The sequence below is a fragment of the Desulfopila aestuarii DSM 18488 genome (assembly GCF_900143695.1).
Taxonomy (GTDB): domain Bacteria; phylum Desulfobacterota; class Desulfobulbia; order Desulfobulbales; family Desulfocapsaceae; genus Desulfopila; species Desulfopila aestuarii.
The window spans coordinates 57,672-288,357 of the sequence record NZ_FRFE01000005.1 but is presented as its reverse complement, the minus strand read 5'-3'; the positions used below and the strand labels follow the sequence as shown (position 1 = coordinate 288,357).

Below are 230,686 nucleotides of genomic sequence, written 5' to 3'. Positions count from 1 at the left end.
TGCTCAAAGTTAACGAGAAGATGATCTATTCTCTCGTGAACGACAAAGGGCTACCCGCAACCAAGGTTACTGGAAAGTGGCTGTTTCCCAGGCGTCTGGTTGAGGACTGGCTTGATGCGCATATTCTCAATTACCGAAAGGATTATGCCGGCCTTTCATCCGAAGACGGTGTGCTGCTCCTGGCAGGTAGCGATGACCCGTTGTTCCAGCGGACATTGTCGCTTTTTCATAAGCTCCGAGAGGATACAATCGCCTTTTTCTCCAACCAGGGGAGTATGGGAGGATTAACCAGTTTGCGACGTGGTTTGTGTCATATTGGTGTTTGCCATCTGCTGCAGGATGATAATCAGGAGTATAATTTTGATTTTGCCGAGCAGGAGCTGGATAGAGCTCCGGTATTCGTCAATTTCAGCCAACGGGAGCAGGGAATTCTGCTTCGTCCCGGCAATCCGAAGAACATTGGGTCCATCGCAGATTTGGCAAAAAAAAATGTGCGGATTGTCAATCGTCATCTCGGAACTGGCACCCGGCTGCTTTTCGATTATGAAATTTCCAAGTCGGATATCTCGCATAACGATATCAACGGCTATCATAATGAGGTTTCCCGTCATCTTGATGCCGGGCTGGAGGTGCTTTCCGGGCGGGCTGACGCCGCGCCAGCCATCCGTGCGGTTGCGGGCATGCTGGGACTCGATTTTCTGCCGCTCAGGTGGGAACGATTCGACCTGCTTATCAGTCGTGAACGTTTTTTTGAAAAGGGGATCCAGAGCTTTTTGACGTTGCTTGATGAAAAGCAGTTCCGGCAACAGGCTGAATCCCTGGAAGGATATGATGTTTCCCTATGCGGAAAAATGATGTTTCCAAATAATTTCAATATGGAGGAATGAAGATGTTTCGAAAAGCAGTTGCAGCAATGTCCATGATGATGGTCGGTCTTGCCATTGCCGGTAACGGCATCTGTGAAGACAAGATACTGAATATGTCGACCACCACCAGTACCCAGTCCTCAGGATTGCTTGATGTCCTTCTGCCTGCACTGGAAAAGGACACCGGCATCAAGATCAAGGTTATTGCCAAGGGTACCGGCGCCGCAATTCGCGACGGTGAGGATGGCAACGTCGATGTGATCTTCGTCCATGCCAAAGATCGCGAAATGAAATTTGTTGCTGATGGCTTTGGTACCGAACGTTATCCGGTAATGCACAATGATTTCGTCATAATCGGACCTGCAGCCGATCCGGCTGGTGTTAAAAGTGCAACAACCGCCAATGAGGCGTTGAAAAAGATCGCTGATGCTGGCGCTGGGTTCATTTCCCGTGGTGATGACAGCGGCACTCACACCAAGGAACAATCGTTGTGGGTAGCAAGCGGCGTACCGATGGAAGAGCAGACCATTTCCATTGTCAAGGGTGGAAAAGATGCCAAGATCACCTTTAAGCGTCCTGTTGATTCTGATAAATGGTACACCTCCATTGGCCAGGGCATGGGTAAGACTATCACCTTTGCAGAGGAAAAACAGGCCTATACCCTCACAGATCGCGGCACCTATATCGCGTATAAATTTGGCAAGACCCCTGCTGTAGATCTGGAAATCGTCAGTGAGGGTGATGAAGGGCTGGCCAATCCGTACGGTGTTATTCCGGTCAATCCGGAAAAATATCCGAACGTAAAATATGATGTCACCATGGAGTTCGTCAACTGGCTGGTCGGCCCCAAAGGCCAGAAAGTGATTGGTGATTACAAAATGGAAGGCAAACAGTTGTTCTTCCCGGACGTGATCAAGTAAAGTTTCATCGCGTCACAACCCTGAAAAAGGAGAAGTTCATTGTCGGCTTCTCCTTTTTCTATTAAGGGATAGGGTGTGGTTGTCGTCTGACCTTCAGGGCGACGTAAAGAGAAATTGCTCTATTCGTATTGGGTGGTATGGGTCTTTTAACAGATAGTCTGCAATCCGCTATTCTGCTGCTGTTCTCATGGGATCCTGAGTTGTGGCTGATTGTCTGGGTCTCGCTGAAAGTGAGCGCTCTTTCGACGCTCATTGCCTCTATCTTTGGTATTCCAGCTGGCTTTTTCATTGCCTACAGACGTTTTCCCGGAAAGCGGTTGGTGCTGACCTGCCTCAATACCCTGCTGGCTCTTCCTACCGTTGTTATCGGCCTTTTGGTCTATTCATTTATCTCCCGGCGAGGCGTTTTTGGTTTTCTTGGACTGCTCTATACCCAGGAGGCGATGATTATCGGCCAGGTCATTTTGATTGTACCCCTCGTCACTTCCCTCACAATCGCCGCTATCAGCCGTATTGATACCCGTTACCGGAAGACCGCCCTGACCCTTGGGGCTACTGACCTGCAGATGGCGATGGTCATTGTACGGGAGGCGAGATTTGGTATTTGTGCGGCAATTATCGCCGCTTTTGGCCGGGTTATCGCCGAGGTGGGTATCTCCATGATGCTGGGCGGTAATGCCAAGGGCTTTACCCGCACCATGACCACCGCCATGGCGCTCGAGTACGATAAGGGGGAGTTTGTGCTGGCGGTGGCGCTTGGGCTCACTCTGTTGGTCATTGCCTTTATTCTGAACACCCTTTTTCATTTTTTCCAGGGCCGAACCCATGCCGACACTGTATGAACTGATTAATGTGCGGAGAGAGTTCAAAGGCCGTGCAGTACTGGATATCAGTGAGCTGGCCATTGAGGCGGGCCGGATCTACACCCTGATCGGGCCCAATGGCGCGGGGAAGACAACATTGTTGAACCTGCTGTCGTTTCTCGACCAGCCAAGCTGTGGGGAGATTCGTTTTGGCGGAACAGCTGTCGACTACTCGGCTGGCTCCCTCCTGACAGTACGACGACGGGTGGTGTTGCTCGATCAGTACCCGATTCTCTTCACCGGGCCGGTCTGGAAGAATGTGGAGTATGGCCTGAAGATACGGGGTGTCAAGAAAGAGGAACGGCATAATCGGGTTGTGAAGATGTTGGATCTTGTGGGGATGCAGCGTTTTCTTGAGGCCGACGCCCATAAACTCTCAGGCGGAGAGACAAAACGGGTGGCCCTGGCTCGGGCACTGGCCATACAACCCGAGGTGCTGCTCTGCGATGAACCTGGCGCGAATGTTGACAAGGAGAATCAGGAGATCATCCTCTCCATTCTTAACCGGGTGAATAAGGCTGAGAATACGTCGATCATCTTTTCAACCCACTATCTCTCACAGGGGCGCAGCCTTGCTGATCATACTCTGATGCTTGAACACGGCCTGCTTACTGATGTTGCTCCGGAAAATGTTTACCGGGCGGTGGTGGTGCGGCGTGAAGGTGACCGGGTACTGTGCCAGGCTCCGGGGCGGCTTTTGTTGTCCATGCCGGAGCATCTGCTGGTTGCCGGGGCGAAAAACCTCAAGCTGCAGGTCGACCCGGAGGATGTGGCCATTGTCTCCGGGAACGAACAACCTTCAGGTAGAAACGTCTTCACCGGCCATGTGGTGCAGATCAGTCAGGACCGCGGCCGTATCCGGATAGGACTTGATCTTGAAATCCAGCTGAACTTCTTCCTGTCGATGCAAGACTATCTGAAAAATCCCCCGGTAATCGGCGGCAAGATGACCGTGCATTTGCCGGATAGCTGTCTGCGCTGCGGTTCGAGCTGGTAGGGTGCTTCCTTTCTAGCCAACGTTGAGGATCAGGTTGAATGCTTCGCGGCGTCGTTTTGGCATATTTTGGATATGAGAGGCCCCGCGGCAGAAGATGATTGTGTATCCTTAATCCTCGGGGATTGGCTCAAGCTTACTTGATGAAGGTGTCATTTTGTAATTCTCTAAAGGCCAGGTCCAGTTCTTCATCTGTATTCATAACAATCGGCCCTCTCCAGGCGATCGGTTCTCTGATGGGTTTGCCGGAGAGAAAAAGAAACCTGAACGGTTCAGTCCCGCCGGAGACGACAATCTCATCTCCATCACCAAAGAGCACCAGGTCGCCGTCCCTCACGCGGTTATGAAGTACGTTGCCGTCGCCGCCAATAGCATAGAGAAAGGCCGTGTAGCCTCGTTGGGTCGGATGGCGAAATTCCGTATTTGGCGGGACCGTGCAGTCCAGATATTCCGGGTCGATGATGATATTGTCCGCCGGTCCGGTGATGCCATCGATGCTGCCGGCAATGATCCGGATACGGGTGCCGTCACTTGTCTTCACCTCCGGGATATCGGCTGCTGTGATTCCCCGGTAGCGTGGAGCCATCATCTTATTTCTCGCCGGCAGGTTGGCCCACAGCTGGAAACCCAACAGGATTCCGTTATCATCGCCTTTTGGCATTTCCTGATGGATAATACCGCTGCCAGCTGTCATCCACTGCACATCGCCAGAAGAGATGGTGCCGGTGTTGCCCAGACTGTCGCCATGCTCCACATCACCCTGCAACATATAGGTGATAGTTTCAATGCCCCGGTGCGGGTGCCACGGAAAACCCTTGATGAACTCCGCCCTGTTTGTCGACCTGAAATCGTCAAGCATCAAAAACGGATCAAACCGGGCGGGGTTATTAAAACCAAATACCCTGCAAAGATGAACCCCTGCGCCTTCAATGACCTTTTGCCCTCGAAAAACTTCCAGAATTTGCCGGACCATTGTCTCCTCCTTGAAAATGGAAATGGATGGATGATACGTCAAAGTGTATGTCTTTTGGGGCAGAAAGGTCAATTGTAAGTACACATGCTGAAGAAACTATTGTCTTCTAGCTATCAGCCGCAGCCGCCTCCGGAGCCCTGACAGCCCCCCGAGGCGCATGATTTACGCCTTCCTTTGAGGCCGCCGGTGTGACCACCTTCATAGACTGTGGCCAGGGCTTCTTCGATAAAGCCTGCAGCCTCAATGGGCTCAACTCCCGATTTCATAAGAATGTCGAGTGGGGTGTCGCCAATGCCGCTTATTAAAACCGCACGACAGTCGCCAAGAATGCGGGCGAGTTTATGCCAGCGCCGGATGCCACCGCCGGAAGGTGGTGCTTCCCGGTCAGTGATTTTTACAAAGGTACCGTTTTCTTTGGCCCAGATCTGGAAACGTTTCGCTTCGCCGAGATGCTGATTGACGAGGATGCCTTCCTGGGTGGCTATTGCCACATAGGGGCGCTCTTCTCCAGCTGGCACCGGGGTGGTGGCGCAATCGCTAAGGCAACTGCGGAACTCGTTGGTACGGTCTTCACCCAAAAGTCCCACTGCGTCAGCTCGGCAACGGGTACAGTGCCGCATCTGAGGTAGATAGGTTTCTGCGGTATCACGGATTTCTTTCATGGCAGCTTTGTCGGGCTGGGGGATCTCGCCAAACGGGGTGTTGACGTTCGGGAACATGGCCATGCAGTTCAGAAGATCGGCGCCAAGTTCCTTCATTTTGGCAGCGACTGCTTCCACGTGGTGATCGTTGATGCCGGGGATAACGATGCAGTTGATTTTCACCAGGATACCGCATTCTTTGAGCTTCTTAACCGCCACCAGCTGCCTCTCGAGCAACAGCTCGGCGCCCTGCAAGCCACGATAGATGATGTTGTTGTCAGTCACCCAGCTATAGATCTTGCTGCCGATCTCCGGATCGACGGCACAAATGGTAATAGTAACATGGCTCACCTGGAGCGTGGCGAGTTCTTCAATATACGGACCGATACCCATCCCGTTGGAGGAGACGCAGAGCAGTGTCTCAGGAAAATTCTTTCTGATCATCCTGAGGGTTCCCATGGTCTCTTCTGGGTTGGCGAAAGGATCTCCGGGACCGGCGATGCCGGCGACACTGATCCGCGGCTCTTTTTCGAGTACCTTCTCCATATAGATTTTGGCCTGGTATGGGCTGAGCACCGAGGAGGTAACCCCGGGCCGTGACTCGTTGACACAGTCATACTTCCTGTCGCAGAAGTTACATTTGATATTGCATTTCGGGGCGACCGGCAGGTGGACCCGTCCGTAAAGGCCTTTGGCTTCCGGGTTGAAGCAAGGATGACGATGATAGTCGCTCTTGGTCAGCTGTTTCATGATGTCGCCTTTTGGTAAGTGTGCGGTTAGCCCGATTCCGGGCGGGATAGATAGTATTGGCAGGTGAGGGGGGTCACATATAGCTGTAGCCCACGTCTGAATCGTCCTGCTTCTTGGCAATGATGGTGTTGGTAATAGTGTCAAAAAGCTGTTGTGCCCCGTGATAGCCGATATGGAGCAGTCGCTGGCCGCCGATACGGTCATGGATCGGAAAGCCCACCCGGATAAGGGGAATATTCTGTCGACGGGCAAAGCTGTAACCTTTTGAGTGGCCCACCAGGAGATCAAGGTCGAGATCACTCGCCCGCTCTTCGATGTCGTAAAAATCGACGTTTTCGTGTACCTCCGGCATCTCGCAGCCAAGGCCTTCGAGCACGTTTGCTATGCTCTCTTTCATGTTGCCGCTTTTGCCGCCCGAAGCGCAGAGTACAGGTTTGATACCGATTTCAGCCAGGAAGGCGGTGAGTCCGACGACGAGATCTTCTTCACCGTAGACTACAGCCCGTTTGCCGAAGATATATTTGTGGCCATCCACCATGGCGTCTACCAGGCGGCCTCGGGCGCTGCGATACTTCTCGGGTATCTCGATGCCTGCCGCTTCGGACACTACATCCATGAAACGGTCGGTTTCCCGAATGCCGATGGGCAGTCCGACCCTGGTGAGCGGCACGGTAAACAGCTTGAGCAGCTGTGAACCAGCCGTTTCGCCGGAAAAAGTGCGGCCGCATTCGATGGTGAGTTTGGCTCGGCCCATATTGCGGATACTGCTGAGCGGGGTGCCGCCTTTTGGGATCAGCGGGTATTCATTTAGGGCTTCGCCATCAAGAGTCTCCGAATAGTCGGGGAGCACCGTGGCGGCAATGCCGAAATCTTGAAGCAGTTCTTTTAAGTACCTGAGATCGGCAGCAGAGATAAAGCCGGGAAGAATGTTGATTGTTTCATTTTGTTCGCCACCGTTGGCAAGCTGCTCGACGACTCCTTTTAAGGCCGCGTTGAAGCCTTCCATATGGGTACCGGAATAGCTTGGAGTCGAGACCGAGATGATAAGCGGGTCGTCGATGCCGGTATGGAACTCGTCCTTGTATTCAGCCAGGATCATCTTGACGTCGTCGCCTATGGTTTCGGTGAGGCAGGTGGTGGCAACGCCGATCAGTTGGGGTTTGTACTTGGCGGTAACATTTTTCAGACCCATTTTCAGGTTTGCCGAACCGCCATAGACCGCGTGTTTTTCGCCAAGTGACGACGAGGCTATATCAATGGGTTCGTTGAAGTGGCTGATAATATATCGGCGCATATAGGTGGCGCAGCCCTGGGAGCCGTGCAGAAACGGGACAGCACCTTCAATGCCGCGAAAGGCCAGCGATGCTCCAAGCGGTTTGCAGAGTTTGCAGGCGTTGGTGGTGGAAACGTAGTTAGGCATCTTGGACATTATTCCTTCTCCTCTGAAACTCTTCTTGGCACAAACTGCCATACCGGACTCATGACGGATCCGTACACTTCGCGAGCGAAATTGAGCATGCCATGAAAGCCTGCCAGCATTTCCTTCCGCTCATGATTGTGATCGCAAAAGGCCACGCCAAGCTTATAGGCAATGGGACGTTCCTTGACACCGCCGACAAAAATATCCACATCCTTTTCCCGGATGATTGCTGACAGTTCCAACGGATTGGCGTCGTCGATAATGATCGTGCCCTCGTCGGTGATCTCCTCGAGCTCCTCGTAATCTTCACGGGTGCCGGTTTGTGAACCGACCATCACCACCTTCATGCCGATGAGTCGGAAGGCCTTCACCAGAGAAAAGGCCTTGAAGGCACCGCCCACATAGATCGCTGCTTTTTTTCCCGCCAGAGCAGTTTTGTATTTCTGGAGTTCTGGTAAGAGGGTACTGAGTTCCATCCGCACCAACTCCCTGGCTTTCTCAAGCATCTCGTCATCTTTAAAGAACCGGGCCACCTCGTAGAGCGCTTCGGCCATATCTTCGACACCAAAGTAGGAGACCCTGATATTGGGAATGCCGAAACGCTTCTTCATCATGGTAGCGAGATCCATGGTGGCGCCGGAACACTGGACGACGTTGAGTGCGGCCCCATGGCTTCGTTTGATGTCTTCGATTCGACCGTCGCCGGTAATGTTGGCTACGACTTCAACACCGATTCGGTTGAAATATTCACGGATCAGCCAGATCTCTCCGGCCAGGTTGAAATCGCCTAAAATATTGATGGAATGTTTGGAGATACCCGAGATATCGCCGGTTCCTACGAGCCGGGTCATTGCACTGCAGGCGGCTTCATAGCCGGCGCGTTTGTTGCCTTTAAACCCTTCGGACATTACTGGCAGCACGGGTATGGATTTCTCTTTCTCGACCTGTTTACAGACTGCTTCCATATCATCACCGATAAGACCGACGATGCAGGTCGAATAGACAAAGGCGGCTTTGGGCTGGTGCCGGTCGATCAACTCGATAAGCGCCTTGTAGAGTTTTTTCTCACCACCGAAGATGACATCGATTTCCTGCAGGTCGGTGGAAAACGACAGACGATGCAGCTCGGGGCCTGAAGAGAGAGCTCCTCGGATATCCCAGGTGTAAACGGCGCAACCGATGGGGCCGTGGACCAGGTGGAGCGCATCGGCGATGGGGTAGAGTACCACCCGGGAGCCGCAGAAGACGCAAGCTCTCTGGCTGACTGCTCCGGCCAGGCTGTCTTTGTTGCACTCGATGGAAAAGGGAGCCTCACCTTTTCGGTGAATCTGCGGCTCTCGTTCTTTTAAGACGTGTAGTGGTTCCATAATCCCCTCTGGAATATGCTGAAAAAGCGGGAGTTGACTGGTGCTGTCTCCTGATACGCAACCATTGTGCCAGAGGGCGTGAGAATTGAATTGTGTAATTATACTAGAATGATACGATTTATTATCTCATGAAATGACAAGAGATCCACATGAGAATGAAGGTGTAGGAAGGGCTACATTTATGTAGGCTTACTGCAAAAGTGTTGTTGGTGGTATTATGATGGGCAGACGAATGTTACTCTGGCTGTTGGCTGGTATAATGTGAAATCTGGCTCCTGAGGTGGGATGCTTAAAATTATGGAAGTTAGTGTATTCAAAAAAGAATGGTTGCAGTTTTGTGAATACGCCGCATAGTAGAAGACGAAAAGGATGTGAGAATGGTGGAGTTTAATCTATGGGATTGTGAATTCCTTTGTCACGGCAAGAGCACGTAAACCAAACGTGTTATTTGGTGGGACCATAAGTCCCCAATAGTTTTGATAAATTCAGACAGTTGGCAGTAAATGTATGTATACTTCGTACTTTAATCTCGATATTAAGCCTTTTCAAATTGCTTCCGACCCGAAGTTTATCTGGCTTGGCGAAAAGCATAAAGAGGCGTTGGCGACCCTCACTTACGGTGTGCTCGATAACAAAGGGTTTATGCTGCTGACCGGGGATGTGGGTACTGGTAAAACCACGCTGATTAATGCCTTGATAAAAGGGCTCAGCGAGGATGTCCTGTACGCCTCAGTTCCTGACCCACGTCTGGAACTCAACGATTTACTGAATTACATTGCCAACTCTTTTGGTATCCGGAAAAATTTTAAGAGCAAAGGCAAATTTCTTATCTATTTTAGTGAGTTCCTGGCGAGATGTCATCAAAACAAGAAGCAGGTGCTGCTCCTGATCGATGAAGCACAACTGTTGACCCAGGACCTCCTGGAGGAGATCCGGCTTCTCTCCAATATTCAGAAGGATGGGTTGAATCTCCTCAATATCTTTTTTGTCGGCCAGGATGAGTTCAATGAAATTCTGGAGCGCCCGGAAAACCGGGCAGTTGCTCAACGACTCACTCTCAATTATCATCTCAAGCCTCTGACAGATCTGGAAACAGAAGAGTATATCAAACACCGGCTAAGTGTAGCGGGCGCAAACCGGCAGATCTTCGATGCGGAAGCGTTCATGGAGATCCATCGATATTCCGGAGGGTTTCCGAGAAGAATTAATATCCTGTGCGATCATTGTCTCCTGACAGGCTTTGTGCGCGAGCAGCGAGTCATCGGTGCTGATGTGGTCAGGAATTGTGCCCATGAGTTGAAGATCCCCCAGTATGTCGGGCGGCAAAGTTATGCTTCTCCTCAGCGACCGATGCCTCCCCAGTTTGAAACTCCAGCGCCATCACCGCCTGTATCGCCACCACCCTACACTGCTCCCCAGGTTGTTCCCAGCGTGAAAGCCCCTGTTGTGTCCCCGGCTCAACCACAACCGGAAGGCGTGTCTGAGACTGAGGATACTGTAGAATACAAAACGGCTCCTCCCCAACGACCAATTCTGCAAAGCCCAAATCGTTCGTATAGCCGTCCGCTGATTTTTTTCGTTGCCCTGCTGTTTATTGGTGCTGGTGCTCTTTACTATTTTGATAGGGCGACGTTCGATACCCTTTATAACGGTGCAAGTCGCCAGTTGTTTGAACTTCAAGAACGATTGACTGCTCTTGATACTGCCCCTCGCCCGGTGACCGACCAATCGGAACCAGTGGGCGAAAAGCCCAAAGCCTCTGATGAGTCTCAGGGGAACGAACCTGTTCAGCAGCAACCTGAAACTCCAGGACAACAGCCGGCTGTTCCCCCTCAACCAGTTGCTCCAAGCCCGACTTCCAAGAAGGTGGCCATCCCGCCATCTGTTGAGGAGAAGGGGACTACTGTCACAGTTGAGCCTCTTCTCAATAGTCAGAATTCCCCTGAGACGGGCAACCCGAAGGAAGGTACTCTCTCAGGCATAGATCCTGTTTCTTCTGAACCGGTTCCTCAGGTGATCGTGCCTGCTGCCACTCCAGTTGCCCAACCGGTGAATGAGCTCGAAGTGGAGCAACCGGTGGCCCAGGAGGCTGCTCCTGAGCCGTTGGAAACGGAAGCGTCAAAGAGGCTGGGGCTTTTGCAACCGGAACCTGAGGTGCAGAAACCTTTACTGCCACCTGTAACTGAACTGCCAAAAGAAGCAATAGTGATCCGCTTTAACAATGATTCAAGTGAGTTTTTCTTTACTGATTTTAGTGATGTAGAGGGTTTAGTGGCCGCTATTCGAGATCATCCCGAAGCAATTCTCGTCATATCCGGACATACCGATTCCTTTGGCTCTGAAGGGTATAACTACCGGCTCTCACTTTTTCGTGCCAATATGGTCAAGAGCTTTTTCCTCGGGAAAGGTCTCCCCTCGCACCAACTGCGGGTGCAGGCCTTTGGTAGCGAGAAACCTATTGCCTCTAACGACACCACAGAAGGGCGAAGCATGAACAGGCGGGTGGAGATCGAGGTTCTACAGTAATTGCCCATTTTCTTTTTGACGCAAAAGGGCATTCACCGCGCTGCGTTTGCAGTTGCGAAATAGATGCAAGTGGAATAGGATAGCACGACTTACACTTCCCGAACCGGGGCACCCCACCACTGCCCGTTTACGCTCAATTCATGCCTTTTACGCTCTATTATACCTATCTTCGTCGTTGTGTCCTTCTTGCTGCGTTGCTTCATGTCTTTTGTGGCAATGCTCTGGCTCAGGTCGATGAACATAAGATTTTTGTGCTGCATTCCTATCACCAGGAATATCCGTGGACCAAGTCGCAGAACGAGGGCTTTGTCAATGAGATATCTGCTGTCTTCAAGGGACGAAGCCTGACTTTCGCCGATGAATACCTTGACACCAAGCGGGTTTATTTTTCTGCCTCCTACCAGAGCTTTTTTGCCGGATATCTACGGCAGAAATATCATGGTTACACGCCAGATCTGATTTTTTCCACCGACGATAACGCCCTCAGGTTCCTGCTGGAATTTAAGCAGGAGCTCTTTCCCGCCACACCGGTGGTGTTCTGCGGGGTCAATTCCATGAATGTGGATGCCCAATTAGACCGGAATATCTATACCGGCGTGTATGAAGTGAAAGATATTGCCAGAAATATTGATCTGATCCGAAAACTCTTACCTGAAGAGGAGACGATTCTGGTTGTTGGCGACAATTCGGAGACGGATGTGGCTATTCGCGGTGATATCATGAAGTTTACCAGGGAGCGCGGTTCCATTGCCGCCGGGACCAAATTCGAATTTGTTTCTGAAAACCATCTTCAGCAACTGTTGGAGCGGCTGAAGGGGAAAAAGCAGGGGACGATTCTGCTTACCACTATCGGCGGTTTGCAGAATCAGAACAACCAGCCGGTCGCTCTTGGTAGCTCGCTACAGGCCATAGCTGGATCCGGCGATTTTGTCGTTATCAGCATGGAAGATGCCTATATGCACCCAGGTGTCCTGGGTGGAGTCGTCACCAGCGGTGTGGCGCAGGGGAAGGCTGCAGCAGGCCTCGCCGTAGAGATTCTTGGTGATGGGGCGGTATCCTCCTTTCCTCCGTCGGTAGGACCAAATGTTCCCACCTTTGATTATCGTATCCTGCAAAAGCTGCATATTGACAAGACGCAGCTTCCACCGGACAGTGTGATCCAGAACGTACCGAGATCCTTCTATCAAGAGTTCAAAGGGATTGTATGGGCAACGGTGACGTTTATCACCTTATTGCTCATATTGCTCTCCTGTCTGTTTGTTACCATCCTCCGGCGTAAAAAAGCGGAGAGGGCCTTGGCGGAAAGTGAAGGTTTCCTCAATTCGGTTGTTGAGAATATCCCGGATATGGTTTTCGTCAAGCGGGCTGATGATCTGCGTTTTGTCAGGATGAACAGAACCGCTGAGGAGTTTCTGGGATTGAACAAGGAAGACTTTGTTGGAAAGACTGCCTTTGAGGTTTTTCCTCATGAAATGGCTTCTGTGTTTGCCGACCAGGATAAAGAGACACTGAACGAGCGAAAGCTCCTAGATATTTCTGAGGAGCGATTGCCGGGGCCCGATGGGATACGCTATCTGCACACCAAAAAAATCCCGATAATGGGGGAAAATGGCGAACCTGCTTACCTGCTTGGCATTTCCCGTGATATCACGAAAGAACGGATCGAGCGGGAGCGACGAATAGCTCTTGAGGATCGACTGATCCAGGCAGAAAAGATGGAGTCGATAGGTACGCTTGCTGGTGGCATTGCTCATGATTTCAACAACATATTAAGTTCTGTCATCGGCTACGCCGAATTGGCCCGTATTGAGGCTGAAAATCCGGAAAAGGTGCGGAAGTTTCTCGATGGAACCTTGAAAGGAGCTGATCGGGCGCGGGATCTCATTCGCCAGATTTTGACATTCAGTAGAAAAAGCAATCACCAAAAGGGGCCGGTCGACTTGTCAGCAATTGTTCGGGAGTCCATGAAAATGCTGCGTTCGACGTTGCCTGCCACTATATCCATAGAGCAAAATATTGCTGGTGATGCCATAATCTTAGCTGATTCAACCCAGATCCAGCAGATTCTGTTCAACCTCTGCACCAACGCCTATCATGCGATGATGACAAAGGGTGGCGTGCTGGCCGTGAGCATTAAAACAGTCAACATCAACGCCAATCGCAGCAACGAGTTGCTCCAGATGACTCCGGGGAGATATTTGCGGCTTGAAGTCGGTGATACCGGAGTTGGCATGGATGCCGAAACCCGGCAACGGATGTTCGATCCGTATTATACCACCAAAGGCCCGGAGGCAGGTACAGGTCTGGGGTTGGCGGTAGTACACGGAATCGTCAAGAGCCATAACGGGCATATCCATGTCTATAGCGAGAAAGGGGTGGGGACGACAATTCATGTCTATTTCCCGAAGATGGAAAGTCAGGTGGTCGACAGTAAACCCTCCTTGGAGACGGTGAGAGTGGAAGGCGGCAATGAGCATATCCTGCTGGTTGACGATGAAAAGGATATCATTGCCATCAATGAGGGTTTTCTTACCCGTTATGGGTATCAGGTCAGCACCTGTACCGATGGGCGTGAGGCGCTCGCTCTTTTGCAGGAGAAGCCTCAAGAATTTGCCGCCATGGTGACCGATATGACCATGCCGCACCTGACCGGAGCTGAACTGGCCCGCCAGGCACTTTCTATCGTTCCCGGTTTGCCGATCATCCTTTGTACCGGTCATAGCGAGATCATTAACCGGGAGAAAGCCATGGAGATGGGAATCAGCGCCTATTGTGAGAAACCGGTCAGGGGTGACGATTTATTGGTGCAGTTGCGGACCCTCCTTGGTATGGGGCGATCCCGGTAAGTAGATTTTACGATAGTGTCATTCCTTGCTGCGACTGTGATTGTTTAGAGCGTTGAGCGTGCTTACTCTGTTAGGAAACATACGTTTACTATCGGAGGTCAAGCATGAACCGCATCAATCAGGATTCAATTGCACGAATTATTCTCAGAACAGAGTATAGCAGTAATGAAGCCCGCCATATCGACCATTACTATTGTGGTTCGGTCAATCTGTGGCGGGATTTTTTCCGGCCCGATCATCTTGAATTATTAACAGGGATGCGCGAGGGTTGCTCCAGGACTTTGATCGACGGCGAAACCATCACTTATGACCCTTCCTGGCGCCTGAAGGTTCGGTCGGATCAATGGCGGCCACCAGGGGAATTGTCACAGCAGCCCCAGCCGCGGGTTGGGCGCTGGTATCCCCAAGGGTTTCTCTCAGGTGTCTCAGGTATCTATCCCCAGACCCTGCAACCCATGCGGGTCATCTCTTCTGCCGACAATCTCATCGAGGTGGATTGTAACCATCCGTTGGCCGATATTCCTATTATCGTGCGCGCGCAGGTCGAATCGGTGATAAGTCCAACCAAAGCGCAGCGGGGTGGGCGCTGTGCCGACTGGCTCGAGGACGCTCTGACAAACGGGCCGGGAATTGAGTTGTTGCGTGAACATTATCCGGATTTTCATGAGTCAGACCGGTTTGAGCGGTTGGACAGTACCGAAGACGGTCAGTATTATCGAAAACCCCGTTTGGTTGAGCATCTTGACAGTCAGGCACGGGCCCACCTGTTGGCCTGTATGGCAGGTTGTATGAGTGAGGGAAACCATGTGTTGGATCTGATGAGCAGTGTTCAGTCGCATCTGCCCGAAGGTTTATCTGTAACAGGCCTTGGCATGAACGCTGAAGAGTTGCAGGCCAACAGTGTTCTGGTGCAATGGCTGGTGCATGACCTCAACGAGAATCCGGTACTGCCTTTTGCAAAGGAATCCTTTGATGTGGTCTGCTGCCACCTCTCCTTTGAATATCTATTGAATCCGGAACAGGTGATGCGCGAGGCGGCGCGGGTGCTGCGACCCTCGGGCCAGATTATTGTCAGTTTCTCCAACAGGTGGTTTCCTGAAAAAGTGACGCGGATCTGGCAGAAACTCCATGAGTTCGAGCGGATGAGCTATGTGGTTTCGGTTTTACGCAATGCGTTTACCGATTTTACCACCACCAGTTTTCGCAATTGGCCCAGACCAAAAGGTGATCCTCACTACTTTGAGCTACAGGTGAGCGACCCTGTATATGTGGTGACCGGCAGCAAGCGGTGAACATCTCGCAACTCATGAATAGAATACGTAGCGGATCATCATCCCCGTACACATGGCTACCACCAGCAGCCGCAGGTATTTCGGATTGATGGTAAAAAGCACATGAGACCCGGCCCAGGCTCCGAGCATCTGTCCTACCATCATCAACAGGCCTACAACCCAGACGATTTTACCGGCCAGAAGAAAGACGAAAAGAGAAGCAATATTTGTTGCAAAATTGAGTGTCTTGGCCACGGCTGTAGCATCGATCAGTCCGAGGCCCCGTAGCGAGACGCCAGCCAGAGCAAAAAACGAACCGGTACCTGGACCAAACATGCCGTCATACCAGCCGATGGCAGGCACTGCAAAGCGTTGGTAGGAACGCTCTGAGAGGACGGCTTTGCCGCCTTGTATCGGTTGTGGTGAAAACAGGAAATAGATGGCAATACAGGTCAGCACCAAGGGGATCACAAAAGAGAGTATGTCGGTGTCGACAAACTGTACAGCTACGGTGCCAAGCACTGAACCAAGGAAAGCGGCGATCATGAGGGTGCGTACTTCCTGCGGGTGTACCCGCCGTTTCCTGAGCATCATGATGGTCGCAGTGGCTGTGCCCATGCTGCCTTGCAGCTTGTTGGTGCCGAGTGCGTAGTGGGGAGGGATTCCGGTGAGGATAAGCGCGGGTAAAACGATCAATCCTCCGCCCCCAGCCAAAGTGTCGATGAGACCTGCCACGACGGCAATGCAGAAAAGAATAGTCAAGATCTCTAAGGAAAATCCGGCAAGTTCCATCTGTTGCTCCAAACAATAAGGTATGGAAAGGACATACTGAACCCGGAAAGCTTTACCATGGCCGGGCTGAGTGGGCAATGGCCTTACGATTTCGGGGGAATTATTTCGTACGTTGAAGAGTAATGCAAACAATCTCGCCGGGGCAATTGAAGCGTACCGGAATGGATGACGGAGCTACTCCACGACTGGTATAACCCTGCATGCGGCCATGGCGCCACGGGCCGGAAGCAGTATAACGGGGCGCGCGGCTGTTGGTGATAATGGGTACCCCTTGCTCAAGGCAGACCTGGCCGCCATGGGTGTGGCCGCAGAGATAGAGATGAGCACCGTTTTCTTCAGCTTCGATGTAGGCTTCCGGTGAATGGGCGAGAACGATGGTGAAGTCGCCGTCCGGAATCTCAGAGGTAGCCTGGGCAACATCGTGCAGCCGGTAGTAGTGTGGATCGTCGACCCCGGCTATCCAGATTCGTTCATTGTCGCGTTCGATGGCAATACCATCATTGACAAGCATGATGAGGCCGGCGTCTTCCAGATTCGGCAACATCTCGATGCAGTCATGATTGCCTAGTACGCCAAAGGAGCCAAGCGGTGCGCGCACATGCTGCAGCACCAGCTCCAGTTTGCTGATAGCCGGGTCGCTGTCACCGTAGGTCTTCATTCGCAGATCGCCGCCGATAAGGCAGAGATCCATGTCGGTTTCCTGCACAATCCGACAGAGTTCATGATCAACTCCCTCCAGGCCGTCGAGATGCAGGTCGGTGAGGAAAAGAATGCGAAGACCGTCAAATTTTTCGGGTAGCTCTGAAAAGGAAAAGATTCTTTCAGTCACCCCGATTGCCAGTGCATTCTTCTTGCCTTTGCTGTAGAGGCCGGTCACATGAAAGAGCCAGGTGAGAAGGACCTGGTCTGAGAGGAAGCTCGTGAGATTGAACCACACCTGCCAACGTGCCAGCGGGGTATGGCAGCTCCGCCATTCATGAAAGCGAACCATCGATTGTACGACCCGGGGGTATCTGGCTGGCAATGGCCGTCCGGTTATATGCAGCCAAAGTCTTGAGCTGGTATAGGCGACGAGGGTGAAAAGAAAGAGGGTGGTAAAGTTCTTAAGGAGAGTGAGCTGCAGAAAGAGGTTGAAGAACAGCAGCGGCAGGAGCGATTCAAAGAGCTGATCAAGCAGGAAGACGCTGCCGCCGCTGTCGATTTGCATTCTGCGCTTTACAAAGCTGGAAGTAAGATCACCGATCATGGCAAGAAAGCCGGCCAGGCTTCCGGCCCACCACGGGACACCAAGAAACGGGGCGAGCAGTATGCCACCCACTGTCGCGGCTACCACACCTCGAACCGTTTTGTTGCGACCGAACAGCGGACGACCGTCACTCCACAGGCGACCTCCGTCGACAGGATTTTCGAAACGACCATGAATCAGGATAGCCACCAGCGGGGGCAACCCATTTACCCATAAGAGAAAGATGACAATGTGGAGAATGTCACTCATGGGAACGGTTTCGTGCGGTAAGTTCTTTCACGAACAACCGCCCGTAGTCGATAGCTGAGAGCCCGCTGCAGAGCGACGCAAAGAGCAGAGCATAGAAGGTGAGATCCGGGACTGTCGCTACCAGTAGAAAGAGCACGAACTGACCGGCGGTTGCCAATTTTCCCGAGGCCCGGGCAGTCATTTTCTTAAATGAGTCCCAGGCTCTGCTGAAGGCTATATGCAGGGCGGTGGCCAGTACCAGCAGGTCGCGGGAGATAACAGCCGGAATCCACTCCAGGTCAATTTTGCCGGCCTTGACATAGATAATCAGCACCGTGAGCACGAAGAGCTTGTCGGCGATGGCGTCGATCAGCCCACCCTGCCAGGTTACTACATGCCAGCTTCTGGCCAGCCAGCCGTCCAGTGCATCGCTGATTCCAGCTACAACGATCAGCCAGAGCCATGAGCTTTCCGGGCAGAAGGGAAACAGCAATGCTGCCAGAAGGCGAAAGCTGGACAGGATGCTGGGGGTCAGAAGTTTAAGCAGGTGCATGTCATATAGGTAGTGTGTATCAGCCCGAGAGCCTATATTTTTCGCCGACAGAAACTGTTGTTAGTATCTTACTAACTATTGGCAGACATTCGTGAAAACGTCAAGGTGTATCCCTGCTTCTTGCAAGTGTACTCTTCTGCGTGGCACCAAGGGAGGCTGTTGTAACCGCAGCACGTGAAAAATGACCTCCGCCCCCGCGACGTTGCGCGGGCGGAGGCTTTTGGGCTGATTATTTTTCAGGCCTTGCTGAAAGTGGCGGGTTGTACCAGAATCCTGTCGGTCAGGATACGCAGCAATACACCGTAAGCAGGAAGAAAGAGTAGAAGAGAGATGAGAAGCTTGAATCCGTAGTCCACAGTCGCGATTTCCGGCCAGTTGGCGGCCATGAAGGCGTCGCTGCTGGCGTAAAAGGCAAAGGAAAAGAAGATCACTGTGTCCAGCAGATTGCCGAAAATGGTGGACGCGGACGGCGCGACCCACCAGCTTTTGTTCTGGCGAAGTCTGGTGAAGACTTTGATGTCGGCGAGTTGTCCGATGGCGTAGGCGACAAAGCTTGCGAAGGCGATGCGGAGCACAAAAATGTTAAGAGTGGCCAATCCACTTGCGCCTTGAAATGCGCCCTCGAAGAAGAGCACCGAGACCACGTAGGAGATGGCAAGTGCCGGCATCATTGCCCCGAAAATGATCCGTCGGGCTTCGGCGGCCCCGAAGATACGGACTGTCAGGTCGGTGGCAAGATAGACAAAAGGAAAACTGAAAGCGCCCCAGGTGGTCTGCAGCCCGAAGATCTGGACAGGTATCTGCACCAGGTAATTGCTGGCGGCAATAATGATGATGTGAAAAGTAACAAGAACAACAAGGGCGCGCTTTATCTGCGCATCGGAAAGAACCAGCATGATGGTATCCTTTTTGGTTGTCGGGGTGAGGGAACCCGAGATAAAAAAATATTCCGGTCAGTGTTGCAACCGGTCCTGAAGGGATGTCATTATACCGGCAACGTCAGAGACAACAACAGTTTTTCAGGGTGTTAACAAAAAAAACTTGCCTGACGATATTGAAGCGAGAAGTAATTGTGGAAACGTTTTGAAAAGATGCGCCGGGGCGGTGGAAACGTCCCGGCGTTGCCGGAGAATGGATGTTATTTTTTCCAGGCCTCCCGCTCAACTTTGCCGAGAAATATTCTGGTGCAGATCTCCACGTTGCGTGGGGTGTCGCCGGCCTGAATCCGCAGCAATCCTTCCCGGATAATGATCTTCTTGAGCAGTTCGCGACCGTTCGATTCGTTGTAGTAGATGTCGGAGTCGAGCACTGCGGTGACATTTTCCGGTTCAACCCGATCAATGATGAGCTGCATGCCAAGGTTGAAAAACGGATCGTCAATCTTTGGTAGTTCATTTTCCAGAGCAAGCATGCCCGATTTGCTGGCCACTTCGGACAGCTCTTTCAATTGTTTGACAATGGGTACAAGCAATTCCTGATCTTCCTTGCTGCAGGCCGATTTTGCGGCCAATGACAGATCCCGTAACATTGGTACTCCCTTTATGAGAATGGATTTTCTAGCGACTGAGGGTGGTGCAGGAAACAGTTTCTCATATCGGCGCAGGAAATTCCATAAAAAAGCTCAAGGTGGTGCCAGGGTCGATTTCGGGTTCTGTCAAAGTGGATTTGTAAAAAAGTTAGATTAAGGCATTGAAGCGGATATCGACACCGTCCCCATTGTGATTGTCGGAAAGAGAATAGGTGCCTTTTTCCTGAATAATGAGGCCGAATGTTGTCCCCTCCTCCTGCAATCGTAAAAGCATCTCTGGGCGGTCACTGGGTGTCGATTCTTCATTGAACCAGACAGCGATCTCCTCACCTTTATCCGCACCCATCTGCAGCAGAAATGCGTTATGCTCGATAAAAATCAGATCGTCAAAGAGATAGGTGATGTCAAGCCCTAGGCTTTCGATGAGGTTTTTTACCAGACCGAGCGGGCGCAGGGGAATTGGGGTGGGCACAGCCTGTTGCGGGCTGCCACCGGATGTCTGACTGTTCATGAATCGATCTCCTTCTCATGGAACAATGGCTCAAGAAATCGTCGCACATCGTGGCCGATATCGATGATCGTGGGAATCTGTTGCGGGCTTATGGGGAGGTATCTGGACAATTCGAAGTCGCAGATGTCCTGAAATGAGTCGAGCAGTAGTAAATTGGCAAAAAGTTCAGGCTGAGGACCGGTATGCCGTTCAAGTGCTGCGGCCAGATCTGCCATGGTGTGATTTTCCGCCAGGTCTCCACGCTGCATCAAAAAGGCCATGATGTATTTCTCAATTGCCATGGCGGTCAGGTTGTAGAGTGTCTCTGGGGAAAAGGCTCGTTTGTTGGTTTCATACGCTCGTGTTGCCGTGCGCAGAAACTGTTCGCCATCACGAAGATATTCCTGCCAGTTGTCGATGGGAATGATTTGTTCTTTCGGCTGGATCTGGATGAGCTGCATGGTAACCTCCGCTTTCTGTTGCTACTGATTGTTACCGGTGTAGGTACGAAGGCAGATCAGTTCGGTACTCTGCCAGTCTCGTTTGTGATAAAATTTTAGAGCATTGCTGTTGTTGCGATCGGCCAGGAGTTGCATCCGGGACATTCTGCGACTTTTTGCCCATTCCGTCAGGGTTTGCAGCAACCGTCTGCCGATACCTTTTCCCCGCAGCTGCTCTGAGACAACCACATCCTCCACCAGCAGGGCAGGGCCGCCTTCGGCGGTAGAAATAACTGTCTGGCCGCTGCACATGCCGACAACACGGTTGTCAACCTCGGCCACCAATACAATGGCACTGTCGCTGGCAAGGAGAAGCAGGAGCGCAGCGGCGTGGCGGCCGGGATCAAAAGCAAAATCCGCCTCAATAGTAAAGAGGCTTTTCAACAGCAGGATCATCTCATCGATGTCCTGCTGTCGGGCTGGGCGAATATGAACCGATTCGAATGTCATGTCAGCCTTATGGGTCTGTTATTTACGAGTTGATAAGATACTCCTGGGCGGGTTCGCCCTCTTCGATACCATCAAGAATGGTGTCGATTGCTTCTTCGCTGTCAACACTCTTGAACCACCAGTTTTCAGGTTGAACCACCATGATCGGGCCCGACTCACACTGCTTGAGGCAGCCGGTGGCCACCACCTGCATGTCGAGGCCACGATCGAGGATCTCTTCTTCGATATACTGGAGAAAACCATCGGTCTGTTTGTGGCAGATACCTTTTGGGTCGCCTTTGGTCCTGAAACTCTGGCACACTAAAATCTGTTTTTCCGGGGTAGCCATGCTTGTTGTTCCTTTTATGTGGTAGCAGGTCGCTTGCCGCGGCCTTTTTTTCCTCCACCGTAGAGGGTATCCACGGTGCCTTCTATTTCATTTTGGGTGATGATGACCTGGATGCCGTGACCGTCAAGAATCCTGCGTGGTCTTTCTCCGGCGTTGGCTGTCAGCAGGGCAAAGCAATCGGGGATGGAGCTGGCAAGAATATCCCAGCGATCAGTCCCGGCGCCAGCTTCAGGTACCGGCCGGCATTCCAGCAGGCAGTTGAGCCCGTCTGCTCTCGGGCCATAGACGAGCAGTTGCGGAGCCTGGCCCAGATGAAGATCGATATCCATACCGTTGGAGCTGACCACCGCAACATTGGGCCGGTCTTTCCGGGGGTGCGGTAAGAGACTTGGCGTCTGGTCAGATCCTGCTGTAGGATGTGCTTCGGCGCGACCTTCTCGTACCGGCAGATAGGCTGAAAGTGCTTCGATAAGTGCCTGAATTGCTCCTGGTTCCGGTGTGGGAAGGAATATGTCCGCTTCGGGTGGTGGTGTGTAAGGGGTCAATATCATTTCATCTGCCCCCAAATCGGCCACCTGTCTGGCCAGCACCAAAAGGTGATCGTCGTTGACGGTTGGGTAAAAGGTGGTGATGACACGTACCTTCACCCCAGCATCCTTAAATGCTTGAATGGATTTTGCCTGCTCATCGATCAGTATGTGTACGGCTTCCGAGAGTTTCAGGGTTTTAAAACCGGGTCTGATCCAGGCATAGATCAGCTCAAGAACCTGGGGCAGAACCCCGTCGATCAAAAGCTCTACTTCTGAGATGCCCGCCTGCTGAAACTTGTCTGCATGCTGAAGGCCGCCTATTCCCAAGGCGCGGAGAACGATCTGCAGATCGGGAAACGTTTCCCGCAATTGCCCGATGGTCGCCAGTGGCAGCTCGACTTCCGCGAGAGGATCGCCTGGCCCGGAAATGAGTACACTGTCAACCTTGGACCCGGCAGCACGCAGTCCTTCCACCATCCTGATCGCCTCCTGCGGCAAAACAGGTGTCGGGTGCTTGGCCTGAAGCGGAGCAAACCGTATCCGGTGATTGACGCGTGGAGCGACCGGCAGCCGGGTTATACCCGGATGCGGATCAGGGCTTTTGCAGACTGACGCTGTTGGCTCTGTGTGTGTATGAGACATGGTAACCTCTCCTTTGGTTGAACAGGTCATGACTGCACTACTGGAAAACCGGTGGCGTACCGGAGCAGCCGGCAACAGCAGTGAAGTAGCTGTCACGGTACGCCCCCGGGGAGTGTTAATAGACCAACTCAAACTTCTCTTCTGTGTTGTCTCGATCAAGTCGATCGAGCAGTACGCCCAGAATTTTTTCCAGCAATCTTATGCCGCCTTTGTAGCCGACAGTCGGGAAGTACTGATGTCCCTGGCGATCCAGGATAGGGAATCCCCAGCGGACCAGCGGAATATCCTCGTCACGGGCGATATACTTGCCGTAGGTGTTGCCAATGAGCACGTCCACCGGCTCATTTTTGATCCACTGATGGAGCAGGAACATGTCGCCGGCAGCTTTGACGTTGACCTTGTATGGCATATCTTTGGTAATTTCCTTGATGCGCCGTTCAAACTTCTTGCCTGGTGTGCCGGTAACAATATGGATAGGGCACATATCAATGGAAACCAGGAACTCGGTCAACGCAATCAGCTGGTCAGGGTCGCCGAAGATAGCCACTTTTTTGTGATAGAAATACTGGTGCATGTCAGAAATCAGATCCACCAGCTGTCCGCGTTCGGCAGCGACCTCGTCGGGAACTGTCGTTCCGGAAACTTTTCGAAGCGCGTCGACAAACCGGTCTGTGGCCTGGAGACCGAAAGGCATATCCAGCACTGAGCATGGTACCTTGCATTTGGTATCCAGCAAGCGGGCTGCGTCGGCTGAACACCACTCGCCGAGGGCCAGGGTACCGATAGCGTCGCCACTGGCTTTGATGTCTTTGATCGATGTTCCTGCATCCGGAAACATCTTGTATTCGCCGGTAAGCGGGCCGTTCAAAACGCCTGATGTGTCAGGAAACATGGTGATTTTGACGCCAACCATGGCGGCTAAGCGCTTGATCTCCTCCATGTCGCAAGGTTCGACCCAGCCGGGAATGATATTGACCTTGCCGTTTTTCTTGCCACTTTTCTCCGCAAGGTTTGCCATAGACTTGACCATGTTGGAAAAGCCAGTGACATGTGACCCCACATAACTTGGAGTGTTGGCGCCCAGAACGGTCTTTCCTTCGGGGACTTTCTGTTCTTTGATCGCCTTGTCGAAAATCTGCGGCAGATCGTCACCGATTGTTTCGGAAAGGCAGGTAGTGTGTACGGCAATCACTTCCGGTGCGTACACGGTAAATATATTGTTGATGGCCTGCAGCAGGTTGGCCTGCCCGCCGAAAACTGAGGCGCCTTCGGTAAAGGAACTGGTTGCTGCTGAGATCGGCTCCTTATAGTGTCTGGTAAGCGTCGATCTATGGTAGGCACAGCAACCCTGGGAACCGTGGCTATGCGGCAGACATCCTTTTATGCCGAGGGCTGCGTACATGGCCCCGATCGGCTGGCAGGTCTTCGCCGGATTGATCATCAGAGCCTTTCGCTCTGTTATCTCTTTTGGTGTGTGTTTCAGTAACATGTCGATACCCTCTTGAACCAATTGAACTATTGTCGGCTTCGCCAAAAGCTGCGAGAGCCGACGGTTCGGTTTGGCAGCTCTTTAAATTGTCGTGTACGTCATTTGGTTTTGCGGACTACTTACGAGATTACCCGCTACTCCCAAACGTAGGTGGCGGACAGTTCGGGATTCTCCTGCCATGGTGCTTTCATGTAGCTCCACACCCTGCTGTTTACCAGTCTGTCGATTTCGTTGTAGAAGTTGATTGCTCCAACAAACCCGGCATAGGGACCACCTGAATCGTAGCTATGCAGCTGTTTCATCGGTATGCCCAGCTTCTGGATGGAGAATTTCTCTTTGATGCCGGCACAGAACAGATCCGGTTTCATCAGTTCCACCAGCTTTTCAGCCTCGTACTGATTCAGGTCATCAACGATGAGTGTATCTTTTTCCATATCCGGGATAATTCCCTCGTAATCCTTGAAGGCAAATCCTGCCTTTTCGAGGGCCTCTATTTCCGCTTCAGTTTTACGCGGTTTGAACAGCACCGGATCAGGCTCTACCTCAATTTCTTCAATGTTTCTGCTATCTGCATCGACTTTGAGGTCAGGGATGATCTGGCGGCCTTCGTAGTCGTCACGATGGGCGAATTCGTATCCTGCAGAGATGGTTTTCATGCCCATCTCTTTGAACAGCTCCTGGTAATGGTGTGCACGGGAACCACCGACAAAGATCATTGCGGTCTTGCCTGTTGTGCGCGGCAGGACGTCCTTGACAGCTGCGTCAACTGCCGGCATTTCTTCTGCTATGACGGCCTCAACTTTGTCGATAAGGTCCTGGTCGCCAAAGTAGGTAGCTATCTTGCGTAGAGATTTGGCAGTGGCCTCGGCGCCGATAAAGTTCACCTTGATCCAGGGAATGCCATATTTGGTCTCCAGCATGTCCGCCACATAGTTGATGGAGCGGTGACACATGACACAGCTCAGGTCAGCCTGATTGGCGGAGGCAAACTGGTCATAGGTGGAGTTGCCCGAGAATGTGGCGATATTGGTAATGCCGCACTTCTTTAAAATACGGTCGATCTCAAACCCGTCGCCGCCAATGTTGTACTCACCCAGCAGGTTGATCTTGTACTTGTCGGTTTTTTCTGTCGTGCTTTTGCCGACCAGATGGGTGAATACCTGGTTGTTGGCAATATGGTGACCGGCGGACTGGGAGACACCTTTGTAGCCCTCGCAACTGAAGGCAAAAACGTTACAGTCACCGAACTTCTCTTTCATTTTCTTGGCCACGGCATGGATGTCGTCACCGATCAGGCCGACCGGACAGGTGGCAAATACTGCGATACCTTTCGGGTGGAACAGGTCGTACGCTTCCTGAATGGCTGCTGCCAGTTTCTTCTCGCCGCCGAAGATGATATCTGAATCCTGCATATCGGTTGACATGCAGTAGGTGATGAAATTTTCGTTATTCTCACCGGTGTAGCTCGACTGGTTACGTCGGGTCAACCAGGCGTAAAAGCTGCAGCCAATGGGGCCATGGACCAGGTTGACGATATCACTGGTCGGACCCATGATAACACCCTTGCAACCGGCGTAGGTACAACCGCGCATGGTGATGATACCTGGAATGGTCCGGACGTTGGCTGTGATTTCCGGGGTGGTGTTTTCCATTGCTTCGTTAATGAGTATCTGCTTGGATCTCTTGCGTGCGACCTTAGGCGGATACTTTTCAAGCATCTTCGCTTTAATGTCAGTGGGACTCCACTGCACAAGTTTCTGTGCTTTTCCCATGTCTATCTCCTCAAAAGAACAGATGCGGTCATTGACAGGACCTGTTCCATTCATGTTGATGGTCTTTGAAGTGTGTGTCGTCTGCCGGGATCAGGAAATTGACTTGATGCCGGTCTCGCCGGTACGAACGCGTACCGCATCTTTTATGGGCAGAACAAAGATTTTACCGTCACCCGGTTTGCCAGTCTGGTTGATCTGAATGATTGCCTCCACGACATCATCGACCTGGTCGTCCTCTACGACGGCGGTGACCATTCGTTTGGGATAGAGTTTGCCTTTTTCGCCAAGCAGCTCGGCCGCTTCTTCATAGCCTTTTTTAACGCCTTCCAGTAACTTGGGGTTGACAAAACCGATTCCGCGTCCCTGCGCTTCGTGCGCAAAGTAGGCTGCGATTCCCGCATCAGAAAGAGCCTTTTTGGTGCGGTTCATCATATTCATGCGAACAACCGCGATTACCTCTTTCATGCCGCTACCTCCTCGGCTGGCTCCTTGACTCCGGAGCTGATGGTGTAGACGTCTTCAACCTCAGTTACGAAAATCTTGCCGTCACCAAATGCGCCTTTGGTTCCTGAACGGGCAGCGCTCATGATGGTGTTGATGACAAAGTCCTTGTCCTGCTCTTTCACGACGCTCATCAGCATGGTCTTGGGAATCTCGTCGTAAGTGACTTCGCCAATCTTGATGCCGCGTTGTTTGCCTCGGCCGGCGACTGAGTATTTCGTTACAGCTGGGAAGCCTGCATCCATAAGTGCGGCAAGTACGTCGTCTGCTTTCTCAGGTCTGACAATGGCTCGAATCATGATCATCATTCTAGTGTTCTCCTATAGTGTGTTCAGGGTGGTTGTTATGCTTCCATCAGACCGTAATCGAGAAGGAGCTGTTCAAGTTCCTCAATCTCCAGCGGGGTGGGGACAACAAACATCTTGTTTTCATCAATCGCTTTGGCGAGACCACGGTACTCGTCTGCCTGTGGAACTTCCGGATTCCATTCAATAACTGTTTTTCTGTTAATCTCAGCCCTCTGGACATCGTTATCGCGTGGCACGAAGTAGATCATCTGGGTTCCCAATTTTTTCGCCAGTTCCTCAATCATCTCTTTTTCGTTATCTACATTTCGAGAGTTGCAGATCAGTCCACCAAGGCGAACGCTTCCAGACTGGGCAAACTTCATGATGCCCTTACAAATATTGTTTGCCGCATACATGGCCATCATCTCGCCAGAGCAAACGATGTAGATTTCTTCAGCTTTGCCGTCACGAATAGGCATTGCAAATCCACCACAGACAACGTCACCAAGTACATCGTAGAAGGCATAATCCAGACCTTCGCTTTCTTCGTAGGCACCAAGAGATTCGAGCATATTGATCGAGGTGATGATACCCCTGCCGGCACAGCCGACACCCGGTTCCGGACCGCCTGACTCGACAGCCCAGGTTCCGCCGTATGCAGCTTTTCTGATATCATCGAGTTCCACGTCTTCGCCTTCCTCGCGAAGGGTGTCGAGGACCGATTTCTGGGCCAGGCCACCGAGCAGCAGTCGGGTGGAGTCAGCCTTCGGGTCGCAGCCGACGACCATGACCTTCCGGCCCATTTCTGCCAAACCGGCCACGGTGTTCTGGGTTGTTGTGGATTTGCCAATACCGCCTTTTCCGTAAATAGCCACCTTGCGCATTGTGATCTCCTTTTGCAGATGAGTAGTTCTTCATGTCAACAGCGTCGTTCATCGGGAAGTCCGTGGTGACAGCTTGTTGCGTTGCGATCCTTTGCCGACACTATCGCAATGGGTGTGCCACTTCTTTCTGAATTATTAATATTCAATATAAATAGACACATATGTGCTGTGTTCGCCGTTTTCAGGCCTAGGTGCCTGTTCTGGCGCAAAAGTTCTGTTTTGTTAGCATGTGACATTTATGTCACGAAATCACAAAGCCGGAGCTAGTGGTGAACGGGGCAAAAATGGCCCTCATGGCCAAAATAAAAAATATAACAAAAATGTTATAAAGCTGCGAAGCGCAAAGGAGGGTCGGGTAGCCGTGATGAGCTGGATGTTTGTTTTTGGACGTTTATCCTACTGATAAAACATGGGAAAAACTGCCATGCTCCTCGTGAAGTGTTTGGTTGGATCGAAAATTGCTAATGAAGGTAGAATAAATAGTTATTTTCAGGCAGGGATGCAGTTGCTGCTAAAAGAATATTGAGAACGGTAATATGGAGAAAACAATGAATATGACAACACCCGGCCTATCACGAAGCATAGCTTCAACGCAGGGATTGGAGCTAATGGCGCTGCACCGAATTACAGAGCTTATCGGGCATGCTGCGGATCTGGAGACAACCTTGTCCTCTATATTAAAGGTATTGCATGACACCATGCGGATGCAGAGGGCCACGCTCCTGCTGCAGGACAAGTTGACCCAGCGATTGGTGATAAAAGCGAGTTGCGGCCTGACAGCAGAAGAGGAGCTTCGCGGTGTTTACAATCCGGACGAGGGGGTGTGTGGCAAGATTTTCCGGACCCGATCACCCTTTGTGGTGCCCGATATACATAGTGAACCGCTCTTTCTTAATCGAACTGGAGCACGACCAGGTATCGGCAAAGAGCGGCTGGCCTTTCTTGGAGTTCCAGTGTTGGTGCATGACAAGCCGGTGGGAGTGTTAAGTGTTGACCGGCTGTTTGGCTCGGATGTTTCCTTTGAGGAGGATGTTCGATTTTTAACGGTTCTTGCGACACTTATCGCCCAGTTTATTTCTTTGAACGAAGAGATAGAGAGAAAGGAGGCAAAGCTGCAGGAGGAAAATCGATCGCTAAAAGCAAAACTGCATAACCTCCATGACGGTCATTACATTATTGGTCACTCAAAGCCGATGCGGGAAGTATATTCAATCATTGAAAAGATTGCGCCCAGTTCGGTGACAGTGCTGTTGCTCGGTGAATCGGGAACCGGTAAAGAGCTGGTGGCTCGGGCGGTACACGAATCGGGTAGTCGTCGCGATAAACCGTTTATCAAGGTCAACTGTGCGGCTTTACCGGAGACGCTACTGGAAAGCGAGCTTTTTGGTCATGAGCGGGGAGCTTTTACCGGTGCCCATGCTTCGCGTCCCGGGCGCTTTGAGCTGGCAAACCACGGTACTATCTTTCTTGACGAAATTGGTGAAATGCCGTTGGCTCTGCAGGCTAAGATGCTCCGGGTTTTACAGGAAAAACAGTTCGAACGGATCGGCGGCAGTAAGACCTTCGAGGCGGATGTGAGGATCGTAGCGGCCACCAATGTTGGGTTGGAGGAGGCGGTTGAAGAGGGGAACTTCAGGGCGGATTTATATTATCGTCTGAATGTCGTGCCTATTGTGCTGCCACCACTGAGGGAACGGATGGAGGATATCCCACTGCTCCTCAATCATTTTCTCAGTATGAGTAATCAGCGTAACGGAAAGAACCTGATGCTTACTGCGGAGGTGCTCGACTTCCTGTTGGATTATCCGTGGCCCGGCAATGTCCGGGAGATGCAGAATATGGTCGAACGCATGGTGATCCTGGCTGAAGGTGACCGGTTGACCTTGGCCGATTTGACTCCCGGGGTGCGTGGTTGGCGGTCGAAGCCTTATGTCGCGCCGGTTGAGAACACTCAGCCTGAGCCATTGCCAGTCCGTGCTGCGCACCCTTGGGCTGGGGAGCCACGAAAATCATTGCAGGATCTGGAGCGAGATGAGGTTGAGGCGGCTCTTAGGCGGCATGGATGGGTCCAGGTGAGGGCCGCAAAAGAATTGGGCTTGACCCAGCGTCAGATCGGCTACCGTATCAAAAAGTACGGGCTGTCGCGTCTGGATTCATATAGATGAGTCAGCTGATGGGCTGGAGATATTAGAAAATCTAACGTATTTGTGAGATTGTGAATTGTTTCATGATGACGGGCCGGTTCCCTTGGGTGGGAGTCGGTCCGTTTTCTTTGGCTGGCATCGTGCTGAGTGCAGGCTTCGGGTCAATCTTTGAAATGTGTGTTGTGAAAAAACGGAAATTCAAAGAAATGGATCGGTGTGATAGCTGGACCTGTTGTGTAGCTAGGGGCAATGAACAATGAATAAAGATTACATAAATGTAAAATCAATATGGCAAAAAACACATAAAAGTAACAAAAATGAAGAGGGCCGTTTGCCATAAAATAGCGATCTTTTCAATATATGTATCTGAATATACGGAGTATAAAAAAACGAAACCAGTATGGCACGCCTCTTGTAATAGTAAAGACAAATTTGTTGCTATCACTACTGCTGTTTCACATGAGGGGAAAGAGCAGGCCTAAACCACAAGGAGGATTGTCGTGAAATTGAAGATGAAAATGAAGAACAGAACCTATTGGGGCGGGGCAGCTCTCCTGGCTTCCCTCGCTATTGCGGGACCCGCATGTGCTGAAGAGGTAAGCGTCGGGGATACCTTGATCAACCTGGCATATGCTCTGGACACCTTTTACTTCCTGATGTCGGGTGCACTGGTCATGTGGATGGCTGCAGGTTTTGCCATGCTCGAGGCCGGCTTGGTCCGTAGTAAGAACACTGTTGAGATCCTGTTGAAGAACATCGCACTCTATTCAGTGGCCTGTATCATGTATATGCTGGTTGGCTACAACATTATGTATGGCGACGGCAACGGCGTCATCCCGGCACTGAGTTTCTTGCTCGGAGCTGATAACACAGCCGCCGATGTCTTGAAAAGCGGTGGTGAAACCTACTACTCTTCAATGGCGGACTTTTTCTTCCAGGTTGTGTTTGTTGCAACAGCTATGTCGATTGTCTCAGGTGCGGTTGCCGAGCGGATGAAACTTTGGGCATTTCTTGCCTTTGCCATCGTCATGACCGGTTTTATCTACCCGGTACAGGGATATTGGAAATGGGGCGGTGGTTTTCTTGACGGTCTTGGATTCCTTGACTTTGCCGGTTCTGGTGTTGTTCATCTTTGTGGTGCTTCTGCGGCTCTTGCTGGTGTGCTGTTGCTTGGTCCCCGTAAAGGAAAATATGTTAATGGCAAAATCTTCGCAATTCCTGGTGCAAACTTGCCGCTGGCAACTCTTGGTACCTTCATTCTCTGGCTCGGTTGGTTCGGTTTCAACGGCGGCTCTGAGCTAAAAATCAGCAATATAGAAGAAGCAAACGCAGTTTCAATGGTCTTTGTTAATACTAACGCCGCTGCTGCTGGCGGTCTTGTTGCAGCTCTCGCTCTTGCCCGTGCCTGGTTCGGCAAGGCTGATCTCACCATGGCTCTGAACGGTGCCCTCGCTGGTCTGGTTGCCATTACTGCTGAGCCTCTTACCCCAAGCCCGCTTGTTGCAACTATGGTAGGCGTTGTGGGTGGTCTGATCGTTGTTGCCGCTATTATCTTCATCGACAAGGCTAAAATCGATGATCCGGTCGGTGCTCTCTCGGTGCACGGTGTGGTTGGTATGTGGGGTCTCATAGCCGTAGCCTTCACAAACCCAGAAGGATCGCTCATGGCTCAGTTGATCGGTATTGGCGTGATTTTCGCCTGGGTATTTGGTACCAGTTTCGTGGTTTGGATGATCTTGAAAGCAACCATGGGTATCCGTGTCAGTGAAGAGGAAGAGCTTGAGGGTTGTGATGTCGCCGATTGCGGGCTGGCAGCATATCCTGAATTCACCAAGGATTGATAGCAGGTGCATCAAGCTGGCAATAACCTTTCGATAGAAATTGGTGGCCCGCGGTTGGGATGATCGGTATAACCGAATCCCGACCGCACCACCAGATAACAAAGAAGTGACATGAGGAGAAGTAACCCATGAAAAAAATTGAGGCGATTATCAAGCCATTCAAGCTTGAGAGCGTGAAAGAGGCGCTCACTGATATAGGTATAACCGGCATGACTGTTTCTGAGATTAAAGGATATGGTCGTCAGAAAGGACATAAGGAAGTGTACCGCGGGGCTGAATACAATGTTGAATTCAACCCCAAAATCAAAATTGAGCTGGTTGTGGCCGGTGAGCTGGTTGAAAAAATTGTCGAGGCTATCCGCGGTGCTGCCAATTCCGGCAAAATAGGCGATGGTAAGATTTTCGTTATCCCCGTGGAAGATGTTATGAGGATACGTACCGGCGAGCGTGGCAAGGAAGCAATCTAAATCAGTACAACCTCCAGACCTGTTTGCTGTTGGCCCCCGTCCTAGGACGGGGGCTTTTTTTTGGATTACACAGGGTGGGTAATTGGATATGCTTTTTTCTATTTGAGTAGGAATTCGCGAAGTTCGGAGTCGTTGAGCGGACGCCCGCTCTGCGTCGCCTTATGGCGGATGTTATGCAGTTTGGCGGTAAGTCGTGTATCGGAGAGGTCGAACCCCAGGGCTGCCGCCTGATGGGCGAGGGCGTTTTTCCCGGTTTTTGCACCATAGAGGAGTTCTCGTGAGCTGCCGACCCGTTCAGGAGCGTAGGGCTCGTAGGTTGAAGGGTTATTCTGCAATCCTTGGAGGTGCAGGCCGGTTTCGCAGGTGAAGATTTTCTTGCCGAGAATCGGCAGATTTCCCGGAATTTCGATATTTGCCAACGTGGCAACCTGCTCGGCGAGAGGCCGTAACTGCGCAACGTGATAACTTGGATGGCCAGCAATAAGATGAGCATAGGCCGCTATTTCTTCCAGTCTTGCGCAGCCACAACGTTCGCCAAGTCCGAGAACGGTAGTGTCAACCCAAGCAGCGCCGCTTTCAAGGGCGGCAATAGCGTTGGCGGTGGCCATGCCGAAATCGTTATGGGTGTGTACCCCCAGCTCTATTTCCGGAACCTCTCTCGCAAGCATGGTGATCAACGCCTGTATTGAGCAGGGGGAGGCGATTCCCACGGTGTCGGCAATCCGCAGGCGGAAGGCGCCAGAGCGTTTGGCGAGAATGGCCAGATGCACTAAAAACTCTGGATCGGCCCGGGTGCCGTCTTCAAAACCTACGGAGACCTGCAGGCCGAGAGCGATCGCCAGGGTGATACTCTCGGTCAGTGTTTTGCTTGCCCAGTTTCTGTCTTTGCCGAGTTTATCTACGAGATGCAGATCAGATGCGGGGATCGAAAGTGATATGACATCGGGCTGAAGTGTGGCTGTGAATCGAATATCTTCATCCCGGCAACGACACCAGACTGAGGTCTGCAGACCAGGATGGTGATTTCGGCAATATCGCATGAGTTCTGGTTGGCAGGAAGCCAGGGGAGAGCCGATACCCACTTCAATTTCCTGCACTCCCGTTGCCGCCAATCCGTCCACAATTCGACATTTCTCCTCAAGTGAAAACAGTACGCCCGGTGTCTGCTCACCTTCTCGTAAGGTTGTGTCGATAATTTTACAATTATGTAGCATTTGTGACCCTCCAAAGAGTTATATCTTTGGTTACGCAAATCTAGTGCCTGAAAAGGAAAAATGAAATTCGGAGGCTAATAATGAAGAATCTTCGCAAATGATAATTATTATTGACATGTTGAATTTGTTTGGACTATAGTGTGCCCATTGTGGATTGTTTGGAGTATTGCTTGATTTGTTAGGAACTGGGAGGTTAAACTGCTGAAACTTTCATGAATCCATAAAATCGGATTTTCGCGGAAGTGAGTGGTTTTATCAACGTAGGGAGTCAAAGATGGTCTGGGAGTATCCGGCACGGGTTTATAGGTTTTATAAAGAGGGTTTCCAACGTATGACCCTTGGCAAAACCTTGTGGAAAATCATCCTGATTAAGCTAGTGGTGATGTTTGCCGTACTCAAGCTGTTCTTTTTCCCAAATTACCTCAATACCAATTTCGAGACAGACGAGCAGCGGGCGGAACATGTGATCGAAAGAATCACCAGTCCGGTAAAAGTTCAACATTAAGGGAGGGTAGTTTTATGGGTGAGATTGATCTGGTTATGGTGAACTGGGCGCGAGCACAGTTTGCGCTGACCGCAATGTATCACTGGATTTTCGTACCCCTGACGCTGGGGCTGTCATTTCTATGTGCATTTTTTGAAACACTCTATGTACGGACTGGTAAGGACGAGTGGAAAAGCATCACCAAATTCTGGATGACGCTCTTTGGTATTAACTTCGCGATCGGCGTTGCCACTGGCATTATTCTGGAATTCGAATTCGGCACCAACTGGTCCAACTATTCCTGGATGGTGGGCGATATCTTTGGGGCGCCATTGGCGATTGAGGGTATCGTTGCTTTCTTCCTTGAGGCCACTTTTTTTGCCGTGATGTTTTTTGGCTGGGATCGGGTTTCAAAAAGATTCCATCTCTTTTCAACCTGGATGGTTGCCGTTGGTTCCAACCTCTCGGCACTGTGGATCCTTGTTGCCAACGGCTGGATGCAATATCCAGTTGGCATGGCCTTTAACCCGGATAACGCTCGTTTTGAGATGCAGAATTTCTGGGAAGTGTTGTTCTCTCCAGTGGCCATCTCGAAATTTACTCATGCGACCAGCTCGAGTTTCATGGTCTCCGCACTCTTTGTGATCACTATCTCTTCCTGGTATCTTCTCAGAAAACGTCATGTCGATCTGGCGCGTAAGTCCATTCTCGTTGCCTCTGTGTTTGGCCTCATTTCCACCGTTTATGTTGCGTTTAACGGTGATGAGTCTGCATACACCAACGCCTCGACCCAGCCAATGAAGCTTGCGGCTTATGAAGGCCTCTGGGATGGCGAGGAGAACGCCGCCATTGTCGCTTTCGGTATCCTTAATCCGGACAAAAAGCCGGGCGACAAACTCGAACCATTTACCACAGAGGTCACGATTCCAGGTCTTCTTGGGCTTTTGGCCAACCGAGAGTTCGGCTCTTTTGTGCCCGGTATCAATGATCTAGTTTATGGTAACCAGGAGCACGGTATCATGAGCGTTGCTGATAAAATGGTCAAAGGCAAAGAAGCGATTGCTGATCTTACTGCCTACAAGCAGGCAAAAAAGAAGATGGATGACGTTGCGGCCGCTGCGGCTTTGGAGAAATTCAAAGTGAATCAGGACTATCTTGGCTACGGCTATCTGGAGAAGCCCGAAGACACGGTGCCTCCGGTTGCTATGACTTTCTACGCCTTCCACATCATGGTGTTCCTCGGAGTTCTTTTTGGTCTTATCTTTATCCTGAACCTTCGGTATTCTCTGAAAGGTACCCTGGCACAGACTACCTGGTTGCAACTGCTCGGGCTGCCGATGTTCTTTCTGGGACTCATTGCCTCACAGGCCGGCTGGGTTGTCGCTGAACTGGGCCGTCAGCCCTGGGCGATAGAGGGGCTGTTGCCGGTAAATGTGGCGACCACCAATATTGCCGCTGGCAATGTCCAAACCACCTTTTTCATGTTTTTGATCATCTTTACCCTGCTGCTGGTGGCTGAGGTGAGCATTATGCTGAAACAGATTTCAATCGGACCGGAGGACATGTAACATGATTGGTAGCCTTGATACTGCATTGCTGCAGCAGATCTGGTGGATCCTGGCCTCGGTGGTCGGTTCACTCTTTCTCTTCCTTACATTTGTCCAGGGCGGTCAGACACTGCTCTGGCAGGTGGCCAAGGATGAAACGGAAAAATCACTTGTCATTAACTCGCTGGGCACCAAGTGGGAACTGACCTTCACGACGCTGGTACTTTTTGGCGGGGCGCTGTTTGCCGCATTTCCCAAATTCTATGCCACCAGCTTCGGTGGTGCCTACTGGGTGTGGGTACTCATCCTCTTCACCTTCATTGTTCAGGCGGTAAGCTATGAATACCGCAAAAAGCCGAACAATGTGCTTGGTGCCAAAACCTATGAGGTATTCCTCTTCATCAACGGTTCAGTAGGTATTTTGCTGATCGGTGCTGCGGTCGGTACTTTCTTTACCGGTTCGAACTTTGTTCTTGACGATTTCAATCGGGTAAGCTGGACCACACCGTTTAGGGGACTTGAAGCAGCATTCTCGCTCTTTAATCTCTCTATGGGTCTGTTTCTTGTTTTTAATGCCCGGGTACTTGGTACCATGTACCTTATCAACAATATTGACTTCGCCGGGCTGCCTGAGTTTGAGATGCGGCTCCGTAAGGCCTGCTTCACCAACCTGATTTGTGCCCTGCCATTTTTGCTCTACGTGCTGGGCGGCCTGCTGCTGATGGATGGTTTCGGTATTAATGAGACCGGTGTGGTGGAGATGGTGCCATATAAATATCTCGGAAATCTGCTTGCAATGCCGATAGTGCTTGTTCTGCTTGTGGTGGGATTACTGCTGGTTGTCGGCGGCGTTGGAATCACCGCATTCAAGGACGAGGGGCGAAGCGGCATCTGGTTTGGAGGACTCGGTACTGTGCTGGTTGGGTTGGCGGTATTTTTCACCGCGGGCTTCAATAATACGCCGTTCTATCCGTCTAAGGCGGATTTATCGTCGAGCCTTTCCATCTATAATGCGTCTTCGAGCCATTTTACCTTGACGGCGATGACCTACGTGGCATTGGTCATTCCCTTTGTTCTCGCGTATATCGTCTATGTCTGGTGGCAGATGAATGCCCGGCAGTTGTCCGTGGCGGATATTACCAATAACAAGGCGTACTAGCCGTTTACCAACCGTTGTTTATGGCAACGAAGGAGTGGATATGGAAGCTGTATTATTGATCTGCTGGGTAGCAGTTATTTACGGGTCCTACAAGGGTGCAGTTGTTGCCCTGCAGAAGATTGACGAACTCTAAAACTGCTTGAATTTCAGCGTGATTAGGATAAAGGTGTCCGGATGAAGATCCGGGCACCTTTTTTTTATGCTTTTTGAACTATGACAGACATGCAAATCCCCAAATTTGAGGATGGCGTAGTAACCGATGACAACGAGTTCCGGTAAAAAACGAACGATTCTCTGGTGGGGGCGATTCGATCCTGACTATTCCCGAAATCGCATTCTGCGGAGATTTTTGGTTGAGGGTGGATACACTCTCTCGGATTTTAGGCCCCGGTCCTCGTTCTTCGGGGCGCTAGAGGCTGTCTTTCACAATCTCGGTTCGCCTGATGCGGTTTGGGTAGGAGCATTCCGGCAAAGTGATTTTAATGCAGCCAGAAGATTTGCGGACCGTCGCGGTATTCCACTGATATTCGACCCATTGATCAGTGCCTGGGATAAGCAGGTGTTTGAACGTCAGAAATTTTCCAAAAATAGTCGGAAGGCTAAACGACTAAAACGCTGGGAAAAGCAGATGTTTTCCCGCGCCGATCTTGTCCTGGCCGATACCGAACTGCATGCCCGTTTCTTTATCGACGAGCTCGGGGCGGATCCTGATAAAACCGTAGTGGTACCAGTGGGAGCCGAAGAACAGCTCTTCACCGAACAGCCGCACACGTTGCCTGACGGGGCACCTGAGATTCTCTTTTACGGCAGTTTTATTCACCTTCAGGGACCGGAAGTGATTGTCGAAGCAGCAAAATTGGTGCCTGAGGCGCGTTGGACTCTATTGGGGGAAGGTCCTCTCAAAAAGGTCTGTGAAGAAAAGGCTAGCGGTCATAGCCATATTAATTTTGAGGGCTGGTGCCCTTATGAGCAGCTGGCTGCCCGCATTGGTAAAGCCGATGTGCTGCTCGGCGTGTTTGGGGATTCCGCCAAAGCCGGGAGGGTAATTCCCAACAAAGCTTATCAGGCACTGGCCTGCGGGAGGCCGCTCATTACTCGTGAGTCTGATGCTTATCCTGAAAATCTCTGTAACGGTCCTGACGCTGGAATTGTGTTTGTTCCGGCAGGCGATCCCGAGGTGCTGGCCGCCGAGGTACGAAATTTCATTATGCAGCAGGATATGTTGCCAGATATGGGTAAGCTGGCCCGAGTCAGTTACGAGACCTGGTTTTCTGAGAAAAAGATTCGTGAGAGTCTTATGGATGGTCTTCAGAAATATCTATGAACTATAACTGTTAGGTCAATGCCCTAGGCTGCACAAAAAGTGGGATGCCAGCTATGCCGGTATCCCACTTTTTGTTTGCACTGTATTATGCTAAGAGTTAATTAATCCGCTTCTTTCCCTGCCATTCCTTGTCACGCAGTTTAAACTTCTGGATCTTGCCGGTAGCGGTTTTGGGTAGTTCGCCAAATTCGATATATTTCGGAGCCTTGAACTTGGCGAGATGCTCCTTGGTGTAGGCGATGATATCCTCGGGTGAGGGGTTGGTGCCCATCTTCGGAACAATAAACGCTTTCGGGACTTCGCCCCATTTCTCGTCTGGTACCGGGATGACGGCCACCTCCTGGACATCCGGGTGGCCGTAAATGACATTTTCCACCTCCACCGTCGAGATGTTTTCCCCGCCGCTGATGATAATGTCTTTCTTCCGGTCCATGATCTGGACATAGCCGTCCGGATGCATCACGGCGAGGTCGCCACTGTGGAACCAGCCGCCGGCAAATGCTGCCTCGGTGGCTGCCGGGTCCTTATAGTAACCAGTCATGACATTATTGCCGCGCATCACGATCTCGCCCATGGTCTTGCCGTCTCTTGCAACCGGTTCCATGGTAACGGGATTGACCACATCCATGAAGTGGGTGACGATGTAGGGAACACCTTGCCGTGATTTTGTTTTGGCTCGTTCCAGATCTGACATCGCTTCCCAGTTGGGTTGCCAGGCGCAGACACTATGGGGCCCATACACCTCGGTGAGGCCGTAAGTATGGGTGATATCGGCACCCATCTTTTCCATATTGGAGATGATGGTCGGTGCCGGCGGCGCGCCGGCTGTCATGATTTTGAGTTTTCGCTTCATTTTCACCTCACCCGCCTTGGGCCAGGTGGACATCATGATCAAAACAGTCGGTGCGGCGCAGAGATGTGAAATGTCCTCTTCTTCGATGAGGCGGAAGATATCATCGGCAACAACGGCTCGCAGACATACGTGGGTGGCACCGGCTGCGGTAACCCCCCAGGTGAAGCACCAACCGTTGCAATGGAACATCGGCAGGGTCCACAGGTAGACCGAGGCAGCGGTCATGTTCGATTCGAGGATCTCCCCAATGGCATTGAGGTAGGCGCCGCGATGATGGTACATGACCCCTTTGGGCCGGCCGGTGGTGCCACTCGTATAATTGATTGCCAGCAGCTGGTCTTCGGAATCGATATCGGCTTCTACCGGTTCGGGTGAGCCGGTGGCAAGGAACGCCTCGTATTCCAGGCCTTCAAGAATCTTGTTGTCGTTGACGTCGCAGACGGTGACGTAGGTTTTGACCTTCGGCAGTTCCTCAGGTTGGATCAGTGCGGCAAATTCGCTGTCGACTACCACCACCTTGGCATCGGAGTGATCGATGATATAGGAGACTTCACCTTTCGAGAGACGGATGTTGATGCTGACCAGGGCTGCGCCGATCAGCGGGACAGCATAATGGGCCTCCAACATTGGCGGGATGTTGGGGCAGAGAAAGGCAACCTTGTCTCCCTTGCCTACTCCCTGTTTTTTCAGGGCACTGGCAAGGCGGTAGACCCTCTCGGCAAACTGCCGGTAGGTAAACCGCTTGTCCCGATGGACAACTGCGACCTTTTCCGGATAGACAAATGCACTTCTAGTCAGGAATTCCACCGGAGTCAGAATACTCTTGTTCACACTCGATGCCTGCATCAGATCTCTCCTTTTTGCTTGTTGTTGTCACTGTTTTGAATATTGCAGCACCGGTTGTCACCGATGATCAAATTCTGTCACGAGTAAGGTCTTAACTGAAAAATTTGGTAAATTTCTCTACAGGTTCCCGAGGTGTCCGGTATTGGTTGATTGCTGCCTCCCGGTCTTCATAGCCCAGGGCCACACCGCAGAGAAGCAGGGCATTGTCGGGATAGCCAAGGGTTTGGCGGACCAGATTTGGATATTCTGCCAGTGCGGCTTGGGGGCAGGTGGCAAGGCCCTCGTCGAGAGCGGCAAGCATCAGCGATTGGAGAAACATGCCGTAGTCGATATAGGAGCCGGTGGCAAGGGATGAATCGATGAAAAACAGCAGCATTACCGGAGCGTCAAAGGCCCGGTAATTGGCGACCCATTGCATCCGGCGCCGCTTTCTGTCCTGACGTTCGATTCCCAACGCCGAATAGAGCTGCATTCCGCAACTGGTGCGTCGTCCGCTATAGGGTACGGCCCATTTTTCCGGGTAGTAATGGTAGTCTTTCGTTTCCTGTTCACCCTTGTCAAAGGCTGCAATCATTCGTTCCTGCAATTCTTTCTTCTGTTGTCCTGAGACAACCGCAACCTGCCAGGGCTGGGTATTGGCGCCGGAGGGGGCGTGCCTGGCAGTCTCGAGTATACGTACGATTTTGTCCTGCTCAACTTCTTTGGTGAGAAAAGCCCGGGTGGATTTCCTGTGGCGAATAGCTTCTGAAATATTCATGGCAGACCGTCCTTTGAGAGAAAAATTCATGCAACTGCTCATACCTTAGGAGTTCTCAGGTCGGTTGCAAGTGTCTATTTCTGAAGACAAAGGGAGGCCGACAGGGGCTCATGACCGGTTCTGCCTGCCATATAGCAGGCAGAACCGGTAAAAAGACACGCCGGGTACTGCAGAAGACGACTGCTTATTTCACAAATGAACCGAAGGTGGGGAGAACAACCCGGCCAAAAATGTGATTGTTGACGATCGCGCCAACCATGTAGACACCAAGCCAGCCAGTTGCATAGAGCAGATAGCCAACGACCGGTTTCAGCTCAGCACCGATCATGCCCATGTCGAGGCCGACAATAATCCAGAGGGCGATGTCCAGCAGAAGGACAATCAGAAAAAGTGGTTTTGGAGCTTTAAGGTACGCAGGGGTGACAATGGTGAGGAAGGAAGCTCCTGCGGCCCAGCAGAAGCCCTCTACCATCGGTTCGGGTTTGACCGAGCCGATCATGCCCGAAAGCATCAGGTATTTAGCCATGACCGAGAGTGCCGCACCAAACATGAAAAAGGCACTGAAAAAGAGGAAAACATTGCCACCTGTCATGTTGTGATCTTTCAGTTCCATGACAGCAACGGTGTATTGCACTATTCCACCGCCTACCAACCAGGCAGCCAGGAGTGGCAATCCGCCAAGTCCGACTTTACCACTAAAGACAGCTCCAAAGCCAAAACATGCAACGGCGAGTGCGCCCAGACCGGCAGGTCCGGGTGATACGAATGAGTGGTCCTGTGACATCGCAATACTCCTTTCATGAGGTTGTGGGTGTTGAAGTGACGAGGCCTTACGGCAACGTCCCATCATGTTTCTGCATCAAAAGCTATGGTAACAGACACTTCCCAAACTAACTGGACATGTTGCGTGCATTTCGAGGATCACCGCCGCCGGCCTCACCTGCTTCTTTGCGCCGGCATCAAGTTGATCTTTCACTACCTTGTATGTATGATCAAAGGACCGAATCCGAGCGACCGCTCGATCGGAAATGCATATTACAATCTTTCTTTCGGTAATGCAATGTCCGGGAATAAAAATTACCAAACCAATGTCGAAACATGATGTGCCAGCATATCATGCTGTATTATCAAGACAATCGGTTATGAGCTGAAAAAAAGACGAGGAATAATCTGAGAATCTCTAGGTTTTTAACTCAGCTGAAATTGGTAACTAGGTGCAAAACCTAGTACCGATAGGGAAAATTCGCAGATGAAATTCAGCATCCAGCCGATTGCGACTAACCATTGAAATCCTCTATGCTCTTCTCACATGCACGGACAGAGCCTGCAGGTCCTTGACCCGCAGGAGAGGGAAGAATACCTACTTTGGAGGAATGCACAGTGGACTACGATAGAGCATATAACAGCCGGTTGATGACAGCCAGTGACGCAGTTGATCTGATCAAGTCGGGGAACTGGGTTGATTATGGATGCTTTCTGGCCACCCCTATCACCCTTGACCGGGAGCTGGCCAAGCGGGCGGGTCAGATTGAGGATGTCAAGGTTCGTTCTCTTGGTTTTCCCGGGTTGGCAGCTGTGGCCAAAGCAGATCCGGAAGGTAGAAGCTTTCGATACAACAGCTGGCATTTCACCGGTGCCGACCGAAAATTGCATGACCAGAAGGTCTGTAACTATATTCCTCTGCTCTATCATGAAGGACCGGGCTATTATGAAAAGCACGACATCACAACCGATGTTATGCTGCTTCGCACGACGCCCATGGACCACAAGGGTTTTTTTAATTTTGGTGTATCAAACTCTTTCACCAGGGCCCAGATCAGTGCCGCCAAGCAGGTGATCATCGAAATCAACGAGAATATGCCCTATTGCTACGGCGGCAACGAAGAGCAGATTCATATTTCCGAGGTGGATGCCATTGTTGAAAGCAACCACGAAGAGATGTTCTGTCTGCCCGAGCCGGCCATTTCTGATATCGACCAGCAGATTGCCGAGATCGTCGTTTCGCAGATCGAAAACGGCTCCTGCCTCCAGCTGGGCATTGGGGCCATGCCGAACGCCATCGGCAAACTGATCGCCAGCTCAAATCTTCGTGATCTCGGGGTGCATACCGAGATGCTCTGCGACAGCTTTGTTGATATCTATGAGGCGGGCTGCATTTCAAATCGAGGGAAGAAACAGGATGTGGGCAAATTTGTCTACACCTTTGCCCTTGGCTCAAAAAAGCTCTACGATTTTATCGACCATAATCCATCCTGTAGCAGCTACCCTGTAGACTACACAAATCATCTCAATAATATCGCTGCTAACGACAAGGCCATTGCCATCAATAACGCACTCGAGATTGACCTCTTTGGTCAGGTCTCATCCGAGTCTTCCGGTACCCGCCATATTTCCGGCACTGGCGGCCAGCTCGATTATACGTATGGCTGCTATCATTCAAGGGGCGGCAAGGCGCTGATCTGCCTCTCCTCAAGTGTGGTGGACAGGGATGGTACCCGTAAATCGCGGATCCGGCCGTTTCTCGAGCCTGGAACCATCACCACCCTGCCGAGGGTTATGGTCAATTATGTGGTGACCGAATACGGGATGATCAACCTCAAGGGTAAATCGACCTGGGAACGGGCCAAGGCGCTTATATCCATTGCCCATCCTGAGTTTCGTGACGAGCTGATGGAACATGCTAAACGTATGAATATCCATATGTAGTGAATTGATACGTTATCTTGGCAGGTTATCTTGCGTTGTCGAAATTGAGGGGAAAGGATTGCTTTGGTACTCAGCATCACATCCTGGTCTCGCCCACCTCACAAGGGTTCCGGACGATCTTTTCCCTTCATTTTGAATAGAGTCAGAGTGGCGGAAGTTTTTTTCCGCCACTCTGGTTATCTCTTCTGTATGGATAGTTTGAGTTTTCAACAACACCAAAGCCATTTCTGACGAGGAGTATGACAAACGCTTTTCCCAGCAGCTGTTTTCTGTTAGACCTTTGTTTGAGGTATTACGAACGTCCCGGACCATGGGCAACACTTTACGGTTCTAACCGCTGGCAGAAGATGCCAGGTTGCCCTGCCCGAACAGGCATGGCCTTTTGCTGAGGATCTACACGATATGTTTGCCGGAACACGGATTCGCCACAAGCTGCTCATCTACTATTCCCTGCTCTTTTCCCTTTCTCTTCTCATTGGTTTTGGCACCATCTATGTTGTGACTCGCGATACCATCGAATCAAATATCGAGAGTGAGCTGCACAACACCACCACTGCTATCTATAACCTGGTCCGCACCTCTGCCACTGTCTCCATCAAAAATTACTTGCGGGGTGTGGCTGAGAAAAATCTGGAAATCCTTTCTTCCATCCATGAGCGCCAGGCGCAAGGGTTGCTGAGTGAGGAAGATGCAAGACGTCAGGCTGCCGATATTCTCCTGAGTCAGACCATCGGCCAGTCGGGCTATATCTATTGTCTTGACGGTAATGGCATCGTTGTTGTTCATCCATCAGCCGATCTGCTTGAGACCGACGTCTCTGAATATTCGTTCGTGAAAGATTTGATAGTGAAAAAACGGGGCTATCTCGAGTACGAATGGAAAAATCCGGGAGAGCAAAGTGCCCGTCCCAAGGCGCTCTATATGATCCATTTCGAGCCTTGGGACTGGTTCATCGCCGTCTCCTCCTATCGTGAGGAGTTCAAGGGACTGGTGAATGTGGATGATTTCAAACAGAGTGTCCTCGATCTTAAATTCGGTAAAACCGGCTACGCCTTTGTGGTCGACAATGAGGGCACGGCAATCATCCACCCCTTACTGGAAGGGCGCAACATCCTGACAATCGGCGGGATACCGAACGAATATCTCGCCTATATTCTACAGGAGAAAACCGGCAGAGTGGTCTATCCCTGGAAAAATCCAGGGGAAAGCAAATCCCGCCAAAAGCTCTGTATCTTTAACTCAATCCCCGAGTATGGCTGGATCGTCGCAGCCTCCAGTTACTATGAGGAGTTCTACGAGCCACTCAGGACCATCGGCTTGGGGGTACTGATCACTTTTGCCATTACCATGCTCTTTGTGCTGACGCTGACGTTTAAGATCAGTGAGTCGATCACCAGCCCTCTACAGAAGATGATGGTTCATTTCGAGAATGCCAGCAAAGGGGATTTCAGCCTGCGCATGGCGGTGGACTCAACAGATGAACTTGGCCAGTTGGCAGGATACTTCAACAGGTTCATGGAGCAGCTCGCCGAATACAGCAGCAACCTGAAACGGCAGATTGCCGTGCGGCAGGAAACTGAAAATAGCCTCAGGGTGAGTGAGGAGCGTTATCGTTCGGTAATGGAGGCGGCAGCCGACCCTATTGTTATTTATGATATGGAAGGGAGAGTGACCTATTTCAATCCTGCCTTTCAGCAGGTCTTTGGCTGGACATTGGACGAGCGTATCGGCCAGAAGATGGATCACTTCGTTCCTCAGGAGAACTGGCCGGAAACTATCACGATGATTCATGCCATCCAGGAGGGCAAGGTGCTGCCGGCCACTGAGACTAAACGCTATACCAAAGCCGGCGATATCAGAAGTGTCTCCATTAGTGGCGCGGCTTTTCGCGGGGCAGACCAGCAGCTTGCAGGCAGTGTCGTGATTTTACGGGATATCACCGAAACCCAGCGGCTCACCAAGCAACTCATGGATATTGGCGACACGACCCGGCAGAATATCGGTCAGGATTTGCATGACGACCTCTGTCCTCATTTGATTGGCATTGGCGGTCTGACCTCGGCCCTGCAGATGACCATCCAGGAGTCAAAAGGTGAAGGGGCTGCCCTTGCGGAAAAAATTGTCAACCTGATCGGAGAAGCGACGAACAAGGCCAGGAGTCTTGCCCGCGGGCTTTGCCCGGTCCATCTGGTGTCCTACGGGCTGCAGTCGGCATTAGAGGAGATTGCTGAAAAGACAGAGCAGGCATCAGGCATACGTTGTACTTTCAAGGGAGATGAGACCCTCACCTTTGGTGATAACACCCTTGCTACCCATTTTTACTATATCGTCCAGGAGGCAGTGAACAACGCGGTCAAACATGCGGGCGCGACGGCTATTGACATTTCACTTTCCCAGGATGGGGAGTATACTCATCTGTATGTGGTTGACGATGGACACGGTATGGTGGAGAAGCCGGAAGGAAAGGGGATTGGTCTTCGGATCATGCAGTACCGGGCATTGGTAATCGGGGCGTATTTTGAGATTACCAGTCGCGAGGGAAATGGCACTATCATCCATCTGTTCATGAAGCGGCCTGAAGAGTAATGATTTGAACGCATCTCGATAACCCGGAAGGCATCATTACGGAGAGAAGAATGGCCACACCCAAAAAAATCAGGATACTGATTATTGACGATCATCCCATCTTCTGTCTTGGGATGAGCGAGCTGATCAATAAAGAAGCCGACCTGGAAGTGTGCGGCAGTGTTGAGCTGATGAAAAAGGCCCCCGAGGCCATTAATCGACTCAACCCCGATCTGGTCATTGTTGATATCTCCTTGAAAGATGGCAACGGTATTGAGCTGGTGCAGGAGCTGAAAAAGGAGTACGAAGGGCTGCCGATGCTGGTGCTCTCCATGTACGATGAGTCGCTTTACGCTGAGCGGGCACTCCTTGCCGGTGCCAGCGGTTATATCATGAAGCAGGAGGCGATCCCTCAGGTGGTCAAGGCGATCCGCAAGGTGCTGGACGGCGATATTTATGCCAGCAACACTGTAAAGGAAAAGGTTTTCAAACGTTTGACCAGTCAGCAGACCGCCGATGCAAAATCACCCCTTGATATCCTTACGAACCGTGAACTCGAAGTGCTGCGGCTGATTGGCGAGGGCTATTCCACCAAAGAGATCGCCGAGAGACTCCACCTCAGTATCAAGACAATCGGCACCTACCGCGAAAACCTCAAAGAAAAGCTGAAACTGAAACACTTCACCGGCCTGGTCAAGTTTGCCGTTCATTGGTCGAACAAAATAATGCAGTAGAACTATTTGGGGGAAGGCTGTGAGGAGGGTGGTGCATCTTCCTGGGCGGAATGGAACAATAACCGTTCATCGCCGATCATGCTCGCGACGATCTGGTTCCGTCCGTTTTCCTTGGCGAGATAGAGATTCCGGTCGGCGGTCATGACGAAATCCTGAGGCGAGATGATATCGTCATGTCCTTTGGTAACTATGCCGAGGCTGATAGATACATGATCGGCAACCAGGGAATACTGGTGCACAATATTGAGTTCGTTGACTTTCTGCAGGCAGCGCTGGGCGACTTCCTGGGCGGCATACATATCCGTCTCCGGCAACAGCAGGACAAATTCCTCACCACCATAACGGGCGATCAGATCTCCCGGTCGCCGGAGAACGCTGTCAAGCGCCCTGGCGATTTTTTGCAGGGCGGTGTCGCCCATGGCGTGACCGTAATGGTCATTATACTGTTTGAAGTAATCAACATCGGCCATGGCCAGAGAGAACGACGTGCCGTTGCGGGCTGATCGTGCCCACTCCTTCTGGAATACCTCCTCAAAACGCCTCCTGTTTGATATTTCGGTCAAACCATCAAGATAGGCCAGCTGGTCGAGAAGCTTGTATTGATGAACTATGCGCAGCTGGTTGCGGAGACGCATTTTGACAATGGGCGGGGAGAAAGGCTTGGCAATATAATCTACCGCACCAAGCAACAAACCGCGTTCCTCATCCTCTGTTGAGTTGAGGGCGGTGACGAAAATCACGGGGATATTTTTGGTCTGGTCATCATTCTTCAGAATTTTGATGACTTCATGGCCGCCCATTTGCGGCATGACCACGTCCAGAAGAATCAGATCCGGCGGTGTATCGCTGAAAGCAAGCATTAATGCCTGTTCACCGTTTCTGGCGAGCATGGGTAGGTACTCGTCCTTTAAGAGGTCGGCCAGCACTTTCAGATTGATTTTCTCGTCATCAACGATGAGAATTCGGGGCTTTTCGTTGTTTCGCATTCTTAATTCTGTCGTTTTTTGGTGATGCGAGTCAAGATGTTTTCGGCAATGTCTGCAGCTTTCTGATATTCTATATCATCGATCAGAGAGGAAATTTTCCTAAGTTCTCCATCAATTCCTGCCCCGGCAAGCAGTTTTTCCACCTTGCCGATTTGATCCTCCGCCATAAGTTCGCCCCGGCGCAACTGCTTAATGAGGATGCAAAGCGATTCTTCTGCTTCCGGATTATTTATTCTCCATTTATTCCCTGCGACAACAGGCTGCCCTGCAGGTTGATCAGCCTTGAGGTCGGGAAGCGCTGCGAGTGAAGCGAGAGTTTCTTTAAGGACAGCGATAAAATCAGTAAGAGACTGCACTGCTTCTTGCTTTAGATCGTTGCGGAGACCATCTTCCAGTGCAGCGGCCGTTTTTTGTAGCGAGGCTGAGCCGATATATCCGGCAACCCCCTTTACCGTATGGGCTTTTATTTGTATTTCATGCCAGTTGCCAGCACTGGCCAGATCGCGCAAAGTGGCCGGCAGCGAACTGTAGTCTCTTCTGAAATCATGAAGGATCTTGAGAAAGAGATCAGTCTTGTTATTCAGAGCCTTGAGCGTGGCAGTCTGGTCAATACCGGGTAAATGTGGAAGAGGTGGGTTGCCTGTCTTGGTCGACATCGGATGCTCCTGTGAGTCGTCGGGTGTCGGCTGCCGTTTGGGTATCCATTGAATCAGGGTTTGGTAAAGGGCTTCCGGGTTAATAGGTTTGGTGATGTGATCGTTCATTCCTCCAGCCAGACATTTTTCCCTGTCTCCGGTCATGGCATGGGCCGTCATGGCGACCACCGGGAGATCCCTGAACCGGTTATCCCTGCGGATGCGCTCTGTGGCTTCCAGGCCGTCCATCACCGGCATCTGTAAATCCATCAGTACAAGATCGTACGAGTCACAGAGCAGGGCATTCAGGCATTCCCGACCGTTTGCTGCCACGGTGACGGCCATGCCCGCATCCTCAAGGAACTCAGTTGCCACTTCCTGGTTGATGATGTTGTCATCCACCAGGAGAATCCGGGCCCCGCGGATGTTCTCAAGGCCGTTGACCTGGTTACTTTGCCTACCGGCATAGGGCTTGGAGACTGTTTCAAGGCCAAGAATTTCCAGTAAGGTATTGTACATGACCGAGGCGTAAACCGGTTTTAACAGGAAACCGTCGAGGCCCACCCGACCAGCTTCGACAAACGCCTCTTCGCGGCCATTGGCTGTGACCATCAGCATTGCAGGAGTCTTGGCGAAGGCAGACCGTGCCTTGATACGCCGTGCTGTCTCAATGCCGTCAATACCGGGCATCATCCAGTCGAGCAGGACGACATCGTATGGTTTTCCCTGCTCCACCGCCTGCTCCATGGATGTGAGAGCCGATAGGCCGTTGTCGGCAGTTTCCACGGAAATGTGCAAAGATGATAACATAGACGAGAGAACTTCACGGGCGACCGCATTGTCGTCAACGACAAGCGCTCGGAGCCCCTGGAAAAATTGGGGAGAGCATGAGCGATGTTGTCCGTCGCCTTCTATCACTCCTGCTCTTACAGTAAAGATGAATTCTGTTCCCGCCCCTTCTGTGCTTTCCGCCCAGATTTCACCTCCCATCAAACCGGTCAACTGTTTGCATATGGCGAGTCCGAGCCCGGTACCTCCATACTTTCTGGTGATGGAATCGTCGGCCTGGCTGAAGGCTTCAAAAATATTGTTCAGCTGCTCTTGCGGTAGACCAATGCCGGTGTCCCGGACCGAGAAGCGAAGGGTGACACCATTCTCATCCTGTGCGGTACAATCGACTGCAATGACAATTTCTCCATGGTCGGTGAACTTGACTGCATTGCCGGCCAGATTCATCAATACCTGTCCGAGACGCAGAGGATCTCCTTTCAGATGAAAGGGAATTTCAGGTGCTATCCTGAACAGAAATTCCAATCCCTTCTTTTCAGCCTGCAGTCCCACGACGCTGGCGATATTGCCAAGAATATCCTCAAGGTTGAAAGGCACTTCCTCTATTTCAAGCTTGCCGGCATCGATTTTTGAAAAATCAAGGATATCGTTGATGAGTCTCAGCAGCGTGTTGGCGGAAACAAGAAGTTTCTGTACATAGTTATGCTGTTTGGGTTCAAGCGGAGTCTTTTGCAGGAGGGAGGCCATGCCGATAATGCCATTCATCGGTGTACGGATTTCATGGCTCATCCGGGCCAGAAAGTCACCTTTTGAAGCATTGGCAGCCTCCGCCTGTTCTTTGGCCTGGATCAGCTCGTGCTCCATCTGCTTCTGGCGGGTCATATCCATCGCTGTGAAGAGGTAGCCGACTACCCGTCCGACCGGATTATAGAGGCTGGTGATGGAGAGACTGACCGGCAGGTGGCTGCCATCTTTCTTGACATAGATCCACTCCTGGGCGAGGCTGTATTTCTGTTTGACGAATTGATCAAAGACCTCCATTCCTTGCAGGCTTTGACCTTCGATTCCGCTTATCATCCGGCCGTAATGGTCAAGCTCTTCAGGGAGATGAAGGGAAAGAATATTACGGTTGCTGATCATTTCCGTCGGTTTGTAGCCGAGAAGGGTCGAAGCTCCGGTGCTAAACAGCTGTATCGTGCCGTCCAGATAGGTTGCGATGATGGACAACTGGGTGGCTGCATCGAGAACAGCTTGCCGCTCTGCATCGGCGATTTGAAATCGATGCAACATCTGCTCTGTCTGCTCGAACTGCTTGACCACAAAATCAGCCGTTATTTCAGAGGCCTCTCTGGTGACCTTGAGTTCGTTACGCAGCATTTCAATTTCGAGCTGCATTTCCCGTCTGCTTTTTTCCATCAGGTAAGACCCTTCAAGCCATGGGCCGCGACTGTAAGAGAGATGTCGGCGGCATGTTCGATCATCTCACTTGTACATTCACCCTCAAGGCCAACAAGCATAATCTCTTCCGGCAGTTCTCCGTCGCATACCCGTGGGAGCACCGCCAAAAGATAGGGTAACCCAGCTCCATGATCAAAATGCAGCTGGCTGGTGCTGCCGAGTATCTCTTCATGCTCTACTATTACAACCCCACTGGAACCTTTGAAACCTTTGACCGCATCGACAAAGACAACCCTTCCGCCTGTCTCGAGCAGGGAGAGAAGATTTAAACCCGCCAGTCCACCTTCGATCACGGTAATCCCTTCCGGTATTTCCGGGCGGTTCTGGAGTCGATCAAAAACAAGGAGGCCTGCTTCGTCACCTGCGACAAAACGGTTGCCGATACAGATGATCGAGGCCTTCAACGGTTAAGTCCCATTTTCAGGATACCCTGGCTACTCCCCTTTTGCAGGCAGTGCACCGCGCACACCAGGCAGGGATCAAATGATCTGACCACATGTCCTGCCTCCACCGGATTCTTGATGTCACGTATCGGTGTGCCGATCAGTGCTTCCTCCCAGGCGCCCCGCGCACCTGAAGCGTCTCGTGGGGAGCCGTTCCATGCGGAGGGGGTGATGATCTGATAATGGACGATTTTTTCATCCTCGACCTTCAGCCAGTGGCCCAGGGCGCCGCGGGCCGCCTGAATCAATCCGGCTCCTTCACCATCGGGGATAGTCGTTACTGAATGGTAAAAGCTCTCTTCACGTTTGTTCAACAGCTCGTTGACCCAAATGGACATCGGTTGAAGAAGGTGAGCGGGGCGGACCAGGCGGGCAAGTTCCCGGACCAGGATATTTGGCCCGTTCTGTTTGATCATGTCTATAAACAGCGGATTACCGTCGATGATCATTTCCGCGAGTGGCCCGGTTTCTACGACCTCACCATTATATCGCGGCGCCTTGATCCACGAATAAAGTTCCCCGCTCTGCCCCGAGGCATATGGTTTGGTTCGACCGGAAAAAGGGTGGGCTGGTGCTGATCCCTGCTCGTACCAGGAGTGTGAGAGATCTTCGGTGACTTTCTCCGGGTCAAAAGAGGAGACATCAGTTGCAGAGGCGTAACCGGCTCTGTTCATCCGGCCGTCGTGGCCCTGTACGTCAGTCTCTACAGGTAGTGGGAAATTACCAAAGGAGAGATAACGGTTGGGACCTCTGCCAAAGGTGTCGAGATTTGCTTGTCTGGCAAAGCGAAGGAAAAAGCCAACCTCGCTCTCGCGGTGCGATTCTTTCTCCAGCAGCCAGCCATGCAGGTCTTCTTCGCTTTCTATTTGCTGCCAACGCTCGATGGGGCAGCCAAGAATACTCCGTTCATACCAGGTACGGAACCGGTCAATGATGATCCGGCATTGCAGGATTTTCGAGATTTCCGGGATCGAGGTTACGCCCCCCGGAACCATAAAGGATGTGTGGGGCCATTGTCCGCCGATTATGGCCACAACCTGCAGCAGCCGCTTGCTTTCCCTGATCACCTCGATTGCAGCTCGTCCAGTCAACGGACTGTAGCGATTGCACGCTTCTTCACTCAAGGGGTGGTCGTGATACCGATTCTGGTTGGCAAAATCGGCCATGAACATCAGCACGGCCTGGCGTATATCACTCTGGATGGTTTCGACCATCAGGGCAAGGTTACGAAGACGGCGGGCGTTGTCGGGAGGTTTGATGCCGGTTATTGCATCCAGGGCCTCGACTGCAGCAGTGAGGTGCGTCAGGCTGCAGATGCCGCAGACCCGTGGGGTTATAACCAGACCATCCAGTGCGCCTCTGCCCTGCATCATTGCCTCAAAGCCTCGAAACATGGTGCCGGAACTCCAGGATTCTGTGACAACACCGTTATTCACCTCGACCCGTATTTCGAGATCACCTTCGGCACGATTGAGTGGGATGTTGATGCCTTTCGCTGTTTTCACCATGCCGAAAATGTCCTTTGTATTATGAAAATGTGGTTCAGTCCTGTTCGTGCTGTATCTTTCAGGCTGGTGGAGTGCTAGCCAGACAGCCCGCCTGCTTCTGCAATCATTACACCTTGGAGCTTCGTTTCTTCAGATGATCAGGGGCCGCGGCGGCGGCCATGCCTTTATAGACCATGTAGTGGGCTCGGTTAACCCCCATGGGGAGTGAGAGAGGAATACCCTCGATATTGGGAGTTTGGAAAAATGGGGTTTTGCGCGGAAACTCCGGGTCGGTGCAGCCGAAACACGGCACACCCGCTCTCGGTTTTGACGAATGCTGGTTCCATAGCAGCTTGTTGCACGGCCCGGGTACCAGGGGACCGGCGCAGCCCATGTGAAAAAAGAGACAGCCCATTTCACCGAAATCGGATTCTTCGACCCGGTACTCGTGGTATTCGTTACGGGTGCACCCCTGATGCACAGTGGTGCCATACCACTCAAGGGGGCGCTGATAACTGTCCAGCTCCAGTGTTACACCATTTGAGGCTGAGATGATTGCGCCTGCGATAACATCGTGATGGCAGGGGCAGCCGGCAAGGTTAATCACTGGCTGGCCCGATTTGGTTATGAAGTCCTTTTCGAGAAAACCGCCACGTTCCTTTTTGGAAAACTGCAGCCCCTTGGCTTCAATGATATCATCGGCGCCAAAGCCTCCGAAAGATGCGCAGGTTCCTACTGCAATCACCACCTGAGCCTGGGAAGCGAGGCTGTATACCAGTTCTTTCTTAGGATGGCCGTCTTTGGTGTGGAACATGCCGGTGCCGGCCGGGCCGCAGATGACGGATCCCTCAACGAGCAGGATATCGAGCGGCTGCTTGCCGGTGATTATCGCTTCCTGGAGTTCTTCGTGGTCATAAGGAGAAATATTGGAGAGCGAGGCATGCCAGAGCAGTTGGATGTTCAAGGTTCTGAACAGCTCGATGACATCCGGATATTCGCTACTGAGAAACGAGAATGTATCACCACCGCAACCACCGCCTTGCAACCAGTACGCTGTCTTCAACTTTCTCTCCCGCTGTATTTTGTGAGGCTGAGGCGTGGAAATTGCGCGAGCGTGCTGATTATCCTGCCCCGTTCACCAAACAGTATCGAGGATACGGTTGGTTATGTCAACATCAGTTGTCCGGTTATGTGACAATTTCCATCAACGGAAAATTTCTTGGTCTACTAAGAGGGGAGATGATCGTGTAAACTGAACATGTAGATTGATTGGAGCTAGGATTTTACTGAGCTTCCTGCCTGTCCTCAGCAAGCGTATCAGCCAGTTTTTCGATACTGGCGTGGATATCTTCTATTGATTCTTCGTGGGCCAATTCAATTTCCTCCAGTTCGATATTGGGATTGAGGGTGGCGGTGAGCGGCGATGCGGTCATGATCACAAACTCACTTCTCTCTGCGGGCTTAGCGGAGGCACGGCGAACATAGACATACAGTGCGAAGACGGCGACAACGCTCAGCATAACTCCAAGGCTGCCGTAAAACGACTGTGGTCCGAAAACGTCCATGGCCATGGCAGTCAGGGGTGAACCGAGGGCGGCGCCGGTGGCACTGAGCAGCACCAGGGTTCCACTGGCTGCTACCATCTGTGAGGGCGTCAGAAAATCGTTGGTATGGACGCTGCAAAGGGCATAGAGGGGAGTGGTCAAACCGCCGATTGTCGCCACCAGCGCCAAAAGTGGTAAACCGGTGGTCGCATGATCCATTGCGAAGAACGATATGCCAGCACCAAAGACACAGCAGCAGATGATAACCCTGCGGCGGCCGAATGCGTCGGACATCCAGCCGAGCGGGTACTGGAAGATGAAACCACCGAGTACGAATGCTCCCATGAAAAAAGAGACATCTTTGACGGACATGCCAGCTTCTGTGGCATAGACTGCACCCATACTGAATATCGCTCCGTACATCATACCGTTGAGCAGCATGCCGAAAACACCGAGCGGAGCAACCCGGAAGAGCTGAGAAATCGAGACGTTTTCCATCGCCTCATACTGAGGCGCGCGGGTAACCGAAAGCAGGATGGGGATGACGGCAAGGCTGATCAGGAGCGAGGTGAGGACAAAGAGATCGAACCCTGATGGGGAAGAAAGATTTAACAGCAGTTGACCGCCTGCTAATCCTCCCAGGGAGATCAGCATGTAAAAGCTGAGCAGTTTACCCCGGGCATTGTTCTCTGCCGCCTCATTCAGCCAACTCTCTGCAACTACATATACGCCCGCGTAGGAGAAACCGGTAATGAAGCGCATGGCCCACCATACCAGAGGGTCGACAAAGACGGCCTGAACCAGAATAGATGTGGAGGCCAGGGAGGCGAGGGCGGCGAAGGTACGGATATGGCCAACTCTGGCAACCATCTTTGAGACCATGTTGCAACCAAAGATCAGACCGAGAAAGTATCCGGACATGACCAGGCCAATGACGGTTGTAGAGAAATTCTCCAGCGAGGCCCGGACACCGAGCAGAGTCCCTTGCAAGCCGTTGCCCAGCATAATGAGACCCATGCCAAGCAGGAGCGCCCAGCAGTTTGTGATTATGGAAGACATCCCTTCTCTTTCACTCCATCATTAAGGCATCAATTCTGTGCCGGTCGGTCGCAACAAAATTTTCCGTGTGGATTTTTTCTAAGTCCATCTTACTCCCGAAAGGGAACTGGTCAATACCTTAACTCATGTCTCTTTTCAAACATAAAAAGTACATGAGGCAGTTAGGTGTATCGGGGTAGTGACGTATCTACAGGGAAAACGGCGATAAAGGAGAGGGTTGTCCAACGGTGCTGCTAAAGGTCAGCACCGTTGGACGACTGGCAGAGGAGTGCGATTATCTGACTTTGAAACGAGAGACCAGCTTTTGCAACTGGATCGAAAGGTCTGCCAGAGACTGGGCGCTGACCTGAACCTTGCCGCTGCCTTCCTCGACAGAGGACGACTGCTGATTAATTGCGGCAATCTCTTGGGTAATGCCGGTCACCACCATGGTGGACTGGGCTACATTTTCGTTGACCTCACCAATTCCCTGGGCTGCCTGGGAGATGTTGCCGGCTATTTCCACCGTGGTTGCCGATTGCTCTTCAACGGCGGTGGCGATGGTCGCTATCATCTCATTGATTTCCTGGATAACCGTCGAAATCTTCTCGATATCGGTAATCGTTGAGCTGGTGGTCTGCTGCATCTCACCGATCTGGTTTTTGATATCGACGGTGGCTACCGCGGTCTGCTTTGCCAGTTCCTTGATCTCGTTGGCGACAACGGCAAAACCCTTTCCTGCTTCACCGGCTCGAGCGGCCTCGATTGTGGCGTTTAAGGCGAGCAGATTGGTCTGGTCACTGATATCGGTGATGGTTTCCGTTACTCTGCCGATCTTGGTTGCCGAATCGCCGAGTGAAGCCATTTTCTGGGAGGTGGCATGTGACTGCCTTACCGCATTGTCGGTAATTGCTCGGGCTTTCTCGGCATTCATGGCAATTTCGTTGACTGTCGCGGTCATTTCATCGGTAGCTGAGGCGACCATCCCTACGTTGGCAGAACTCTCTTCCATGGCAGCGGAGACGGACTGGATGTTGGTACTCATTTCTTCTGCCGATGCGGCAACCGAATCGGCTTTTTCCGAGGTGTCGCGGGCCACTGAAGTGAGATGAGCGGAAACGTTGGTCAGGTCTGAAGATGAGCTGGAGAGAGTCTCTACCCCGGTAATAACTTCCCGGATCATGCTCCCCAGTTCGTTGACCATGCGATTGAGTGAGCTGGCCATCACCCCGATTTCATCACCCTGTTGAATGTCGAGCTGCCTGGTAAAGTCACCGCCAGCCATGACCGCAGCAAAATCGGCAGTCTTGCGAACCGGACCGGTAATTGCCCGTGTCAGAAAAAAGCTCACGACGCAACCAAACACCACGGCGATGAGCGAGGCGATGATGACGGTAAGCGTTGCGGAACTGCTGGTAGCACTCAGCTTGGTTCCCAGTTGATCCTGTTCCTTGACGTACGTGAGTTTAATTTCTTCGGCAGCGGCCGCAATCTTCGGTCCCAGAATGTCGAGGGTTTGGTCAATTACCTGGTTCCTGCTGTTGGTCAATTCCACCATGCGGTCAAAGGTGGCTGTATAGCCGCCGATCTTTCCTTCGATATCATCGACGAAAGTTTGCCAATCAACGCTTAACAGGGAGCTGCGCAGTTCTTTGAGACTTGCCTGGAATTCCCCGAGTCTCTTTGTGACCTTGTCAACCTCGTCCTTATTATTGGTTTTCAGAAAACTGTCGATATCGAGCCGGGCCAGAAGCAAGAGGCGCAGAGAAAGTCCAGATTTGTAGCCGGTACTGGTGGCGCCTGTGCGGGCGGCAGTGGCCATGAGTTCACTGAGGGTAGCTTCCATCGCCTGCCCGCCGCCATCGAGATCTGCCAGTGAGGTGTCACGTTCGGCCTTGAAAGCCACTATCTGTTCAAATGCCGAATTGTAGGACGCGATATCTGCATCCATGTTATCGAGATGTTCGCCCAGCTTCGTATCCTTAATGGAATCGTGGGCTGAGGCCATAAAGCCGCTCATCTTTGCGTAGGATTGTTTATATTCCTCCACTGCCTGTTCACTGCCGGAGTTGATGAAGTCCTTTACGCTCATCTGCATGTTCAGCATGTTTGCCTGAACTCTGCCGATCAGGTTGCTGTTCAGGGCGATCCGCTGGTATTCCTCGGCACCGTTATCAAGGGTGGCGATGCCTCGCCAGCTAAAGACCGAGACCACAACGATGAAGAGGATAAGGACTCCGAATCCGACACCAATCTTCATGGCCAATTTCATACTTTTCATCATTTGCTCCATCTTGCTTGCAGGTTGAAGGTCTTGCGAATCGTGGGGGTTTTCAAAATCCTGACACAACATCAGAGACTATAGCCGAAACGGTAACAGGAATTTAAGAAAAAAATTATAGATCCGAAAAATAGTTTGGCCTATCAATGATTTGCATCATGAACAATTGCCAATTTTGTCGCAGAAGGACAAGATTGTTTGTTCCTCGCATATTGATGGATTGATGAGGTTTTTCACAAACCGAAAGTGTATTTTCCTTCTGGATATATGGCCGTTTACACCTGGGTAAATTTTATCCACCTGGTGAGAGGATCTGGGTAAAGATGAACCACTGACTTCTCACAAATTCCAGAAGGATTGTCATGAGTGGGTGAAGTTTTATCTTTGGAATGATTAGATTTTATTAATAGAACAGTTGCCTGGGGACGATTGGCATGTGAGTTGCTTTTGTTCAGCAGATCAGACAGTTGAAGAAGTTAATAACGTTATCTCACAATGCATTCGACAATGAGGAGTTACAATGAAAGCAAAAACCATGTCCACCACCCCGGTAATCGCTCTTTTTATGATTATTTCCATAACCGGAGTATTCCTTCTGTTACATATTGGCAGTGGCAGTATGAAAACCATTCATGAATGGTTGGGACTCGCCTTTGTCGTGTTCGGCCTACTCCACGCCGGGGCCAACTGGCATCTCATGAAACGCTATTTTGGTGGTTTAAGAGGTGCGGCCATTGGCCTTATACTTGCTGTCACCCTGGGTTATTCTGTATTGAGCCCATCATCTGAGCATGGTGGACCTGACAGAGCAATCTTTGGGCTGGTCATGCGGGCACCACTCACTACTGTCGCCTCGCTCTATGGCCAGGAGGTGAATTCTTTAGCTGAGCAGTTACAGGCAAAAGGCTACATCATCGCCAGTGTCGATAATACGCTTGAAGAAATTGCTGCCCAAAACAATACCAGGGCTTTTGAGGTCATGAATGCTCTCGCTGAAAATACAACTCAACGAGCCAAATGATCATTTCCCATAGCCTGCCAGGTGTCTATGGAGATGCATTCCTGCCGTCATTGGGTACGAGCGAGATACTCCCCTGGCCAGTCTGCACGGCTGATAATAGAGGATGGTTATCGCCAGTGGGGAGGCCAATCAGTCAAATGTCGCGAAAAATAGAGTTCAAGACCATCCTCCTCATCGATATGGGAACCTATCTCGGCAAACTCGAGCGAACGTGCCATTGCGAGGGAGGCTGCATTGCCTGGGCTGATCGAGAGAACAAAACTACGCTGCTGGTGGTACTCAAACGCCCATTTCATTAATGTGCATGCCGCTTCTTTGGCGTATCCTTGCCGACGGAAGTTTTCTCCCACTGAATAACCGAGCTCTACCCCGTCGGCAGCAATATCCCGCAGGTCTTCAGGGCCTGGGCGGGAGTGGAAGCCTATATGGCCGCACATTGTCTGCGATTCGCGAAGGACAATGGCCCGCAGTAGCCAGGGATGCTCTTCGGGGATGTGATGGAGCTGCTCCAGACGCATGGTGAGCAGCGATCTGCTGAGCATGAGTTCTTTCGGAATGTGAAAACCGCCAATGTTTTCTGCGATGTGCAAATCGCCGATTAGCATTGCTTCCATAAACTCAGTATTCAATAAGATCAGTTCCAGTCGTGGGGAGGTGAGACGATGCAAAGTGATTTCCTTTCTCGGGCTGACGCCTTCTTACACCAGGTAACCATTACGGTGCGCTTTCTCGGGGTCCGGGAAGCGGCCCATGCCGGTGGTCAGGTTGCCAAAGCCGAACTTTTCGTAAAACTTCTGTTTTCCCGGAACGACATACAAGAGAGACAGCGATCCTTCCGGCAGCTTTTCCAGGATGGATTGCATGATCAGTCTGCCGACACCTTTGCCCTGATATTGCGGGAGCACCACAATGTCATAGATGGCCGCCTGATATTGGCCATCGGATATCGCTCGGCCAAAGCCGACCAGTTCATTGTTCACATAGGCTGAGCAGACGACGTAGCTGTTCTCGGCGGCCTTTTGCATTTTCTCTGGATCTCGTTCGCCGAGAGGGGCGAGGCGGATCAATTCGCAGAGCGCTGGCCAGTTGAGGTGTTGTGTGCCGAAACGTATCTCGATTGTCATGATTACTTGTGCTATGAGCACCAATATTTGATTGTGTTAACTACTTGGTGGAGTCTCGATGAGATTGTCTTCAAATAACCCATTTTCTAAAATGAAGCGATCTCCATTTGCAATTCACGCTTTTTCATTCGCCTCTAGGTTTTCAACCTAGTCCCCTTCAGTTTTTTTAGCAGATACAAATAGGCTCCCTGCCGATTGTCTGACATCACTATTTCACCTATGCTGGCTTCAGTTGTTTCGTCGAGGAAGGGAAACGTTCCCTTTTCCCGGCATCCTTCAAGAAGTTACTCAGTGCAGGTGATGGAAGATGTTCAGGTCAAGCGTCAATCGCGACATACTCAGCCCGGTCTCTTTGCTGCAACGTAGCGCCAGTGTCTACCCTCATAAGGTTGCCGTGGTCTATGGGGAGCGCCGCTATAGTTACAGCCAGTTTCAGGCTCGGGTCTATCGGCTGGCCAATGCTTTACTTGAGAAAGGGATCGGTGCAGGCGACAAAGTCGTCTTCATCTGCCCCAACACTCCACCGCTGTTGGAAGCCCACTTTGGTGTGCCGTTGATCGGCGCGGTACTGGTCTGCGTGAATACCCAGCTTGGTGCCGATGAGTACCGTTATATCATTGACCATTCCGATGCCAAGGCGCTCTTTGTCGATAATGAATATGTCGCTCAGGTTCATCCGGTTATCCATTTACTTCCAAGGCTTTCCCTGCTGGTCAATATCTGTGAATACTCCTGTTCACCGTTGTTGAAAGGACCAGAGTATGAATCGTTTCTTGCAATCGGTGATGAGACTGCGCCTGATGTTGCAGGGATCAGCGACGAAAACGCCATGATCGCTATCAACTACACCTCAGGCACCACCGGCAAACCCAAAGGTGTGATGTACAGTCACCGTTCCACCTATCTCCATACCCTTGGCGAGATCATCGAATCGTCGCTGTCCTCGGATTCGGTTTATCTCTGGACTCTGCCAATGTTCCATTGCAACGGCTGGAGTTTCCCATGGGCTGTGACAGCAGCCGGTGCGACCCATGTCTGCATGCGCCAGTGGCTGCCCAAAGAGATTTTCCATCTCATTGAAAAGGAAAATGTCTCGCATCTTTCTGCCGCCCCTAATGTGTTGCTGCAGATGATCTGCTTTCCTGAGGCCCGTTCCGTGAAACTCCGCCGCCCCCTCCAAGTCATGACCGCCGGGGCTTCACCTTCCCCAGCGATTTTACAGGGCATGGAGGAGATCGGTGCAAACATCTCCCATGTATACGGCTTGACCGAATTGCACGGCCCCCACAGCGTCTGCGTCTGGCAGCGGCCGTGGGTCGATCTCGATCCCGATAATCTTACCCGGATGAAATCGAGGCAGGGCGTGCCATACACTACGGCAATGCACCTGGCAGTGGTTAATCCGGTGACCATGGAACCGGTACCTCAAGACGGTATGACCATGGGAGAGGTGGTGATGCGGGGCAATAATGTGATGCTTGGCTACTACAAGGACGAACAGGCCACCGAGCAGGCTTTCAGAAATGGCTGGTTCCATAGCGGGGATCTCGGGGTGGTCCATCCGGACGGCTACATCCAGATCATGGATCGGGCAAGCGACATCATTTTGCGTGGCAACGATTATATCTCATCCATCGAGATTGAGGATGTGATCAGTCGCCATCCGGATGTGCTTGAGGTGGCGGTGGTTTCGATGCCGGATGTCGAATGGGGTGAGGTCCCGAAGGCCTTTGTCGTGCCCAAACGTGGCTCCAGTCCGAGCGAGGAAGAGATCATCGAGTTCTGCCGGCAGAACCACGTTCATTTCAAAGCCCCGAAAATGGTGGAATTCGGTCAGTTGCCGAAGACTGCGACAGGTAAGACCATAAAGTCCCAGCTCAGGTATCGTGAGTGGTTGGGAATGGGGCAAAGTTGACTAACAAAGGAGAACGAACGTGAGCTACGAATGTATTGTATTGACGGTTGACAATGGTCTGGCAACCCTGACGTTTGACCGGCCAAAGGCGATGAATGCCCTGAACGGAGCGCTGCTGCGGGAACTTTCTTCAGCATTGCAGACTATCGCGGCTGATGAGGAGATTCGGGTGCTGGTCCTGACCGGAGCAGGCGACAAGGCCTTTGTCGCCGGGGCGGACATTAAGGAAATTCAGCATCTCACCCCGCTTGCAGCCCGTCATTTTGCCCAGTTCGGTCAGGCAGTGATCGACCAGTTGCAGCAGCTGCCTATTCCGGTTATTGCCGCGGTAAACGGCTATGCCCTTGGCGGTGGCTGTGAGATGGCTCTGGCCTGCGACTTTATTTATGCCTCAGAGACAGCAACCTTCGGACTGCCTGAGATCTCGCTCGGCATTATTCCCGGTTTTGGCGGAACCCAGCGCCTGCCACGCCTTATCGGCGCGAATCTGGCTCGTGAGTTGATTTTTACCGGCAAATTTCTCAGCGCCGCTGAGGCCAAGGCCATTGGTTTGGTTAACACCTGCCTGCCTGCGGATCAGCTTATGGCCGGGGTGTATGAAGTAGCGCGCAACATTGCCCGGAAGGGCCGTGCATCTCTGCAGACGGCAAAAGAGGCGGTTCGTCAGGGCCTCAACTGTGATCTGAAAACAGGGCTGGCCATCGAGCGGGATGGTTTCGCTCTCTGTCTGGCCAGTTCGGACGCTCAGGAAGGAACCACCGCGTTTCTCGAGAAAAGGAAGGCTGTTTTTAACGGGGGACGGCAAGCGTGAGGAGTGTGAGGCGTCAGGTGTGAAGAGTCAAGTGTGAAGAGCACGACCACATATTCAAAGAGGAGAAACGCATATGAACAGGGTAGTGATTGTAAGCGGATGTCGGACAGCTGTCGGAGCATTTGGCGGGGCCTTACAAGATGTTTCTGTGGTTGATCTTGGTGCGACCGTGTTGCGGGAGACCCTGCAGAAGGCCGGATTACGGCCGGTGTACGGGGCAGATTCTGCCGACACTGTGCCTGGCAGACTTTCCGATCAGCAGCCTATCGCCCTCGAGACCGAATATTCTACCTGGGATGCGGGCCTGGCCGAGGTGGCCATCGACGAAGTGATCATGGGTAATGTCCTGCAGTCTGGTCAGGGGCAGAACCCGGCCCGGCAGGCGATGATCAGGGCGGGAATCAACAAAGAAACTCCGGCTTTTTCCCTGAACAAGGTGTGCGGATCGGGCCTCAAGGCCATCGCCCTTGGCGCCCAGTCGATCATGACTGGTCAGGCCGAGGTGGTGTTGGCCGGTGGGCAGGAGAACATGAGTCAGGTGCCCATGGCGCTGATGAAAGGGCGCTGGGGCTATCGCATGGAGCTGACCGGTGTTGGTGAGGTACACGACCTCATGGTCTACGATGCACTTTATGAAATCTTTTATGGTTATCACATGGGGGTTACAGCCGAGAATATCGCGAAACTCTACAATATCAGTCGGGAGGACCAGGATAAGCTGGCCTGTCTCAGTCATGCTCGCGCCATGACCGGTATAGAGAAAGGTTATTTCGCCGATGAGATCGTTCCGGTGAAGATCAGGACCAGAAAAGGTGAGACCGTAGTTGACCGTGATGAGCGGCCGATGGTCACCAGCATGGAAAAACTCGGCAAATTGCGGCCCGTTTTCGCGAAAGATGGCACGGTGACGGCGGGCAATGCTTCTGGCATCAATGATGGTGCGGCCGCGGTACTCTTGATGAGCGAGGAAAAGGCAAAAGACCTCGGCCTGAAACCGCTGGTTACCATCGAGAGTTTTGCTTCTGGTGGTCTCGATCCGGCCTATATGGGTCTTGGCCCGGTTCCTGCGGTGAAGCGGGCACTGAAGCAGGCGAAGATGACCGTCTCAGATCTTGAGCTGATCGAGCTGAATGAGGCCTTTGCCTCCCAGGCGATCGGCTGCATGCTTGAACTGGGCATCGATGTCGAGAAGCCTAACCAGCTCGGTTCCGCCATCTCCATGGGGCATCCTGTGGGCTGCACCGGGGCACGCCAGATGGTGACGACCATCAACCAGATGCAGCGCGACAATCGCGGTACCGGTGTTATCAGCATGTGCATCGGCGGCGGTATGGGTATGGCCATGGTGGTCAGTAACAGAGGGTAATTGCTGATCAGTAGAACAGCACCGGTATGGCTGGCGGGCCACGATGAGGCCGCTTTGCCGGTGCTCTCTCATCTTTTGGGGCAAAAAAAAATGAATGTAAAAACCTTTGGTGTAATCGGTGCTGGTCAGATGGGTGGCGGTATAGCACAGGTCGCGGCCACAAGTGGACTGTCTGTCATTTTACATGACATTTCTCAGGAGTTTGTCGATCGCGGGTTGGTTGCCATTTCCGCGAACCTGCAGCGCGGGGTCGATAAAGGCAAGATGAGCCTTGAGGAAAAAAAGGCTATTTTAAGTCGCATAACTCCATCCACCAACCTGCTCTCCATGCAGGCGGCTGATTTTGTGGTGGAGGCAGCCTCTGAGAACGAAGAGATCAAATTCAAGATCTTCGCTCAGCTCGATGAGATCTGTCCTGGGCGGGCGATTCTCGCTTCCAACACCTCGTCTATCCCCATTGGCCGTATCGCTTCCCGGACCAGAAGACCGGAGAAGGTCATCGGTATGCACTTTATGAACCCGGTGCCGGTGATGAAGCTGGTGGAAGTGATCCGTGCCTTGCCCACTACTGATGAAACCTATGATATCACCATCCAGTTGGTTGAGAAAATGGGCAAAACCCCGGCTGAGGCCCGCGATTATCCAGGCTTTCTTGCCAACCGGATTCTGTTGCCGATGATCAATGAGGCGATTTTTTGCCTCTATCAGGGAGTTGGTAATAGGGATGCGATCGACAGTGTCATGAAGCTTGGCATGAATCATCCCATGGGCCCCCTGGCCCTTGCCGATTTGATAGGCCTCGATACCTGTCTCGCCATACTCAATACCCTGCATCAGGGGCTGGGCGACCCAAAATATCGACCATGCCCTTTGCTCAGGCAGTATGTGGAGGCTGGGTGGCTGGGGCGTAAGACGGGAAGGGGCTTTTACAGCTATTAAGAGGCTAGAACTCAACATAATTCTGGAGAGCAAACCATGGACAACCAGGCGTTTCAGGATCAGTATCCGGATGATTATGCGCACTGTTTCGGTTGTGGCCGCAACAACGAGCACGGTCTGCAGCTGAAAAGTTACTGGGACGGCGCGGAGAGTGTCTGTCGTCATACACCGAAATTGTATTACACCGGTGGCTTTCCCGGTTTTCTCTACGGCGGCATGATTGCCTCATTGCTCGATTGCCACGGCGCGGGAACTGCGGCGGCTGCCAAGGCGCAGGAGAGCGGGGAGCCTCTCTCCCGGTTTGTCACCGCTTCGCTGAAGGTCGACTACCTGAAACCTACCCCGACAGGAATTGAACTGGAGATTCGCGGCAAAGCGGTCGAGATCAAAGGGCGTAAGGTGACGGTTGATCTGTGGCTGATGGCGGGAGAGACGATTACTGCCAAGGGCTTGGCGATTATGGTTCAGATGCCTGCCTCGAAATGAGGCAGCCGTTGCGGTAATTGAAAAATAACAATGGCCGAGATATCTATCCGGCCCGACAATAACTACCAACTGAAGGGGAACACCATCATGAATTTCCAGCTGACTGAAGAACAGAACCTGATCCGCGAGATGGTACGAAGCTTTGCCGAGACCGAGGTTGCACCCACTGCCGATGAACGTGATGAGAGTGAGAAATTTGATCGTGACCTGATGTTCGGCCGTCTTGGTGAGCTGGGGTTGACCGGTATTGTCTTTCCTGAGGAATATGGCGGTGCCGGTGCAGATTATCTCAGCTATGCCATCGCAGTTGAAGAATTGTCACGAGTCTGTGCTTCTACCGGTGTGACCCTTTCGGCTCACCTCTCGCTCGGCTCGAATCCGATCTACCTTTTCGGCAGCGAAGAGCAGAAGAAAAAATTCCTGACCCCGCTCGCCACAGGCGAGGCCATGGGTGCTTTTGGACTCACTGAACCTTCCGCTGGCTCCGACGCAGGCGGTACCAAGACCTATGCAGTGCTGGATGGCGACGAGTGGATATTGAACGGTAGCAAGATCTTTATCACTAACGCCGGCGAAGCAGATATTTATGTGGTTTTTGCCAGGACCGACAAGAACGCCGAGAAGCATCACGGCATCAGCGCATTTATTGTCGAGAAAGGTACGCCTGGATTTTCCTTTGGTAAGAAAGAGAAAAAAATGGGCATCCGTTCGTCACCAACACTTGAACTGGTGTTCGAGAACTGCCGAATCCCAAAAGGGAATCTGCTGGGTGAAGAAGGCAAGGGGTTCAAGGTGGCCATGAAGACGCTTGACGGCGGTCGGATCGGTATTGCCTCACAGGCACTTGGTATTGCCCAGGGTGCGCTCGATGCCACGAAAAAATATGTGACTGACCGTGAGCAATTCAACAAACCGCTCACCGCTTTTCAAGGTGTGCAGTTCCAGTTGGCCGATATGGCAACCCAGGTTGAAGCAGCCCGATTGCTGGTCTATAACGCCGCGTACCGTGCCAGCGCTGGCTTGTCCTATAGTCAGGAGTCGGCCATGGCCAAGCTCTTTGCCAGTGAGACGGCGATGAAGGTAACCACCCAGGCGGTTCAACTCCATGGTGGCTATGGCTATACCCGCGAATTTCCAGTGGAACGGATGATGCGTGATGCCAAGATCACGGAAATTTACGAAGGCACCAGCGAGATCCAGCGGGTAGTTATAGGTAGCAATATGATGCGGTAGGAAGGGCTACTCCCTGTCCCTTCTTTGCCCGGAAGTTTGGACACAGGTGCGGCACCTGCGTTGCATTTCGATCCGGGCTGTTGAGGGGAATGGGTATTCTCCTGCCTGTTCCCCTCAACTGCATCTGCGTCAGAATGAGCTGATGAAAACGGCGGCTCTCGTAAACCAACAAAATTCCATGGAGGGTGAAATGGAATCTACCCGCGAAATATATTGGAATGTGGGTCATGGTATCGCAACGCTTGCGCCCATGTATCTGCTGGCGCTGGCAGCCTTGGGCCTGCTGGTTTATGGGATGTTGCAGCGGGTGAAGGTGTACCGGAACGGTAAACCGCTGAATCGTACCGATGAGCCGATGGCGCGCATGGCCATGATGATGAAAAATATGGTACTGCAAAGCCGGGTGCTGCGGGTAACCGGGCCTGGCGTCGCCCATGCCGTTTTTTTCTGGGGTTTTCTCCTGCTTGTTATTGGCACAGGTCTGATTGTGATCCAGGCCGATTTTACCGATCTGCTCTTCGATATCGTATTCCTGAAAGGCGCGCCTTACAAGGTTTTCAGTATTGTTCTGGATTTTGCAGGACTTGCTACCATCGTTATGTTGCTGGGGCTCATGATACGACGCTGGCTGGTACGGCCCAAAGGGCTTGAAACCGGTAGCGACGATATCGTCATGCACGGTTTGCTGCTTGCCATTCTCGTCACCGGTTTTCTGATTGAGGGGGCACGGATGGCTGTCACCGAACTCGGAACAGAACTTTCCTACTGGTCCCCGGTGGGCATGCTGGTTGCCAATGGTCTTGATTCTCTGGGTGGAGCAACTGTGCTTGTGTTGCACCGGGGGCTTTGGTGGTTTCATCTGGTACTGGCCATGCTCTTTATCGCCATCATTCCTTTCACCAAGTTCCGGCATATCCTGACTACCAGTGCCAACTACTTTCTCGCGGACCGGGGGCCGACCGGTAAACTGACGACCGTTGATCTGGAAAATGAAGATACCGAAAGTTTCGGCGCCCGTCAGATGACCGATTTTTCATGGAAGGACATTTTTGATACCGATGCCTGCACCTCATGCAAACGCTGTCAGGACCGTTGCCCGGCGTATAGTACCGACAAGCCGCTCTCTCCCATGCAGGTGGTCAATCAACTGGGTGAACTGGCCCGCACCGATCCCGGGGCGGATGTAATCGATGCGGTCGGTCGCGATGCCATCTGGTCCTGCACCACCTGCCGGGCTTGTCAGGATATCTGTCCGGCTGCCATAGAACATGTGAACAAGATTATAGAGCTGCGACGCAATCTGGTGCTCATGGAAGGCGAGTTCCCCGGCGAGGAAGTTATGACCGCCATGGAGCAGATTGAGGTCAACGGCAATCCACTGGGCATGGGGTATGCGGGACGTGGTGACTGGGCGGAAGGTCTGGGTATTTCGACTCTTGCCGACGATTGCGAAGTCGAAGTCCTGTTTTTCGTCGGTTGCTATGCAAGCTTTGACAAACGGAATCGGACGGTGGCGAAAGACTTTATTACTCTCTGCCACGCTGCTGGCATAAAGGTCGGAATCCTCGGAAAAGAAGAAAAATGCTGTGGAGAGCCGGCTCGCAAAATGGGAAACGAATATCTCTATCAGACCATGGCCATGGAAAACATCGAGACAATCAAGGGCTATGGCATCAAGAAAATCGTGACTGCCTGTCCTCACTGTTTCAATACCTTGGCAAAAGATTATCGCGATCTGGGGTTTGAGGTTGAGGTGGAGCCGCATGCGGTCTTTCTTGATCGGCTGGTGGCCCAGGGACGTCTTCCAATCAGGGAAGAGCAATTTACCTGTACCTACCACGATTCATGTTACATGGGGCGACATAACGATATTTACGACGCGCCGCGAAGCCTTATCGAGGCGGCCGGCGGTGAGATTGTCGAGATGGAAAAACATGGTGACCAGGCCTTCTGTTGCAGCGCCGGTGGCGGCAGAATTCTTGCTGAAGAAAAACTTGGAACGAGGATCAATGTCAAGCGGGTAGAGATGGCCGTAGAGACCGGTGCCGGACTCCTGCTTTCCAACTGTCCGTTTTGTCTGACTATGTTTGAGGATGGCGTGAAGGGTGCCGGGGTTGAGGAGATATTACGACCTCGGGACATCACAGAAATACTGGTTGAGCGGCTGGTGGCCTGAGGTTGATTTTTGCCAGTTTTTGCGACTTCTTTTCTCGGAGGAAAATATGAAACTTCTGGTTTGCATAAAACAGGTTCCGGATATGGAATCCAAATTTCGAATCGATGCTGATGGCGTCTGGTACGATCGCGGCGATCTTGCCTGGCGGATGAATGAGTATGACGAATATGCGGTTGAGCAGGCGGTGCGCCAGAAAGAGCAGGCTGGCGGCGATGTAACCGTGCTGTGTATCGGGTCCGATCAGGTGAAGGAGACCATGAAAAAGGCGCTGGCCATGGGCTGCGACCGTGGCGTGCATATTGCCGACAGCCACAGCTACATGAAAGACCCCTATCAGATTGCCGCTATGATCGCAGAGTTTGCCCGGGATAAGGGGTTTGATATTATCTTTACCGGTATGCAATCCCAAGACAGGGGCAGCGGTCAGGTTGGAGTGATGCTGGCTGAGTTGCTGGATATGGCGGCGATCACCACCATTGTCGACTACACCTATGACAACGGTTCGGTCGTCGTTCAGCGAGAACTCGAAGGTGGCGTCAAGGCCAAAGTGAAGGCCGCTCTGCCGGTGCTGGTGACCTGTCAGCTGGGCCTCAATACCCCTCGCTATCCAACTCTTCCAAATATCATGAAGGCGAAGAAAAAAGAGCTTTTGACCATTGAGGCGAAGATGTTGCAGTCGACGGATAGCATGCAGAAAACAGTCAAGATGGCCCTGCCGGAAAAACGGGTAGGCGGACTTTTTCTCGAAGGAGAACCGGACTCAATTGCTGACAGGCTGATTGCAATTCTGAAAGAAAAGACCAGCGTGCTGGCATAGGAGGGGAAGATGAAAGCGTTATTGGTCGCAGAATACCGGCAGGGAAAGGTCCAGGAAAGTTATGCCGAATTGATGGCTTTTTCCGGGATTCTTGGCGCTGAGAGTTCCATGTTTATTGTCGCCGACAGTACTGTGGCGTTACCGAGATTTCAGGGTACGCTCTATGTTGCCGAGGTGTCAAGATATGATGAGTACAACCCGGAGGCCCATAAATCTCTGCTTTTAGATGCCATTGCCCAGGAAAAACCGGATATGGTGGTCTTCTGCCATAGTTCCTACGGTTGGGATCTGGCGCCGCGTATCGCTGTGCGGGAGAAGGCTGCGCAGATTTCAGAAGTGATCGCTGTCGAGGATGGAAAATTCATTGTACCGGCCTGCAACGGCAAATTGCGCAGAACGCTTACCGGCAAAGGTTTACTGACTGTGGTGACGATTCAGGCAGGAGCTTTTAGTCTCGATAATTTACCGGATGGTATACCCAACGTGGTGCCGGTGGTTGGGGACTATGAAGGAATGGCCACTTTGCTGGGTTATGAAGAAGCAAAGCTGGGCGGTGTTGATCTGACCCGGGCTGAGGTAATTATCAGTGCTGGGCGTGGGGTCGGCAAGCCCGAGAACATCGTTATGGTTGAAGGATTGGCTAAGGCTCTGAAAGGGGAATACGGAGCCAGTCGTCCGGTGGTGGACGCTGAATGGGTGACTCATAACCGTCAGGTCGGCACTACCGGGTTGACCGTCTCACCCAAACTCTATGTAGCTTGCGGCATTTCCGGAGCTGTGCAGCACCTGGCCGGGATGAAGAAATCGGAATTCGTGGTGGCGATCAATACCGATCGTGATGCCCCTATCGGTGAGGTGGCTGATGTCTTTGCCGTGGCCGACCTGAAGCAGTTGTTGCCGGTATTGACGGATAAAATTATGGCATTGTAAAGGCTGCGGCTTCCAAAAATACGATCTGATCATCCTTAATCGGTCGCCTGGATTTTCCGGTCGACCGATTTTTTTTATTCGCGATATGAAGTAGAGAATACCGTTTTGTTAGAAGTCTTCTAGGTCATCAATCCCCTGCCTATCAGGTAAAAGGTGTAACCGCTAATGGGGAAAGCCGTTATTCGACAAATGGTTCGTTCCATTTTCAAGATCTGTGGAATGGTTGTTGTTCTTTACTATCTTTACACTGTACAGAAACAGAACTGGTTGCTTTTCCGGGAATGTTAACGCTTATACAGCGTTTGTGGGTGAAACAGACTGGTCTATCTGACGCAAAACTATTATAACATAAAAGTGGAGTATTTTGAGGTGAGGGGTTGTAACCGAGGTCAAGCGATGAAATAAAGGGAGGCAAGGCATGAAAAAAGGTCCAATTTTCAAGGCAGCGGCAGCTCTTATTATCACTGGTTGTGTCGCTGTTTCGGCACATGCGTCGGGAAGTGAGGGCGTGCACTGGGGTTATTCCGGTGATAACGGCCCCGAGCACTGGGGGCAGCTCAGCCCGGACTTCAGCATGTGTGGCACGGGAAAAAATCAGTCGCCGGTCAACCTGACCTCATTTATCGAGGCAGAGCTTGAACCGTTAGCCATGCAGTATGCAACCGAGGCCATTGAGGTGTTGAATAACGGCCATGCCATCCAGGTCAACTTTGCTCCAGGCAGCTCACTCGAAGTGGAAGGTCGTAAGTATGAGTTAAAGCAGATCCATTTTCATAGCCCGAGCGAGAATGTCATTGATGGCAAATTCTATCCCATGGAGGGACATCTGGTCCATGCGGATGCGAAAGGCCAGCTTGCCGTGGTGGCGGTGATGTATGAGGATGGTCCGGTAAATAGTGCTATAGCGGCGACCTGGCAAGAAATGCCAGGTGCGGCCGGAGAGAAAAAGCCTCTTGCTGGGGTGGGAACAGTTGAGGGCTTTCTGCCCGGCTCCAGGGATTATTACCGGTTCAACGGCTCGCTTACTACCCCGCCCTGTACTGAAGGAGTGACCTGGCTGGTGCTGAAGGAATCAGCAAAGCTTACCGCCGATCAGATTGGCCAGTTCCAGAAAGTGATGGGCATGGCCAACAACCGGCCGGTTCAGCCGACAAATGCCAGAATGATTCTGGAGTAGTTTGCTCTATCTGCAACACCGATTCCCATCTGCAGGATGTCGGTGTTGTTGGTTACCGATTATTTCGTTGCATTCTTTCGGTGACGCTGTCGGCAAAAGTCTGCAGTGCTGGTGAAGGTTTGACAGCATAAATCTTTTCTCTGTCAAAAGACGGCAGCGTTGTCAGCTGGTGAAGAAAATACTCTCTGGTACCGGCAAGTCCGGAAGGAGGCTCGATGCGGCTGCCGCTTCGCATATGCTGGTGCAGCAGCGGGGTGCCGGAAAGTTGTTCATTCTCCAATGCCAGGGAGTCATCACTCATAATACCATCATTTCTGAAGTGCCTGAATACCTGCTTTCTCCCTGGCCAGGTTGATTTGCCCTTGGAGAACTTACGACGGCCAAGACCTTTATATTCAACCATTTTATAGGCGCAATCAAAATAGGGGACATCGGCCGAGGTGGTCATTTTCGTGCCGATGCCGAATCCGTCCACCGGAGCGTTCTGCCGATGAAACGACTCCAGTGAATACTCGTCGAGATTACCGCTGGCAAATATCAGGGTGTCTTTCATCCCCCCATCATCAAGAATTTTTCGAACCCGGCGTGACAGTTCGATCATGTCACCGCTGTCGAGTCGTACACCGCGGACCGTGATATTGTGTTTTTTGAATTCTTCTGCCATTTCGATAACTTTCATGGCACCTTTTTCGGTATCATAGGTGTCGAGTAGAAGGATGGTGTTTTGCGGATGGCTCATACCGAAATGGAGAAAAGCGTCGTGCTCTGAGTCATGGGCCTGAATGAAAGAGTGGGCCATGGTGCCAAATATCGGGATATCGAAAAGTTTGCCGGCAAGAACCGTGGCGGTACCATTAAAGCCCGCCACATAACTTGCCCGGGCTGCCATAATGCCTGCTTCAGCGCCATGAGCGCGACGAAGCCCGTAATCGACCAGAATCTTGTCCGGCATCACCTGTTTTATCCGTGCGGCCTTGGAAGCGATCATGGTCTGGAACATGAGGATGTTGATGATCCGGGTCTCTACCAGCTGAGCTTGAGCCAGGGGCGCGGTGATCCGGATGACCGGCTCGTCGGGGAAGAATATGGTTCCCTCCGGCATGGCATGGACGTCGCCGGTGAAGCGAAAGTCGACGAGGGTGTTGAGAAAGCGTTCGTGAAAACGACCGTCCCGGCGAAGAAAGTCGATATCGTCTTCGGAAAACCTGAGGTTCTCCAGGTATTCGAGAACTTGCTCCAGGCCGCAGGCGACGAGGTAATCACGCTCTGGCGGCAGCTTCCGAAAAAAAAGCTCGAAAACCGCTTCTTCATGCATGTCGCTGTCATGGTAGGCCTGCATCATGGTGAGCTGGTAGAAATCGGTGAGGAGTGGGGAAAGGGAATGTCTCATGGCAGCTCGTTGCAAGTGGTAGTAGATGCGCCCAGTTCGATAAGTGACTGTAATGCCCGGTCGCCGTCACCTTCATGGACATTGACGGCCCGCATACTATCTGTGATGAGGGTTACCAAATATCCTGCATCCAGAAGATCTTTGGCCGACGCCAAAACGCAGTAATCGGTGGCGAGGCCGCAGACAAAAAGCCGCTCAATAGCCTTTTCCTCGAGTACTTCTGAAAGCGGTGTTGCATCAAGGGCTGAATAGGCTTCACGCCCGGCATCTGTGCCTTTGGAGATGATGATGACCGAATCCGGCAGACGCAGATCAGGATGAAACTCTGCACCCCAGGTGCCGGCAACGCAATGGGGAGGCCATTGTCCACCGTTAGCGACAAACGAGATATGGTCTGTCGGATGGAAGTCGCGGCTGGCAAAAACAGGCAGTCCATTGGCAGTGAAACGCTCAATGCAGCTGTTCACCTGAGGAATGATCGCGGCCGAGTCGGGAACGGCCAGGCTGCCACCGGGGAGAAAGTCGTTCTGCATGTCGACAACAAGCAGAGCGTCGTCTGGTTGAAGTGCTGTTCGCATGGTTGCACCGGTTGAGAAAGGTAAGAAATCGTTTGCTCGACACTCTATTGTGCAGGTGGGAATGTGTCAATTGTCCAATTGTGTTTCAGAGGGCTTGGCCTTCTTGGTCTCGACATCTTTCCCAGCAGGCGGCAATGGCTGTAGCGGCCAGCAGGGTGCGCTCCGGCAGACTTTTTTTGATCATATATTCATCGCTGCTGTGGTCGTATTCGCCGATGGGGCCAAGGCCGTCGAGTACCGGTGTACCTGCCGACGCGATGGTATTGGCGTCGGAGACACCGCTCCGCAGTTCAGGAATGAGTGCGAGACCCAGCCGCTCCGCCTCATGCCGGACCCAGGTGAACAGTCTGGTGTTGCTCTCGCTCTGTTCCATGGGCTTGCGGCTGGACGCTATGGTGAGGACAGCCGAGGTGTCGGGGATCCGGTTGAGTGCGGCAATGTGTTGCAGTTGCGTGTCGCAGTCTCTCCCATCTGCCTTGGTAATATAGCGGATATCGATCTGGGCTGAAGCAAACTCCGGCACGGTGTTTGGGCCGATGCCGCCCACCACGGTGCCGACATTGACCACCAGCTGCCTGGCGGGATCATTCATCTGTTCAATGGCGATCACCTTATGTGCCAATTCCAGGATGGCACTGGCCTTACCACTTCCGGCAAAGGCGGCATGGCCGGGACGGCCGGTGATGTCGAGCAGGTAGCCTGTTTTTCCTTTCCTGCCCGTAACGACCTCACCCTGCAGGCCACCGCACTCAAAGACCATACCGAAATAGCTCTTTTCCGCCTCTCGGGTGATCAGCTCGGTGGAGGTGGGGGAGCCGATTTCTTCATCGCTGTTGCAGATAAGGGCGATAGGGATTTCATTCAGCAGCCCGACATGATGCAGCGCCTTCAGGGCGAAGATTGCAACCGCAAGACCGCCTTTCATATCGATAACCCCCGGCCCGAAGACCCGGTCTTCTTCCTCCCGATACCAGTCAAAGCCTGATTCCGGTGGAAACACCGTGTCCATGTGCCCGGTGAGAAGGACTTGACGAGTATGTGTATCGCACGCGGGTGAGCGAAAGAGCAGATGATCGCCGAGTTCGATCTGGTCAAAACGGGTGCAGCTCATTGGTAGGGTGGCAAGTTCATGATCGATCAGTTTTCCGACCTGATCGACCCCGGTCTTGTTCCGGCTGTAGCTCTGGGTGAGGACCAGTTCGCGCAGGAAACGGAACTGGTCCTCCTCATGAGCAGAAAGATAATCGGCAAATGGATTCTGCATGATTATTTTGGTAGTTTGAAGGCGAACTCTTCTTGTGAATATACCTCCGGATCAGCGTCTGGATAGCGCACTTCCTCACCTGACCAAGGTTTTCGAAGGATGATGTCACCGTTCTCATGGCTCACCACGTTTGAGCGATGCAGAGGGATCTTGCCGCCGGCAGTGGCGATATAGCGGGGAATGGCGTCGCCTACAATATTGCCGTACATCGATTCAACCAGGTCGCGACCCACTTCCAGGGGTACACGAAAATGCTTGAACTGCGGGTTGCGGTAGCTGCAGTTAAAAAGATAATAGGGTCGCACATAAGCTTCATGAACGGTTTCGCAAAGCTTCCACATCTTGACCCGGGTGTCGTTGATGCCTTTGAGCAGTACTGCCTGGTTGAGCACGGTGAAGGTACGTTTGGACAGCTGCCGGAAGGAGCCAAGGGAGACCGGGGTGATCTCCTGGGCGGTGTTGATCTGGGTTACCACCCGTACCGGTTTCTTATCGTTACTGGTCTCGAGGATATCGAGCAGCTCATTGTCCACACGCATCGGTGCGGTTACCGGAATACGGGTGCCGAGCCTTTTGGTCTTTATATGATCGATTGAATCGAGTTCGCCCAGCAGCCACTCGAGATGGGAATTCGGCAGCAGAAAAGCATCACCGCCGGTGATCAACACGTCGCGCACTTGGGGATTGTTCCTGATATAATCGAGCGCCTCGTTATAGGCCTCTTTTGAGTATATCTTGTCCTTTCGGCCAATATGGGCCAACCGCAGACAGTGGGTGCAGTACATCGCACACATATTGGTCGCCTTGATGGTCAACACGCGAGGGTAAAACTGATCGATCAGCCGGGCCGGGGAATGATCCGCCGCCACCGGCGGGATCTCAATACCGGCGTTGTCGATCATCTCGCCGGTGGGCACCGACTGCAGCATGATCGGATCGTTCAGCACCCCGGGCATGATGAGGCTGGTGTAGTAGGGAGTGAGCCGCATCCGGTATGTTTTGGTTACCCGGGCAATTGAGTTGAGTACATCCGCTGGCAAATCGATCAGCTGGGCCAGGGTCTCGACCGAATCCACTGCATGCCGGAGCTGGCCGTGAAAGGAGTTCCACTCCTCATCACTCATTTTCAACCCACGCTTGATACGGCGGGTGTTCTCTTCAATTTGCTCCCAGAGTTCGATGCCGCTTGGGGCTTCCGTATCCTTCTTTGCCAGATATTCCGCCACCCGGCTGTTGGCTTTTCCGGCGATAGGCAGGGCCTGGGTGAGTCGGCCGCCCACCGAGACCATATGCTCGTCGATTTCCTGATGTCTCTTGGCAAGATGGGTAAGCTGGGCCAGCTCGATATTGAAATCCTGCGGGGAACAGCCAGTGTCCTTCAATTCAAGCAAATGAGCGAACAACTGAATAATTGGGTTTGTGAGGTTTGTCTCTTCTGTCGCTTTCACCAGCTGCTCTACCTGCAAAAGCTCCTCTGGGGTTGGCTTTCGGGTTGTGTTGGCTGGTGCAGTAAGCTTGTTCAGGAGTTCTTCGGTATAGCTGTCGAGTGGTTCCATGGCGGTATCCGGTTTATTGTTCTCATGTATCATTGTTCGATCGGCGCCTCGTCGATGGTGAACTGTATGAATCCAACCCCTTGGCATAATCCTTCGGCAACATCCTCTCTGTTTCGGGCCACCGAAACGACGCGGGCCAGAAAGGTTCCTGGAGCAACCAGAAAGTTGGTACCAAGATGCTCGAGGATAACGAAATCCTTGATCAGTTCCTTCTTGGCGATCTTTTTAAAGGTCTCTCGCTCGTACGGGTTCTGCGGGATGTAGCCTTTGGTGATTTTGGGTGAAGTAATCTTGTAATTGTAGGTTCCCCAGTGAATGTTATGGAGATTGGCGGTCATCTCCAGGGCATGGGGAGGAAAACGGTTTTCGGTGACCGCGTAATATTCAAGCTCCGGCAGCATCGGTGCGCCTTCAGGCAGACTCTGCTCGAGGGTGAAGCAGAACTCAAGGGTAGTACCCTGCTTACGTGCATTGATTTCGAGGAAGTGTATGTTTCCCTCAAGGTCAACAAGGTAATCGCAGCCGAAAATCCCGCGATACCCGGCTTTACCGAGCACCTGCCCCACAGCAGTGGTGTAGTCCCTGAGCTGGCTCTGCTGTTCGGGAGTGGTGACGGAGGGGAAGGTCGAGCCGATAAAACGATTACCGTCCACAATCACCTGATCGGCGATTCCGGCGATATACACCTCGTTCTCGTTGGCCACAACTGCCAGAACGGTGGGGTCGAGGCTGTGGGGAATATAGCGGGTGACAAGGTATTCCGAATCCTGGTCGACAAAGCGTTCCTCCACTTCTTCCTGGGAGCGGGTGATAGAGGAGTTGGCTCCCCCGGCGGAGTAGGCGGCACTGACAAATACCCCGTCGGGCCAGACGTCCCAGAGAGATGCCGTGTGCTCCAGGAGTTCTTTACGACCTTTACAGGAAAAGCCCTCGATGAGCGGGACGATATCTTTTAACACCTGATGTTGGAATACCTTGTTGTTGTATTGCTTGGCGATGTCCTTGTCGGGGCCGAGGACCGAAACGCGGTCGATATCGTCAAGGGTCATCTCTACTACGCTCTCATAAAGATTGACATAGAGCCGGTTCTGGTTTTCCAGAATGGTGTCGATCAGCTGGCGGACAGCGGGACTGGTGGAAACTGCATTCATGAAGGTGGAAGACTTCAGTCGGCAGCTGGTTCGGGGCGGCGATTTCATACCGCTGAAGGTATGATTCTTAATCATGTCTTCAGTTGCCACCGGATTGATGACCATGACGTTCTGGTAGTTGTACTGGATACAGACATCCGGCACGATGGCGATGAAACGGACGTTGTTCTTGTTCAGACGCCGTTCAAGTGTCTCTTTGACGAAATGGTTGAGGCTGTAATTCTTCAGATCACCGACATAGAGGAAATAATAGCAGTCCGGGTTGTAGGTGAAATTTGAAAAAAGTACCTCGTCACTCACTGTTTCCATGATGCTCTCCGGAATTGGAGGTTGTGCAATAATGGCATTCGCTGATGCGAAACCGTAGAGGCTTGTTGGCCGTATATCCTGTCAGGTATAGTCCTGGGCAATCTTTGATCCGGTCTCCTGGTAGTGAGCACGGATGCTCTGCTCGATTTCAACCCGATTACCGCTCTTGATGCTTTTTATGATACGGAGATGACGATCACCCACCTCCTCGGCGCTGTAAAGCCTGCTCCAGAATTTGTAGAAGAGGATGTGGAGCTTTTGGCTTAATCGCCGGGTGTAGTCGATAAGCTGCATATTGTCGCATTTGCTGATCAAAAGAGTGTGAAAATCATCACCAACCTGCACAACCTCTTTCCGGTTTCCCGCTTCGGCGCTGGCGGTCATCAGCCGTGTCATCTCCTCAAGTTTGGAGATTTCCAGGTCAGTGAACTGCTCAAAGCCTGATGCAACCGCATAGCCTTCAAGAATACCGCGGGTGATATAGGCGTCGACAATTTCCTTTTGGGAGAGCTGGGTGATGAAGTTGCCGACCTGGGGGCGATATTCGATGATACCGTTGGTCATCAGCTCCTTGAGCGCTTCCCGGATGGGGGCGCGGCTGATGCCCATTTCCACGGCGAGCAGACTTTCCTTGATCTGGTCGCCTGGGCTGAGAACGCCATCCAGGACCAGGTTATACACATATTCAACGACCTGATCTTTATAGGTGCTTTTGACAATTGCCATACCATTCAACCTTGTTCAAAAATGAGACACGTTGTCGATTGTCGACAATAGACACTTGATATCGTAATTGGAGAAGTGAGACAAGAAAAAAGTGAGCTGCTGTTGAAAAAAAAAGCACAAAGAAGAAAGATCCCCCGGCGCTCGAACTGCAGAGAGCGTCGGGGGAAGGGTGGGGTGCTTCTTTTGGTCATCCAGACTTGGCAACAGCCGGGTCAGAATGACCAAATTCGGGTTAGGGGAGATAGACCGTGCGCATCATCCGTTTGTTCAGTTTGCCAACGCTTGTCTTGGGCAATTCATCAATAATCATGATCTTGTCGGGCACCCCATATTTGGGTAGATGACCCTGAGCAGCGGCATCGAGCATAAACTGTCTCAGACCATTTTCGTCGACATGATCGGTCAGCTCGGGTTTCAATGTGACTAACAACAGTGGGCGTTCGCCCCATTTGTCGTCGGGTACACCGATGGCGGCCGATTCAAGTACCGCTGGATGTTTAGAGATGCAGTTTTCAAGATCGAGTGATGATATCCATTCTCCTCCGGTCTTGATCACATCCTTGATTCTGTCAGTGACTTGCAGATAGCCATTGGCGTCGATATGACCCACGTCGCCGCTGTGCAGCCAGCCGTTTCGCCACAGTTCCAGCGATTTGTGGGGAGCCTTGAAATAATCACTGGTAAGCCAGGGCGCCCGGAAAACTACTTCGCCTACAGACTTGCCATCGTGGGGTTGCGGGTTACCGTCAACATCAACCACCTCGAACTCCACCAGCGGAATGGGCAGGCCGGTCTTCACGACGATATTCAGCATCTCATCATCGGTCAGTTTACCCATCATGGTAGTTTTTGGGGTTGAGAGACTGATAACCGGACAGGTTTCAGACATGCCGTAACCGGTATAGACGGTGATGCCCATACTGTTGGCTGCCGTAGCCAGGCCGGCTGAGAGCTTCGAACCACCGATGATGACCTTCCAGTTGGAGAGATCAAGCTCTTTTGCTGCTGGGCTGCCAACGATCATCTGCAGTACCGTCGGCACGCAGTGTGAGGCAGTGACCTTCTCTGTAGCAATCAACTTGACCAGCATGGGTGGCTCATATTTGCCGGGATAGACCTGTTTGGCGCCCAGTAGGGTGGCGACATAGGGAATACCCCAGGCGTGTACATGAAACATCGGGGTCAGTGGCATATACACATCACTGGACCGGAAGTTGCCAATGGTGTCATAGGAACCAAGGGCAATGGTAAGGGATAGCGTGTGGAGCACAAGCTGGCGGTGGGTGAAATGGACCCCCTTAGGGTCGCCAGTGGTGCCGGTGGTATAGAAGGTCGTGGCCTTGGTATTTTCATCAAGGTCGGGAAAGTCGAACTGCGGTGAAGAGCTTTTCAGCATCTCATCATAGTCGCTATAGATCTCGACGGGACTCTCGGGATAGGATGGGTTTTCCGCTATGACGATAATCTTTTTTACATCTGGCAGATGTTCCCTGATGTTTTCCAGAATCGGTAGAAAATCGGAGTTGATGATGATGAGTTTGGCCTCGGCATGGTTGATGGTGTAGACCAGCTGCTGGGCTGAGAGGCGCCAGTTCACCATCTGCATCACTGCGCCCATCATCGGAATGGCAAAAAAACACTCAAGAAACCGGTTGCTGTCATAATCAAAGACTGCAACGGTGTCGCCCTGTTTGATACCTGCTTCTTTTAAGCCTGAGGCGAGACGGTGGATGCGGTTTTCCAGGTCGAGATAGCTGTAGCGCAGCTTGTCCCGGTAAACGATTTCCTGGTCCGGAGCGTAAGTGATAGCGGATTTAAGGAGTTTCTTGATGATTAATGGATAGTTATAACTTTCGCCGGGCTGATATATCTCGTTGGTCATGTGGAGTCTCCTGGAGCCATTCCGCGGTTAGTGTTTACAGCTGAACCTCTCGATACATTGTCCTGATAGAGTGCCCTTACAATTGTGACAGAATTGTAGCAGAAGTGCTGCTTTGAGACAACATGTTTTACGTAAGCGGAAGACGTAGGCTGAAAATATTCAGGTTCGATGCAGTAGTATGTTCTCGCTATGTGTTGTTGATCAATAAACTTATTGAGGGGGTATATTGCTCATTAATATCTGTAAAAGTAATATTTTTTGATGCACTGAGATACTGCCTTTATTTGTGAAGATATCCAGAGCGGAAGAAAGTTGGCAGCATTTTGGATGAGTTAGGGTATATTGGCCAATATTACGTATTCGTAAACGTAAATATTGGTGGTGCCGGTCAGGTTAGAACAGGCCGTTGGCATATTTGAGCGACTTGAGGTAGAGCTCAGGCACCTGACTGTCGTCTACGCCGATCTCTCTGAATGCCATGTCGAGCTGCAGAATCTGTTTTCGTTCGTAAAAGCGCATAATGTCGAGAAACACCGCATAGTCGCCTGATTGATCGTTGAGTGCGCTCTTTACCAGTGGAGAGACAGGGAGTTTTTCCATGATCTGGGTCATGGGGCTGTCCAGCATGACATCGATAAAAGAAAACATTCCGAGCAAAAAAAGTTCAGAGGAATCATAGGAAAAGCTCGAGGCCTCCCCCAAAAGTTCACAGAATTTGGCCCGGACCAGAGCCATCCGCACAAGTTCGTCAGGCTTGTCACTCGACAGCTCCGAAATTAGTACCAGGAGGATAAAGCGACGCAGTTCCCGTTCACCAAGGTAGGCGATGGCATGCTTGACCGTCTTGACCTTTTCCAGACGGTAGAAGTAGGCGGAATTCAAAAAACGGAGCAGTTTGTAGCTGATTGAAATATCAACAGAGATGATCTTGTGGAGTTTTTCCAGGGTAGTGCTCTTCAGGCTGACCTCCGCCAATAGCCGGAACATGTTGATCTTGGCAGCGGTCAGTTCTTTAATGCGGATATTTTCCGGCCGGCTGAAGAAATATCCCTGGAAATAGGTAAAGCCCAGCTTGATGGCGTGGCTGAACTCCTCTATGGTCTCCACCTTCTCGGCAAGCAGTTTGAGGTTAAAGCGGCGAAGACGGTACAAGGTCTTGTGGATGGTATCCACCGGAGTGAGGCGGAAGTCGATTTTGATAATTTCGGCGAGTTCTATGAGCGGCTCAAGACTTTTGTGGTAGACGAAGTCGTCGAGAGCCAGGGTGTAGCCCTGATTGACCAGTTGCTTGCAGGCCTCGACGATCTCTTTGGTCGGCCGCACGTCTTCAAGAATCTCGACGACGATCTTGTTCTTCGGAATCGAGAGCGGGATCTTTTTTAAAAGCAGATCCTCGGTAAAGTTGATAAAGCAGGGCCTGGTGCCGGAGATAACCTCTAAACCCTCGGTCAAAAAGGCACTCGATATCAAACTGCTGGTTGCTCGTTCACCGTTGATATTTTCAATCGTTGCATCTTGGGTGCCGCGATAGAGCAGTTCGTAGGCGTAGAGTTTCCTGTGGGCATTGAAAATAGGCTGGCGGGCAATAAAAAAATCCATACGTTTTTTCAGGATGTCGATTTAAGCTCGCTCTTCTGCCGTCTGGTTTCTTTGGCAAAAAAACGAACTATCCGACGTTTTATGTTTTCATCAATATGCTGAAATTGCAGCGCGATATTGCCGCCATCGATACGAATGACCACTGCCCGGATATTGAGTGGATTGGATGGCCTGTCGAGTTCAAAGGTGAGGAGTATCTTTTGCTCGACTTCCAGTTCCGGAGTTGCCCGATGAATGGCACAACCACTGGTGGAGATATTGACCAGTTGTGCTGTACCGTCATCGTAGTCGGTTCGAAAAGTCATCGGTCGATCATAGCCTGCAAAACGAAGGGCGGAACGTTTTGAGCCGGTGATTCCTGCGTCTGCCATATGGCCTACCTGTTCATTATGGTGTTTCTGATAATGGTGTAGTGGTAACGGTGCATGTACAGTTCTTTACAACGCTCATCTTCAAAGGGAACTGCCGTTGGTTGAGTCTCCAGAGTTATGTTGAAAGAATAGGATATCCGTAGCAGAAACGCAAATGTCATTACCGGTATTTATCTGGCTGTGTAAAGAGATTTTGAAAGCCTGCATGATCTGGGGTGTGCAGGATTTATTATTGTCAGGCTGCTGCCGGTTGGGTATCCTGCACAACCACAATATAAGGATATTTTCGGCATTGCATCTATTCATGCTGATGTCAAACCTGATGGAGTAACCGACGCGAAGCGTCGTCAAATGAGGTGAATAATGGAACTTAACCGTTTCAGCGGTGCGAAGAATTATGTGCTCGATGAGGAGCTGGCAAAGATCGTCAATATCTCCATAGCGCTTGAGATGCCCCTATTGTTAAAAGGTGAGCCGGGTACCGGAAAGACCATGCTGGCCCATGCTATTGCGAATTCGCTTGAGATGAAACTCATCATCTTAAACGTTAAATCGAGCATGAAGCTTATTGAGGCGCTCTACCAGTATGATACCCTGACTCGTTTAAATGACAGTCGTTTCGGCGATTCGAGCAGAAATGTCAGTAATATCAGCGAATATATCAAGATGGGGAAGATTGGCCAGGCCTTTACGGCTGACTCTCGTTGCGTGCTCTTGATCGATGAGATCGATAAAGCCGAGACCGAGTTCCAGGATGACATGCTCGACGTGCTTGATCAGATGCAGTTCGACATCATGGAAACCGACGAAGTGGTGCGGGCAAAGCACCGGCCGGTGGTCATTATCACCTCCAACGCGAAGAAAGATCTCTCCGACCCTTTCCTTGGCCGCTGCAACTTTCATCATATTGCTTTTCCCGAGCCGAAAATGATGCGGAAAATCCTCCATGCCCATTTCCCGGACCTGAACAGCCGCCTGGCTGACAATGCCATCCAGGCCTTCTATGACTTGAGGTCCATTGATACTATCGAGAAAAAACCGGCCACTCGCGAGCTGATCAACTGGCTGCGAGCCTTGCAGGTCGATCCCGACTTTTCTCAAGGTGAAAAGCTGACAAAAGAAATTCCCTACCTGGGTGTACTGTTCAAGAAAAGCAGCGATTATGGGCAGGCGACAAATATGGTGTTGAAAAAGCGTTTCTTTCGCTAGGGGGAACAGGTGTTCATCCAATTCTTTTATACCCTGCGTGAGGTCGGTATTCCGGTGAGCCCGACCGCTTTTCTTCGCTTTCACCGCGCCATGGAGGCCGGCCTGGTCAACTCGGTGGATGATCTCTATACGGCGGCGCGGACGATTCTTGTCAAAAGCGAGAAGTATTTCGATCTCTACGACCGGGTTTTCTCTCACAACTTTGAAGGCGCCGAGCTGCAGATTCCAGATGATGAGGAGTTTAGCCTTCTTGCTTCAGGGTTGTTGCAGGAGTGGTTGAAGAACCCAAAAGAGTTGGCAGAGGCCTTAGGGGTTGATGAGAAAAAGCTTGGCGGGATGTCGCCGGAGGAACTGCTCGAATATTTTAAACAGCGGCTGAGAGACCAGGAGGGCCGGCACGATGGGGGCTCGAAATGGATCGGCACCGGTGGCACGTCGCCGGTGGGCCATTCGGGTTATCATCCTGGCGGGTTGAGGGTGGGGGGCGAATCTCGAAACAAGTCGGCGCTGAAGGTTGCGGGCGAGCGTCGCTACCGTGATTATGCCACCGATGGGCCGTTGACAAAACACACTATTGGCGAAGCCTTGAAACGGCTGCGTCATCTGGTACCACAGGGGGCCAAGGATCGGCTCAATGTCGATGAGACCATCTATCGCACCGTGAAAAATGGGGGTGAGATTGAGATGGTCTTTGACCGCGCCATCGTCGATAGGCTGAAAGTTATCCTGGCTATTGATAACGGTGGTTGGTCGATGGAGCCCTATGTGGAGATCGTCCAGACTCTTTTTACGTACGCCAGGGCACAGTTCAAAGATGTGAAGACCTACTACTTCCACAACACCATCTATGACGCAATGTGGCTTGATCCCACCCGCCGCAAGCAGCCGGTTCAGCTTGAAACCTTCACCCGGCGCGATCACGATACCCGCCTCATCATTGTCGGCGATGCCTCGATGGCCCCCTATGAACTGATGTCGGCAGATGGCTCGATCTATGCCTTTGAGCGGAGCGGGAGTCCGAGTGTAGAGCGATTGCGGTTGCTGGCAACGACATTTCCGCATGCGATCTGGTTGAACCCGATTCCCGCGCGGGAATGGCGATATACCCAGACCATAAATGTTATTGCCAACATCTTCCCGATGTTTGAATTGTCCCTGGAAGGGCTTGAGCAGGGTGTACGGCATCTTATGCACCATTAGGTAATACAGGTAGAAAAACCATGAAAAGTATTGAACAGCTGATAGAGGATATCACCCATGAAATAATCGACCTGCGCCGGGAGCTGCATAGTTATCCGGAGCCGGCCTTTGAAGAGGTCGAGACCGCGGCCAAGGTGGTGGCAAAACTCGAGCGTATTCCCGGCATTGCCATTCGCGAAGGCGTAGCTGGGACTGGGGTTGTTGCCACCATAGGTACCGAGAAAGATGGGCCCTGCGTTGCACTGCGCGCTGATATGGATTGTCTGAAGATGGAGGAGAAGAACAGCTTTGAGTATGCTTCAAAAAAACCGGGTCTGATGCATGCCTGCGGTCACGATGGTCATACTGCCGCCCTTGTCGGGGCTGCGCTGGTACTCGGGAAAATAGAGGAAGAGCTGGCAGGCCCGGTGACATTTATCTTTCAGCCGGCCGAAGAAAATCATGGCGGTGCAAAAGTGATGCTTGAAGAGGAGGTGCTGGAAAGCCCAGTGGTCAATGCGATCTTTGGGCTCCACGGCACCACCGCCCTGCCTTTGGGCACCATTGGCATCAGGAGTGGTGCGATAATGGCGGCGAGCCGCTACTTTACTATCACCATTCATGGCCGGGGTTGCCACGCCGCTTCGCCGCACCGGGGAATCGACCCTGTTTTGATCGGCAGCCAGATCGTCTGCGCGGTCCAGTCGATTGTGGCGAGAAATGTGAGTCCGGTCGAACCCGCGCTTATCTCTATCCCCAAATTTACCGGTAGCACTGCCCCCAACGTGATTCCTGAGGTTGTCACCCTTGAGGGTACTTTGCGGGCGCTCTCAAATGAGACCCGAACACTTCTTGAAACCCGTCTGCGTGAGCTGGTGGAGAATACTGCGGCGGCCCATGGCGGCAGTGCCGAGATCAGCTATTACGGCGGCTATCCGCTTCTGGAAAATAGTGTTGATGAGGTAGCCTTTGTTCGTGGCGTTGCTGCACAGTTTATGGATTCTGAACAGATTGATGGCAGTTATCCGCCTTCCATGGGCGCCGAAGATTTTGCCTTTTACCTGCAGCAGGTACCGGGCGCCTTTTTCTGGCTGGGCATGCAACCGGATGGGGGTGCGCTGCCGTCACTCCACCACCCCCGCTTTGATTTCAACGATGCGGTGATTCCCACAGCCATCAGGCTGCATTGTGAGATTGCGAGAAATTACGCAATCCGCTAAGATGCCGTCCCTATAACAAAAAACGCAATCGCCCGCAATAGTCCTACAGATTATCGTTCAAGGAGATATCATGGAAATACAGGTCTCGTTTCCCGGAAATTTGAAAGTTGAAGCCAGTGTTGGTGAGTTCGTTATTCCCACCGATCAGCCAGAAAAGTCGGGTGGCGACAATTCGGCACCATCACCCTTTGTTCTCTTTGCCAGCTCCATTGCCACCTGTGCGGGTTTTTTTGCTGTGAAGTTCTGTCGTACCCGGGAGATTGACACCACCGGTATGCGGCTCAGCCTGAAGTATGAGTGGGACAAGGAGCAGAAGCGCTATCCAAAGATGGAAGTGGAGCTGATTTTGCCGGAGGGTTTCCCTGAGAAATATCGTGGGGCAATTGTAAAAGCCATGGATCAGTGCGTGGTGAAACAGCATATTCTGAACCCGCCGGAGTTCGAGATTACACTCGGCTGATTGCCGACTCTTTGTCAACACTCCATAATCTTTATAGTATTAGAACAGAAGGCGATTATGTCATATGTACTTCTGGTCCTGACGACGCTGTTCTGGTCGGGGAATTTTGTCATCAGCCGTGGCATGCACGCGGAGATTCCACCTTTCAGCCTGGCGTTCTGGCGCTGGGTGGCGGCGTTTGCGATTCTTTCATTTTTTGCTGTCAAGCATCTCTGGCGTGAGCGAGAGCTGGCGAAAAAACACTACCGCTTTATCTGTATCCAGGGGCTGGTAGGGGTCGCCGGTTTCAATACGTTAATTTATCTGGCCATGCAGACCACTACGGCAATTAATGCGGTTTTGGTCAACTCCTGTATCCCGGTACTGATCGCTGTCTGCTCCTGGGTTTTCTATCGGGAGATGATGACGGTGCGGCAATGTTTTGGGGTGCTGGTGTCGCTCTCAGGGGTGGTGTTGATTATCAGTCGGGGCGAGTTGGCCCATTTGCTGGCGGTGAGTTTTAACCAGGGCGATCTGTTGGTCTTGTTTGCGGCGTTGCTCTGGGCCATTTATTCTGCCAATCTCAAACGCTATCCGCAAGGGTTGCATCCCATGGCCTACCAGTCGGGCATTGTGCTGTTCGGAGTCCTGGTGCTGGTACCATTTTATGGCTACGAACTGGTAAGCGGCAAGGCGATGCAGGTAAGTGTTGCCTCGGTCGGCACCATTCTCTATGTTGCGCTCTTTGCCTCGGTTCTTGCCTTTATTTTCTGGAATCGAGCTGTACGGACGGTCGGCGCCAATAAGGCGGGGCCGTTTATTCACCTGATGCCGGTTTTCAGCACTATCCTGGCGGTGATTTTTCTGGGCGAAAAAATCCAGTCCTATCACCTGCAGGGTATCGTTATGATTTTTATCGGTATTGCCATGACCACCTTCCGGGTGGGGAGGCGGGAGGCGCGCGGCTGATGGCCCTGTTGCCGCCGACCGACTATCAGCCGCCGCTGTTTTTTTCGAGCGGTCATGTTCAGACTATCTACCCGACCCTTTTTCGACCGCTGCCGGTAACCAATCCCGAGCGGCGGCGGCTTGAGACCCCTGACGGGGACTTTCTCGATATTGACTACCACCTGTCAACGGCAGGCCGAACCGGCCGCTTGGCCGTGGTAAGTCACGGCCTTGAGGGAAATGCCAGGAAAAAATATCCCCTGGGAATGGCTCGCCACCTGACCAGCTGTGGTTGGGATGTCATCTGTCTCAATTTCCGAGGTTGTTCCGGTGAGCCGAATCGTCTGCCACGCTTTTATCATTCCGGGGTGACCGATGATCTGCATACCGTGCTGGGTTACGGCCTGCAACAGGGAGACTATCATGCGGTCGCACTCATTGGTTTTAGCATGGGTGGTAATCAGACCCTCAAGTACCTCGGGGAAAACCCGGAGAAGGTTCCGGGTGAAGTGAAAGTGGCGGTCACTTTTTCGGTACCTTGCGATCTCGCCGGATCGGCCCGACGTCTCGAGCGGTGGGAGAATACACTCTATATGCGGTATTTCATGCGGGGGCTGCGGGAGAAAATACGAATGAAATCCGCGATTTTTCCGGAGTTACTGGATACCGAGGGTCTTGATGAAGTGTGTACCTTTTTCCCTTTTGATGACCGGTACACGGCACCCATCCATGGTTTTCGCGATGCAGCGGACTATTATCGCCGCTGTTCATCAAAGCAGTTCCTTCATGCTATTCGTGTCCCGACCCTCCTGGTACAGGCTGAGGATGACCCTTTCCTGCCCCCTTCCTGCTACCCGAAGGCAGAGGCGGCTGCAAGCAGCGCCTTCTCTCTTCTTGTTCCCCGCCATGGCGGGCACGTGGGCTTTGTCCAGCTCAATCCTGCCAATCGTTACTGGTCTGAGGAGCAGGCCGGGCTGTTTCTGGATAACGTCATGGGCGGAAGGGTTTAGATCTTGCGCTCTAAGAATGAACTCGTGTCAGTGAAGAGCTGGTTATCCGCTATTGCTCGATTTCCTGCCGAAAAGTGACCATGGAATGTGCAGGTTGCATTGATGGCTCGACATGAGCAACTCTTCGATTTTACGATCTCCATCGAAATCATAACTGGATTTTGCCCCACCAACTGAGAAACTCCTTTCGTTTTCCATATAACTCTTCGTAATCATAATCTTATGTTCGCCTGATTGGAGGTGAACCAGCATCGCCACTTGTGTGTCCACTTCGTTCGATCACCCTGCGTTATTTAATTAAATACTGTAATTAATGTTTACGTAAAGATAAACGTTGATCGATGGCAGAGTTTGCGCTAGTGTTGTGGGGTTCGAATTTCAATATGATCTCTGTACCCAAAAGGGGTTCATCATGAATTACAGCAAGGGAAACCGAGTTTCATGTACCGATGGCGATCAGCTTTGTCGAGCAAGTATCTGTTCCCAGACAGCAGATATGTCTACTATCGCAGTTTTCCAAGCCCCAGTTCTTCTGAAGCAAATACTACCTTTTGTCAAAATCCTCATCCAAAAGACAATTTGCTCTTCTTTTCTTGTCAGCTCAATCGAGAAAATATTGCGTTGCCTTGGGATGAATGAAGCTATCGATCAGTCGGGTCACCTATCAATAAACTTCAATTTTGCGGGTGAATAATGAACGGAAAGACAGGTGTGATTTACAGTGACGTGAAGAAAAGTGTTGATGATGTCTTGGATTACATGGGTAACGAAATCAATTTTGCGATGACTCTTGCCCTCGGTAAGCCAATCCTCTTCATCAACGAGCTGTATAGAAGGGCGAAAGAAGACTCAACTATTAAACTGAACATCGTCACTGCCCTTGCACTGGAACGCCCGCGAATGAAGAACGACATTGAAAAGAGATTTATGGGGCCTTTGGTTGATCGAATATTCAAGGGGACACCAGAATTTGATTACATGCATGACTTCCGCACCGGCAAGCTCCCGAAAAATGTTGAGATTTATGAGTTTTTCAACAAAGCCGGCGGCTACATGGAGACACCTGAAGCTCAGAGGAACCATCTGAATTCAAACTACACGCATGTTGTGCGCGATGCGATTGACTTCGGCTGCAATGTTTTCGGCCAGCTTATCTCATGCCGTGAAATAAACGGCAAGACAATGTACTCGATGGGTTGCAATACCGACATATGCATCGAAGCAATAAAGGAGATGCATAAGATGAGGGCTCAAGGCAGGAAGGTCGCAATTATTGGCGAAGTGAATCGCCAGTTGCCCTTCATGTACGGAGACGCGGTATTTGACGGGAACCATTATGACATGCTTCTTCATGGTCCTGAATTCAACTATCCTTTATTTGGGCCGCCGAAAGAGTCCGTTAGTCTCAGGGACCATGCAATCGGCCTTCACGTGAGCACTTTGGTGAAAGACGGTGGAACGCTTCAGGTTGGAATCGGTGCACTTGGCGATGCCATTGCTGCCAGCTTAAATATGAGGCAGAACGAGAATGAAGCATATAACAAGGTATTGAAGGCGACTGGCATAATCGATAAGTACTCTCATTTGATCAATAAAATAGGCGGGACCGGCAGATTTGATCAAGGTCTTTATGGCTCATCCGAGATGTTTGTCGACGCCTTTTTTCAGCTGTACAAGAGTGGTGTATTAAAGCGGAAAGTGTACGACAGTATACCTATCATGAAACTGATCAATGCCGGGAAGCTTTCCTCCAACAAAATACCTGCTGACATTATCGAACTCCTGTTAGACATCGAAGGGATACATTCAGTATTGACAGCTAAGGATTTCAATATGCTGTCCAAATATGGCATCCTGAAAGAGGGTCTTGAATTCAAGGACGGTTACATTGTCGATGGCAGTACCAGGTTCTCTGGGGATTTTAGACATCCGGAAAATGTCGCGGCGATAAAGACGTTGTTAGGGCGTGAGCTCAAGCACGGCAAGGTGATACTTGGTGCGTTCTTCATCGGACCTCGCGCATTTTATGACGCACTTAACTCCATGAGCGAAGAAGAACGAATGCAGTTTGGTATGTCTGGGGTCGAGAAAGTCAATCAGCTCTATGGCAATGAGGAGCTCCGTTCACTGCAGAGAAAAGAAGGCCGCTTTGTCAACGCGGGGATGATGGCGAATGTCTTCGGCGCAATCACCTCAGACAAGCTTGAGTGCGGACGGGTAGTAAGCGGTATTGGTGGGCAGTATAACTTTGTCTCCATGGCGCATGCTCTTCCCGATGGCAGACTTGTCATGATGATACGAAGCACGCGATTTGCATGCAAAAAGGTTAAGTCCAACATCGTTTATACCTACGGTCATACATCGATTCCGAAGCACCTCAGGGATATAATCGTAACTGAATATGGTATTGCCGATGTGAGAGGGAAGCCAGACTCTAAGATCATTGAAGAAATATTGAAAATCACAGATTCACGCTTTCAGGATGATCTGATAAAAGAAGCTAAACTTCATGGGAAATTAGCTCCGGATTTCGAACTGGCTCCGGAATATAAGCAGAATTACCCGAAGAAACTTGAAATGATGCTAAAAGAATTCCAGGCTGATGGGCACTTTGCTCCCTTTCCCTTCGGAACCGATTTTACAGCTGACGAAATAGTCATTGGCGGCTCACTCAAGGCTCTTGCTGCAAAGAAGAAACCAGCTATTGTCAAAGGTCTTATCAAAGAACTGTTCAGGCCAATTCCCCATCATGCAAAACCATACTTGAAAAGAATGGAACTCGATAAGCCTAAGACAGGAAAAGAAAAGATAATGAGAAAGGTTGTACTCTCAGCCATGAGGGCTAACGGAAAAATTTAGCCCAGAGATGAGCTTCTTGCAAAATGGCCTTTTCGTCAAGACTTGGCGTTACGCTCACCTGACTTTGAATGAAAGGTCATTTTGCAAAAGGCTGAGATGAAATACTTTTCCTGCGAAAAATCCGGCAACGTGTCAATCCCGGTAGCGTTTCATGAGGTCGGCGTAGGAATCGATACGGCGGTCGCGCAAAAACGGCCAGACTCGCCGCACCTGCTCGCTGCGGGCGCAGTCGATGGTAACCACCAGCGTCTGTTCCCGATCAGTCTCGGCCTGCGCAAGAATCTCGCCCTGTGGGCCGGCAACGAAGCTGGTCCCCCAAAAACACTGTTTTCCGGCACCATCAGGGGCTGATTCGACACCGACCCTGTTGACGGCCACCAACGGCAGGCCGTTGGCCACGGCATGACCTCTCTGTACCGTCATCCAGGCGTCTCGCTGGCGTTGCTGTTCTTCCAGTGAGTCATTTGGATCCCAGCCAATAGCGGTAGGGTAAATCAGTAGTTCAGCCCCGGCCAGCGCCATCAGTCTTGCCCCTTCCGGATACCATTGGTCCCAGCAGACCAGCACTCCCAGCCTGCCGACACTTGTGTCGATGGGGTTAAAACCGAGATCACCTGGAGTGAAGTAGAATTTCTCGTAGTAGCCGGGATCGTCGGGAATGTGCATCTTGCGATAGCGGCCGGCTATGCTGCCATCCGCTTCTAATACCACGGCGGTATTGTGGTAGAGACCGGCGGCTCGTCGTTCGAACAACGATGTCACCAGCACGATTCCCAGCTCCTTTGCGATGTCACCGAAAACAGTGGTTCCAGGACCGGGTATCGGTTCTGCCAGATCGAACACTTCAGCATCCTCTGTCTGGCAGAAATACGAGCCGCAATGCAGTTCCTGTAACACCACCAGCTTCGCGCCCTGGGCGGCGGCGTCGCGAATGCCTGCAATACTGCGAGCAATGGTCAGTTCACGGGAATCGGCAACACCATGTTGCACCAGGCCAACGATTAGTTCCTTCATTTCAGTACTCCTTGAGGTATCTGCATGGTGACGCAGTGTAACGAGCCATGCTGCTCAATCAATGGTCGGCATGGTACGGCGACTATTTTACGGTCAGGAAAAGCGCGACTGATAACCGCTAGGGCGGATTCGTCCTGGGTGCTGTTGTAAACCGGCACCAATACGGCTGTATTGAGGATGAGAAAATTGGCATAGGTTGCCGGCAGGCGATGGCCATCGTCGGCATAACAGGCCTCAGGCCAGGGAAGCGGATACAGCTTGAAAGGTTGTCCTTCACGGGTGCGCAAGGTTGCGAGTTCTTCCGCCATTGCGGTCAGTTCTGCATAATGCTCATCCTCCGGATCATCGCAGGACTGGTAAATAATGCCGTTTTCAGGTGCCAGTCGGGCTAACGTATCTATATGGCTGTCAGTATCGTCACCGGCCAGATAGCCGTGCTCAAGCCAGAGCACATGGTCTGCACCGAGTTGCTGCCGCAGCCGTTGATCAAGTTCTGTTTTATCGAGGTGAGGATTGCGGTTGGCTTCCAGCAGACAGGCGCTGGTGGTCAGTACCGTGCCATTGCCGTCGCTTTCAAGACTTCCTCCCTCCAGTATCAGCCCCGGCAACTCGCGAACGCTACTGCCAAAAGCCCCGGCCGCCTGTAGCCGGGCAGTGACCTGATTGTCATCGCAGGCTGGGAACTTCAGGCCCCAGCCGTTAAATCCGTAATCGAGCAGAAGAGGTGTACCGTTCTGATAGATTGTAATGGGGCCAAAATCGCGGGCCCAGGTATCATTGGTCGACATGGCATGAACGCGTACCCGGTCCATACGCGCACCGGCCTCCGCCAGCTGTGAACGGACAGAATCCGGGTCTGGGGCCGGGATGATCACCATCTCAACAAGGCTGATTTCCACTGCGATACGGATAAAAACAGGCAATACCAAATCAAGCATATCAGCCCAATCGGTTGTTTCGTGGGGCCAGCCGAGCAACACAGCATCTTGCGGTTCCCATTCTGCGGGCAGACGTCTTTCTATCATGTATCCATTCCTTTGCGCTACGCTGGTGCTATGCTTATGTGCCGGATGAGGTGTAATTATAGGTTCATAGTGATACACCGTCACTTCTTTGGGAGGGCTTGATAAACAGCTCTGTCAAACCGTTGCTTTCGAAAAAACAGGCCTATTCTAGCCCGCCAATTCTAACGCAGCAACGTTTTTCAGGCCATTCTCCTTCCGTGTGCCAGCCTCCAGTTTATTTGCCAGATTGTTGCCAATGAGAACGTGGAGGTTCTTAACTGATCGGTTTTCTCCTGCTTCCCAGGCGTTCCATATCTCCCAGATACTCCTCCGATCTGTCGAGGTAAAAGGACAGGGCCTTGGCAAAATTTTTACCCACCAACCCGTCGACAAACATCTGGCTGATTTCACGATTACGCTTGAGCACAAGCTGGGAACGGTAGAAGATGCTCCATTCCTCCTGCGACATGTTCTGGGCAATCATGGCAAGGGCCTTTCTCGCACGAGGCTGGTACATCCAGAAATACATGAGGTCCAGTGCGTTGACAATGATCAGCTTGTCATACTCCTGGACTTCGGCACTCAGTGTTCGGATCGCGTGTTTGGGCGACTGGAGAAGTTCAAGCACATCGTCTTCGGGAAAGAGCATGTCGATGAGGGAGAAGACCCCGAAGAGCTGGGCAATCTTCATTTTGTAGGCAGCAAGGCTGAGCCGGATGTTGATGGCCCGGTCTGCCAGCCCTTCAATCACAGCGGCCACACAGTCTGAGGCGAATTTGGAGATGATGGCGGCCCATTTCTGTAGTACCCCGGCGGTGTCGATAACGCCAAATCCTCCCAGCAGCATTGCCAGTGCGGTGTTGAGCATTACGGCGACCGGGATGGCCAGAATGGAGCGGAAAAAGTTACCGGCGGCCGCAGAGCGGGGCAGTCCCCGAAAGATATTGTGACTGGATATATAGATGCCGTTGACAAGTCCCATCACAGCATAGAGCATCAGGGGATTCGTGGCGGTGGTAATCGAAAGGGTTCTGTCAAGGAGCAGCGTCTTGACCAGGAAGTCAAGAAGCGGCACCGAAAAGCCGGTATAAAGCAGCGAATCGGCGATGCGGCTCCAGCTAATCAGTGAGTTCCAGGGCAGAAGTGGTGAGCGCTTGAGGCCCCCGCCCCCCAGTACCGACTGGATGATATTGCGAGAGCCGGTGATACCGAACCAGATAAAAGCACCGCAATAGGCGAGGAGCCACCAGTCCTTGGTGAGGCTGAAGGTAAGGAAGGCAGGGATAAAGCCAATAAGCACCTTGAGGCTATTTTTCAGGTTGGTGTTGAGGTGTTTCCAGGGGGCGTTCAACCGTTCCTTGCGATCCGGTTGTTCGAGTACGATCCGGTCCTCCTGGTTGCGGCCGATACCTCCCAGGGTAACGATATTGCCGGGCCGTCTGGGGTGGACCAGGAAGGAGTCGAGGCTCCAATCGGACCACTGCGATTTCCAGGATCGACCCAAAAGAGGGAGCCTTCTGATAAGGGATTGGAGCCAGTTTTTCCTATCGGGTGGCCGGGTGCGACTATGCAGGTTATGGGTAAGCAGGGCGCTGACCGGGATGAACCATCTGCCACTTCCGGCTTTACCGGAGTATAGCGCCTTCCTGGCCTTTGACGTCAGGGTGTCAGTTACCACCAAGCCCATGCCGTGGTGATGTTCCGCTTGACCGGTGGAGCCGGTGCCGATCCGGGAGAGAAGGCTGCGTTTGGTATAAAAACTGTGGAAATTCCCGAGGTGGCTGAGGATGTTTATCAGCTCAATCTTGCGCCGCTCCATCATTTGCAGAGTCTCGGCGTGTCGCTTCCGGGCGTCTTCGTTTTCCGCTTCATGGAGTTCGCAGTAGCGCTTGTGGCTGAGGAGTTGCTCCTCATAATCCCAGATGATGGTCCGGATGACCCGTTTCAAGGTGATGACGTTGTTGTCGTTGAGTGCCTGTTGCAGTTCGCTGATGAGGCTGTAGGATCGATCCGGGCTTTGCAGGTTCACCGCCTCGCCCTCTGCCTTGGCATTGCCGGGGAGGATGCCGGAAGTGATGCCATGGGTGGCGTTCTTGAGGTTGTAGGCCTCTATATGGGTGATCATGCCAGCGGAGTTGTAGAGCAGTTCAAGCGTATCCTGAATAGTGAGGTTGCCAAGATTGAGGGTGAAGCTCGAGCTGGAATGGAGGGATATCAGACGTTTGAGCAATTCCTCGGGACGCATCCGCAAAAGGGCCGGAACTTCTTCATCATCCCGGCAGGGGTAGCTTGGGTCATGGATCTCCGGATTACGGGACGGAAGGAGGTAATGGTCGATAATCCCATCGACGCTGAGTGCAGAGTACCTGGCGAGCAGCTCCTGTTGGTCCTTCTTCTGGGTGGAAGGTGTTCCGGCCGTCCGCAGTTGCTTCTCGATCTCTGGTAGTTGTTTGCGGAATTCCCGCAGCAGGGCGAGGTGAATAAAACGGCCCAGATGTAGGAGTGAGGGCTGACCTGTGCCGACAAAGGAGAGAAATTCCTCCATATCGCAAGGCGGCAGGGTGAGAGAAAGCTTTTCGGCGAGTACATGTCGATGGGTGGTGTTGAAGGCATCCAGGGCGCTGAAGACGTACTGCTGCTGATAGCACGACACCTCACGGCCTGCGGCCATGATCTCTTTGACCGCGTCTTCCTCCAGGAATTGCAGCAGGGCATTGTTGTTCTGGAAGCCGTGCGGCTCCCAAATCAAGCGCACATACTTGTCGCGAAAGCGGGCGGACATTTCGATACCGACCTGGACCTTGACATCGAGGATTGCGCTGGCCTCGATCAGTTCTTCCACCACTTCCGGTCTCACGTAGTTGTAGTAGGCAACCGTCAGGTAACGGATACCTTTGATCCAGGCATCCATCACCAGGTGGGTCGGCGATTTCCTACCCTTGGTGTTAGCGTCATGGACATGGTCGTCAAAGGCGAACTGGTTCCACTCCTCTGGCATCTCCAAGAGGTGGTACTTGGCCAACTCTGCCCGTACCTTCCGTGGATTACCGGTTGAGACCATCCGGAAATCGTGGGCCAGTTTGAGCTGGCGCAGCTCGTTGTCGCGGCTGCGCAGGAGCTCTTTCATTATTTGCAGCAGGACTCGGGCGGTGTTTTTCTTGTAGTAGGTTGTCGCCGAGAGCAGCACCTCGTCGCGCAGAGAGCGCAGGGCTGTCAGTCGGTCGTTGGCTTTACCGAGTTCCAGGGAGCCGAGTAGGCTCGCTACCGCGTAGGCGATCCGCAATCCTTTAACCGCTGCCATCTCCTTGATGCCGTGAGGGTGCATGTATTTGAGCAGCAAGGATCTGAGCGCCAGCGACTGGGGGCCGCGCTCGAGGATGTCGTTGACGATCCTCAGGAGCTGGTAATCGTTCTTGTCAAAAAATATTGCAGGCTGTTTACGCATGAAAAACGACCATTACGGGAAAGAGTGAATCGCTGCTGAGGTAAATGAACGCGGTTGCCGGCGAGGGCACCTCGCGGCCAAAGAAAAAAATTCCCGGCCTGGACGGATATACCCTCCAGGCTGGGACTGCTGTCAGTAAGGGCGATTACTTACAGCAAATTCGGCAGGAACATGACCAAAGAAGGCATATAGGTCACGATGATGAGTACCACCAAGAGGGCAATAATGAATGGCCAGATCTCCAGCACGAATTGGCCAACCTTTACCCCAGTTATGGCACAGGTGGTGAACATCATCGAGCCAAAGGGTGGGGTTATGCCGCCGATCATGATATTGACGATCATGATCAGGCCAAAGTGGACCAGGTCAATGTTGAGGGTTTTCATAAGAGGCACCAGAAGTGGTGCCACGATAATCAGCAATGCCCCACCCTCAAGGAACATGCCAAGAACGAGAAGCAGGACATTGATCACCATAAGGATGATCCATGGGGATTCTGAGATAGCCAGAATGCTCTTCGTTAACTGGTGGGGAATCCGCTCCCAGCTCATATACTGGCCGAAGACAGATGCTGCGATAATGATCAGCATGACCGAGCTGGTCGACAACACGGTATTTTTCAGGATGATTGGCAGGTGTTCCCATTTAAGTTCTTTATACAGAAATACACCGATAATAATGCAAAACAACACGGCCATGGCCCCTGCTTCAGTAGGAGTGAAGATGCCGAAGCGAATGCCGATGATAATGCCAAACGGCAGAAGCAGCCCCCATATCGACTCTTTGAACTGCTTGAAAATCTCTTTTGCGGAAGCTCTCTTTTCCCGTGTCGGGCGATAATCCCTTTTCTTGGCAATGAGGTAGACCGTGAGCATCAGGCCACCACACATAAGTATGCCGGGCGTATAGCCGCCGATAAACATCTTCGCCACCGAAACCTGGGCGATAAGGGCGTAGATAATGAGATTGATTCCGGGAGGGATGACAGGGGCAATAGCTGAGGAAGCGGCGGTGATGGCCGTGGAAAAGGCAGGGCTATAGCCACGCTCGGTCATTTGCGGCACCAGGATCTTTGACTGCATGGCCGCATCGGCATTGGCAGAACCGGAGATTCCGCCCATAAGTGTCGACAGCAGCACATTGACCTGGGCCAGGCCGCCTCGCAGATGGCCGGTGAGAACATCGGCCATTTTCATGAGGCTTGAGCTGATACCAGAGTAGTTCATGATTTCACCCGCCATGATGAAAAACGGAACTGCCAGAAGCGGGAAGGACGCCGTGGAGGTAATGAATTTCTGTAATATCAGGTCAGGCGGCGTTCCCACATCCCCGAAGGTAAAGTAGGCGAGAGCCGCGGCCAAAAGGGCGAAAGCTATCGGGATGCTGGTGAAATAGAGCAACATGACGATGATGACGGGGAATGTTGACATAACCATAGCCTTATCTTGAGTGGGTTGTATTGCCTGTGTTCATCTTGCCGCTCACAGTAAAGTAAAAAAAAGTTAATCGGAGCTGCCGGTTGGGTCCGGTAATACATCATTTTTTCGAATCGAAAAGGTTGCGGATATCCCGGTAAAGGAAGTTCACCGCATAAATGGTCATCAGCGCAAAGCCGACACTCAGGGCCAGGTTGACGTAGAGCGCGGGTATATCGAGGACCGGGGTGCGCTTTAGACTGTTGGCCTGGATAAACAGGACGCTGAGATAAACGATATATCCGTTGATAGCAACCATCAGCCCATCGATCACTACCGCAATAAACGCTCGCCATGGCGCGGGGCCGAACTTTGTCACAAAATCAATGCCGATATGCATTTTATAGCGGTACGCAGCTGCTGCACCGACAAAAACACTCCAGATGAATGAGGTCGTCGCCACTTCTTCGGCCCAGAACAGTCCGCCGTGGAAAAGATAACGCAGAGAGACGTTGACGATGACGACCAGCACGGTGATTGCGAGAAAAATGGAGCTGAGAACCAGGTCGACATTGAAAAGAAACTGTTTACGTAGGGAAGACATTGCTCGTCCTCGTATTGCTTGGAGAAAAAATGCACGGGAAGAAACTTCCCGTGCACTGGGAATACTGCTTATCGCATCGCGTCAAGCTCTGAGAATAATGCTTTGAATACGCCTGGAGTCATTCCGTCCTGCTCGATGTACAGAGGTGCCAGGGCTGTACGGAAGGCATCGCCGTCAACGTCGTTGAATTTTACCCCGTAGGATTCAAGCTCTTTGACAACACCGCCATGCTGGGACTTGAGCAGTTCCACCATATCATTAGCGCCCTTGGTGAACTCATCCTGAATGATTGCCTGGTAGTTTGCTGGAATTTCATTCCAGACCTTGGTGGAGATATAGACGCCACAGGTACCAAGAATGTGGTGGGTATTGGCAACATTTTTGGTCGGCCCTTCATAGACCTTCGTGCCAAGGTTGGTGAACTCTGAACCTTCAAGACCATCAACAACTCCTTGCTGAACGGCTGACAAGGTCTCACCCCATGGCAACGGCGTAGCAACGGCTCCCATGGCGGACAGGGTGTCAATATAGGATTTGGAGCCGGGGGTCCGGATCTTCATGCCTTGCAGGTCAGCTGGAGTGGTGATGACCTTCTGGCTGATCAGGTTTCTAAAGCCATAAATATAGTCAAGGGCCAGAATCTTGATGCCCTGCTCCTCTGCCTTGGCCTTCATGTCCGCAACCAGTTTGGTTTTGGTAACTGCAACATATTCGTCAAAGCTGCGATAGAGCATCGGTGCATAGAGCGCTTTGAAATCCGGAACATAGTCGCCAATGAATGAAGGATCTTCCACAGAGATGAAGTTTGCCCCGCGTACCACTTGCTCGACACCTTCTTTGTACGCCGGCAGCTGTGCCTGCGGGAAGGTCTGAATGTTGATTGCGCCATCGGTCTTCTTCAGGATCGACGCTGCCACCTCATCCATGGATATGGTGAGCTGCTCAGCCGGGCTGAAGACATGGCTCAGCTTTAGCGTCAATTTGTAGTCGTCCGCAGCCTGGGCGGTAGCCGCAAAGGACAGGGCAAGACCAGCCGTAATCGCCAATACGTTTTTTTTAATACTCATGTTGTTCTCCTTGTGAAGGGTGGTGGGTTTATACCATCTGCCATCGTTATGGGTGTGATCGCCACACAAAGCCTGGGCTGAGGCGGTGTGCGAGAATCGTTGCAACGTGATGAATTAACTGGTTATCAGATGCCAGGGGAATTCCATTTCTTCTCGGATGAAATAACTGGCTGCCTCGTAGCCTGCTACCGATGTTCCCGGCTCCGGCCAGGCGATCACCGTCATGCCGGCTGCAGAGGCCGAGGTTACTCCCACCAGGGAGTCCTCGACGGCAATGCAGTTGCCGGGTGAAACCCCCATCTTTTTGGCGGCAAGCAGATAGGGCTCGGGATCGGGTTTACCGGAACTGATATCCTCACCGGAGATGCTGAACCGGATAAGGTCAGCCAGGCCGAGGATTTCGAGATTGGCTTCGACTACTGCCGCGTCGCCGTTGGAAACACAGGCCAGCGGGATATTCATGTCGGCGATTTTTCGAAAGACCGCTACAGATTCGGTGCGGGCCAGCTCGGGTCTGAGGGCAGCGCAGTACATTGCAGCGCATTCTCGGCTGAACATCTCGCCATCCACCCGGAAGTCATGGACGGTTTTCAGGTATTGCCATTTCTCAGCCATCGACTTGCCAAGCAGCACGGCGTTGTCCTCTTTTTCAAGGACATAACCACGTGCCTTGCACCAGTCAGCGATAACATCATAGTGCAGATCCTCGCTATCAATGAGAGTTCCGTCAATATCCCAGAGAACAGCCTCGATCTTCTGGGTGGTCGTTGCTGCTAATGATGTCATGCGAGTGATGCTCCTTCCCCGTCTTGGGCGTCGCATATGGCGTGAGCGGTTATCTCATCGGTGACAAGGATGTCGGCGTAATGTTCTTTGAGGATAGCTCGGAGGATAGGCACCTTCTGCAGTCCCCCGGAGGCGATAACCTTGATGGGAATGGTTTTCAGCTGGTCGAGCTCGGCCCCGATGAAACGGTTGTTGAGCGGATGATCGATGGGCTTTCCCTCGCTGTCGAGAAAATAGCCGAACACCTCGCCGACCGCCCCAGCTTCAAGCAGTGAATGCCATTCATCGGAGGTGAGTGCGCCAAGGACGACATTGGTTGAGCGGGTGCTCAGATCGCCGGCGCCGATTAGCGCCATGTCTACCTCAACGGCCCTGCGAAAGATCTTTTCAAACATCGGCTGGCTCATCAGCGCCTTCCGGACATCCTCAGAGGTGACGTACATCGGCGCGGCGACGTAGTGGCACTGGGCGACATTGAGTTTTCGGGCAAACATTGCGGCTACATCGTATGGATTGGTTGTGCCGCTGCGCGGCAATCCGCCGAAAAGTGAGACGATCGCGGTCTCTTCAGGGCTGCGTTGCCTGATACCGTCGAGACTGGCCCGCAGGGTTTTGCCCCAGCCAAGACCAAGGCTTTGGCCGTTGCGCAGATGCTGGGAAATATAATCGCCAGCGGTAGCACCCACTGCCGTATACAGGTGTTTCTCCTTGACCGGGGTAGGGACAACGATGGCCTTGCAGAGGCCATAGCGCCGCTCAAGCTGACACTCGACTTCCGCGCAGCTCGCTTCGTCGGAGTTGATAATGATCTGCACCATGCCAATGTCCAGGCAGTCCTGCAGCAGCTTGTTGACTTTTGCTCTGGTCAACCCGAATTTGGCAGCGATGTCCGCCTGGGTCATGTTTTCATTATGGTATGCCCAGGCGATACGGGTCAGCAGCTGTTTCTCTTTACTTTGCAGCACGTGTCCTCCCTGTATTTCATAGTACAAATGTCTTGACTGTGTGACATGTGTACAGTATGGGAATTGGAGATGCAACAATAAAATCATTACCATGTTCATCTGAACTGTTTATTATTGTATTGTTAATTTTGTGTTATCTGGGTGTTGGTGTGATTCGCCGACCAGAGCCAGGATGTGTGTTTATTCAATTTGTGCCGTGCACGTGTTATGACTATGTGACATTAATTTAAGGAGAAGCCATGCAGCCGATGGTGAAATATCACGAAGAAAAACGGTTCCCAACGCTTGTCGCTCATCGGGGAGCCTCTTTTTACGCTCCGGAAAACACCATGCCATCGTTTGAGCTGGCCTGGAAGCAGGGCGCGACCTTGGTTGAGGGCGATTTTTGGTTGACGGCCGACGATCATATCGTCTGTATTCATGACCCGACCACCAGCCGCACCGCACCTGGTAGCCCCGAGATTGATGTGTGCAACAGCAGATATGATGAGTTTTGCGGCTATGATGTGGGAAGCTGGAAGGCGGAACACTATAATGGTACGCATATTCCACTGCTCGAGGAGATCCTGGCCGGAATGCCAGAGGGATCAGGCGTCTATATTGAGATCAAGCAGGATACCGACCGGATTATAGATGTGTTGCAGGAGGTGATCGCCAAAAGCCATGTCGATCTCTCGCAGATCACGCTCATTTCTTTCAACGCCAATATCGTTCAGCGGGCTAAAAAACTTGTTCCGGCAATGCGGGCCTTTCTGCTCTTTGATCCTGAAGGCAAGGAAGCGACGAAAGCTGCCCGGTTGTCTTTGAGCGAGCTGATTACTATAGCCAGGGATGTCGGGGCCGACGGCCTTGATCTCGGAAAAAGTTCGAAAATTGACAACGATTATGCTTCACAAATCCTTTCGGCGGGTCTTGAGCTGCATGTCTGGACGGTCAACACCCTGGAAGATGCCCTGCGCTACGCAGAACTGGGTTTCTCTACTCTCACTACCGACAGGCCTGCCGATCTCTGTCGGGAGATAGAAGAGCATTTCCAAAATTCGTGATGAGCAGAAACAGCAGCGTCCTGCAGGCGGGGATAGTGATATCTATCTCATGTCGGCTGATGTTTTTTGTATGGTTCGGAGCCTACTCTTCTGATTTTGATCGAAAAACCTCACTTCGCGTGAGACAAGTACCATTCTAATGGTACTTGTCTCTCACACCATCTTGTACAGGTCGTTCTCGCTCTACTCTCTTCATATTTTTCTGCACTCATGTGTTTGAGTTCATAGAGTAACTCTTTAAACATATATGTAAAAGATCGATTCCAAATTGTCCGCTATTGACATATGTGTATCTTTTCATGCCCCAATTGCCAGAAGTTCTGCTGGTCCGCATAGCTTCATAACATCCTGAAAATATATCGATATATATTTGTATCCATCACGTGGCATAGCCCTTGCTCAAAAGAAGGACATGTGCAGGTCCTTCAACAGCTCAGAAATTCAGTCATATTTCTGAAAATAGAAGAGCAGGAAAGATACATATTCCATTCGGTCAGGCATGGCGAACATGACAGGGGCATTATGCATGAAGATGCACCTGGAGGCCGAGATTACCGGAATACAATACAACACTATGTAACCCAAGGAGAGAGCAAAAATGGAACGTCGTGAATTCCTGAAAAAAGCAGGACTCGGAGCAGCCGCCGCAGTGGCAGCCACTACAATCAAGGCCCCCTTTGTACACGCCGCCAAAAAGACACCCATTAAGTGGCGGTTGCAGACCTATGCCGGGCCAGCTCTTGCAGAATACGTCATTAAACCGCAGATCGATGCGTTTAATAAAATAGCCCAGGGTGAGATGGTTATAGAACTTTACTACGCTGATCAATTGGTTCCCACTGGTGAGCTTTTCAGAGCTATGCAGCGAGGCACAATCGATGCTGTCCAAAGTGATGACGACTCAATTGCAGCTCCGGTAGATGTATCTGTATTTGGAGCCTACTTCCCCTTTGCCTCGCGCTATTCCCTGGATGTCCCCGTACTCTTTAATCATTACGGGTTAAAAGAAATATGGGAAGAGGCATACAAGGAGGTTAAAGGTGTCACCTGGCTCAGTGCTGGTGCCTGGGATCCATGCAACTTCGCCACCATTGAGCCTATCCGCAAGCTGGCCGACCTGAAGGGTAAACGAATATTTACCTTCCCTACGGGTGGAAAATTTCTGCAACGTTTTGGAGTTGTTCCTGTCACCCTGCCGTGGGAGGATATCGAAGTCGCTATTCAGACCGGTGAACTGGATGGTATTGCCTGGTCGGGCATCACTGAGGATTACACTGTTGGCTGGGCCGATGTCACCAAGTACTACCTCACTAATAACATTTCCGGAGCCTGGGCAGGTTCGTATTTTGCCAATTCTGATAAATGGGATGCCTTGCCTGAGCACTTGAAGGCGCTGTTCAAAATGTCCATCGACAGTTCTCACTACCATCGTCTTCACTGGTACTGGTGGGGAGAGGCACATTATCGCACCACCGGTGGCAAACTCGAACTCACTTCGATCCCTGATGCTGAATGGGCAACTGTTGAGCAGGAGGCACTTAAATACTGGGATGAGATTGCTGCCAAATCCCCTCGTAGTGCAAAAGTAGTTGAAATTCTAAAAAAATATGCGGCAACGATGGAAAAAGCCGGTCGTCCGTACCGCTACGTGTAGCAGTTGTAGCCAGTTACTCTCGTTGCTCAGTCCGACCGGGAGATAACCCGCCGCTTCCTGCTGCTGGTTGTCTCCCGGTACTTTCCGACATATTTCACGCAATAACAAAATATTCACTTGATGAGGAACTCCATTGCCTAAAGCAATAATAACATACGTGCGTTATGTCGACGCACTCAACAAAATTGTCGGGAAATTCTCCATGTACCTCGTGTTCATGATGATGGGCATACTACTTTTTGCTGCAATATCACGAACCGTTTTCAATATTCCCTATATCTGGGCTGTGGAGTTGTCCCAGTTCACCATGGCTGCCTATTACATGCTTGGCGGCGGATTTTCCCTTTTCCTGGGCGCTCACGTACGTATGGACGTGTTCTACGGTAATTGGACACCAAAACGACGGGCAACAGTAGATGTCTGCACGGTGTTTTGCTTGATTTTTTATCTTGTGGTCCTGCTTGCAGGTGGGATCTCCAGCGCCATGTATTCGCTCGAATATGGACAGACAAATTATTCCGCCTGGGCTCCGCGCGTCGCGCCCATCAAAATTATCATGGTTATCGGTATCGTACTTATGCTGTTGCAGTCTATTGCCACATTATTTAAGGACATCGCCAAAACAAAGGGAGTGAAATTGTCATGAGCTATGAAATGATTGCACTCCTGATGTTTTCTACCCTGATGTTGATGTTGCTTACTGGCCAGCGGGTATTTGGTGCGGTTGGATTTGTCGCCGCCGCTGCCTCGCTGCTGCTCTGGGGCAATGGTGGTTTTGAAATGCCGTTTAATGCCAGTATCGTCTTGCTCAACTGGTACCCAATGCTCACACTGCCGCTTTTCATCTACATGGGGTATATGCTCTCCGAGTCCGGGATAGCCAGCGATCTCTACCGCATGTTCCATGTCTGGATGGGACCGCTGAATGGAGGCCTGGCGATAGGTACTATTCTGCTCATGGTAGCCATTTCCGCAATGAATGGTCTATCGGTTGCCGGTATGGCCATCGGTACCAGTATTGCCCTGCCGGAAATGCTGAAACGAGGGTATGACAAGCGGATGGTTACAGGTGTCATCCAGGCGGGAAGTTCACTTGGTATTATGGTACCACCCAGTATCGTGCTTGTGCTTTATGGCATGATTGCCAGACAGCCAGTAAGCCAACTCTGGATGGCTGGTGTTTTCCCGGGTCTACTCCTTGCTGCTATGTTTATTATCTATATTACTATTCGCTGTAAAATGCAGCCTGATCTTGGTCCAAGCCTGCCAGCGGAAGAACGTGATATGGAACGAGGCGAGAAGATTCGCCTCCTTGGTGCGGGAATTCTGCCCCTGGTGATTATCTTCTCGGTAACGGGGCTCTTTGTAATGGGTGTAACCAGTCTGGTGGAAAGTTCTGCCGTTGGCGCAGCCGCCGCAACTATCGCAGCACTGCTCAAGGGCCGGCTGACCCGCAAGGTTATGGATACCACCTTGCACCAAACCCTCTGTGTCAGCTGTATGTTTATGTGGATTATCCTTGCAGCGCTCTGTTTCGGTGCAGTATTTGATGGACTTGGTGCTGTTCATGCCATCGAATCACTGTTCCTCGACACCTGGGGACTCAGTCCCTGGGGCGTTTTGATCATGATGCAGGTCTCCTATATCATCATGGGAATGTTCCTCGATGATACGGCTATGCTTGTTATCGTGGCGCCGCTTTATATTCCACTGATTAAGTCACTGGGATTCAACCCCATTTGGTACGGCGTTCTTTATACCATTACCTGCCAGATCGCTTACATGACGCCGCCTTTTGGTTATAACCTGTTCTTGATGAAGGCCATGGCACCCAAAGATATTTCATTGGTTGACATTTACAGCTCAATCATACCATTTGTTATTCTCATGTGTCTCGGTCTTGGCGTTGTTATGGTATTTCCTGAGCTGGCGTTGTGGTTACCGCAGACATATTATGCAAAATAGAAAATAGTTTTTTTATCCAGTATCTCTCTTGCTGGCTGGCACAGTTGCAAACTGGTAAGAGGGATGCCGACCTCTTGCATTTTCTCAGTAACTAGCGAATATGACATATACAAAAATGAGTTTACGGGAACTTCTGGCCAAGGCGACCCCCTTTCGCTCTGGCGATGTACTTGCCGGTATAGCTGCTGCCAATGAAGAAGAGCGCGTTCGTGCTCAGATGACTTTGGCTGATGTACCGCTCTCCCGTTTTTTGCAAGAATGCGTTATCCCCTATGAGGAGGATGAGGTTACCCGACTCATTATTGATGAACATGACAAGGAGGCTTTTGCCCCAATCAGCGGTTTCTCGGTAGGCGAGTTTCGGGATTGGCTGTTGACGGACCAGGCAACGACAGAAACTCTCACTCAACTCTCACCTGGGATAACTCCCGAAATGGCCGCAGCAGTTTCCAAGCTGATGCGAATACAGGATCTCATCCTGGTGGCGGCTAAATGCCAGGTGATCACCAAATTCCGCAACACCATCGGTCTTCCCGGTACCTTGTCTGTCAGGCTGCAACCAAATCATCCTACAGACGACGTAAGGGGCATAGCCGCTTCAACCCTTGATGGTCTCTGCTACGGATGTGGTGATGCCGTTATTGGCATCAATCCCGCCACCGATAACGTTGAAAATATCACCAGGCTCTTGCATATGCTTGATGGTTTGATAGAGAGCTATCAAATACCAACGCAGAGTTGCGTTCTGACTCATGTAACCACAACCATGGAGGCAATACATAACGGGGCTCCGGTTGATCTCTGCTTCCAGTCCATAGCCGGTACAGAGAAAGCGAACAGAAGTTTTGGGGTCGATTTGGCGCTTCTCAAGGAAGCGCACGAAGCAACGCTGTCTCTTGGTCGCGGCAATTGCGGAGATAATGTTATGTATTTTGAAACCGGGCAGGGAAGTGCACTGTCGGCCAATGCCAATCATGGTGTTGATCAACAGACCATTGAAGCGCGCGCATATGGGGTTGCACGAAAATTTCATCCGCTCCTTGTGAACACCGTAGTCGGCTTTATCGGCCCGGAGTATCTCTATAACGGCAAACAGATCCTGCGGGCAGGCCTTGAGGATCATTTCTGCGGTAAACTTCTTGGGCTGCCAATGGGCGTAGATATCTGCTATACAAATCATGCCGAGGCCGATCAGGATGACATGGATGTACTGCTCACCTTGTTAGGTAATTCAGGTTGTACCTTTATCATGGGCGTACCGGGTGCTGATGATATCATGCTCAACTATCAGTCAACGTCATTCCATGACGCCGCATATATCCGAAAATTGCTCAACCTGAAACCAGCTCCTGAATTCCAGGCGTGGCTCGAGTCTTTGGCTATTCACGATAAGGCGGGGCGCCTGTTGCCCATTGAAAAATCGAACAGGCTGCTTGAGTTGAATACGGAGGTGAATGTATGAAAGGGGAGAAAATATCTGTGCTTACCAGAGATCCCTGGGATGCTTTGCAAAAGTTCACCGAAGCCCGCATAGCACTAGGGCGATGCGGATCAAGCCTGCCGCTGAAAGAGAGTTTGAAGTTCAAACTCGCCCACGCCAAAGCTCGGGATGCTGTGCATCAACCTGTACAGATGGAGATGGTTGCAGAGCAGCTTGCCTCGCAGGGGATCGATACACTCCAGCTTGTCAGCAGCGTAAAAGATAGAGAGGAATACCTGACACGTCCTGACAAGGGGCGATGTCTGGGGACTGCTTCAAAAAAGGTACTCAAGAATCAACCGAAGGGGTACGACCTTGGTATAATCATTAGCGATGGATTGTCAGCTCCAGCCATTCATCAGAGCGCTGTTGGCGTAGCTTGTGGATTTATGGAAATTCTTAAAACTACAAGCTTATCAGTCGCTCCTGTCAGCCTTGTAAGGTACGGACGAGTTGCGATAGGCGATGAAATCGGTGAAATACTCGGTGTTCAGCTCACGGTGGTCCTCATCGGTGAACGTCCGGGCCTCAGTTCACCAAATTCCCTTGGCGCCTACCTAACCTACGCGCCATCTCCAGGTATCACTGACGAATCCCGTAACTGTATTTCCAATATCCGACCTGGTGGCATGGTCGTTGCCGAGGCTATCAGAAAAATCGCCTATCTTTCTGAAAGAGCATTGGTCCAAAAAATGACAGGCGTTGGACTCAAAGATAAAATGATAGAGGGCTATTTTCCTATGGAGAATTTAGTGGTCAATAGACCAGGAAAATAGCGAGGTCTGAAGCCTGACACGTATTGACATAAAGACTTCATGGCGCCATGAAGTCTTTATTGTCTAATCTGCCGGAAGATGGCCAAAACTGCTGGTCGGCACGATGGTCATGGTGTCATTGTCCGGGGTCTTCCAAAAGAGGCGCAGTGCCGCAGTACCTTTTCGTTGAAAATAGTCTACCCTTACAGGATAGATTCCGGCTTCAGCGATCTCGATAGTGGTTTCTTCCGACATCTGGTCGGAGTGCTGAACAGGATCGCTCACCACTACCGTATCACCCACATACATGATAACTCCGTCGTTGGAAAGTGCCTGGAATGTGTAGGTGCCGGATTTCGGGAAGTAGATCATGCCGCGCATACGGATGCCGATGGTTCGACTGCTGCCGCTGCCAAAAACCTCGCCGATACCAAACTGGTTGTCCAGCTGTGGAATCGGCTCACCCAGCCAAGTTTTATAGCGCGTGGAGTCGTCGTCCGGCAGTTCAGCCACGTTGCGCGCCTTGAAGTTAGCGAAATACCGGGGCAAAAGCCCGGGTCGCAACCGGTTAATCGTTTCCTGGTCAAGCGGAGTCAGCGTCTGCGGTTTGTGTAGCAGGCCGCAAGAGGAAAGGGTGGCAATGGCTGCGAGAAGTAGCACAGCAAGAAACGGATATTTGGTCATGAACTCTTCCTTGAATATATTTTTCGGTGCAGGCTGGTCCCTGCCACAGTTCTGGTGTTGCCCAAATCTTTGTCAATTCGCGAGAATCTGCCCTCTATCGGCGGTTTTCCCGTGACAATGCCGTAAATCCGACAGCCTCCAGCTCCTATTTCTCATCAAGCCAGGCGAGGGGCCTCTTATTGCCGGATCTTGCCGACTACATATGGCCCTTCCGGGATAACCACGACTTTCGTATGATCCTTCAGCAACTCGTTAATGGTGGCCTGGCAGTCATTCACCTTGATACCGCCAAAACGTGCGACGTCGTCGTCGCTTAAGCCAGGTGAGAAGATATATATTTTCCCGGCATGATCAAGGGCCTGATAGATATTCTGGGCGCACCACTGGTCGATAACAAAGTTTTTGGGATCGGAATGGCGCTCATCAAACGCCGCTGGCGTGGGGTTGGTGCGCATGATGGTACAGAACTCCTCACTGCCGAGCCCTTCCTCACAGCCGCAGAGCACCATGATGGTCCCATCTTTTTTAAGAATGTCCCGGGCGCTGATCAGACATTTACTCACCTGGTAGAAAGTGGCATCCAGCGGGTAACCGCCGGCCGAGGTGATCACCAGATCGGCCTCTCCGTCAAGCTCTGTGACCGCATGTTCCGTGACCATCTGGCATCCTGCCCGGTGTGCCTTGTCATAATGGCCGGCAAAGACGCCAGTTACTTCGCGAGCTTTGTTAATCACCACGTTGACGATGAAGTCGACCCCGGCCTTTTCCGTAACTTCGGTGGAATAGTCGTGAAAGATGTTGTTTTCGATCCGGCAGTTGGCCTTCTCAAGTTGGCTGATGACCCGGTAGGAGTGCATAAAGGTCATGGTTTCAAAGCTGGAGATGCCGGGCAGAATCGATTTGCGGCCGCCGGAAAAGCCGGCATAGAAATGTGGTTCGATGAGGCCCGTGAGAATTTTTAGATCCGCATCGAGATAATGGGTGTTCACTTCGATGGGGGCGCCGTCGATGACGGCGATGGTCCGCATCTCCTCACGCTTCTGGCAGTAGTGGTTGACGATCCGATATTTATTCATGATATCAGGGCCGACCATTGCTTCCAGCTCTTTCCCGAGGTTGGGGCGATGCATGCCGGTGGCGATGAGGATAGTAATATCTTCGGTGGCTATGCCACTTTCTTCCAGGGTTTTGAGAATTGGTGGCAGGATCACCGCATTTGGCACCGGTCGGGTGATATCAGAGATGACAATGCAGGCATTTTTCCTGCCTTTTGCGATCTTGGCAAGCGGTAGTGAGCCGATGGGCTCGACCAGTGCTGCGGCAACGGCGTCTGCTGGGTTGGCAAGGGCTGTGTTGGCGTGGGTCGAGATCTGGCGTACCAAATCAGGAAGTTCCAGAGTGATAGTATCTCTTCCACAGGGCAGTTCAGTTTTCATCTGGATTCTCTCGTCTAAAGGTGAAGGATAGAGATAAATTACCGAGGGTGAATAAGGGCATTGTAGAGAGTTTACAGATCGACAATTGTCCAGCGACAACTAATTGAAACGACCAGTTATCAGATCTAGTATACCGTAAAAACACCGAAGAAGTGAAGCCTGTCTCCTAAAAGTGTAAGAGCGTCACCTTTCAAGTGAATGGCCGGATGTACTAAAAAATGTCGATTCATAAAATGAAATTGTTTGTATACCCTGGATACACTATAAACACATCGGGTGTAATTGGTGCGGAGTTGCAATGGCTCAGCAACAAGATTGAGATCTCATGTGTTTAATGGGCAGTCAAAGGGGAGTAGTCGGTATGGTGCGTGACATGCGGTTTGAGGCGGCGAGGTGGTCGATTTTCGGGATTATGATTCTTACCTATATCCTCGTTTACTTCCATCGGATGGCGCCGGGTGTGGTTTCCGAGTATCTCATGGCAGATTTTCAGACTACAGGCACCCGACTGGGCAGTCTTTCGGCTATCTATTTTTTCGTCTATGCGGCTATGCAGTTGCCATCTGGGGTGCTGGCCGATACTCTGGGCACCCGGACCTCCATAATCGGCGGCAATCTTATCGCCGGGATTGGCTCAATTCTGTTCGGGTTGGCGCCCAGTTTTGAGATGGCCTGTGCGGGGCGGTTTCTCGTTGGACTTGGTGTGTCGGTTGTTTTTATCGCGATTATGAAAAACAACGCTGTCTGGTTTCATGCCCGGGTGTTTGGTCTTATGGGTGGAGTGACCCTTTTTATCGGTAATCTTGGTTCAGTGACAGCAGCCGGGCCTCTTTCCGCACTTCTGTCGCTCTTTGCCTGGCGCACCATCTTTTTGGCGATAGGCCTTTTTTCTCTGCTGCTCGCAATCGCGGCCTTTTTCATAGTGAAGAACCGTCCGGAAGATCTTGGCTTTGCCCCACCCAATCCACGGGTTCCTGCCGAAAACGGTCCGGTGACTCATGCCAGCTGGTTGAAAAATCTATGGGGTGTGGTGACCCTGCCACGGGTGTGGCCAGGTTTTGTGGTCCAGTTCGGCATAATCGGTGGGCTGTATTCTTTCATGGGGCTGTGGGCAATGCCGTATTTGCGGGACGTGCATGGCCTGGCGAGATCGGAGGCTGCCGGTTACATGACGGCGATGCTTCTCTCATTCGCCTTCGGTGCGCTCTTCTTTGGCTGGTTTTCCGATCGCATTGGCCGACGCAAGCCTGTGCTTATTGCTGGTATGCTGCTCTACACCTGTTCCTGGCTATTGTTGCTTTTTACCGAATGGGAGCTTGGGTTTGATGGTAAGGCGCTGTTTGGGCTGATGGGTTTTGCCGGGGCCTCATTTGTCATTACCTTTGCCTGCGCCAAGGAAGTAATCAATCCTGAGCTGTCGGGTATGGCGGTGAGTGTGGTGAATACCGGATGCTTTGTCGGCACCGCACTCATGCAGCCGCTTTTTGGCTGGATGGCTGACCGCACCTGGGATGGCTCGATGCAGGGAGCGGTCCGGGTCTATAGTGCAGCTGATTATGACAACGGATTTCTGCTGATGCTGGCATTTACCATACTCGGTCTGTTGGGCAGTTTCATGGTACCTGAGACTCGCTGTCGCAATATCACCGTCAGTGAACCCTCAATTGCCTGAGGATTACGCTCAGCTCAGAGAATGTCATCAGTCGCTAAAAACGAAGCGAGAGGCAGGTCAGGCCGCCATCCAGTTTGGCAAATTCGGATATGTCCACTTCAATGGTCTCTGCGCCGAGGTCTTTGAGAAGGGCTTTGACTGAGGGAAAGCCTGCTGGCATCAGGATGTGGTTGTTGATCCTGATACAGTTGGCTGCACCCGCTTCTTTGTGGGCGACAGGCAGGATGGCGAATCCGGAAAATTCAGGACGCTCTATACATTCCCCGGTTGCAATCAGGGTCGTATCACCAAGAGCGGTGACTCCGGTTTTCAGATGGAGAAATTCTTTTACGACCACAGTCGATCCTGTCATGCCATATTTTCTCAGAATGGCGATAAGCTGTCGTGCCCCCTCGGAATTAGTTCGCCCGGAAAGACCGATATAAAAATGGTCTCCGATCTGCATGACATCGCCGCCATCCAGGGTTCCCGGCTCGTGGATAACCTCGATTTGCTGAAAATAATCAGGAAGTATCCTGCTGATGGATCTCGTTTCCCCAGCACGTGACGGGGCAGCTGGCCGGGTCACGATGGCACAGTGAGGTGTCAGCACGGCCACGTCTTCGATAAAGGTGGAATCGGGGAAGGCTTCATCTGGGTCGAGCACCACTACATCCAGGCCGCAGGCTTGCAGCGCGGTGATGTAGTTCTGATGCTGGCGAAGTGCTGTATCGTAATCGGGCGCGCCCAGATTGGCTTCGCTCAGACCGGAGATCATGCTGCGTCCACAGGTTTTGACAATTGCGCGTGTAAAGGTAAACATGAAAAGTCTCAGATAGTAGATAGAGGAGGCATGAAATTCTTGCCGCACATGAAATATGGTTTAGCAGCCCATATGTAGCGCATGTATCAGGCAGTGAAAACCTTTATCTACACATTTCCCTTGTTTCCTTCAGATGTTCCCTTGGGCACGCTCGACCAGCTTTTTTGCCAGATCACTAAAGACAAAGTGGTGCAACGGCAGCACTGAGTACCAGTAAAGTCTGCCCCAGATGCCGCGCGGCAGAAAATGGGCGGTCTGGACCAGTCGATCCGGTTGGATATCAAACTCGAGCCAGGCCTTGCCCGGCACCTTCATCTGGGCGAAGAGCAAGAGTCGTTTATCTTTGCGGATGTCCACAACCTTCCAGAAATCGAGGGCATCTCCGACCCGTAACTCGCCTGCCAGGCGCCGACCGCGATTGAGGCCATAGCCGCCGGAGAGTTTGTCGATGATGCCGCGAAGTTTCCAAAGAAGGGTGTACCGATACCAGCCCTTTTCGCCGCCCAGGGAACAGGCGCTGGCAAAGACCCGATCCGGGGTGGCGGTGCCCAGCACTACTTCCCGAACGTCGCGGAGCACAGCTCCGGCTGGGTTGTCAAAATCCTTAATGTCGCAGGCGATTCCAGCGCTGCTGTCGCACCAGCGGCTGATCACCTGGTTATGCTCCAGTTCTTCGATGGCTTCACGTACTGCCTGGTGGTAAGGGATCGGCTGGATGGTGGGAAACAGTTTACGGGCGTTGTCGTTCTGCAATACAGTTTCACTGCGCAACCCTTCCACAAGGGCGGCGGCCAGTCGGAGTGGTACAGGGGTAAAGAGGATCAGCCAATACGAGGAGAGTTTGGGTGATAGCACCGGTACCGGGAAGAGGTACCGTTTCAGCCCCATGACTTCGGCCGCTTGCCGCATCATGTCTTTAAAACTTAAGGTTTCGGCACCGATATCGATCATCTGGTTCCCTTCGACGGTGAGGTCAACACCGCCGGCGAGATAGGCGAGGACATCTTCGATACCCACCGGCTGGGTTTTTGTTTTCACCCATTTGGGGGTGATCATCGCCGGCAACTTCTGGACCAGGTTACGGATGATCTCAAAGCTGGCGCTGCCCGAACCGATGATGACCCCGGCCCGAAACCACAGGGTCTGTATCTTGTCGGGCTCGGCAGCAAGAATCTCTCCGGTTTCGATCCGGCTTAAGAGATGTTTGCTGGCGCTTTCTTTCACGCCAAGGCCACCCAGATAGATGAGTCGGCGTACACCTGCCTGAATACAGGCATTACGAAAGTTTTCAGCGCTAATTCGGTCAAGTTCCTGGTAGTCGGTATCCGAACCCATGGAGTGGATCAGGTAGTAGGCGGTATCGATTCCGGCAAGTGCTTTGGACAGTGCGTCCAGGTTGAAGGTGTCGCCTTCGGTGATCTCCACCTTGTCAAGAACTGCGGCTTGCAGCTTGTTGCGGTTGCGCACCAGTACCCGTACTTGAAACTGGGTCGTGTCGAGCAGCCGTTCCACCAGTCGTCGTCCAATATAGCCTGTGGCTCCTGTCACCAGCACCTTCTGGTATCTTTTGGTCTCGTTCATCGATGGCTCCCGTCCCTTTGTGGGCGGCATCTGCAATGCCGTTTTTTACATGGAGAAATTCTAAGCAGTCGCCGCAATGATTCAATGGCGAGCGAGGCTTGTAATTCTTTCTATTTTGAGTAATGTTGCTGCTTGAAAAATTCACAACTCGAAACGGTTCAGCCTTGCAGATGCAAAGTTCCGCACCATGTCTGCGCCTTGCCTATAGCAGGTAGTCATGCCATTTGCACCCGTCAGAAAACAGCAGATATCCGACCTGGTTTTTGAACAGCTCCGGGAGTCGATCTATCGCGGCGAACTGAAGATCGGAGAACGGTTACCCTCGGAAAGAGAACTCGCCGAAATCATGCGGGTGAGCCGGTCCTCGATCAGAAAGGCCATCAGCCGGTTACTGGATATGGGCTATGTGGAGAACCGGGCGGGTCTGGGCACCTTCGTCCGGCTGCCGGAGGCACGACCTCCTCACGACCCCTTTGCCTATATGATGTCGCCGGGCCAATCCTCTCTTGACGAATTGATGGAGGTTCGAATCGGGCTTGAGTGCCAGGGGGTGGCTCTGGCCGCTGAACGGGCAACTGAGATGGATATCACCTACCTCGAGCTGGCGTTTGCCGAGATGCACGACTGGCAGCCGGACCAGGAGAAGGCCAAGGATGCCGATATGCGGTTCCATATGGGTATCGCCTACGCCACCCATAACGCCGTACATGTGGACCTGACCCGCCGTTTTTACGACTACATGTTCCACTCGATCAACAAACTGCACTCGCTGCTTTACGAAAAAAATAAGAATCTCGGTATTATTGATCAGCAGCACTTCAAGATTCTCGACGCGATCAAGTGCCGCGATGGTGAAAGTGCGAGCCGTTATATGCTGCAGCACATCACCTTTCTGCGTGGTTTCTTAAAAGAAATTTCGACCAACAACTGAGTGGTCCGGTTTACATGCGTGTCAACTCTGCCAGTGCTGGCATCTGCAGAACATTGTTCAGCAGCTTGTAAGTAAAGCCCCAGAGGTAATAATCGTCAATGGGAAAGGCCGGGGCGAATCGTTCCGGCAGTACCTCTGCCTCCACATGCAGCTCGGGACGTCGGAACTGTTCCAATGTGAGCCAGCAGGAGCTCTGTATTTCTTTTGGCTCAAGCTGCAGTTCCGGACGCTCATCTAGATGGAAGAGGTAGGGCTGTACCAGAATCAGGGAGTTGATCCGGCTGCCGGCATATCGGGCTGGCAGCTCAGCCCGTACCGCGTCAGAGGTGAGAGTGATTCCAGTCTCCTCGAATGTTTCACGGGTACAGGTTTCCAAGAGGTTTGCGTCGATATCGTCTTTTCTCCCACCGGGAAAGGAGAAATGGCCTGACCACGGATCGCTGGGATTGCTGTTGCGTCTGAGCAACAACACGGAATCTTCAGGATAACAGACCCGGATAATGGCGACCGCCGCGGAAGGAAGTGATGACATAGATTTGCGCACCGGAGGTTGTGATTGTCAAAGTGTCGTCTTCTTCTTGCGTGAATTGGTTCTGCACGTATTTTTACTGTAACGTCTGTGATAAAAAACGCAAGGTAGAGAGACGTGGATCAGACTGGCTACAATGCACCTCTGCCCCTGCTAAAACAGAAAAACAATCGAAAAGGAGAGGCCATGGGACATGATGTCGCAGTTTTTCAGCCCTACCCGTTTACGGTCGGTCAGAAAATCAGAATCGAGGGCAAACGTCGCCACGGTGACTGGGAAGTGGTTGGGGTGAGTGAAGCCAAAGTCACCCTTCGCTGTCCTGTCTCGCATCGTGAATTCGAATGGGACAGGTTCTGTTATCTGGTCAGTGAAGAACACGATGCAGTCTGGCCCAGACCCGATTGACAGTCATGTGTCTCATTACTTTTGCGTATAACCACCATCCCGGATACCGACTGGTACTTGCTGCCAACCGTGATGAATTCCTTGATCGGCCGACCGCGCCCCTCGGTTACCATTATCCGGGCGAAACGATTCTGGCAGGCCGCGATCTGAGAAGCGGCGGGACATGGCTCGGAATGGATGGTGGTGGTCGTCTCGCCGCCATCACCAATTATAGAGATCCGTCCAGGGTGGTGAATCCGGCCCCATCGAGAGGAGAAATCATTCTTGATTATCTGCGCTCAGGCCTCATGGCGGAAGCGTTTCTTGAGAAATTCTCCGCCCGGGCCAGCAGATATAGCGGCTTTAATCTTTTGCTGGCAGACTGTGAAAATCTTGTTCACTACTCCAACGTCAGCGACCGGAGCACCAGGCTCACCTCTGGAGTTTACGGGCTCTCCAATCATCTGCTTGACACTCCGTGGCCGAAGGTAGAGAGGGCGAAAATGCTGCTCACCAGAACGCTTGCCGCAAACGGGTCGATCGATCGGGAAGAGATCTTTCGACTCTTAGCCGATCGGAAATGCCCTGAAGATCAGTTGCTGCCTGATACAGGGGTCGGTCCCGAATGGGAGCAGTTGTTGGGGCCCATTTGTATTCACAGCCAAACGTACGGCACCCGTTCCTCTTTATTACTTACCATAACCGACACTGGCCAGGCGGAACTCTGTGAACGGAGCTATCGTCACGATAATGGTTTTCAAACAGTTGACGATAGATGCTTCCATATAGATTTCCAACGCGGATAGTCGGATCTTAACAGATATTACTTGATGACTTCTGTTTCATCTCGGTCGGATCAGTTCGATTAGTCAGGTGTGCAACCTGGTCTACCTGGCAAAAGTATTGGGCAGGTTGAACCTTGACGAAACACTTGTGCAACCTTCTGCCCCGATACTGGGAGGCTGGCAATCACCATAAGATTCAACTTTTGCACTCTTTCATTACACATGTGATATTCGTGAGGCAGATGTGCTGAAGCGTTAGGGATGGTTGGTTGACAATCAAAATCAACACATACAGTTACATAATATATCGTTGACGTAAACATTAATATTGTTGTTAACCCACCAATGGGATAATGTGTCGAGGATTTCTCTGAGGTGACGGATTACTGCTCAATCCGTATGTACACAGTGATCCGTATAAACAGACTCTGTATTACCACCAGAAAGGAGACCTCCATGAGTCAGTTCTTCCGTATTGTGTCCCGTGTATTGCCTGCTCATCTCCCCGCTTTTGTTACTCCTGAAACAATTACCTTCATCTTCAGGTGCATTGACGAAAATCAAGCTGTCGAGAAAATTATCAGCAGTATCGATGTAGACGGTAAGACAGTCTCGTTGACTCTCGTGTGGCTCCTTGGTCAGAAGCTCATAAAGATAGCGGAGGGACAAGAGGAGGAGGCGCCGCTGATTATCACTGACAGCGCATCGGATATTCCAGAAGATTTGATCAAAAAGAAAAATATTCTGGTCGTACCGTTAACCGTGACCATGAACGGTAATGACTACCGTGACGGTATAGATGTTACTCCGACAGAATTTTACCGCCTGCTTGAGTCATCAAAAAACTTTCCTTCAACCAGTCCGCCGACTGTTGATGATTTTCATCGTATTTTTCTTGAGAATATCGGCAAAAGAGACATCCTCGGCATTTTTATATCCCGAGGCATGAGCAAAACCGTAGACATCGCCCGCCAAGCAGTTCGCAGTAATTTTAATTCATATCTCACGGAACGCCGGGCAACTCCAGGTACGAATAAAAAGATGAAAATTGAGCTGATTGACAGTCGCCAGGTATCCATGGGAGCTGCACTACTGGTACTTGAGGCTGCAGATCGAATTGCGGAGGGCTGGCCGGTTGAGTTGGTGAAATATCATATCGAGGAATTGGTTTCCCAGGTGCAGGTTTATTTTATGGTCGACAATTTGAACTATCTGGCTCGAGGTGGACGCATAGGCCGAGGAATGGCTATGTTCGGCAACCTGTTTGGTTTAAAGCCCATTCTTGGTATGGCCGAGGGCGGGGTAGATGCCAAATCACGAACAATAGGCGGCAGATGGGGCCAGCGACGTTTGATAGATTATATGAAGCAGCATATGGGCAATGAGGGAAAAAGTCTGCGGATAGGTATCTGCCATGCAAATGCAGCCCAAAAGGCCATGGCAGTTCAGAAGCGGATTGAGGAGGTTTTCCCGGGTCAGCAGCAGATCGTATCCTCTTTCGGGCCAACTGTTGGTGCCCATATCGGTCCAGGCGCTGTTGGTGTGGCCTGGTTGCCTATACCAGAGGTATAATACAATATCCTTCATGGCACCAAAATAAAGGGGTGGGTCGATCCTGCTCTTTCATTTCGCACGCCTTGGTTGTGAACGAAATATTGAATAGATCAGGGGCGGCTGGAATAAAACAGTGTGTGCCACTTAAGGTGCTGGTTCGGCTGGACAATTCAAGGCGATACGGACCACTTCGTTGCGGAACGGAAAGGTACCGGCAGCTCGATCGGAAAAATATTTCTGCAAGGTCACCCGTATGACCTGAAAAGCGATCTCATCCCAAGGAATCTCCTCTTCGCGGAACAACCGCAGCTCGCTGCTTTCCCGGGTTATGGCAAATTCCGGCCGGGCCAGCTGGCAGCGAAATATCAGGTAAAGCTGATTGATCGGCACCAGATCGGCAAGGAAATACGGGGAAAGGTCGATGATTTCTGCTTTGGTCTCTTCCCGTGTTTCACGGCGGGCGCCATCTTCGACACTTTCTCCGTTTTCAAGATAACCGGCTGGCAAGGTCCAGAGCCCCCGTTGCGGTTCGATGTCTCTTCTGCACAACAGAATCCGGTCCTGCCATTCCGGGATGGCGCCCACCACCAGCCGGGGATTTTGGTAGTGGATCATGCCGCAATGGTTGCAGCAAAAACGCTTGCGGTCGTCATCTTCCGGTATGGTGAGTTGTACGGGATTGCCACAGTTTGAGCAGAAATTCATGGTGTATTTTCAATCCAATTGGCCTGAAAAGCGTGCCAAGAGCTGTTCGTCTGCCTGATCGATCCGGCCAAGGATGGTGTCGGCCCGTGAAAAGTCACCGTCTTGCAGCAAGGGGCTGGGGATGGCAATGGAGTACATGCCGGCGTTTTTGGCTGCGGCGACTCCGGCCTCGGAATCTTCAAAGGCTACAGCTTCCTGCGGGTTTACCCTGAGGAGTTGCATGGCCTGCAGATAGATCTCAGGATCAGGTTTTTTGCGGCTGACCATGTCACCGCCCACCACCTGGGCGAAATATCTGGTGAGGCCAAGGGTCTCAAGGATCAGGTGCAGCTCGATCCGATCAGAGGAGGAGGCGACGGCCAGCTGATAACGGCCACAATATCTGTCGATAGTTTCCCGAACACCTGGCAGCGGTTCGAGGCTGGGGATCATACGGAGATAGAGTTCCTGCTTTTCTTGAAGAAGAGTTGTTCGCTTTACCTGCAAGCTGTGGCTCTGAATATAGTCGTCTGCCAGCTGTTCATTGCTGACTCCGACATAACGGTTCAGATCGCTCTGGGGGATGGAGTCGACACCGTAGCGCGCGAGCGTCTTACGCCAGGCTTCAAAGTGCAGTTTCTCGGAATCGACCAGCGTTCCGTCCATGTCAAAAATGAGGGCACGAATCATGAGGCAGCCGGTGCTCCCTGGTACGGCTCAACACGGTTGCTATGGGATGGTGGCAGGGCGAGACTGCCGTCGATCATGGCCTGGATCATCTTGCCCTGATGGGGACCGCTGAGCTTGAAGAGAATTCCAATGCCTCTGCTGTCCTTTCGGACAACGGTCGCATCAACAGAGCAATTGCTTCTCAGTACCGGAGAACTCAGTGAGAGAGTAATCGATTCGCCAATGCCAATGTCATGGTCGGTTTCAATATAGGCTCCGCCCAGGCTGATATCTCTTAAATAACAGTGTCGTGTCATCTGCTCAATATCAAAATCGAGTGCTACCAGTAGCTCATAGCGTTCATGCTGACGATGATTAGTGCTCTCGCTGCGCATTTCGTCATCCAACTGGCCGCTTTCCAGGATCAGCATCATCAGCGGTATGGATATTTCCCGTTTTATCTGCCGGGGGGCGTAATCGATATCGATAAAAACGTTTTTCCAGGCGAGTATCTGTAATGCTGCATCCTTGCCGCTTTTTTCAGCGTTTCGGGCAGCGATGAGCTCGCCCTGTTCCAGCCAGAGAAAACCGAACTGGTCCTTGCTCGAAACCTTGAGGGTGCAGCTGCGGGTTTCCAAGGCCATCATCTGAAGAAACGAGGAGAGGTTGATACCCCTGACCTGGCCGCCGTAATCAATTTGCAGCTCGGTGAAAACCCGTTTGGTAAGCATACTGAGGTCATGGGTCTGGTCGAGGTAGACAGCCGACGGAAATTGCTTGATGCGGGCCCTGAGCAACGGCTTGCTCTCGTTGGTCATGACGATGACCTTGGTTGCCGGATATTCCCTGGCTAACCGTGCCACCAGTTCAAAGCCGTCCACTTCCGGCACCCGGATGGCGGTGATGACGATCCTGACCGGCATTTTTCGCATGATGGTCAGGGCCTGACTGCCATGGGTGGCTGAAAGGACATTGAGAAACCCGCCCTGGCTCTGCAGCAGGCTGGTCAGACTACGGAGCATGGCCTGATCGTTATCGACAACAAGTACGTTATTCATCATTGTGACGCGTAACTCTAAAGAAAAGAATCTCGGCGAAGAGTGTCAGAAATGGGCTATGTTCTCTCATGGCTGCCAGATGCACAGCACGATGCTGTCAATGTTCATCCACTCGGGGGCGCTGGCAGTGAAAGGTTGCATTTCGCGGATCCGGAGGTCGTTAAGCTGTCAGGCACGTGCCCATTGCCGGTGACAGTATCTCAAATATGATGAATCCGCCTATAAACAGCATTACATGCAGAATGTACATGGTAATTCAATAAGCCCAAAGCACAAAGTCGGTTTTGTTCGCCTTTTACCAAACCGATGTTTTATTCTAGCGTGAGATATCAACAATATGCAACCTCCTTTCGTGGGATTTTCAACGAAGAGCCAGGAGATGCAACTATTTTTCCTTAAAAGAATATGCTGAACAGGGGCTCTTCCCTTCTTGATATCACTGGTCGGACTTGTCGGGCTCGTTTTTGTATGCGATAGTGAGAAGCTGTGAATGACACGCCATTTCATGGGTGAGTGGCAGGTGGCAAAGGATGGTTCAAAGACAAATAGTGAGGATGGCGGCAGTGGATATCCAGGTGAAAATGACGCGGGCTGAGCGGAGCTGGGTGCTATACGACGTCGGTAATTCCGCTTTTGTGCTTGTTATGGTAACAGCAATTATGCCTATCTTTTTCAAAGACTATGCATCTGCAGGGGTGCCGGCTGCGGTATCGACAGCCAATTGGGGATTCGCCAATTCCATCGCCTCCCTTGTCCTGGCGGTGATGGCCCCGGTATTGGGGGCGATGGCGGATTACCGGGGGCGGAAGAAGACCTACCTGCTCGCCTTTCTGCTGCTGGGCCTCACGTTCACTTTTGGTTTGTCCCTGGTGGGAGAGGGGCAGTGGTTCTTCTGTCTTTTTCTTTTTGTCTTGGCTCGGGTTGGTTGGGCCGGGGCCAATGTGTTTTATGATGCCTTTATTGTCGATGTCGCTTCCCGTGAGCGGATGGATTTGATTTCGTCCCGGGGCTATGCCTGGGGATATATCGGCAGCGTCCTGCCTTTTCTGGTGGTGATCGGCATAATTTTTACAGCTGGCATGGCTGATGGTCTGCCGGCGACTGCGACCAAGGCAGGCTTTCTTGTTGTGGCGGTATGGTGGCTCGTGTTTTCTCTGCCACTTATGAAAAATGTCCATCAGCAATATGGGATTGAGCTTTCGGAAGCCCCTGTACGCGACGCCATTTTGCGCCTCTTCGCAACCGTGCGGGAGATTCGTCAGCACCGGCAGGTTTTTCTCTTTCTGGCTGCCTACTTTTTTTATATTGACGGGGTGGATACCATCATTGCCATGTCGACGGCATACGGGCGTGATCTGGGTTTCGGTATCACCCTGCTCATTGCGGTGCTGCTCTTTATCCAGATCGTAGCCTTTCCCTTTGCCCTTATTTTTGGGCGCTTGGCCCTCCGTTTTTCCACTCGCACTATGCTGCTGGCGGGAATCGGCGTCTATTGCCTGGCTACTCTTGTCGGCTTCTCTCTGCCGTCCATTGATGACGTGACCATAAAAACTGGGCTGTTCTGGTTCATTGCCTTTTTAGTCGCCTCATCCATGGGTGGTATTCAGGCGCTCAGCCGCAGTTACTATGCCCGGCTTATTCCGATGGAGAAAAGCGCGGAGTTCTTTGGCTTCTATAATATCTTCGGCAAGTTTGCTGCCATAACCGGGCCATTTCTCATGGGGGTGGTAAGCCGGATGACCGGGCACAGCCGTTGGGGAGTTCTGAGTATTCTCCTCCTGTTTGTGGCTGGTGCGGCATTGCTCTGTTTGGTAGGAGAAGAAGAGTAGGGCTTACCTTTGTCTCTTCTGATCTGGTACACTACAAAGAGAATGCGGTGACCGGAACTGCCATGCTTTCCATATAATACTCCCACATCACAGGTATCACGATGGCAACACCATCTGCGGACAGGCTTCTGGCGATCATTACCCGACTGGCGACTGAACTGCACCCGGATGGCACGTGTATTCAAGATATCACCCTCGACAGCGGCCTCGACAGAGATCTCGGGCTCGACAGCCTGGCCAGGATGGAGCTCCTTACCAGGCTGGAAAAGGAGTATGGGGTCCGTTTACCGGAAAAGGTGCTGGTGACTGCCGAAACTCCAAGGGATCTGCTGTTTCACCTGGGCAATGCCGCTCTTGTCGCATCAGAGTCGGAGGAGGCGGAGAATGAAGTGCGGCAAGACGAAAGTGAAATTCGGCGGGCAAGCGGGCCTGTCGGTGCAAAGACTCTGGTCGAAATACTTGCGCACCACGTCCGGCAGCAACCGGAATCTGAGCATATCGTGCTGCTGGAAGGGGGCAAGGAGTTTCGCATCACTTACGCCATGCTCCATGCCGAGGCCTTGAAGGTCGCAAACCGTTTGCGTGATTTGCAGTTGGAGCCGGGGAGTACGGTGGCGATCATGTTGCCTACGAGCCGTGATTATTTTTTCTCGTTTTTCGGCGTGCTCTACGCCGGTTTCATTCCGGTGCCGCTCTATCCGCCAGCTCGCCCCACCCAGATTGAGGAACACGTGCGGCGACATCGCAAGATCATCGCCAATGCTGCAGCACCTCTTCTTATTACAATGCTTGAGGTGAAGCCGGTGGCGCGGTTGTTGATGAGCCAGGTGGTGGAACTCAAGAGAATCATGACGGTGGACGAACTGTACAGTGACGTGCCGACCGCTATGCCTCACTTTCCGAAAGCAAATGATATCGCATTTCTGCAATATACTTCCGGTAGTACAGGTGACCCCAAAGGGGTGGTGCTCACCCATGCCAACCTTATGGCCAATATCCGGGCCATGGGCCAAGTTTGCCGGGCGAGCGCCGAGGACGTTTTTGTCAGCTGGTTACCGCTTTATCATGACATGGGCTTGATAGGCGCCTGGTTCGGCAGTCTCTTCTATGGTTGCCGGCTCGTGGTCATGTCGCCCCTTTCGTTTATTGCCCGCCCGGAGCGCTGGCTCCGGGCAATTTCCCGCTTTGGCGGGACCCTCTCCGCTTCCCCAAATTTTGGCTATCAGCTCTGCATCAGCCGCCTTGAGGACAAGGATCTGGCGGGAATTGACCTTCGTTCCTGGCGGATGGCCTTTAATGGGGCCGAACCGGTTATTCCGGAAACTCTACGGGTATTTGCCGATCGTTTTGAAAAATTCGGACTCTCGCCGAAAGCGTTGGCGCCGGTATATGGTCTTGCAGAATCGTCGGTAGGGCTTGCCTTTCCCGAACCGGGTCTGGGGGCGAGGATCGATACAGTAGAGCGGAATACCTTTGGCATGTCTGGAAAAGCGGTCCCGTCGAAAGCGACCGATGGCACGCCACTCGAATTTGTCTGTTGTGGCCGACCGTTGCCAGGCCATCAGATCCGTATCGTCGATAGCGAAGGGCGGGAACTGCCGGAGAGATACGAAGGGAGGCTGCAGTTCAAGGGGCCATCTTCTACCAGCGGCTATTTCAAAAATGCAGATGAGACCAGAAAACTTTTTGTTGGCGAGTGGCTTGATAGTGGCGATCTTGCCTATATAGTAGCCGGCGAGATATATCTCACCGGCAGGGTGAAGGATATCATCATCCGGGCCGGACGAAATATTTATCCTCATGAGCTGGAAGAGGCGGTCGGCAATGTGCCCGGTGTACGAAAAGGATGTACAGCGGTGTTTGCTGCTCAAAACGGCCAGGAGAGTGCTGAAAAACTGGTGGTGTTGACCGAATCGCGGCAACGTGGGAGCGAAAAGCTGCAGGAGATACGACAGAAAATCAGCGAGATTGCGGTCGATCTCCTTGGTACGCCACCCGATGAAATAATTATCGGCCCACCGGGAACGGTCTTGAAAACCTCCAGTGGCAAGATCCGCCGTTCTGCCTGCCGGAATCTATATATAAGCGGTCACATTGGCCGAACCAAACCGGCGGTATGGATGCAAATGGCCCGCATGGGGCTTGCGTCTGTCAAGCCGATGTTGCAGCGGTTAGCCGCACGGCTTGGTGCACTTGTCTATGCCGGTTATTGTTGGTTCTGCCTGGGCCTGGTCGGAATCGTTGCCTGGTGTGGTCTTCAGCTGTTGCCGACAGGCCAACCTTGCTGGAATTTTGCCGGAACCCTCGTGCGTTGGCTCTGTCGTCTCACCGGTATTGGAATCACAATACGGGGACTGGAGAATTTGCCGGCTGAGGGCAACTATCTCATGGTCAGTAACCACATGAGCTATCTTGATGCAATTCTGCTAACCGGGGTTTTGCCCCAGCGGGTTGGCTTTGTCGCCAAGGCGGAACTGGGTCGCAATCCTTTCCTGGTACGGCCGCTGAAAAAACTCGGTGTCTTTTGGGTGGATCGGTTTGACGCGGAGCAGGGAGTGGCTGATGCCGGACGAATTGCCCAAGGCCTTAGCCAGGGAGCACGTCCGTTTTTTTTCGCCGAAGGAACCCTGCAGCGGATGCCGGGACTGCTGCCTTTTCAGATGGGTGCCTTTGTTCTTGCCTGTGAGCAACAGGTTCCTGTTGTGCCGGTGGTAATCCATGGCACTCGAAATATTTTGCGCGGCGGCTCCTGGTTTCCCAGGCGGGGGTGGGCAAGCTTCACCATTCTGCCGTCGCAGAAAAACGATGGAAGAAGCTGGCAGGCAGCAATTGAGTTGCGCAACCGGGTGCGCCAACTGATGCTGGTGCAGTTGGATGAACCTGATCTTGGCGGCGAATACACCTCGCTTTTACAGATGGATATCGTCCGCCCTGAGAAGAACGACGGACAGCACGATTAAAATCAAATATTTCACCAAAGAGTATGAATAGCGAAATGAGCAGTATGACAATTGAAAAGCTACTCCGTTTTTTTGCCGGCTCACCGGGTTATCTGCAGGAGAGCGGCTGGCTGAACTCCATGGAGAGGGGCGAGGCAGTGGATAAGGAGGGGCGGCCGATCCCTTGGATAACCTATCCGGCTCTTGATTTTCTCTCTCCCCGCATTGATTCCCGGATGGCGGTTTTTGAATACGGCACCGGCAATTCCACTTTCTGGTGGGGGAAACGGGTGGCACGTCTGGTCAGCTGTGAGCACGACAAAGAATGGTATAGAGCGTTCAAAGAGCGGGTTATTGCCGACAACACCACCTATCTCTTTCGAAGGCATAAAGGTGGGTCGACCGCATACGCAGAAGAGATCGCCGGTTATCCCGGCCAGTTTGACATTCTGGTCATTGATGGCCGTGACCGGGTCAACTGCATCAAGAATGGTCTTGGCGCATTAAAGCCGGGAGGTGTGGTAATCTGGGATAACAGTGACCGTGAGGAGTATCAGCCAGGCTATGATGTCCTTACCGGCGTGCGTTTTGCACGGCTTGATTTCTGGGGGCTGGGCCCGCTTAGTACCCGGCGCTGGTGCACCTCTATCTTTTATCGTGCTGACAACTGTCTGGGGATTTGATGAGGGACTTCACAGAATTGACAGGAATGTATTGCCGGATTATCATTCAAAAAAAAGAGATATTGCGTTCGTCTCAGATCAGATGGTGAGGAAATGATCACACCGGAGGTGGTGGCAAGTTCCGGTCGGACAGTGAGAAACCAATCAGGGAGATAGGCATGACGACAGACAAACAGAATGATCCGGGGAAAGATCGACGTTCCCCTGAAATGCTGGAGCTTGAAATTACAAAGCTGGCCAAGGCTGGTGATTTCAGTAGTGCGGAAAAACTTCGCAATGTGCTGCTTGCCAATCATCCAATGGCCCTTACTTCCATTATTGCCACTGGTGAAATTATTGAGGCAGAAAAAAGTCTTGGGATCGACAAGAATCATCTCGCCATATGGGATAACCTCTATAGCAGACTCAGTCAGGAAGAGCAGAATTGTATCTTTTATGCGACAAAAAAGGCAACGGTGGCCGCGAACAAGATTATGATCCGTCAGGGTAAACCGGTGGCCAGGTTGCTCTTCATCGACAATGGCAGGGTGACGTTGTTTCACTCCAAAGGCGATGAACGGATCCTGCTGGGGCAGTTGTCGCGGGGAGATGTGCTGGGGGAGGAAACGTTCTTCAATCTTTCCAATCCGACATTCTCCGCCGGGGCTCAGACCGAGGTGCGGCTTCGCTATCTCGACAAGACGGCGACCCGTGACTGGGATGAGCACCATCCAGGGTTGTATCAGAAGTTGGCTGATTACTGTCTGCAGAATAGCCGGGCCAGCCAGTTGCAGCAGCAGAAAAATATAGAAAAGCGGCTTTTTCCGCGAAAGAAAGCTGATTGTAAGCTTACCGCCTACGTTCTTGGGGAGGATGGGGGCCGAAGCGGGGAGAGCTTTCGTGGATCAATTCTGGACCTTTCCCGGAACGGCACCTGTTTTGAGATCCACTGCCCGCGTGCCGAAACTGCCCAGGCCTTGCTTGGCCGGGTCATTGATCTTGAGCTTGAGCCCGAACCCCATGCGTCAGACGGCCGAATGATTCTGCAGGGAATCGTTGTCAAGGTGGGGATATTGTTGCATAACGATTTTACCATCCATGTCCGCCTGCACAGTGAACTTTCAAACAGCGAGATGGCAAAGCACCTGATAGAAGAATAAACCGGACAGGTCTTTTACCGCTGGCTGAGGTAAACACCGCTCATGACCACTACTGCTGCCACACATTGGGTGGCAGAGAGAGTTTCACCAAGCACCAGCCATCCGAGAGCAACCGAAAATACGGGAATCAGGTTGACGAAGATTGCCGCCCGGCTTGCCGGAACATGCTTCAGGCTGAAATTGTAGAGGCCGTAGGCACCAAGGGTGATGACAGCGCCGAGGTAGAGGACGGCCAGAGAGCCCACCAGCGGGAAATGGGTGGGCAACGTTGTGCCGGGCAGAAACATCAGTGGAAAAAAGAAGATGCTGCCAATCAGTGCCTGGACGGCGGTAAGCAGAAATGGCGAGTAACGGCTGGTGAGCTGTTTCAGCGAGATAGTGTAGCCGGTCGCGCAGACCATCGCCAGAAATTCATAGAAGTTCCCCAGCACCGGATTTGGTGCATCAGTTGTCGGTGTCGATTCCGCCGTCAGCCAGCAGACTCCCACCACTGCCAGGATCGCCCCGATCCAGGATTTTTTCGTATTGACCTCTTTGAGCAGCAGAGCTGCTGCAATCATGACCAGAATGGGCAGCATGGCTGTGAGCAGTCCGGCCTGGGATGCACTGGTGTTTTCGATGGCCTTAGCTTCAAAAATGAAATAGAGGCAGGGTTCGCAAAAGGCCATGAAGAGGATAGGCTTATAGTCACCCGGGCGGTAATCAAGCGAACGGGCGATCCTCTTGCCAACCAGAAGAAAACATAGGCTTGCCACCAGCATTCTGCCAAAAATGACCACCATCGGGTCGAAGTCACGAAAGGCAATTTTCAGGGCAATAAACGAGCTTGACCAGAGGAGCATTGCCATTAGCAGGGAGAAGGTCGGTAGATTTCGGGCAATGACAGCAGGAGATAGCATCCGGGACTCCGGTTAGACGGTAAATGACAAAATAGTTCGGGATAACGTAGTGAAGATGTCCTTGTAGCACGAAAGGCCTTGGCATAGCAACAGAAGTCTTGGGCGACACGAAGAGCCAGTGTAACGGTACTCGCTGGACATGTTTGATCTTTCCGGCAAATAGGAGGTGTCAGGTTTGATGTTGATATGTCTATGTTAAATAACTGTATATCAGGTATAATACTACGTGAGCATGGAGCGGTGTTGTTGATTTATGAAGCAGGTGGCGGCAGATACGTGCAACATGCGCCTTAGCTGTCATCGGTAGCCGGAAACGAGCCGGTAACACTCTGGTTGGCGGGGTGATTATGAATAACGCTATAACGATACTTGGTATTGATGTCGGTTCCGTAGCGGTTGGGGTAGCCGTGATTGAACGAGACGGTTCTATCCTGCATACCGGCTACCGTTTTCACCATGGGGAAGTTTCGGCAACCATACGACAGTTACTCGACGAGGCGGCGCTTACCCAGATCGACATAGTGGCGATTACCGGTTCGACGCCTGCGGGAGTTCGAAGTGCGCGCCGCTACGATAGCGAGATATGCACCATTACTGCGGCAAAGAGGCTACACCCGGCGATACGGGGGCTGCTCAAAGTGGGTGGAGAGAAATTTAGTTTGTCCACCTTTGATCATGACGGCCACTATCTGGGCAGCCGCACCAATACCTCATGTGCCGCCGGAACCGGCAGTTTCCTCGACCAGCAGGCTGTCCGTCTCCATCTCGGCTCAAGTGAGCAACTTTCTGAAATCGCAGCTCAAAGTTTCTCCAGGTGCCCAAAAATCGCCACACGTTGTGCGGTGTTTGCAAAAACCGACCTGATTCATGCCCAACAGGAGGGCTATAGCCTGGGGGAAATAAGTAACGGCCTCTGTCAGGGACTTGCCAAAAACATCGTTGATACACTCTTTGTCGAAGATACTGTTTCGGCAGGGGAGGTGATTTTTTGTGGTGGTGTTGCCCGAAATGGGGCGGTAGCAGCCCATATCGAAACACTCACCGGGATACACTTTGTCCGTCCGGCTCTCGGCCATCTCTATGGGGCCTTGGGTGCCTGCTTTATGGCTTTAGATGAATTAATATCCCTGGATCTACCTATTGCCGCATCACAACACTTCTCCATCGATGAATTGCTGTTGGCCGAATCTATTGGCCAGAAGGAGTACTATTACCCTCCACTGACCCTTAACCTGTCGACCTATCCCGACTTCACTAGTATCGAGCAGTATCTCGACCGCTCTGAAGGTGAGCCGACGGTGGAGGTCGATATCCACCGTACCATGAATTCCAACACAAACCTGGATGTCTATCTGGGGATCGATGTCGGCTCCACTTCGACCAAAGCGGTATTGATGGATGGTAGTCACGAGGTTGTCGCCGGCCTCTATACCCGTACCGCCGGGCGCCCCCTTGCCGCTGTTCAGGCCCTGTTTAGAGCCATAGACACTATCCAGCGCGAAAAAAAAGTTGAATTTTCAGTTATTCAGTGTGGCAGTACCGGCTCTGGTCGAAAGTTTATCGGTACGCTTATCGGTGCTGATAATATCATTGACGAGATCACCGCCCATGCCCGGGCCGCCTGTCAGTTCAATCCCGAAGTGGATACCATCATCGAGATTGGCGGTCAGGATGCCAAGTTCACCACCCTGCAGGATGGTCGGGTCACCTCATCAACCATGAACAGTGTCTGCGCCGCGGGTACCGGTTCATTTATCGAGGAGCAGGCCGCCAAACTCGGCTGCGCTGTGGAGGACTATTCGTCACGGGCGGAAAACCAGCGTGCGCCCATGGTGAGCGATCGCTGTACGGTGTTTATGGAGCGTGACATCAACCACTATTTGAGTCTTGGCTACACGGTAGATGAGGTGCTGGCTGCCGCTCTCCATGGCGTCAGGGAAAACTATCTGCAGAAAGTCGCTTGCGAAAAGCATATTGGCAAAACCGTGTTCTTTCAGGGCGCGACCGCTAAAAACAAGGCCCTGGTGGCAGCCTTTGAACAACGGTTGGGGCGGCCGATTATCGTCTCGAAATTCTGTCATCTGACCGGAGCGCTGGGCGTCGCCCTGATCTTGAGAGATGAGGGGAAAAACACAACAGATTTCAAGGGATTTTCGCTTTATCGCCAAAAGGTAGAGATTCGGGGCGAGATTTGTGAAATCTGCACCAACCATTGCAAGATCAGTGTTGCCGATGTAGGTGGAACGGAGGTTGCCTATGGCTTTCTCTGCGGCCGCGACTATGGAACGAAAAGTTATGTCTCAGCAAACACCGGTAGTTTCCAGCTGTTACACGAAAGGCGCAGGGTCTGTCACTTTCATCGGAAAACAGAAGAAGGTGAGATACGTATCGGTCTGCCGGCGGCAGTGCACATGGTGGAAGATCTCCCCATGTGGCAATTTTTTTTCGATCAGCTGGGGCTTGTCACTGTCACCAGTGAAGGCTGTCGGGATGGCCAGGTCCAGGGGAAAAAACTGACCCGCGCAGAATTCTGCGCGCCGATAACGGCGATGCACGGTCATGTCGCCTGGTTGCTTGATCGGGCTGATTATATCTTTTTGCCTACCTTTCTTGAAGAAAAAGCCAAAGATGTCCGCCGTCAGTACTGCTACTATACCCAGTTTCTTCCGGCGTTAACCGCATCAATGGCTGGGGATATCGAACACCGGATACTGCGTCCTATAGTCAGGTACCTCTACACTTCATTTCATACCAAAATCGAACTTTACCGGATGATGAAGGACATTGTTCCGAACCGTTGGAACTTTTTCGATGTCGCCCAGGCGTACGACAAGGCCCTCCAATTCAAGAAAGAGGGCAAGGGCCAAATGGTCCGGCTGATGGCTGAGAGAAGAGCTGGCGGCTCTGATGTTCAGGTGGTGTTTGTCGGTAGACCATACAGTGTGCTCTCTCCTGGGTTGAACGGTAATGTCCCAACTATATTCAACAAACTGGGGATCGATACCTTCTATCAGGACATGCTCTCCTACAAACGAGATGAGGTGGCGCATATCCAGCCCCTCCTGGACGAAATACACTGGGAGCACGGGGTGCGGATTCTTGAGGCTGCTGAGGTGATTGCTCAGCGCGATATGCTTTATCCCGTATTTTTAACCTCATTTATGTGTACCCCGGATGCTTTCGTTATCGACTATTTCAAGAAAGTGATGGACAGCCACAATAAGCCTTATCTCATCCTGCAGCTTGACGAACACGATTCCAGCGTTGGCTATGAGACCAGGATCGAGGCGGCTGTTCGTTCATTTCGCAATCACCACAGGAAAAAGCGGCGCTGGCTGGATGTCGACTACACCACCATCAACCCGCGTCTTGACCCTGAGCTCAACCGTAAATATCTGATTTTTCCTAACTGGGACGCTATTACCTGTGGATTGTTGGCTGCGACACTCAGACGGGAAGGGTACAAGGTTGTACTCATGGAGGAAAGTCACCGGATTATCAGGGAAGGGCTTCGCCATAACAGCGGTCAGTGTCTACCCTTGAACATCGTGGCACAGGGGTATATAGAGACCATGCGGTGCCATGACCTCAATCCGGCGGACTGCAGCCTCTGGCTTAACCATGCGACCATATCCTGCAATATCCGCCTGTATCCACATCATATCAAGACGATAATTACGGAACAAGGGTTCGGTGAGGCCGGTGTCTATGTGGGGAAGCTCTCATTTGCCGAGATCTCCTTCCGGGCGGCGGCAAACGCCTATTTTGCCTATATGCTAGGGGGGATGCTGCGTCGGGTCGCCTGCCGGATCAGGCCATATGAGCGAAAGAACGGCGAGACGGACCGGGTGCTGGCAGAAGGTGTTGCCCTGTTATCGGCAGCTTTTGCGGAGGGGCGGGAAAAGGAAGATGCCTTGCGATTCATTGTTTCCCGCTTTGGCGCGATTGCCAGAACCGTGACCCGGAGGCCGAAGGTAGCGATCTTCGGTGATCTCTATGTGCGAGATAACCGGGTCATGAACCAGGATCTGGTCCGGTTCATCGAGATCCATGGCGGCGAGGTGATCACCACCCCTTACAGCGAGTATGCCAAAATGATTGCCCCATCCTATTTTCGCAAATGGTTCAATGAGGGGAAATATCTTGATCTTCTGGCTTACAGGGCGCTGCTGTCAACTATGAGCCGGATGGAAAAAACGTATATGCGGATCTTTGCACCAGTTCTGGGTGGGGAAGTCTTTTCCTATGATGACGATCCTGTACAGGTTCTCAGCGAGTATAATATCCAGCCGGAAAATACCGGCGAGTCGATGGACAACATCCTGAAAATTCATTACATCAAAAAACATTTTCCCGATGTGTCGCTTTTTGTCCAGACCAGTCCGTCGCTTTGTTGTCCTTCCCTTGTCACCGAGGCGATGCGGGATCGTATCGAGAAGAAAACCGGGGTGCCGGTGGTGTCCGTTACCTACGACGGCACCGGAGGGAGTAAGAACGAAGTGATTCTGCCCTATCTGAAATATCCGCGAAACGAGACCCGAAAGGGGGGAGAAACGGGGCAGGAAATACACGGGGCAGCGCGCAGGGAAGGGCCACCTGCTATTGAATCAGTTCCCGGAAATAGACAATGGAAGCAAACTCTGTTGAGTAGCGTACCGGTTGACGAGAACTGGGTTTGGCCACATAGATAAGGTTAGTGAGGCCATAGGTGCGGGCTGCGGTAAGAACATTGGCGTTGTCGTCGACCAGCATGGTTCTGTCTGTGTTAAATCCGAGCATTTTTTCGAGTTTTTCCCAGAAGATTGGCTGCTCTTTGGCCTCGCCAACTTCTTCGGCCGGTATGATCCGGTGAAAGTACGGGCCGATTGTGGTTTTGCCAAGCTTTATGGCGAGGGTCTTTGAGTGGGCGTTGGTGACGAGATAGATGGTTTTGCCGATATTTTTAAGGAAATCTAGAAAATCGATCACGTAGGGGTGGACCTGGATGAGGTGATCGATCTTGCATTTCAGCTCGGGGATATCGAGGCCGAGCTGATCCGACCAGTAGTCGAGATCTGCCCACTGCAATGTTTTTTCAACTCGCCGGTAGCAGGCCAATAGCGCTTTACGCGCCTCCTGGGGCGTGAGATTATTGGCTTCGGCAAAGACCTTCGGGACATATTCTTCCCAGAAAAAATCGTCAAAGTAGCTGTCTAGGAGCGTCCCGTCCATGTCGAGCAGGACGGTATCGATAGTGTCCCAGGAGATTGCGGGGAGGATAGGGGCGAGGTCATCAGTCATGGGTCATCTTCGTCAGGTCGGTGAGTATCTGGCGGGCTACCCCGAAGACCGTTTCCGGGGTGGGCAGCAGTGTAGAGACCACCAGCCGTCCGTCCGGGGTGAGTTTGGTCTTGGCGCCTTTTCTGGTGGCTGCTTTTCCCTGCACATAGTTGAGGAGTTTCTCAGGGGTGACCGGGGTGTCGTTAACAAAGGTGAAAACAAGGGTGTCACGTCCCTTTTCAAGCTTATTGATTCTCAGTGCAGCCAGCTGTTTCTTCAGGGCAACGACAGTGAAGAGGTTATGGGTCTCTTCCGGCAACGGTCCGTAGCGGTCCTCAAGTTCCGCCTGCAGATCGCTGTGCTCGGTCTCGTCGCCGTTAACCAGCGCGGCAATGCGTCGATAGGTGACGTAGCGCTGGCTGATGTCCATCATATAGGGTTCCGGGATATAGGCTGAGACCTGCAGGTTGATCTCAGGATCGAGCTCGTCGACCGGCCGTTCCAGATCGCCTTTCAACGCCCGGGCCTTGAGGTCGGCCACCGTTTTCTGCAGGAGGTCGAGATAGAGGTCATAACCGATAGCGGCGATATGGCCTGACTGGGAGATACCGAGCAGATTACCGCCGCCACGGATCTGCAGATCACTCATGGCGAGTTTGAAGCCGCCGCCGAGTTCATTGCAGTCCATCAGGGCTCGCAATCGATCCCGTGAATCTTTTTTCAGACTGTCAATGGACGGTACCAGCAGGTAGGCAAAGGATTGGGTGGAGGAGCGACCCACTCGCCCGCGCAGCTGGTAGATCTCGGCCAACCCCAGCATGTCGGCACGGTTGATGATGATGGTGTTGGCAGTAGGAATATCGAGACCCGATTCGACGATGGTGGTGCAGACCAGGACATCGATGTCCCGATTCACGAAGGCCACCATGATTTCCTCAAGTTCCTTGCCGGCCATCTGGCCGTGGGCAATGGCCACCCGGGCCTCGGGTACCAGCTTCTGGATCTCCCCGGCTATCTTGTGGATCGACTTGACCCGGTTATGGATAAAAAAGACCTGGCCCTTACGCCGAAGTTCTCGGCTGACTGCTTCCTTGATCACCAGGTTGTCATAGCGGGCGATGAAGGTTTTTACCGGCCGCCGGTGCTCGGGTGGGCTGGAAATGACCGAGAGATCGCGGATACCCAGAAGCGACATCTGCAGGGTACGAGGGATGGGGGTGGCGGTGAGGGTGAGGATATCGACTTCACTCCTCATCTTCTTGATTCGTTCTTTGTGAGCGACGCCGAAACGGTGCTCTTCGTCGACGATGAGAAGTCCGAGATTTTTGAAGACCACATCTTTGGAAAGCAACCGGTGGGTTCCGATAAGAATGTCTATTTTGCCATCTTTTAAGGCCGCGAGCGTCTTACGTTGTTCGGCCGGTGTTCGGAACCGGTTGATACATTCCACGGTTACCGGGAAACCGGCAAGGCGTTCGCGAAAGGTCTTGGTGTGCTGTTCGGCAAGTACTGTGGTCGGCACCAGCACCGCAACCTGCAGGCCGTCCTCAACCACCTTGAAGGTGCCCCGAATCGCCACCTCAGTCTTGCCGTAGCCGACATCGCCGCAGACCAATCGATCCATAGGCTGATCGGAGATGAGGTCAGTGATGACCTCGGTGATCGCCTTGTCCTGGCCAGGGGTCTCGTCATAGGGGAAGGATTCTTCAAGTTCGGCAAAAAGCGGGCCCGGTTTGGAAAAACTTCGTCCCTGCTGCATTTCTCGACGGGCGTAGATATCCAGCAGTTCGTGGGCGACTTTCCATACCTCTTCTTTAACTTTTGCGGTGGTGATCTTCCAGTTCTGAGTACCGAGCTTATCGATTTTCGGTTCTTTATCGGATAACCCCTCATAGCGGCTGATGAGGTTGAGGCGGTCCACCGGCAGGTAGAGCTTGTCGCCGTCGCGGTACTCAATCAACATGAAATCGTTGGTTATCCCCTGGATGTCGATTGTCTGCAATCCCTGGTAATAACCAAGACCGTGGTCGCGGTGGACGACGATATCACCGTCTTGCAACTCGGCAAAGCGGATCGGTTCGCCTTTCTGGCGTTTGCTCTTTTTCTTGCTACCCAATCGCATTTCGCCAAAGAGTTCACTTTCTGAGAGAAAATGGACGCGCTGGTCGATAAGGGAAAAACCGTGGGACAGCTCATGATTGGTAAGGAGCAGGCTGCTGCCACGTTCTGCTGTGAGGCTATCGATTGCCAGTGGCGGTTCGGCGATGGTGATAGTGTGGTGATGTTTGGTGAGCAGCTCGGCCAGGTTTTTTGTGTGACGGCCGGAGCGGCAGCAGAGAACCACCAGATCATCCTGTTCCTGCCAACCCTTGATTCGATCGCTTAAAGGAGCGATCAGGCCGCGACTGGTTCGCTGCAGTGATATCTCCTGCTTCAACAGCTGATGGTTGGTTGTCGAAAACGATAGCTGTGCTCCACTGTCGTGGCTGAAATCGCTAAATAGCAGCTGTTTGCGGGAGGCCAGCTGGCTGTTGATGGTCTCAGTAGAGACAAAGATCGATTCGGGCGAAAGTGCAGGTTGCTGGGCTAAGGCGGCTTCGTGGTAATTGGAGTGGATCCGCTCCGAGACCATCTGCAGGCTCTGGCTGATGGCTTCCGGCTCCAGCATGACCATGACCATCTCCTGCGGGAGATAGTCGAAGACTGTTGAGATGGTTTTGCCCTCTTCGTGATAGAAGAGGGGAAGAAAAAACTCCATGCCGGCGAATCGTCTCCCGGTGGCGACCCGTTCAGAGATACGGGCGGCTTCTTTCTCCTCCCAATTGAGCTCTTCTGCGTGGTGCCTGAACTGACGGGCGATGCGACGGGCCGTGACCTCGTCGCGGTCGATTACCACATCATGGACGGGGAGCAGTATCGCTTCCTCAAGCTCACCGCTTGAACGTTGGCTGATAGGGTCAAAGATTCGTAGAGATTCAATGGTATCACCAAAAAAATCAAGACGCAGTGGCCCATCGTGTACGTCCCCCGCCCCCGTGACAAAAGGTGGTGGGTAAAGATCGAGAATGCCGCCTCGAACAGCCACATCACCAACCGACTGGACCAGCGAGACCTGCTCGTAGCCAAGTCGGGTGAGGCGTGTGAGCAGATCGTCGCGGTCACACTCTTCACCAGCCATAAGGAGTTCGACCGCCCGGCTCAGCACTTCGATTGGGATGACTTTTCGTAAAAGCGCCTCTATCGAGGTGACGACGATGGTTCGTTCATTGTGAGCCCGCAGCTGATACAAGGTGGCAAGGCGGGCAGCCGTGGTCTGTTGGTCGGGACTAAGCGGGGTGTAGGGTGGTATCTCGTAACCGGGATAGACCAGGACGCGGCTGTCGGTGAAGAGACGGAGATCTTGTTCAAATACTGAAACCAGATGTTCGTCGGGGAGGATGCAGCAGCAGCTCACCTCTTTACCCAGCTGGCCACAGAGCCAGGCACCGCTTGCGCCGCGCAGACCACTGACCTGAGTAACGCTTGACTGTTGAAGTTTGGTGAGGAGTTGCTGGATCATCTTGAAAAAAAAGTGCCGGCTGCATTGGGTGCAGCCGGCGTGGTGATTCGTTATTTAGCTACGTTTACGGAATGTTAGAATGTTCCGCCTATGCTGAAGTCAAAGACCGAGGAGTCTTCATCATCCCTGGGATCAAGATTATATCCCCAGACAACGCTGATGGGCCCCATGGGGGAGAGCCAGCGGATACCAAGACCGACTGCCGATTCGGGGTCGTCGTCTGATCGCTGATCTTCATCACCATACACCTGACCGGCGTCGAAGAAGGTAATTCCCTGGATGCCTTGATCCTCAATGATTGGAAAGATAATCTCCACATTGGTATACCACATCTGGTCGCCACCGATACGGTCGCCATCATTCATGGGGCTGATCTTGCCGTACTCAAAACCACGGACCGTGTTGATACCGCCCAGATAAAATCTTTCATAAACGGGAAATTTATCATTCTCATTCTCAAAGGCTTGGCCGGCGGCACCCTTGAGGTGGAGGACAGTTTTCCAGATCAGCGGGAAATACCAGCTGGTAGATGCTTCGATCTTGGTAAACTGGGCATCGCCGCCAAAGGGGCCACCAGCATATTGGGTACTGATCATATGTTTGGAACCTTCGGTGGCACCAAATGTTTTGTTCCTGGTATCACGTACAAGTGACACTCCGACTGAACTGGTTACAGGAACCTTAGCCGACTCCGTGATGACCCAGGAGGCATCGTCGCTGATATCGGAGAGATCAGTGTCAGTATAGGTGTAGTTGCCAAAGATACGCCATTTTTCAATGAGCGGGTAACCGATACGGAGGCCGCCGCCATTCGACTTTTTGGTATAATCGTCATACTCTCGTTCGGTGTTGAACAGATCTGCACCCCAGGACAGTTCAGAATCATTGAGATGGGGGTTGGTGTAGCCCAGATTGTATCGTGAACTCTTACCGCCGACATTGGCACTGAGTGATAGTTGGTCACCGCGGCCGAGGAAGTTGTTCTCGGAGATCGAACCCATGACAATAATTTCGTCCACCGAACTGTAGCCTGCGCCGATACTGAAAGTGCCGGTAGAGCGTTCTTTGACTTCGATGTTGATGTTCATCTTGGCCGGCTCAATGGTTGGTTCGGGGGTGATGTTGACTTCTTCAAAGAACTGCAACCGCTGAAGAGCCTGACTCGATTCACGCAACGCTTTGGAGTTAAACACCCCGCCTTCAGCCAGCCGTATCTCACGCCGGATAACGTTGTCGCGGGTACGGGTGTTGCCCTTGATAATGATCCGGTTGATATAGACCAGCTCACCCTTATTAATCACATAGGTGAGATCAACCCTGCTACCGGATGCGGATTTGTTCATCACCGGCCGAGCTTCGGCAAAGGCGTAGCCTTTTTCGGCATAATAGTCGGTAATGGCCATCACGTCTTCCCGGATGGCGCTGCGGTTTACATATTCTTCATCACGGATGGTGAGCATATCGACAAAAGTAGCTTTGTCACCAAGGAGATCGCCGCTGACATCGACGGTTCCTACTTTAAAACGCGGTCCTTCTTCGATATTGAAGGTCAGGTAGAGCCATTCCTCTTCCTGGCGAATAACCGGTTCGCCGATCCTTGCTTCCATGTAACCGTTGTCATTGTAGAAAGAGACAATCTTGGCTGCGTCTTGCTTGATTTTGTCCATCTCAAGCAGGCCAGATGCGGTAATCCAGCTGAAGAAGCCCTTTTCGCTGGTTTCGATCTGATCGCGAAGCTCGTCGTCGTCAAAGGCGCTGTTGCCATCAAAGGAGATTTCCTTGATATAGATTTTCTCACCTTCGTCGATAGTGTAGGTGACAACTGCGCCCTCTTCGTTGGGAAAGCTGATGTCGGTAGTGACCGTGGTATTATAGTAGCCTTTCGACTTGTACAGTTCCTTGATGGCTTCGGCCCCGGCATTTACCGCGGCCGGATTGAGGATGAAGTGCTCACGGATATTAGCGGCACCTTTGACATCCTCTTCGCTCAGTTCATCGGTGCCGCTGAAGGTAACAGCGGCGATGGTGGGTTTTTCGACAACCTTGAAGACCACATTCTTACCTTTCGGACCGTCGGTAACATCGATTTGGACATCGTTGAAATAACCCATGGAGTAGATGGCTTTAAGGTCTTCCCGAAGGGTTGCCGGGTTATAGGCGCCGCCAGCCCTGCTATTGATCTTTCTGAGAATTGCGCCGGAATCGATCCGTTTGTTGCCTTCAGGAGCAATGGTGCCGATTCTGAGATCGCGTTCGGTGTAGGCCAGGACATCAAGAACGACACTGTTGATGGCGGTAGTAAGTTCATCGACGTTGTTGGCTTTGCTGAAAAAGTATTTGGGACTATTGGGGGTTAATGCATCAAAGACCTTCAAATCAACACTGATTTGTTTGCCGATAACGGTCAGATTGCCAGCTGCCACATTGTCATTGCCGGTGGCTTTGCTGATAGATTGAAGTGCTGCGGGCGGTGGAGGCCAGCTACCCTGATAGTTCGCCATGCTCTCAGCCTTTGGGCGCGGCATAAGAGAGATACCGTGGGCGGCGAGCGATTCGGAAAAGAGTTTGTCGGCGCGCACGGTGAGTTCTTGCACGTCTTTGCCGCTGTTAATTTTCAGTGGGAGAAAAGCGGTGGAAAGGGTGGCGGCCGAAACCGACAACGGTGCAAGCAGGAAATAGAGAGCAAAGCAAAGCACGGTTAACTTTACAGCGGTACAGGCTCGAGATGACGAAACCGGTAGTTGCCTGAAAAAGTTCATAGGAATTCCTTTGATGTGGGCAGAATCGAAAAAACAGTGGTCGTCATGACCAAGAGGTCATAGTACAATAGTGAGTGGAAAATATTCGTTTTTTACCGGTTGCGTCAAATGTTGAGGACGCAGACGGTTAAGCATTTCGGTACGTCGAAGCAGGGCATCGTTCGCGTGCTTTTCAGGTTTCTTGCACGACTGTCAGCCTGTTGATTTCAATTGCGAAACACGTGGCTGTTGTTCATGATTGAGCCTGCTGAAAACCCCGCCCATTATGCCATGTTTCGCAGAAAATGCAAAGGTTGCAGATCAATGGCCAAAGAAAAAGATGTTGTATGATCTTGTGGGTGTAATGGTCGTTATTTCGATGCCTTCTGGTTTCTTGGCTGTCAGCTTGCGGGGTTTCCGTCACGTCAGGCAGTCTTTGGCCGACAGGGCTGTATGGTGTGAATACGAGATGGGGCTCCGGGACTCCATTTCCTTTTATTTTTGCGAGGGTGAAACATGTCACGCGCATTCCTCAACCGTTGGCTGGAATCATTTCTGGGGCTGGTATTGCCGGAAAGGTGCAGGCTCTGTAACAGTTATCTGCCCCAGCACTTCCCTAAAGGAATTTGCAGTTCCTGTAGATCCCGTATCGTCTATATGGACGCTGCCGTCTGTCGAAAATGTGGGGGACTTCTCCGAAGTGGCGCGGCTGCCGGTTTTTTGTGTGGATCCTGTATCCGGCGACCGCCACCATGGGACCATGCCCGATCGGTGGTCCGCTATGGCCCGGAAGTGCGCCAGCTGTTGCTCAGGTTGAAATATCAGGCGGACACCACTGTTCTGCCGGCATTGTCAACCATCGTGCACCCTGTATTGACAACATTTGATCACTCATGGGACTATGTCCTGCCTGTACCGTTGCACCGGACCAGATTGCAGCGGCGAGGGATGAACCAGGCACTGTCGCTTGCTACGATCCTTTTCCCCGGTGCAGAGAAGCGAATCGATCCACATCTGTTACAGCGAAAAAGGGCAACTTCACCCCAGACAGGCCTCGATGGCGCAGATCGGCGAAGAAACCTGCGTGGTGCGTTTGAAATTGCCGAATCAAGGTCGCTCGTCGGAGCACGGGTTGTTATCGTTGATGACGTTTTCACCACTGGCACTACTATGATGGAGTGTGCGCGGGTAGTACGACGGGCAGGAGCTGCTGAAATTGGGGTAATTACCCTTGCCAGGGTAGTGATGAGCGAGTGAAAAACGGGATGGGGCACACTTGGGCCACCTATTTATATGGTGTGCGAAATACAAGGTCTCAAGCAGAATAAAATGACCGTAGCAAGACGAGCCATCGCGTCAAGTCAGCATGTTATCTCAGAGAGGTATTGTTTAATGTTGTTTATGAAATGGATAAATTTTAATGAAAAAAAAGTTTGCATGGCGGGCTCGCTATAAGGCCCTGATTTACTGTGGTCTCCGATGTTCATTCGAGTAATATGGCGCAAATTTGAGCAATATAGAGATATTTCGATATGGGTGGAGTTTAACGAAAATCTTAATATGTTGATAACTTTTCCCTTCTCTCTCTAAAGCCCTTATTTGACGTGGGTCTGGGGAGGGGGAGAGGAAGAACCTATTTTTGCAGACAAAAGTGAAAGAGAACGGGGGAAAGCCAGGAACTGCCGGTCTTTGCAAAGATCCTAATAAACAGCTGCCTTGATAAGAAAATTTGGCAAAATTGTCTTTGACGAGGAACTCGGTCTTGGGTATTCATCATGCACGAATCGTTTGGTGGCTCTGTCGTTCACCGGACTCGTATCATCTGTTTCAGTTTTGCTTCAGCACGGTGTCTCCGGCCCCGTTTTCGGGGAGTACGAGACGAGATAATAGTCGTTGTCGGTTTCCAATTTTACGCCATATTGGTTGTAATCGGATTTTTGTTTGGTATTGCGGAAAAAAATATGCTTTGGGAAAAAACACAGGAAATTTTGAAGGACACCCTCTCCGGTGCTGTCTATCAGCTCTGGATCGAGCCCTTGAAATGTGTTGAGGTGCGGGATGACGCCATCTATCTGCTGAGTCCTGATAGATACTTCAGTGCTTATGTCGCGCAGAAATTTCTCTCTGTCATTGAAGCTACCGTAAAGGAATCTGGTTCGGTGCAGAGGAAGGTGATCCTCTGCGAAGATGAACGTGCACATCAGACTCTTCAGGTCACTGCGGCCAGAGGACAGTTGCGGTTGCCGAATGTTCCGGAGAATAACTCCTGTGTCCGGTCATTGCATCCCCGCTATACCTTTGACGAATTCATGGTTGGGGATTCAAACATTCTGGCAGAGTCCGCCTGCCGGGCCATTACCACTCAGGATGACTCCATCGGTCCTTGCCTCTATATTAACAGTTCCACCGGACTTGGCAAAAGTCATCTGACCCACGCCATTGCCCATAAAATGATCGTCGACTCACCCATGACTCGCCTGCATTACGTCACCGCCCAGCAGTTCTCCTCGGAGATGGTGAAGAATATCCAGAACCGAAGCATGGATGTCTTTAAGCGAAAGTACCATAATCAGTGTGATATCCTGCTGGTTGAAGATATTCACTCCCTTGCCGGCAAGAAAAAGACCCAGGAAGAACTCAATGAAGTGCTCGATTGTCTGATTAAATCAGGTAAGCGGGTAGTGCTGACTGCCAATCAGGGGCCCCGTGAACTGAGCGGGATTGATGAGGAGTTTCGCTCGCGAATGTCTTCCGGACTGGTGACCATGATCAAGGAACCGGATCTTAACACCCGTTTCAGGATCATTGGCAAAAAAGCGGTGCAGCACAAGATCGAGCTCGGAGAAGATGGGGCCGGATATCTGGCCCAGCATATCCGCGGCGATGTTCGCCAGGTGGAATCAGCCATTGTGGCCATTCGCGCCAAGGCCCGCTTGAATGGCGGTCACGTTGACATGGACCTGATCCGCGAAGTGGTCACCAGTGTAGTGGGAACAGACAAGGTACTGACCATTGAGATGATCAGCGAGCTCATCGCCAGGCAGTTCAAGGTCAGCATCTCCGACATGAAATCGAAGTCACGTAAGAAAACACTGACGTTTCCGCGGCAGGTGGCTATGTATCTCTGTCGGAAATATACTGACGACTCACTGGCCGATATCGGCAAGGCCTTCAACCGTGACCACTCCACGGTTATGCATTCCATCAAGAAAGTGACCACCATGTCCGCACGTGACATATCTGTCGGTGCTCAGGTCAAGCTTTTAAGCGACAAAGTTCAGAGTCTCTGATTGGGGCAGCGTTTCCAGTAAATAAAAGGCCGGAACCCGATTTGAGGTTCCGGCCTTTTGTTTTTTGTGCAGTGCTCGTTTCAGAAATAGACTTTTTTCACCTCGGCAGCCCCGCAGGTACTGGTTGAGTCGTGAAGAACAGCTTCAGCCACCCGGGTAGCGGTCTTCATCATATCATTTAAGCCGATTCCTTCCCAGCCAAAGCCGCAGACATGAAGGCCGTGATTGTCGCGAATCAGTTCATCGCGCCGGGTGAGCAGCTTTGTGTAGCCCTGTTCCAGCTGGGGAATGCCACCGTCGGAGCGGAGAACCGTGGTGTAGATCGGCTTTTGCCTGATATCCAGGATGTCCTGGACATCGGCCAACGCTCTTTCGATCAGTTCTTCCCGGTGAAGTTCGAGCCGTTCGGGATGCCGGCGGCCGCCAATGAGGGTTTCAAACAGCACGTGGCCGGCAGGAGCACGGCCTGGGAACATGTTGGAAGAAAAGAGCGAACCGAGGGTGAAGCGCTGTTCCGATTCCGGGGTGAGGTAACCAAAACCCGGTGGGAGTGTGACACCGGGGCCAAAACCGAAGACCACGGTGGAAATCCAGGTTTCGGGTACCCGAACAGTGGCCAACTCGGGAGCGATGTCAGACAGTAACTTCAACGAAACGTTTATAGGTGCGGCGATCACCAGGTTGTCGGCGGTAAGAGGACCGCTACAGGTGATAACCTGCCATCGTCCGTTTTCGCGCCCGATCGAGGTGGCTCCGCAGTTCAACTGCAGATTGACACCTGGGGTGAGTAACTCGGTGAGGCGCTCGGGCAGTCGAGCCATACCGTTGGCAAAACTGGTCATGGCCGGCATGGCCAACTTCTTTTTCTCGCCCCCCTCTTTTCTCTTGGCCAGCATTTGGGCTGCCAGCCCGCGCAGCATTGAGCCGTGTTCTTTTTCCAGAGCGCGTATCCCAGGCATGACCGCATCGATGGCCAGCCGATCAAAGTCTCCCGCGTATGTTCCGGTGAAGACTGCATCGGCAAAAGGCAGCAGGGCCGGACCGAAACGGTGATTGACCCATTTTGCCACGGTAGGTTCGCCTTCGAGCGGAGGCTGAAACCATTCCCCCAGCACTCTAAGCTTATCTTTCCAGGAGATGAGTGGAGCAAAAGCAATTTTTTTAGGAGTCTGGGGGATGCACTGCAGTTTGCCTCGCAAATAGACGTAGCGGACAAAGTCGATCAGAGGGGCCTTGACGCATTCCCGGTCAAGACCGGTTTCGGCGAGTATGTCTTTGCTTTCCTGGCAGTTGTCGAGAAAGCCGTGGGGGCCGATTTCAGAGATGAAACCGTTTTCCCGATTGGTGCGGATAACACCGCCTGTGGAACCGTTCTTTTCAAGCAGTAAAAAACGGTGTTCAGGTTCCTGCAGGCGCAGTTTATGGGCGACGGTAAGGCCTGAGAGGCCTCCGCCAATAATGAGAGTTTGATAATGTGTGGTCATTTGAGAGTTGCAGTAAGCGTTGTCTGATTGAGAAGAATTTCGACCCAGCCGCCATTTCTGAACATGCCGGGATTGATAATGTGGGTTTTACCGATCCAGTCTTCACCTTGGGCCTCATGGATATGGCCGGTAAGACAGAGCTCGGGTTGGTAGGTTTCGATAAAGGCACGGACGGCCGATGATCCCACATGCCGCCCGTCCCGCAAACGGTCTACCAAGGTATCCCGGGGAGGGGTGTGGGAGACAAGGATGGTTGGGAGCCTCTCTTTGCCGTAATGCATCAGGGAGCGGTATTCTGCTGCCATATTGTAACCGCGCATCAGGATTTCGTTTATCTCGCTTTCACTGTATTCGGTCGGGGTGCGAAAGGGGGTGATGTTGGAGCCTCCTGCTCCGATCAGCCACAATTTACCTTGAATAAGCCGGGCCTGCCCGTGCAGATTCATGTCGAGCTGGTCAAGATAGTCGTTGATCTCGAAATGATCAAGATTGCCGATAACAGCAAGAACATTTGGGTTCACCGCAAGCAATTCATCCAGCACCTCTTTGGCGTCCTTGTTTTTGCCGTAGTTGGTGAGATCGCCGGTGGCTATGAGCAACTCAGCACTGTCAGCACCGGGAATACATCGGCACTGCCGACCACTCATATGTATATCGCCGAAGGCAACAATTCTCATATTGTTATCCCTTATGTCATGAAGCTTTTGGGAAACTGGCTGACCACTTGACAGTTCGTTTCACATGCTTAACATTTTCGCCGACTTTTAGCAAAGATGCAAACCAAAGGGTGGCGGCCACCGCTGCCGGCTTTTATCCAACCCATATAGATATGAGGTAATCAATGACGACGAAGACCACAACCCATGAATTTCAGGCGGAGACCAAAAAACTCCTCGATATTGTTATCAACTCCCTTTACACCGAACGAGATGTCTTTATCCGTGAGCTTATCTCCAACGCTTCGGATGCTCTCGAAAAATATCGACATGAGAGCCTTACCGCCGATGAGCCATTCGATGGTCATGTGCCGCTGGAAATCACTATTGCCCTTGATGAAAAAGAGCACACTATTACCATCGCCGACACCGGTATTGGTATGAATCGGAGTGAACTGGAGCATAACCTTGGCACCATCGCCCATTCCGGCTCCAACACCTTTTTGACTCATCTGGCTGAGGCGGCCAAAAAGGATGTCAGCCTGATTGGCCAGTTTGGTGTCGGCTTCTACGCTGCCTTCATGGCTGGAAAGAAGGTGCGGGTCCAGAGCCGATCATGGGACGGCAGTGAAGGCCACGAATGGGTTTCCGATGGTTCCGGCACCTTCTCCATCACCGAGATGGAAGGTCTCAGGCGCGGCACTAAGATCATCATTGATTTAAAAGAAGACGCTCACGATTACGCTCAGAAATGGATGGTTGAGTCGATCATCAAGCGCTATTCCTCTTTTGTGCCATTTCCGATCAAGCTCGAGGGCGAGACGGTCAACACTGTCCAGGCCATCTGGACCAGAAACCGCAGCGACATTACCGAGGAGGAGTACACCGAGTTTTATAAGTTTGTCGGTAATGCCTCAGATGAGCCCGCCTATCGGCTGCACTTTTCTGCCGATGCTCCCCTTATGATTAATGCCCTGCTCTTTGTTCCGAAAGAGAACTTTGAGATGTTCGGCTTCGGCAAGATGGACCCTGGTGTCAATCTTTACTGCCAGCGGATCCTGATCGACCAGCACTCTAAAAATATCCTGCCAGAGTGGCTACGGTTTTTAAAAGGGGTGGTCGACAGCGAGGACATGCCGCTCAACATCTCCCGTCAGGCTTTACAGGATAACGCCTTGGTTTCCAAATTGCGCAAGGTTGTGACCAAGCGGTTCTTAAAATACCTCGATGAGGAAGCGAAAAAGGACGAGGAGAAATATCTCGAATTCTGGAAGACCTTTGGAATTTTCTTAAAAGAAGGTGCTACCTCCGATTATGAGTTCCAGAAGGAACTTGGCAAGCTGCTCCGCTTCGAGTCTTCCAAGTCCGAAGCCGGCAAGCCGGTGTCCCTTGCCGACTATGTTTTGCGTATGTCACCCGAGCAGGAGGCTATCTACTATATCAACGGCCCGAGCCGGGTGGCCATTGAGGCCGGCCCCTATGTGGAAATGTTCAAGAAGAAAGGAATCGAGATCATCTATACTTTAGAGCCCATCGATGACTTTGTCCTGAGCCACCTTGGGGAGTTTGATGGCAAAAAACTCGTCTCAGCTGATCGTGCTGACCTCGATATTCCCCAGACAGAGGAAGAAAAAAGTGAGGAGGCAGGTGATGCTGCCGACCAGAAACTTGATGCCGATTCCACTGAAACTCTGGTTAGCTGGTTGAAAGAGACGCTGAAAGATCAGGTTAAGGATGTTATCGTCTCCAAGCGGCTGGTTGATTCGCCGGCAATGATTGTCAATCCGGACGGATACATGACTTCTACAATGGAGCGGGTGCTGGCTGCCAGCCGGGTTGAGAAAGGGCTTGGTTTCGGAGGGGATTCGAAGAAAAATCTTGAGATCAACCCCAAGAATGCGATTATCAAACGACTTGCCGCACTGCAGAAAACAGATAGTGCTTTTGCTGCCGATGTGGCTTTGCAGATCTACGATAATGCTATGATTCAGGCGGGACTCGTGGTTGATCCGCTGGTGATGGTGGAGCGGAATTACAAGATTCTTAACCGGGCATTGGGCGAGTAAGCGCTCACACGTGAAGGACGGTAACAGGTGACGGGCAAGGTTATTCGTTGCGCGAAAAGTTGCGGTCTGCTTATATAGGCAGCTGATTATCTGGCAACTCCAGACCTTTCGCGTGCCATCATCGGACATTTGAGTTGAAAAATGTCGATGGGCGGGCTATAGAAGCGGTTGGTTGCCTGTTACCGAGTATTTTAGTGGAGATCAAGAAATGCCTGCAATATTCCGACACATTATCTGTGTGCTGTTTGCCGTAACCGCGCTCGCCGGTTGTTATGGTAAGCCTGTCCGTCATCTCGCTTCTGATGCAGCTCTGATCAAGGTCGGAGAATCGAATCGCAATGATGTCCTCACCTATCTTGGCGAACCGGATGAGCAGATAGTTCTCGGTGGTGGCGCAGAAAAATGGGTATATCGCGAATATGAAGACAATATCGTGAAAAAAGCACCACTGGTGGGTAAATATTTCGGTAAGCCCGACTATGGTACGGTAACTCTGAAGATTGAGGGCAATGTCGTAACGGAATGCACCTACGGTTCCTGGGAGTCGGATAGTCGTGATTGGGAGGATGATTTCGACTGGCAAGAGGAAAAAGGTGATTGATCGATACGAAACAGCGCGGGAACGCATGGTCCAGGAGCAGATCATAGCTCGTGGCGTGACCGATCCGCGCACCATCGATGCCCTGTTGGAGGTGCCCAGACATCTTTTCGTCGATGACGCCATGCGGGCAAGGGCTTACGGTGATTACCCTTTGCCCATTGCTGCAGGCCAGACTATTTCCCAGCCGTATATCGTCTCGTTCATGACCCAGGCACTGCAGCTGAAAGGGGAAGAAACGGTGCTGGAGATTGGCACCGGTTCCGGTTATCAGGCGGCAGTGTTGTCGCGGCTCTGCCGGCAGGTCTATACGGTGGAGCGGATTAATACCCTTTTAGCCAATGCCCGCAAGGTTTTCGGCAGCTTAAGATATTTTAATATCGTCGCCAAACTCGATGATGGGACCATGGGCTGGCCGGAACATGCTCCTTATGATGCCATTATCGTCACCGCTGGTGGGCCAGAGATACCTGCACCGCTCATTGACCAGCTGGCTGATCCAGGCCGGCTGATCATTCCCGTGGGTGATCAGGATGTTCAGGAGTTGCAGTTGCTCACGAAAATAGACGGTGAGGTTAAGGTTGAAAACCTGGCCAGTGTGCGGTTTGTCGATTTAATTGGCGAGCATGGTTGGCGCGGCTGACGCTCTTTTTCTGCGCGGTTTTTTGTTTTTTATATCTCTTTTTTGGTGCTTTTTTCTATCCCTGAAGACTTTGTCTTCAGGGATTTTTTTTCCTCGACTTCATTGTTGTGGATGTCGTGGCCCGTTTTTTTTGTAACCGGCAAACACTTCTGAGTCCTTTCGGATATTCCTAGTTTTCCCTTGTGATTGGCTGATATAGCCATTACACTGGGTGGAACCTGTTGACAGCGGCACAGGCGGAGGTGTGGTCATTTCCTTGAAGCCACCAATGTCGGCGCCACAATGACACAATGGTGCATGTTGCAACGATGCATGGAGGGATGGATAAGTGGATGAAGTGTTGAAAAAAAGACGCGCTCTGCAGGAGACCATGAACTTTATGGCAGCTCTTGCAGCGGGGATGGAAAATGTTCTCGGTCGCGGTGCAAACAGTATGACCATGTCTGCGGGACGGAACCTGGGCCGGAAATTTGCTGCAGAGGCCAGGCACACCAATGATCTGCTCGAGGCGATCGATGAAGTGCGAAAAGTTCTGATAGCCAACAATTGTCTTTGGAACTTTGAATTGTTTAAAGAACAGGGCCAGGCTGACTATGTTACTGTCAACGACAAAAATGAGTCCCAGATCTTTCTGGTTTTTCGCGACTGCATGATTCGTCAGGCGCTCTTTCGTTTCGGCCATCCCCAGTATGGTTCCCTCTGCAACATGATGACCGGCTTTTTCATCGGGGCGCTAGAGACTATCATGGGCAAGAAAACCAACCTTGAAATACGGCATGCAGGCGAGAACGCCTGCCTCAAAGTGTTGACCGTGCAGGTATAGCCTAAAAGGGAAAAAAGGGGAGAACGATTCAGATGAGCCCAGAGAAAATTCGTTTGAATACTGAGTGGCTGTGTGACTGTGGGGGATGTCATGTCTCCCTGGTTGATCTCCACGAAAAAATATTGAATGTCCTCGAATCGGTGCAGATCCAGAAATGTCCGGTGCTGACCGATGAAAAGGGCTATCCCGAGGCGGAGATCGGCATACTGACAGGATCCATCCGCACCGAGCACGATCGGCATGCGGCTATCGAGATGCGCAAAAAATGCAAGACTATCATAGCCTTTGGTACCTGTGCGGTTTATGGCGGTTTGCACGGTGCGGGCCTTGCCCATTCCCGTGAAGAAATCATGGACCATGTCTACCTCAATAGCCCGACAACCCGCACGAATTTCATTCCCGCTACCGAAGTGGATGGACTCGAAAAATTGGTGACACCCATCGACGAGGTGATTGAGGTCGATCTTTATCTGCCAGGCTGTCCGCCCCATGCCCATTTTATTTTCGAGGGCTTGAGTGCGCTGATTGAGGGGACGGCGCCCAGGGTACGGCAGGAGTCGGTCTGCGGCGGTTGCAACCGTACCATGAAAAAAAGTGATGTGACTGAGATCAAGAACAGTGCTGATGCGGTGGCTGACGATGATATCTGCTTTTTGAGTCAGGGGTTTCTTTGTCTCGGCTCGGTGACGCTCGATCGCTGTCTCTCCCCCTGTCCGAACCATGGCATTATGTGCACCGGCTGTGCCGGACCGACCATGCAGATTCTGACCGAGCCGAATCGAGATATCCGTACAGAGGTGAGTGAGCGGATGGCCCGACTTACCGAGATTCCATCCGAGGTTATCCGAAAGAGTATGGAGCAATCGGCCAAGACACATTACGCCTATGCCATGGCCACGAAGATGATCGGAGACAAACCGACCTTTCTCATCAGGAAATGGATCGCAGAGGTGGAGGCAAGCTGATGGCGAAGACAATCAAAATAGACCCGGTAACCCGTATTGAAGGCCATGCCCGGATTCTTTTAGAAGTAAACGATAATGGTCAGGTGGATGAAGCCTTTTTCTGTGTCAATGAATTACGGGGGTTTGAACGCATTCTTGTGGGCATGGAGGCATCGACGCTCCCCCAGGTGACGGCTCGAATTTGTGGAGTTTGTCCAACCGCCCATCACCTTGCGGCAGCCAAGGCACTCGATAACGCTGCTGGGGTGGATATTCCCGAGGCAGCCCGTCTTTTACGCGAATTCATGTACATGGGCCACGTTATTCACTCCCATGCGTTGTCGCTTTTTATTCTGGCCGGACCCGATCTGGTCTTTGGTCTTGGCGGTGCGGCCGGCCAGCAGAATATTGTCGGCATGGTCGACAGGGAGCCGGAACTGGCCAAAAAGGGGCTCCGCCTGCGAAGTCTAGGTCAGAAGATTAATGAGACCATCGGTGGCCGCGGTATCCATCCGGTCACAGCGGTGGCGGGGGGGATCTCCTATAAACTGAGCGATGCCCAGTTTACCCGACTGCAGGAACTGACGGCAGAGAGCGTGCAACTGGCCAGTGAGCTTTCCGGCACGATAAAGGCTCTGCTGCTCGAATTTTTAGATAAGAACCCGCTGCTCTTAAGTGAACTCAATATGCCCAGCTGGTACATGGGCACGGTGAATGGTGGCAACCTCAATTTTTATGACGGTGAGCTACGGGTGGTGGATGAGAATGGTGCGATTCGAGCCGAGTTTGGTACTACCGAATACCGTGACTTTCTTGTAGAGCGGGCGGTACCCAACTCCTATGCCAAGGAAGTGTATCTCGACGTGGACGGGGCGGAGCATCTCTATCGTGTCTCGACCCTGGCCCGCTTGAACGTGGTTGATGGCCTGGACACTCCGCTGGCTCAGGCTGAATTTGAAGAATTCCGGAATAGATTCGGTCGACCATGTCATAACGTAGTCCTGCAAATGTATGCCAAGCTGATTGAACTGATCCATGCTACCGAGAAGGCACACCTCATTATCCATAACCCGGCGCTGCGAGGTGAGACCCGGGTGCCTGCAGATTTCCGGGGGGCGCGTGGGGTTGGTCATGTTGAGGCGCCGCGGGGAACGCTTATTCACGATTACCAGATAGATGACAAAGGAATTGTCCGCACGGCGAATATGATCATCGCCACCCAGCAGAATACAGCGGCCATTAACCGGTCGCTCAAAGAGGGCGCTAACTCGCTCTTTACTGGTGCAGACGACGCTGCAGTCCTTAACAGTCTTGAGTTTGTGGTACGCTGTTATGATCCCTGTCTGGCCTGCTCGACCCATGCCCTGGGCCGGATGGAGCTGGATGTCGAGGTACGGCGCAGCGGTGACATTGTCCGCAGAATCACAAGGAGTTAGATCATGCTTGAAATGACGATTCGTGAAAAGGGGTGCAGAGGTTGCCGGATGTGTATCGATGTCTGTCCTACCGCTTGCTTTGACTTTGATGAAAAAGAGCAGAAAGCGGTAGTGGCGAAGGTGGAGAACTGCATCGCCTGTTTGAGCTGTGCGTACATCTGCCCTTCCCAGGTCATCAGCCATGCCAATATTCACCATGTGAAAAATTTCTACCGCAACATCTATTTCAGCCGACGGATGGAGAAGTTTTTATGATTGCCACCAACGAATTGCACCTGACACCGGATGATTACGACAAGGCATTTACCGAGGTTTCCTTTCTTATAGAAATGCTGGTCGAGACCATCGAAACCTTTGTCGGCAAGTCCACCCCGTCGTTGGCCGTGGCTGCAGGGAGAAAGATGGGGCAGAACATGCCGGTGCATATGTTGCAGTCGACTCCCGAGGAGGCTCTCGCCGAGTTTGTACGGGTCTTCCGTATCCAGCAGATGGAGGTGGGTGGCACCTTTGCAGGTAAAGAGGCGGTCATTACCATCAACCATTGCCCCATCCGGAGTGTCTGCATGAACCGGGGCATGGCGCTCGATAGCCAGATCTGCCAGATGTTTCATTATTATATTGCTGGCATCCTCGCCGAACTGGCCGGTTGCCCGGCGCGGCCCAAAACGGTGTCTACCGGTGAACAGTGTACCTTTAATATGATGTTCAGTATGGTACGGCGTATCTGATATGCCGAAGACCTTGATCGTCTGCCTGGGCAATGCGCTGGCTGCTGATGACGGTGCTGGACACGCGGTATATACCGCATTAGAAGGCGTTCCCCTCCGCGATAGGGTGCGCCTTTGTTTTATAGGCCTTGGCGGTATAGACCTTTTAGATGAACTTGGCGGTGAAGATCTGTTGATCGTGGTGGATGCGGTACAGCTCGGAGCGGTAGCAGGTACGGTGCACGTTCTGAGTTGGGAGCAGCTGCCTATCCAACATCTGCGACCAGTGAGCGGTCATGGTATAGGTATCCGCGAGGCCATCGAGGTGGGACGGAAGCTCTATCCAGAGAGAATTCCTCGCGAGATCTTTCTGGTGGGGATCGAGGGGAAATGCTTCGATCAGCTAACGGAAAGCCTGACCCGGGAGGTGGCAGAAGCTATCCCTTCAGCTGTGCAATCGGTTGTTTCTCTTCTTGAGGGGTGAACTCTTTGGGAACGACGGTTTACCTTTGTTGTTGTAATTCCATTTTTTTTGCAGTTGTTCTCTTCTGTTCTTGTCCTAAAAGGTATCAGCAGCCGCACGAGTGGCGAAGGATCAACCTGGTATTGAGAATAACCTCCCGGTATGAGCGGCTCGGATCCTGGATGCGTTTTATCAGCAGTTCAGCAGCGGTGCGGCCTATTTCGTAGGTTGGTTGATCTACGACGGTGAGGGGTGGTACCATCAGTTTGGCCCAGGTGGTGTCATCGAAAGTGGCAAAGGCCACATCATCCGGGATGCGGAGACTGCGCTCACGTATCGCCTGCATAACCCCGGCGGCGAGCAGGCTGTTGCTGGTCAGGATTGCTTCGGGTGGCTCAGGCAGCTCGAGGAGTTTGGTGGCTGTCGTGTACCCGTCTTCTTCCCGCGGATGCGCATATTTGGTGAGTTCGGTGATGGGCTTCAACGCATGCTCTTTCAAAGCCCGTAGAAAACCCTCTCGCCGGTCGCGTCCGGTGGTACTCCCCATGCCGAATATGCCGCCAATCCGACTGTAGCCATGGCCGATCAGATGCTTGGTGATACTATAGGCGGCCTGGATATTGTCGATCATAACGTTATCGACATTGATATTGGTCACATGCCGGTCGATGATCACCATCGGAATTTCGACGGTAGATTTGCTGAAGGTGTCGATTGTCTGACGGGTAGGGGCGAGGATTACCCCGGCGATGTTTTCATCCCGCAGAAGGTTAAGGGAAAGCCGTTCTTTTTCCGGGTTTTCGTCAGTATTGCAGAGCATGACGCTGTAACCCAGGTCATGGACTGTATCGTCAACCGCGCGACTTACTCGTTGAAAAAAAGGATTCTCGATATCGGAGATGATGAGCGCGATGATCTTCGAGGAGTTGGACCTGAGGTTCTGGGCGACCCGATTGGGGCGATAGCCCAAGGCTTCAACCACTTCGAGAACCTTTTTTTTTACTTCCGGACGTACATGCGGTTTGTTGGTCAGCACCCTCGAGACCGTGGCGGTTGATACTCCTGCCGCCTCGGCCACATCTCTGATTTTTGCCATGTGAATTTTGTGCTCCTCGTAAAATGGGAAATAGTTCATCTCGCATGTGTAAACGTTTACATTGCAAGCGTCAATGAATTCTTGTTAGTGCTCTGGGATTTCAGGGTACGTGCATTGTCTGACCAAGTAACAGAATGATGGGATGGAAATCATAGAGGTGTTGCTGGACGGACAGGTGAGAGAATGCGAATAATATGTGATCCAGTTGCAGGGCGGAGCTGATGCTGTTTGTGAAAATGGTTCGGTCCTCCCTCTACTATTCTAACTGGTGAATCGAGTATACTAGAAGTACATTGTTGAAATTAAACATTATGTAAAAAGTATGATGAAAATTATCAGGTCGCTTTAGGAGATGAGCCGGTGTGACCGTGACAAAATAACTGTTGGCAATTTGGTTGTAAACGTTTACAAATAGTCACTAGCAATTTCTTTTGCGCGGTAAAGATTCCGATACATTAACGTCGGGGAAGATGATTTATGTATGGGCCGTAAGGCTTAACACATCGTGAGGAAGTTGATCACTCAGTCAACCGAGAGGTGTACGGGAGAGGCTGATTGGTATGATCATAATGTAGAACTGGTATGTTTTTCCATCGTCTACAAGGCGTAAGGTGGACATACAGTGAAAATATCACAACAGGAGAACAGCATGACAATTCGGATTGGTATCAATGGATTTGGCAGGATTGGTCGCAACATTTTCCGTGCAGCATTTCAGGATCCGGCTTTCAAGGACATTGAAATTGTCGCGATCAATGATCTCACCAGCACTGCTACTCTTGCACATCTGCTCAAATACGATTCCGTCATGGGTCCGATGCCGGCAGAGGTCACAAGCACCGAAAATGGTATCGTCGTCAACGGCAAAAACATTGCGGTCAGCAGCCATCGCAACCCGGCCGATATTCCTTGGGGGGAGTTGGGTGTTGATTATGTTGCAGAGTGTACCGGATTGTTCCGTGATGCCGAAACCACACGTGCGCACATTGACGGCGGTGCGAAAAAGGTCGTTATATCTGCACCAGCTAAAGGCGAAGTGAAAACTTTCGTTATGGGAGTCAACGAAGAGGATTATGATGACGCCATTCATCATATCGTCTCCAACGCCTCTTGTACCACCAACTGTCTGGCGCCATTCGCAAAGGTGATTCTGGATAACTTCGGTATCCAGCGCGGTCTCATGACCACCGTTCACGCCTACACGGGTGATCAGCGCCTCTTGGACTTCCCGCACTCAGACCTGCGCCGTGCTCGGGCTGCCGCTCTTTCCATGATTCCCACCAAAACCGGTGCTGCTTCAGCCGTATCCCTGGTTATTCCAGAACTGAAAGGCAAATTCGATGGTCTTGCCGTGCGTGTTCCAACTCCCACCGTATCTCTCGTTGACGCGGTAATGGAAGTGGAAAAGGACACCACCGTGGATGAAGTGAATGCTGCTTTAAAGGCTGCTGCCAACCGTTATCTCGGTTACACCGATCTGCCGCTGGTCTCTATCGATTTCCAGGGAGACAGCCACTCCTCCATCGTCGACGGCCAGTGCACCAAGGTCATTGGCAGAACCGTCAAGGTAATGAGCTGGTACGACAATGAGTGGGGCTACTCCAACAGGATGCTGGATCTTATTCTCCATATGGAGAGCAAGCGGACGGTTTGATCCATATCACAACATCACGCTGTTTGCTGTACAGATAAATCGTTTTGGTAGGCCGGTCTCCTTTAGGGGGCCGGCCTGCATCTTTTTCTCCTTCGAGAAAAGGCTTTAGATTCCAAAACCTGCCGAGCTCTCCTCTGTCTTTTTGCCATAAATGCTGCTGCAAGTGTTCTGTTTTCTTACTTTCGTCTGAAGAACCAGTTATCCGCGGTGGAGAGCTCTTCATGAAAGCTATATTCCCCCAGATTGAACTGTTGCAGTTGCTCCGCATGTGTTAAGCCATTGATGATTACGTAATGGATCATCAATCCTCGTGCCCGCTTAGAGTGGATAGGGATAGTCGCGTAGCCGTCACCCTTTTTCTGCTGGAAGGTGATGGTGACAGGGCGTGATAGGAGTTTTTTCATATTGATCACCCGGGAATATTCGTTTGAGGCGAGATTTATCACAGTTGGGTCTGGGTGGTCTTTGCAGTCAAAATTGATGCTGTCGGTGATGGTGTCACCCCAGAACTGATAGAGATTGTTCCAGCCTTTGCCAGTGATCTTGCAACCCATTTCCAGCCGGTAAGAGAACATCAGATCCAAAGGGCGGAGGATTCCGTAGAGTCCGGAGAGAATGCGCAGATGACGTTGGGCGTGACGCAATTGTTTTTCGGTATAGGTTGCCGGGGTAAGACTTTCGTAAGCGTCCCCCTGGAAGGTGAAGAGTGCCTGTCTGCTGTTTTCAAGGGTTAGCGGTGGGCGGAAGTCGGCAATGCGCTGGTGGGTGCTCTCTCCCAGAGTTCTGCTGATCTTCATCAGATGGCAGAGATCAGTTACGGAATAGGCTTTGAGCTGATCGATCAGGCTTGTACTTTTCGAAAAAAAGGACGGTTCGGTGAAAAAGGATAAATATCGGTCGATTCGGTTCTGGGTTTTGGATGGGGCGGTAATGAGAAGCATAGGCTTTGTGATCTTGGAAGGTGGAAAAGATGAACAGGCAAAGAGTACGAACTCTGTTGGACAAATTCTGTAACGGCGCGAGCAGGAGTGGTTCAACTATCTGCGCTTGCGGCTTTATATAAAACCTGGAAAAAAGGGTTTGCCAACGGTCAAGAGTATACTATTTTGGGACGGTAAACAACCGGGGCGGTAATGGAAAATCGCTCACGAGCATAATCACGGAGTATCAGGGAAGGCATCAATCAAATCAGGGAGGGCGTATGGCCGAACAGAACGGGATCGTTGCAGAGGTGGAAAGCTTTATCGAACAGTGGCAGGCGGGTGACAGTGCCATGAAAGGCTGCTTTCAGGCGCTCTATCGTACCGTCTGTGCTTTGAGCGGGACGTCGCTCAGTTTTGTGGCCCGGCCTGGAGTAAGTTATTCGCTAAGGCCCAGGCATGACAACCAGACAAGCCGGGAACTCTTTGCTATGATCGATGTGATTGACGATGAGCCCGAGGCTCGTTGGCTTTCCGTATGTTTCTATGGTGACATGATTACTGATCCGGAAGAGCGCGGAGAGGTTATTCCTGGTGGACTTGCCGGCAGTGATGGCTACTGTTTCGATATCTATGAGGCTGACGATGCCTCCGTTTCCTATCTAAAGGCCAGGCTGGAAGAGGCATGGAGCAGGGCTGCTTCCTGTTGATTGCAAGCCGGTGGTACATTTGGATAGACGTTATTGAGGACAGGCAGAAGAGAATAGGTTGGATAGAGGGATAAATTGAAAGACAATAAGCGGCTGTCACGTTCAGCCATTCTCAGCCAGCCCTTATCGACTCTCAGTTTTGTGGATGCGATTACCGGCGATTATTGCATCATCGATGTACGTTCTCCGAAGGAATATGAGGAAGGTTCGCTTCCTGGTGCGGTGAATATCCCCATTTTTGACAATGAGGAACGTTCCCTGGTAGGGACAATCTATCGTCAGGGGGGGAGGGATGAAGCCGTTGACACCGGATTTGGTCTGGTCGAGGAACGGTTGGCCGATCTGCTTGCTGACTTTGTCTCGTACCGGAACCAGAAAATTGCCCTCTTCTGTGCCCGCGGCGGCATGCGTTCCCGTTCGGTGGTGAACCTGCTCGCCCAGAATGGATTTTCCGCCTGGCAGTTGGAGGGCGGATATAAACAGTACCGACAGCATCTGCTCGAAATATTAGCCCGTTTTTCCCCGTCATGTATTGTCCTGCATGGTCTGACCGGAACCGGCAAGACCAGGATTTTACAGCATCTCGATCACGCCATTGACCTTGAAGATCTCGCCCAGCATCAGAGTTCGCTTTTCGGCGGAATGAACAGGCATCCTCGCAGCCAGAGATGGTTTGACGCCTACTTGCACAAGGTGATCTGTGAACTGGGTCAGGAACCGTACTTTGTCGAGGGGGAGAGCCGACAGATGGGAAATATCTATCTGCCTTCCGGGTTGGCTGGCGCCATGAAAACGGGTCGTCTTGTGCTGATCACCGCGACCATGGAAACCCGGGTAGCCCGAATCCTCGAAGACTACCCGGTGGATAACGACCAGACGGTGGCGGAGGTTGAACGGATATTGAAATCTCTTAGAAGAAAATTGGGTGGCGCAATCACCGATAAGCTTTGCAGCCTGCTGCATCAGGGAAACTTGGCAGAGCTGGTTGAAACCCTGCTGACGGAATATTACGACAAGCGGTATCAGAATAATCTGCTTCAATATTCCTATCAGTTTTCACTCTCTTCCGAGAATATCCCCTGGGCGGCGGCGGAACTGACAGCCTTTCGGCAGCGGCTGCTGGCCTAGCATCGCAATTGTTGCCTAGAGGATGACGGCACGCTCCAGCCATAACCTGTAACGCCGGCGCCATTTTGGGCCGCAATGAACATTATCTGTAAGGATGAATATGAAGAGTATACGATTGAAAAAACTCTGTATCTGTTCGATAATACTGACATTTTGCGCAATGGGCTTATCGCTTTCAGGTCATGGTGCTGCTCACGCTGCAGAATCAACGACCCTGCGTATGGCATTACTACCTATTCCCGACGTGTTTCCCGTCTATGTGGCTGAAGCAAAAGGATACTTTAAAGATGCGGGGATTGAGGTCGAAGCGTTACCTGTGGGCAGCGCGGTGGAGCGTGACCAGCTCCAGCAGTCAGGAAGTATTGACGGTATGATTAACGAGGTGGGTGGCGCCATGCTCTTTAACCGCGACAAGGTACAGATGAAAATCGTCTCTTTCGCCAGAATTCCCCTGGGAGACGCCCCTCTTTTCCGGGTATTGGCAGCCCCGGGTACCACCAAAAAGACGGTGGCAGATCTGGCTGGCGTGCCGATTGCCGTCTCTATGAATACTGTCATCGAGTATGTTTCTGAACGGCTTTTGCAGGCTGGCGGTGTAGCAGAGACTGATATTGCCTTTGCGTCGGTTCCGGTTCTGCCTGAGCGACTGCAACTGCTTCTTGCCGGGCAGATTCAGGCAGCGACCCTGCCTGATCCATTGGGTTTTGCCGCTTTGCAGGGTGGGGCGGTCGAGGTGGTGAATGACCTTCAGCTGGCAAATCTCAGTGCAAGTGTCGTCAGTTTCGGTATCGTGGCCTTGACCGAGAAAAAGGAAACGGTCAAAAAATTCATGGCGGCCTGGGATAGAGCGGTAGCCGATATCAATGCAGATCCTGAGAGTTTCCGGGAACTCATGCTGAAAAAAATCAGGGTTCCCAAAAATGTAAGCGGGAGCTATAAGATCCCAGCCTTTCCAAGAGCGTCGATACCGAACAAGGCGCAGTGGGATGATGTGCAGGAGTGGATGGTGGGCAAGAAGCTGCTGGCAACACCGGTGGCCTACGAAGATTCGGTTACGGACGAGTTCCTGGCGAAATAGATGTGCTGGGTGTATCTATGGCAATGATCGAGATCGACCGGTTGGTATTCAAATATGGTGACGGGTCGTCTTTATTCAATGACTTCAGTCTGCTTATCGGCAAAGGTGAGGCCTGGACTATCATTGGTCCTTCCGGTTGCGGCAAGACCACATTACTCTCGCTCGTAGCGGGAATGCTGCGGCCGGAGCGTGGAACCATCCGCATCGGTGGTGAAGTCATTACCAGGGCTCGACCGCGAACCGGGCTGGTGTTGCAGGATCATGGGTTATTGCCATGGGCCACGGTGCGGCAGAACGCCGAGTTAGGGCTCACCATCAGGAAGTATTACGGGCCGGACGGGGTCCACAGTCCTCAAGACATGGAGGCTGATCCTGACCGTTTGAACGAACGAGTGGAGTATTGGCTGGACTGGTTGGGAATCGGGGATTTGCAGGATAAATTTCCGGCCGAGCTGTCGAGGGGCCAGCGGCAGCGTGCGGCAATTGCGAGAACCCTGGTGCTCGATCCCGATCTGCTCCTGATGGATGAGCCGTTTTCCGCCCTTGACGCACCGATTCGCGAAGAGTTGCAGAAGGTGATGAACACCTTTCACGCCGAATCAGGCCTTACTTCCATCACCGTAACGCACGATATCGAGGAGGCGGTGGTTCTGGGAGAAAAGATCCTGGTGCTTGGCAACGGGGTGAATAGTCTGCCGGTGGTGATCGACAACCATCTGCGGGGGGCGATCGAAAAACGAAACGATCCAGAATTCCTACTCCGCTGCAGCGAACTTAAAATGACAATCGCTGCCCATACCGTGGCCTTGCCGCCGGAAAGCAATTGAAGGGTAGATCATGAAAAAACGTGTGACAATTGGCTCGACCTGTATCGGCATAGCCATGTTTTTTCTGCTCTGGCAGTTAGCGGCCATGCTGCTGGCCAGACCGATTCTGCCATCGCCGCTGGTGGTGGTACCACTCTTCTGCCAATCGTTTTTCGGGGAGCTGGGGCTGCATTTTCTGGCCAGTACCGGACGGGTTATGGCGGCAATCCTCATAGCCACAATGCTGGCTGCCCCGGTTGGGTTGGCGCTTGGCCAGATGCCGCGTCTTGATCGGGTGGTGGGGCCACTTATCGCCATTGTCTACCCGATTCCAAAAATCATCTTTTTGCCAGTGATTTATGTGCTGATGGGTATCACAGATCTTTCGAAAATCACACTTATTGCCATCATCATTTTTTTCCAGATACTGGTGGTGGTCCGAGATGAGGCGGCGGGTTTGAAAAAAGAACTGATTCTTTCGGTTCGCTCCCTCGGTGCCGGGCGAAGGGCTCTGTTTCGCTATGTCTATCTGCCGGCAACCCTGCCGGCGGTGCTGACTGCTCTTCGGGTTTCGGTGGGCACCGCCATTGCGGTGCTCTTTATTGCCGAGCAGTCGCTGACCCAGTATGGGCTTGGCTATTATATTGTCGTTGAGACCTACCAAGTACTGATGTATCCGGAAATGTATACCGGTATCATGGGCATGGGACTCCTTGGCGTATCACTCTATTTTCTCATTTATTCCATTGAGCTTCGAGTAAACAGGCATCTCTATGTCGGATAATGGCCTGAGGGATTTGTGGGTTCGGCAGGGAATATAAGGAAACTCTATGAAGCAACACGACAGTCAACTTTCTCTCTGGTGGTTGGCCATCCGGCCGAGAACGCTGCCCGCCGCCGCGGCTCCGGTTGCGGTGGGAGCTGCTATGGCCATTCACGATACTGTCTTTTCTCTGCTTCCGGTAGTCGCTGCTTTCATGGGCGCGCTCCTGCTGCAGATTGCGGTTAATCTGGCAAACGATTATTTTGATGCCAAGAATGATATCGACTCCGAGGCGCGCCTTGGCCCGGTCAGGGTCACTCAGAGCGGTCTGATACCACCAGGCAGGGTGAAGGGGGCCATGATATTGTGCCTCACTCTGGCGGCACTGATTTTCATCTATATGACGAAGGTGGGAGGGCTGCCGATTTTCACGGTGGGGGTTGCTTCGGTACTGGCGGCACTTGCCTATAGTGGTGGGCCTTATCCCTTGGCTTCCCATGGGCTGGGTGAGCTGTTTGTCTTTATCTTCTTTGGTCTGGTAGCTGTTTGCGGGACTTACTGGGTACAGGCCGTTTCACTCTCCTGGCTGGTAGTGGCAGCATCGTTGCCGCCTGGCTTTCTCATTTCCGCCATTATGGTGGTTAATAACCTGCGCGACCGCAACACAGATTCCGTGGCGGGCAAACGAACCCTTGCTGTCCGTCTGGGTGAGATCAACACCATCCGTTTGTATCGAAACCTGATAGCGCTTTCCTATCTGGTCGTGCTCCTGCTGTCTGGGCTTTCCTCTGATCCAGCGATTCTTCTCCCGTTTGCTACCCTGCCGATAGCCCGATCAATGTGGCGTGAGATCAAAGCGGCAAAGGGGAGCGAACTGAACGAGACCCTGGCGCGAACGGCGAAGTTCTCACTCTTGTTCAGTCTGCTCTTTGCCGTGGGTCTTGCGGTGTAGTTTACTGGTCTTCAGAGCCCATCTTCTTTTACGCCTGTTCCTTTTTCACAAAAAAGTACATCGTGATCATGCCGGCGACAACGGCCAGCAGGGCGATAATTGCGCTCTGGGAGTCTGGTGGCAGGATGTTGATATTGCTATAGACCAGGAAGTTGTCGACTCGTTCAATACCCGAACCAGCTTTCACATAGTAACTGGGGATAATTACCGCCTGCTTGAACGGCCAGAGCGCGTAGAGAGAGCCGATAATGAGTCCAACCAGGAAACTGACCATGGGGTCGTGAAAACGTCGTAAAGCAAAGTCGATGAATCGGGCAAAGCAGAGTAAACCGATAACTATGCCGCAACCCATTGCCGCCAGAAAAAACAGATCATCCAGCAGCAGATTCCTCAGGTTCGCGATGGCTGAAATGACAGTGAAGTACTGGTTCATAAGGATCATCACCAATGAACCGCTGATGCCGGGAAGGACCATGGCTGAGATCGCAACTACGCCACAGAAGACGATATAGAGATACTCCCCTGTTGTGTATTTTCCGATGTACGAAAATTTGTCGACAGGGGCAGGGGCTTTATCCGATCCTGTGACGGTCAGTTGCTGGCTCTGATACTGTTCCTTCAGGAGTTCTGATTTGCTCAAGACCTTTTCGTAGGGGTTAACTCCGGCGGTGACCCAGACAGTTATCAGGATTCCCATCACCAGGGGCAACAACAGCCACGGCTTGAAGCGTTTGATCATTCGCCAGGGGATAATCACCGAGAGGATGATGAGCCCGAAGAAATAACCGTAGGTCGGGGTGAACTGGTGGAGCAGCAGGTATTTCATAAGAGAAGATAAGGCCAAGATGCAACTGAGGGCCCCGACGCCGATGACGGTGATAAAGTGGTAATCCTGCTCAATCAGATACGTAAGAAGCCTTTTACCTTCAGCCTTTTTCAGGCCAGTTTTGATCCATCTCAAAACAAGAGCCAGAAGCACCATAATGCTGTTAAGGTCAATCCTGTTGAGAAAACCAATCAGCCGCTCATAGACCCCAAGGATGAGGGCGAAGGTGCCTCCGGAAACACCGGGGATAAGGTTAGCCAACCCTATAAGAAAACCGACGACATACATTTTGAGCCATTGCATGGATAGATACCAAAAATAGAAAAGAGCGTTCGACCGGCATGAAAGGGCTTGCCGGCGGATGAGTCTGATAAAAATTGCTACTATACCCTTTTGGAATGAGGGGTAAAACCTTTTTCGTGTTGTCCTTTCCCTTCATGAGGTCAGGTAATATGATGAAAAAAAAGTTTTTTTCATCTCGGGGTGGACAAACACGATACTCTTCAGGATAATGACAGATAATCAGGGGACGTTGTGTCCCGCCTGCCGTTGTTGCACATTACAACTCTTCTGGAGGATATGAGGACGTGAAGCTATTAGTTGCGGAAGATGAATACACCACCCGACTGACTGTGCAGGTCATTCTCGAACAGTGGGGGTATCGAGTGGACAGCGTAGAGGATGGTGCAGCCGCCTGGAAAGTGTTACAGAAGCCTGACGGACCCCAAATTGCCATTCTCGACTGGGAGATGCCGGGAATTGATGGGGTCGAGCTCTGTCATAAGGTGAAGGTACTGGATCGGGATACCCCTGTCTATGTCATCATGCTCACTGGGCGTGACGCCCAGAACGACATCCTGCAGGGTTTTGATGCCGGTGCAGACGATTATATCACCAAGCCGTTTGACGAAAATGAATTGCGGGCGAGAGTTCGGGTGGCGGAACGGCTGGTCACGATCCAGGAGGAACTGGCCATTTCCAATAATGAGCTGCGGGCGGTGCTGAATCATGTAGAGATGCTGCAGTCGAGCCTGCCGGTCTGCACCAGCTGCCTCAAGGTTCAGCATTATGATGATTCCTGGCGGACCCTGAAAGACTATGTCGAACAAAAAGAGGATCCCCGCTTTCTCTATACAATCTGTCCCCACTGTCGGAAGTAGAAAAGACCGTAAATATATGCATGCATTACCCGGAATTGTTTAAGGGGTAACATGCTAAAATAAAAAAAGGGGTGGAATCTTATGATTCCGCCCCTTTTCTCATATGCAGCGTCTTTTGAACGCCGCTTCAGCTACAGCCGGTTACTTCTCAACGCATTTTCCTGCCATTTCAAGGGCTGGCGGTCCAAGCCAGGTGCCCTTGATGAGCATGTTGAAGTAAACCCATTTGAACATGAGCTTGGTGATGTGGTTCATCTCCGTGTCTTTCAAGAGGCCCATCGGACCGATGACAGGCAGCGGATATGTTCCGGTGTATGGCTCAGTGGTGTAGTTGAAGTCGATGATGTAGGCTTTCCCGAAGCCTGATTCGATGAATCAGACCGCGTGGCCGTCGGAGCGGCCGTGTTGTTCGCCTCCTTCGATATAGGCCATGATATTCTCCTCGAGAATATCACCTTGGAAATGCGCTACCGCGCCCGCCTTGGAGGTCGGGACGTCAGTGCCGTCGCCAAGTACCCAGACATTGTCATACCCTTTAGGCTGCAGGGTGTGCTTGTCGACCGGGATGTAACCCATGGGATCCGCAACTTCGGACTCGATCATCGCTTCGTCACCGAAGTTCGGCGGAATGGACACGAGCAGGTCATAGTCGACCTGGGTTCCGTCGTAGGATTCGATGATCTTCTTCTCAGCATCAACAGAGCCGAGAGCAAAGTTCGGGGTGATTTTGATATTCTTGGTCTTGCAGGCGTCGGTCAGTACCCTGGTGGCAACTGGCTTAGTGAAGGCGCCAGAGAGCGGGGTGACAAACTCGATTTCAACTTTATCGCGCATGCCCTGCTTGTGGAACCACCAATCGGCCAGAAAGGCAAACTCAAGCGGTGCAACCGGACATTTGATCGGCATCTCGGCGATGTTGACCACCAGTTTGCCGCCCTCGAATTTTTTGAGGGCCTTGCCAAGAGCGATACAGTCGTCGTAACGGTAGAAACCGTGGATGTCGTTGCCCCAACCTTCTTTCAAGCCCTCGACTTCCTCTGGCCGAATGTCGCAGCCGGTGGACATGATGAGGACGTCGTATGCAAAGGTACCTTCGGTGGCAGTGGTGACTTCCTGCTTGTTCCAGTCGACGTTGACTATCTCGGAGATGACAAAGTCAATTCCGGGGCTCATAAACTCTTTTTTGGTTCTTCTGATGTCCTTCGGTTTGTTGATGTCGAACGGAACGAAGAGGTAACCTGGTTGGTAGTCGTGGATGTTATTCCTGTCGATGATGGTTACGGACCAGTCATCACCAAGGTGTTTCCTCATTTTGTTCGCCATCATGGTGCCACCGCAGCCGGCACCTAGAATGACTAGCTTCTTCATGATGTTGATCGCCTCCTTTTGGGCAGGTTTTGGACAGGAGCGAAAAACGCCGACTGCCCTATATGTTACTTTAGCTCGCTAATTGCTCTTTATTTGCTCTGGATTACCTGAACACAGGCACCCACCGCCTGGAGCATCATGAACGCCGCTCCAAGGGACTTCTGTACATCCGAATCCATCAGCATCTTGACCGCGCCAATCGGTGAGACGGGCTTGATGTTGTTGAAGTCGAGACCTTCGATGATCTTGCTGATTTCCGTTGCCTGGGTGTCGGTCAAGGAGAAATTCATGGCGCTATTGGCGGCAGTACCGGCGACCTTGACCAGGCCACTGGATCGTTCAATGGCCAGCTGCAGCTCATGGAATAGTTTGATGACCTTCGGATAAAGGATCTGAGCGATGGGAATGAGCTCGTCTTTTAATTCCATACCGCTTTTCAGAAAGCCGATACTTTCGTTCAGAGCCGGAACGGCGGTGAGGAGATTTTGTACAAGTGACATGACGTCATCAAGAGTTACCTGGCCGTCAAGCTCGTTGAAGTACTTGATAACTTTTGGATAGAGGATCTGGGCGACGGGAATGAGCTCGTCTTTCAACTCTATACCGCTTTTCAGATACCCGACACTCTCATTAAGGGCGGGTACGGCGGTAAGCAGGTTTCTTATGAGCGCAACCACATCATCGAGGGTGAGCTGGCCTTCAAGTTCAGCGAAAAACTTGATAACGTGCGGATAGACCTGATGGGCGATGGGCTCGATATCCTTAACCAGTTCATTGCCGGCCTTCAATTTGAAGAGCATGGAGTTAATATCGTTCACACTCAACAGCAGGTTTTCAACAAGCAGGTTGAAATCCTTCTCATTATAGGTGCCGGCGAATTCCGCCAGAATAGGCACAGATGCTGTCTGGTCGGTTTGTGCAGAAGATGCGTGAGCCTGCTTTGTGTCCTTCAAAGCTTGCACTTCTGATTTCAGCGACTGGATTTCGCTTGAGAGGTTGTCTAACTTTTCCAGAATCAAAGCTTCGTTCATTGTCTCATTCCCGTTGGTGTTGGTTCCGTATATGCTCTCTTCCTCCGCGCGTATGCCCGTCGGTTGATAAAATTCTGCCTGCTGAGTGGCTTGGAGGCTTGTGTTTACGATAGGTTACTGAATTTCGTCCCCAATAAGGCATGGCATGGCAGCGAAAAAAAATCCGGTTGCAGGCCATGTAACAGTGTAGGATGACACGCAGTAGTGCGTGACGCAGTGGTGCGTTACATCGTCGTAGTATATAGTGCATATGCTAGCATAATAATCGCCATTCGTATAGCCGAAAATGCAGATGTTTAAAAAAAGTATCACGTTGTAGCCTTTTTATTGGAGCATTGGTAGGACCTCTTGAAACCTTTGGCAGACAAGGTGAGCAGTTCGTTTTCGAAGGTATTGGTCAGTTGACTAGACCCTTGCTGCGAATGTGCAATAAGGGCGTAATGTGCCTAAGGTTGTTTTATTAATGGGTTGAGGTGCTGAAAAGCAAAGTGCTGGAGTTGGGGAGTGTTGGTTTTCCTGACGCAATAGGGTAATCTGCTCGGATCACATTGCGTGGTGAAACGTGACGATTTTTAGCTGACAGAGGAGGAGAGTGGATGTCGCTGGAAGGGTATTCTGACAGGTTTGTACAGATGGCGTCCAATACGGAGCGCTATGGGGTTCTTGAAAAACCGGATGGCTACGGTACCAGGACAGGTGATTGCGGCGATAAGGTGGAGTTTTATCTCTCAGCGCGGGCCGGACAGGTCCGAATGCTCACCTTTCAGATCAGCGGCTGCCTCAACACCTTCGCCTGCGCCAATACCGTTTCATATATGGTCGAGGGACGTTCTATAAGCGACTGCTGGGAGCTGAGTCCTGAAGACGTGATCAGCTTTCTCCAGTCATTGCCACCGGACCACCATCACTGTGCCGAACTGGTTGTCGGTGCCTTTTATCTCGCCTTAAATGACTATAACATGAAGCTGCGTGAACCGTGGCGCAAAGACTATCCTGAGCGCTGATATCCTGCCCGCCTGCAGTATCGGATGCGTTCTGCTGCGGGCAGGATGCCATTCTCTGTGAATTAGTTTTTGAAGCTGTGAATAGGGGCCGGAAGACGTCCTCCCCAGGCGATGAACCGCCCGGATTTCCCGACATTTCTGACTTCCATTATTGGGCTTGCACCAAAGAGCCCGCCAAAGCTCACATGCTCACCAACCTCTTTACCCGGCACAGGAATCAGCCTGGCGGCAGTGGTCTTGTGATTGACCATGCCGAGCGCCATCTCGTCGGCGATGATGGCGGAGATGGTGTCAGCGTCTACCGAGCCGGGGATGGCAACCATATCGAGTCCCACCGAGCAGACGCAGGTCATGGCCTCAAGTTTTTCGAGGCAGAGAGCTCCTTCGCCAACCGCATCGGCTAAGACCGAGTCTTCCATCACAGGAATAAAAGCGCCGGAAAGACCGCCGACAGTCCTGGACGCAAAGATGCCCCCTTTTTTTACCGCATCATTTAGCATGGCGAGGATTGCCGTGGAGCCAGGAGCTCCCACCGCATCGACGCCCAGAATCTTGAAAATTTCTCCGACGCTGTCGCCGACAGTGGGGGTCGGGGCAAGGGAAAGATCAACAACGCCGAATTCGATGCCGAGCGCCTTGGAGACTTTTCGGCCGATCAGTTCACCACAACGGGTGACCCGGAAAGTTGTCTGCTTGATCTCGTCGGCGATGTCGTCAAGACGCAGCTTGCCACTGCCGTTACGGTCTTCGATCAATCGCTCAAGAGCTCTCGCAATAACGCCTGGACCGCTGACGCCGACATTCAATACCGCTTCAGCCTCTTCCAAGCCGTGGATTGCTCCTGCCATAAAGGGGTTGTCGCCGGGCTGGTTGCAGAACACCACGAACTTGGCGGCGCCAAAGCCGCCTTGGTCGCGGGTTTTTTCGGCGATCGCCTTGATGGTGTGGCCCATCATGGCCAATGCGTCCATGTTGATGCCCTTCTGGCTGGTGCCGATATTGATCGAGGCACAGATCTTTTCGGTCTGGGCAAGCGCCTCGGGTAACGATTTGATGTATTCGAGGTCGGTGGCGGTCATTCCTTTTTCCACCTGGGCAGAAAAACCACCAAGGATATCGACGCCCACTGCGGTGGCGGCCCGGTCGAGGCTCTTGGCAAGTTCGACAAAGCCGTGTTGGTCGAAACCGGCTCCAACAAAGGCGATTGGTGTAACCGAGATGCGTTTGTTCACCACAGGGATACCGAGATTACGGCTTATGTCGTTACAGGTGGAGACGAAGTTCCCGGCGTAATCGAATATTTTCTTCTCTATCTTCTCGCAGGTCTCAGCGACATTACCGCCGCGGCAGTCGAGCAGGCTGATGCCCATGGTGACGGTGCGGACGTCAAGATTTTCCTTCTGGATCATCTCCACGGTGGCGAGAATCTGGTCTGATCGTAACATAGTGTGCTCCTGATATGCGCCAGCTGGGGGCAACGTGGGCCCCAGGCCGCTCTGTTAATGCAGGGTGACCTCGTGGGTGGCCTGGAAAATGTCGTTATGTTGCATCATCACATTGAGCCCGGTGGTGTTGGAGAACTCCACCAGGTCCTCCTGGACCTTGGCGAGTGAATCCACCTGGGAGAGATCAAGCTGCAGAATCATTGTGTACTGATCACCCCTGAGTGTGGTGGCAAGGTCACGGATGTTGATGTTGTGCTCATAACAGAACTGGCTGACACTGTAGACCAGGCCGCTTTTGTTTTTGCCGAGTGCGGTCATGATATAGGTTTCCGAGGGCAGGGGGAAATGGCAGACGTCAATGGGCTGGTCCATGACCTTGATGGAAACTTCAAATTTGACTGGGGTTTTGATATGGGAAATCCTGGCCATCACGTCCTCTGGCGTCACTTCGGCATCGAAGGTGGCGATGAGGATCATGTTGAGATAGCCGCAGAGGACAGACTGGTTGAGATCGGCCAGGTCGCCTTCCAGATGGTAGATGGCGCCGGTGATATCGGCGATGATACCCGGCCGGTCTTTGGACATGACAGAAATAATCATCTGCTTTTTCATTGAAAACTGCTCCTGTACAGGTTGAAACATGGAATTGTGCCGGATTGATACGATGGGTGCGGAGTTGAATGTCCGGTATGTGGTTAAAGAGACAATATCGCATTGTTTTGGTCAATGGGCAACCATATTGTCGTGGTTTTTCATCTGCACCTGGAAAAACGATTTGTTTCGCCGATAGGCTTCGTTGCTGGGATGTTCTTTCCATATTCTATTTGAGCAAGGATTGTCCTGATAATTTCAACCTTTGAAAGAGCTGGCAGCTGTGAACGAAACGATATCTCACATTTGAAGAGAATTGTTTAATATGTAAAGATATATCAGTAGTATATGTTGTTTATTTGTTGTGTTTTTGATCTTGCCATGATTTGAAGCGAATTTCTCAGTTTGACATCTGTCCCTTCTTTATGAAACACTTGAGTTGTACGGTTCGTTTTGACCGAACCTGCGATGATAAAGGTAGAAAGGCGAAAAAACTGTAGTCGCGCAGTGGTAACTGTATGCGTTTTGGAAGGGATGGAAGATGTACAATGGGTTTTGCATGAAATCTGCGATGTACTACAGTCATGATACTGATTCCTTTTTAGCGGGACGTGACGCCATGCGTGAGGTTGTAGCGAAAATGGCGGGAGTACGCCCCGAACTTCTTCTGCTCTTTTCCTCCATCGGTCACGATCTTCCCCGTGTTCTCGAAGGTATCGGTACGGTGGCGGGGCCTGATATTCCACTTTGTGGCTGTACCGGCTCGGGTATCATCTCCGCTCACGGAAGTGATGAGGCAACTCATTCCATAGTTTTGATGGGGCTTGCCGGCAGCAATCTATCGATTAGCCCTTTTCTCTTTTCAGGTCTTCAGGCTGAACCTGAAGCCATTGGCGAGCAAATCGCAATCCGAGTACGGGAGGCCGGAATCGGTATTGATGACAGGGCATTGCTCCTGCTCTTTGCTGATGGGTTGACCATCAATGCCGACAAGCTCTATCGCGGCCTGCACAGCAGTTTGCCTTCCCATATCGACGTGGTTGGCGGTACAGCCGGTAACGACTTTCAGCAGAATATTACCTATCAATTCTGTAATGGTCGGGTAGTGAGTGATGGGGTTTGCGGGGTGCTGCTGCATGGTGATTTTCGCTACACCATTGGCGTGACTCATGGATCACGACCCTTAGGGCTCTCGCACACGATCACCCGGGCGGAGGGAAATGTCATCTGGGAGATAGATCATGTGCCGGCTCTGGATGTCTTGAAAAAGTTTCTCGGTGTTGAGCGGGTTCAGGATGTCAGCCAGATCTTGAATCTCTTTGAAATTGGTGAAGAGTTCCCGGGGCAGGGGTATTGCGAGAACATCCTCAACAGAGCCATTATCAATGTCGAGGAGGCTGGAGGGCTTCGTCTGGCTGTTGAAATTCCCGAAGGAACCAGGGTGCGCATTACCAGACGCGATAGACGCCTGATTCTGCAACGTACCCGGGAGATGACCGAGACCATGACCCGTGAGCTGCAGGACTGGAGGAGTGCCACGTACCTCTATTTCAATTGCAGTGGCCGAGGATCCTATCTATTTGGGAGCCCCGAACCGGATGTCGATATGGTACGTGAAGTGTTGACGCCGGAGAGCAGAATGATTGGCTTTTTTACCTTTGGGGAGTTCGCCCCCATTAATAACCGCAATTATTTCCATAATTTTACCGGGGTGTTGGTGGGGATGGAATGATGGGGGATCGTGTCTCAAAACCAGGGATTGACACCTACGTGAGACAGGAGCAGCCCCCGGCGCTGTTTGCCGAGGCTGAGGTCTACGAGGAAGAAATCAACAACCTGACCGCGACCATCATTCGCCAGGAAGCCGAGCTGGTGGAAACCCGGATCGAATTGAACAAGCGGGTCCGCAGTCTGCAGTTTTTCCAGAACCTCAATAAACGTATTCTCACCGCTAAAAGTCACCGTGAGATCTATCAGGTCGTAGTCCGCTCTCTGGTGGAGATCGGTTTTGACAAAGCGATCATCGTCCGTCGTTCAGAGGAGAGTTATGGTGTGGTGGCGCACCACGGCTATACTTCCTCCGCCATTGAAAAGCGCCAGCTTTCTTCCACCCTTTTTCAATTAATCGAACAACATGGCGAATTGCTGGTTAACGGAGAGAATCGGGAGTCCGTAAATTACTCTTACGAAGACGACCTTGAAGTACGCTTTTTCATCGCGGCTTCCTTTACCTTTCGTCAGGAGAGTGAACGGCCCCATATTCTCCTGGCTGGCAACATGGCAGAGACGACCCTGCGTCGTTCTCGTCTCACCAGAGTTGATCTGCAGATCATGCAGACACTGGCACAGCAGATCGGGGTGGCAGTGGAAAATGCCTTTGTTTATGAGCAGCTGGAACAATCAGAACGAAAATACAGGCTATTATACGAGCAGTCGGTGGAAGGGTTGTTCCAGATAACCCCTGACGGCCGCATTCTCAGTGCCAACCCTGCCATGGCCGGTATGCTTGGCTATGACAGCGTCGATGTATTGATCGGGATGAGCAACAATGGCGGGATGCAGTCGATTCTCTATCAGGAGGAGTTTGCCCGGTTTGCCAGAATTATGACCGAGATGGGCTCCATTATCGGTTATGAGGTCGAGCTGCTCCGAAAGGATGCCAAGCCCATCTGGGGCTCTGTCACTGCCCGCTGCGTATTTGATGATGAAGGCAGACCGATTTGCTTTGAGGGCGCAATCGTCGACATCACCGCCCAGAAAACTGCCAGGCAGCTTGATATCGAAAAAACGGCGGCTGAGAAAGCAAACCGGACCAAGAGCGAATTTCTGGCCAACATGAGCCATGAGATCAGGACGCCTATGAACGGGGTGTTGGGAATGACCACCCTGCTCATGGACACCAGCCTTGATTCCAACCAGCGCCATTATGTGGGTGCTATCCGGCAGAGCAGTGAATCACTTCTGAAAATCATCAACGACATCCTTGATTTTTCAAAGATTGAGGCAGGTCGGATTCGTCTGGAGATTGTGGAATTTGATCTCCGTGCGCTGCTCGACGATGTGATAGACCTGATGGAAACCCGGATCGATCCAAGCACGGTGCTCTTTACCTGCCTGGCCGAACCCGAGGTGCCAGACCTGGTGCGGGGTGATCCGGTGCGGCTACGGCAGGTGCTTCTCAATCTGGCCGTCAACGCGGTGAAATTTACCACCAGGGGCTCGATTCGAATTACCGTAGCCCTGGAGGGTGACGCTGATGAGCAGTACTTACGTTTTTCCGTCAAGGATACCGGGCCCGGCATCCCTCTTGACAAACAAAAGATCCTTTTTGAAAGTTTTACTCAGGTGGACAGCTCACTTACCCGTGCGGTGGAGGGTACCGGGCTTGGCCTTGCTATTTCCCGACAGCTGGTCGAATTGATGGATGGCGAGATCGGGGTGATTTCAGCACCCGGAGAAGGTGCTGAGTTCTGGTTTCGTCTGGGCCTTCTCCCGTGCCGGAATGAGACTGCAGAGCTGGAGATTGCGAAAGCATTTTCTCATGTTCCGGTCCTGGTTGCCGAACGCGACCATGTAAGCCGCTCGTATCTCAGTCGCCAGTTTCGGGCCTGGGGAGCCGTAGTCGAGGAGGCGGAGGATATGGCTGGTTTCCGCCACCTGCTGGATTCGGGTAGGACGAGAAATGTCCAGCACCAGTTGATTGTGATGGACGAGCGTTTTAGCGACCCTGTGGGTGGCAGCGGGCCTGTGCCTGTATCGTGCTGTCGGATTGTCTTGCACAGTGGTGCTGAGATTCATCGGCTGGCCATTCAGCCGGCGGGAAAAAATCTCGTCTATCTTGCCAGGCCGATCCGGTATACGAGCCTGAAAAAAGGTGCTCTCTGTCTCTTACGTGGCGGAGAACTGGAGGACCTCCAGCGTTGCATTATCGGTGAAGCCCGCCAGGTCTGGGGTTATAGCAACACTTGGGCGGGCAGGGCCAGGGTTCTGGTGGTTGAGGATAACATCATCAATCAACAGGTGGTGGTTGGTATGTTGAAGCGTCTTGGTTGTGTGCATATTGATGCGGTGAGCAATGGCCTTGAAGCGGTTCAAAACCTGCGTCGGTTCTCGTATAATATCGTATTTATGGATATCTCCATGCCGGTGATGGACGGCCTCGAAGCGACCCGTAGAATACGTGCTCTGCAGACGGAAGATAAGGGGGGCGCGTTGCCTATTATTGCCCTCACGGCTCATGCCATGACCGGTGATCGGGAGCGGTGTCTGGAGGCAGGGATGAGCGATGTCATAACAAAACCGATGCAGCCTGAGACGCTGGCGGCAACTCTTGAGAGATGGCTTTTGCCTGAAGCCGGCGCGCAGGTTGCAGCCAACATCGGGGATTGGGAACCAGTTAATGGGGGAGAAATAGCCAAACGAAACGACAATCACGTCGTCTTTGACCTTGAACGACTGACGAAGCGTCTTCTGGGTGATGAAAAAAACAGCCGCAGGATTGCCGAATATTTCCAGAATGAGGTGGAGCACCAGATTGATGAAATCGGTGCCGCCCTTGCCGCTGGCGAATTGGAGGAGGTCTCCCGTCTTGTGCACCGGTTAAAGGGCAGTTCCGGGAATGTCCAGGCAGAACAGCTCTTTGAGCTGATGAAGGTGATGCATCAGGCGGCAACAGACAATAATCTTGATCAGTTGTCAGTGCTTTTGACGAAGGCGCGGGCCCATTGTCCGGTTCTGGTGGCGGCAATCAGAGATCAGCTCGGGCAGTAAGTATTCAAAGTAGCTTAAAAGCAAAGCAGGTAATCAGAGGAACAACCTGTAGGCCGGGTTGTCCGTCTCCTCAAAATAGGTGTAACCCAGCTTGTCCAGCCGCTCGTAGAGGGCCGGATCATCCCCTTCAGGAAACTCCAGCCCGACTAGTACCCTACCGAAATCCCCACCTTGCAGTCGATAGTGAAAAAGCGAAATATTGCGTTGACCGTGGGTGGCATCGAGAAAACGTACAAGCGCACCGGGGGTCTCCGGGAACCAGAATCGAAAGATCCGTTCGTTGACCACCTCTTTTGAGCGCCCCCCAACCATATAACGGATATGGGTCTTGGCCAGTTCGTTGTCGGTGATGTCGAGGTTGTTGTAGCCTGCTGTTGTCAGCTCCTTGCTGAAGATCTCCCGCTCCTTCTTGCTGGTAATTGAAATTCCGACAAAAATGTGGGCCTTGCTGCGATCATCCAGCCGGTAGTTGAACTCGGTTATGTTTCGCTCACCTACCAGATCGCGGCAAAACCGTTTGAGGCTGCCGGGAGTTTCCGGGATTGTGACCGCAAAGAGTGCTTCCTGCTGATCGCCGATCATGGTCCTCTCGGCCACATAGCGGAGCCGCTCGAAGTTCATGTTGGCACCGGAATTGACGGCAACGAGGGTTTTCCCTTGGCAGCCGGTTTCTCGGATATATTTCAGCAAGCCTGTGATGCCAAGTGCTCCAGCTGGTTCGACAATCGAGCGGGTGGCCTGGTAGATGGCTTTGATGCCTCCGCAGAGTTCATCTGTGTTGATTCGGATGATCTCATCAACAAATTCCCTGCAGAGGGCAAACGTCTTCTGGCCCACCTGTCGAACCGCTACGCCATCGGCGAAAATCCCCACGGAGGGGAGAGTTATCGGCTCGCCGGCGGCAAGCGATTGGTACATGGCGTCGCTATCTTCGGGCTCAACCCCGATAACCCGCACTTCCGGCCGCAGCATCTTGATATAGGCGGCCATGCCGCTGATCAGCCCACCGCCACCGACCGGCACAAAGACCGCATCAAGCCTGCCGGGATTCTGGCGTAAAATCTCATCTGCCACCGTACCCTGGCCAGCAATGACAAGTTCGTCGTCAAAGGGATGGATAAAGGTCATACCCGTTTCCCGGATAAGCGTTGTAACATGTTCTGCAGCTTCCGAGTAATTGGTGCCGTAGAGCACAGTTTGGGCACCCATCCGTCGAACCGCCTCTACTTTGATGGCTGGAGTGGTGACCGGCATGACGATAAGGGCTGCAATGCCAAGCTTTCTTGCGGCAAAGGCCACCCCTTGTGCATGGTTGCCGGCGGATGCGGCGATCACGCCGCAATTCTTCTCCTTGTCGCTTAAATTAGCGATTTTGTTATAGGCTCCTCGAAGTTTGAAAGAGAATACCGGTTGCTGGTCCTCCCGTTTCAAGAGGATGGTGTTGTTTAGTCGGGTGGAGAGTACCACCGCTTCCTCAAGAGGCGTCTCGATAGCAGCTTCATATACACGGGAGGTGAGAATCTGACGGATGATTTTTCGCATCTGGTGCCCTGTATGTTCGTATAAGGTGACGAAATGGTGACAAGATGTCATGCGTGTGCAGTTAGCCTATGGCGGTGCGGGAGCCATGAAGGTAACTCGGCAGTTTCTGCCTGGCAAGTTCTTTCCTGATTGCAGGAGTCAGAGAAGATGAAATAGTCTCCATTGCTGTGCCGGCGACTTGACGTAGCTGCGATCGAGCGGTAATTGTGGCAGTGAGAAAAATACAAAAGAGAGGAAATCCCGGACAGGTGCCGGCTTATCCTGATCAACAATGATGAAGTGCATTATGCGAGGAGGAAGGGATGAAAGATGTTTTGGACAACGCCAGAAAACTGATGAAGGGTTACTGCCGGGTTTGCCCGGTCTGCGATGGCCGGGCCTGTGCCGGTGAGGTGCCGGGAATGGGTGGACTTGGCACCGCTTCGGCTTTTAAGGCAAATCTGGAGGCGCTTGGTGCACGCCGGTTTAATATGCGGCTGGTTCATGAGGTCAAAGAGCCGGACACCGCCACGACGCTGCTCGGCAAGACCCTCTCCATGCCGGTACTGGCAGCTCCTATTGGTGGGGTGTCTTTCAATATGGGCGGTAAGGTGAGCGAAGAGGAGTATATCCATTCGATCGTTCATGGCTGTCTTGCCAAAGGGACGCTCGGTTGTACCGGTGACGGTGTGCCCGACTTTATCCACCAGTCCGGCTTTGACGCTATTCGTGCTGCTGGCGGTTTGGGAATCCCTTTTGTCAAACCGTGGGAAGATCAGGAGCTCTTTGACAAACTGGAAAAGGCCCAGGCGACGGGCGCGGATATCATCGGCATGGACATCGACGCCGCAGGTCTTGTTACGCTTCGCAAAATGGGACGGCCTGTTTCTCCAAAAAGCGTCGCCGAGCTGAAAAAGATCCGGGCGGCGGTCTCCGGCAAATTCATTTTGAAGGGCGTGATGACAGTCGAGGATGCGCTCCTGGCAGCTGAGGCGGGTGTCGATGCCATCGTGGTTTCAAACCATGGCGGGCGGGTGCTTGACTTTGCTCCAGGCGCGGCTGAAGTTCTGCCGAAGATCGCAAGTGCGGTTAAGGGCAAGATGGCGATTCTCGCCGATGGCGGTGTACGTTCCGGCGGGGATGTCCTGAAGCTGCTGGCGCTGGGTGCCGATGCGGTGATGATTGGACGCCCCTTTTCCATGGCGGCGGTCGGTGGTCTCAAAGAGGGCGTTGAGCTTTATCTCGATAAAATAATGGTAGAGCTGACCCAGTGCATGGTGCTGACAGGCACCGAGTCGGTTGCGGCGGTCGATCCGGGGATTTTGTTGTAAAATTCATTTTTTTCCTGCGGCATGGCTCTTTGTGTACAACTGGCCAGGCCGCAGGCATGAGGCTATTGTTCATCCTGATGTCTTCGTCACATCGGCAGTCACGGGCTCCGGCATTCAGGCCTTCAGTGTGCCTGCTATCTCTTCTATTTTTGTCATGGTTTCCTGAAGATCAAACGAGAGGACCTTCCTCTTCTCAACGACCATTCTGCCATTGACCATGACGCTCTCCACATCGCGACCACTGGCTGCATAGACCAGGAGATCCGGATTGTAGAACGGAGTGAGATGGGGTTTCTGGAGATCGAGCACGACCAGATCGGCTTTCATGCCGACTTTGAGTGTGCCGATATCAGGCAGGCCAAGCAGTTTGGCGTTGGCGCTGGTGGCGGTACCAAAGGCGGTCTGTGCTGGCAGGGTGGTGGCCTCGAGATAGCTGAGTTTGTGGAGTTTTGCCAGCATATCCATCTCCCGAAACATGTCGAGACTGTTATTGGAAGCGCAGCCGTCGGTGCCGAGGCCGACGGTGATGTTTCGTTTCAGCATATCCGGGACGCGGGCAACACCCGAAGCGAGCTTCATGTTTGACTGCGGGCAGGTGACAACATGGGCGCCAGTGGTGGCAAGCAGGTCAAGATCCTGATCGTGCAGCCAGACCGTGTGGATCAGGATGGCATTGTTGTTTAATATTCCAAGATGTTCCAGATGTCCGAGCGGAGTTTGGGCCTGCAGGTCGATGATCATCTCCGCTTCCCGCTGGCTCTCCGCCAGATGGGTGAAGAACCGCACACCTCGCCGGTCGGCCAGTTCCTTGGCCCTGATGAGCGTTTTCGGCGAGCAGGTATACGGAGCGTGGGCGAAAACGGCGGGGGTGATAAGCGGGTCTGCGCCCTGCCACTCGTCGAGAAAGGATGCTACTGCCTCGATGTTTTTTGCAGGATCCGAAACGCTTGGTGCGGGAAAGTCCACAATGCCGTGGCCAACGACTGCCCGCATGCCGCAATCTCGCAACGCCTTTGCTGCTTCACCGGAAAAGAAATAGCCGTCCGCCACGCAGGTCGTGCCGGAGAGGAGCATCTCGGCTGCGGCCAGGCGTGAGCACCAGTAGACCATCTCTTTGCTGACATGCTTTTTTTCTGCCGGGAAGATATGGTGGTGAAGCCAATCCGATAGGGCGAGGTCATCCGCCAATCCGCGAAACAGCGTCATGGCGCAGTGATTATGGCCGTTGATCAATCCAGGCATGAGCAACTTGCCCCTGCAGTCGATTATTCGGGCGTTACCAAACTCCGGGACATCGTTCATTTCACCAAGGTGGGTGATGAGATTGCCGGAAACAGCAAGGAATGCATCGTTGATAAGCGATGAATCGGTCCCGGGAAAAAGGGTGCAGTGGGTAAAGAGGGTGTTCATAAGTGCATGTGCGATTGTTATGGTTTGGCAGCGTTCTATTGTTAAATACTCATGGTACGTCCAGGATACCTGACTTGTCGCCTTTCAGGCAACCTGCCGATTTTGGGAGCAACATCTGCACTTTGTCTTCCTGATGACGATCGTATCAAAATGTGGGCACTTTCTCGATATTCCGTGTATCATACCCTGTTTTGCAGTCCATGTCTGAAAAAGCTGCAAATGTCGCCAATGGCAGTGGCAGGATCGATAAACGATCCTGATTAAAAGCTGTCACCTGGCATTCTTTAAAATGTAAAACGGTACAACGACAGGCGCAAAGCGCCTGAGCTGATAGCTGTGTAAGGAGTTGCTGTAATGGGGTTTCGTTGTGGTATCGTCGGTTTGCCTAATGTCGGCAAATCGACGATTTTTAATGCGTTGACGGCTGCCGGCATTGATGCCGAGAATTATCCTTTCTGTACCATTGAACCAAATGTCGGGGTGGTACCTGTGCCGGACGGACGTCTGGATGTCTTGGCCGATATTGCCAAGACAAGAAAGAAAATCAATACCCAGATGGAGTTTGTCGATATCGCCGGTCTGGTCAAGGGGGCGAGCAAGGGCGAAGGCCTTGGTAACCAGTTTCTCGGGCATATCCGGCAGGTTGAAGCCATTGTTCATGTCATCCGCTGTTTTGAGGATGACAATATCGTCCACGTTGAAGGCTCAGTTGACCCGAACCGGGATCGGGAGGTGATCACCATGGAGCTGATCATGGCCGATCTTGATAGTGTTGATAAGCGACTCAAGAAAGCCCAGTCCATGGCAAAGTCCGGCGATAAGGGGTTAAAGGCCCAGGCTGAATTCCTGGAACGGCTGCAGGCGCTACTCGATTCCGGGCAACCAGCCAGAAAAATGGTGCTGCAGGGGGAAGCGGAGGAGCGACTGATGAAAGAACTGTCGCTGCTGACCGCCAAACCGGTGCTCTATGTGGCCAATGTGACCGAAGACGACGTGGTGGAAGGCAATGATTTTGTGCGTCGGTTGGAACAGGCGGCCAGAGATGAGGGTGCGTCGGTGGTAGTTATTGCCGGTTCTATCGAGCAGGAACTGAGTCGGTTGTCGCCTGAGGAGCAGCAGGAATTTTTGCAGGATATCGGTATGACGGAGCCTGGTCTGAATCGGCTGATCAAGGCGGGTTACGATCTTCTCGGATTGCAGACCTTCTTTACTGTCGGGGAAAAAGAAACACGAGCCTGGACTGTTCCTGTCGGGTCGAGAGCCCCTCAGGCGGCAGGCCGGATTCACACCGATTTTGAGCACGGGTTTATCCGCGCCGAGGTTATCGCTTATGATCACTTCGTTAATTGCAAAGGTGAAAACGGCGCCAAGGAAAAAGGGCTGATGCGGGTGGAAGGAAAAGAGTATGTCGTTGCCGATGGTGACTGCATGCATTTTCGATTCAACGTCTAGAATTGAACCAAGGGTTATGGCAAAAACCATATTCATAGAGACGCTGCAGGAAGGTGATCGGATCGATGAGCTTTTTCTGGTCAAGTCGGCGCGTCTCGCCGAGACCAGGGCGGGAAAACCGTATCTTATTCTCACTGTCATGGATAAAAGCGGGGAGCTCACCGGACCTGTCTGGGATAATGCCGAACGGTTCCAGGAGCTCTGTCAACCGGGCGAATGTATTCGGGTGAAAGGCATGGTCCAGTCCTACCGGGAGAAATTGCAGTTAAAGGTGGACGAGGTGACCCCGGTTGCAAAAGAAGAGACAGATATGGCAGATTTTCTGCCGGCCACTATTCACAGCCGTACCGAAATGGCCGCAGAACTGCAGAAAATAATCAGCACGGTCACCAACCCGTTTATCAGAAAACTCCTTGGCCGATTTTTTAAAAAGGGCGAAATTTGGGATCGCTTTCAAGACGCTCCTGCCGCCAAGGGTATTCATCATGCCTATGTTGGTGGTCTGCTTGAGCATACCCTGTCCATGGCGCGGGTTGCTGATATGCTGTCCGGCCATTATGAAGGTGTGGACCGTTCGCTGTTGATCGCCGGGGCGCTGTTGCACGATCTGGGTAAGATTGAAGAACTCTACATGGAAAATGGCCTCATTGACTATACTGCCCGGGGGCGGTTGAAGGGGCATCTGGTCATCGGCAGCGAGATGGTGGGCAAGGTTGCCGCGCAGATTGCCGATTTCCCGGAAGAGTTGCTGGAACAGCTGCAGCATCTTATTTTAAGTCATCATGGCCGTCAGGAATATGGTTCGCCCACAGTGCCGATGACTGTGGAAGCTTTTCTGCTGAATTACATTGACGAGCTTGATTCGAAGATGAACGTACTGGAGCAGCTGCGGCGAAAATTGAACAGTACCGAAATGAGCTGGAGCGATTACCAGCGTTCTCTTGAACGCTATCTCTACCTCAACGCTTTGCAGGACGAAAAGACAGAGGCTGGGAGAAAAGAAGAGGGCCTGACAGTCCGTCAGCAGACCCTGTTCTGAGTATCTATAAGTATCGCAACGACACGACGTGATGAATGGCGAAGAGTAACCAGATACTTTGTTATACTGAAGTCCGTGGCCAGGAGAAGGCCAAAAAACTCGTCTCCCGGACTCTGGGGTCGGACAGGGTGCCGCACGCCTACATTTTCAAGGGACCTGACGGGGTGGGCAAGCGGCTTTTTGCCCGTGGTGTCGCTGCTGCCCTCAATTGCCGGGGTTCAGAACGGGGAAAGGCCTGCGGTAGCTGTGTTTCCTGTCGGAAGTTTCTCTCGGGTAATCACCCCGATTTCCAGGTAGTGAGCCCTGACAAGGGAACCATCAAGATAGATCAGGTTCGGCAGATGTGCCGCTCTCTCAGCTATCCACCCTACGAATCGGAGTTGCGGGTGGTTCTCATGGAAGATGTTCACACCATGCGGCAGGAGGCGGCCAACAGCCTGCTCAAGACCCTGGAAGAACCGCCGAAAGGCAACCTTCTCATTTTGACGGCCGAAGCCTCGCAGGAACTGCTCACCACCATCTCCTCACGCTGCCAGGTTATCCCATTTTACAATCTTTCAGAGGCGGAATGTGTTGAGATTCTCTTGGCAGAAAAACCTGAAATGGCAGCTGACACCGCCCGTCTTCTGTCCCGGTTGGCCGAAGGCAGCCCTGGGCGGGCATTGCTTCTTCATCAGGAGGAGATGACCGGGATACTGCAGGAGGTCGTGGCGGCGGCCTGTGATCCCGCAATTGACGGTGAAAGGGATGTGGGGGTTCTCTTGGAAGTGGCTGAAAAAATGGCCGATGTGAAAGAGCACCTGCCTTCGCTTCTCGGTCTTATCCGGCTGTGGCTCAGGGATACGCTGATGGTCATTCACGAACCCGGTTCTGCTCCGGAATTGTATGGATTTGGCTTTGCTCCGGACAGTCCTTTGAAAAACTGGAGTTCTGACGCCCTTTTTGCTAAACTGCAGGCTGTCGACCAGGCAGAAAAAGAGCTCAAGCGCAACTGCAACCGCACCCTGGTGTGCGAGGTGTTGATGTTTCATCTGCACCGGTAAGTGATGTCGGACATGTGTGCCGACGAAACACGTTATCAGCTAGAACTGCTGGCTTGACAGGAAGTGTGTCGAGTCAACATGAAAAATATGAGAGGATGTTTGATCCTATGTCGGAAAATGTAGACGAACCGAGCATTGATACTCCGCAAGCGGACGATCAGCAAGAATATTACCGGATTCGCTTCCGGGAAGACGGCCAGATGTTTACCGCCTCTTCGTCTATTGCCGGCATGGTGCGTGACGAAATTGTGATGGTGAAAAGTGACCACGGCCTGGAACCGGCCCTCATCGTCGGTCCGGCACCCATCTGTGGTTGCCGGCCGGAGAGCTGGCCCGCCACCCACGAGATAGCCCGCCAGGCGGGTAGCGACGAGTTCGAGCGCTTTGCAGGACTGGCACCATTTGAGAAGCGGGCCTATGGCATCTGCGAGCAGCTGATCGAGCGACATAAGCTGGAGATGCAGCTTGTGCGGGTGGAGCGGTTTTTCAATGGCAGTAAGATCATTTTTTATTTTACTGCCGATAATCGGGTCGATTTCCGGGAACTGGTGAAAGATCTGGTGCAGGAGTTCCGCACCCGGGTGGAAATGCGTCAGGTCGGTGTCCGTCATGAGACCAAGATGATTGGCGGTATGGGCACCTGCGGGCGCGAGCTGTGCTGCTCCTCCTTTATCAAAAAATTCGATTCCGTCTCCATCAAGATGGCCAAGGAGCAGGATCTGCCGCTCAATCCAACCAAGATCTCCGGCCTTTGCAACCGACTGCTCTGCTGTCTCACATATGAGTATGACGCCTATCGTTTGCAACGTAAGGCGATGCCCAAACCGGGCCGAAAAATCAAGGTGGCCGGCAAGATGTACAAGGTGAAACGGCAGAACCCCTTGCAGCAGACCCTCCTGGTGATAAGCGATCAGGGTGAGGAAAAACTGATGTCTCCTGCCGAATGGGGGGAGTGCGAAGTGATCCGGGTTGACAAAGGTCCGAAAAAAGAGAAAAAAGATAATTAGCGTACTCATTATCTGCAATATTGCGGCAGCCCATCGGCTTGCCCTGGCAAAACGAGTTTATGACCTCATATATCACAACACCCATCTACTATGTTAACGCACAGCCGCACCTCGGCCATGCGTACACCACCATTGTCGCTGATACATACAGCCGTTTCCGGCGTCTCTGCGGCGAGGAAGTTCGATTCCAGACCGGGACCGATGAGCACGGTGATAAAATCGCCGAAGCGGCATTAAAAGAGAATGTGCCACCCAAGGAGTACGCTGATAGGATAAGCGGCATGTTCCGTGACACCTGGCCCATTCTCCAGGTGATGCCCGATAATTTCATTCGCACCACAGACCCCGATCATATTGCAGTGGTCCAGCAAATTCTGCAGAAGGTCTATGACAAGGGTGACATCTATTTCGATGAGTATTCCGGCCTTTATTGCCGTGGCTGCGAGCGTTTCCTGACCGAAAAAGAGCTGGTTGACGGCAACTGTCCCGATCATCAGCAGCCACCACAGGAGATCGCCGAGCAGAATTATTTCTTCCGGATGTCGAAATACCAGCAACCGTTGATTGACCATATCAAGGCCAATCCGGATTTCATTACTCCCGAACGCTACCGTAACGAGGTGCTCTCGTTCTTGAGCGAACCGCTGGAAGACCTCTGTATATCCCGACCGAAAACCCGTCTTACCTGGGGCATCGAGCTGCCGTTTGACAACAATTTCGTTACCTATGTCTGGTTTGACGCCCTGATTAACTACCTCACCGGACTTGGCTACCCGGACGATGAGAAATATCAGACGTTCTGGCCAGTGGCCGAACATCTCATTGCCAAGGATATTCTTAAGCCTCACGCCATTTACTGGCCGACCATGCTGCTCTCTATGGAGGTGCCGCTTTATAAAAAACTGCATGTACATGGCTACTGGAACGTCGACAACACCAAAATGTCCAAGTCGATTGGTAACGTGGTGCGGCCGAAAGAACTGGTTGAGGAATATGGCATCGATACTCTCCGCTACTTTACTTTGCGGGAGATGTCATTTGGGCTGGATGCTTCTTTTTCCAGCGAGGCGATCGTCGCCCGGAAAAACTCCGATCTGGCAAATGACCTTGGCAACCTCTACAGCCGCTCTCTGGCTATGTTACAGAAATATTGTGATGGAGTGGTACCGGAACCCGGTCTGGAAGAAGAGGCCGACCGGCTGCTGAGGGAGACGGCCGAAAAGATGTTGCCACTCTACCGTGAGAACATGGCCGATTTCCAGTTCCATCGTGGTCTTCAGGCAGTTTGGGAACTGGTCAGTTATGCCAATAAGTATATTGTCACCAATGAGCCATGGGCGCTTGCCAAGGATCCGGCTGCTGCCGGCCGTCTTGCCACCGTGCTCTATAACCTGATGGAGTGCTTGCGATTGCTTGCCCTGGTTTTACAGCCGGTAATGCCGGAGACTGCCGCCAAAATGGTTGCGGGCCTGGGTATCGCTGCTGATAGTCCTGGTGTCAATTCACTCGAGGCGGGTGGCATGTGGAATGTCCTGCAACCGGGCACCACGTTAAATGAGGTGGAAGCGCTCTTTCCCCGGGTTGATGTGAAAAAGCACATGGAAAAGGCAGAGGGAAAAGGCAAAGCCGCACCGACAACCTCGAAAAAGGCTGCATCGGAGCCTCTGGAAGGGATCATCACCTTTGACCAGTTCAAGGAAGTGGAGATACGGGTGGCCGAGGTGGTGGCCGCTGAAAAAATCAAGAAATCTGACCGGCTGCTCAAGTTGACGGTTCTCTCGCCTGAAGAGCGGACCATCGTTGCTGGCATTGCCGAACATTACACTCCCGAAGAGGTGGTGGGGCGGCAGGTACTGATTGTGGCGAATCTCAAACCGGCCAAGCTGATGGGAATACCCTCCCAGGGAATGGTGCTGGCCGCGAAAACTGAAGTAGATGGTCAGGAAAAGCTGGTGTTGGCCACGGTGAGTGGTTTTGTGAAGACGGGTTCAAGAGTGGCCTGAGGATAATGGCAATCAGGGCCGGTTTTGATGAGTAGGGTGTTTAATACAAGGCTATATCCCGAAACGTTGAGGGAAATTTTGTGAGGAAGGCATGTTTGTGGTGAATAACTTTATGATGGCTCTGGCTGGGTTGATTGATTTTCTGTTGACGGCATATATGTGGATAATTATCGGCAGGGCTATAATTTCATGGGTAAATGCCGATCCCTATAATCCCATTGTCCGATTTTTGTATGAGGCAACAGAGCCACTTTTGGGCCGGATCAGACGGATGCTGCCTCTTAGTATGGGCGGCATAGATTTTTCGCCGATGATACTCATCATGGTGATCATGTTTCTCCAGAGTTTTCTGGTCCCCACCATGAAACAGATAGCGATGCGAATGGGTTGAGGCTGCTGTTTTCAGTCGTTGGTTTCGTGGATAACCATGAAGCCAACGTTGCGGTTTTTCCCGTATTTGCAAGTTGTGTTTGTTCCGCAATTTTCATTTTTTAGCAAGTCTGTCAACTTTACCAGCAACGGAGAACTGTTATGTCGATTACTCCACAGGCCATTAAGGATCAGGAATTTCAGGTTAAGTTCAGGGGCTACGACACCATTGAGGTCAAGGCGTATCTGGAGCTGCTGGCAGAGGAGTTCTTTGAGCTGCATGAGGTGCGCCGAAGGCAGGAAGACGAGTATGCTGAACTCTATGAGGAGGTCCAGGCTTTAAAAGAGGAGCGGGAAAATCTCGTAGAGGAAAGCCGACAACGTGAGGAGCGCTCCGAGAAAAGTGTTATCCAGTTTCTTGAAAAAGATGAGATGATTGTCGAGCTGCAAAAGCAGATCGCAAGTCTGGAAGAGCAGGTCGCCGCATCCGATCAGGAGAAGAACCTGCAGCAGGAAGCCTGGGGACGCCAGGAGGCAGAACTGCGTGAGGAGATTGAGCAGCTGCGAGGACGGCTGGCTGAAAATCAAAGTGACGCTTCCGATAATAGCGGCGAGGTTGAGAAGCTGCGCGGTCAGATCGAGTTACTGGAAAAGCAGGTTGCCGAGTTCAAAAAGGAAGAGGTGGATTTCAAGACCGCCCTGGTTGCAGCCCAGCGTTTTGCCGATGATGTGAAAAACAAGGCGAAAGAGGAAGCGGACCAGATGCTTGAGCAGGCCATCAGCGAGGTTGAGATTTATCGTAAAGAGGCGGAACAGGAACTCGCCAACCTGCCGGTGGAAATTGAGCAACTTCGCAGCAAAAAGGCGGAGGTTCGTGAAGAGTTGAAAGCAGTACTTACCTTTTATCTCAAAAAGCTCGATTTTGATCCTGCTGAGGCTGCTGGGGGGAGCGATGACGATCTCTCTGAGCTGTTTCAGTCTATCCCGCTTGGTGAGGATGAAGGACTTGAGCCGATGGAAGTTGAGGGATTTGAGTCGAAATAGCCTGGTTATCGGAGAATGTCGTATCTTGCCATCAACCGGGACGGATCACTACTGATTCGGGTCTATGTGCAGCCCAAAGCCTCACGCAATAGCATCATCGGTATTCATGATGATGCACTGAAGATTGCGGTGACCAGTCCGCCGGTTGACGGCAAGGCGAACCAGGCGGTCGCCGGGTATCTGGCAAAGGTTCTGGGCGTTGCCAAGCGCGATATCAACCTCAGTTCCGGGCAGACTTCCAGGCGCAAGGTGTTTCAGGTATCCGGTAAAACGATGGAGGAAGTACATGGGCTTATTGAGTCGATTCTTGCAGACTGAGAAAACGAAAGACCTGCAGCCTCCAGCGGGTGGAGTGGGGCGTCGGCTGGTGGTGGGAAATTGGAAATGTTACAAGACCTCAGGCGAGGCGAAGGTCTGGTTCGATACCTTCGCCGAGAAGTATGTACCGAGCCCTGATGTTGAGATCGTGATTGCCCCGACCTTGCTGAGTCTGGAGCTGGTGGCCCGTTACCTCGAAGAGCTCAACCTTGACCAGGTGTCGCTGGCGGCTCAGGATGTCTCGCCTTTTCCGGTGGGTGGCTATACTGGTGCGGTGGCGGCTGATATGCTGAAGGGGCTGGTGGATTATGTCATTGTCGGTCATTCCGAACGACGACGCTATTTTCATGAGACCCAAATGGACGTGACCAACAAGATCACAGAAGTGCTCGATGCCGGATTAAAGCCCATTATCTGTGTCGACCGCCCGTATCTTGTTTCCCAGCTGAGCGCGCTGTCCGATCTTGAAACAGGTCATGCCCTTGTTGCCTACTGCCCGGTCGATGCACTCAGCTTTCGTATTCCTGAGTCGGCAGGGAAGGTTGGCGAAGCCGTGGATGAAATTCGCAACGTCTTTCCTCATCGAGCCATTATCTACGGAGGCTCAATTCTTCCCGATAACGCCGGGGAGTATCTCGCTCTCGATAGTCTTGCCGGTGTCTTTGTGGGCTCGGCCAGTCTCGAACCTGAGAGCTTTCTTGACATCTGTCGTCAGGCGGCTCAGTTTGCCCGTCCCCAAAGCTGATTTCCTGTCATTTTCTACCCTCATCTGTAGTACTTGAATACCGACTTCTGCCTGGACCTGTACGACATCCGTCTACAGGTGCTGCGCTGTAGTATTTCTCTAATATTTTCAATTTGTTATAAATGTTAATTTGGTATTTTTTTGCTGTTGATTAAGGTGGCAAAAAAAGCAGATTTGTGCATATGTTGTTTTCGTGGTAGCAGAAATCCTGCTCCGTTTGCAGACCGTTGTTGCGGTCTGAGACGAAGCATCACGAAGAGGGAGGATGTATGGCAAAGCGGGTAGTGATTATTGGCGCAGTTGCTTTGGGGCCGAAAGTGGCGTGTCGTTTGCGACGACTGGACAGTGAGGCGGTGATCACCATGATCGATCGGGACAATCTCATTTCCTACGGTGGTTGCGGTATTCCCTATTATGTTGGTGGAGACATCAACGACCTCGAAGATCTCTATTCGACCACCTCCCATGCTATACGGGACAAGGCCTTTTTTGCAGACTGTAAAAGGGTGAATATCCTGACCGAAATGGAAGTTGTTGCAATTGATCGTAAAGCACGGCGGTTGCAGGTGCGGGATCTGAAAAACGGCGAAAAGGGCAACATCTCTTACGATATCCTGGTACTTGCAACAGGCGCGAACCCCGCCAGGATCCCTGTGCCTGGCACAGATCTTCCTGGAGTATTTACTGTTGCCAATCTGCACCAGGCGGAAAAGATCAAAAACCTGATGAAAGCTGGAAAGGTCGGCCGTGCCGTGGTCGTTGGTGCCGGGGCAATAGGTGTTGAAATTGCGGAGGCCTTCACTGATCTCTGGGGTGTGGAGACAACACTTGTTGAAAAAGAGGGCAAGGTGCTGCCGATGATGTTGGGCAAGAACATCTCCCGCATCGTGACCCGCCAGCTTGAAGAGCATGGAGTTCGGGTACTTTTAAATGAGCAAGTGGAACGAATCGCCCAGGACCCGGAAACAGGAGCACTGGCAGTGTCCACCGGTTGCGAGAATATCCCTTGTGATTTAGTTGTATTGGCAACAGGCGTCCGCCCGAGTTCCGAGCTTGCGGCTGCTGCTGGACTCTCCATCGGCAGCAATGGCGGCATCCTGGTAGACAACCGATTACGGACGAGTGATCCGAACATCTATGCTGGAGGGGACTGCGCCGAATATACCCATCTGGTGAGTGGAGATAAAACCATTATGCCGCTCGGCTCCCTGGCAAACAGGCAGGGACGGATCATAGGTACGAACATTGCCGGAGGCAGCAGCCATTTTCGCGGAGTGGTCGGTACTTTCTGCATGAAAGTTTTTGATCTGGGAGTAGCCACAGCCGGTCTGTCGGTTGAGAAAGCGCGTGAGGCTGGCTATGATCCGGTGGCGGCAGTTGTGGCTCAGGCGGATCATGCACACTTTTATCCAAATTCCGAGCTTATTTACATGATTCTGGTGGCCGATAGGCGATCACGAAAGGTGCTTGGCGTCCAGGCGACCGGGAAAAACGGCAACGCGGTCAAGGCGCGGGTGGATAGTGTCGCTGTGCTGCTTGAGCATGGTATTGGCGTGGATGATATCTGTGGACTTGAAACCGGTTACGCCCCACCATTTTCATCGGCAATGGATGTGGTGAACAATGTTGGCAATGTTCTCGACAATATTCTCTCAGGCAGGAACCGGCCGGTTGATGTGCTTGAGTTTTTCACGATGTTTTCTGAAGAAAAGACAAGGGTCCTCGATATTCGGGGCGACAGGGAAGCGGCAGCGGGTAGGGAAAAGTATGGCAGCAGATGGCTGCATATTCCCCAGGCAGAGCTGCGACAGAGGATCACAGAGATTCCAAGGGATGAACTCCTTTCCATCCTCTGTGATACCGGTCCGCGAGCCTATGAAACCCAGGTACTGCTTGATTCGTTGGGCATCACCAATACCCAGATTGTTCAGGCAGGCTACGCTATGATCAAAGTGATTGATCCGGATTTTGTCTAAGAGGTTCCGTTGATTGCGGTTATTTTCGTTTCTTTGGCAAGAGAAACGAGGCGATAAAACCAGCAGAGTTAATGCCGGCCAGGATCAGGCCGATAATGCCGAGCGTTCCAAGAAAACCGGGCTTGTCGGACATCCTGTCAGCCAGGATGAGGATGGAGGAGCCGACGATCAGCGCGGCAATAATCATGGCCATGCCCATGACGCGGCTGGCGAGGTCAATTTTTTCGGCCAGATGCTCAATTCGTTTCAGCTCGAGATTCAAGGTGAAACGGCTATGGCGGAAATAACCTAAGAAGCGCTGAAGATCACCCGGCATCTCCTCAAACAGCTCAAGATAGTTGGTGAGAGTCTTCTGCACCCGGTCCTTCATGGCAAAGAAGCCGTAGCGACTCATGACGATCTTCTGGATCCGCGGCTCCACGTGGGAAAGCACATCAAAAGTTGGGTCGAACTGCTCAGCTACCCCTTCGATGGTGGTCAAGGCCTTGGTGAGGAGGATAAGGTCGCCGGGACACCTGATTTTATACCGCTGGAGCATGCTGAAAAATTCGGAGAGCAGGGACGCTATATCGAGATGGGCGAGGTCAGTAGACTGGAAATGACTGCTGAGATGCTTGACATCGGTTCTGAAATCGCGCCGGTCGGTAATAACGGGGTCGACATCGGTCAGTTCGATTACAACTCGGCAGAGCTTGTCGATATTTCCCTGAATAATTCCCGCCACCAGATCGATAAGATGTTCGGTGGTCTGCCGGTCGAGTTGACCGGTCAGGCCGCAGTCGATAAAGCAGATGGAATTGTCATCTTTCAAAATTATGTTGCCCGGATGAGGGTCGGCATGAAAGAAGCCGTATTGGAGACACTGGGCAAAAACCGCGTCGGTGCCGCGGGCCACGATAGCACGCCGCTCCTCACGGCTGAGGTCATCGGGATGCAAGGTTGAGAGGAGTCGGCCTTTGATCTCCTCCAGGGTCAGGATGTTACGGGTCGTGGCCTGCCAGTGGACCCGCGGGAAATAGACAGTGCTGTCATGTTCGAAATAGCGCCGGAGCCGGTCCGTGGCCTGACCCTCGTTCACCATGTTCAACTCTTTTAACAATTCCCGCGAAAATTCCTTGGCAACCGAGGTCGGGCTGTAACCGAGATCGGAAAAATATTGTTCGACCAACTGGGCAATCGACTCCAGAAGGGTCATGTCCTCTTCTACCATCTTACGGCTGCCGGGGCGCAGCACTTTGATGACCACTTCACTGTCATCGACCAGTCTGGCCCTATGCACCTGCGCAAGGGATGCGGCCGCCAACGGTGTTTCTTCGATGGAGGAAAAAAGGGTGTCGAGGGAGGTGGGGAATTCTTTTTCCAGCACCTCATAGATCGAGGAAAAGGGGACGTTGGAGCAGCGGTCCTGCAGTTTTTTCAACTCTTCGGCCCATTCTTCCGGGATGAGGTCGGGCCTGGTAGAAAGGATCTGGCCGATTTTGACGAAGGTCGGGCCCAGGGCTTCGAGTACCATCCGAAAGCGTACAGCTCGTGGCTGGTTTGCTGCCGAGGGGGCGATGTCGCTGGTCCAGTCCTCTTTGACACTGTCGAGAACCCGGTGAAGGCCGGTATCGAGTACCACCTGCTGGAAACCGAACCGTGAGAGAACCTTGATGATTTCCGCCAGGCGTTTGGTGGAGCGTATGGTTCGTTTGATGGTGCCGATCTTCATCATGACATCATGATATCCAGCACGGCCTGATCCCGTTTGCGCTGTTCCTGCAGCAATGCATACCATTCTCCAATTTTCACCGGATCCCAGACAAGATTACCGGCTTCCCAGATCTCCTGGCATTCAGGAAGGAAATCCTCGAAAATGGTAGTGATGTCCGATGACTCAAGACGATCGGGACTGCAGTGCATGAGTGACAGCATATCCGCCATCTGGACGATGATTGCCAGCTGTCTCACGTGGTTCGGAGCCTGATCCGGATGATGATGATAACCGCAAGCTGAGACCAGGTTTTCGGGAAAAAGCCAGCGTTTGAGAATGCGCAAGCCGATTTCGTCGTGGCTGGCAGAGAACTCCTCATGTTCGTGGATGACGCTTCTGAACTGGTGCGGTTTGGTCAGCTCGAAGAGGAGGATATAGTCCTGGGGAAATGTCATGAGCATTGCCAGCTTGCCGATGTCGTGGATGAGGCCGGCAATGAACATTTCGCTGGGGGATTGACCAACATTCTCGGCAATGATCTTGGCAGCGATGCCACAGGTGAAGCTGTGTTCCCAGAAGAGGTTTGTTTCCTCCCGGTTCTGTTTGGGCATCTTCTGAAATGATGTGAAAACCGCTTTCCCGAGGACGATGTTTCGGATTTCGTTGAAGCCGAGCACCACCACCGCTTTTTCCATGGTGGCAACCTCACGTGGCATCCCGAAAAAGGCGGAGTTAGCGATTTTCAATATGGTCGCGCACATGGATTGGTCGGGCAGGATGGCCCGCATCAGATCCTGGGCCGTGCTTTCCGGATTGCCGGTGACATCCATAACCTTGTTGACGGTGGCGGGAAGGGCGGGAAAACTATCAACCTGACGGATGATCGCGTTGAGTTTTGAGTCTGTCATAATTTCATATTGGCAAGTGTTGAGTGCAATTCTGTTCGGATGGTTGCCAGATCGTCAGCGCTGATCTCGAGCAGGTCGTGCTCTTCAATTATATCGAGAAGTTTCAAAACCAGGAAGGGATCAAACTGTTTTCCCGCCTCGTTTTTCAGCTCAAGGAGAATCGTTTCCGGTGATAGCCGGGGCCGGTATGGTCTGTTAGCTTCCATGGCGGCAAAGGCATCAATGATGCTGATAATACGTGCGCCAAGAGGTATTTCATCCCCTCTGAGACCGTCGGGGTAGCCACTGCCGTCAAATTTTTCGGTACGGGTCAACAGGACGAGACGTTCCTGGGCGAAATAATCAAATATATCAACAATCTCAGAAAGTTTGTAGGGAAAGTCCCGCATGACTTCGAGATCTTCCACAGAGAATTTTTCTTTTTTTATCAGCAGATCATTGTGGATCAGGTGACGGATGCTGGTGTGGAGAACTGCGGCATTCTGCAGCGTCTTGATAATGGGAGCGGTGAGGCCAAGCCGGCCGCAGAGCAGATCAATGTACTCTGTAACCCGTTCCAGGTGCTCACGGTGGCTGGGGCCGGCTATATCGCGTGCCAGCAGCTGCAGCGAAGAGATGGTCGAGTTGCGCGTTTTGTCAAGAAGTCGGTTAATTGCCAGCTTGACGTTATCAAAGCTGCCTTCCACCGGCGATATTCCACCGGCCTCGAGGGGTGCATAAACGTATGCCCGGTTGCGACCTTCAGCCTTGGCCTTGAATAAGGCGGTGTCCGTCATGTTAACGAACTCGTCGACGGAAGTTGGACGGTGGGTGGTGAGCGATGCAATGCCGATGGAGAGTGTGGCTGTGCGCTGTAATGTCTTGCGGATAAACGGTTTGTTCTCACAGCAGGCTAAGAGTTCATTGGCGGTTTCCCTGGCTCCGGCAAGATTGATTCCGGGCATCAATACTGCAAATTCGCCACCGGAAAGTCGAAAACATACGTCATCCTTACGAGTTGTCTGGGTGATTCTGGCTCCCAGCTCATTGAGGACAAAATCGCCAAAGCTCCGACCGCAGGTTGCATTGATATCGTGGAAATAGTCGATATCAATGAGGAGCAGCGACAAATCTGAGTTATCGGTCATTGCGCCGACAAAGTGTTTTGGTAAGAGACGATTGAAGTGGTGGCGGTTGAAGAGTCCCGTCAGGCCGTCGCGGAGTGAGAACCAGTCGAGGAAATTTTCATGATGCTGAAGGTAGCTGTCCCGCTCGTGTCCCAGCTTGGCCACTTTTTTTAGAAAATCAATTCTGACGAGCAGGGCTCTTTCCTGCAGTTTGCCTCCCAGATAATCAATAAGCCGGGATATCTCTTTCGTGGCGAGAAAGTCAGGCGGGTCGACTGTGTCACCGAGAACAAGCACTGGCAGAAAACCGGGCAGTGGCAATTTGGCTATTGTGGGTGTTGGGTCGGAGGTGCAGTCCGGGACAAGAATGAGAAAGATACGATCGGCCAGGGAGGGCTCAATGGTTGCGTTTGGTGCAATTGTGACCGTGTCATAGCCTGCGGAACTGAGCATATTTTCATATACACTGACTTTTTCCCGGTCTTCTGAGAATATGAGCAGGGTGTTGTTCATCCGGAGGCCACGACAAAAGGGTAACGGTTGCTTCCAGTCCGATAGGTGGGCTGGAAACGGTTCCTAAGGATACCGCTTAAAGTATAGCTGTTGTCTGGTCGGAAAAGCAATGTATTTAAGTTGTTAACAGTTTGGTTGGATTGTTCATGGAAAAACCTTGGAAAGCCTATAACCCGATTGTATTTCAACTACCATGCTGCTGGTGTCGGAATGTAAATCGCTAGTTGGGGGGGCGGTCGGTCAGTCCTGAGGTTTCGTGAGTGTTTTCAGATCGAGGGACCTTGCATCGTGAAAGGCCGTATCGGCAATTTTTTTCAATTGCCTGAGTATACTCTTTTTATCAGGCAAAAGCGGTAGCGTCGGCAGTACTTCACAGGCGGGCAATGGTGGGTGGAGACGCATCTGATCGGCAAGGCCGTGCCGTAACGCAGGGTTTTCCGGAGGATTCATCGTGTTCATCGTTCCGCCGTTCGGGTTGTCCAGGCGTCTGATAAAGCTGAGGATGGTGTCGATATCGTTTTTACGGTAAAAAAGGTTGATCTCTTCGCGGATAGTTTCCTGTTCTTCGGTCAGTTCTTCCAGGGTTTCACGATACTCTTGTATATGTTTTGCCAATTGGTCGTAACTGTCAAGAAAGATGTTGGTGAACCGGCCTTTCTGGGTAAAGCCCCGGATGGTCGCGCCGGCGAAGACCCGTTTTCTAATGGTGGGTGATTCGAGCAGGTAGGGATCATAGAAAAGATCCTGCGGCAGCCCGGTCAGATTGAGAAAGGTTGAAATCAGAGATTTATTGTGCATCAGGATGTAAAGCCGGATTAGGATGAAGCCGATGGCGTTTTCCAACTCAAGAGAGGAAATGGTCAACCGATGCAGATAGGCGGCGGTATCGTCCTCGATTCTTTTTCGAAAACCAAAGTATCGATCCGCCATCTCTTTTTTTACTTCGAAGGCGAGAATATCGGTGATGTCTTCCATGGCAGGCAGGAAAAAGAGTAGAGGGATATGGCTTCTGGGGTAACATTGCCACAATTTCCGTGGCCTGTTTCCCGCTTAATGAGTATATTTACCGCCAGTGTTGTAGTTTCCCCCCCCCTCCCAGTATGTATCAAGGTGGAATGTCTTTGCAGGAATCACGAGAGGAAATAGTCGCCCGGGTCAAGGACCGTGCTGATATTGTACAGATCATCGGTGAAACTGTCGATCTGAAAAAAAGTGGCGCCCGATTCCTTGGTCTCTGCCCCTTTCACGGTGAAAAGTCACCTTCCTTTTCGGTTCATCCCGGACAGCAGTTCTTTTATTGCTTTGGCTGTGGTGAGTCCGGTGACGTCTTCACGTATTTCATGAAGTACCATAACCTGGATTTTCCTTCGGCCCTGAAAGAGTTGGCCGGCCGCTACGGGATCAGTTTGCCTGAAAAATCGCAGTCTCCCGAGCAGGAACGGCAGGAAAAACAGCGCAAGGAAATGTTTCAGGTGAGCGATAAGGCTGCGGAAATCTACAGCCGTTTTCTAGCTGATGCCCCCCAGGCGGCTGTTGCCCGTTCATATCTGGAAAAACGGGGTATTCCCCAGGAGATTCGTAAACGTTTCGGTCTTGGCTATGCCCCGGCAGTGGAAAGCTCTGGGTGGGACTTTCTCTCACATCAGTTGGCCGAGGGCGAGCAGGCGGCAGCGCTGGAAGCGGGGCTTCTGGTCCGCAATGAGCGAGGCGGAGTGTACGACAGGTTCCGGGACCGGGTGCTTTTTCCGATCCAGGAATTGAGCGGGCGGGTCTGTGGGTTTGGAGGCAGGATTATTGGCGAAGGGCAGCCCAAATATCTCAACTCTCCTGAGAGTCGCATCTATATAAAAAGTAAACTTCTTCTTGGGCTGTATCAGGCCAAGGATGCCATTCGGGTTCAAAATCAGGCCATTATCGTTGAAGGGAATTTCGATCTGGTTTCACTGGTCTGCCATGGTTGTGAGAATGTTGTCGCCCCGTTAGGTACGGCCCTGACTCGTGAGCAGCTGCGCCTCTTGAAGCGCTTTGCCGATAATGTGGTGCTGCTTTTTGATGGTGATGAGGCTGGTGTAAAGGCCGCTGTGCGCGCGGTTCCGCATTTTCTGGCGGAACAGGTGGCTGGAAGGGTGGCGTTGTTGCCAATAGGGCATGATCCCGACACCTTTGTCCGTGAAGAGGGGATAGAGGCGGTGCGTCGGCTGGTGGAAGGTGCAGAGTCCTTGCCTGAGTTTACCTTCAAGCAGCTGGTAGCCGAATTCGGTCTTACCCTGGATGGCAAAAGTCGGATTGTCGAAGCTTTGCGGCCTCTGGTTAAAGCTGCCGCATCACCGCTGCAGCGAACGGTGATAATCTCCCATTTTTCCGAGCAACTGGGCCTTTCACCCGAGCAACTGGATACCATGTTGGAAAGGCCTGAACCGGTACCGGTCGAGGTTCCGCAGGCTTCTATGGTTACTGTGAAACGGCGGCCGGAGAACGTTGAACCATTGACAGCAGCCCAGAAACGGCTGGTTGCCTTTATGGTCCTTAACCCCAGGTTTTTTACTCGCCTTGCAGAAGGCGGACTTCGGGATTGTCTGGTGGGCAGCGTCGGTGAGATCCTCTTTTTACAGTTGCGTCGTCTGATTGATACCAGGGAGGAGGTTGAGCCGGAAGAACTTCTCTCTGTGTTACCGGAGGGGGCTGAGCGAACCATGGTGAGCAACATGCTCCTGGAGGCTACGAATGATGGTGGCAGTGAAAATCAGGCCGAACTAGATGAAGAGGAGATAGTCGAGTTGCTGCAATGGATACGTCAGTATGGTTTGCAGCGCTCATCGGAGAGGTTGCTGAAAAAGATCAATGCTGTGCAATCCACAGGTAACTTCGCCGAGCTTCAGGAACTGCTCCGGGAAAAACAGCGGATTGATCGAGCTCTGCAGGGGGTCGAAAATGCCTGACTGTTGGGAGGAAAGGAATTCTCTATCGGGTTATGACGAGCCATTGTTTCAGCTCTCATGACAGGTTAGGATTAAAATGGCATGTTTCGGGTAGTAAACAAAAAATATTCTTGACATTTTTGTCTGGCAGTGAGCATTGTAACATTGTGTGCCTTTCTGATCATGGTTGTTCATCGCTGCAATATCAGCGATTTCAGGGGAGTATAGGGGTTGTCTGGAAGAACGTCGTCCAGCAGCAGTACGGAGAGGATTGGGAGAGTTGAATGAAATTTGACGATCAGTATTTGGATGGTGAGCAGGAACTTGATAAGGAGTCACTGGAAACGGATGATTCTGTCGATATTGATGAGGATGATCCTGCCATGTATGACCTGACCGGCATTTTCGACGCCGAAGAGACTCCTGTTCCGGTTGATTTTGCGGAAGGGGAATTTGAAGAACGGCGGGGTAAGGAAGCCAAGGACAGACGCGCAACTCTTTTCAGTGATCGACGACGCAATGACCGCCGGAGAGCTTCAAGGATGCCGGACGCTGGCAAAAACGGCACTCACTCCATTGACCCGATGAACATTTATCTGCGGGAGATGGGGACGTTGACCCTGTTGAGCCACGATGAAGAACTCAAGCTTGCCCGGATGATGGAGGAAGGGAAACAGCAGGTTCAGAACAGCACCTTTCAGACTCTTCTGGCCATACCACCGTTACAGGAGCTGGCAAGCGACCTGCAAAAGAATAAAGGGAAAATCTGTCAGGTATTGATGGGAGTTCCCGATAATGATGCCGACATGATCGTCTCGGAAAGCACCTGGTTTGTCGAGAGAGTGAAACAGGCAGAAAATCTTGACCGCAAACGGGTTGATCTTCTCCGGAAGTTGCAGACGATGGGGGAAGACCAAGCAGAGGTGGAGCATCTCTATAATGAGGTGATCGCAATCGGTGAGGAGATCGCCGGGCTGTTTGGCGGCAAAGTTGTCTGCGGTGAGTGTGTGAATGCCATTGCCGCTGGCCTTGAAGAGCTTTCGAAAAAATTCCGCAGAATCTTTGTGGAGATAATGGGTGCGCACAAGCTTGCCGCGGCAGGCGGTGGCAAGGAGCTTGCGCCGGAAGTGATCGAACAGCAGGTCAACCGGCAGTTTATCTGTGAAGCTGGTATTGACGGTAGAAGACTGCAGAAACTTCTGCATCAGATAGAATCAGGCCGGGAGATGACTAAGCATGCCAAAGAGGCGCTGGTCCGGGCCAACCTCAGGTTGGTTATTTCCGTGTCCAAAAAGTTCGTCAATCGGGGCCTCCAGTTCTCGGATATCATCCAGGAAGGGAATATTGGCCTGATGAAGGCGGTGGAAAAGTTCGACTACCATCGCGGCTACAAGTTCAGCACTTACGCCACATGGTGGATACGTCAGTCCATCACCCGTGGCATTGCCGATCAGGGACGGACCATCAGGCTGCCGGTCCATATGATAGAGACCATTAACCGGTTGCTCCGGGTTTCCAAGGATTTTCTGCTGGAAGAGCATCGGGAGCCGAGCCCGGAAGAGATGGCGGATCTGCTCGGTTCGGATGTGACGAAGGTCAAATCAGCACTGAAAATAGCAAAAGACGCTATTTCCCTCGATACCCCAGTCGGTGATGACGGAGAGACCTTTCTCGGTGACTTTATTGAGGATCATGATCGGGTGGGACCAGACGACCAGTCGATGATCAACAGCTTGCGAGAATGTCTCAATCAGGTAATGTCTTCGCTCTCCCCGAGGGAAGCCAAGGTGTTGCGGATGCGGTATGGTATCAATGTCGAGTATGATCACACCCTCGAGGAGGTCGGCCGCTGCTTTGCCGTTACCCGTGAACGTATCCGCCAGATCGAAGCACAGGCCATTTCCAAGCTGAAGCATCCATCGCGTATTGAGGAATTGCGGGTATTTATGACCGACCGGTAACCGGAGGAGGTCGATGGCACCGGGGCTGCGGAATACGTTTTCGCAGGATAGGATAACCCCTCGTCGCCCGCCGGTTTTTCAAACACCGAGTGGCACTGGTCTTTTTCTAAGGGCCTGTGCCATTCGCTTTTCCAGGAGCAACATGTCTGAAAATGCTGCGACCAACGATTGGCTCTGTCTCAGCCTGATACCCGGACTTGGCCCAGCCGGTGCTGCCAGATTGCTGGATCGTTTCGGTTCGCCGGCCAAGGTTTTGGGCGCTGGAGCTAAAGAGCTGGCAGCAACCGACGGAATCAGGTCCAGCCAGTTGACAGGTTTTGCCAGGCTGCCTGAATTAAGAGAGCTTGCTGCCAGGCAGATTGCGGGCATGCAGAAGCTTGGCGGTGAGATCGTGTCTCTGGTAGATCCCCGTTATCCTGACCGACTTCGTGAAATTCCCGATCCGCCGCTTGTTTTGTATGCACTGGGCGATGTTGCCCTTATGGGAAGCCATTGTGTGGCAATGGTTGGGTCTCGTTCGGCCACCACCTATGGTCGAAGGGCCGCCTGGCTGCTGGCTGAAAATCTCACCACCTATGGTGTCACCGTTGTATCCGGGATGGCGCTTGGTATCGATTCAGAGGCGCATTACGGCGCATTAAAGAGCGAAGGGCGAACTATTGCGGTACTCGGCAGTGGTCTAGATGTTATCTATCCCAGCCAGAATCGTACGTTGTACGATCAGTTGCGGGCTAAAGGACTGCTGTTGAGCGAATACCCTTTGGGAACCAAACCTGATGGGTTTCGTTTTCCCGCACGCAACAGGATCATTGCCGGTTTGAGTCAGGGTGTTGTGGTGGTCGAGGCGGCCCGTAAATCAGGATCGCTGATCACCGCCCAGATGGCCCTCGATTTTGGGCGGGAGATATTCGCGGTCCCCGGCCAGATTGACTCTCTGAAAAGCGAAGGTGCACACTGGCTACTGCGGGAAGGTGCCAAGTTGGTGGCAAGTGGCAGTGATATTGTCGAGGAATTGCAGTGGGGAATTGCTGCCAACGGTTGCTCAGGGCAACAGCCGAAAGGTGATCCCTATTCAGGTCTTGAACCGGATGGTGTGGCTTTGTTAGAGCAACTTGATGCCTATCCCCTGTCGCGCGACGAGGTGTGTGAGCGAACGGGATTGACTCCGGCACGACTCAGCGAATTACTCCTTTTTCTTGAACTTGAAGGCCATATCGAAATGGTGGCCGGTGATCAGGTCCGACGGTTGGCGTAATAATATTAGAAACGGGCCTCTTGCAGCAGAATTAAACGGCAGGGGTGCCGATAACACTTTTTTCTTTCAGGAGACAGCATGCAGCAAATACAGATCGCACCGTCCATTCTTTCAGCCGATTTCAGTCGGCTCGGTGCGGAGATTCAGGCCGTGGATGAGGCTGGGGCCGAGGTTATCCATATCGACGTGATGGATGGACATTTTGTACCGAATATCACCATTGGTCCGCTGGTGGTTGATGCTGCGCGAAAAGTGACCAAGAAAGTATTGGATGTGCATCTCATGATTTCCGATCCTGGCAGTTATGTCGATGCCTTTGCTGATGCCGGGGCAGATTGGATAACAGTCCATGTAGAAGCGTGTACTCATCTGCATCGGGTTATTGGTCAGATCAAACAGCGGGGATTGAAGGCCGGCGCGGTGCTGAATCCCTCAACATCGCTTGCAACTCTTGACTATATCCTTGAGGATCTCGATCTGGTGATGCTGATGTCAGTTAACCCAGGTTTTGGTGGCCAGTCGTTTATTCCCTCAACCCTTGAAAAAATAAGTCAGCTAAGAAAACGAATCGACGAGCTGGGCCTTTCCATAGGGATTGAGGTTGACGGCGGTGTCAGCAAAAAGACCATTGAAGAGGTAGCCAAGGCCGGTGCCAATATCTTTGTTGCTGGTTCAGCCGTTTACAATACGGAAGATTATGGGGCAACTATTCATGAATTGAGGCGACTTGCCGAACAGGGTGCCGCGGCTCGTGGTTAATGAGTGTTCTTTGTCTTTAGGAAACAGGAGGTGAGAAGAAATGGCTAATCTTTGTCATTTAGGAACGGCTTCCGTAACCAGACAACTCCAGGATCTGGCAACTCATCCGTATAATCTTGCCAGGGAAGGTGCTTTGCAGGCAGATGGCAGGATAGAAAAATACGTTTGCAGCTCTGGTCCGTTCCGTTTGCTGTATTCTACCCAGCGGGTGGATGAGAGGGTGCTTGATGGGTTGCAGCAGCTTGCCGATGAGTGTGGTCTGGTCGAACAGTTCGTCCGGATGCGCAGCGGCGAGGTGATGAACAGGATTGACGGGTTTGAATGCGAAAACAGGCAGGTCTTGCACACCTCCTGCCGGGATCTTTTTACTGCCAATCCGAAATCCCCTGAGGCGACTGCCAAGATGAGAGCTGAGCTTGATCGGCTCAAAGAGTTTCTCGGTGATGTGGAGCGTGGTGCTATTGTCAATGAACGGGGTGAAACCTTTACCACAATGATCAATGTGGGGATCGGCGGCTCTGACCTTGGCCCAAGGGCTATCTATGAAGCGTTGAAACCCTACGGCCTTCCTGGGCGATCGGTTCAATTTATCGCCAACGTCGATCCCGATGACGCGGCAGAAAAACTCGCTCAAGTCGATCTTAGCCGAACACTGGTCAACATCGTCTCCAAAAGTGGCACCACCCTTGAGACCCTGACCAATGAATTGCTGGTGGTGAACAGGCTAAGGGAAGCCGGGCTTGATCCCGCACATCATTGCCTTGCCGTTACCGGCCAGGGGAGTCCCATGGACAACCCGGAAAAGTATCTGCGCTCATTCTATATGTATGACTATATCGGCGGCAGATACTCTGCAACCTCAATGGTCGGCGCGGTTATGCTCGGTTTTTACCTTGGCTATGATCAGCTATTGGAATTTCTGGAAGGAGCGGCGATTATCGACTACACTGCGGAGAACAGAGATGTTCGTGAGAACGTTCCTCTTCTGATGGCGCTTCTAGGGGTATGGAACCACAATTTTCTTGGTTCCGCATCACTGGCAATTTTGCCGTACAGCCAGGCGCTGCATCGTTTTCCCGCCCATCTTCAACAATGCGATATGGAGAGTAACGGAAAGTCGGTTGACCGACAGGGTGGTACGGTCAATTATCTCACCGGGCCGGTGGTCTGGGGGGAACCGGGTACCAATGGCCAGCATGCATTTTATCAATTGCTCCATCAGGGCACTGAAATCGTGCCTGTCGAATTCATAGGCTTTATCAAGAGCCAGTATGGAAGTGATCTCGAGGTTAAAGGATCTTCGTCTCAGGAAAAACTTCTCGCAAACCTGCTAGCCCAGGCACTGGCCATGGCTGTTGGGCGACCGGATGAGAATCCCAACAGGAATTTTGCTGGCAACAGGCCGTCGATGGTTCTTATGGCGGAGCGTTTGACCCCACAAACCATGGGAGCATTACTGGCAATTTATGAGGCGAAAATAGTATTTCAGGGTTTTGTCTGGAACATTAATTCATTTGACCAGGAAGGTGTTCAGTTAGGCAAGATTCTTGCCACCAGGATTCTGGAGAGCATGAAAGGAAGGGTTGAGAGTGGGGCAGAGGTGGAAAAACGGTTTCTTGAGGCAGCAACAACAGGCATCAACACAACCCATGACGGCTGAATCTCCGTTCATTTCCCGTCCGACAAATGAACCATTTTTTGTTGACAAATTGAATCGTGGGCGATATTCTCAGCCGCTGAATCATTATTCATAGTGATAGTGTTTCGTATTGTCCTGACAGTATTATTTGCTCGGGCTATGTTGAACGCCGCAGAGTAAGGTGGAGGGTGTTTGCTGCTCTTTCATCGGTTCAAAATGGAACAATAAGATTTGCTATATTATTGGTAGAGGTTGTAGTTTAAACAGTAATTCAAAGGAGGAAATCATGGCAAAACATGAGACGCCCTTGTTGGACCAATTGGAGAGTGGCCCTTGGCCAAGCTTCGTTACCGACTTGAAGCAGCAGGCTGCAACAAAGCCTGAGTGCTGGGATATTCTTGGTATCCTAGAGCTCTCTTTCAAAGACAGAATCACCCACTGGAAGCACGGCGGTATCGTTGGTGTTTTCGGATACGGTGGTGGTATCGTTGGTCGTTATGCTGACGTACCTGAGCTTTTCCCCGGTGTAGAGCACTTCCACACCGTGCGTGTTGCTCAGCCTTCATCCAAATACTACTCCTCAGCTAACCTTCGTCAGCTGTGTGATCTTTGGGAGAAGCATGGTTCCGGCGTAACTAATATGCACGGTTCCACCGGTGACATCATTCTTCTTGGTACCCGTACTGAGAACCTTGAGCCGTTTTTCTGGGATCTGACCCATGACATGAACCAGGATCTTGGTGGTTCAGGATCCAACCTGCGTACTCCTGCCAACTGTATCGGCGAGTCCCGCTGTGAGTGGTCCTGCTACGATACTGAAGAGGCTTGCTACAAGCTGACCATGCAGTATCAGGACGAGATTCATCGTCCGGCATTCCCTTACAAGTTTAAGTTCAAGTTCTCCGGTTGTCCGAACGACTGTGTTGCTGCTATTGCCCGTTCCGATATCTCCGTTATCGGCACCTGGAAAGACGATATCCGTATCGACCAGGCTGCCGTTAAAGAGTACATTGCCGGCAACTACCCATCCAACGGTGGCGCCCATTCTGGTCGCGACTGGGGTAAGTTCGACATCACGAAAGAAGTTATTGATCTCTGCCCCACCAATTGCATGTGGATGGAAGGCGGCGAGCTGAAAATTGACAACTCCGAGTGTACCCGTTGTATGCATTGCATCAACGTAATGCCTCGCGCACTTCGTCCTGGCGCAGAAAAAGGCGCGTCCGTCCTGGTTGGTGCAAAAGCCCCGATCCTTGACGGTGCCCAGTTCTCTACCCTGGTTCTCCCGTTTATCCCGATGTCTGCTGACAACGATTTCGAAGAGCTCGTTGAGTTCATCGAGAAAGTGTGGGATTGGTGGATGGAAGTCGGTAAAAACCGTGAGCGTGTTGGTGAGACCATGCAGCGCGTTGGCCTGCCGACCTTCATCAAGGTTATGGAACTTGAGCCGATTCCACAGATGGTTAAAGAGCCTCGCTCCAACCCATATGTTTTCTGGGCAGAAGAAGAAGTTGAGGGTGGATTCGAGCGTGACGTGGAAGAATTCCGCGCTAAGCACGCTGCTTAATGCCGCTTTTAATTTGAGCTAACACTTCATATTAAAAAATATAAGGAGATTTATCATGGGCTACAATCCAGATAAACCGATGGACGGACGTATATCCGATCTTGGTCCACCCCACTACGAGCAGTTCTTCCCGCCAGTCATTAAAGCCAATAAAGGCAAATGGCTGTGGCACGAGATTCTCCAGCCGGGCGTTCTGATGCATAAATCAGAGACCGGTGACGAGGTTTACACCGTGCGTTGTGGTACTGCTCGACTGATCACCGTTAACTTTATTCGCGAAATCTGTGATATCGCTGATAAGCATTGTGACGGTTTCATGCGCTGGACGACCCGTAACAACGTCGAGTTCATGGTTGACAGCAAGGATAAAGTTCAGCCGTTGCTCGATGATCTCAAGAGCCGTGGCAACAAATTCCCGGTAGGTGGTACCGGTGCTGGTGTAACCAACATCGTTCACACCCAGGGCTGGGTACATTGCCATACTCCTGCTACCGACGCTTCCGGTGTTGTAAAAGCGGTAATGGATGAGCTGTTTGATTACTTCACCTCCATGACCCTGCCGGCTCAGGTACGTATTGCTCTGGCTTGCTGTTTGAACATGTGTGGTGCCGTTCACGCTTCCGATATCGCTATTCTCGGTATCCATCGTAAGCCGCCGATGATCGACCATAAGCGTATCACCGGTGTTTGTGAACTTCCGCTTGCTATTGCCTCCTGTCCGCTTGGCGCTGTTAAGCCTGCCAAGGCTGAGGTTGACGGTAAAGAGATTAAAACTGTGAAGGTTACCGTTGAGCGTTGTATGTTCTGTGGTAACTGCTACACCATGTGTCCGGCTATGCCCCTTGCAGATCCGGAAGGTGATGGTATCGCAATTCTTGTTGGTGGTAAGGTATCCAACGCCAAGTCTGCGCCTAAGTTCTCCAAGCTGGTTATTCCGTTCCTGCCCAACACCACTCCGCGTTGGCCTGAGACTGTCGAAGCCGTTAAAAAGATTCTTGAGGCTTATGCTAAAGACGCGAAGAAATATGAGCGTGTTGGTGAATGGGCTGAGAGAATTGGTTGGGAGAAGTTCTTCGAGAAATGTGATATTCCATTTACCGAGAAGAGCATTGATGACTATCGTCTTGCTTACAACACCTGGCGTACCACCACTCAGTTCAAGTACACCAGTCACATCAAGTAACTGAAGCCTTGACTGACGATTGCCTTTTCGTCTCAATGTTGAGACGAAAAGGTTCGCCGGTAGACTTCACCTTTTTGAAGGAGGGTCATCATGGCCTTAAGTAAAGACGAATTAAAAGCAGCTATCATCGAGAAGGCTACAAAGTCTCCGAAACCACAGCTTTATATTAAGGATTTCTACGCCTGTGATCCTGATGCAAAGCCACGTGAGATTAAAAACATTGCCAATGAACTCGTAAGAGAGCAAAAGCTTATGTTTTGGTCTTCTGGATCTACGACAATGTACGGTGTTCCGAGCCGTATTAAAAATGATGATGGAGAAGGCGGCGTGTGATTCGTCCCCTTTGTCTCATTTGATAGAAAGTGCAGTGCGTTTTTAAACGCTCTGCACTTTTTTTTTGCTTCCGCTTATGAAGATTATAACTTACGACAGCATCGATTCTACAAATATTCAGGCGATAAGCATTGCTGAAAAAGGGGCCGAACACGGTTCCGCAGTGGTCGCTGGAACTCAGACGATGGGTAGGGGACGTCTCGGTAAGAGCTGGCAGTCTCCACCCGGAAAAGGTCTTTACTGTTCGATCATTGTTCGGCCACGTTTGGCGATAAGCGATTTTCCACGTCTAACCTTTGTAGCCGGAATCGCGGTAGCAGAGGTTATAAGCGAGCATTATTTGCTAGAAGCAGGTTTGAAATGGCCCAATGATATCTATTTTCATAACCGAAAGTGTGGAGGTATCCTCAGTGAATCCTCGAGTTTCGCTGGCGCAGGAGATAACAGGTTCGCGATCATTGGCGTCGGGTTGAATGTAAATACCGAAAAATTTGATTTCCCTGACGAATTACAGGACAGAGCCACATCGCTCTATCTTGAATCTGGCAAAAAGACAGATATTCATGCGCTGTTTAATGATGTCCGGACCAGTATGTTGTTGGAGGTTGCGCGATTTGAACAGGAGGGATTCGGCCAGGTCATAACCAGATGGCGTAAGCGAGATTTCATGAAAGGAACCCGAATGGCCTGGGTGGGTATTGGCGGCCAACGGGTAGAGGGCATTTCACTCGGACCTGATGATGAGGGCTTACTGCATGTGTTGGACGATGACGGACGGATGCATGAGGTGATGTCTGGGGACATTCAATTGGCCAGTTAGCATGGTGCTAGAAATAAAAAACCCCATCCGACATGTGCCGAATGGGGCAGAGAGCTGATTGTTATTATAGAATCAGTAGCGGTAATACTCAGGTTTGTAGGGCCCTTCAACCGGAACACCAATATATTTTGCCTGCTTTTCGGTGAGCTCGGTTAATTTGACACCGATTTTCAGTAAATGTAATCGAGCAACCATCTCGTCGAGTTTCTTCGGCAGAAAATAGACTTTATTTTCGTATTTATTCGAGTTTTTCCACAGTTCGATCTGGGCAAGTACCTGGTTGGTAAAGGAGTTACTCATAACAAAACTTGGGTGGCCAGTTGCACAACCAAGATTGACCAGACGGCCTTCTGCGAGAATGATGATCTTTTTACCATCGGGAAAGGTCACGTGATCAACCTGCGGCTTGATATTATCCCAGGGGAGGTTACGTATGCCTGCAATGTCGATTTCTGAATCGAAATGTCCGATATTGCATACGATGGCCTCGTGTGGCATTTGCTCCATGTGGGCGCGTGTGATGACATCGACGTTGCCAGTGCAGGTGACAAAGATGTTGCCAAAGGAAGCTGCGTCTTCCATGGTAACGACCCTATAACCTTCCATGGCAGCCTGCAGGGCGCAGATCGGATCTATTTCAGTGACATATACTGTAGCTCCCATGCCGCGCAGGGCCTGGGCACAACCTTTACCAACATCACCATAACCGACAACAACGGCGTTTTTACCGGCAATCATTACATCAGTAGCACGCTTGATTCCGTCGATAAGTGATTCACGACAACCGTAGAGGTTGTCAAATTTTGACTTGGTGACAGAGTCGTTGACATTGATCGCAGGGCATTTGAGGGTGCCGGCATCGGCCATCTCATTGAGACGGTGTACACCTGTGGTGGTTTCCTCGGTAATGCCACGTATCTCCTTCAACTCTTTCTGATACTTTTCATGCATGACCAGCGTAAGATCGCCGCCGTCGTCGAGGATCATGTTCGGGATCCAGCCGTTGGGGCCAAATATTGTCTGGTCAATGCACCACCAGAATTCCTCTTCATTCTCACCTTTCCAGGCAAAGGTAGGAATACCGGCGGCTGCCATGGCAGCTGCTGCGTGGTCCTGAGTGGAGAAGATATTGCAGCTTGACCAGCGAATTTCGGCGCCCAGTTCGACCAGGGTTTCCATCAATACGGCGGTCTGGATGGTCATATGCAGGCAACCTGCAATGCGAGCCCCTTTGAGTGGTTGGGACTCACGATATTCATCGCGAAGGGCCATGAGACCAGGCATCTCCGTTTCAGCGATTTCAATCTCTTTTCTGCCCCAGGCAGCCAGAGATATATCGGCTACTTTATAGTCGTTTGTTGGTGTAGACATAGTGTGTACCTATTGAGATGTGTATCGAAATAACGTTCAAATATTGGCCGATTTTCTGAGTGCGTCGGCTTTATCGGTGTGTTCCCAGGTGAAATCGGCATCTTCACGCCCAAAATGACCGTAAGCAGCAGTTTTCTTGTAGATGGGGCGGAGAAGGTTGAGATGCTGGATGATGGCTTTGGGACGAAGATCGAAATGCTCGACGATCAATTCCTTGATTTTGCTGTCAGGCAGTCTACCGGTACCAAAGCTGTTGACGTTAATTGAAACAGGTTGTGATATACCGATGGCATAGGCAACCTGCACTTCGACTTCGTCAGCGATTCCGGCGGCAACAATGTTCTTTGCAACATACCGACCCATGTAGGAGGAACTACGGTCAACCTTGGAAGGGTCCTTGCCGGAGAAAGCACCGCCGCCGTGTGAGCCTTTGCCTCCGTAGGTATCGACGATGATTTTCCGACCAGTTACCCCACAGTCGCCAACCGGGCCGCCGATGACAAATCTGCCGGTGGGATTGATGAAGAACTTTGTGTTACTGTCTATCATCTCGGCCGGAAGAACAGGGCTGATGATTTCCTGCATCACAGCTTCTTTTAACTTCTCATAGGAAATCGATTCGTCATGCTGGGTGGAGAGGACGATGGCTTCAATGCGTTTTGGGACCCTGTTCTCGTATTCGATGGTGACCTGGCTTTTCGCATCGGGCCGCAGCCAAGGAAGTGTGCCGCTTTTTCGCACCAGAGACTGTTGCTTGGTAAGTTTGTGAGCGAAGTAGATAGGCATCGGCATAAGAACACTTGTCTCATTGCAGGCATACCCGAACATAAGGCCCTGATCACCTGCACCCTGATTAAGATCGAGGCCGGTTCCTTCGTCAACACCTTGTGCAATATCGGGTGACTGTTTGTCGATAGAGGTTAATACTGCGCAGGATTGCCAGTCAAAGCCCATAGTGCTGGAGTTGTATCCGATTTCCTTGATTGTCTGGCGTACGACTTCAGGCATATCTACCCATGCAGATGTGGTAATTTCGCCAGCGATGAGGGCCATGCCGGTGGTGACAAGGGTTTCACAGGCGACTCGTGCGTAGGTGTCCTGCTCCAGGATGGAGTCGAGGATGGCATCGGAAATCTGATCTGCAACTTTATCGGGATGTCCTTCAGACACGGATTCGGAGGTAAACAGATAGTTGGACATGGATGATCTCCACAATGGTAAATAATGAGAACACGACGGCAAAAGACGATAGTTTGGCTATTGCAGACCATGTTGAGAAAAGGAAAAAGAGCAAAAACGTTATATGTATGTTATGACTGCTCGACGCATTCGAATAACAGAATAACCTGCAGTTTAACATCACATTATATAGCATATACGAACTAAAAGTGTATAAAAAAACATGGTGAAGCAATGATCGCCCATGAATTGAAAGCGATGGTAATGGTGTAATGACCTTACCTCGGTCGAAAGTGCTTGAAACCCATGTTGGAATGTTGAAATATCGTCTCTCAGTCAACCTCCATACCGTCGTAGTAATAAATTATTACCCCTGCTACCAGGTTTGCCGTCGGCATAGCTCTGCAGGGTGAAAATATACTTTAATTATCTGAAGGAAATTAATCGAGATGTCCATTGTAGAAGCACGCAAGGTGCTGGAGATAGAAGAGCAGGGCCTAAAGGCCGTGCGTGAAAATATTGGTGAAGAATTTGTAAGGGCCGTAGATTTGATCTTGGCCTGTCCTAGCCGACTGGTTATTACTGGTATCGGTAAATCCGGGCTCATCGGGCAGAAGATCTCCGCGACGCTTAATAGCACTGGTACCCCATCGTTTTTTCTGCATCCTGTTGAGGCGTTGCATGGCGATCTTGGGATGGTGATGGCTTCGGATGTGGTTATCGCCATCTCATATTCCGGAGAAACACCAGAATTGAATGGACTACTGGACTCACTCAAACGCAGAGGCAACACTATTATTGCCATGACCGGCGGTGCTCATTCAACTTTAGCCGCCGCAGCTGATGTGGTGCTGAATATAAGAGTACCACGGGAAGCGTGTCCACTTGGCCTTGCTCCAACAGCTTCCACTACTGCTACAGTTGCCATGGGCGATGCGTTGTCAGTGGTGCTCTTAAATAGAAGAAATTTCCAGGCTGAGGATTTCCGTCACAACCATCCGGGAGGCAGTCTCGGACAGCGCTTAAAGGTCAGAGTCGAAGAGGTGATGCTGACCGGTGGAGATGTTCCGGCGATTAACGATATGGAGCCTGCAGCGACTGCTATTAAGGTGTTGAACGAGAAGAATCTTGGTGCGGTTCTGGTGGTTGATGAAGCTGGAATAGTGAGGGGCATTATAACGGATGGTGATGTTAGAAGACTTATGGCAGAGTCTGTATCCATCGCCGATTGCCTTGCTGGCAAAATCATGACCAGGGACCCGGTCACCATCGGTAAGGATGCACTCGCTGCTGATGCCCTCAGTATCATGCAGCGCCACGAGATAACAGTGCTACCTATTGTTGATGGTGAGCATCGGCTGGTGGGTATTCTGCACCTTCACGAACTTCTTGGAAAGGGGGAATTCCGCTTCCTGCTGTAAGCAAAGAATTCGCCGAAACCCGGGAAAATGATAACGGTGCCAGTTGCCGGTAGAATACATTATGGTGCTTCGTTGGTTGCTTGATAGAGCATTTTGTCACGGCGCTCGTTTATCAACTCTCAAGGTTGTGAAAATGCCAGCGCTTGCTGTCCGGATCATATGTGTAGAACATGATCAGATTAAGCGGTCGGCCGCGTCCGGATTCAGTACATTGGAGCTTGAAAAGGTAAAGTCGTCCTAACCGTTTCACAAAACTGGCAGATGGGTTGCTGAGTGTTTCCGGTGCGGCAGCAGGATAATTCTCCATGAAAAGCCGGATGTAATTGTCGACCAGATAGGTTTGTCGCTCTTCGACAAAGATAGTCTCCTTCAGTTCGTCCTGAGCTTTTTTTGTCTCTGTGATAATTTCCTGGAACTCTGGATCGTTGGCAAACGCACTTGATTGTATTGTTTTGATAACCTTCAGCAAGTAAGTTTGTGTTTCAGCTGTTTTGCCGTTGGCCTTATTTCTGTCAGCGGTCTGGCGATCGCGGATAATTGCAGACTGGAGGATTATACGATCGAGTTTTTTGCGGCTTTGTTCAATTTCTGCAGGATCGAGGATTTTGGTGTTTGCGTTGAGAATCCCAATTGCCTCGGTGTATTTTTCGATAGCTTCATCCCAACGGCCGCCGGAAAAGGCGCTGTTGCCGGCGTTGATGGTTGAGTACAACTCGGCACGACTGATATTGGCTTTTATGCCGGCCAGTTCACTGTTTTCTTTCTCCGAAAGAGTTCGCCCTGCTTCAACAGCCTTCTGGAAAAGTGTTACTGCACCGGCCCAGTCAGATCTGGAAAAGAGAGAATCGGCTTGTTCCTTAAGCGAGGTAAAGCGACTTTTGGCGAGCAGGGTATCGACATATTCACGATATTCAGCTTGTTGCCGTGGGGAAAGTTTACTTATCTGGCCCTGCAGCTCGGTTAAGGTGGCGGTAGCAGTTTGCCATTCTTCACCATCAACTTGCGTCTCGGCCACGTTAAGCATGGACCTGAACGCCGCATAGTTCAGATTCTGTTCGATACTCATGCGCTCATCAGGACTGAAATCCTCGATCTGGCGGGACAATTCCAGAGCCTTCTGGAAACTGGCTGCAGCCTGGTCCCAGGCAGAGGTCTCGAGAAATCCTTTTCCCTGATCGAGGAACTCCTGTAACGACTGGTGGGCTGAGAGGGTCGATTTGGGAACATATTTCTCATTATAAAGCACTTTTCCCAGCAACCCTTGCTGCATTTCCTCAGAATCCAGGATACCCCGAATGCCAGTTTGTAATTCGGTGATGGCTGTCTGGTGGATAAGATAAATATTTTTGCTGGTGGACATGGAGGCGGCGCAAGCTTTCTCGGCGGCTTGAAAATCCTTGGCTGCAAAACTGGTTGTACATTCAGAAAAGAGCTGCCTGGCCTCAGTGAGTCGACTGTTTAATGTAAAATAAAAATAGGTAAGGGGGGCCAGCACTGCCAGTAGGCCGCCTACCACAATGTATGGGAGTATATTGACTGGACGGCGAATCTTCTTGGGTACAGTTTTCTTTTCCTCTTCCAGTAACTCTTCGGTTGTTTCTAAGGTATTCTTGGATTTTTTACGTTTAGCAGGAGTGGATTTGTCGGGGCTTTGACCATTCTTACGACCTTTCTTCCGACCGTTCGTAGGCTCATGAATATCTTGCAGCATTTCAGTGGCATTTTCGGCACGCGAGATATCAGCCCTGATATTTGGGTAGTCCGCCACCAGGTTTTCAACGGCTTTGAAGCATTCCAGAGCTTTATCAGCCAAGCCCTGATTTTCATATTCTTCAGCTTCTGTATAAAGCTTTTGCGCACGCGCCAGGGCTGTTGCTGTTTTTTCGAAAAGGTCCTGACGCTCAGGAAAATCGTTGTCGGTGGGAATTGCGGTGAGTTCGGTATCCAGCTGACAGAAATTTCTTCGGTTGGCCAGATGTTTGAGCTTGTCGGTGTCAATCCTGCCTCCGGATAATCCCGGTAGAGCCGCTGATGATACGGGAGCTTCGGGGATATCGTGGGAGAACTGGAAGTCGTCCATGAAGTCATGCTCTTCCATGGTACTTATTTCAGCAGGACTCTCCTCTTCCGGTTCTATGGTGAGATTGATTGTCGGTTCGCCTGGTGATTCCGGAATATCGTTGAAATCGCTTGGCTGTTGTTGCTCCTCTGCATCATCAAAATCAAAGGTATCATCAAATTCGAGCAGTGGCTCAGATTCACTTGTATCATCTGGTCGTTCCGGAGGGGCTTGTTGTGTCGATGGTGCTTCTTTACGAAAAGGCAACTGGTTGGTATTTTGACGAAACCAGAGCGCTGCGTCCTCATTGAAAGCATTATCCGTCGAATAGATCCGCCCTGACAGCATATCGCCGATATGGTTTATTAACTCGGGAAGAGTTCGATCCCTATTCCAGAAATCGGCAAGACTGATGGCAGCGCTGTCGAAATCAGGATGGAAGACTGCTGTTTTTGGTTTACAACTAGGTGGGAAATGAGGGAAACCAAAAGGGATAGAGATGAGAACGGTATGACTGGAGCCCATGATAACATTACCCTGTTCATCCTGGATGGTACAAGGTATATGATAGATCACTTCATACTGGCTTGGCGGATCGCCTGATACCGGATGAATCTCTATATCGCGTTTATTAAAAAACTCAGCTTGAATTTCCGAGAAAATCCTTCTGAGTTCCTGGCTGTCTAAGCTCATGATTTCAGTATAGATCAAGTTAAGATGAAGAGTTTGTACACTACTATATCAACTTCGGGAGCTGAACTCCAAAACAAAATGCAGAGTTAGAGTATTTCCTTAGGGTTCTGAGAACCTGTCGAAAATGGTGAAAAATGCTGGCGAACAGGTAATTTCGGATGGAATACGCTCCATTTGTCGTATAAAGACCTGATGTAAGCCTATCTTTTTCTTGACAGGTATCCTTTCTGTTGGTGAACTGTTAATTATGGCATCCACAAAATTTAGAGCGGTTTTCACAATCGCTGAGAAAATCAATTGTCCCCTCTACGAGAAAGGGGAGCAAATGGAACTCACAGACCGGACCTTTTCCTGTCCTGAAGGGAAAGAGGTTTGCCTAATTCTCGTGCGGGATATGACTCAACTGCTCTTTGAGCTCTTGAAACAGCCGGAGAAAAACGCTCAGGCCAAGGCAAAAAATTACAGTTGTAGTGGCTGTACCGGTCTCATCAAATTCAATTTAATAGATGGGGAACATGACAAGGCGGGGACTGAATCGAAAACAGCAAGGATTGAAGCAAGGATCCGTTCGGTTATGCAGGAGGTTCACGGTCAGACAGTGGAAAGCCCTTTTTTAAATTCCATTCCCGCAGAGAAGATTGAGCTCGTCATCCGGAAATTTCAGGAAGTTCAGGTTCCACGAGACAAGGTGCTGGTACATCAGGGGGAACCTAACCCTAACGTATATCTTGCCTTGACTGGCTCTTTTGCCGTTGAGAATAATCATCAAAAAATAGCGACGCTTGGTGCGGGGGAATTGTTTGGCGAGATGAGCTATCTCGGAGCTGGTCCTGCCGTTGCTTCCATCAAAGCGCTTGAGGATGCAACAGTGCTCGCAATTCGGGCTGATGATTTCAGTAAACTCCTCAGCAGCAGCACTTCCGTACAGGTATTTATGGCGAGGCTGCTGGCGGATCGGTTGCAGCAGATCAACATGATGCGGGTTCGTGATTTCGAGAATGCCATGAGTGGCAGAGTGGCCGATGTCCTGCCTGCAGAACTCTTCCAGGTGTTCCATATGCACCAGAAGACTGGGGTGCTGGAGCTTGATCTTGCCAGTGGCAAAGCCCGCGTAGCTTTTCGGGAGGGCGGCATCGTCAACGCGAAGTATAGGGGGGAACAGGGTGAAAAAGCTATTTTTGCGATCCTGGCTGAGAAGGAAGGCTATTATCGATTTACTTCCGGGATTTCGGCTGCAGAGATGTCAGCCGAAGAAATTGGCGATTTCATGGGGCTTTTGATGGAAGGCGTCAGGAGGGTCGATGAGGATGATCCTGCAAACGCGGGTGATTTTTCCGATGATTAAAAGGTCCCGGTGAATGGGGGCAGGTCGAGGATTTTCAAAAAGCAGTCCACATGGTAGGTCGCATTCAATTGCTTGTTTTTGAAGGCGATGAGTCGCATTCCGCAATTCCCGGCAGTTTCTTCATCAATATATGAATCACCGATATAAATCGACTCTGCAACCGTGCAGTTGTAAAATTCGGTAATCTCAATGAGCGGGTCGGCGGCCGGTTTGGGTCTTCTGGAATTGTCGGCTGTCATGACTTTTCCGAAATAGTCGGAGAGACCAAATTCTGCCAACAGAGGCAGCATCGTGTCTGTTCTGTTTGTGGCGATGGCCAAGTTGAAACGGCTATGGGTTGCCTCAAGAAATTGCTTGAGGTCAGGCTCCATTTTCATATAGCGCAGAAACGGGAGGTAGCTGTGGCTTTTCCTGAACTCGTGCACCTCGTCCAGACTTTGCGCGGGATAGTTGCGAAATATATGGCTGACCGAGTCATAGACGTTATGAACGTGGACATAATCGATTTCCGCCTCATCCATTGTCGTGCAGCCAAAATTTTGCAGGAGAAAATTATAATAGTGAATGTTGGCGTTGCGTGAGTCAAACATAACACCATCGCAGTCAAAGATAATAGTCTTGAGCATTGGCAATAGTCCGATCACGTAACAGATGTGTTGATGTCGTCTGATTTGGACGGATCAGAAAAATACTGTTCCTGGAGCCAGGATATACTGAAAAGCAGCAGTGCCTCATCGTCATGGAGGATTTCTTCAGGGTAGTCCCCAACTGCAATCGCGCCGCTGACGATGTCGGCCCGAAAGACGTCGAGATTATAGAGTGCAAGGGTGTAAAGACGCAATTGTTCATCTGAGGGCATAAACAGCCCTTTTCTGATGTTCTCATGCTGAATAAGTGCTGCAAGGGCGTCGTTGTAGTTGTTATACGCAATCAGGCCCTGTTGCTTCGAATAGCTGAGTGGCGTCTGCTTGCATGGTTCGGCAAATCCTTTGCAGTGGGTTTCCTTTAATAGCACGAAATGCTGATTCAGTTCACCGCTTCTGGTTTTCACCGCCGCCCGGCCTAAGGGGTAGGCCCGGCATGCGCCGGGCCGGTGTTCGTAGATCTGGCAACCGTTTTTATCGACAAAGGCGCAACTCGCCCTGCCATCATCAATCATGGTGAGATAATATTTGGGGAACATGTCCTGTTCTCCACGTTCCTCGATGATGTAGCGGTCATTTAACTCCTGAGAGGTAAGACCGGTACCTTTGCGAAGGCGGAGTACATCATAGGGGGTTAGGGCCAATTCAAGCATTCTGCAGCATTCGGTGAAGCAGGGCACCCCCGGATGACAATCAAAATTATATTCATCATCCGGTTTAAGGCGATACACCGCTTCCGGGAATTGCGAACGAATCATATTCTGTTGCCTTTCTTTTTTACTTCTGGGTTTTACGTAACACTGTCAGCAGTGGGCTGGCAATGAAAATGGAGGAGTAGGTACCGACGATAACACCTGCCAGCATGGCAAAAGAGAAATCGTGGATTACCGAGCCACCGAGGAAATAGAGGGCCAGAAGCGATAACAGTACCGTGAGTGACAGGGCAATGGTTCTTCCTAACACCTGATTGACACTCTCGTTGATGACGGCAGTAAGCGTGGCGTTTTCGTTCTTTTGGCTGTTTTCCCTGATCCTGTCGAAAATGACCACGGTATCGTTGAGTGAGTAACCAGCAAGCGTCAGGAGGGCTGTAACGATCAGGAGAGTGATTTCCACATTCATCATCCAGCAGATACCGAGAACAACAAGAACATCGTGAAATGTGGCCGCGGCAGCAGCAAGGCCGAAACTGAAATCGAAACGCAAGGCGAGATAGACGATAACCCCGAACATGGAAAGGGCGATAGCAAGAATTGCCTTGTTACGCAGTACCGCACTCACCGATGAGCCAATTTCTGACTGACTTTCCAGTACGAACCCTTTGTCGCCGAGATTGGCTGAGAGGATTTGGCCGACACTATCGTCGAGGTTGGCAACGGTTTTCTCATCTTTCTTGACTTTTACAATCAGCCGGTTTTCATTTTCCACCTCCTGGAGGTCAATGCCTTCAAGATTGCTGTTGTCAAATGTTTTTCGTACCTCGGCCATGGTGAATTCTTTTGCAGCTTTATACTGCAGGAGCGAACCACCGGAAAAATCGACACCGAGGTTAGCTGCACCCCGACCAATCTGGATAAAGGCAATAAGGCCAATGAGCACCATGACGCCCGAAGCGGCGAAGGTGATATTTTTAATCTTCATGTAATCAAGGTTCGGTTTTTCCAAGATCTGCATGAAGCTCAATTTCTTGAACGGCGAGAAGGAATTGACGGTATCAAACATCAGCCGTGAACAGAAAAGTGAGGTGAAAAGGTTGAAAATGATACCCAGCGACAAGGTGACGGCAAAACCTTTGATTGGACCGGTTCCGAACAGGAACAGCGCCAGGGCCGTGATGAGTGTAGTTATCTGGGAGTCCATGATGGTCCAGAATGCTTTGCCAAAACCGGAATCGATACTCGAACGCACCGATTTGCCGAGACTGTATTCTTCACGCATCCGCTCAAAGATGAGGATGTTGGCGTCAACGGCCATGCCGACGGAAAGAACGATACCGGCAATACCGGGCATGGTGAGGGTGGCGTTTAAGATGGCGAGCCCGGAAAAGAGAAACAGGATATTGAGCGACATTGCCACATTGGCGATAACGCCGGCAAGCCGGTAATAGATCAGCATAAAGCCGATGACCAGAATTGTTCCGAAAAAGCCGGATGTCAGCCCTTTGTTGATAGAATCCTGGCCAAGGCTTGCCCCAACAGTCATGTTCTGAATGATATCGACCGGAGCGGGCAGGGCGCCAACGCGCAGGACGATGGCAAGGTCCGAGGCTTCTTCATGGGTGAAGCTGCCGGAGATCTGGGCGGAACCGCCGAGAATCCGTTCGCGGATAACCGGAGCTGAGCGGACGATGCCGTCCAGCACAATGGCCATGCGTCGGCCGACATTTTTCTCTGTGAGATTGGCGAAGACCTTGCCACCGCGACCAGTAAGATCCAGGCTGACATAGGGTTCATTGAAAGTACCGCCGATACGTACCTGGGCATCCTTGACCATGTCGCCGGTCATAAGGGTCTTGTTTTCAAGAAGAAGGGGGGTGACTATTTCCTTCTTTGTTGTTGGATCGATATTTTTTTCAAAGTGGATGGAGGTGTTGTCAGGCAGGCTTGCCTGCATGGCGCGATTCAGTTTGGCGATAGGTTCGCCTTCCTGCCACTGACCGGATGTCTTGGCCTGGGCGATAAGGCTCTGGAGATCCACCCCTGCCGCGTCACCGACCATCTTGAACTCAAGCTGTGCTGTGTCGCCAAGCAGTTTCATAGCGCGCTCAGGGTCTTTTACACCCGGTAGCTGCACGACAATTTCGTCGACACCCTGGCGTATAATCACTGGTTCGGCCACACCGAACTGGTCAATCCTGTTACGGATGATCTCCAGCGACTGATCTACCGCATGGTTCTTGATGAAATCTATCTTCTCTTGCTTGAGTTTCAGGAAGATCCTCGGGAAAGCACCTTCCTTGGTCTCAACATTGGCCTCGATATCAGGGAAATCGTCACTGATAAGAGATTGAACTTGTTCGACGGCACCTGTATTGGGCAGGGTCAGGATGGCGACAACTGGATCAGTAGAAGGTGTACGAACGGCGCTGATCGACTTTTCCGCCAGTGTATCTTTTAAGTCGCTGGCGGCAAATTCCAAGGTGTTTTCCTGGGCCTTTTCCAGATTGACTTTTAAAACCAGGTGCATGCCTCCCTGGAGATCGAGGCCCAACCGCAACCCTTCCGGGGCCATGTATTTCTTCCACCAGTCCGGTGTAGACGAGTAAAAAGAGGGGACGATGGTGAAGATGGTCAGGACGACCACCGAGGCCAATAGGCCAAGTTTCAGTTTAAGAGATGTGTTCATTTATAGCCCCGAAGGTTTTCTCTACAAAAATTAACAGTCTCGCGAGAAGTCCCGAAATCAAGGGGACGAAAGACGCGAATTTAATGTGTTGCCATGCCGAATGGTCGGTTAAGGCGCCATGTGGCGAAACCGGCCACGTAGAATTATTGATGCGATGCCGTCAGCGAAAGGCAGGTGACGAACCTAGCGATTATAACGTGATCATTGAATCTTGCAAGATCATGACGATAATATTTACATGAGGTCGTACCTGTCGTAGGTTTTGGTCACTATCTGAGAACCAATTGACGAGCATGTTGCTACGCGTATCACTCCAGTCGATTGATGGCGTCCGCCATGCAGGCGGCTCCGAATCCATTGTCGATGTTGACCACGGCGACGCCAGGAGCGCAACTGTTCAGCATGCCGAGGAGTGCGGCAATTCCGCCAAAGCTGGCACCGTAGCCGACCGAGGTCGGAACCGCGATGACCGGGCAGGAGACCATGCCTCCCACCACGCTTGGCAGCGCACCTTCCATGCCGGCCGCTACAATAATAACAGTGGCACTACGAAGCTCATCCTGTCTGTTGAAGAGGCGATGCAGACCTGCCACACCCACATCGTAGAGGCGATTGACCGGGTTACCGAGACAATGGGCGGTAAGGCTTGCTTCCTCCGCTACTGGCACGTCGGAAGTCCCGGCGCAGATCACCAGAACGGTGCCTCTTCGTTTGGACGGTTCAAACATGGTCGGGCGAAAGTGGAGCATCTGTGCATCGTTGCTGTACCGAAATTCGGGTAACACTCGGAGAATGTGCTCGGCTTTTTCTTGGTTGATGCGGGTGGCCAGTACCGGATTATTGTGTTTCAACATGGCGCTGGCAATATCTATCACCTGTTCCGCGGTCTTGGAGGCACCATAGATAACCTCGGGGATGCCGGTTCGAAGAGAGCGCTGATGGTCGATGCAGGCATTTGTCATAGACTCCGCAGGGAAGTGCTGAAGATGGGCAAGGGCCTCGTCTACCGAACAGTTGCCTTTCTGCACCTGCGTTAAAAGATGGCTGAGCTTAGATTTATCCATAAATAGTTGTTGAAATTGGAAGTTGCTGTTTCAATTTGACCTGTTTACGATCAGATGAGAGGGTAGCACGATCGGTTGGCAAGGTAAAGAGAATGTCACCGTTTACGGCAAAAGATGGTTCTGCTACCATAAGAAAAGAACGTGTGCATGGAGTTGCTGCGGCCAGGATAATCGAGTCTTCCAGTCGAAGGACTTAGGACACGATTTTTATCAACGCTGAGTACCGTAGTTCCTCGGAGTTCTGATAACCGATACCGTGATCAGGAGGACGACCGATGCACCAAGCACTGTTACCTGGATATATTCAGCATTTGTTGCAACCAGCGAGTTACCTGCACCCCGTTGATACCGTTAGCTTTATTCAGACCCATGTGTCCTACCTGATTTTTGCCGGAGCATATGTCTATAAATGGAAAAAAACAGTGAACCTCGGGTTTGTCGATTTTTCCACGTTGGAGAAACGCGGTTACTTTTGCGAAGAAGAAGTGCGCCTTAACCGCAGGCTCTGCCCAGATATGTATCTGGGAGTTGTGACCTTATGCCGTAAAGGTGATCTGTTTCAGCTTGAAGGGGATGGGGAGCCAATCGAGTATGGAGTAAAGATGCGCAGGTTGCCAGCCACGCTGATGATGGATCGGGTGATTGCGGGTAGTCATCTTACACGCAACCACCTAGCCAAAATTGTCGACAGGCTGGTTGTCTTTTACGACAGTGTTCCCATTGTTCCCGTTGCCTCCGGCTATGGTGATGTACATGCTGTCGCTCGGAACATTCGTGACAATTTCACCGAAACCAGCTCATTTGTTGGTGGTAAAGCTCTGAGTGAAGCCCAGTTTATCCGTATCCAAAATTTTGCTGAAAGCTTTCTGCAAAACCATGAGCTTTTTGATAAAAGGGTAAGACAAGGCAAAGTGAGGGACTGTCATGGTGATCTGCATTCCGCCAATATCTGCCTGACGGATGAGATCGCCATTTTTGACTGTATCGAATTTAACGAAAGCCTGCGCTGCACCGATATCGCTGCGGACGTGGCCTTTCTTGCCATGGATCTTGATTTTCATAACCTTCTAGATCTCAGTAACTTTTTCGTCGATCGTTATATCTCCTGCTCAGGAGATGAAGGTCTTCGGGAAATGCTCGATTTTTATAAGTGTTACCGGGCCTATGTCCGTGGCAAGATCGGGCTGCTTACTGCTGCCGATCAGGCTGTTGGGCTGGACGAAAAATCCGCGGCTTTGAAAATGGCACAACACTATTTTCAGTTAGCGGAAAAATATACGATGGCGTGATGAAAGCAATGCAACAAAAGCGCATTCTCGTTTTTTTCGGTATGACCGGTTCCGGCAAGAGCTATCTGTCAACGGCCTGGGCTCAGAATCATGGCTGTCAGCGATTGAATACCGATGTGGTGAGAAAGGAATACATTATCAAAACGAATAGCCGACAACTGACCGAAAAAGGTATTGATAAGGGAATATATACGCCAGAATTAACCCGTAGAACATATGAGCAGCTGCTGGATCTTACTGAGAAGGCGCTAGCCGACCCTTCCTCATCCTGTGTCGTTTTGGACGGATCTTTTCAGCGCGCAAGTGATCGAAGGCAGCTGGTCGAGCGTTTTCATGGCCGTGCCTCAATGTTCTTTATTTTCTGTCACTGCAATGAACATGTTACTCGTTCGCGATTGGGAATACGCCGTGCCGATCCGATGTCTGTGTCCGATGGAGATCTGGATGTGTATCTGCATCAGCTGACAAAATTTGAAAATCCGACGGAAATCCAGCACCGAATGTTGCTAGAGCTTGATACCGACGCTTCACTTGAGTACCTTATAGACCGTCTCGATTGTTTTCTGGCCAGAACAGGTGCCGAACATTCTGGAAGCACACGGCTTGACGAGACAAAATAGCCAGGACAATCCATGCTGCCTGATAGAGCGCTACGCCCAGATGGCATTACCGGTATGGACGCCAGGATCGTTGCAACTGAAAATTCATCATGTGAGGCAAGAGCGCGTGTACACCCAGATATATATCTTACGTTTTCCTAAGGATACCAGTGACAAACCGTTTATTTACAAACTAGTCAAGGAATATGACATTGAGTTTAATATCCTCAAGGCTGATATCCTGCTGCAGCGGGAAGGCGTGATGATCCTTGAACTCAAGGGCAGTAACAAGGCCAGTGTCGAAGCCGGACTGACCTTTCTAAAGAGTCTGGGTGTGAAAACCGAGCGGCTGGCAACACGTATCCGCCGGGACGATGATATCTGCTTCCAGTGCGGTGCGTGTACCGGTATCTGCCCTGTTGGGGCTTTATATCTGCGTCGGCCTGAAATGGAAGTGATATTTGATGCAGAAAAATGTACCGGCTGCAGTCTCTGTGTACCGATCTGTCCGGTACGGGCAATGGAGTTGGCGATTGATCGTGATTGGGTGTTGCCGGAAGAGACTATGGCATGATAACCCCGCTTTTACAAAAGAACAGGCCCTGCCGTGATGACGGTCGGGCCTGTTTTTTTTGAACCATTGAATTCAAAGAGAGAGGGTTACTCTTCCAGTTCCGGCCAGCCGATTTTTGGCAGGCTTGGCAGCCATTCCTTGATTCCAGCGTCAGGCGGGTTGCCCTCTTGCAGCTGGGCAAGCAGTACTTTTGCCTGGGGCACGATCTTGGTTTCGGGATACATGGCGAGGATATAGTTAAGCCGTTTTTCCGCCTGACTGTATTTTTCCGTGCGCACATAAAACTGGACTACGGCATACTCATGGTCGGCAAGAAATTCGTTTGCTTCCTTCATCCGGACAACAGCCTCGGTGGCGTAAGGTGAATCTGGATACGCCCGTTGTAGCTGGTCAAACAGCTTGATTGCCTCGATGGCGCCTGTTGTATCACGGTCAACCCGGTCCATTCGTTTATAATGAGTCATGGCTTTTTGGTACATGACATACGGGATCGCTTCGTTGGTGGGGTGACGCTCCTCAAACTGCTTATAGAGAGTGAACGCTTCCACGTACCGTTCCATGAAATAGTTGCAGTCGGCTGCTTTCAGCTCGGCAAGGGTTGCCTCGGCGCTAAATGGATAGCGATCGAGGATTTCATCAAAATATTCCAGGGCAGAAAAATATTTTCCAACGTTGTAGTCATCCATGCCCTGAGCGGCGAGGGTCCGGGCCGGAGCCTCTACATCGATGTCGGCGCCGGTTCTAAAGTCGAGAAAAGCGGGCAGGTTGTTGCAGCCGCCAAGAACAAGCAGACCGGCGAGAAGAATACCAGTGAGCGGAAAAGAGAGATGCTGCCGTAATGTGTGCGTTTTGCAATTCATGCGGTATTACCGGGTTGTTCTTTCATTCTATTGAGGTATGCTTCAGCAGCAAGCATGGCGACTGCTCCTTCACCGGCGGCATTAACCACCTGACGCACGTTCTTGCTGACAATATCTCCGGCGGCCATGACCCCCGGGATAGCGGTGCGGCACTCTCCATCGACCGGGATGAAACCCCACTGGTCGGCCTTGAGCCGCTCAAGCGGCATGCAGCTATTGTTCGGTGTAATGCCAATCAGGATAAAGATGCCCTCCACCGACAGGGAAGACGTATTGCCGTCGTTATCGACCAGTTTCACATCCTTCACTCCTCTGGTGTCGCCTTCAATAGCGGTGACTCTGGAGTTCCAGACGAATTCGATCTTCTCATTGGCTAAGGCTGTTTCCTGAATGATTCTGGTTGCCCGCAGTTCATCGCGGCGATGGATGACATAGACCTTGCTGGCAAAACGGGTAAGGTAATGGGCCTCTTCAACGGCAGTGTCACCGCCGCCGACGACGGCCACCGGTACGTTCCGATAGAAGGGTGCATCACAGGTGCCGCAGTAGGAGACACCTTTTCCCCGGAAATCGACTTCGCCTGGGACATTAATCGTATTGGGTCGCGCGCCGGTGCAGATAATAAGAGCATCGCAGCGGATTTCACTGCCGTCAGCCATGCGCAGAATCTTGTTGTGTTCGTCTTCCAGATCCAGGCAGCTCACCTCGCCGTACTGGATATTGACATCGAATCGTTTGGCGTGGGCGGTCATCTTCTCGGCCAGATCGAATCCGGATAGACCCTCGGGGAAACCGGGGTAGTTGTCCACCCAGTCTGTATTGAGTACCTGTCCGCCAGGTGCGCCTTTTTCGATGATGACGTGGTCAAGTCGCGCTCGTGCGGCGTACAGCCCAGCGGAGAGCCCGGCTGGACCGCCACCCAGGATAACGAGCTCGTAGTGTTCTTTTAGCATGATTATCTGCTTGGAAGTAAAAGAAGAAAACGCTGTCATCCGGCTGCGTTTTAGTGAGCAGTTGCAAATGACAGCGTATGTGAATTGTGCTTACAGGGCTTTGTTGATGAGGTCGGAAAGTTGAGCCTTACCGACTGCACCAGTGATCTGATCAACGACCTCGCCATTTTTAAACATAATCAGGGTCGGGATGGCGCGGATGCCAAACTTGCCGGGTGTAACAGGGTTGTCGTCAACATTCATCTTCGCAATGGTGACTTTTCCTGCGTATTCATCTGCAAGGTCTTCAATGACCGGGCCGATAGCTTTGCATGGCCCGCACCAGGGGGCCCAGAAATCAACGAGTGTCGGTTGATCTGCACTGATCAGGGTATCGAATTCAGCGTCATTTACCTGCTGTACTTTATCGCTTGCCATTATATGCTCCTTTCTGAATTGTTGACGAGAGGTCGTATATATAGAGTGAATGTAGTTCTTCTAATGTAGAACACTATGGAGTCAGGGTCCAGTTTACATGGTGCTTTTGTCGCTGACAAGCAAAATGTTGGTCGGTTGTACCGGGCTTTTTCATTCATCGAATCGACTGTTTATTCTGTGCACGAATGATCAGAAATCAAGTGCCAGTATGTTTGACAATGAAAACTCCTCCATGCTATATTCAGCTCGCATTCATGGCCGGGACGACACCGAAAAAGTAACGATATTGTGTTGGGCAAGACGTGCAGTGCCCATGTCGTACATTCCGGAAACAGATTGGTCTCACTCGTATTTCTATATAAAGGAGCATTAATGGAAACTGCAAAATCGGCTCAACTCTTTGCTGCTGCAAAACAGTATATCCCTGGCGGAGTGAACAGCCCTGTGCGGGCCTGCCGTTCGGTGGGCTGTGACCCTGTCTTTATCGAGCGGGCGAAAGGCGTGCATATCTGGGATGTGGATGGCAATGAGTATCTCGACTTTGTCTGCTCCTGGGGGCCGATGATTCTTGGGCACGCCAATCCTCTTATTTTAAAAGCAATCACTGAAGCAGCCGCTCAGGGAACCAGCTTTGGCGCCTCTACTCCGCGGGAAATTGAATTGGCCTCGATGGTTGTCGATGCCGTACCCTCTGTTGAAAAAGTCAGGTTTGTCAACTCTGGTACTGAAGCCACCATGAGCGCCATCAGGCTGGCCCGTGGGTATACCGGTAAAAAAGTGGTTGTCAAATTCGACGGATGCTATCACGGTCATGCTGATTCTTTTCTGGTTAAAGCCGGTTCAGGGTTGATCACTCTTGGTATTCCAGGTAGCCCTGGTGTTCCAGAAGATATTGTCAAGAATACCGTTTCCATTCCTTACAACAATCCTGAAGTGCTGGAGAAGACCTTGCGGGATCCGGCACTCGATATCGCTTGTGTCATCATAGAACCGGTTGCCGGCAACATGGGCTGTGTGCCGCCTGCTGAGGGTTTTCTTGCGCTCTTGCGGCAGCTGACCAGTGAGTTGGGGATTGTGCTGATCTTTGATGAGGTTATTACCGGCTTTCGGTTAGCCTATGGCGGTGCCCAGCAATATTTCGGGATCACGCCTGATCTCACTTGTCTGGGCAAGATTATCGGTGGCGGTCTGCCTGTGGGCGCCTATGGCGGCAAGGCTGAGATCATGAACTGTATCGCACCAGACGGTCCAGTCTACCAGGCCGGCACCCTTTCCGGTAATCCGTTGGCCATGGCGGCAGGCATTGCCACCTTGAAACAGCTGCAACAGGATAATTTCTACGACGAGCTGAACAGCAAGTCGGCGGAGTTTGCCGCAACACTTTCGGAGATTGCTGAGCGCACCGGTATTCCTGTGACATTGAACAGGGTGGGCTCACTTATGACCGGCTTTTTTACGAGCGAACCGGTGACCGATTTTGACTCTGCTATGCTAGCCGACACAAAGCGTTATGCATGTCATTACCAGCAGATGCTGGCAAGTGGCATCAACGTTGCCCCATCGCAGTTTGAGGTAATGTTTGTCTCGGCTGCCCACTCGGCAAAAGACCTTGGAAAAGCAGCTGAAATGACTGAATGGTCATTCAAAAAAATGTCGGCAAAATGAAAAATGCGTTGACTTTGCTCTGGAGGCATGCTACCAAAACTTTCTATGTTGTAACCGATTTATCCTCTCATCATAAAGGAGGAGAAAGATGTCGGGCGTGAAAAAAGAGTTGATCCAACTGTTGGCTCAATACGGGAATGTTGGATTCACCTTCGTGGCCGCTATCTTTATCGGCTTGGGCGGTGGGGTCTATCTCGACCAGAAAGTGTTTGAGGGCGACACTGCTCCATGGTTTACATTTATCGGTCTGGCTTTTGGGATAGCTGCCGGTTTCAAGACCCTGCTGGACATCCTCTGGAAGAATAAGGGTAAGGATAAATAAGCCGTTAGCAGAGGAGACTGTGGTCAAGGATATATTTTCCCTGCAGAGAATGCAGGTGGTCAGCTGGATCTATCTGGCTGTCCTGACAGTCGGTTCATTGATATTTTTTTCATGGACCGCCGCCTGGTCTGTACTGGCAGGCGGGATGATTGCCATCCTGAGTTTTTGGGTATCGCAACGGGACTTGACCGGCTTTCTCGATTCGCTGGTAGAAAACCCGGACAAGACCGAGAAAGAAGCCAAGGCAAGATTTGGGAAAAGCGGATTCTTGCTCAGGTTCTGGATTCGTTTCATAATTATAGGTGTTGTTGTGCTTTTGCTTATACGCTTTAGCTCCATCAACACTTTTGGGCTTATTTTGGGGTTGTCAACGATAGTGTTTACAGTTACATTCACCGCGGTGGAGATTGTTAGGCGCTATTACTTCAGTGGGAGGAGGTAAAGGAGTTATGGAACATCCGATATTATTTATATCTATCATCCTGGAAAAACTTGGTCTGCCGGTTCCGCATGGTTTCGTCGGACACACTTTTCTAGAGCAGCTGTGTGCGCCGTACATGACCTATACTTGGATGGTCATGGCGTTTCTCTTCCTGGTCTCGAAACTTACTCTCGGAAACCTCGAGATGATTCCGGGTGCCGGGCAAAACTTCTGGGAAATTGTGATCGGCGGTATGGATCAATTCTTTACCGACAACATGGGACGCGAGATGGCTGACCGGTATTTCCCGATGATCGCCACTTTTGCTCTTTACATCGCAGTCGCCAACTTGATCGGGCTGATTCCCGGTTTCATGTCCCCGACCTCAAGCATCAATACTACTCTGGGGCTGACTCTGATTGTCTGGGTAACTCATCACGTGATCGGGTTTAGAGCCCACGGCGTTGGTTACTACAAGCACTTTATAGGCCCGATGCCAGTGCTCATCCCGTTGATGCTGCCGATAGAACTTATCAGTAACTTCGCCCGTATTCTCTCACTCTCCATTCGACTTTTCGGAAATATCATGGCCAAGGAAACCCTCCTGGGAATCCTGTTCATGTTGGCTGGTGCATTCTTTGCGCCGCTGCCAATCATGATCCTGGGTGTTCTGGTGTCCCTGGTACAGGCGATGGTTTTTGTTCTTTTGACTGTTATTTACTTCTCGCAGGCACAAGAACACGCACATTGATAGTAGTACATACTTGATTGAACGTATGGCGGATGAACGCCATCAAATATTGAAGTATTACGAAGAAGGCCAAACCCTATAATTTTACAACAGTAAGGAGAAAGAAAATGGAAGGAAATATTCAGTTGGCGCTTATCTGTATCGGTGCAGCACTTTCTATCGGTCTTGCCGGTCTTGGCGCAGGTATTGGTATTGGTAACGTTGGCCAGGGTGCATGTCTTGGTCTTGCCCGTAATCCTGAGGCACAGCCGAAATTGATGGTTTTCATGATTCTTGCCATCGCTCTTGCTGAGTCCATTGCTATTTACGGTCTGGTTATCTCCCTGATCCTGCTCTATGCTAACCCGCTGCTCGGATAAGCGAAGAGATTATATCGATCTTTAACGAGATCGATTGAGGGGGCCGCAGAGTGATCTGCGGCCCTTTTTGTGTTTTGGTGCTGTCCCGGCAGTGCCCAAGACTGGTACGCAACGCCAGCAGAACCACAGAGGAGTAAGAATATGATAGAGGATATTATCATTCACCCGAAAAGGAGCAAACGTGAACACGAGGTGCCTCCCTGTGGCCTGATGCTGGTGACCCCATCTGAGTTGCAGTTTGGCCGAAAGCAATTGGTTGAGAAAGGGGGGAGGGATCAGTTCATCTTCAGCTCATCGCTTACTATATCGCCTGACGATCGTTTTTTTATCGCAGGACCAGCTATTGGAGCACCTGTGGCGGCCATGACCATGGAAAAGCTGATTGTACTTGGAGCCAGAAAAATCATCATGTTTGGCTGGTGCGGTACTATTGATCCTTTATTACGGGTTGGCGATGTCGTTATTGGCGGAGAACCGGTAAGTGGTGAAGGGACGAGCCGCTACTACCCCACCGCTTCCTCTCCTCTGCCATCATCGGAATTGACCTCGAGCTTAAGTCAAACCCTTGAAGCTGAAGGTGTCCGACATTCCAAAAGAAACGTCTGGACAACCGATGCTCCCTATCGTGAGGATCGTAACTATATTCAAGGCCTTCACGATAATGCTGATGTCTGCTGTGTAGATATGGAGTATTCTGCACTGTGTGCAGTTGCCGCTTTTCGTGGTATTGCTTTTGCCGCAGTTTTTCTGGTCTCTGATGAACTCTATCAGGAGCGTTGGATGCCAGGTTATATTCGTTCTGATTTTCGGGAAAAAAGTAAGCTACTTGTCAGTATTTTGCTGAATGAGGGCGTGTTTGGAGGGCAGTGATGCGTTCGTTTCATCTTGTAAGTCTTGGGTGTGCTAAGAATCTTGTCGACTCCGAGCTTATTATCGGCAATATGACCACGGAAGGCTGGCGTTTCGTTGAAGATCCTGAGGCGGCAGATCTGCTGATGTTGAACACCTGTGGCTTTATCCAGCCAGCGGTGGAAGAGGCCATAGAAGAGATATTAGAGCTGGCCCGCATTAAGGAGCAACATCCCGAGCAAAAGCTGGTGGTCGTTGGCTGTTTGGTGCAACGCTATAAAGAAACTTTACCGGACGAGTTGCCGGAGGTTGATCTCTTTGTCGGTACCGAGGGCTGTCATGATATGGCAGCGAGAGTCGGGCGGCTCTTTGGGGCGGAATCCGTTGCTCAAGTAGAGTTGCCTGATCGCTTTATCATGGATAGTAGTTTGCCGCGAACCCTTACCACTCCTTTTTTTCGGGCCTGGTTCAAGGTCACTGAAGGCTGCGACAATCGTTGCTCCTACTGCATGATTCCTTCTATTCGTGGCAATCTCCGCAGCCGCCCGATCGATGATTTGCTACGCGAGGCGTGCCGTCTCGAAGCGCAGGGTGTGCGCGAACTCTCACTCATTGCCCAGGATCTTACAGCCTATGGCAATGATCTTGGGCAAGGAACCCATCTTACGGCACTGCTTGAACGACTGTTGCGCGAGACCACCATTCCCTGGTTACGGCTTCTCTATCTCTACCCATCTGGAATTGATGAGAGACTCCTTGCGCTGATGGCTGACAATGAACGGATTGTGCCTTATCTCGACATCCCTTTTCAGCATGTGAGCAGCAGAGTGTTGCAAGGGATGAACAGACGGTACACGAGCGATGATCTCTACCGGTTGATTGAGCGTATTCGACGATATCTTCCAGAGGTTGCTTTGAGAACTACTTTTCTGGTTGGTTTTCCCGGCGAGACTGAAAGAGACCTTGACGAGCTGATAACCTTCCTGAAAGATTCTCAACTGGATCATGTCGGGGTCTTTCCCTATGCCAATGAAGAGGGCTGTGGTTCTGAGCATTTCCCAGGGCAGGTCGACGACGAGGAAAAACTTTCCCGCCGCGACAGGATTCTCGCAGTGCAGGCCGAAATATCCACCGAGATTCAGAAAAAATATATAGGAAGGGAAGAGTTGGTATTGGTGGAAGGGGTGAGCAGAGAGACAGATCTGCTGCTGGAAGGACGCACACGTTTCCAGGCCCCAGATGTGGACGGTTGTGTCTATATAAATGATGGCACCGCCAATCCAGGAGATCTGGTGAAGGTCCTGATAGAAGAGTCTCAGGTATACGATCTGGTCGGAGGTATCGTTGGCGAAGCGCAGCCTCCTAGGTAGGGATAATTGATTCAGCTTCTCTCGAGGAGTCGAGAAGGGGCATGGCAAAACCCCGCAACTTTATTTGCAAAGTGCGGGGTTTGTAAGCAGCTCAACTATTGTATGAACGAAAAAGCCTGCGTACGCAAGGACATACTCACGCAAAATCATGATCTGCAGAGTAATTGTCGTCTCTCAAGACTTTTTCGTATCTGTGTTTATTTGCCGACGTTGACCTTCTCGCGCAGGTCTTTGCCGACCTTAAAGAAGGGCAATTTCTTTGGCCGCACCTGGATTTTCTTGCCGGTTTTCGGGTTACGACCTTCGTAGGCATCATATTTTTTAATAACGAAGCTACCGAATCCCCGAATCTCAATGCTCTCCCCTCGAGCCAGTGCTTCCGTCATGGTTTCAATAACGGTGTTGGTGATGGCCGCTGCCTCGCGGTGGGGGATGTTGATGTCCTGTGCCAGCGCCTCGATGAGTTCTGATTTGTTCATGCCATACTCCTGTTCAGGAAGTCTGATTATCGCCAAGCCTGTGGAGACGAGGCCCGCTTTTCCCCAGATGAATTGTTGTTGATGTTAAGAGCAGTTTGTCTCAACAATTATATCATTTTTCTAGGCTGCAAGAGGGGGGATAATGCCTGGTGATGGCGCAACTGGAGAGAATACTTCGCTGATAACGCCCCATTCTTGCTCTAACTGTTTAGATTTAATCAGTTAGTTTTCCGTTTGTAAAGAGATTTCTATAAAAATATTTTTTTTAAATCCTTGGGGTTAAGTATTTTGTATTTGCCGGATGGCAGTTTTCCCAGGAACAGCCTGCCATACGCGATGCGTTTGAGGCTTATTACTGGATTTCCTATGAATTCAAACATTTTTTTTACCTGCCGTTTTCGACCCTCATGAATGGTGATTTCTATTAAGGTCTGGCGCTGCATATGCTTTACGACTTTGATGGTTGCAGGAGCGGTTTTCTTCTCTTCCAGTATGACGCCCTTTTCAAGGAGCTTCAGTTTTGTCTGGCCTGGATGTCCCTGGACGAGCGCCTCATAGGTTTTGTTCGTTTCATGGCTCGGATGCTGTATTTTTTGGGCAAGAGCACCGTCATTGGTGAGCAGCAGGGCGCCCTCGGTGTCCAGATCGAGCCTGCCCACCGGGAAAAGGCGATG

General features: G+C 51.7%; 193 protein-coding genes (2 of these 193 only partly in view). 105 read left to right on the top strand and 88 right to left on the bottom strand.

The genetic code is table 11. From position 1 onward, the window contains the following. The 4 genes from BUF15_RS07605 to BUF15_RS07590 form a co-directional block, all read left to right on the top strand. On the top strand, window positions 1-887 hold the 3' portion of the coding sequence (locus BUF15_RS07605; protein ID WP_073612858.1) for a helix-turn-helix transcriptional regulator. It extends 52 nt beyond the left edge of the window; 887 of the gene's 939 nt are visible here — the last part of the coding sequence; its start codon lies off the left edge, out of view; the stop codon is at window positions 885-887. Window positions 888-889: 2 nt separating this feature from the next. After that, a complete protein-coding gene (locus BUF15_RS07600) occupies window positions 890-1,786 on the top strand; it encodes an ABC transporter substrate-binding protein (protein ID WP_073612857.1) in 897 nt (298 codons plus the stop codon). A gap of 137 nt (window positions 1,787-1,923) precedes the next feature. Next, window positions 1,924-2,628 carry an ABC transporter permease gene (locus tag BUF15_RS07595; protein WP_073612856.1) on the top strand — a complete coding sequence of 235 codons (705 nt, stop codon included), beginning with the start codon at window positions 1,924-1,926 and terminating at the stop codon, window positions 2,626-2,628. Then, a complete protein-coding gene (locus BUF15_RS07590; RefSeq protein ID WP_073612855.1) occupies window positions 2,612-3,646 on the top strand; it encodes an ATP-binding cassette domain-containing protein in 1,035 nt (344 codons plus the stop codon). Before BUF15_RS07595 ends, BUF15_RS07590 begins: the two co-directional genes overlap by 17 nt. Window positions 3,647-3,779: 133 nt before the next feature. On the opposite strand, the gene BUF15_RS07585 is transcribed toward BUF15_RS07590, so the two are convergent. The 4 genes from BUF15_RS07585 to nifE all read right to left on the bottom strand — a co-directional run bounded on the left by BUF15_RS07585 (window position 3,780) and on the right by nifE (window position 8,794). Beyond that, on the bottom strand, window positions 3,780-4,616 hold the full coding sequence (locus BUF15_RS07585; RefSeq protein ID WP_073612854.1) for a pirin family protein: 837 nt from the start codon (window positions 4,614-4,616) through the stop codon (window positions 3,780-3,782). A gap of 113 nt (window positions 4,617-4,729) precedes the next feature. Beyond that, complete coding sequence (locus tag BUF15_RS07580; protein WP_073612853.1) at window positions 4,730-6,007, bottom strand: radical SAM protein; 1,278 nt, start codon at window positions 6,005-6,007, stop codon at window positions 4,730-4,732. A 73-nt stretch (window positions 6,008-6,080) separates the two neighbouring features. Further along, on the bottom strand, window positions 6,081-7,436 hold the full coding sequence (locus BUF15_RS07575; protein ID WP_073612852.1) for a nitrogenase component 1: 1,356 nt from the start codon (window positions 7,434-7,436) through the stop codon (window positions 6,081-6,083). Further along, window positions 7,436-8,794, bottom strand: a complete 1,359-nt coding sequence (gene nifE, locus BUF15_RS07570) for a nitrogenase iron-molybdenum cofactor biosynthesis protein NifE (protein WP_073612851.1) — start codon at window positions 8,792-8,794, stop codon at window positions 7,436-7,438. Before nifE ends, BUF15_RS07575 begins: the two co-directional genes overlap by 1 nt. A 507-nt stretch (window positions 8,795-9,301) precedes the next feature. Between nifE and BUF15_RS07565 the strand changes: the two genes are divergently transcribed. The 3 genes from BUF15_RS07565 to BUF15_RS07555 all read left to right on the top strand — a co-directional run bounded on the left by BUF15_RS07565 (window position 9,302) and on the right by BUF15_RS07555 (window position 15,458). Further along, a complete protein-coding gene (locus tag BUF15_RS07565) occupies window positions 9,302-11,320 on the top strand; it encodes an AAA family ATPase (RefSeq protein ID WP_073612850.1) in 2,019 nt (672 codons plus the stop codon). 140 nt (window positions 11,321-11,460) lie between these two features. After that, the gene (locus BUF15_RS07560) at window positions 11,461-14,166 is read left to right on the top strand and encodes a hybrid sensor histidine kinase/response regulator (RefSeq protein ID WP_073612849.1); all 2,706 of its coding nucleotides are present in this window, start codon (window positions 11,461-11,463) and stop codon (window positions 14,164-14,166) included. 104 nt (window positions 14,167-14,270) lie between these two features. Continuing rightward, complete coding sequence (locus tag BUF15_RS07555; RefSeq protein WP_073612848.1) at window positions 14,271-15,458, top strand: class I SAM-dependent methyltransferase; 1,188 nt, start codon at window positions 14,271-14,273, stop codon at window positions 15,456-15,458. Window positions 15,459-15,470: 12 nt separating this feature from the next. Here the strand turns inward: BUF15_RS07555 and BUF15_RS07550 are convergent, their stop codons facing one another. From BUF15_RS07550 to nifH, 15 genes are all read right to left on the bottom strand, one after another. Continuing rightward, a complete protein-coding gene (locus tag BUF15_RS07550) occupies window positions 15,471-16,229 on the bottom strand; it encodes a TSUP family transporter (protein ID WP_073612847.1) in 759 nt (252 codons plus the stop codon). Between the two features lie 100 nt (window positions 16,230-16,329). After that, a complete protein-coding gene (locus BUF15_RS07545; protein WP_073612846.1) occupies window positions 16,330-17,724 on the bottom strand; it encodes a CDP-archaeol synthase in 1,395 nt (464 codons plus the stop codon). After that, window positions 17,717-18,256 (bottom strand): CDP-alcohol phosphatidyltransferase family protein, encoded by a 540-nt coding sequence (locus BUF15_RS07540; protein ID WP_073612845.1) that lies wholly within the window; start codon window positions 18,254-18,256, stop codon window positions 17,717-17,719. The genes BUF15_RS07545 and BUF15_RS07540 overlap by 8 nt, the downstream gene beginning before the upstream one ends. A gap of 236 nt (window positions 18,257-18,492) precedes the next feature. Then, the gene (locus BUF15_RS07535) at window positions 18,493-19,152 is read right to left on the bottom strand and encodes a 7-cyano-7-deazaguanine/7-aminomethyl-7-deazaguanine transporter (RefSeq protein ID WP_073612844.1); all 660 of its coding nucleotides are present in this window, start codon (window positions 19,150-19,152) and stop codon (window positions 18,493-18,495) included. Window positions 19,153-19,394: 242 nt separating this feature from the next. Then, the gene (locus BUF15_RS07530; protein WP_073612843.1) at window positions 19,395-19,784 is read right to left on the bottom strand and encodes a hypothetical protein; all 390 of its coding nucleotides are present in this window, start codon (window positions 19,782-19,784) and stop codon (window positions 19,395-19,397) included. 148 nt (window positions 19,785-19,932) lie between these two features. Beyond that, window positions 19,933-20,295 carry a hypothetical protein gene (locus BUF15_RS07525; protein WP_073612842.1) on the bottom strand — a complete coding sequence of 121 codons (363 nt, stop codon included), beginning with the start codon at window positions 20,293-20,295 and terminating at the stop codon, window positions 19,933-19,935. Next, window positions 20,292-20,735, bottom strand: coding sequence for a HEPN domain-containing protein (locus tag BUF15_RS07520; protein WP_073612841.1), 444 nt, complete (start codon window positions 20,733-20,735; stop codon window positions 20,292-20,294). The genes BUF15_RS07525 and BUF15_RS07520 overlap by 4 nt, the downstream gene beginning before the upstream one ends. A gap of 21 nt (window positions 20,736-20,756) precedes the next feature. Next, window positions 20,757-21,224, bottom strand: a complete 468-nt coding sequence (locus BUF15_RS07515; protein ID WP_073612840.1) for a GNAT family N-acetyltransferase — start codon at window positions 21,222-21,224, stop codon at window positions 20,757-20,759. Window positions 21,225-21,246: 22 nt separating this feature from the next. Then, a complete protein-coding gene (locus BUF15_RS07510) occupies window positions 21,247-21,552 on the bottom strand; it encodes a (2Fe-2S) ferredoxin domain-containing protein (RefSeq protein ID WP_073612839.1) in 306 nt (101 codons plus the stop codon). A gap of 14 nt (window positions 21,553-21,566) precedes the next feature. Continuing rightward, the gene (locus tag BUF15_RS07505; RefSeq protein ID WP_159441245.1) at window positions 21,567-22,724 is read right to left on the bottom strand and encodes a NifB/NifX family molybdenum-iron cluster-binding protein; all 1,158 of its coding nucleotides are present in this window, start codon (window positions 22,722-22,724) and stop codon (window positions 21,567-21,569) included. A gap of 115 nt (window positions 22,725-22,839) precedes the next feature. Then, window positions 22,840-24,213: a nitrogenase molybdenum-iron protein subunit beta gene (gene nifK, locus BUF15_RS07500; protein ID WP_073612838.1), complete on the bottom strand. Its 1,374-nt coding sequence runs from the start codon at window positions 24,211-24,213 to the stop codon at window positions 22,840-22,842. A 134-nt stretch (window positions 24,214-24,347) separates the two neighbouring features. Next, window positions 24,348-25,985, bottom strand: a complete 1,638-nt coding sequence (gene nifD, locus BUF15_RS07495; protein ID WP_073612837.1) for a nitrogenase molybdenum-iron protein alpha chain — start codon at window positions 25,983-25,985, stop codon at window positions 24,348-24,350. 90 nt (window positions 25,986-26,075) lie between these two features. Then, window positions 26,076-26,450, bottom strand: a complete 375-nt coding sequence (locus BUF15_RS07490; protein ID WP_073612836.1) for a P-II family nitrogen regulator — start codon at window positions 26,448-26,450, stop codon at window positions 26,076-26,078. Next, on the bottom strand, window positions 26,447-26,794 hold the full coding sequence (locus BUF15_RS07485) for a P-II family nitrogen regulator (RefSeq protein ID WP_073612835.1): 348 nt from the start codon (window positions 26,792-26,794) through the stop codon (window positions 26,447-26,449). The genes BUF15_RS07490 and BUF15_RS07485 overlap by 4 nt, the downstream gene beginning before the upstream one ends. 35 nt (window positions 26,795-26,829) lie before the next feature. Continuing rightward, entirely contained in the window at window positions 26,830-27,657 is an 828-nt protein-coding gene (gene nifH / locus BUF15_RS07480; protein ID WP_073612834.1) for a nitrogenase iron protein, read from the bottom strand. A gap of 548 nt (window positions 27,658-28,205) precedes the next feature. Between nifH and nifA the strand changes: the two genes are divergently transcribed. The 3 genes from nifA (at window position 28,206) to BUF15_RS07465 (ending at window position 32,109) form a co-directional block, all read left to right on the top strand. Next, window positions 28,206-29,822: a nif-specific transcriptional activator NifA gene (gene nifA, locus BUF15_RS07475; RefSeq protein WP_084553682.1), complete on the top strand. Its 1,617-nt coding sequence runs from the start codon at window positions 28,206-28,208 to the stop codon at window positions 29,820-29,822. Window positions 29,823-30,301: 479 nt separating this feature from the next. Next, window positions 30,302-31,642, top strand: a complete 1,341-nt coding sequence (locus BUF15_RS07470; protein WP_234981133.1) for an ammonium transporter — start codon at window positions 30,302-30,304, stop codon at window positions 31,640-31,642. 128 nt (window positions 31,643-31,770) lie between these two features. After that, entirely contained in the window at window positions 31,771-32,109 is a 339-nt protein-coding gene (locus BUF15_RS07465) for a P-II family nitrogen regulator (RefSeq protein WP_073612833.1), read from the top strand. A gap of 98 nt (window positions 32,110-32,207) precedes the next feature. Here BUF15_RS07465 and BUF15_RS07460 read toward each other — a convergent pair whose 3' ends face one another. Continuing rightward, window positions 32,208-33,323 carry a LeuA family protein gene (locus tag BUF15_RS07460; RefSeq protein WP_073612832.1) on the bottom strand — a complete coding sequence of 372 codons (1,116 nt, stop codon included), beginning with the start codon at window positions 33,321-33,323 and terminating at the stop codon, window positions 32,208-32,210. A 274-nt stretch (window positions 33,324-33,597) separates the two neighbouring features. On the opposite strand from BUF15_RS07460, the gene BUF15_RS07455 reads away from it, so the two are divergent. The 4 genes from BUF15_RS07455 to BUF15_RS07440 all read left to right on the top strand — a co-directional run bounded on the left by BUF15_RS07455 (window position 33,598) and on the right by BUF15_RS07440 (window position 37,837). Continuing rightward, the gene (locus BUF15_RS07455; RefSeq protein WP_073612831.1) at window positions 33,598-33,828 is read left to right on the top strand and encodes a DUF4492 domain-containing protein; all 231 of its coding nucleotides are present in this window, start codon (window positions 33,598-33,600) and stop codon (window positions 33,826-33,828) included. 14 nt (window positions 33,829-33,842) lie between these two features. Next, window positions 33,843-35,375, top strand: coding sequence for a cytochrome ubiquinol oxidase subunit I (locus tag BUF15_RS07450; protein ID WP_073612830.1), 1,533 nt, complete (start codon window positions 33,843-33,845; stop codon window positions 35,373-35,375). A gap of 1 nt (window position 35,376) precedes the next feature. After that, a complete protein-coding gene (gene cydB / locus BUF15_RS07445; RefSeq protein WP_073612829.1) occupies window positions 35,377-36,513 on the top strand; it encodes a cytochrome d ubiquinol oxidase subunit II in 1,137 nt (378 codons plus the stop codon). A gap of 259 nt (window positions 36,514-36,772) precedes the next feature. Next, the gene (locus tag BUF15_RS07440; RefSeq protein WP_073612828.1) at window positions 36,773-37,837 is read left to right on the top strand and encodes a glycosyltransferase; all 1,065 of its coding nucleotides are present in this window, start codon (window positions 36,773-36,775) and stop codon (window positions 37,835-37,837) included. Window positions 37,838-37,934: 97 nt separating this feature from the next. Here BUF15_RS07440 and BUF15_RS07435 read toward each other — a convergent pair whose 3' ends face one another. The 3 genes from BUF15_RS07435 to BUF15_RS07425 all read right to left on the bottom strand — a co-directional run bounded on the left by BUF15_RS07435 (window position 37,935) and on the right by BUF15_RS07425 (window position 41,077). Beyond that, window positions 37,935-39,536 carry an acyl--CoA ligase family protein gene (locus tag BUF15_RS07435; RefSeq protein ID WP_073612827.1) on the bottom strand — a complete coding sequence of 534 codons (1,602 nt, stop codon included), beginning with the start codon at window positions 39,534-39,536 and terminating at the stop codon, window positions 37,935-37,937. 91 nt (window positions 39,537-39,627) lie between these two features. After that, complete coding sequence (locus BUF15_RS07430) at window positions 39,628-40,293, bottom strand: nitroreductase (protein WP_073612880.1); 666 nt, start codon at window positions 40,291-40,293, stop codon at window positions 39,628-39,630. A 184-nt stretch (window positions 40,294-40,477) separates the two neighbouring features. Next, window positions 40,478-41,077 (bottom strand): acetate uptake transporter family protein, encoded by a 600-nt coding sequence (locus BUF15_RS07425; RefSeq protein WP_073612826.1) that lies wholly within the window; start codon window positions 41,075-41,077, stop codon window positions 40,478-40,480. A 596-nt stretch (window positions 41,078-41,673) separates the two neighbouring features. Here BUF15_RS07425 and BUF15_RS07420 point away from each other — a divergent pair. The 3 genes from BUF15_RS07420 (at window position 41,674) to BUF15_RS07410 (ending at window position 46,298) form a co-directional block, all read left to right on the top strand. After that, window positions 41,674-42,999 (top strand): acetyl-CoA hydrolase/transferase family protein, encoded by a 1,326-nt coding sequence (locus tag BUF15_RS07420; protein ID WP_073612825.1) that lies wholly within the window; start codon window positions 41,674-41,676, stop codon window positions 42,997-42,999. 402 nt (window positions 43,000-43,401) lie between these two features. Further along, a complete protein-coding gene (locus BUF15_RS07415) occupies window positions 43,402-45,585 on the top strand; it encodes a cache domain-containing protein (protein ID WP_073612824.1) in 2,184 nt (727 codons plus the stop codon). A 50-nt stretch (window positions 45,586-45,635) separates the two neighbouring features. After that, on the top strand, window positions 45,636-46,298 hold the full coding sequence (locus BUF15_RS07410) for a response regulator (RefSeq protein WP_073612823.1): 663 nt from the start codon (window positions 45,636-45,638) through the stop codon (window positions 46,296-46,298). Between the two features lie 2 nt (window positions 46,299-46,300). Here BUF15_RS07410 and BUF15_RS07405 read toward each other — a convergent pair whose 3' ends face one another. The 7 genes from BUF15_RS07405 to BUF15_RS07375 all read right to left on the bottom strand — a co-directional run bounded on the left by BUF15_RS07405 (window position 46,301) and on the right by BUF15_RS07375 (window position 56,962). Then, window positions 46,301-47,284, bottom strand: coding sequence for a GGDEF domain-containing response regulator (locus BUF15_RS07405; protein WP_073612822.1), 984 nt, complete (start codon window positions 47,282-47,284; stop codon window positions 46,301-46,303). 2 nt (window positions 47,285-47,286) lie between these two features. Further along, window positions 47,287-50,103 carry a PAS domain-containing hybrid sensor histidine kinase/response regulator gene (locus BUF15_RS07400; RefSeq protein ID WP_159441244.1) on the bottom strand — a complete coding sequence of 939 codons (2,817 nt, stop codon included), beginning with the start codon at window positions 50,101-50,103 and terminating at the stop codon, window positions 47,287-47,289. A gap of 20 nt (window positions 50,104-50,123) precedes the next feature. Then, window positions 50,124-50,570, bottom strand: coding sequence for a hydrogenase maturation protease (locus BUF15_RS07395; protein WP_073612820.1), 447 nt, complete (start codon window positions 50,568-50,570; stop codon window positions 50,124-50,126). Next, entirely contained in the window at window positions 50,567-52,117 is a 1,551-nt protein-coding gene (locus BUF15_RS07390; RefSeq protein WP_073612819.1) for a nickel-dependent hydrogenase large subunit, read from the bottom strand. The genes BUF15_RS07395 and BUF15_RS07390 overlap by 4 nt, the downstream gene beginning before the upstream one ends. A 106-nt stretch (window positions 52,118-52,223) precedes the next feature. Beyond that, window positions 52,224-53,159 carry an NADH-quinone oxidoreductase subunit B family protein gene (locus tag BUF15_RS07385; protein ID WP_073612818.1) on the bottom strand — a complete coding sequence of 312 codons (936 nt, stop codon included), beginning with the start codon at window positions 53,157-53,159 and terminating at the stop codon, window positions 52,224-52,226. 220 nt (window positions 53,160-53,379) lie between these two features. Next, window positions 53,380-54,699, bottom strand: a complete 1,320-nt coding sequence (locus BUF15_RS07380; RefSeq protein ID WP_073612817.1) for an MFS transporter — start codon at window positions 54,697-54,699, stop codon at window positions 53,380-53,382. 274 nt (window positions 54,700-54,973) lie between these two features. Continuing rightward, window positions 54,974-56,962 (bottom strand): HAMP domain-containing methyl-accepting chemotaxis protein, encoded by a 1,989-nt coding sequence (locus BUF15_RS07375; protein ID WP_234981132.1) that lies wholly within the window; start codon window positions 56,960-56,962, stop codon window positions 54,974-54,976. Between the two features lie 517 nt (window positions 56,963-57,479). Between BUF15_RS07375 and BUF15_RS07370 the strand changes: the two genes are divergently transcribed. Beyond that, window positions 57,480-57,980 (top strand): DUF4405 domain-containing protein, encoded by a 501-nt coding sequence (locus BUF15_RS07370; protein ID WP_073612815.1) that lies wholly within the window; start codon window positions 57,480-57,482, stop codon window positions 57,978-57,980. Window positions 57,981-58,087: 107 nt separating this feature from the next. Here the strand turns inward: BUF15_RS07370 and BUF15_RS07365 are convergent, their stop codons facing one another. After that, on the bottom strand, window positions 58,088-58,648 hold the full coding sequence (locus BUF15_RS07365) for a GNAT family N-acetyltransferase (protein WP_084553669.1): 561 nt from the start codon (window positions 58,646-58,648) through the stop codon (window positions 58,088-58,090). A 30-nt stretch (window positions 58,649-58,678) separates the two neighbouring features. After that, window positions 58,679-59,104 carry a GNAT family N-acetyltransferase gene (locus tag BUF15_RS07360; protein WP_073612814.1) on the bottom strand — a complete coding sequence of 142 codons (426 nt, stop codon included), beginning with the start codon at window positions 59,102-59,104 and terminating at the stop codon, window positions 58,679-58,681. 307 nt (window positions 59,105-59,411) lie between these two features. Between BUF15_RS07360 and BUF15_RS07355 the strand changes: the two genes are divergently transcribed. From BUF15_RS07355 to BUF15_RS07310, 10 genes are all read left to right on the top strand, one after another. Beyond that, on the top strand, window positions 59,412-61,019 hold the full coding sequence (locus BUF15_RS07355) for an AMP-binding protein (RefSeq protein WP_073612813.1): 1,608 nt from the start codon (window positions 59,412-59,414) through the stop codon (window positions 61,017-61,019). A 19-nt stretch (window positions 61,020-61,038) separates the two neighbouring features. Beyond that, window positions 61,039-61,830: an enoyl-CoA hydratase/isomerase family protein gene (locus BUF15_RS07350; RefSeq protein ID WP_073612812.1), complete on the top strand. Its 792-nt coding sequence runs from the start codon at window positions 61,039-61,041 to the stop codon at window positions 61,828-61,830. Between the two features lie 73 nt (window positions 61,831-61,903). Further along, window positions 61,904-63,196: a thiolase family protein gene (locus BUF15_RS07345; RefSeq protein WP_073612811.1), complete on the top strand. Its 1,293-nt coding sequence runs from the start codon at window positions 61,904-61,906 to the stop codon at window positions 63,194-63,196. 90 nt (window positions 63,197-63,286) lie between these two features. Beyond that, window positions 63,287-64,135 (top strand): 3-hydroxybutyryl-CoA dehydrogenase, encoded by an 849-nt coding sequence (locus tag BUF15_RS07340; protein WP_073612878.1) that lies wholly within the window; start codon window positions 63,287-63,289, stop codon window positions 64,133-64,135. 36 nt (window positions 64,136-64,171) lie between these two features. Further along, window positions 64,172-64,621, top strand: a complete 450-nt coding sequence (locus BUF15_RS07335) for a PaaI family thioesterase (RefSeq protein ID WP_073612810.1) — start codon at window positions 64,172-64,174, stop codon at window positions 64,619-64,621. Window positions 64,622-64,708: 87 nt separating this feature from the next. After that, window positions 64,709-65,854 (top strand): acyl-CoA dehydrogenase, encoded by a 1,146-nt coding sequence (locus BUF15_RS07330; protein ID WP_073612877.1) that lies wholly within the window; start codon window positions 64,709-64,711, stop codon window positions 65,852-65,854. A gap of 190 nt (window positions 65,855-66,044) precedes the next feature. Next, window positions 66,045-68,030, top strand: a complete 1,986-nt coding sequence (locus BUF15_RS07325; RefSeq protein ID WP_073612876.1) for a heterodisulfide reductase-related iron-sulfur binding cluster — start codon at window positions 66,045-66,047, stop codon at window positions 68,028-68,030. A 46-nt stretch (window positions 68,031-68,076) separates the two neighbouring features. Continuing rightward, window positions 68,077-68,847: an electron transfer flavoprotein subunit beta/FixA family protein gene (locus BUF15_RS07320; RefSeq protein ID WP_073612875.1), complete on the top strand. Its 771-nt coding sequence runs from the start codon at window positions 68,077-68,079 to the stop codon at window positions 68,845-68,847. Between the two features lie 9 nt (window positions 68,848-68,856). Then, on the top strand, window positions 68,857-69,777 hold the full coding sequence (locus BUF15_RS07315; RefSeq protein ID WP_073612809.1) for an electron transfer flavoprotein subunit alpha/FixB family protein: 921 nt from the start codon (window positions 68,857-68,859) through the stop codon (window positions 69,775-69,777). A gap of 418 nt (window positions 69,778-70,195) precedes the next feature. After that, window positions 70,196-70,954: a carbonic anhydrase gene (locus BUF15_RS07310; RefSeq protein WP_073612808.1), complete on the top strand. Its 759-nt coding sequence runs from the start codon at window positions 70,196-70,198 to the stop codon at window positions 70,952-70,954. Window positions 70,955-71,006: 52 nt separating this feature from the next. Here BUF15_RS07310 and BUF15_RS07305 read toward each other — a convergent pair whose 3' ends face one another. The 9 genes from BUF15_RS07305 to BUF15_RS07265 all read right to left on the bottom strand — a co-directional run bounded on the left by BUF15_RS07305 (window position 71,007) and on the right by BUF15_RS07265 (window position 81,780). Beyond that, window positions 71,007-72,344 (bottom strand): nicotinate phosphoribosyltransferase, encoded by a 1,338-nt coding sequence (locus tag BUF15_RS07305; protein WP_073612807.1) that lies wholly within the window; start codon window positions 72,342-72,344, stop codon window positions 71,007-71,009. Then, the gene (locus tag BUF15_RS07300) at window positions 72,341-72,922 is read right to left on the bottom strand and encodes an isochorismatase family protein (protein WP_073612806.1); all 582 of its coding nucleotides are present in this window, start codon (window positions 72,920-72,922) and stop codon (window positions 72,341-72,343) included. Before BUF15_RS07300 ends, BUF15_RS07305 begins: the two co-directional genes overlap by 4 nt. Before the next feature lie 85 nt (window positions 72,923-73,007). Then, on the bottom strand, window positions 73,008-74,186 hold the full coding sequence (locus tag BUF15_RS07295; RefSeq protein WP_073612805.1) for a M20 family metallopeptidase: 1,179 nt from the start codon (window positions 74,184-74,186) through the stop codon (window positions 73,008-73,010). A 2-nt stretch (window positions 74,187-74,188) separates the two neighbouring features. Then, window positions 74,189-75,775 (bottom strand): KamA family radical SAM protein, encoded by a 1,587-nt coding sequence (locus BUF15_RS07290; RefSeq protein WP_234981131.1) that lies wholly within the window; start codon window positions 75,773-75,775, stop codon window positions 74,189-74,191. Continuing rightward, complete coding sequence (locus BUF15_RS07285) at window positions 75,772-77,202, bottom strand: ATP-grasp domain-containing protein (RefSeq protein ID WP_084553667.1); 1,431 nt, start codon at window positions 77,200-77,202, stop codon at window positions 75,772-75,774. The genes BUF15_RS07290 and BUF15_RS07285 overlap by 4 nt, the downstream gene beginning before the upstream one ends. An 81-nt stretch (window positions 77,203-77,283) precedes the next feature. Then, complete coding sequence (locus BUF15_RS07280) at window positions 77,284-77,928, bottom strand: GntR family transcriptional regulator (protein ID WP_073612803.1); 645 nt, start codon at window positions 77,926-77,928, stop codon at window positions 77,284-77,286. A gap of 232 nt (window positions 77,929-78,160) precedes the next feature. Further along, on the bottom strand, window positions 78,161-79,810 hold the full coding sequence (locus BUF15_RS07275; protein ID WP_073612802.1) for a fatty acid--CoA ligase: 1,650 nt from the start codon (window positions 79,808-79,810) through the stop codon (window positions 78,161-78,163). 393 nt (window positions 79,811-80,203) lie between these two features. Next, the gene (locus tag BUF15_RS07270) at window positions 80,204-81,409 is read right to left on the bottom strand and encodes an EAL and HDOD domain-containing protein (RefSeq protein WP_073612801.1); all 1,206 of its coding nucleotides are present in this window, start codon (window positions 81,407-81,409) and stop codon (window positions 80,204-80,206) included. An 8-nt stretch (window positions 81,410-81,417) separates the two neighbouring features. Continuing rightward, entirely contained in the window at window positions 81,418-81,780 is a 363-nt protein-coding gene (locus tag BUF15_RS07265; protein ID WP_073612800.1) for a PilZ domain-containing protein, read from the bottom strand. 363 nt (window positions 81,781-82,143) lie between these two features. Between BUF15_RS07265 and BUF15_RS07260 the strand changes: the two genes are divergently transcribed. The 7 genes from BUF15_RS07260 to BUF15_RS07225 all read left to right on the top strand — a co-directional run bounded on the left by BUF15_RS07260 (window position 82,144) and on the right by BUF15_RS07225 (window position 90,644). Next, window positions 82,144-82,989 (top strand): AAA family ATPase, encoded by an 846-nt coding sequence (locus BUF15_RS07260; protein ID WP_073612799.1) that lies wholly within the window; start codon window positions 82,144-82,146, stop codon window positions 82,987-82,989. Window positions 82,990-82,998: 9 nt separating this feature from the next. Continuing rightward, window positions 82,999-84,189, top strand: coding sequence for a vWA domain-containing protein (locus tag BUF15_RS07255; RefSeq protein WP_073612798.1), 1,191 nt, complete (start codon window positions 82,999-83,001; stop codon window positions 84,187-84,189). A gap of 20 nt (window positions 84,190-84,209) precedes the next feature. Beyond that, on the top strand, window positions 84,210-85,388 hold the full coding sequence (locus BUF15_RS07250; RefSeq protein WP_073612797.1) for a M20 metallopeptidase family protein: 1,179 nt from the start codon (window positions 84,210-84,212) through the stop codon (window positions 85,386-85,388). Window positions 85,389-85,458: 70 nt separating this feature from the next. Next, entirely contained in the window at window positions 85,459-85,848 is a 390-nt protein-coding gene (locus tag BUF15_RS07245) for an OsmC family protein (RefSeq protein ID WP_073612796.1), read from the top strand. A 57-nt stretch (window positions 85,849-85,905) separates the two neighbouring features. Further along, window positions 85,906-86,796, top strand: coding sequence for a DMT family transporter (locus BUF15_RS07240; RefSeq protein ID WP_073612795.1), 891 nt, complete (start codon window positions 85,906-85,908; stop codon window positions 86,794-86,796). Beyond that, window positions 86,796-87,785 (top strand): YheT family hydrolase, encoded by a 990-nt coding sequence (locus BUF15_RS07235; RefSeq protein ID WP_073612794.1) that lies wholly within the window; start codon window positions 86,796-86,798, stop codon window positions 87,783-87,785. Before BUF15_RS07240 ends, BUF15_RS07235 begins: the two co-directional genes overlap by 1 nt. A 693-nt stretch (window positions 87,786-88,478) precedes the next feature. Continuing rightward, entirely contained in the window at window positions 88,479-90,644 is a 2,166-nt protein-coding gene (locus BUF15_RS07225; protein ID WP_073612792.1) for an acetyl-CoA hydrolase/transferase C-terminal domain-containing protein, read from the top strand. A 132-nt stretch (window positions 90,645-90,776) separates the two neighbouring features. Here the strand turns inward: BUF15_RS07225 and BUF15_RS07220 are convergent, their stop codons facing one another. The 8 genes from BUF15_RS07220 to BUF15_RS07185 form a co-directional block, all read right to left on the bottom strand. Next, a complete protein-coding gene (locus BUF15_RS07220) occupies window positions 90,777-91,658 on the bottom strand; it encodes a carbon-nitrogen hydrolase (protein WP_073612791.1) in 882 nt (293 codons plus the stop codon). After that, window positions 91,655-92,680, bottom strand: coding sequence for an agmatine deiminase family protein (locus BUF15_RS07215; RefSeq protein ID WP_143170658.1), 1,026 nt, complete (start codon window positions 92,678-92,680; stop codon window positions 91,655-91,657). Before BUF15_RS07215 ends, BUF15_RS07220 begins: the two co-directional genes overlap by 4 nt. Window positions 92,681-92,936: 256 nt before the next feature. After that, window positions 92,937-96,107 carry a PHP domain-containing protein gene (locus BUF15_RS07210; protein ID WP_073612789.1) on the bottom strand — a complete coding sequence of 1,057 codons (3,171 nt, stop codon included), beginning with the start codon at window positions 96,105-96,107 and terminating at the stop codon, window positions 92,937-92,939. A gap of 149 nt (window positions 96,108-96,256) precedes the next feature. Then, entirely contained in the window at window positions 96,257-97,537 is a 1,281-nt protein-coding gene (locus BUF15_RS07205; RefSeq protein WP_073612873.1) for a TRAP transporter large permease, read from the bottom strand. A gap of 106 nt (window positions 97,538-97,643) precedes the next feature. Further along, complete coding sequence (locus BUF15_RS07200) at window positions 97,644-98,126, bottom strand: TRAP transporter small permease (protein WP_073612788.1); 483 nt, start codon at window positions 98,124-98,126, stop codon at window positions 97,644-97,646. Between the two features lie 68 nt (window positions 98,127-98,194). Next, entirely contained in the window at window positions 98,195-99,193 is a 999-nt protein-coding gene (locus BUF15_RS07195; RefSeq protein ID WP_143170652.1) for a C4-dicarboxylate TRAP transporter substrate-binding protein, read from the bottom strand. A gap of 114 nt (window positions 99,194-99,307) precedes the next feature. Further along, entirely contained in the window at window positions 99,308-99,979 is a 672-nt protein-coding gene (locus tag BUF15_RS07190) for an HAD family hydrolase (RefSeq protein ID WP_073612787.1), read from the bottom strand. Continuing rightward, on the bottom strand, window positions 99,976-100,944 hold the full coding sequence (locus BUF15_RS07185) for a sugar-binding transcriptional regulator (protein WP_159441243.1): 969 nt from the start codon (window positions 100,942-100,944) through the stop codon (window positions 99,976-99,978). Before BUF15_RS07185 ends, BUF15_RS07190 begins: the two co-directional genes overlap by 4 nt. Window positions 100,945-101,183: 239 nt before the next feature. On the opposite strand from BUF15_RS07185, the gene BUF15_RS07180 reads away from it, so the two are divergent. The 6 genes from BUF15_RS07180 to eutC all read left to right on the top strand — a co-directional run bounded on the left by BUF15_RS07180 (window position 101,184) and on the right by eutC (window position 107,865). Then, window positions 101,184-101,990 carry a glycerophosphodiester phosphodiesterase family protein gene (locus BUF15_RS07180; protein ID WP_073612786.1) on the top strand — a complete coding sequence of 269 codons (807 nt, stop codon included), beginning with the start codon at window positions 101,184-101,186 and terminating at the stop codon, window positions 101,988-101,990. A 598-nt stretch (window positions 101,991-102,588) separates the two neighbouring features. Further along, on the top strand, window positions 102,589-103,644 hold the full coding sequence (locus tag BUF15_RS07175) for a TRAP transporter substrate-binding protein (RefSeq protein WP_073612785.1): 1,056 nt from the start codon (window positions 102,589-102,591) through the stop codon (window positions 103,642-103,644). A gap of 133 nt (window positions 103,645-103,777) precedes the next feature. Further along, window positions 103,778-104,290, top strand: a complete 513-nt coding sequence (locus tag BUF15_RS07170) for a TRAP transporter small permease subunit (protein WP_073612784.1) — start codon at window positions 103,778-103,780, stop codon at window positions 104,288-104,290. After that, window positions 104,287-105,609 carry a TRAP transporter large permease gene (locus BUF15_RS07165; protein WP_073612783.1) on the top strand — a complete coding sequence of 441 codons (1,323 nt, stop codon included), beginning with the start codon at window positions 104,287-104,289 and terminating at the stop codon, window positions 105,607-105,609. The genes BUF15_RS07170 and BUF15_RS07165 overlap by 4 nt, the downstream gene beginning before the upstream one ends. A gap of 100 nt (window positions 105,610-105,709) precedes the next feature. Beyond that, window positions 105,710-107,071, top strand: coding sequence for an ethanolamine ammonia-lyase subunit EutB (locus BUF15_RS07160; RefSeq protein WP_073612782.1), 1,362 nt, complete (start codon window positions 105,710-105,712; stop codon window positions 107,069-107,071). Then, window positions 107,068-107,865: an ethanolamine ammonia-lyase subunit EutC gene (gene eutC / locus BUF15_RS07155; protein ID WP_073612781.1), complete on the top strand. Its 798-nt coding sequence runs from the start codon at window positions 107,068-107,070 to the stop codon at window positions 107,863-107,865. Before BUF15_RS07160 ends, eutC begins: the two co-directional genes overlap by 4 nt. Window positions 107,866-107,928: 63 nt before the next feature. Here the strand turns inward: eutC and BUF15_RS07150 are convergent, their stop codons facing one another. After that, window positions 107,929-108,528: a PA14 domain-containing protein gene (locus BUF15_RS07150; protein ID WP_073612780.1), complete on the bottom strand. Its 600-nt coding sequence runs from the start codon at window positions 108,526-108,528 to the stop codon at window positions 107,929-107,931. Window positions 108,529-108,704: 176 nt separating this feature from the next. Then, entirely contained in the window at window positions 108,705-109,964 is a 1,260-nt protein-coding gene (locus tag BUF15_RS07145) for a nickel-dependent lactate racemase family protein (RefSeq protein WP_073612779.1), read from the bottom strand. A gap of 361 nt (window positions 109,965-110,325) precedes the next feature. Here BUF15_RS07145 and BUF15_RS07140 point away from each other — a divergent pair, with 361 nt between their 5' ends. Beyond that, window positions 110,326-111,636: an MFS transporter gene (locus BUF15_RS07140; protein WP_073612778.1), complete on the top strand. Its 1,311-nt coding sequence runs from the start codon at window positions 110,326-110,328 to the stop codon at window positions 111,634-111,636. A 34-nt stretch (window positions 111,637-111,670) separates the two neighbouring features. Here the strand turns inward: BUF15_RS07140 and BUF15_RS07135 are convergent, their stop codons facing one another. Together BUF15_RS07135 and BUF15_RS07130 are read right to left on the bottom strand one after the other, a co-directional pair. Further along, window positions 111,671-112,438, bottom strand: coding sequence for a dimethylarginine dimethylaminohydrolase family protein (locus BUF15_RS07135; RefSeq protein WP_073612777.1), 768 nt, complete (start codon window positions 112,436-112,438; stop codon window positions 111,671-111,673). A gap of 129 nt (window positions 112,439-112,567) precedes the next feature. Beyond that, window positions 112,568-114,019: an SDR family oxidoreductase gene (locus tag BUF15_RS07130; protein ID WP_073612776.1), complete on the bottom strand. Its 1,452-nt coding sequence runs from the start codon at window positions 114,017-114,019 to the stop codon at window positions 112,568-112,570. A 217-nt stretch (window positions 114,020-114,236) separates the two neighbouring features. Here BUF15_RS07130 and BUF15_RS07125 point away from each other — a divergent pair, with 217 nt between their 5' ends. Then, window positions 114,237-114,950, top strand: a complete 714-nt coding sequence (locus BUF15_RS07125) for a FadR/GntR family transcriptional regulator (protein ID WP_073612775.1) — start codon at window positions 114,237-114,239, stop codon at window positions 114,948-114,950. 10 nt (window positions 114,951-114,960) lie between these two features. On the opposite strand, the gene BUF15_RS07120 is transcribed toward BUF15_RS07125, so the two are convergent. Beyond that, window positions 114,961-115,482, bottom strand: a complete 522-nt coding sequence (locus BUF15_RS07120; protein ID WP_073612774.1) for an NUDIX hydrolase — start codon at window positions 115,480-115,482, stop codon at window positions 114,961-114,963. Between the two features lie 183 nt (window positions 115,483-115,665). On the opposite strand from BUF15_RS07120, the gene BUF15_RS07115 reads away from it, so the two are divergent. From BUF15_RS07115 to BUF15_RS07105, 3 genes are all read left to right on the top strand, one after another. Next, window positions 115,666-115,884 (top strand): hypothetical protein, encoded by a 219-nt coding sequence (locus BUF15_RS07115; RefSeq protein WP_073612870.1) that lies wholly within the window; start codon window positions 115,666-115,668, stop codon window positions 115,882-115,884. A 5-nt stretch (window positions 115,885-115,889) separates the two neighbouring features. Next, window positions 115,890-116,669 carry an NRDE family protein gene (locus BUF15_RS07110; RefSeq protein ID WP_073612773.1) on the top strand — a complete coding sequence of 260 codons (780 nt, stop codon included), beginning with the start codon at window positions 115,890-115,892 and terminating at the stop codon, window positions 116,667-116,669. 435 nt (window positions 116,670-117,104) lie between these two features. Next, the gene (locus BUF15_RS07105) at window positions 117,105-118,220 is read left to right on the top strand and encodes a DegV family protein (protein ID WP_073612772.1); all 1,116 of its coding nucleotides are present in this window, start codon (window positions 117,105-117,107) and stop codon (window positions 118,218-118,220) included. A gap of 126 nt (window positions 118,221-118,346) precedes the next feature. Here BUF15_RS07105 and BUF15_RS07100 read toward each other — a convergent pair whose 3' ends face one another. From BUF15_RS07100 to BUF15_RS07090, 3 genes are read right to left on the bottom strand one after another with little or no spacing between them, the layout of a single operon-like run. Then, complete coding sequence (locus BUF15_RS07100; protein WP_073612771.1) at window positions 118,347-118,907, bottom strand: NUDIX hydrolase; 561 nt, start codon at window positions 118,905-118,907, stop codon at window positions 118,347-118,349. 9 nt (window positions 118,908-118,916) lie between these two features. Then, window positions 118,917-119,576 carry an HAD family hydrolase gene (locus BUF15_RS07095; protein WP_073612770.1) on the bottom strand — a complete coding sequence of 220 codons (660 nt, stop codon included), beginning with the start codon at window positions 119,574-119,576 and terminating at the stop codon, window positions 118,917-118,919. Next, on the bottom strand, window positions 119,573-120,616 hold the full coding sequence (locus BUF15_RS07090) for a response regulator (protein WP_073612769.1): 1,044 nt from the start codon (window positions 120,614-120,616) through the stop codon (window positions 119,573-119,575). The genes BUF15_RS07095 and BUF15_RS07090 overlap by 4 nt, the downstream gene beginning before the upstream one ends. A gap of 527 nt (window positions 120,617-121,143) precedes the next feature. Here BUF15_RS07090 and BUF15_RS07085 point away from each other — a divergent pair. From BUF15_RS07085 to BUF15_RS07070, 4 genes are all read left to right on the top strand, one after another. Next, window positions 121,144-122,442 carry an MFS transporter gene (locus BUF15_RS07085; protein ID WP_200802342.1) on the top strand — a complete coding sequence of 433 codons (1,299 nt, stop codon included), beginning with the start codon at window positions 121,144-121,146 and terminating at the stop codon, window positions 122,440-122,442. A gap of 101 nt (window positions 122,443-122,543) precedes the next feature. Beyond that, a complete protein-coding gene (locus tag BUF15_RS07080) occupies window positions 122,544-125,402 on the top strand; it encodes an AMP-binding protein (RefSeq protein ID WP_073612767.1) in 2,859 nt (952 codons plus the stop codon). A 35-nt stretch (window positions 125,403-125,437) separates the two neighbouring features. Then, window positions 125,438-126,064, top strand: a complete 627-nt coding sequence (locus BUF15_RS07075) for a class I SAM-dependent methyltransferase (protein ID WP_159441242.1) — start codon at window positions 125,438-125,440, stop codon at window positions 126,062-126,064. A gap of 158 nt (window positions 126,065-126,222) precedes the next feature. After that, window positions 126,223-127,203 (top strand): Crp/Fnr family transcriptional regulator, encoded by a 981-nt coding sequence (locus tag BUF15_RS07070; RefSeq protein WP_073612765.1) that lies wholly within the window; start codon window positions 126,223-126,225, stop codon window positions 127,201-127,203. Between the two features lie 14 nt (window positions 127,204-127,217). Here BUF15_RS07070 and BUF15_RS07065 read toward each other — a convergent pair whose 3' ends face one another. Next, entirely contained in the window at window positions 127,218-128,102 is an 885-nt protein-coding gene (locus tag BUF15_RS07065) for a DMT family transporter (RefSeq protein ID WP_073612764.1), read from the bottom strand. Between the two features lie 347 nt (window positions 128,103-128,449). Between BUF15_RS07065 and BUF15_RS07060 the strand changes: the two genes are divergently transcribed. Continuing rightward, window positions 128,450-132,793: an acyl-CoA dehydratase activase gene (locus tag BUF15_RS07060; protein WP_073612763.1), complete on the top strand. Its 4,344-nt coding sequence runs from the start codon at window positions 128,450-128,452 to the stop codon at window positions 132,791-132,793. Here the strand turns inward: BUF15_RS07060 and BUF15_RS07055 are convergent. The 3 genes from BUF15_RS07055 to bamA form a co-directional block, all read right to left on the bottom strand. After that, window positions 132,702-133,382, bottom strand: a complete 681-nt coding sequence (locus BUF15_RS07055; RefSeq protein ID WP_073612762.1) for an HAD family hydrolase — start codon at window positions 133,380-133,382, stop codon at window positions 132,702-132,704. The genes BUF15_RS07060 and BUF15_RS07055 overlap by 92 nt on opposite strands. Further along, window positions 133,375-136,920, bottom strand: coding sequence for a transcription-repair coupling factor (gene mfd / locus BUF15_RS07050; protein WP_084553649.1), 3,546 nt, complete (start codon window positions 136,918-136,920; stop codon window positions 133,375-133,377). The genes BUF15_RS07055 and mfd overlap by 8 nt, the downstream gene beginning before the upstream one ends. A gap of 74 nt (window positions 136,921-136,994) precedes the next feature. After that, the gene (gene bamA / locus BUF15_RS07045; protein WP_073612761.1) at window positions 136,995-139,679 is read right to left on the bottom strand and encodes an outer membrane protein assembly factor BamA; all 2,685 of its coding nucleotides are present in this window, start codon (window positions 139,677-139,679) and stop codon (window positions 136,995-136,997) included. A gap of 495 nt (window positions 139,680-140,174) precedes the next feature. On the opposite strand from bamA, the gene BUF15_RS07040 reads away from it, so the two are divergent. After that, window positions 140,175-140,915 carry a ComF family protein gene (locus BUF15_RS07040; RefSeq protein WP_084553637.1) on the top strand — a complete coding sequence of 247 codons (741 nt, stop codon included), beginning with the start codon at window positions 140,175-140,177 and terminating at the stop codon, window positions 140,913-140,915. A 704-nt stretch (window positions 140,916-141,619) separates the two neighbouring features. Further along, a complete protein-coding gene (dnaA, locus tag BUF15_RS07035; RefSeq protein WP_073612868.1) occupies window positions 141,620-142,948 on the top strand; it encodes a chromosomal replication initiator protein DnaA in 1,329 nt (442 codons plus the stop codon). 80 nt (window positions 142,949-143,028) lie between these two features. On the opposite strand, the gene hemG is transcribed toward dnaA, so the two are convergent. Together hemG and BUF15_RS07025 are read right to left on the bottom strand one after the other, a co-directional pair. After that, window positions 143,029-144,432 (bottom strand): protoporphyrinogen oxidase, encoded by a 1,404-nt coding sequence (hemG, locus tag BUF15_RS07030; protein ID WP_073612759.1) that lies wholly within the window; start codon window positions 144,430-144,432, stop codon window positions 143,029-143,031. Continuing rightward, entirely contained in the window at window positions 144,429-145,109 is a 681-nt protein-coding gene (locus BUF15_RS07025) for a metallophosphoesterase (protein ID WP_073612758.1), read from the bottom strand. The genes hemG and BUF15_RS07025 overlap by 4 nt, the downstream gene beginning before the upstream one ends. Before the next feature lie 164 nt (window positions 145,110-145,273). Here BUF15_RS07025 and htpG point away from each other — a divergent pair, with 164 nt between their 5' ends. From htpG to BUF15_RS06980, 9 genes are all read left to right on the top strand, one after another. After that, window positions 145,274-147,154, top strand: a complete 1,881-nt coding sequence (gene htpG, locus BUF15_RS07020) for a molecular chaperone HtpG (RefSeq protein WP_073612757.1) — start codon at window positions 145,274-145,276, stop codon at window positions 147,152-147,154. A 208-nt stretch (window positions 147,155-147,362) separates the two neighbouring features. Next, entirely contained in the window at window positions 147,363-147,755 is a 393-nt protein-coding gene (locus BUF15_RS07015) for a hypothetical protein (protein WP_073612756.1), read from the top strand. Then, the gene (locus BUF15_RS07010; protein ID WP_073612755.1) at window positions 147,748-148,395 is read left to right on the top strand and encodes a protein-L-isoaspartate(D-aspartate) O-methyltransferase; all 648 of its coding nucleotides are present in this window, start codon (window positions 147,748-147,750) and stop codon (window positions 148,393-148,395) included. The genes BUF15_RS07015 and BUF15_RS07010 overlap by 8 nt, the downstream gene beginning before the upstream one ends. Before the next feature lie 337 nt (window positions 148,396-148,732). Next, window positions 148,733-149,218 carry a hypothetical protein gene (locus BUF15_RS07005; RefSeq protein ID WP_407642602.1) on the top strand — a complete coding sequence of 162 codons (486 nt, stop codon included), beginning with the start codon at window positions 148,733-148,735 and terminating at the stop codon, window positions 149,216-149,218. 32 nt (window positions 149,219-149,250) lie between these two features. Continuing rightward, window positions 149,251-150,183 carry an NADH-quinone oxidoreductase subunit B family protein gene (locus tag BUF15_RS07000; RefSeq protein ID WP_073612753.1) on the top strand — a complete coding sequence of 311 codons (933 nt, stop codon included), beginning with the start codon at window positions 149,251-149,253 and terminating at the stop codon, window positions 150,181-150,183. After that, window positions 150,183-151,598, top strand: a complete 1,416-nt coding sequence (locus tag BUF15_RS06995) for a Ni/Fe hydrogenase subunit alpha (RefSeq protein WP_073612752.1) — start codon at window positions 150,183-150,185, stop codon at window positions 151,596-151,598. Before BUF15_RS07000 ends, BUF15_RS06995 begins: the two co-directional genes overlap by 1 nt. A 3-nt stretch (window positions 151,599-151,601) precedes the next feature. Beyond that, complete coding sequence (locus BUF15_RS06990) at window positions 151,602-151,853, top strand: 4Fe-4S dicluster domain-containing protein (RefSeq protein ID WP_073612751.1); 252 nt, start codon at window positions 151,602-151,604, stop codon at window positions 151,851-151,853. Next, on the top strand, window positions 151,850-152,326 hold the full coding sequence (locus BUF15_RS06985; RefSeq protein ID WP_073612750.1) for a helix-turn-helix domain-containing protein: 477 nt from the start codon (window positions 151,850-151,852) through the stop codon (window positions 152,324-152,326). Before BUF15_RS06990 ends, BUF15_RS06985 begins: the two co-directional genes overlap by 4 nt. Before the next feature lies 1 nt (window position 152,327). Next, a complete protein-coding gene (locus BUF15_RS06980; protein WP_084553634.1) occupies window positions 152,328-152,789 on the top strand; it encodes a hydrogenase maturation protease in 462 nt (153 codons plus the stop codon). An 85-nt stretch (window positions 152,790-152,874) separates the two neighbouring features. Here the strand turns inward: BUF15_RS06980 and BUF15_RS06975 are convergent, their stop codons facing one another. After that, on the bottom strand, window positions 152,875-153,864 hold the full coding sequence (locus tag BUF15_RS06975; protein ID WP_073612749.1) for a LacI family DNA-binding transcriptional regulator: 990 nt from the start codon (window positions 153,862-153,864) through the stop codon (window positions 152,875-152,877). A 649-nt stretch (window positions 153,865-154,513) separates the two neighbouring features. On the opposite strand from BUF15_RS06975, the gene gap reads away from it, so the two are divergent. Next, window positions 154,514-155,518, top strand: a complete 1,005-nt coding sequence (gene gap / locus BUF15_RS06970; protein WP_073612748.1) for a type I glyceraldehyde-3-phosphate dehydrogenase — start codon at window positions 154,514-154,516, stop codon at window positions 155,516-155,518. Between the two features lie 176 nt (window positions 155,519-155,694). On the opposite strand, the gene BUF15_RS06965 is transcribed toward gap, so the two are convergent. Next, window positions 155,695-156,459 (bottom strand): YaaA family protein, encoded by a 765-nt coding sequence (locus BUF15_RS06965; RefSeq protein ID WP_073612747.1) that lies wholly within the window; start codon window positions 156,457-156,459, stop codon window positions 155,695-155,697. Window positions 156,460-156,719: 260 nt separating this feature from the next. Here BUF15_RS06965 and BUF15_RS06960 point away from each other — a divergent pair, with 260 nt between their 5' ends. The 6 genes from BUF15_RS06960 (at window position 156,720) to BUF15_RS06935 (ending at window position 161,875) form a co-directional block, all read left to right on the top strand. Then, complete coding sequence (locus tag BUF15_RS06960) at window positions 156,720-157,148, top strand: hypothetical protein (protein ID WP_073612746.1); 429 nt, start codon at window positions 156,720-156,722, stop codon at window positions 157,146-157,148. 75 nt (window positions 157,149-157,223) lie between these two features. After that, window positions 157,224-158,276, top strand: coding sequence for a tRNA 2-selenouridine(34) synthase MnmH (gene mnmH, locus BUF15_RS06955; RefSeq protein WP_084553631.1), 1,053 nt, complete (start codon window positions 157,224-157,226; stop codon window positions 158,274-158,276). 100 nt (window positions 158,277-158,376) lie between these two features. Continuing rightward, on the top strand, window positions 158,377-159,354 hold the full coding sequence (locus BUF15_RS06950) for an ABC transporter substrate-binding protein (RefSeq protein WP_073612745.1): 978 nt from the start codon (window positions 158,377-158,379) through the stop codon (window positions 159,352-159,354). Beyond that, complete coding sequence (locus BUF15_RS06945) at window positions 159,276-160,181, top strand: ABC transporter ATP-binding protein (protein ID WP_143170651.1); 906 nt, start codon at window positions 159,276-159,278, stop codon at window positions 160,179-160,181. The genes BUF15_RS06950 and BUF15_RS06945 overlap by 79 nt, the downstream gene beginning before the upstream one ends. Window positions 160,182-160,191: 10 nt before the next feature. Then, on the top strand, window positions 160,192-160,944 hold the full coding sequence (locus BUF15_RS06940) for an ABC transporter permease (RefSeq protein WP_073612744.1): 753 nt from the start codon (window positions 160,192-160,194) through the stop codon (window positions 160,942-160,944). Between the two features lie 46 nt (window positions 160,945-160,990). After that, the gene (locus BUF15_RS06935) at window positions 160,991-161,875 is read left to right on the top strand and encodes a 1,4-dihydroxy-2-naphthoate polyprenyltransferase (protein WP_073612743.1); all 885 of its coding nucleotides are present in this window, start codon (window positions 160,991-160,993) and stop codon (window positions 161,873-161,875) included. 28 nt (window positions 161,876-161,903) lie between these two features. Here BUF15_RS06935 and BUF15_RS06930 read toward each other — a convergent pair whose 3' ends face one another. Further along, window positions 161,904-163,004 carry a DUF368 domain-containing protein gene (locus tag BUF15_RS06930; RefSeq protein WP_073612742.1) on the bottom strand — a complete coding sequence of 367 codons (1,101 nt, stop codon included), beginning with the start codon at window positions 163,002-163,004 and terminating at the stop codon, window positions 161,904-161,906. Window positions 163,005-163,288: 284 nt separating this feature from the next. On the opposite strand from BUF15_RS06930, the gene BUF15_RS06925 reads away from it, so the two are divergent. Next, the gene (locus BUF15_RS06925) at window positions 163,289-163,861 is read left to right on the top strand and encodes a response regulator transcription factor (protein WP_073612741.1); all 573 of its coding nucleotides are present in this window, start codon (window positions 163,289-163,291) and stop codon (window positions 163,859-163,861) included. A 141-nt stretch (window positions 163,862-164,002) separates the two neighbouring features. Here the strand turns inward: BUF15_RS06925 and sqr are convergent, their stop codons facing one another. Both sqr and BUF15_RS06915 read right to left on the bottom strand, forming a co-directional pair. Further along, window positions 164,003-165,229 carry a type III sulfide quinone reductase, selenoprotein subtype gene (gene sqr, locus BUF15_RS06920; RefSeq protein ID WP_419724098.1) on the bottom strand — a complete coding sequence of 409 codons (1,227 nt, stop codon included), beginning with the start codon at window positions 165,227-165,229 and terminating at the stop codon, window positions 164,003-164,005. A gap of 89 nt (window positions 165,230-165,318) precedes the next feature. Then, on the bottom strand, window positions 165,319-166,260 hold the full coding sequence (locus BUF15_RS06915; RefSeq protein ID WP_073612740.1) for a DUF1641 domain-containing protein: 942 nt from the start codon (window positions 166,258-166,260) through the stop codon (window positions 165,319-165,321). A 596-nt stretch (window positions 166,261-166,856) separates the two neighbouring features. Between BUF15_RS06915 and BUF15_RS06910 the strand changes: the two genes are divergently transcribed. Then, window positions 166,857-167,264, top strand: coding sequence for an iron-sulfur cluster assembly scaffold protein (locus BUF15_RS06910; RefSeq protein WP_073612739.1), 408 nt, complete (start codon window positions 166,857-166,859; stop codon window positions 167,262-167,264). A gap of 62 nt (window positions 167,265-167,326) precedes the next feature. On the opposite strand, the gene BUF15_RS06905 is transcribed toward BUF15_RS06910, so the two are convergent. Next, the gene (locus tag BUF15_RS06905; RefSeq protein ID WP_073612738.1) at window positions 167,327-168,709 is read right to left on the bottom strand and encodes a PFL family protein; all 1,383 of its coding nucleotides are present in this window, start codon (window positions 168,707-168,709) and stop codon (window positions 167,327-167,329) included. Between the two features lie 54 nt (window positions 168,710-168,763). Continuing rightward, a complete protein-coding gene (locus BUF15_RS06900) occupies window positions 168,764-169,321 on the bottom strand; it encodes a glycine cleavage system transcriptional repressor (RefSeq protein ID WP_073612737.1) in 558 nt (185 codons plus the stop codon). 538 nt (window positions 169,322-169,859) lie between these two features. Here BUF15_RS06900 and BUF15_RS06895 point away from each other — a divergent pair. Both BUF15_RS06895 and BUF15_RS06890 read left to right on the top strand, forming a co-directional pair. Beyond that, a complete protein-coding gene (locus BUF15_RS06895; protein WP_159441240.1) occupies window positions 169,860-171,032 on the top strand; it encodes an FIST signal transduction protein in 1,173 nt (390 codons plus the stop codon). After that, window positions 171,029-174,070 carry a hybrid sensor histidine kinase/response regulator gene (locus BUF15_RS06890; RefSeq protein WP_084553613.1) on the top strand — a complete coding sequence of 1,014 codons (3,042 nt, stop codon included), beginning with the start codon at window positions 171,029-171,031 and terminating at the stop codon, window positions 174,068-174,070. The genes BUF15_RS06895 and BUF15_RS06890 overlap by 4 nt, the downstream gene beginning before the upstream one ends. Before the next feature lie 33 nt (window positions 174,071-174,103). Here the strand turns inward: BUF15_RS06890 and ilvA are convergent, their stop codons facing one another. Beyond that, the gene (gene ilvA, locus BUF15_RS06885; protein ID WP_073612734.1) at window positions 174,104-175,612 is read right to left on the bottom strand and encodes a threonine ammonia-lyase, biosynthetic; all 1,509 of its coding nucleotides are present in this window, start codon (window positions 175,610-175,612) and stop codon (window positions 174,104-174,106) included. A 302-nt stretch (window positions 175,613-175,914) separates the two neighbouring features. Between ilvA and BUF15_RS06880 the strand changes: the two genes are divergently transcribed. Next, window positions 175,915-176,922, top strand: coding sequence for an alpha-hydroxy-acid oxidizing protein (locus BUF15_RS06880; protein ID WP_073612733.1), 1,008 nt, complete (start codon window positions 175,915-175,917; stop codon window positions 176,920-176,922). Window positions 176,923-177,036: 114 nt separating this feature from the next. Here the strand turns inward: BUF15_RS06880 and BUF15_RS06875 are convergent, their stop codons facing one another. After that, entirely contained in the window at window positions 177,037-178,332 is a 1,296-nt protein-coding gene (locus tag BUF15_RS06875; RefSeq protein WP_073612732.1) for an amidohydrolase, read from the bottom strand. Window positions 178,333-178,686: 354 nt separating this feature from the next. On the opposite strand from BUF15_RS06875, the gene ychF reads away from it, so the two are divergent. The 10 genes from ychF (at window position 178,687) to BUF15_RS06825 (ending at window position 189,328) form a co-directional block, all read left to right on the top strand. Next, window positions 178,687-179,784 carry a redox-regulated ATPase YchF gene (gene ychF, locus BUF15_RS06870; protein WP_073612731.1) on the top strand — a complete coding sequence of 366 codons (1,098 nt, stop codon included), beginning with the start codon at window positions 178,687-178,689 and terminating at the stop codon, window positions 179,782-179,784. 16 nt (window positions 179,785-179,800) lie between these two features. Then, window positions 179,801-180,823, top strand: coding sequence for a 3'-5' exoribonuclease YhaM family protein (locus BUF15_RS06865; protein ID WP_073612730.1), 1,023 nt, complete (start codon window positions 179,801-179,803; stop codon window positions 180,821-180,823). Between the two features lie 35 nt (window positions 180,824-180,858). Continuing rightward, complete coding sequence (holB, locus tag BUF15_RS06860; protein ID WP_073612729.1) at window positions 180,859-181,866, top strand: DNA polymerase III subunit delta'; 1,008 nt, start codon at window positions 180,859-180,861, stop codon at window positions 181,864-181,866. 107 nt (window positions 181,867-181,973) lie between these two features. After that, entirely contained in the window at window positions 181,974-182,873 is a 900-nt protein-coding gene (locus BUF15_RS06855; RefSeq protein WP_327021854.1) for a PSP1 domain-containing protein, read from the top strand. A 59-nt stretch (window positions 182,874-182,932) separates the two neighbouring features. After that, window positions 182,933-184,876: a methionine--tRNA ligase gene (gene metG / locus BUF15_RS06850; RefSeq protein ID WP_073612727.1), complete on the top strand. Its 1,944-nt coding sequence runs from the start codon at window positions 182,933-182,935 to the stop codon at window positions 184,874-184,876. 91 nt (window positions 184,877-184,967) lie between these two features. Next, window positions 184,968-185,267: a YggT family protein gene (locus tag BUF15_RS06845; protein ID WP_073612726.1), complete on the top strand. Its 300-nt coding sequence runs from the start codon at window positions 184,968-184,970 to the stop codon at window positions 185,265-185,267. Between the two features lie 140 nt (window positions 185,268-185,407). Further along, on the top strand, window positions 185,408-186,289 hold the full coding sequence (locus tag BUF15_RS06840; RefSeq protein WP_073612725.1) for a DivIVA domain-containing protein: 882 nt from the start codon (window positions 185,408-185,410) through the stop codon (window positions 186,287-186,289). A 15-nt stretch (window positions 186,290-186,304) separates the two neighbouring features. After that, the gene (locus tag BUF15_RS06835) at window positions 186,305-186,607 is read left to right on the top strand and encodes a DUF167 domain-containing protein (protein ID WP_073612724.1); all 303 of its coding nucleotides are present in this window, start codon (window positions 186,305-186,307) and stop codon (window positions 186,605-186,607) included. Then, the gene (locus BUF15_RS06830) at window positions 186,576-187,352 is read left to right on the top strand and encodes a triose-phosphate isomerase (RefSeq protein ID WP_073612723.1); all 777 of its coding nucleotides are present in this window, start codon (window positions 186,576-186,578) and stop codon (window positions 187,350-187,352) included. The genes BUF15_RS06835 and BUF15_RS06830 overlap by 32 nt, the downstream gene beginning before the upstream one ends. 269 nt (window positions 187,353-187,621) lie before the next feature. Then, the gene (locus tag BUF15_RS06825) at window positions 187,622-189,328 is read left to right on the top strand and encodes an FAD-dependent oxidoreductase (RefSeq protein ID WP_073612722.1); all 1,707 of its coding nucleotides are present in this window, start codon (window positions 187,622-187,624) and stop codon (window positions 189,326-189,328) included. Window positions 189,329-189,347: 19 nt separating this feature from the next. On the opposite strand, the gene BUF15_RS06820 is transcribed toward BUF15_RS06825, so the two are convergent. From BUF15_RS06820 to BUF15_RS06805, 4 genes are all read right to left on the bottom strand, one after another. Further along, entirely contained in the window at window positions 189,348-191,042 is a 1,695-nt protein-coding gene (locus tag BUF15_RS06820) for an ABC1 kinase family protein (RefSeq protein ID WP_234981129.1), read from the bottom strand. Further along, complete coding sequence (locus BUF15_RS06815; protein WP_073612720.1) at window positions 191,039-191,929, bottom strand: HDOD domain-containing protein; 891 nt, start codon at window positions 191,927-191,929, stop codon at window positions 191,039-191,041. The genes BUF15_RS06820 and BUF15_RS06815 overlap by 4 nt, the downstream gene beginning before the upstream one ends. Continuing rightward, window positions 191,926-193,548, bottom strand: coding sequence for a bifunctional diguanylate cyclase/phosphohydrolase (locus tag BUF15_RS06810; protein ID WP_073612719.1), 1,623 nt, complete (start codon window positions 193,546-193,548; stop codon window positions 191,926-191,928). The genes BUF15_RS06815 and BUF15_RS06810 overlap by 4 nt, the downstream gene beginning before the upstream one ends. Before the next feature lie 240 nt (window positions 193,549-193,788). Further along, complete coding sequence (locus BUF15_RS06805; protein WP_073612718.1) at window positions 193,789-194,523, bottom strand: hypothetical protein; 735 nt, start codon at window positions 194,521-194,523, stop codon at window positions 193,789-193,791. Between the two features lie 146 nt (window positions 194,524-194,669). On the opposite strand from BUF15_RS06805, the gene dnaG reads away from it, so the two are divergent. The 9 genes from dnaG to BUF15_RS06760 all read left to right on the top strand — a co-directional run bounded on the left by dnaG (window position 194,670) and on the right by BUF15_RS06760 (window position 205,983). Beyond that, window positions 194,670-196,487, top strand: a complete 1,818-nt coding sequence (dnaG, locus tag BUF15_RS06800) for a DNA primase (protein ID WP_159441239.1) — start codon at window positions 194,670-194,672, stop codon at window positions 196,485-196,487. Between the two features lie 263 nt (window positions 196,488-196,750). Continuing rightward, entirely contained in the window at window positions 196,751-198,427 is a 1,677-nt protein-coding gene (locus tag BUF15_RS06795; protein WP_084553604.1) for a sigma-70 family RNA polymerase sigma factor, read from the top strand. 142 nt (window positions 198,428-198,569) lie between these two features. Next, on the top strand, window positions 198,570-199,682 hold the full coding sequence (dprA, locus tag BUF15_RS06790; RefSeq protein WP_073612716.1) for a DNA-processing protein DprA: 1,113 nt from the start codon (window positions 198,570-198,572) through the stop codon (window positions 199,680-199,682). Window positions 199,683-199,760: 78 nt separating this feature from the next. Continuing rightward, the gene (gene rpe / locus BUF15_RS06785) at window positions 199,761-200,441 is read left to right on the top strand and encodes a ribulose-phosphate 3-epimerase (RefSeq protein ID WP_073612715.1); all 681 of its coding nucleotides are present in this window, start codon (window positions 199,761-199,763) and stop codon (window positions 200,439-200,441) included. A 40-nt stretch (window positions 200,442-200,481) separates the two neighbouring features. After that, the gene (locus tag BUF15_RS06780) at window positions 200,482-202,101 is read left to right on the top strand and encodes a glucose-6-phosphate isomerase (protein ID WP_073612714.1); all 1,620 of its coding nucleotides are present in this window, start codon (window positions 200,482-200,484) and stop codon (window positions 202,099-202,101) included. A 265-nt stretch (window positions 202,102-202,366) separates the two neighbouring features. Continuing rightward, window positions 202,367-203,647 (top strand): dissimilatory-type sulfite reductase subunit alpha, encoded by a 1,281-nt coding sequence (dsrA, locus tag BUF15_RS06775; protein WP_073612713.1) that lies wholly within the window; start codon window positions 202,367-202,369, stop codon window positions 203,645-203,647. A 55-nt stretch (window positions 203,648-203,702) separates the two neighbouring features. Beyond that, window positions 203,703-204,830 carry a dissimilatory-type sulfite reductase subunit beta gene (gene dsrB, locus BUF15_RS06770; protein ID WP_073612712.1) on the top strand — a complete coding sequence of 376 codons (1,128 nt, stop codon included), beginning with the start codon at window positions 203,703-203,705 and terminating at the stop codon, window positions 204,828-204,830. A 90-nt stretch (window positions 204,831-204,920) separates the two neighbouring features. Further along, window positions 204,921-205,163 (top strand): dissimilatory sulfite reductase D family protein, encoded by a 243-nt coding sequence (locus BUF15_RS06765; protein ID WP_073612711.1) that lies wholly within the window; start codon window positions 204,921-204,923, stop codon window positions 205,161-205,163. A 76-nt stretch (window positions 205,164-205,239) separates the two neighbouring features. Next, on the top strand, window positions 205,240-205,983 hold the full coding sequence (locus BUF15_RS06760; RefSeq protein WP_143170650.1) for a biotin--[acetyl-CoA-carboxylase] ligase: 744 nt from the start codon (window positions 205,240-205,242) through the stop codon (window positions 205,981-205,983). Between the two features lie 72 nt (window positions 205,984-206,055). On the opposite strand, the gene ahcY is transcribed toward BUF15_RS06760, so the two are convergent. Together ahcY and metK are read right to left on the bottom strand one after the other, a co-directional pair. Beyond that, a complete protein-coding gene (ahcY, locus tag BUF15_RS06755; RefSeq protein WP_073612709.1) occupies window positions 206,056-207,354 on the bottom strand; it encodes an adenosylhomocysteinase in 1,299 nt (432 codons plus the stop codon). A 36-nt stretch (window positions 207,355-207,390) separates the two neighbouring features. Beyond that, a complete protein-coding gene (gene metK, locus BUF15_RS06750) occupies window positions 207,391-208,554 on the bottom strand; it encodes a methionine adenosyltransferase (protein ID WP_073612708.1) in 1,164 nt (387 codons plus the stop codon). A gap of 428 nt (window positions 208,555-208,982) precedes the next feature. On the opposite strand from metK, the gene BUF15_RS06745 reads away from it, so the two are divergent. Continuing rightward, window positions 208,983-209,954 (top strand): KpsF/GutQ family sugar-phosphate isomerase, encoded by a 972-nt coding sequence (locus BUF15_RS06745; protein WP_073612707.1) that lies wholly within the window; start codon window positions 208,983-208,985, stop codon window positions 209,952-209,954. Between the two features lie 112 nt (window positions 209,955-210,066). On the opposite strand, the gene BUF15_RS06740 is transcribed toward BUF15_RS06745, so the two are convergent. After that, window positions 210,067-212,706: a hypothetical protein gene (locus tag BUF15_RS06740; RefSeq protein ID WP_073612706.1), complete on the bottom strand. Its 2,640-nt coding sequence runs from the start codon at window positions 212,704-212,706 to the stop codon at window positions 210,067-210,069. Window positions 212,707-213,031: 325 nt separating this feature from the next. On the opposite strand from BUF15_RS06740, the gene BUF15_RS06735 reads away from it, so the two are divergent. Further along, window positions 213,032-214,051: a DUF4388 domain-containing protein gene (locus BUF15_RS06735; RefSeq protein ID WP_073612705.1), complete on the top strand. Its 1,020-nt coding sequence runs from the start codon at window positions 213,032-213,034 to the stop codon at window positions 214,049-214,051. Here BUF15_RS06735 and BUF15_RS06730 read toward each other — a convergent pair. The 4 genes from BUF15_RS06730 to larB all read right to left on the bottom strand — a co-directional run bounded on the left by BUF15_RS06730 (window position 214,048) and on the right by larB (window position 219,104). After that, complete coding sequence (locus tag BUF15_RS06730; RefSeq protein ID WP_073612704.1) at window positions 214,048-214,677, bottom strand: HAD family hydrolase; 630 nt, start codon at window positions 214,675-214,677, stop codon at window positions 214,048-214,050. The genes BUF15_RS06735 and BUF15_RS06730 overlap by 4 nt on opposite strands. Before the next feature lie 14 nt (window positions 214,678-214,691). Continuing rightward, entirely contained in the window at window positions 214,692-215,453 is a 762-nt protein-coding gene (locus BUF15_RS06725; RefSeq protein WP_073612703.1) for a YkgJ family cysteine cluster protein, read from the bottom strand. Between the two features lie 19 nt (window positions 215,454-215,472). Next, window positions 215,473-218,040: a protein translocase subunit SecDF gene (locus BUF15_RS06720; protein WP_073612702.1), complete on the bottom strand. Its 2,568-nt coding sequence runs from the start codon at window positions 218,038-218,040 to the stop codon at window positions 215,473-215,475. A gap of 308 nt (window positions 218,041-218,348) precedes the next feature. Further along, window positions 218,349-219,104 carry a nickel pincer cofactor biosynthesis protein LarB gene (gene larB, locus BUF15_RS06715; RefSeq protein WP_073612701.1) on the bottom strand — a complete coding sequence of 252 codons (756 nt, stop codon included), beginning with the start codon at window positions 219,102-219,104 and terminating at the stop codon, window positions 218,349-218,351. Between the two features lie 275 nt (window positions 219,105-219,379). Between larB and BUF15_RS06710 the strand changes: the two genes are divergently transcribed. Genes BUF15_RS06710 through BUF15_RS06700 form a run of 3 tightly spaced genes read left to right on the top strand, consistent with a single transcriptional unit; the run spans window position 219,380 to window position 221,566 of the window. Then, window positions 219,380-220,393 carry a hypothetical protein gene (locus BUF15_RS06710; protein WP_073612700.1) on the top strand — a complete coding sequence of 338 codons (1,014 nt, stop codon included), beginning with the start codon at window positions 219,380-219,382 and terminating at the stop codon, window positions 220,391-220,393. Further along, the gene (locus BUF15_RS06705; RefSeq protein ID WP_073612699.1) at window positions 220,393-221,013 is read left to right on the top strand and encodes a P-loop nucleotide/nucleoside kinase family protein; all 621 of its coding nucleotides are present in this window, start codon (window positions 220,393-220,395) and stop codon (window positions 221,011-221,013) included. Before BUF15_RS06710 ends, BUF15_RS06705 begins: the two co-directional genes overlap by 1 nt. Further along, on the top strand, window positions 220,997-221,566 hold the full coding sequence (locus BUF15_RS06700; RefSeq protein WP_234981128.1) for an NIL domain-containing protein: 570 nt from the start codon (window positions 220,997-220,999) through the stop codon (window positions 221,564-221,566). The genes BUF15_RS06705 and BUF15_RS06700 overlap by 17 nt, the downstream gene beginning before the upstream one ends. A gap of 86 nt (window positions 221,567-221,652) precedes the next feature. On the opposite strand, the gene BUF15_RS06695 is transcribed toward BUF15_RS06700, so the two are convergent. The 3 genes from BUF15_RS06695 to trxA form a co-directional block, all read right to left on the bottom strand. Continuing rightward, a complete protein-coding gene (locus BUF15_RS06695; RefSeq protein ID WP_073612697.1) occupies window positions 221,653-222,426 on the bottom strand; it encodes an outer membrane protein assembly factor BamD in 774 nt (257 codons plus the stop codon). Further along, entirely contained in the window at window positions 222,423-223,379 is a 957-nt protein-coding gene (trxB, locus tag BUF15_RS06690) for a thioredoxin-disulfide reductase (RefSeq protein WP_073612696.1), read from the bottom strand. Before trxB ends, BUF15_RS06695 begins: the two co-directional genes overlap by 4 nt. A 90-nt stretch (window positions 223,380-223,469) precedes the next feature. Further along, complete coding sequence (gene trxA, locus BUF15_RS06685) at window positions 223,470-223,796, bottom strand: thioredoxin (protein WP_073612695.1); 327 nt, start codon at window positions 223,794-223,796, stop codon at window positions 223,470-223,472. Between the two features lie 372 nt (window positions 223,797-224,168). On the opposite strand from trxA, the gene hemL reads away from it, so the two are divergent. The 7 genes from hemL to rimO all read left to right on the top strand — a co-directional run bounded on the left by hemL (window position 224,169) and on the right by rimO (window position 229,533). Next, window positions 224,169-225,461 carry a glutamate-1-semialdehyde 2,1-aminomutase gene (hemL, locus tag BUF15_RS06680; RefSeq protein ID WP_073612694.1) on the top strand — a complete coding sequence of 431 codons (1,293 nt, stop codon included), beginning with the start codon at window positions 224,169-224,171 and terminating at the stop codon, window positions 225,459-225,461. Window positions 225,462-225,549: 88 nt separating this feature from the next. Then, the gene (locus BUF15_RS06675) at window positions 225,550-225,783 is read left to right on the top strand and encodes an AtpZ/AtpI family protein (protein WP_073612693.1); all 234 of its coding nucleotides are present in this window, start codon (window positions 225,550-225,552) and stop codon (window positions 225,781-225,783) included. Between the two features lie 19 nt (window positions 225,784-225,802). Continuing rightward, window positions 225,803-226,225, top strand: coding sequence for an ATP synthase subunit I (locus tag BUF15_RS06670; protein ID WP_073612692.1), 423 nt, complete (start codon window positions 225,803-225,805; stop codon window positions 226,223-226,225). A 7-nt stretch (window positions 226,226-226,232) separates the two neighbouring features. After that, window positions 226,233-226,955 carry a F0F1 ATP synthase subunit A gene (gene atpB / locus BUF15_RS06665; RefSeq protein ID WP_073612691.1) on the top strand — a complete coding sequence of 241 codons (723 nt, stop codon included), beginning with the start codon at window positions 226,233-226,235 and terminating at the stop codon, window positions 226,953-226,955. 107 nt (window positions 226,956-227,062) lie between these two features. Continuing rightward, a complete protein-coding gene (atpE, locus tag BUF15_RS06660; protein WP_073612690.1) occupies window positions 227,063-227,314 on the top strand; it encodes an ATP synthase F0 subunit C in 252 nt (83 codons plus the stop codon). A gap of 141 nt (window positions 227,315-227,455) precedes the next feature. Beyond that, entirely contained in the window at window positions 227,456-228,184 is a 729-nt protein-coding gene (locus tag BUF15_RS06655) for a nucleoside phosphorylase (RefSeq protein WP_073612689.1), read from the top strand. After that, complete coding sequence (gene rimO / locus BUF15_RS06650) at window positions 228,184-229,533, top strand: 30S ribosomal protein S12 methylthiotransferase RimO (protein WP_073612688.1); 1,350 nt, start codon at window positions 228,184-228,186, stop codon at window positions 229,531-229,533. The genes BUF15_RS06655 and rimO overlap by 1 nt, the downstream gene beginning before the upstream one ends. Window positions 229,534-229,730: 197 nt before the next feature. Here rimO and BUF15_RS06645 read toward each other — a convergent pair whose 3' ends face one another. After that, complete coding sequence (locus BUF15_RS06645; RefSeq protein WP_073612687.1) at window positions 229,731-230,012, bottom strand: HU family DNA-binding protein; 282 nt, start codon at window positions 230,010-230,012, stop codon at window positions 229,731-229,733. Window positions 230,013-230,260: 248 nt separating this feature from the next. Beyond that, window positions 230,261-230,686: the 3' portion of a pseudouridine synthase gene (locus tag BUF15_RS06640; RefSeq protein ID WP_073612686.1), read on the bottom strand. It continues 291 nt past the right edge of the window; 426 of the gene's 717 nt are visible here — the last part of the coding sequence; its start codon lies off the right edge, out of view; its stop codon occupies window positions 230,261-230,263.

What these genes read in the sequence shown, in the direction of transcription:
- BUF15_RS07600 (WP_073612857.1), top strand. Translation starts at nt 890, where the DNA reads ATGTTTCGAAAAGCAGTTGCAGCAATGTCCATGATGATGGTCGGTCTT.
- BUF15_RS07595 (WP_073612856.1), top strand. Translation starts at nt 1,924, where the DNA reads ATGGGTCTTTTAACAGATAGTCTGCAATCCGCTATTCTGCTGCTGTTC.
- BUF15_RS07590 (WP_073612855.1), top strand. Translation starts at nt 2,612, where the DNA reads ATGCCGACACTGTATGAACTGATTAATGTGCGGAGAGAGTTCAAAGGC.
- BUF15_RS07585 (WP_073612854.1), bottom strand. Translation starts at nt 4,616, where the DNA reads ATGGTCCGGCAAATTCTGGAAGTTTTTCGAGGGCAAAAGGTCATTGAA.
- BUF15_RS07580 (WP_073612853.1), bottom strand. Translation starts at nt 6,007, where the DNA reads ATGAAACAGCTGACCAAGAGCGACTATCATCGTCATCCTTGCTTCAAC.
- BUF15_RS07575 (WP_073612852.1), bottom strand. Translation starts at nt 7,436, where the DNA reads ATGTCCAAGATGCCTAACTACGTTTCCACCACCAACGCCTGCAAACTC.
- nifE (WP_073612851.1), bottom strand. Translation starts at nt 8,794, where the DNA reads ATGGAACCACTACACGTCTTAAAAGAACGAGAGCCGCAGATTCACCGA.
- BUF15_RS07565 (WP_073612850.1), top strand. Translation starts at nt 9,302, where the DNA reads ATGTATACTTCGTACTTTAATCTCGATATTAAGCCTTTTCAAATTGCT.
- BUF15_RS07560 (WP_073612849.1), top strand. Translation starts at nt 11,461, where the DNA reads ATGCCTTTTACGCTCTATTATACCTATCTTCGTCGTTGTGTCCTTCTT.
- BUF15_RS07555 (WP_073612848.1), top strand. Translation starts at nt 14,271, where the DNA reads ATGAACCGCATCAATCAGGATTCAATTGCACGAATTATTCTCAGAACA.
- BUF15_RS07550 (WP_073612847.1), bottom strand. Translation starts at nt 16,229, where the DNA reads ATGGAACTTGCCGGATTTTCCTTAGAGATCTTGACTATTCTTTTCTGC.
- BUF15_RS07545 (WP_073612846.1), bottom strand. Translation starts at nt 17,724, where the DNA reads ATGAGTGACATTCTCCACATTGTCATCTTTCTCTTATGGGTAAATGGG.
- BUF15_RS07540 (WP_073612845.1), bottom strand. Translation starts at nt 18,256, where the DNA reads ATGCACCTGCTTAAACTTCTGACCCCCAGCATCCTGTCCAGCTTTCGC.
- BUF15_RS07535 (WP_073612844.1), bottom strand. Translation starts at nt 19,152, where the DNA reads ATGCTGGTTCTTTCCGATGCGCAGATAAAGCGCGCCCTTGTTGTTCTT.
- BUF15_RS07530 (WP_073612843.1), bottom strand. Translation starts at nt 19,784, where the DNA reads ATGTTACGGGATCTGTCATTGGCCGCAAAATCGGCCTGCAGCAAGGAA.
- BUF15_RS07525 (WP_073612842.1), bottom strand. Translation starts at nt 20,295, where the DNA reads ATGAACAGTCAGACATCCGGTGGCAGCCCGCAACAGGCTGTGCCCACC.
- BUF15_RS07520 (WP_073612841.1), bottom strand. Translation starts at nt 20,735, where the DNA reads ATGCAGCTCATCCAGATCCAGCCGAAAGAACAAATCATTCCCATCGAC.
- BUF15_RS07515 (WP_073612840.1), bottom strand. Translation starts at nt 21,224, where the DNA reads ATGACATTCGAATCGGTTCATATTCGCCCAGCCCGACAGCAGGACATC.
- BUF15_RS07510 (WP_073612839.1), bottom strand. Translation starts at nt 21,552, where the DNA reads ATGGCTACCCCGGAAAAACAGATTTTAGTGTGCCAGAGTTTCAGGACC.
- BUF15_RS07505 (WP_159441245.1), bottom strand. Translation starts at nt 22,724, where the DNA reads ATGTCTCATACACACACAGAGCCAACAGCGTCAGTCTGCAAAAGCCCT.
- nifK (WP_073612838.1), bottom strand. Translation starts at nt 24,213, where the DNA reads ATGTTACTGAAACACACACCAAAAGAGATAACAGAGCGAAAGGCTCTG.
- nifD (WP_073612837.1), bottom strand. Translation starts at nt 25,985, where the DNA reads ATGGGAAAAGCACAGAAACTTGTGCAGTGGAGTCCCACTGACATTAAA.
- BUF15_RS07490 (WP_073612836.1), bottom strand. Translation starts at nt 26,450, where the DNA reads ATGAAAGAGGTAATCGCGGTTGTTCGCATGAATATGATGAACCGCACC.
- BUF15_RS07485 (WP_073612835.1), bottom strand. Translation starts at nt 26,794, where the DNA reads ATGATGATCATGATTCGAGCCATTGTCAGACCTGAGAAAGCAGACGAC.
- nifH (WP_073612834.1), bottom strand. Translation starts at nt 27,657, where the DNA reads ATGCGCAAGGTGGCTATTTACGGAAAAGGCGGTATTGGCAAATCCACA.
- nifA (WP_084553682.1), top strand. Translation starts at nt 28,206, where the DNA reads ATGAATATGACAACACCCGGCCTATCACGAAGCATAGCTTCAACGCAG.
- BUF15_RS07465 (WP_073612833.1), top strand. Translation starts at nt 31,771, where the DNA reads ATGAAAAAAATTGAGGCGATTATCAAGCCATTCAAGCTTGAGAGCGTG.
- BUF15_RS07460 (WP_073612832.1), bottom strand. Translation starts at nt 33,323, where the DNA reads ATGCTACATAATTGTAAAATTATCGACACAACCTTACGAGAAGGTGAG.
- BUF15_RS07455 (WP_073612831.1), top strand. Translation starts at nt 33,598, where the DNA reads ATGGTCTGGGAGTATCCGGCACGGGTTTATAGGTTTTATAAAGAGGGT.
- BUF15_RS07450 (WP_073612830.1), top strand. Translation starts at nt 33,843, where the DNA reads ATGGGTGAGATTGATCTGGTTATGGTGAACTGGGCGCGAGCACAGTTT.
- cydB (WP_073612829.1), top strand. Translation starts at nt 35,377, where the DNA reads ATGATTGGTAGCCTTGATACTGCATTGCTGCAGCAGATCTGGTGGATC.
- BUF15_RS07440 (WP_073612828.1), top strand. Translation starts at nt 36,773, where the DNA reads ATGACAACGAGTTCCGGTAAAAAACGAACGATTCTCTGGTGGGGGCGA.
- BUF15_RS07435 (WP_073612827.1), bottom strand. Translation starts at nt 39,536, where the DNA reads ATGCAGGCATCGAGTGTGAACAAGAGTATTCTGACTCCGGTGGAATTC.
- BUF15_RS07430 (WP_073612880.1), bottom strand. Translation starts at nt 40,293, where the DNA reads ATGAATATTTCAGAAGCTATTCGCCACAGGAAATCCACCCGGGCTTTT.
- BUF15_RS07425 (WP_073612826.1), bottom strand. Translation starts at nt 41,077, where the DNA reads ATGTCACAGGACCACTCATTCGTATCACCCGGACCTGCCGGTCTGGGC.
- BUF15_RS07415 (WP_073612824.1), top strand. Translation starts at nt 43,402, where the DNA reads ATGTTTGCCGGAACACGGATTCGCCACAAGCTGCTCATCTACTATTCC.
- BUF15_RS07410 (WP_073612823.1), top strand. Translation starts at nt 45,636, where the DNA reads ATGGCCACACCCAAAAAAATCAGGATACTGATTATTGACGATCATCCC.
- BUF15_RS07405 (WP_073612822.1), bottom strand. Translation starts at nt 47,284, where the DNA reads ATGCGAAACAACGAAAAGCCCCGAATTCTCATCGTTGATGACGAGAAA.
- BUF15_RS07400 (WP_159441244.1), bottom strand. Translation starts at nt 50,103, where the DNA reads ATGCAGCTCGAAATTGAAATGCTGCGTAACGAACTCAAGGTCACCAGA.
- BUF15_RS07390 (WP_073612819.1), bottom strand. Translation starts at nt 52,117, where the DNA reads ATGGTGAAAACAGCGAAAGGCATCAACATCCCACTCAATCGTGCCGAA.
- BUF15_RS07380 (WP_073612817.1), bottom strand. Translation starts at nt 54,699, where the DNA reads ATGTCTTCCATAATCACAAACTGCTGGGCGCTCCTGCTTGGCATGGGT.
- BUF15_RS07375 (WP_234981132.1), bottom strand. Translation starts at nt 56,962, where the DNA reads ATGATGAAAAGTATGAAATTGGCCATGAAGATTGGTGTCGGATTCGGA.
- BUF15_RS07370 (WP_073612815.1), top strand. Translation starts at nt 57,480, where the DNA reads ATGAAAGCAAAAACCATGTCCACCACCCCGGTAATCGCTCTTTTTATG.
- BUF15_RS07360 (WP_073612814.1), bottom strand. Translation starts at nt 59,104, where the DNA reads ATGACAATCGAGATACGTTTCGGCACACAACACCTCAACTGGCCAGCG.
- BUF15_RS07355 (WP_073612813.1), top strand. Translation starts at nt 59,412, where the DNA reads ATGTTCAGGTCAAGCGTCAATCGCGACATACTCAGCCCGGTCTCTTTG.
- BUF15_RS07345 (WP_073612811.1), top strand. Translation starts at nt 61,904, where the DNA reads ATGAACAGGGTAGTGATTGTAAGCGGATGTCGGACAGCTGTCGGAGCA.
- BUF15_RS07340 (WP_073612878.1), top strand. Translation starts at nt 63,287, where the DNA reads ATGAATGTAAAAACCTTTGGTGTAATCGGTGCTGGTCAGATGGGTGGC.
- BUF15_RS07335 (WP_073612810.1), top strand. Translation starts at nt 64,172, where the DNA reads ATGGACAACCAGGCGTTTCAGGATCAGTATCCGGATGATTATGCGCAC.
- BUF15_RS07330 (WP_073612877.1), top strand. Translation starts at nt 64,709, where the DNA reads ATGAATTTCCAGCTGACTGAAGAACAGAACCTGATCCGCGAGATGGTA.
- BUF15_RS07325 (WP_073612876.1), top strand. Translation starts at nt 66,045, where the DNA reads ATGGAATCTACCCGCGAAATATATTGGAATGTGGGTCATGGTATCGCA.
- BUF15_RS07320 (WP_073612875.1), top strand. Translation starts at nt 68,077, where the DNA reads ATGAAACTTCTGGTTTGCATAAAACAGGTTCCGGATATGGAATCCAAA.
- BUF15_RS07315 (WP_073612809.1), top strand. Translation starts at nt 68,857, where the DNA reads ATGAAAGCGTTATTGGTCGCAGAATACCGGCAGGGAAAGGTCCAGGAA.
- BUF15_RS07310 (WP_073612808.1), top strand. Translation starts at nt 70,196, where the DNA reads ATGAAAAAAGGTCCAATTTTCAAGGCAGCGGCAGCTCTTATTATCACT.
- BUF15_RS07305 (WP_073612807.1), bottom strand. Translation starts at nt 72,344, where the DNA reads ATGAGACATTCCCTTTCCCCACTCCTCACCGATTTCTACCAGCTCACC.
- BUF15_RS07300 (WP_073612806.1), bottom strand. Translation starts at nt 72,922, where the DNA reads ATGCGAACAGCACTTCAACCAGACGACGCTCTGCTTGTTGTCGACATG.
- BUF15_RS07295 (WP_073612805.1), bottom strand. Translation starts at nt 74,186, where the DNA reads ATGCAGAATCCATTTGCCGATTATCTTTCTGCTCATGAGGAGGACCAG.
- BUF15_RS07290 (WP_234981131.1), bottom strand. Translation starts at nt 75,775, where the DNA reads ATGATACATGAGAACAATAAACCGGATACCGCCATGGAACCACTCGAC.
- BUF15_RS07285 (WP_084553667.1), bottom strand. Translation starts at nt 77,202, where the DNA reads ATGGAAACAGTGAGTGACGAGGTACTTTTTTCAAATTTCACCTACAAC.
- BUF15_RS07280 (WP_073612803.1), bottom strand. Translation starts at nt 77,928, where the DNA reads ATGGCAATTGTCAAAAGCACCTATAAAGATCAGGTCGTTGAATATGTG.
- BUF15_RS07275 (WP_073612802.1), bottom strand. Translation starts at nt 79,810, where the DNA reads ATGACCAACGAGATATATCAGCCCGGCGAAAGTTATAACTATCCATTA.
- BUF15_RS07270 (WP_073612801.1), bottom strand. Translation starts at nt 81,409, where the DNA reads ATGGATTTTTTTATTGCCCGCCAGCCTATTTTCAATGCCCACAGGAAA.
- BUF15_RS07265 (WP_073612800.1), bottom strand. Translation starts at nt 81,780, where the DNA reads ATGGCAGACGCAGGAATCACCGGCTCAAAACGTTCCGCCCTTCGTTTT.
- BUF15_RS07260 (WP_073612799.1), top strand. Translation starts at nt 82,144, where the DNA reads ATGGAACTTAACCGTTTCAGCGGTGCGAAGAATTATGTGCTCGATGAG.
- BUF15_RS07250 (WP_073612797.1), top strand. Translation starts at nt 84,210, where the DNA reads ATGAAAAGTATTGAACAGCTGATAGAGGATATCACCCATGAAATAATC.
- BUF15_RS07245 (WP_073612796.1), top strand. Translation starts at nt 85,459, where the DNA reads ATGGAAATACAGGTCTCGTTTCCCGGAAATTTGAAAGTTGAAGCCAGT.
- BUF15_RS07240 (WP_073612795.1), top strand. Translation starts at nt 85,906, where the DNA reads ATGTCATATGTACTTCTGGTCCTGACGACGCTGTTCTGGTCGGGGAAT.
- BUF15_RS07235 (WP_073612794.1), top strand. Translation starts at nt 86,796, where the DNA reads ATGGCCCTGTTGCCGCCGACCGACTATCAGCCGCCGCTGTTTTTTTCG.
- BUF15_RS07225 (WP_073612792.1), top strand. Translation starts at nt 88,479, where the DNA reads ATGAACGGAAAGACAGGTGTGATTTACAGTGACGTGAAGAAAAGTGTT.
- BUF15_RS07220 (WP_073612791.1), bottom strand. Translation starts at nt 91,658, where the DNA reads ATGAAGGAACTAATCGTTGGCCTGGTGCAACATGGTGTTGCCGATTCC.
- BUF15_RS07210 (WP_073612789.1), bottom strand. Translation starts at nt 96,107, where the DNA reads ATGCGTAAACAGCCTGCAATATTTTTTGACAAGAACGATTACCAGCTC.
- BUF15_RS07205 (WP_073612873.1), bottom strand. Translation starts at nt 97,537, where the DNA reads ATGTCAACATTCCCCGTCATCATCGTCATGTTGCTCTATTTCACCAGC.
- BUF15_RS07200 (WP_073612788.1), bottom strand. Translation starts at nt 98,126, where the DNA reads ATGTCTTCCCTACGTAAACAGTTTCTTTTCAATGTCGACCTGGTTCTC.
- BUF15_RS07195 (WP_143170652.1), bottom strand. Translation starts at nt 99,193, where the DNA reads ATGAGTATTAAAAAAAACGTATTGGCGATTACGGCTGGTCTTGCCCTG.
- BUF15_RS07190 (WP_073612787.1), bottom strand. Translation starts at nt 99,979, where the DNA reads ATGACATCATTAGCAGCAACGACCACCCAGAAGATCGAGGCTGTTCTC.
- BUF15_RS07180 (WP_073612786.1), top strand. Translation starts at nt 101,184, where the DNA reads ATGCAGCCGATGGTGAAATATCACGAAGAAAAACGGTTCCCAACGCTT.
- BUF15_RS07175 (WP_073612785.1), top strand. Translation starts at nt 102,589, where the DNA reads ATGGAACGTCGTGAATTCCTGAAAAAAGCAGGACTCGGAGCAGCCGCC.
- BUF15_RS07165 (WP_073612783.1), top strand. Translation starts at nt 104,287, where the DNA reads ATGAGCTATGAAATGATTGCACTCCTGATGTTTTCTACCCTGATGTTG.
- BUF15_RS07160 (WP_073612782.1), top strand. Translation starts at nt 105,710, where the DNA reads ATGACATATACAAAAATGAGTTTACGGGAACTTCTGGCCAAGGCGACC.
- eutC (WP_073612781.1), top strand. Translation starts at nt 107,068, where the DNA reads ATGAAAGGGGAGAAAATATCTGTGCTTACCAGAGATCCCTGGGATGCT.
- BUF15_RS07150 (WP_073612780.1), bottom strand. Translation starts at nt 108,528, where the DNA reads ATGACCAAATATCCGTTTCTTGCTGTGCTACTTCTCGCAGCCATTGCC.
- BUF15_RS07145 (WP_073612779.1), bottom strand. Translation starts at nt 109,964, where the DNA reads ATGAAAACTGAACTGCCCTGTGGAAGAGATACTATCACTCTGGAACTT.
- BUF15_RS07140 (WP_073612778.1), top strand. Translation starts at nt 110,326, where the DNA reads ATGGTGCGTGACATGCGGTTTGAGGCGGCGAGGTGGTCGATTTTCGGG.
- BUF15_RS07135 (WP_073612777.1), bottom strand. Translation starts at nt 112,438, where the DNA reads ATGTTTACCTTTACACGCGCAATTGTCAAAACCTGTGGACGCAGCATG.
- BUF15_RS07130 (WP_073612776.1), bottom strand. Translation starts at nt 114,019, where the DNA reads ATGAACGAGACCAAAAGATACCAGAAGGTGCTGGTGACAGGAGCCACA.
- BUF15_RS07125 (WP_073612775.1), top strand. Translation starts at nt 114,237, where the DNA reads ATGCCATTTGCACCCGTCAGAAAACAGCAGATATCCGACCTGGTTTTT.
- BUF15_RS07120 (WP_073612774.1), bottom strand. Translation starts at nt 115,482, where the DNA reads ATGTCATCACTTCCTTCCGCGGCGGTCGCCATTATCCGGGTCTGTTAT.
- BUF15_RS07115 (WP_073612870.1), top strand. Translation starts at nt 115,666, where the DNA reads ATGGGACATGATGTCGCAGTTTTTCAGCCCTACCCGTTTACGGTCGGT.
- BUF15_RS07110 (WP_073612773.1), top strand. Translation starts at nt 115,890, where the DNA reads ATGTGTCTCATTACTTTTGCGTATAACCACCATCCCGGATACCGACTG.
- BUF15_RS07105 (WP_073612772.1), top strand. Translation starts at nt 117,105, where the DNA reads ATGAGTCAGTTCTTCCGTATTGTGTCCCGTGTATTGCCTGCTCATCTC.
- BUF15_RS07100 (WP_073612771.1), bottom strand. Translation starts at nt 118,907, where the DNA reads ATGAATTTCTGCTCAAACTGTGGCAATCCCGTACAACTCACCATACCG.
- BUF15_RS07095 (WP_073612770.1), bottom strand. Translation starts at nt 119,576, where the DNA reads ATGATTCGTGCCCTCATTTTTGACATGGACGGAACGCTGGTCGATTCC.
- BUF15_RS07090 (WP_073612769.1), bottom strand. Translation starts at nt 120,616, where the DNA reads ATGATGAATAACGTACTTGTTGTCGATAACGATCAGGCCATGCTCCGT.
- BUF15_RS07085 (WP_200802342.1), top strand. Translation starts at nt 121,144, where the DNA reads ATGGTTCAAAGACAAATAGTGAGGATGGCGGCAGTGGATATCCAGGTG.
- BUF15_RS07080 (WP_073612767.1), top strand. Translation starts at nt 122,544, where the DNA reads ATGGCAACACCATCTGCGGACAGGCTTCTGGCGATCATTACCCGACTG.
- BUF15_RS07075 (WP_159441242.1), top strand. Translation starts at nt 125,438, where the DNA reads ATGAGCAGTATGACAATTGAAAAGCTACTCCGTTTTTTTGCCGGCTCA.
- BUF15_RS07070 (WP_073612765.1), top strand. Translation starts at nt 126,223, where the DNA reads ATGACGACAGACAAACAGAATGATCCGGGGAAAGATCGACGTTCCCCT.
- BUF15_RS07065 (WP_073612764.1), bottom strand. Translation starts at nt 128,102, where the DNA reads ATGCTATCTCCTGCTGTCATTGCCCGAAATCTACCGACCTTCTCCCTG.
- BUF15_RS07060 (WP_073612763.1), top strand. Translation starts at nt 128,450, where the DNA reads ATGAATAACGCTATAACGATACTTGGTATTGATGTCGGTTCCGTAGCG.
- BUF15_RS07055 (WP_073612762.1), bottom strand. Translation starts at nt 133,382, where the DNA reads ATGACTGATGACCTCGCCCCTATCCTCCCCGCAATCTCCTGGGACACT.
- mfd (WP_084553649.1), bottom strand. Translation starts at nt 136,920, where the DNA reads ATGATCCAGCAACTCCTCACCAAACTTCAACAGTCAAGCGTTACTCAG.
- bamA (WP_073612761.1), bottom strand. Translation starts at nt 139,679, where the DNA reads ATGAACTTTTTCAGGCAACTACCGGTTTCGTCATCTCGAGCCTGTACC.
- BUF15_RS07040 (WP_084553637.1), top strand. Translation starts at nt 140,175, where the DNA reads ATGTCACGCGCATTCCTCAACCGTTGGCTGGAATCATTTCTGGGGCTG.
- dnaA (WP_073612868.1), top strand. Translation starts at nt 141,620, where the DNA reads ATGCTTTGGGAAAAAACACAGGAAATTTTGAAGGACACCCTCTCCGGT.
- hemG (WP_073612759.1), bottom strand. Translation starts at nt 144,432, where the DNA reads ATGACCACACATTATCAAACTCTCATTATTGGCGGAGGCCTCTCAGGC.
- BUF15_RS07025 (WP_073612758.1), bottom strand. Translation starts at nt 145,109, where the DNA reads ATGAGAATTGTTGCCTTCGGCGATATACATATGAGTGGTCGGCAGTGC.
- htpG (WP_073612757.1), top strand. Translation starts at nt 145,274, where the DNA reads ATGACGACGAAGACCACAACCCATGAATTTCAGGCGGAGACCAAAAAA.
- BUF15_RS07015 (WP_073612756.1), top strand. Translation starts at nt 147,363, where the DNA reads ATGCCTGCAATATTCCGACACATTATCTGTGTGCTGTTTGCCGTAACC.
- BUF15_RS07000 (WP_073612753.1), top strand. Translation starts at nt 149,251, where the DNA reads ATGAGCCCAGAGAAAATTCGTTTGAATACTGAGTGGCTGTGTGACTGT.
- BUF15_RS06995 (WP_073612752.1), top strand. Translation starts at nt 150,183, where the DNA reads ATGGCGAAGACAATCAAAATAGACCCGGTAACCCGTATTGAAGGCCAT.
- BUF15_RS06990 (WP_073612751.1), top strand. Translation starts at nt 151,602, where the DNA reads ATGCTTGAAATGACGATTCGTGAAAAGGGGTGCAGAGGTTGCCGGATG.
- BUF15_RS06985 (WP_073612750.1), top strand. Translation starts at nt 151,850, where the DNA reads ATGATTGCCACCAACGAATTGCACCTGACACCGGATGATTACGACAAG.
- BUF15_RS06980 (WP_084553634.1), top strand. Translation starts at nt 152,328, where the DNA reads ATGCCGAAGACCTTGATCGTCTGCCTGGGCAATGCGCTGGCTGCTGAT.
- BUF15_RS06975 (WP_073612749.1), bottom strand. Translation starts at nt 153,864, where the DNA reads ATGGCAAAAATCAGAGATGTGGCCGAGGCGGCAGGAGTATCAACCGCC.
- gap (WP_073612748.1), top strand. Translation starts at nt 154,514, where the DNA reads ATGACAATTCGGATTGGTATCAATGGATTTGGCAGGATTGGTCGCAAC.
- BUF15_RS06965 (WP_073612747.1), bottom strand. Translation starts at nt 156,459, where the DNA reads ATGCTTCTCATTACCGCCCCATCCAAAACCCAGAACCGAATCGACCGA.
- BUF15_RS06960 (WP_073612746.1), top strand. Translation starts at nt 156,720, where the DNA reads ATGGCCGAACAGAACGGGATCGTTGCAGAGGTGGAAAGCTTTATCGAA.
- BUF15_RS06950 (WP_073612745.1), top strand. Translation starts at nt 158,377, where the DNA reads ATGAAGAGTATACGATTGAAAAAACTCTGTATCTGTTCGATAATACTG.
- BUF15_RS06940 (WP_073612744.1), top strand. Translation starts at nt 160,192, where the DNA reads ATGAAAAAACGTGTGACAATTGGCTCGACCTGTATCGGCATAGCCATG.
- BUF15_RS06935 (WP_073612743.1), top strand. Translation starts at nt 160,991, where the DNA reads ATGAAGCAACACGACAGTCAACTTTCTCTCTGGTGGTTGGCCATCCGG.
- BUF15_RS06930 (WP_073612742.1), bottom strand. Translation starts at nt 163,004, where the DNA reads ATGCAATGGCTCAAAATGTATGTCGTCGGTTTTCTTATAGGGTTGGCT.
- BUF15_RS06915 (WP_073612740.1), bottom strand. Translation starts at nt 166,260, where the DNA reads ATGAACGAAGCTTTGATTCTGGAAAAGTTAGACAACCTCTCAAGCGAA.
- BUF15_RS06910 (WP_073612739.1), top strand. Translation starts at nt 166,857, where the DNA reads ATGTCGCTGGAAGGGTATTCTGACAGGTTTGTACAGATGGCGTCCAAT.
- BUF15_RS06905 (WP_073612738.1), bottom strand. Translation starts at nt 168,709, where the DNA reads ATGTTACGATCAGACCAGATTCTCGCCACCGTGGAGATGATCCAGAAG.
- BUF15_RS06900 (WP_073612737.1), bottom strand. Translation starts at nt 169,321, where the DNA reads ATGAAAAAGCAGATGATTATTTCTGTCATGTCCAAAGACCGGCCGGGT.
- BUF15_RS06895 (WP_159441240.1), top strand. Translation starts at nt 169,860, where the DNA reads ATGAAATCTGCGATGTACTACAGTCATGATACTGATTCCTTTTTAGCG.
- BUF15_RS06890 (WP_084553613.1), top strand. Translation starts at nt 171,029, where the DNA reads ATGATGGGGGATCGTGTCTCAAAACCAGGGATTGACACCTACGTGAGA.
- ilvA (WP_073612734.1), bottom strand. Translation starts at nt 175,612, where the DNA reads ATGCGAAAAATCATCCGTCAGATTCTCACCTCCCGTGTATATGAAGCT.
- BUF15_RS06880 (WP_073612733.1), top strand. Translation starts at nt 175,915, where the DNA reads ATGAAAGATGTTTTGGACAACGCCAGAAAACTGATGAAGGGTTACTGC.
- BUF15_RS06875 (WP_073612732.1), bottom strand. Translation starts at nt 178,332, where the DNA reads ATGAACACCCTCTTTACCCACTGCACCCTTTTTCCCGGGACCGATTCA.
- ychF (WP_073612731.1), top strand. Translation starts at nt 178,687, where the DNA reads ATGGGGTTTCGTTGTGGTATCGTCGGTTTGCCTAATGTCGGCAAATCG.
- BUF15_RS06865 (WP_073612730.1), top strand. Translation starts at nt 179,801, where the DNA reads ATGGCAAAAACCATATTCATAGAGACGCTGCAGGAAGGTGATCGGATC.
- holB (WP_073612729.1), top strand. Translation starts at nt 180,859, where the DNA reads ATGGCGAAGAGTAACCAGATACTTTGTTATACTGAAGTCCGTGGCCAG.
- BUF15_RS06855 (WP_327021854.1), top strand. Translation starts at nt 181,974, where the DNA reads ATGTCGGAAAATGTAGACGAACCGAGCATTGATACTCCGCAAGCGGAC.
- metG (WP_073612727.1), top strand. Translation starts at nt 182,933, where the DNA reads ATGACCTCATATATCACAACACCCATCTACTATGTTAACGCACAGCCG.
- BUF15_RS06845 (WP_073612726.1), top strand. Translation starts at nt 184,968, where the DNA reads ATGTTTGTGGTGAATAACTTTATGATGGCTCTGGCTGGGTTGATTGAT.
- BUF15_RS06840 (WP_073612725.1), top strand. Translation starts at nt 185,408, where the DNA reads ATGTCGATTACTCCACAGGCCATTAAGGATCAGGAATTTCAGGTTAAG.
- BUF15_RS06835 (WP_073612724.1), top strand. Translation starts at nt 186,305, where the DNA reads ATGTCGTATCTTGCCATCAACCGGGACGGATCACTACTGATTCGGGTC.
- BUF15_RS06830 (WP_073612723.1), top strand. Translation starts at nt 186,576, where the DNA reads ATGGGCTTATTGAGTCGATTCTTGCAGACTGAGAAAACGAAAGACCTG.
- BUF15_RS06825 (WP_073612722.1), top strand. Translation starts at nt 187,622, where the DNA reads ATGGCAAAGCGGGTAGTGATTATTGGCGCAGTTGCTTTGGGGCCGAAA.
- BUF15_RS06820 (WP_234981129.1), bottom strand. Translation starts at nt 191,042, where the DNA reads ATGATGAAGATCGGCACCATCAAACGAACCATACGCTCCACCAAACGC.
- BUF15_RS06815 (WP_073612720.1), bottom strand. Translation starts at nt 191,929, where the DNA reads ATGACAGACTCAAAACTCAACGCGATCATCCGTCAGGTTGATAGTTTT.
- BUF15_RS06810 (WP_073612719.1), bottom strand. Translation starts at nt 193,548, where the DNA reads ATGAACAACACCCTGCTCATATTCTCAGAAGACCGGGAAAAAGTCAGT.
- BUF15_RS06805 (WP_073612718.1), bottom strand. Translation starts at nt 194,523, where the DNA reads ATGGAAGACATCACCGATATTCTCGCCTTCGAAGTAAAAAAAGAGATG.
- BUF15_RS06795 (WP_084553604.1), top strand. Translation starts at nt 196,751, where the DNA reads ATGAAATTTGACGATCAGTATTTGGATGGTGAGCAGGAACTTGATAAG.
- dprA (WP_073612716.1), top strand. Translation starts at nt 198,570, where the DNA reads ATGTCTGAAAATGCTGCGACCAACGATTGGCTCTGTCTCAGCCTGATA.
- rpe (WP_073612715.1), top strand. Translation starts at nt 199,761, where the DNA reads ATGCAGCAAATACAGATCGCACCGTCCATTCTTTCAGCCGATTTCAGT.
- BUF15_RS06780 (WP_073612714.1), top strand. Translation starts at nt 200,482, where the DNA reads ATGGCTAATCTTTGTCATTTAGGAACGGCTTCCGTAACCAGACAACTC.
- dsrA (WP_073612713.1), top strand. Translation starts at nt 202,367, where the DNA reads ATGGCAAAACATGAGACGCCCTTGTTGGACCAATTGGAGAGTGGCCCT.
- dsrB (WP_073612712.1), top strand. Translation starts at nt 203,703, where the DNA reads ATGGGCTACAATCCAGATAAACCGATGGACGGACGTATATCCGATCTT.
- BUF15_RS06765 (WP_073612711.1), top strand. Translation starts at nt 204,921, where the DNA reads ATGGCCTTAAGTAAAGACGAATTAAAAGCAGCTATCATCGAGAAGGCT.
- BUF15_RS06760 (WP_143170650.1), top strand. Translation starts at nt 205,240, where the DNA reads ATGAAGATTATAACTTACGACAGCATCGATTCTACAAATATTCAGGCG.
- ahcY (WP_073612709.1), bottom strand. Translation starts at nt 207,354, where the DNA reads ATGTCTACACCAACAAACGACTATAAAGTAGCCGATATATCTCTGGCT.
- metK (WP_073612708.1), bottom strand. Translation starts at nt 208,554, where the DNA reads ATGTCCAACTATCTGTTTACCTCCGAATCCGTGTCTGAAGGACATCCC.
- BUF15_RS06745 (WP_073612707.1), top strand. Translation starts at nt 208,983, where the DNA reads ATGTCCATTGTAGAAGCACGCAAGGTGCTGGAGATAGAAGAGCAGGGC.
- BUF15_RS06740 (WP_073612706.1), bottom strand. Translation starts at nt 212,706, where the DNA reads ATGAGCTTAGACAGCCAGGAACTCAGAAGGATTTTCTCGGAAATTCAA.
- BUF15_RS06735 (WP_073612705.1), top strand. Translation starts at nt 213,032, where the DNA reads ATGGAACTCACAGACCGGACCTTTTCCTGTCCTGAAGGGAAAGAGGTT.
- BUF15_RS06730 (WP_073612704.1), bottom strand. Translation starts at nt 214,677, where the DNA reads ATGCTCAAGACTATTATCTTTGACTGCGATGGTGTTATGTTTGACTCA.
- BUF15_RS06725 (WP_073612703.1), bottom strand. Translation starts at nt 215,453, where the DNA reads ATGATTCGTTCGCAATTCCCGGAAGCGGTGTATCGCCTTAAACCGGAT.
- BUF15_RS06720 (WP_073612702.1), bottom strand. Translation starts at nt 218,040, where the DNA reads ATGAACACATCTCTTAAACTGAAACTTGGCCTATTGGCCTCGGTGGTC.
- larB (WP_073612701.1), bottom strand. Translation starts at nt 219,104, where the DNA reads ATGGATAAATCTAAGCTCAGCCATCTTTTAACGCAGGTGCAGAAAGGC.
- BUF15_RS06710 (WP_073612700.1), top strand. Translation starts at nt 219,380, where the DNA reads ATGCACCAAGCACTGTTACCTGGATATATTCAGCATTTGTTGCAACCA.
- BUF15_RS06705 (WP_073612699.1), top strand. Translation starts at nt 220,393, where the DNA reads ATGAAAGCAATGCAACAAAAGCGCATTCTCGTTTTTTTCGGTATGACC.
- BUF15_RS06695 (WP_073612697.1), bottom strand. Translation starts at nt 222,426, where the DNA reads ATGAATTGCAAAACGCACACATTACGGCAGCATCTCTCTTTTCCGCTC.
- trxB (WP_073612696.1), bottom strand. Translation starts at nt 223,379, where the DNA reads ATGCTAAAAGAACACTACGAGCTCGTTATCCTGGGTGGCGGTCCAGCC.
- trxA (WP_073612695.1), bottom strand. Translation starts at nt 223,796, where the DNA reads ATGGCAAGCGATAAAGTACAGCAGGTAAATGACGCTGAATTCGATACC.
- hemL (WP_073612694.1), top strand. Translation starts at nt 224,169, where the DNA reads ATGGAAACTGCAAAATCGGCTCAACTCTTTGCTGCTGCAAAACAGTAT.
- BUF15_RS06675 (WP_073612693.1), top strand. Translation starts at nt 225,550, where the DNA reads ATGTCGGGCGTGAAAAAAGAGTTGATCCAACTGTTGGCTCAATACGGG.
- atpB (WP_073612691.1), top strand. Translation starts at nt 226,233, where the DNA reads ATGGAACATCCGATATTATTTATATCTATCATCCTGGAAAAACTTGGT.
- atpE (WP_073612690.1), top strand. Translation starts at nt 227,063, where the DNA reads ATGGAAGGAAATATTCAGTTGGCGCTTATCTGTATCGGTGCAGCACTT.
- BUF15_RS06655 (WP_073612689.1), top strand. Translation starts at nt 227,456, where the DNA reads ATGATAGAGGATATTATCATTCACCCGAAAAGGAGCAAACGTGAACAC.
- rimO (WP_073612688.1), top strand. Translation starts at nt 228,184, where the DNA reads ATGCGTTCGTTTCATCTTGTAAGTCTTGGGTGTGCTAAGAATCTTGTC.
- BUF15_RS06645 (WP_073612687.1), bottom strand. Translation starts at nt 230,012, where the DNA reads ATGAACAAATCAGAACTCATCGAGGCGCTGGCACAGGACATCAACATC.